Annotated in this window: 161 protein-coding genes, 1 tRNA gene and 6 pseudogenes (1 of these 168 only partly in view); 85 read left to right on the top strand and 83 right to left on the bottom strand. The window is 45.8% G+C overall.

The features are described 5' to 3' along the window. The 3 genes in view from QT998_RS01760 to QT998_RS01750 are tightly spaced (at most 14 nt apart) and all read right to left on the bottom strand, a layout consistent with a single transcriptional unit that may run on beyond the window. Positions 1 to 584: the 5' portion of an ion transporter gene (locus tag QT998_RS01760; RefSeq protein WP_333087711.1), read on the bottom strand. Its footprint begins 235 nt before the window's first position; 584 of the gene's 819 nt are visible here — the first part of the coding sequence; the start codon lies at positions 582 to 584; its stop codon lies beyond the left edge, outside the window. Between the two features lie 8 nt (positions 585 to 592). After that, entirely contained in the window at positions 593 to 1,717 is a 1,125-nt protein-coding gene (locus QT998_RS01755) for a hypothetical protein (protein WP_333087710.1), read from the bottom strand. Between the two features lie 14 nt (positions 1,718 to 1,731). Then, a complete protein-coding gene (locus QT998_RS01750) occupies positions 1,732 to 2,298 on the bottom strand; it encodes an SH3 domain-containing protein (protein ID WP_333087709.1) in 567 nt (188 codons plus the stop codon). Positions 2,299 to 2,650: 352 nt separating this feature from the next. On the opposite strand from QT998_RS01750, the gene QT998_RS01745 reads away from it, so the two are divergent. The 3 genes from QT998_RS01745 (at position 2,651) to rimM (ending at position 5,457) form a co-directional block, all read left to right on the top strand. Continuing rightward, positions 2,651 to 3,925 (top strand): molybdopterin molybdotransferase MoeA, encoded by a 1,275-nt coding sequence (locus tag QT998_RS01745; RefSeq protein ID WP_333087708.1) that lies wholly within the window; start codon positions 2,651 to 2,653, stop codon positions 3,923 to 3,925. A 70-nt stretch (positions 3,926 to 3,995) separates the two neighbouring features. Further along, positions 3,996 to 4,628 (top strand): response regulator transcription factor, encoded by a 633-nt coding sequence (locus tag QT998_RS01740; RefSeq protein WP_333087705.1) that lies wholly within the window; start codon positions 3,996 to 3,998, stop codon positions 4,626 to 4,628. 187 nt (positions 4,629 to 4,815) lie between these two features. Then, the gene (gene rimM, locus QT998_RS01735; RefSeq protein WP_333087704.1) at positions 4,816 to 5,457 is read left to right on the top strand and encodes a ribosome maturation factor RimM; all 642 of its coding nucleotides are present in this window, start codon (positions 4,816 to 4,818) and stop codon (positions 5,455 to 5,457) included. A 296-nt stretch (positions 5,458 to 5,753) separates the two neighbouring features. Here the strand turns inward: rimM and QT998_RS01730 are convergent, their stop codons facing one another. Continuing rightward, positions 5,754 to 6,368: a phosphate-starvation-inducible PsiE family protein gene (locus tag QT998_RS01730; RefSeq protein ID WP_442921514.1), complete on the bottom strand. Its 615-nt coding sequence runs from the start codon at positions 6,366 to 6,368 to the stop codon at positions 5,754 to 5,756. Between the two features lie 392 nt (positions 6,369 to 6,760). Here QT998_RS01730 and QT998_RS01725 point away from each other — a divergent pair, with 392 nt between their 5' ends. Continuing rightward, positions 6,761 to 7,540, top strand: a complete 780-nt coding sequence (locus tag QT998_RS01725; protein ID WP_333087702.1) for an ion transporter — start codon at positions 6,761 to 6,763, stop codon at positions 7,538 to 7,540. Between the two features lie 315 nt (positions 7,541 to 7,855). Here the strand turns inward: QT998_RS01725 and QT998_RS01715 are convergent, their stop codons facing one another. From QT998_RS01715 to QT998_RS01705, 3 genes are all read right to left on the bottom strand, one after another. Then, positions 7,856 to 9,232, bottom strand: coding sequence for a sensor histidine kinase (locus tag QT998_RS01715; RefSeq protein ID WP_333087700.1), 1,377 nt, complete (start codon positions 9,230 to 9,232; stop codon positions 7,856 to 7,858). Between the two features lie 108 nt (positions 9,233 to 9,340). Next, complete coding sequence (locus QT998_RS01710; protein ID WP_333087699.1) at positions 9,341 to 10,696, bottom strand: sensor histidine kinase; 1,356 nt, start codon at positions 10,694 to 10,696, stop codon at positions 9,341 to 9,343. A gap of 990 nt (positions 10,697 to 11,686) precedes the next feature. Beyond that, a complete protein-coding gene (locus QT998_RS01705) occupies positions 11,687 to 12,061 on the bottom strand; it encodes a DUF1257 domain-containing protein (protein WP_333087698.1) in 375 nt (124 codons plus the stop codon). An 875-nt stretch (positions 12,062 to 12,936) separates the two neighbouring features. On the opposite strand from QT998_RS01705, the gene QT998_RS01700 reads away from it, so the two are divergent. Continuing rightward, the gene (locus QT998_RS01700) at positions 12,937 to 15,288 is read left to right on the top strand and encodes a PAS domain-containing sensor histidine kinase (protein WP_333087696.1); all 2,352 of its coding nucleotides are present in this window, start codon (positions 12,937 to 12,939) and stop codon (positions 15,286 to 15,288) included. 21 nt (positions 15,289 to 15,309) lie between these two features. Further along, positions 15,310 to 16,971 (top strand): putative bifunctional diguanylate cyclase/phosphodiesterase, encoded by a 1,662-nt coding sequence (locus QT998_RS01695; protein WP_333113374.1) that lies wholly within the window; start codon positions 15,310 to 15,312, stop codon positions 16,969 to 16,971. A gap of 278 nt (positions 16,972 to 17,249) precedes the next feature. Here QT998_RS01695 and msrP read toward each other — a convergent pair whose 3' ends face one another. Next, complete coding sequence (gene msrP / locus QT998_RS01690) at positions 17,250 to 18,233, bottom strand: protein-methionine-sulfoxide reductase catalytic subunit MsrP (protein WP_333113376.1); 984 nt, start codon at positions 18,231 to 18,233, stop codon at positions 17,250 to 17,252. A 548-nt stretch (positions 18,234 to 18,781) separates the two neighbouring features. Here msrP and QT998_RS01685 point away from each other — a divergent pair. After that, on the top strand, positions 18,782 to 20,827 hold the full coding sequence (locus QT998_RS01685) for a serine/threonine-protein kinase (RefSeq protein ID WP_333113378.1): 2,046 nt from the start codon (positions 18,782 to 18,784) through the stop codon (positions 20,825 to 20,827). Positions 20,828 to 20,944: 117 nt separating this feature from the next. Here QT998_RS01685 and QT998_RS01680 read toward each other — a convergent pair whose 3' ends face one another. Next, positions 20,945 to 21,685 (bottom strand): SDR family oxidoreductase, encoded by a 741-nt coding sequence (locus QT998_RS01680; RefSeq protein ID WP_333087689.1) that lies wholly within the window; start codon positions 21,683 to 21,685, stop codon positions 20,945 to 20,947. Positions 21,686 to 21,756: 71 nt separating this feature from the next. Here QT998_RS01680 and QT998_RS01675 point away from each other — a divergent pair, with 71 nt between their 5' ends. After that, complete coding sequence (locus QT998_RS01675) at positions 21,757 to 22,296, top strand: tetratricopeptide repeat protein (protein ID WP_333087688.1); 540 nt, start codon at positions 21,757 to 21,759, stop codon at positions 22,294 to 22,296. A 297-nt stretch (positions 22,297 to 22,593) separates the two neighbouring features. Then, entirely contained in the window at positions 22,594 to 22,887 is a 294-nt protein-coding gene (locus tag QT998_RS01670; RefSeq protein ID WP_333087686.1) for a DUF3288 family protein, read from the top strand. Positions 22,888 to 22,923: 36 nt separating this feature from the next. Here the strand turns inward: QT998_RS01670 and QT998_RS01665 are convergent, their stop codons facing one another. The 4 genes and pseudogenes from QT998_RS01665 to QT998_RS01650 all read right to left on the bottom strand — a co-directional run bounded on the left by QT998_RS01665 (position 22,924) and on the right by QT998_RS01650 (position 27,574). Beyond that, positions 22,924 to 23,193, bottom strand: coding sequence for a DUF2442 domain-containing protein (locus QT998_RS01665; protein ID WP_333113379.1), 270 nt, complete (start codon positions 23,191 to 23,193; stop codon positions 22,924 to 22,926). Continuing rightward, a pseudogene (locus QT998_RS01660) lies at positions 23,156 to 23,335 on the bottom strand (DUF4160 domain-containing protein); the annotation flags it as partial. The gene QT998_RS01665 and the pseudogene QT998_RS01660, both read right to left, overlap by 38 nt. 225 nt (positions 23,336 to 23,560) lie before the next feature. Continuing rightward, positions 23,561 to 26,377 (bottom strand): preprotein translocase subunit SecA, encoded by a 2,817-nt coding sequence (gene secA / locus QT998_RS01655; protein WP_333087683.1) that lies wholly within the window; start codon positions 26,375 to 26,377, stop codon positions 23,561 to 23,563. A gap of 246 nt (positions 26,378 to 26,623) precedes the next feature. Beyond that, complete coding sequence (locus QT998_RS01650; RefSeq protein WP_333087682.1) at positions 26,624 to 27,574, bottom strand: ribonuclease Z; 951 nt, start codon at positions 27,572 to 27,574, stop codon at positions 26,624 to 26,626. A 270-nt stretch (positions 27,575 to 27,844) separates the two neighbouring features. Between QT998_RS01650 and QT998_RS01645 the strand changes: the two genes are divergently transcribed. Together QT998_RS01645 and QT998_RS01640 are read left to right on the top strand one after the other, a co-directional pair. Further along, a complete protein-coding gene (locus QT998_RS01645; RefSeq protein ID WP_333087681.1) occupies positions 27,845 to 29,017 on the top strand; it encodes a SpoIID/LytB domain-containing protein in 1,173 nt (390 codons plus the stop codon). Between the two features lie 324 nt (positions 29,018 to 29,341). Beyond that, complete coding sequence (locus tag QT998_RS01640; protein ID WP_333087680.1) at positions 29,342 to 29,608, top strand: hypothetical protein; 267 nt, start codon at positions 29,342 to 29,344, stop codon at positions 29,606 to 29,608. Positions 29,609 to 29,688: 80 nt separating this feature from the next. Here QT998_RS01640 and QT998_RS01635 read toward each other — a convergent pair whose 3' ends face one another. Next, a complete protein-coding gene (locus tag QT998_RS01635; protein WP_333087678.1) occupies positions 29,689 to 30,996 on the bottom strand; it encodes a hypothetical protein in 1,308 nt (435 codons plus the stop codon). A 391-nt stretch (positions 30,997 to 31,387) separates the two neighbouring features. Between QT998_RS01635 and QT998_RS01630 the strand changes: the two genes are divergently transcribed. Together QT998_RS01630 and gatC are read left to right on the top strand one after the other, a co-directional pair. Then, positions 31,388 to 31,909, top strand: a complete 522-nt coding sequence (locus tag QT998_RS01630; RefSeq protein WP_194010252.1) for a photosystem I assembly protein Ycf3 — start codon at positions 31,388 to 31,390, stop codon at positions 31,907 to 31,909. Positions 31,910 to 32,171: 262 nt separating this feature from the next. Then, on the top strand, positions 32,172 to 32,453 hold the full coding sequence (gene gatC, locus QT998_RS01625; protein WP_333087674.1) for an Asp-tRNA(Asn)/Glu-tRNA(Gln) amidotransferase subunit GatC: 282 nt from the start codon (positions 32,172 to 32,174) through the stop codon (positions 32,451 to 32,453). 105 nt (positions 32,454 to 32,558) lie between these two features. Here the strand turns inward: gatC and QT998_RS01620 are convergent, their stop codons facing one another. From QT998_RS01620 to QT998_RS01590, 7 genes are all read right to left on the bottom strand, one after another. Continuing rightward, positions 32,559 to 33,839: a glycosyltransferase family 4 protein gene (locus QT998_RS01620; RefSeq protein WP_333113382.1), complete on the bottom strand. Its 1,281-nt coding sequence runs from the start codon at positions 33,837 to 33,839 to the stop codon at positions 32,559 to 32,561. A 126-nt stretch (positions 33,840 to 33,965) separates the two neighbouring features. Beyond that, positions 33,966 to 34,694 (bottom strand): class I SAM-dependent methyltransferase, encoded by a 729-nt coding sequence (locus QT998_RS01615; RefSeq protein WP_333113384.1) that lies wholly within the window; start codon positions 34,692 to 34,694, stop codon positions 33,966 to 33,968. Positions 34,695 to 34,866: 172 nt separating this feature from the next. Then, positions 34,867 to 40,260, bottom strand: coding sequence for a glycosyltransferase (locus tag QT998_RS01610; protein ID WP_333113385.1), 5,394 nt, complete (start codon positions 40,258 to 40,260; stop codon positions 34,867 to 34,869). Positions 40,261 to 40,407: 147 nt separating this feature from the next. Then, positions 40,408 to 41,952: a methyltransferase gene (locus QT998_RS01605; protein ID WP_194070677.1), complete on the bottom strand. Its 1,545-nt coding sequence runs from the start codon at positions 41,950 to 41,952 to the stop codon at positions 40,408 to 40,410. A gap of 27 nt (positions 41,953 to 41,979) precedes the next feature. Then, on the bottom strand, positions 41,980 to 43,392 hold the full coding sequence (locus QT998_RS01600) for an ABC transporter ATP-binding protein (RefSeq protein ID WP_194070678.1): 1,413 nt from the start codon (positions 43,390 to 43,392) through the stop codon (positions 41,980 to 41,982). 180 nt (positions 43,393 to 43,572) lie between these two features. Next, entirely contained in the window at positions 43,573 to 44,421 is an 849-nt protein-coding gene (locus QT998_RS01595; RefSeq protein ID WP_194070687.1) for an ABC transporter permease, read from the bottom strand. A 181-nt stretch (positions 44,422 to 44,602) separates the two neighbouring features. Next, positions 44,603 to 45,142 (bottom strand): hypothetical protein, encoded by a 540-nt coding sequence (locus QT998_RS01590; protein WP_194070679.1) that lies wholly within the window; start codon positions 45,140 to 45,142, stop codon positions 44,603 to 44,605. 71 nt (positions 45,143 to 45,213) lie between these two features. Between QT998_RS01590 and ruvB the strand changes: the two genes are divergently transcribed. Further along, the gene (gene ruvB, locus QT998_RS01585) at positions 45,214 to 46,314 is read left to right on the top strand and encodes a Holliday junction branch migration DNA helicase RuvB (RefSeq protein ID WP_194010242.1); all 1,101 of its coding nucleotides are present in this window, start codon (positions 45,214 to 45,216) and stop codon (positions 46,312 to 46,314) included. 554 nt (positions 46,315 to 46,868) lie between these two features. On the opposite strand, the pseudogene QT998_RS01580 reads toward ruvB, so the two are convergent. Beyond that, a pseudogene (locus tag QT998_RS01580) lies at positions 46,869 to 47,461 on the bottom strand (ISAs1 family transposase). Between the two features lie 489 nt (positions 47,462 to 47,950). On the opposite strand from QT998_RS01580, the gene hemJ reads away from it, so the two are divergent. Then, positions 47,951 to 48,526: a protoporphyrinogen oxidase HemJ gene (gene hemJ, locus QT998_RS01575; RefSeq protein ID WP_333087660.1), complete on the top strand. Its 576-nt coding sequence runs from the start codon at positions 47,951 to 47,953 to the stop codon at positions 48,524 to 48,526. Between the two features lie 81 nt (positions 48,527 to 48,607). Further along, on the top strand, positions 48,608 to 48,709 hold the full coding sequence (locus QT998_RS27365; RefSeq protein ID WP_333423514.1) for a hypothetical protein: 102 nt from the start codon (positions 48,608 to 48,610) through the stop codon (positions 48,707 to 48,709). Between the two features lie 220 nt (positions 48,710 to 48,929). Here QT998_RS27365 and QT998_RS01570 read toward each other — a convergent pair whose 3' ends face one another. After that, positions 48,930 to 50,315: a TAXI family TRAP transporter solute-binding subunit gene (locus QT998_RS01570; protein ID WP_333087659.1), complete on the bottom strand. Its 1,386-nt coding sequence runs from the start codon at positions 50,313 to 50,315 to the stop codon at positions 48,930 to 48,932. On the opposite strand from QT998_RS01570, the gene recN reads away from it, so the two are divergent. The 9 genes from recN to QT998_RS01525 all read left to right on the top strand — a co-directional run bounded on the left by recN (position 50,314) and on the right by QT998_RS01525 (position 63,282). Beyond that, entirely contained in the window at positions 50,314 to 52,071 is a 1,758-nt protein-coding gene (gene recN, locus QT998_RS01565) for a DNA repair protein RecN (protein WP_333087657.1), read from the top strand. The two genes, QT998_RS01570 and recN, sit on opposite strands and share 2 nt — an antisense overlap. 174 nt (positions 52,072 to 52,245) lie before the next feature. Next, positions 52,246 to 52,386 (top strand): hypothetical protein, encoded by a 141-nt coding sequence (locus QT998_RS01560; RefSeq protein ID WP_333087654.1) that lies wholly within the window; start codon positions 52,246 to 52,248, stop codon positions 52,384 to 52,386. A gap of 625 nt (positions 52,387 to 53,011) precedes the next feature. Continuing rightward, a complete protein-coding gene (locus QT998_RS01555) occupies positions 53,012 to 56,239 on the top strand; it encodes a GAF domain-containing protein (RefSeq protein WP_333087653.1) in 3,228 nt (1,075 codons plus the stop codon). Between the two features lie 428 nt (positions 56,240 to 56,667). Continuing rightward, complete coding sequence (locus QT998_RS01550) at positions 56,668 to 57,216, top strand: inorganic pyrophosphatase (protein ID WP_333087651.1); 549 nt, start codon at positions 56,668 to 56,670, stop codon at positions 57,214 to 57,216. Positions 57,217 to 57,374: 158 nt separating this feature from the next. Then, positions 57,375 to 58,724 (top strand): serine/threonine protein kinase, encoded by a 1,350-nt coding sequence (locus tag QT998_RS01545; protein WP_333113387.1) that lies wholly within the window; start codon positions 57,375 to 57,377, stop codon positions 58,722 to 58,724. Positions 58,725 to 58,891: 167 nt separating this feature from the next. Beyond that, the gene (locus QT998_RS01540; protein WP_333113389.1) at positions 58,892 to 60,466 is read left to right on the top strand and encodes a serine/threonine protein kinase; all 1,575 of its coding nucleotides are present in this window, start codon (positions 58,892 to 58,894) and stop codon (positions 60,464 to 60,466) included. 248 nt (positions 60,467 to 60,714) lie between these two features. Further along, the gene (locus QT998_RS01535) at positions 60,715 to 61,227 is read left to right on the top strand and encodes an inorganic diphosphatase (RefSeq protein ID WP_333087646.1); all 513 of its coding nucleotides are present in this window, start codon (positions 60,715 to 60,717) and stop codon (positions 61,225 to 61,227) included. A gap of 499 nt (positions 61,228 to 61,726) precedes the next feature. Further along, the gene (locus QT998_RS01530) at positions 61,727 to 62,635 is read left to right on the top strand and encodes an MBL fold metallo-hydrolase (protein ID WP_333087645.1); all 909 of its coding nucleotides are present in this window, start codon (positions 61,727 to 61,729) and stop codon (positions 62,633 to 62,635) included. An 80-nt stretch (positions 62,636 to 62,715) separates the two neighbouring features. Beyond that, positions 62,716 to 63,282, top strand: coding sequence for a diheme cytochrome C (locus QT998_RS01525; protein WP_333087644.1), 567 nt, complete (start codon positions 62,716 to 62,718; stop codon positions 63,280 to 63,282). 242 nt (positions 63,283 to 63,524) lie between these two features. Here the strand turns inward: QT998_RS01525 and ppc are convergent, their stop codons facing one another. After that, the gene (gene ppc, locus QT998_RS01520; protein WP_333087643.1) at positions 63,525 to 66,644 is read right to left on the bottom strand and encodes a phosphoenolpyruvate carboxylase; all 3,120 of its coding nucleotides are present in this window, start codon (positions 66,642 to 66,644) and stop codon (positions 63,525 to 63,527) included. A gap of 465 nt (positions 66,645 to 67,109) precedes the next feature. Beyond that, positions 67,110 to 67,334 (bottom strand): hypothetical protein, encoded by a 225-nt coding sequence (locus QT998_RS01515; protein WP_333087642.1) that lies wholly within the window; start codon positions 67,332 to 67,334, stop codon positions 67,110 to 67,112. Between the two features lie 254 nt (positions 67,335 to 67,588). On the opposite strand from QT998_RS01515, the gene QT998_RS01510 reads away from it, so the two are divergent. The 4 genes from QT998_RS01510 (at position 67,589) to QT998_RS01495 (ending at position 75,945) form a co-directional block, all read left to right on the top strand. Further along, positions 67,589 to 71,164 carry a hypothetical protein gene (locus tag QT998_RS01510; RefSeq protein ID WP_333087641.1) on the top strand — a complete coding sequence of 1,192 codons (3,576 nt, stop codon included), beginning with the start codon at positions 67,589 to 67,591 and terminating at the stop codon, positions 71,162 to 71,164. Between the two features lie 459 nt (positions 71,165 to 71,623). Then, positions 71,624 to 74,497, top strand: a complete 2,874-nt coding sequence (locus tag QT998_RS01505) for a zinc-dependent metalloprotease (RefSeq protein WP_333113393.1) — start codon at positions 71,624 to 71,626, stop codon at positions 74,495 to 74,497. A gap of 167 nt (positions 74,498 to 74,664) precedes the next feature. Then, positions 74,665 to 75,435, top strand: a complete 771-nt coding sequence (locus tag QT998_RS01500) for a CPBP family intramembrane glutamic endopeptidase (RefSeq protein WP_333113396.1) — start codon at positions 74,665 to 74,667, stop codon at positions 75,433 to 75,435. Between the two features lie 6 nt (positions 75,436 to 75,441). After that, a complete protein-coding gene (locus tag QT998_RS01495; RefSeq protein WP_333113399.1) occupies positions 75,442 to 75,945 on the top strand; it encodes a DUF1349 domain-containing protein in 504 nt (167 codons plus the stop codon). Positions 75,946 to 76,075: 130 nt separating this feature from the next. Here QT998_RS01495 and QT998_RS01490 read toward each other — a convergent pair whose 3' ends face one another. The 6 genes from QT998_RS01490 to QT998_RS01465 all read right to left on the bottom strand — a co-directional run bounded on the left by QT998_RS01490 (position 76,076) and on the right by QT998_RS01465 (position 79,954). Then, positions 76,076 to 76,510 carry an HNH endonuclease gene (locus QT998_RS01490; protein ID WP_333087635.1) on the bottom strand — a complete coding sequence of 145 codons (435 nt, stop codon included), beginning with the start codon at positions 76,508 to 76,510 and terminating at the stop codon, positions 76,076 to 76,078. Beyond that, complete coding sequence (locus QT998_RS01485) at positions 76,503 to 76,916, bottom strand: hypothetical protein (RefSeq protein ID WP_333087634.1); 414 nt, start codon at positions 76,914 to 76,916, stop codon at positions 76,503 to 76,505. Before QT998_RS01485 ends, QT998_RS01490 begins: the two co-directional genes overlap by 8 nt. An 87-nt stretch (positions 76,917 to 77,003) precedes the next feature. Then, complete coding sequence (locus QT998_RS01480; RefSeq protein ID WP_333113401.1) at positions 77,004 to 77,198, bottom strand: hypothetical protein; 195 nt, start codon at positions 77,196 to 77,198, stop codon at positions 77,004 to 77,006. A 277-nt stretch (positions 77,199 to 77,475) separates the two neighbouring features. Further along, positions 77,476 to 79,170: an AIPR family protein gene (locus QT998_RS01475; protein WP_333113403.1), complete on the bottom strand. Its 1,695-nt coding sequence runs from the start codon at positions 79,168 to 79,170 to the stop codon at positions 77,476 to 77,478. A gap of 384 nt (positions 79,171 to 79,554) precedes the next feature. Further along, positions 79,555 to 79,755 (bottom strand): DUF2283 domain-containing protein, encoded by a 201-nt coding sequence (locus tag QT998_RS01470; protein WP_333113405.1) that lies wholly within the window; start codon positions 79,753 to 79,755, stop codon positions 79,555 to 79,557. Next, positions 79,745 to 79,954, bottom strand: coding sequence for a DUF433 domain-containing protein (locus QT998_RS01465; protein ID WP_333113407.1), 210 nt, complete (start codon positions 79,952 to 79,954; stop codon positions 79,745 to 79,747). Before QT998_RS01465 ends, QT998_RS01470 begins: the two co-directional genes overlap by 11 nt. A gap of 60 nt (positions 79,955 to 80,014) precedes the next feature. Between QT998_RS01465 and QT998_RS01460 the strand changes: the two genes are divergently transcribed. After that, positions 80,015 to 80,317 carry a DUF433 domain-containing protein gene (locus QT998_RS01460; RefSeq protein ID WP_333113409.1) on the top strand — a complete coding sequence of 101 codons (303 nt, stop codon included), beginning with the start codon at positions 80,015 to 80,017 and terminating at the stop codon, positions 80,315 to 80,317. Continuing rightward, entirely contained in the window at positions 80,314 to 80,682 is a 369-nt protein-coding gene (locus tag QT998_RS01455; RefSeq protein WP_333113410.1) for a DUF5615 family PIN-like protein, read from the top strand. The genes QT998_RS01460 and QT998_RS01455 overlap by 4 nt, the downstream gene beginning before the upstream one ends. A 48-nt stretch (positions 80,683 to 80,730) precedes the next feature. Here the strand turns inward: QT998_RS01455 and QT998_RS01450 are convergent, their stop codons facing one another. Both QT998_RS01450 and QT998_RS01445 read right to left on the bottom strand, forming a co-directional pair. After that, positions 80,731 to 81,708 (bottom strand): heme o synthase, encoded by a 978-nt coding sequence (locus tag QT998_RS01450; protein WP_333113732.1) that lies wholly within the window; start codon positions 81,706 to 81,708, stop codon positions 80,731 to 80,733. A 133-nt stretch (positions 81,709 to 81,841) separates the two neighbouring features. Then, positions 81,842 to 82,756, bottom strand: a complete 915-nt coding sequence (locus QT998_RS01445) for a COX15/CtaA family protein (RefSeq protein WP_333113411.1) — start codon at positions 82,754 to 82,756, stop codon at positions 81,842 to 81,844. 456 nt (positions 82,757 to 83,212) lie between these two features. Between QT998_RS01445 and QT998_RS01440 the strand changes: the two genes are divergently transcribed. From QT998_RS01440 to QT998_RS01425, 4 genes and pseudogenes are all read left to right on the top strand, one after another. After that, positions 83,213 to 84,646 (top strand): ABC transporter substrate-binding protein, encoded by a 1,434-nt coding sequence (locus tag QT998_RS01440; protein ID WP_333113414.1) that lies wholly within the window; start codon positions 83,213 to 83,215, stop codon positions 84,644 to 84,646. 109 nt (positions 84,647 to 84,755) lie between these two features. After that, complete coding sequence (locus QT998_RS27360; RefSeq protein WP_442921513.1) at positions 84,756 to 84,848, top strand: element excision factor XisH family protein; 93 nt, start codon at positions 84,756 to 84,758, stop codon at positions 84,846 to 84,848. Positions 84,849 to 84,926: 78 nt separating this feature from the next. Further along, a pseudogene (locus tag QT998_RS27355) lies at positions 84,927 to 85,267 on the top strand (element excision factor XisH family protein). Continuing rightward, on the top strand, positions 85,258 to 85,623 hold the full coding sequence (locus QT998_RS01425; RefSeq protein WP_333113416.1) for a XisI protein: 366 nt from the start codon (positions 85,258 to 85,260) through the stop codon (positions 85,621 to 85,623). The pseudogene QT998_RS27355 and the gene QT998_RS01425 overlap by 10 nt, the downstream one beginning before the upstream one ends. 78 nt (positions 85,624 to 85,701) lie before the next feature. On the opposite strand, the gene QT998_RS01420 is transcribed toward QT998_RS01425, so the two are convergent. Next, on the bottom strand, positions 85,702 to 88,200 hold the full coding sequence (locus tag QT998_RS01420) for a glycosyltransferase family 2 protein (protein ID WP_333113417.1): 2,499 nt from the start codon (positions 88,198 to 88,200) through the stop codon (positions 85,702 to 85,704). Positions 88,201 to 88,614: 414 nt separating this feature from the next. On the opposite strand from QT998_RS01420, the pseudogene QT998_RS27350 reads away from it, so the two are divergent. Then, positions 88,615 to 88,884 (top strand): annotated as a pseudogene (locus tag QT998_RS27350) (transposase); the annotation flags it as partial. A 169-nt stretch (positions 88,885 to 89,053) separates the two neighbouring features. Here the strand turns inward: QT998_RS27350 and QT998_RS01415 are convergent. Next, positions 89,054 to 89,791, bottom strand: coding sequence for a class I SAM-dependent methyltransferase (locus QT998_RS01415; RefSeq protein WP_194010509.1), 738 nt, complete (start codon positions 89,789 to 89,791; stop codon positions 89,054 to 89,056). Between the two features lie 7 nt (positions 89,792 to 89,798). Beyond that, entirely contained in the window at positions 89,799 to 89,996 is a 198-nt protein-coding gene (locus tag QT998_RS01410; RefSeq protein ID WP_194070129.1) for a hypothetical protein, read from the bottom strand. Positions 89,997 to 90,567: 571 nt separating this feature from the next. Between QT998_RS01410 and QT998_RS01405 the strand changes: the two genes are divergently transcribed. Next, a complete protein-coding gene (locus QT998_RS01405) occupies positions 90,568 to 93,114 on the top strand; it encodes a mannose-1-phosphate guanyltransferase (protein ID WP_333113421.1) in 2,547 nt (848 codons plus the stop codon). A 400-nt stretch (positions 93,115 to 93,514) separates the two neighbouring features. Continuing rightward, positions 93,515 to 94,069 (top strand): single-stranded DNA-binding protein, encoded by a 555-nt coding sequence (locus tag QT998_RS01400; RefSeq protein ID WP_333087609.1) that lies wholly within the window; start codon positions 93,515 to 93,517, stop codon positions 94,067 to 94,069. A 74-nt stretch (positions 94,070 to 94,143) separates the two neighbouring features. Here QT998_RS01400 and lipB read toward each other — a convergent pair whose 3' ends face one another. Next, positions 94,144 to 94,827: a lipoyl(octanoyl) transferase LipB gene (gene lipB / locus QT998_RS01395; RefSeq protein ID WP_333087608.1), complete on the bottom strand. Its 684-nt coding sequence runs from the start codon at positions 94,825 to 94,827 to the stop codon at positions 94,144 to 94,146. A gap of 150 nt (positions 94,828 to 94,977) precedes the next feature. Here lipB and hpf point away from each other — a divergent pair, with 150 nt between their 5' ends. The 4 genes from hpf (at position 94,978) to QT998_RS01375 (ending at position 97,465) form a co-directional block, all read left to right on the top strand. Further along, positions 94,978 to 95,601, top strand: coding sequence for a ribosome hibernation-promoting factor, HPF/YfiA family (hpf, locus tag QT998_RS01390; protein WP_333087607.1), 624 nt, complete (start codon positions 94,978 to 94,980; stop codon positions 95,599 to 95,601). Positions 95,602 to 96,010: 409 nt separating this feature from the next. Continuing rightward, positions 96,011 to 96,331 carry a Uma2 family endonuclease gene (locus tag QT998_RS01385; protein ID WP_333087606.1) on the top strand — a complete coding sequence of 107 codons (321 nt, stop codon included), beginning with the start codon at positions 96,011 to 96,013 and terminating at the stop codon, positions 96,329 to 96,331. Between the two features lie 422 nt (positions 96,332 to 96,753). Next, complete coding sequence (locus QT998_RS01380) at positions 96,754 to 96,975, top strand: hypothetical protein (protein WP_333113423.1); 222 nt, start codon at positions 96,754 to 96,756, stop codon at positions 96,973 to 96,975. Positions 96,976 to 97,264: 289 nt separating this feature from the next. Then, positions 97,265 to 97,465 carry a hypothetical protein gene (locus tag QT998_RS01375; protein WP_333087601.1) on the top strand — a complete coding sequence of 67 codons (201 nt, stop codon included), beginning with the start codon at positions 97,265 to 97,267 and terminating at the stop codon, positions 97,463 to 97,465. A gap of 136 nt (positions 97,466 to 97,601) precedes the next feature. On the opposite strand, the gene QT998_RS01370 is transcribed toward QT998_RS01375, so the two are convergent. The 4 genes and pseudogenes from QT998_RS01370 to QT998_RS01355 form a co-directional block, all read right to left on the bottom strand. Beyond that, entirely contained in the window at positions 97,602 to 98,441 is an 840-nt protein-coding gene (locus QT998_RS01370) for a Tab2/Atab2 family RNA-binding protein (RefSeq protein ID WP_333113425.1), read from the bottom strand. A gap of 186 nt (positions 98,442 to 98,627) precedes the next feature. Continuing rightward, positions 98,628 to 99,833 carry an adenylate/guanylate cyclase domain-containing protein gene (locus QT998_RS01365; protein ID WP_333087598.1) on the bottom strand — a complete coding sequence of 402 codons (1,206 nt, stop codon included), beginning with the start codon at positions 99,831 to 99,833 and terminating at the stop codon, positions 98,628 to 98,630. Positions 99,834 to 100,119: 286 nt separating this feature from the next. After that, positions 100,120 to 100,662, bottom strand: a complete 543-nt coding sequence (locus QT998_RS01360; protein WP_333087596.1) for a carboxymuconolactone decarboxylase family protein — start codon at positions 100,660 to 100,662, stop codon at positions 100,120 to 100,122. Between the two features lie 375 nt (positions 100,663 to 101,037). Next, a pseudogene (locus QT998_RS01355) lies at positions 101,038 to 101,759 on the bottom strand (IS1 family transposase). 342 nt (positions 101,760 to 102,101) lie between these two features. On the opposite strand from QT998_RS01355, the gene QT998_RS01350 reads away from it, so the two are divergent. After that, the gene (locus tag QT998_RS01350; protein ID WP_333087594.1) at positions 102,102 to 103,403 is read left to right on the top strand and encodes a valine--pyruvate transaminase; all 1,302 of its coding nucleotides are present in this window, start codon (positions 102,102 to 102,104) and stop codon (positions 103,401 to 103,403) included. Positions 103,404 to 104,011: 608 nt separating this feature from the next. Here the strand turns inward: QT998_RS01350 and QT998_RS01345 are convergent. From QT998_RS01345 to QT998_RS01330, 4 genes are all read right to left on the bottom strand, one after another. After that, the gene (locus tag QT998_RS01345; RefSeq protein WP_333087593.1) at positions 104,012 to 106,216 is read right to left on the bottom strand and encodes a caspase family protein; all 2,205 of its coding nucleotides are present in this window, start codon (positions 106,214 to 106,216) and stop codon (positions 104,012 to 104,014) included. Between the two features lie 56 nt (positions 106,217 to 106,272). After that, positions 106,273 to 107,589: an RNA-guided endonuclease InsQ/TnpB family protein gene (locus tag QT998_RS01340; RefSeq protein ID WP_333087591.1), complete on the bottom strand. Its 1,317-nt coding sequence runs from the start codon at positions 107,587 to 107,589 to the stop codon at positions 106,273 to 106,275. Positions 107,590 to 108,108: 519 nt separating this feature from the next. Continuing rightward, positions 108,109 to 109,290 (bottom strand): sulfate adenylyltransferase, encoded by a 1,182-nt coding sequence (gene sat / locus QT998_RS01335; RefSeq protein WP_333113428.1) that lies wholly within the window; start codon positions 109,288 to 109,290, stop codon positions 108,109 to 108,111. Between the two features lie 1,085 nt (positions 109,291 to 110,375). Next, positions 110,376 to 111,485, bottom strand: a complete 1,110-nt coding sequence (locus QT998_RS01330; RefSeq protein ID WP_333113430.1) for a glycosyltransferase — start codon at positions 111,483 to 111,485, stop codon at positions 110,376 to 110,378. A gap of 692 nt (positions 111,486 to 112,177) precedes the next feature. Between QT998_RS01330 and QT998_RS01325 the strand changes: the two genes are divergently transcribed. Further along, positions 112,178 to 113,050 (top strand): S-methyl-5'-thioadenosine phosphorylase, encoded by an 873-nt coding sequence (locus tag QT998_RS01325; protein WP_333113432.1) that lies wholly within the window; start codon positions 112,178 to 112,180, stop codon positions 113,048 to 113,050. Positions 113,051 to 113,155: 105 nt separating this feature from the next. On the opposite strand, the gene QT998_RS01320 is transcribed toward QT998_RS01325, so the two are convergent. Then, a complete protein-coding gene (locus QT998_RS01320) occupies positions 113,156 to 114,364 on the bottom strand; it encodes a tetratricopeptide repeat protein (protein WP_333217895.1) in 1,209 nt (402 codons plus the stop codon). A gap of 94 nt (positions 114,365 to 114,458) precedes the next feature. Here QT998_RS01320 and QT998_RS01315 point away from each other — a divergent pair, with 94 nt between their 5' ends. After that, positions 114,459 to 114,950, top strand: coding sequence for a WbuC family cupin fold metalloprotein (locus QT998_RS01315; RefSeq protein ID WP_333087585.1), 492 nt, complete (start codon positions 114,459 to 114,461; stop codon positions 114,948 to 114,950). A 151-nt stretch (positions 114,951 to 115,101) separates the two neighbouring features. Here the strand turns inward: QT998_RS01315 and QT998_RS01310 are convergent, their stop codons facing one another. Next, positions 115,102 to 115,587 (bottom strand): hypothetical protein, encoded by a 486-nt coding sequence (locus tag QT998_RS01310; protein WP_333087584.1) that lies wholly within the window; start codon positions 115,585 to 115,587, stop codon positions 115,102 to 115,104. 567 nt (positions 115,588 to 116,154) lie between these two features. On the opposite strand from QT998_RS01310, the gene QT998_RS01305 reads away from it, so the two are divergent. Continuing rightward, a complete protein-coding gene (locus QT998_RS01305) occupies positions 116,155 to 117,435 on the top strand; it encodes a DUF389 domain-containing protein (protein ID WP_333087583.1) in 1,281 nt (426 codons plus the stop codon). 154 nt (positions 117,436 to 117,589) lie between these two features. Here QT998_RS01305 and QT998_RS01300 read toward each other — a convergent pair whose 3' ends face one another. From QT998_RS01300 to QT998_RS01290, 3 genes are all read right to left on the bottom strand, one after another. Continuing rightward, the gene (locus tag QT998_RS01300; RefSeq protein WP_333113436.1) at positions 117,590 to 119,377 is read right to left on the bottom strand and encodes a PAS domain-containing sensor histidine kinase; all 1,788 of its coding nucleotides are present in this window, start codon (positions 119,375 to 119,377) and stop codon (positions 117,590 to 117,592) included. Positions 119,378 to 119,825: 448 nt separating this feature from the next. Then, positions 119,826 to 122,882, bottom strand: a complete 3,057-nt coding sequence (locus QT998_RS01295; protein WP_333113439.1) for a sensor histidine kinase — start codon at positions 122,880 to 122,882, stop codon at positions 119,826 to 119,828. 490 nt (positions 122,883 to 123,372) lie between these two features. Continuing rightward, the gene (locus QT998_RS01290) at positions 123,373 to 125,004 is read right to left on the bottom strand and encodes a serine/threonine-protein kinase (RefSeq protein WP_333087579.1); all 1,632 of its coding nucleotides are present in this window, start codon (positions 125,002 to 125,004) and stop codon (positions 123,373 to 123,375) included. Between the two features lie 693 nt (positions 125,005 to 125,697). On the opposite strand from QT998_RS01290, the gene pheT reads away from it, so the two are divergent. Continuing rightward, positions 125,698 to 128,163 (top strand): phenylalanine--tRNA ligase subunit beta, encoded by a 2,466-nt coding sequence (pheT, locus tag QT998_RS01285; RefSeq protein ID WP_333113442.1) that lies wholly within the window; start codon positions 125,698 to 125,700, stop codon positions 128,161 to 128,163. A 112-nt stretch (positions 128,164 to 128,275) separates the two neighbouring features. Here the strand turns inward: pheT and QT998_RS01280 are convergent, their stop codons facing one another. After that, positions 128,276 to 128,845 (bottom strand): Uma2 family endonuclease, encoded by a 570-nt coding sequence (locus QT998_RS01280; RefSeq protein ID WP_333113445.1) that lies wholly within the window; start codon positions 128,843 to 128,845, stop codon positions 128,276 to 128,278. Between the two features lie 163 nt (positions 128,846 to 129,008). On the opposite strand from QT998_RS01280, the gene QT998_RS01275 reads away from it, so the two are divergent. The 5 genes and pseudogenes from QT998_RS01275 to QT998_RS27345 form a co-directional block, all read left to right on the top strand. Beyond that, complete coding sequence (locus QT998_RS01275) at positions 129,009 to 129,278, top strand: YciI family protein (protein ID WP_333087574.1); 270 nt, start codon at positions 129,009 to 129,011, stop codon at positions 129,276 to 129,278. Positions 129,279 to 129,291: 13 nt separating this feature from the next. After that, positions 129,292 to 132,315, top strand: a complete 3,024-nt coding sequence (locus QT998_RS01270) for a hypothetical protein (RefSeq protein ID WP_333113448.1) — start codon at positions 129,292 to 129,294, stop codon at positions 132,313 to 132,315. Continuing rightward, on the top strand, positions 132,312 to 135,983 hold the full coding sequence (locus QT998_RS01265) for a helicase (RefSeq protein WP_333113451.1): 3,672 nt from the start codon (positions 132,312 to 132,314) through the stop codon (positions 135,981 to 135,983). Before QT998_RS01270 ends, QT998_RS01265 begins: the two co-directional genes overlap by 4 nt. 73 nt (positions 135,984 to 136,056) lie before the next feature. Next, positions 136,057 to 136,515 (top strand): peroxiredoxin, encoded by a 459-nt coding sequence (locus QT998_RS01260; RefSeq protein ID WP_333087571.1) that lies wholly within the window; start codon positions 136,057 to 136,059, stop codon positions 136,513 to 136,515. A 255-nt stretch (positions 136,516 to 136,770) separates the two neighbouring features. Further along, positions 136,771 to 136,944 (top strand): annotated as a pseudogene (locus tag QT998_RS27345) (IS1/IS1595 family N-terminal zinc-binding domain-containing protein); the annotation flags it as partial. A 42-nt stretch (positions 136,945 to 136,986) separates the two neighbouring features. On the opposite strand, the gene QT998_RS01255 reads toward QT998_RS27345, so the two are convergent. Then, positions 136,987 to 138,459: a site-2 protease family protein gene (locus QT998_RS01255; protein WP_333087570.1), complete on the bottom strand. Its 1,473-nt coding sequence runs from the start codon at positions 138,457 to 138,459 to the stop codon at positions 136,987 to 136,989. Between the two features lie 16 nt (positions 138,460 to 138,475). Here QT998_RS01255 and QT998_RS01250 point away from each other — a divergent pair, with 16 nt between their 5' ends. The 4 genes from QT998_RS01250 (at position 138,476) to QT998_RS01235 (ending at position 143,722) form a co-directional block, all read left to right on the top strand. Further along, entirely contained in the window at positions 138,476 to 139,138 is a 663-nt protein-coding gene (locus QT998_RS01250) for an MBL fold metallo-hydrolase (protein WP_333113454.1), read from the top strand. A gap of 187 nt (positions 139,139 to 139,325) precedes the next feature. Further along, positions 139,326 to 139,886: a sugar O-acetyltransferase gene (locus QT998_RS01245; protein WP_333113456.1), complete on the top strand. Its 561-nt coding sequence runs from the start codon at positions 139,326 to 139,328 to the stop codon at positions 139,884 to 139,886. A 189-nt stretch (positions 139,887 to 140,075) separates the two neighbouring features. Next, positions 140,076 to 140,540 (top strand): hypothetical protein, encoded by a 465-nt coding sequence (locus QT998_RS01240; protein WP_333087563.1) that lies wholly within the window; start codon positions 140,076 to 140,078, stop codon positions 140,538 to 140,540. Positions 140,541 to 141,334: 794 nt separating this feature from the next. Further along, positions 141,335 to 143,722: a cache domain-containing protein gene (locus QT998_RS01235; RefSeq protein WP_333217893.1), complete on the top strand. Its 2,388-nt coding sequence runs from the start codon at positions 141,335 to 141,337 to the stop codon at positions 143,720 to 143,722. Positions 143,723 to 143,871: 149 nt separating this feature from the next. On the opposite strand, the gene QT998_RS01230 is transcribed toward QT998_RS01235, so the two are convergent. Next, positions 143,872 to 144,471, bottom strand: a complete 600-nt coding sequence (locus QT998_RS01230; protein ID WP_333087560.1) for a cytochrome b/b6 domain-containing protein — start codon at positions 144,469 to 144,471, stop codon at positions 143,872 to 143,874. Positions 144,472 to 144,665: 194 nt separating this feature from the next. Between QT998_RS01230 and QT998_RS01225 the strand changes: the two genes are divergently transcribed. Then, positions 144,666 to 145,247, top strand: coding sequence for a manganese efflux pump MntP (locus QT998_RS01225; RefSeq protein ID WP_333087558.1), 582 nt, complete (start codon positions 144,666 to 144,668; stop codon positions 145,245 to 145,247). Between the two features lie 167 nt (positions 145,248 to 145,414). Further along, positions 145,415 to 145,969 (top strand): glutathione S-transferase family protein, encoded by a 555-nt coding sequence (locus tag QT998_RS01220; protein ID WP_333113461.1) that lies wholly within the window; start codon positions 145,415 to 145,417, stop codon positions 145,967 to 145,969. Positions 145,970 to 146,143: 174 nt separating this feature from the next. Here QT998_RS01220 and QT998_RS01215 read toward each other — a convergent pair whose 3' ends face one another. The 3 genes from QT998_RS01215 to QT998_RS01205 form a co-directional block, all read right to left on the bottom strand. Next, positions 146,144 to 146,281, bottom strand: a complete 138-nt coding sequence (locus tag QT998_RS01215) for a photosystem II reaction center protein K (protein WP_068815178.1) — start codon at positions 146,279 to 146,281, stop codon at positions 146,144 to 146,146. A gap of 60 nt (positions 146,282 to 146,341) precedes the next feature. Beyond that, positions 146,342 to 147,472: a tRNA guanosine(34) transglycosylase Tgt gene (tgt, locus tag QT998_RS01210; protein WP_333113464.1), complete on the bottom strand. Its 1,131-nt coding sequence runs from the start codon at positions 147,470 to 147,472 to the stop codon at positions 146,342 to 146,344. Positions 147,473 to 147,731: 259 nt separating this feature from the next. Continuing rightward, entirely contained in the window at positions 147,732 to 148,181 is a 450-nt protein-coding gene (locus tag QT998_RS01205) for a hypothetical protein (RefSeq protein WP_333087554.1), read from the bottom strand. Positions 148,182 to 148,440: 259 nt separating this feature from the next. Here QT998_RS01205 and cobS point away from each other — a divergent pair, with 259 nt between their 5' ends. Next, positions 148,441 to 149,238 (top strand): adenosylcobinamide-GDP ribazoletransferase, encoded by a 798-nt coding sequence (gene cobS, locus QT998_RS01200; RefSeq protein ID WP_333113467.1) that lies wholly within the window; start codon positions 148,441 to 148,443, stop codon positions 149,236 to 149,238. Positions 149,239 to 149,401: 163 nt separating this feature from the next. On the opposite strand, the gene QT998_RS01195 is transcribed toward cobS, so the two are convergent. The 5 genes from QT998_RS01195 to QT998_RS01175 all read right to left on the bottom strand — a co-directional run bounded on the left by QT998_RS01195 (position 149,402) and on the right by QT998_RS01175 (position 168,983). Beyond that, a complete protein-coding gene (locus QT998_RS01195) occupies positions 149,402 to 156,694 on the bottom strand; it encodes an amino acid adenylation domain-containing protein (RefSeq protein WP_333113471.1) in 7,293 nt (2,430 codons plus the stop codon). Between the two features lie 154 nt (positions 156,695 to 156,848). Further along, a complete protein-coding gene (locus QT998_RS01190) occupies positions 156,849 to 157,724 on the bottom strand; it encodes a cupin-like domain-containing protein (protein WP_333113474.1) in 876 nt (291 codons plus the stop codon). A 284-nt stretch (positions 157,725 to 158,008) separates the two neighbouring features. Then, complete coding sequence (locus QT998_RS01185) at positions 158,009 to 163,078, bottom strand: aminotransferase class III-fold pyridoxal phosphate-dependent enzyme (protein WP_333113476.1); 5,070 nt, start codon at positions 163,076 to 163,078, stop codon at positions 158,009 to 158,011. 155 nt (positions 163,079 to 163,233) lie between these two features. Then, on the bottom strand, positions 163,234 to 166,647 hold the full coding sequence (locus QT998_RS01180; protein WP_333113478.1) for a non-ribosomal peptide synthetase: 3,414 nt from the start codon (positions 166,645 to 166,647) through the stop codon (positions 163,234 to 163,236). Positions 166,648 to 167,234: 587 nt separating this feature from the next. Continuing rightward, the gene (locus QT998_RS01175; protein ID WP_333113480.1) at positions 167,235 to 168,983 is read right to left on the bottom strand and encodes a hypothetical protein; all 1,749 of its coding nucleotides are present in this window, start codon (positions 168,981 to 168,983) and stop codon (positions 167,235 to 167,237) included. A 386-nt stretch (positions 168,984 to 169,369) separates the two neighbouring features. On the opposite strand from QT998_RS01175, the gene QT998_RS01170 reads away from it, so the two are divergent. Both QT998_RS01170 and QT998_RS01165 read left to right on the top strand, forming a co-directional pair. Beyond that, on the top strand, positions 169,370 to 169,600 hold the full coding sequence (locus tag QT998_RS01170) for a hypothetical protein (protein WP_333087543.1): 231 nt from the start codon (positions 169,370 to 169,372) through the stop codon (positions 169,598 to 169,600). Between the two features lie 46 nt (positions 169,601 to 169,646). After that, on the top strand, positions 169,647 to 169,862 hold the full coding sequence (locus QT998_RS01165) for a hypothetical protein (protein ID WP_333087888.1): 216 nt from the start codon (positions 169,647 to 169,649) through the stop codon (positions 169,860 to 169,862). 256 nt (positions 169,863 to 170,118) lie between these two features. On the opposite strand, the gene QT998_RS01160 is transcribed toward QT998_RS01165, so the two are convergent. The 4 genes from QT998_RS01160 to QT998_RS01145 form a co-directional block, all read right to left on the bottom strand. Next, the gene (locus QT998_RS01160) at positions 170,119 to 170,583 is read right to left on the bottom strand and encodes an MgtC/SapB family protein (RefSeq protein ID WP_333113482.1); all 465 of its coding nucleotides are present in this window, start codon (positions 170,581 to 170,583) and stop codon (positions 170,119 to 170,121) included. Between the two features lie 37 nt (positions 170,584 to 170,620). Then, entirely contained in the window at positions 170,621 to 171,277 is a 657-nt protein-coding gene (locus QT998_RS01155; RefSeq protein ID WP_333087539.1) for a hypothetical protein, read from the bottom strand. 326 nt (positions 171,278 to 171,603) lie between these two features. Then, positions 171,604 to 172,569 carry an N-acetylglucosamine kinase gene (locus QT998_RS01150; protein WP_333087538.1) on the bottom strand — a complete coding sequence of 322 codons (966 nt, stop codon included), beginning with the start codon at positions 172,567 to 172,569 and terminating at the stop codon, positions 171,604 to 171,606. Positions 172,570 to 172,808: 239 nt separating this feature from the next. Next, on the bottom strand, positions 172,809 to 173,165 hold the full coding sequence (locus tag QT998_RS01145) for a zinc ribbon domain-containing protein (RefSeq protein ID WP_333087537.1): 357 nt from the start codon (positions 173,163 to 173,165) through the stop codon (positions 172,809 to 172,811). A 194-nt stretch (positions 173,166 to 173,359) separates the two neighbouring features. Here QT998_RS01145 and QT998_RS01140 point away from each other — a divergent pair, with 194 nt between their 5' ends. Both QT998_RS01140 and QT998_RS01135 read left to right on the top strand, forming a co-directional pair. Then, positions 173,360 to 173,686: a phasin family protein gene (locus tag QT998_RS01140; protein WP_333087535.1), complete on the top strand. Its 327-nt coding sequence runs from the start codon at positions 173,360 to 173,362 to the stop codon at positions 173,684 to 173,686. A 287-nt stretch (positions 173,687 to 173,973) separates the two neighbouring features. Then, positions 173,974 to 174,561: an FKBP-type peptidyl-prolyl cis-trans isomerase gene (locus QT998_RS01135; RefSeq protein WP_194070826.1), complete on the top strand. Its 588-nt coding sequence runs from the start codon at positions 173,974 to 173,976 to the stop codon at positions 174,559 to 174,561. A 286-nt stretch (positions 174,562 to 174,847) separates the two neighbouring features. Here the strand turns inward: QT998_RS01135 and QT998_RS01130 are convergent, their stop codons facing one another. From QT998_RS01130 to gloB, 4 genes are all read right to left on the bottom strand, one after another. Continuing rightward, entirely contained in the window at positions 174,848 to 177,463 is a 2,616-nt protein-coding gene (locus QT998_RS01130; RefSeq protein ID WP_333113484.1) for a replicative DNA helicase, read from the bottom strand. A gap of 228 nt (positions 177,464 to 177,691) precedes the next feature. Beyond that, positions 177,692 to 178,150 (bottom strand): 50S ribosomal protein L9, encoded by a 459-nt coding sequence (rplI, locus tag QT998_RS01125; protein ID WP_194009876.1) that lies wholly within the window; start codon positions 178,148 to 178,150, stop codon positions 177,692 to 177,694. 289 nt (positions 178,151 to 178,439) lie between these two features. Then, the gene (locus QT998_RS01120; protein ID WP_333113487.1) at positions 178,440 to 183,539 is read right to left on the bottom strand and encodes a PAS domain-containing protein; all 5,100 of its coding nucleotides are present in this window, start codon (positions 183,537 to 183,539) and stop codon (positions 178,440 to 178,442) included. A 346-nt stretch (positions 183,540 to 183,885) separates the two neighbouring features. After that, the gene (gloB, locus tag QT998_RS01115; RefSeq protein ID WP_333113489.1) at positions 183,886 to 184,659 is read right to left on the bottom strand and encodes a hydroxyacylglutathione hydrolase; all 774 of its coding nucleotides are present in this window, start codon (positions 184,657 to 184,659) and stop codon (positions 183,886 to 183,888) included. Between the two features lie 346 nt (positions 184,660 to 185,005). Between gloB and QT998_RS01110 the strand changes: the two genes are divergently transcribed. The 4 genes from QT998_RS01110 (at position 185,006) to QT998_RS01095 (ending at position 192,611) form a co-directional block, all read left to right on the top strand. Beyond that, entirely contained in the window at positions 185,006 to 185,209 is a 204-nt protein-coding gene (locus QT998_RS01110; RefSeq protein ID WP_194009879.1) for a hypothetical protein, read from the top strand. A 314-nt stretch (positions 185,210 to 185,523) separates the two neighbouring features. Then, the gene (galE, locus tag QT998_RS01105; protein ID WP_333113492.1) at positions 185,524 to 186,525 is read left to right on the top strand and encodes a UDP-glucose 4-epimerase GalE; all 1,002 of its coding nucleotides are present in this window, start codon (positions 185,524 to 185,526) and stop codon (positions 186,523 to 186,525) included. A 471-nt stretch (positions 186,526 to 186,996) separates the two neighbouring features. Continuing rightward, complete coding sequence (locus QT998_RS01100) at positions 186,997 to 189,609, top strand: CHAT domain-containing protein (protein ID WP_333113495.1); 2,613 nt, start codon at positions 186,997 to 186,999, stop codon at positions 189,607 to 189,609. Positions 189,610 to 190,331: 722 nt separating this feature from the next. Beyond that, positions 190,332 to 192,611, top strand: a complete 2,280-nt coding sequence (locus tag QT998_RS01095; RefSeq protein ID WP_333113497.1) for a PAS domain-containing protein — start codon at positions 190,332 to 190,334, stop codon at positions 192,609 to 192,611. Positions 192,612 to 192,983: 372 nt separating this feature from the next. Here QT998_RS01095 and QT998_RS01090 read toward each other — a convergent pair whose 3' ends face one another. Further along, positions 192,984 to 193,259: a hypothetical protein gene (locus tag QT998_RS01090; RefSeq protein ID WP_333087524.1), complete on the bottom strand. Its 276-nt coding sequence runs from the start codon at positions 193,257 to 193,259 to the stop codon at positions 192,984 to 192,986. A 156-nt stretch (positions 193,260 to 193,415) separates the two neighbouring features. On the opposite strand from QT998_RS01090, the gene QT998_RS01085 reads away from it, so the two are divergent. From QT998_RS01085 to QT998_RS01075, 3 genes are all read left to right on the top strand, one after another. Further along, positions 193,416 to 194,309, top strand: coding sequence for an ion channel (locus QT998_RS01085; protein WP_333113500.1), 894 nt, complete (start codon positions 193,416 to 193,418; stop codon positions 194,307 to 194,309). A 191-nt stretch (positions 194,310 to 194,500) separates the two neighbouring features. Beyond that, positions 194,501 to 194,827 (top strand): DUF433 domain-containing protein, encoded by a 327-nt coding sequence (locus QT998_RS01080; protein WP_333087521.1) that lies wholly within the window; start codon positions 194,501 to 194,503, stop codon positions 194,825 to 194,827. A gap of 3 nt (positions 194,828 to 194,830) precedes the next feature. After that, the gene (locus QT998_RS01075) at positions 194,831 to 195,181 is read left to right on the top strand and encodes a DUF5615 family PIN-like protein (protein ID WP_333087520.1); all 351 of its coding nucleotides are present in this window, start codon (positions 194,831 to 194,833) and stop codon (positions 195,179 to 195,181) included. Between the two features lie 110 nt (positions 195,182 to 195,291). On the opposite strand, the gene QT998_RS01070 is transcribed toward QT998_RS01075, so the two are convergent. Next, positions 195,292 to 195,459, bottom strand: coding sequence for a hypothetical protein (locus QT998_RS01070; protein ID WP_333113502.1), 168 nt, complete (start codon positions 195,457 to 195,459; stop codon positions 195,292 to 195,294). On the opposite strand from QT998_RS01070, the gene QT998_RS01065 reads away from it, so the two are divergent. The 4 genes from QT998_RS01065 (at position 195,445) to QT998_RS01050 (ending at position 203,042) form a co-directional block, all read left to right on the top strand. Then, the gene (locus tag QT998_RS01065; protein ID WP_333113504.1) at positions 195,445 to 196,620 is read left to right on the top strand and encodes a metallophosphoesterase family protein; all 1,176 of its coding nucleotides are present in this window, start codon (positions 195,445 to 195,447) and stop codon (positions 196,618 to 196,620) included. The genes QT998_RS01070 and QT998_RS01065 overlap by 15 nt on opposite strands. A 138-nt stretch (positions 196,621 to 196,758) precedes the next feature. Continuing rightward, a complete protein-coding gene (locus tag QT998_RS01060; protein ID WP_333113507.1) occupies positions 196,759 to 199,800 on the top strand; it encodes an SMC family ATPase in 3,042 nt (1,013 codons plus the stop codon). Between the two features lie 176 nt (positions 199,801 to 199,976). Beyond that, complete coding sequence (locus tag QT998_RS01055) at positions 199,977 to 201,146, top strand: pyridoxal phosphate-dependent aminotransferase (protein ID WP_333113509.1); 1,170 nt, start codon at positions 199,977 to 199,979, stop codon at positions 201,144 to 201,146. A gap of 15 nt (positions 201,147 to 201,161) precedes the next feature. After that, the gene (locus QT998_RS01050; protein WP_333113513.1) at positions 201,162 to 203,042 is read left to right on the top strand and encodes an aminopeptidase P family protein; all 1,881 of its coding nucleotides are present in this window, start codon (positions 201,162 to 201,164) and stop codon (positions 203,040 to 203,042) included. A 132-nt stretch (positions 203,043 to 203,174) separates the two neighbouring features. On the opposite strand, the gene QT998_RS01045 is transcribed toward QT998_RS01050, so the two are convergent. The 4 genes from QT998_RS01045 to QT998_RS01030 form a co-directional block, all read right to left on the bottom strand. Next, entirely contained in the window at positions 203,175 to 204,335 is a 1,161-nt protein-coding gene (locus QT998_RS01045) for a hypothetical protein (RefSeq protein ID WP_333113516.1), read from the bottom strand. Between the two features lie 6 nt (positions 204,336 to 204,341). Further along, positions 204,342 to 204,722: a hypothetical protein gene (locus QT998_RS01040; RefSeq protein ID WP_333087510.1), complete on the bottom strand. Its 381-nt coding sequence runs from the start codon at positions 204,720 to 204,722 to the stop codon at positions 204,342 to 204,344. 302 nt (positions 204,723 to 205,024) lie between these two features. Beyond that, a tRNA-Thr gene (locus QT998_RS01035) sits at positions 205,025 to 205,097 on the bottom strand. A 385-nt stretch (positions 205,098 to 205,482) separates the two neighbouring features. Further along, a complete protein-coding gene (locus tag QT998_RS01030; protein ID WP_333087508.1) occupies positions 205,483 to 207,645 on the bottom strand; it encodes a serine/threonine protein kinase in 2,163 nt (720 codons plus the stop codon). A 354-nt stretch (positions 207,646 to 207,999) separates the two neighbouring features. On the opposite strand from QT998_RS01030, the gene QT998_RS01025 reads away from it, so the two are divergent. The 5 genes from QT998_RS01025 (at position 208,000) to QT998_RS01005 (ending at position 217,448) form a co-directional block, all read left to right on the top strand. Then, entirely contained in the window at positions 208,000 to 209,142 is a 1,143-nt protein-coding gene (locus QT998_RS01025; RefSeq protein WP_333113519.1) for a sulfate ABC transporter substrate-binding protein, read from the top strand. 193 nt (positions 209,143 to 209,335) lie between these two features. Next, entirely contained in the window at positions 209,336 to 210,196 is an 861-nt protein-coding gene (gene cysT / locus QT998_RS01020; RefSeq protein WP_333092795.1) for a sulfate ABC transporter permease subunit CysT, read from the top strand. Beyond that, positions 210,186 to 211,061, top strand: a complete 876-nt coding sequence (gene cysW, locus QT998_RS01015) for a sulfate ABC transporter permease subunit CysW (RefSeq protein WP_333113522.1) — start codon at positions 210,186 to 210,188, stop codon at positions 211,059 to 211,061. Before cysT ends, cysW begins: the two co-directional genes overlap by 11 nt. Positions 211,062 to 211,171: 110 nt before the next feature. Then, positions 211,172 to 211,534: an NIL domain-containing protein gene (locus QT998_RS01010; protein ID WP_333113524.1), complete on the top strand. Its 363-nt coding sequence runs from the start codon at positions 211,172 to 211,174 to the stop codon at positions 211,532 to 211,534. A gap of 538 nt (positions 211,535 to 212,072) precedes the next feature. Continuing rightward, positions 212,073 to 217,448: an SdrD B-like domain-containing protein gene (locus tag QT998_RS01005; RefSeq protein WP_333113525.1), complete on the top strand. Its 5,376-nt coding sequence runs from the start codon at positions 212,073 to 212,075 to the stop codon at positions 217,446 to 217,448. 271 nt (positions 217,449 to 217,719) lie between these two features. On the opposite strand, the gene QT998_RS01000 is transcribed toward QT998_RS01005, so the two are convergent. Then, complete coding sequence (locus QT998_RS01000) at positions 217,720 to 218,100, bottom strand: c-type cytochrome (RefSeq protein ID WP_194011927.1); 381 nt, start codon at positions 218,098 to 218,100, stop codon at positions 217,720 to 217,722. 181 nt (positions 218,101 to 218,281) lie between these two features. Here QT998_RS01000 and petG point away from each other — a divergent pair, with 181 nt between their 5' ends. Further along, the gene (gene petG / locus QT998_RS00995) at positions 218,282 to 218,401 is read left to right on the top strand and encodes a cytochrome b6-f complex subunit V (RefSeq protein WP_015174208.1); all 120 of its coding nucleotides are present in this window, start codon (positions 218,282 to 218,284) and stop codon (positions 218,399 to 218,401) included. Positions 218,402 to 218,867: 466 nt separating this feature from the next. Here the strand turns inward: petG and QT998_RS00990 are convergent, their stop codons facing one another. The 6 genes from QT998_RS00990 to QT998_RS00965 all read right to left on the bottom strand — a co-directional run bounded on the left by QT998_RS00990 (position 218,868) and on the right by QT998_RS00965 (position 226,310). Continuing rightward, positions 218,868 to 219,950: a glycosyltransferase family 4 protein gene (locus QT998_RS00990; RefSeq protein ID WP_333113531.1), complete on the bottom strand. Its 1,083-nt coding sequence runs from the start codon at positions 219,948 to 219,950 to the stop codon at positions 218,868 to 218,870. Positions 219,951 to 220,024: 74 nt separating this feature from the next. Next, the gene (locus QT998_RS00985; protein ID WP_333113533.1) at positions 220,025 to 221,095 is read right to left on the bottom strand and encodes a glycosyltransferase family 4 protein; all 1,071 of its coding nucleotides are present in this window, start codon (positions 221,093 to 221,095) and stop codon (positions 220,025 to 220,027) included. Positions 221,096 to 221,263: 168 nt separating this feature from the next. Next, the gene (locus tag QT998_RS00980; RefSeq protein ID WP_333113536.1) at positions 221,264 to 223,393 is read right to left on the bottom strand and encodes a glycosyltransferase; all 2,130 of its coding nucleotides are present in this window, start codon (positions 223,391 to 223,393) and stop codon (positions 221,264 to 221,266) included. An 84-nt stretch (positions 223,394 to 223,477) separates the two neighbouring features. Then, a complete protein-coding gene (locus QT998_RS00975) occupies positions 223,478 to 224,035 on the bottom strand; it encodes a hypothetical protein (RefSeq protein ID WP_333092787.1) in 558 nt (185 codons plus the stop codon). Between the two features lie 187 nt (positions 224,036 to 224,222). Then, positions 224,223 to 225,296 carry a glucose-1-phosphate thymidylyltransferase gene (locus QT998_RS00970; RefSeq protein WP_194010932.1) on the bottom strand — a complete coding sequence of 358 codons (1,074 nt, stop codon included), beginning with the start codon at positions 225,294 to 225,296 and terminating at the stop codon, positions 224,223 to 224,225. A gap of 303 nt (positions 225,297 to 225,599) precedes the next feature. Continuing rightward, the gene (locus QT998_RS00965) at positions 225,600 to 226,310 is read right to left on the bottom strand and encodes a M15 family metallopeptidase (protein WP_333113538.1); all 711 of its coding nucleotides are present in this window, start codon (positions 226,308 to 226,310) and stop codon (positions 225,600 to 225,602) included. Positions 226,311 to 226,532: 222 nt separating this feature from the next. On the opposite strand from QT998_RS00965, the gene QT998_RS00960 reads away from it, so the two are divergent. Next, positions 226,533 to 226,745, top strand: coding sequence for a DUF1308 domain-containing protein (locus QT998_RS00960; RefSeq protein ID WP_333092785.1), 213 nt, complete (start codon positions 226,533 to 226,535; stop codon positions 226,743 to 226,745). A gap of 2 nt (positions 226,746 to 226,747) precedes the next feature. Further along, a complete protein-coding gene (locus QT998_RS00955; RefSeq protein WP_333113539.1) occupies positions 226,748 to 227,041 on the top strand; it encodes a DUF3349 domain-containing protein in 294 nt (97 codons plus the stop codon). Between the two features lie 102 nt (positions 227,042 to 227,143). Here the strand turns inward: QT998_RS00955 and QT998_RS00950 are convergent, their stop codons facing one another. Beyond that, positions 227,144 to 227,806, bottom strand: coding sequence for a class I SAM-dependent methyltransferase (locus QT998_RS00950; protein WP_333113542.1), 663 nt, complete (start codon positions 227,804 to 227,806; stop codon positions 227,144 to 227,146). Positions 227,807 to 228,136: 330 nt separating this feature from the next. On the opposite strand from QT998_RS00950, the gene QT998_RS00945 reads away from it, so the two are divergent. The 3 genes from QT998_RS00945 to QT998_RS00935 all read left to right on the top strand — a co-directional run. Next, positions 228,137 to 228,607: a MarR family winged helix-turn-helix transcriptional regulator gene (locus tag QT998_RS00945; protein ID WP_333092781.1), complete on the top strand. Its 471-nt coding sequence runs from the start codon at positions 228,137 to 228,139 to the stop codon at positions 228,605 to 228,607. A 163-nt stretch (positions 228,608 to 228,770) separates the two neighbouring features. After that, entirely contained in the window at positions 228,771 to 230,453 is a 1,683-nt protein-coding gene (locus QT998_RS00940) for an HlyD family secretion protein (protein WP_333113544.1), read from the top strand. Between the two features lie 35 nt (positions 230,454 to 230,488). Beyond that, positions 230,489 to 230,686: hypothetical protein (locus QT998_RS00935; protein ID WP_333217890.1), on the top strand; the 198-nt coding region annotated here is incomplete at its 3' end.

The raw sequence follows: 230,686 nt of genomic DNA, 5'->3' as shown, positions 1-230,686 counted from the left end.
GAACCCAATGTCATCATCAACATTGCCGTCCACCACAAAGCAGTGGCGTAATTATTTAAACCGGAGGAACTGTCGCCGACATCTTTTTCAAACGCATACATCCCCGCTGCGCCTACCAAGGTAATAATTATTGTTAGTCCTACAACATAACCAAATCCCCTGCGTTGAACACTTGCAGCTAAGGCCCGCATCCCTCGATTGGTACGAGTCATGACTCGCAACAACTGCAAACTTCGGACAGCCCGTGCTGTCTTAAATGCTCGGAAAATTCGGATAAATCGAAAGGTACGCAAAGCAGGTAACAGCAGAGAAAAAACTGCGATCCAATTGCTTTTGATATAGGAAATTTTGCGCGGTGCAATGGCGAGTTTAAGTATAAAATCTGCAATAAAAATCGCCCAAATTGTATTGCTGGCGAATTCTAAAAACGGGTTTAATTCCCAAATTAATTCAACTATAAATAGAGCTAGCCACACAAATGACAGCACCAGCATGGGAGTTTCCAGCCAATCTTCTAGCTGCTGTAAAATCTCGCTGCGCTCTTGTTCTAGGGCTGGTTTTTCTGCAAGGTTTGGGTCGCTCATAGGTTAAGTCACCGATCCAGAGCGTCGATTTTTTGCGATCGGCTTTGGCGATCGGCGATCGCACCGAGGACTCTCTGTTCTGGTTCGGAGACTTCCCCGCTACTTTGGGCAATGCGACGGCATTGAGCTAATAGCGGTACGGCAAAGTCGGGGTTGAGTTGCTCTAACAAGGCATCTAATGGTTCGGGCGATTTAATATTAGTAGCAATCGTATTCAGAGAATGGGCATTTAATTGCAACACCTTCAATCCTGGCAAAATATCTTCCCAGTTTTTGTTGGGATAACTTGCTAGAATCATGTGCACAATAATTTGATCCATAACTGCTTGTTGGGCGATCGCCACATCGAGATATTCTTCGCTTTGTTGCTGAATTGCTTGCAGCGTTTCGGTTGCAGGTTTATCAGCATCTTCCCTCAATTTGGCTTCATAAAACTCGCGCGCCGCATATCCCAGCGCGTACAGCATCGTAGCATTCGTACTCGCACCAATCATCGCACCTGCCAGCGGTACGTTGCGTAAAAAACCCAAACCTGCTTTCATGGCGTTGCTACCGCCCAGCGCCAACCCAAAAATTGCCAAAACCTCGCCTTTTCGCCCTGGATCTTGCAAATCCATCCCATAAGCGGCAGCAATTTCATAAACCATTTCAGTTTGAATCGCAGTAGTCGCGACTAAATCGATCGCCAACAGTGCAGCCGCGACACCGGGTAAAAGGCTGCTAGCAAGTCCGACACCACCTGCTTGGATCGCTTTTTGCACCATGATGCGATGGGCAATTTCGCTGGAATTTTCCTTGGGATACTGTTGTTGAAGTTGCTTGACTTCCGCTTCGGCTTTGGCCAAATCGACGCGCGAGGTAACTCCAACTAACCAATCAACCCTGAACACACCTGCAACTTGTCTGACAAAAGGAAGATTCCCAACAAAAGTCACAACTTGTCCGGTTCCCTGCGTTGCGTGTCCAATTAATCGATAAGTTTGTTTAGCAGCAGCTTCCCCCAAATCAACTGCCGTATCAACAACCGCTTTGCCTGCATTCAGTGCAGATTCTGCTGTCTCAGCAACCACATTTAACAAACTAGACTTTGGCTGCAAATCAGTTTTTTCTTCTGGGTTTGATTGGTCATTCATCACTGTTTTTTCAATTAACGACAATATGCCAGGTTTTCAGATTGGACGTAGCCTTTCAGAGGTACTGTAATAGGCACCCAACCATCGCTTCCTAAACTTTCAATCGTCACTCTTCGTCCGTTCGCAATGAAACCAGCCGTTTCCCCCTCGCTCGAAGGTGTTTGATGTACGTTAATTCCTCTGACGGCTGCAACTAAGCGGCAGTCAGTAGGAGGCGGAGTATTTGCAGTTTCGCACTCCCCGAGAAAACCACCGTATACGTAGCCTTTTAGCGGTGCTGTAATTGGCACCCAACCATTCTCACCCAGACTTTGAATTGTCACAGTTCTGCCGGAGCCGATGATGCCAACTGCTTGGCTATTACTGTTCGCTTCTTGGCGCACGTTAAGACCGTTACTAGCAATTACCTGGCGACAGCTATCGGGTATTTGTGCTAGTAAATATTGATTTGTATTTTGAAGTTTAACGTTTTGAGTTTGATTGGTCTCGTTAGCAAACGCCGGAGCAACTAAAACCGTTGCACTCAACAATAACGAACTTGTTAAACTTGTATATTTTTTCCAGCTTCCATTCTGTTTCATCACTTTATCTCAGTTTTAACTCTTTATGTCAACAGCCTATCTCAAATTTTGATTTTGCTCATCTGCTTAAAGCATGAATAAAGAATCACTCGCAAGACATAAAAAAGTTATATTTGCTGCCGTGCTGGTCAGATTTTCAAGGTCGATCGCCGGTAATCAAGCATAAACGCGCGGTTTACGATCGCCCACAGCATCAATCATTGCCACTGCCAAACTCAGCAAAGAGCCAGTCCTCTACGCAGCTAATAGCTTATGTGCACACTGCACACTTGACCGATATGGGTAGTTTGTCAAAGTATTTTTTGCGTGCAGGACTGTTAAAATAATCGCAGAGCGATCGCAGGAAACAGTCATGCTGTCAGTAAAAGAAGCAGAATCGATAATACTAAATTTGGCGCAATCTCCCGACAGTCAGCGGGATGTAGAAACAGTAGACTTGCTGGCAGCATCGGGGCGAATCTTGGCCGCGCCTGTGACAAGTTCCCTCGATTTTCCTTATTGGGACAATTCGGCAATGGATGGATATGCCGTGCGGTTTGCCGATGTGGAAAATTGCAGCGCCGAAAAACCAGCGGTGCTCGAAGTAGTTGAGGAGATTCCAGCGGGATATCTGCCTCAAATTACGGTGCAGCCGGGCCAAGCGGCGCGAATTTTTACCGGGGCTATGATGCCGGATGGTGCTGATACGGTGGTAATGCAGGAAGAAACGAGGCGTGAGGGCGATCGTATTTTTGTCTTAGTTACTCCTGAAAAACCGCAAGCTTTTGTCAGGCACAAAGGCGCTTTTTATCAAGCAGAAACAACTTTGATGGATCGCGGTACTGCTATCAATGCACCAGAAATAGCAGTGTTAGCAACTGCACAGTGCATTAAAGTTCCCGTTTACAAGCGCGTGCGCGTCGCTATTTTTTCTACTGGTGACGAATTGGTATCGCCGGACAAACCTTTGAGTCCTGGGAAACTGGTAGACTCGAATCAGTATGCTTTGTCTGTTTTGTTGGCGCAAATGGGATGTGAGCCGATCGGATTGGGGATAATTCCCGATCGCGAAGATGCGCTACAAAAGGCGATCGCCCAGGCTGTTTCGACAGCGGATGTGGTGCTTTCTACAGGCGGTGTCTCGGTAGGAGACTACGATTATGTAGAGAAAATTTTGGCAGATTTAGGAGGTAAAATTCACATTCAGGCTGTGGCGATTAAACCGGGAAAACCCTTAACCGTTGCTGCGTTTAAACGAGGTGAAACAAAATCTGATGCGCCGATTTCGAGTTTGGATTGTCTCTATTTTGGTTTGCCCGGAAATCCGGTTTCAGCTTTAGTCTGCTGTTGGCGGTTTGTTGTGCCTGCTTTGAGAAAGATGTCGGGGCTCGGTGCGGATGCTTGGGGGCCGGAGTTTGTCAAGGCTAGGTGTAATGTGGAATTGCGATCGATCGGCAAGCGCGAAACTTATGTTTGGGGTAAACTACATTTAGTGGCGGGAGTCTGGGAATTTGAACCAGCTAGCGGCAGCCAAAATTCAGCGAATTTAATTAACCTTGCTAATACAACTGGTTTAGCAGTTTTGCCAGCAGCAGAAACCTGGATTCCCCCAGGCGAATTTGTTAAAGTTTTAAAAGTTAGTCATTAGTCATTAGTTAGTAGTTAGTAGTTGGTAGTTAGTAGTTATTAATCTTCCATATTCCTTCCTGATTCATATTATGAGAATTTTAATTGTTGAAGACGATCCGATGATGCAACTGGGATTAGAGCAAGTATTAGCAGATTCGCCAGAAATAGAAATAGTAGGGCAAGCAGAAGACGGGTATTTAGGAGTAGCTGCTGCACTGAAACTCAAGCCTGATATTATTGTTATGGATATCGGTTTGCCCAGGCTAGACGGCATAGCAGCCACTCAAAAAATTAAATCACAAATGCCGGAAGTTCGAGTGGTAATGTTAACTTCTCACACAGCAGAAATTGAAATTATTGCAGCACTTTCTAGCGGTGCTGATGCTTATTGTATTAAAGGTGCTTCCGTAGACAGGCTGTTAGCGGCGATCGCAGCGGCAGCAGAGGGGGCTACATACCTTGACCCTCAAATTGCCCGCACTGTGATCGAGCATCTCAAACCGCCGACACCAGCCTCTACAGCTACTTTTGGTCAGTTGTCGCAGCGGGAGTTGGAGGTATTAAAGTTAATGGTGGAAGGTAACAGCAATCCAGAGATAGCAGCGGCACTTTACTTGAGTCCAAATACTATTAAAACTCACGTTCGCGGTATTATGAATAAGTTGGCTGTGGATGACCGCGTGCAAGCGGCAGTTGTAGCCCTGAGAACCGGGTTGGTTTAAAGAAGTCAGCAGTCAGGAGTCAGCAGTCATTAGTTATTGGTTATCGGTTATTGGTTATTGGTTAGTTCCTATTCCCACTGCCCTGCGCGGGCCAATTCCCTGCGCGGGCCCAATTCCCAATTCCCAATTCCCAATTCCCAATTCCCAATTCCCAATTCCCAATTAATTCCTAATTCCCAAAAAGTTTATGTCAGAGTGGATAGAAATCGGTACAATTGTAGCAGCTCAAGGTTTGGACGGGGAAGTGCGAGTCTATCCCGATTCAGATTTCCCGGAGAGATTTATCGAACCGGGGAAGCGGTGGCTTTTGCGCCCTAACAAAAGTGAACCGGAACCGATCGAGTTTTTGGGAGGTCGCTACATACCGGGCAAAGGCTTGTATGCTGTAGAGGTGGAGGGCGTGGAAGACCGCGATAGTGCCGAGGCGCTGCGGGGCTGTAAGTTGTTTGTAGAAAAGACCGATCGACCTTACCTCGAACCTGATGAGTTTTACGTGCAAGATTTGATCGGTATGGAAGTTTTTAACCAATTAACCGGGGAAATTTTAGGCAAAGTAAGTGATATTCTTGCCGCAGGTAACGACTTGTTAGAAGTAGAAACAAATCTAACGCTGCCAGAAATTGTCGTCCCAGAACTAGAAAAGCCCAAAAAAGCTGAAATTCCCAAAACAAACCCTGATCCCAGAAATACCCGCAAACCACGGAAAATCCGCGTCAAACAGCCCAAATCTACAAAAGTTTTGATTCCTTTCGTGCAAGAGATTGTGCCAGTTGTTGACTTAGAAAAAGGCCGAATTGAAATTGTGCCTCCCGCTGGTTTGTTAGACTAATATCAAAATATTTTGGTGCGTCGTTAACGAAATTTTCACCACTATTTGATTGGCGAGAAGCGACGCACCAAACCACATGGGCTGGCTGATTGACCCCGACAAAGAATTGATCTTTGTCTACCGAAGCGATCGCACCATTGCCGTATTCGATCGACCCCAAGACAAACTTCCCGTTCCAGACTTCGCCACTGCCCTTGAGTTCACCGTCTGCCAAATCTTCAAATTGGCTATAAAACTAAAATTCAATACGCGATTGTTAAAACTGTTCGAGAGGTCGAATACTCTCTATCTAGATATTAAGTATCGTGTCTATTATTGCTATATCGCACGATTAAATAACTAATTGAAAGGGCCAAAATTGCCGTCGATAGACCTATCAAATCTGCTGCTGTTTTTTTTTCTAAGTCCAGAATAATTATTTTTCGAGATACGGCTATTAAAGAAGTTACAATAACTAGCTCTACTTGAATTACGTGCTTTTTTAGATAAGCTGTAATGTTTTCCAAGATTTCCAGAGCAATTAAAACATTTAAAAACAGCCCAAATATGACAAACAACGTGTCTTTTAGTAAAGGATTGTCGTTGTTAAACAACTCTTTTGCTAAATAAATCAGCAAATCGCAAACGCTGACGATAATTACCACAATCATCGCCAGTGAGAGAATTTTCGATATTATTACTTCTACACTTTCTGTAAAATGCAGAAAATTTTTCTCGCTGTCAAACTGAGAAATTCGCCTAAAAATTTTTTTCAGCATACCAGTTATATCATGTGCATTGAATTGCCAGCGATCGAACTCTGTGCCGTGTTGGGGCGGGTTGATGTAGCCCGATCGCCCACCGTCCCTCCCCAGGGGACAAGAAATTGCTCTTGCGCCAACCCCTAATTCCCTACAACCAGGGAGATGCAAGGAGCTCTCCTGGCAAGAAACAGCGTTAACCCAAGTGTATTGGTATATAGATTGTGTGTCTGAATTATATATTATTTTTGAACCAGCCCCTACGGGAATTATATTAAATCAGGTTTTAATACCCCGTAGATTCTTCAGTCGCCCTCCGGCGGATATCGTTTGACGCTTAGGCGATTTCCGTCGCCTTTCGATACTTTAAAGGAGTAGGTTGGGGCGGCGGGTTTACAGGATTTCTCGTTTGTATTGCTGCATACATTCGTGAACCAGCCCCTAGGGGAATTATCCTAAAGCCGGCTTTAATACCCCGTTTCCTTTTCAGTCGCCCTCCGGCGCGCACATCCTTTGACGCTGAGTATTTCAATCGCCGAGTCCTGCTAAAATACAGATTATTTATGTTAAATCGCAAACAAATTGCATTTTATTTAGAAGACATTGAAACGCCCCCAGGGAGAACCGTCAGTTTAATTATTACCGGACTCATTCTCCTATCTACTGCCAGCTTTATCGCAGAAACTTACCCGATTTCCGAATTAGTTAGAACTCGATTGGCAACTCTCGATACCGCTCTTTTAGTCGTTTTCACTGTTGAATATTTAGTGCGGCTGTGGTGCGCCGATCATAAATTTAAGTTTATTTTTAGTTTTTTTTCAATAGTCGATTTGCTGGCAATATTACCATTTTTACTGGGATTTGTCAATGTCAGTTTTATTCGGATTTTTCGCTGGTTTAGAATTCTCCGACTCATCCGCTTTCTGGAATTAAAAAATTCGGTTTTTCGCATCAGCACCGAAGATGGGGTGATTTTTTCCCGGATTGTGTTTACTTTACTGGCGATAATTTTTGTTTATTCTGGTTTGATTTATCAAGTCGAACATTCGGAAAATCCCGCAGCTTTTGGCACTTTTTTAGATGCTGTTTATTTTTCGGTTGTCACGATGACTACAGTAGGATTTGGCGATGTTACTCCGATTTCAGAATCCGGCCGTTTTCTAACTATTTTGATGATTTTGACGGGAATTGCTCTGATTCCTTGGCAGTTGGGGGATTTGATTAAACAGTTAGTTAAAAGTGCTAATCAAGTAGAGATTGTTTGTAAGGGTTGCGGTTGGTTAGTACATGATGCTAATGCTAAATTCTGTAAAATGTGTGGCACTCAGTTGGATAATGGTTGACTGTTGGCTGTTGTTAGTAGTTATTTGTTAGTAGTTATTTGTTAGTAGTTATTTGTTAGTAGTTATTTGTTAGTGGTTATTTGTTAGTGGTTATTTGTTAGCTGCAACCAATAACTAATAACTAACAACCAACAAGCAATAACCAATCACCAATAACCAACAACCAACAACCAACAACCAACAACCAACAACCAACAACCAACAACCAACAACCAATCACCAATAACCAATCACCAATAACCAATCACCAATCACCAATAACCAATAACCAATAACCAATAACCAATAACCAATAACCAATAACCAATAACTTCTTTAAGCTAAAGGTAACAAGATTTCAAATTCGGTACCTGTTCCTAATTCCGATCGCATTCTGAATGCGCCGCCGTGTTTGCCCGTCACGATTTGATAGCTAACTGCTAAGCTGGTTTCTTTGAGGGCGCGTTTTTCGGCAGAGAATGATTCTATGATTCTTTTGTATTTGTGAGGTGACATTCCCGGCCCGTTATCTGCTATGCGAATCGAAACCCAGCGATCGTGAAGTTGGTTCAAGTCGCTCGCAGGTTCGGGACAGCCCACTTCAGTTGTAATTTCAATTTGAGGCTGGCGATCGCCCTCTCTGATTCCTCCACCCTTGAACTCCTTCGCCAATTCTTGACCGACTGCTTCGTTAATTAATGTATGAATAGCATTGGTCAAGATATTCATAAATACTTGGTTGAGCTGTCCTGCATAGCACGGTACCGGCGGCAGGTAGCCGTAGTTTTTTACTACTTTTATTTCCCTGGTCAAACGACTTTTGAGCAGCAAGAGTATGCTGTCTATATTGGCGTGCAAGTCGGTCGGTTTGGGATAAATATCGTCGATGTGGCAGAAATTTTGCAAACTGGTTGCTAACTTACTCAAACGTTCGGCTCCGGCTTTGATGCTGGCCACAGTTCGCAGGAAATCGTTTTGCAAAAAGTCATAGTCTATCTTTTCTTTGAGCCGTGCTATTTCCGGCGGTTGTTCGGTACAGTGCGCGTCGTAAACTAAGAGCAACTCCATCAAGTTTTTGCTGTAGTCGCTGACGTAGGTTAAATTCCCCCAAATAAAGCCCACCGGATCTAAAATTTCGTGGGCTACTCCGTTGACTAAACGGCCTAAACTAGCCATTTTTTCGCTTTGAATCATTTGAGTTTGGGCTCTTTCGTAGCGGACTTGAGTTTCTATGCCGCGAATTTGCCAGTAGGCGATGTTTAGTGCGTGAGGGTCTAAGAGTCGGTAAGATTGGGAGTCTATTTGGACGACGATTGGTTCTGACTGCAATTCGGGCGATCGGCGCAAAGCTTGTGGAGCTCCCGCCAAAATGGTTGTACTCTCTGCGAGCAATAATATTTCGACGCGAGCGTAACTGTAGAGCACTTTCAGCGGCAGGTGCAAAAATAGCTCAGGGCCTTGGGGTTTGAGCAGATATTCCAGCAGTTGTCTGCGCGAGATCATGCCCGCAAACTCTCCTGCTTCGATCAAGACGACTCCCGGCACCAGAGGATGCCGTTCAAAGATTTCGGCAACTGTCACGGCCAAGCAGCTCGATTTTACCTGAAATTCATACAGGGGCAAATCCCAGAGGGTAGACTCTAGTGAAAGGTCTTGATGGCTGCCTTCGGAAAGTGAAGGGCTTTGTAGTTTGGAACTGAATGTATTTGCCACTGGAACTTTATAATTGCCGAAATGCTGGAAAAGTCAAATGAGAACTCACTACTAAGGTAGCCTATCATTTCACCGCAGCAGCGAACCAGAAAACTGTTTTTGAGTTAATCATGTTTTGCGAACTATTGGCAGGAGAATTTCAAATTTGGTGTTCTGGCCTGGTTGCGATCGCAAAAAAAGTTGGCCGCCGTGCTTTTCTGTGACGATTTGATGGCAGATAGCCAGTCCCATACCGCTGCCTTTCCCTGCCGGTTTTGTGGTAAAAAAGGTATCAAATATTTGCTGATGATGTTCTGGGGCAATGCCCGGCCCGTTATCAGCAATCTCAATTGCTACCTGCAGGCCCTGTTCAGTTTCTCTGACATTAGTGGTAATTTCGATTTGGGGCTGCCAGTTATCCGCGCACTCGGTCTGTATTTCTCTATTTGCTGCGTACTCTGTCAGGGCATCTATAGCATTAACTAACAAATTCAAAAACACCTGACTCAACTGACCGGAGTAGCCACTAACTAGGGGCAGTTCGCCGTAAATCTTTACCACTCTTATGCTATTCTTCAAGCGGTTTTTGAGAATTAACAGCGTCATATCCACGCATTCGTGAATGTCTGTCTCCATTGGCTTTGTCTCGTCCATATGAGAAAAGTGGTGCAGCCCGTTCACTATTTTTAGCAATTGCGAGGCTCCCAACTCCATCCCTTCTAAGGTGATCGGCAAATCTTCTTGTAAAAAATCAAACTCAATTTCTTCTTTGAGGGCATTAATTCGGGGAGAGGGTTCCGAATATTCCTCTTCATAAGCTGACATTAGTTGCAGCAAATTTTCAAAATAGGACAGCAGAAAAGTCAAATTTCCCCAAATACTGTTCAGCGGATTTCTAATTTCGTGGGCTACTTCTGCGACAATTCTCCCCAGACTCGCCATTTTTTCGGTTTGAATGAGTTTCGCTTGGGTTTGTTTCTTGAGCAGCTTATTTGTTAGTTGGTGAATTCGGGATTGAGCCACCATTAATTGGTGTGAGTCTAACAATTTGTAAGTCTGGGGTGCTACTTCCACTACTACGGGTTCGTAGACTAATTCTGCTAACCTGTAAAGAGATTCCGAGGCGGCTTCTACTATTAATTTACTACCGGGAAGCACCAGCAGCTCTTGCTTGGAAAACCTGTACAATACCTCTATCGGTCGCTTAAAAAACATTTCTAACCCGTAGCGCCTGTTAATTTTTTCATAAAAATAACGCCTGGATATCATGCCGACAAAATTACCCCGCTCGGTCAAAATGACGCCGGGAAGCATGGAATTTCCTTCAAAAGCCTGGGCTACTTCTTTTGCCTGTTGGGTTAAGTCAATTTGACAGTGGTAGAGAGGCAAATCTAGGAGAGTTGATTCTAAGGATATATCCCAACTACAAATTTCATTGATATGCAAAACGGATAACTCCGAGTTTGTTTCATGCACAGCAAACATAGATGAAACCCCTGTTAAATTTTGTATTGATGGATAAGTTAAGTTGCTATTAATGGCTAACGGGTAATTGCTAGTTTGTCAAATTTCAACAGCACCCAACGGGAAAACCCGATCGCAATAGCATGGTCTGCTAAGGATTTTGTTTCTAAATCAATGTTAAACGATCGAAGCTTTTGTGGAACTTACGGAACTCTTCTGTAAACTTTTTACCATGATATACCCTGCGATCGCGTGTTTTCCGAAAAATCTTAAAAATCTATCAATAGATTAGTGCAATCTGTTATGCAATTTTCCTCTTTAGGTAGGAAATTGGAGAACTGCGATCGCCCGTTATCAACAAATATACTGACATCCTTCGAGAGTTCGACGGCCCGGATTCCCACAGTCTCAGGAACTTGAGACACCAGCGCGCAAAACTGGCCCGGAGGCAAAAATCGGCAGATTTTACTGTATTTAAGCAAAAATGCCAATGCAGGCAAGTTTCCAACTCCAACTCCAACTCCAACAACCCCTAAATCTTAGTTTGCGAAAGCCCGCACCAGTCAGTAGATTTGAGATTTTAGATACTTTGACTTCGCCCTACAAGTTTGAGATTTACTCCACAGATGAATCAGCGAGCAGGAACAATAGTCTAAAATTTTAGTTGTGTGCGTGACGGTTTACCTGAATTTTTTGTTGCTATCAAAGATGTCAGTCAAGCGAACCCCTACCGAATCCCCAAAAACCTAGAAGCGGGCGCGAGCGAAGAGTCACGAAATCACAGCCAGAAGATGAAAGTAAAAGGGAGCATCTGGTGTTTTGCAAAACGCATTTTTTTTATTGAGCGTGCGATCGTCCCCGCTCGCATATTGTACTCGCTCTTCGGGGACGATCGCACTATAAACGCAAAACACCAGATGCTCCCAAGCAAAACCCGCTTGACCAATCGAATATTTATTGATTTGTACCCGCCTACTTGGTATATAAAAACGAGTTATTCAAGCGCAAGTCTTAAACCCATCGACCCACAACAACCCTCACCGTTCCGTCCGCCAACGTTTCCTCTTTTTCAACATGAAAACCCTCGGACTGCACCGCCACCATCAACTGGCGGCGCGCGTATTTTTGACTAATTGAATTGACAAATTCTTGCTTGTTAATTCTAGCGCCCCAAAAATCCGCAACCAATTCGTAATTCTCTCCGTTGCGACGAAAACCCAAATCGTAACCGTTGGATTGCCGAATCACATACTCCGCATTAGTTTGGTCGCCCTGATAACCCCGCACCTGCACGTTGGACTCTACGTTATAACCCAACTCTTCCAACACTTGATGCAGCAGTTCGCCATTGGTGATTTGAACCTCGATCGTTGTGAAGTGTGACATATCACTTTCAGATTTTTTTGTGAAACGCTGATTTGATTATCATAGCATCAACAACCACAGTCAATAACTTAGGACTTGCGCTATTTAACTCGACTTTTACGACAAATATAGAGCTTTGCAGAGTTACACCTGCACATCAACCCGCTTGAACGGTGCTTTGATCCACCGCGCCTTGTCATTCCCGAATTTCGTTTTTTTAATAGATACTATAACGATAAAAAATCAACTTTAAAAACGAAAGTTTAACCATAGCTTAATCATTATTCACCCGTGTTTTAATCCTACGATCTAAAACTTGTACGGGTAACTTGAAGTGTCTAAAATCTAAAGTTAACGGATATCGGATTCGATCGCGCGTGCGCCCTAGTGTCGGCAATAGGTCGCTGACTGAAGTCCGCACTACAAACCGTTTTTATTAGGATAATCTACCCGACATGGCGTTACAGCATCTTAGGTTTTAGGTTTTAGATTTAAATCGCTGTTCCCTTGCGATCGCCCCGCTCGCACTTTTGTTAGCCGTGACTATATTTCAAAAATCCCGATTTCCGATTCTGGAGTGCGTGAATATACGCAAATAATATGAAAATTTTATAATTGTATGTCTTGTACAAGGCTAACATTGCGAAACTCATTTTTAAAATACTACAGGTGCTTACCGTGAAAATACGTATTTACAGGCATTATTCAGCTTGTTATCAACCTTTAAAAAGTTGCCAGGAATACAGGCAGGGGAGCAATTGCTGAATGTTTTAAACAAGATTTAAACTATCGCATCTGGCTCGGATGAGTATCCCGAAAAACTGTAATATTTTACTTAAAAAGTTTATGCTTAAAAGATAGCCCGGGATTAAATATACAGTACATCCCTGAGAACCATGTCATACTGCAACCAATCCATCTGTCGATCGCGCAATCCTGCTGAAATGTGCGACACTGCTGCGAGTTGGCAGCTTATAGCCGATCGACTAACGGTAGAATTGAGCAACACGCGCGCGAAGCTTCATGCCGAAATCGATCGGCTAAAACAAGAAAACGAAACCCTCCACGCCGCCCTCAGTTGTTCCCCAATTTTCCTGTGGGCAACTGACAAAGACGGCAGGTTAACCCTTGCTTCCGGCAAAAACATAGAAAATTTGGGGTTCAAACAACCTGTAACTGTGGGACTGTCGATTTTTGAAGTTTACGGCAGTCAGCCAGATATCTTAGAAAATATTGCCGAGGTAATAGCAGGAAAAGATCGCACTTGGAATGCCCAAGAGGGGGATTTTATTCACGAAATTCGATCGACAGCGCTGCGAGATGCAAGGGGGGAAATTGTCGGGGCTGTCGGTGTTGCTACCGATATTACCGATCGCCAAAAGTCGATCGCCACTCTCGAAACAGCAAATCAAGAATTAGAAAACAGACTTCAGCAGCAAACAACAGCCTTCAATACAGCACTTGCCGCCAGCGAAAAAAAGTACCGCAACCTTGTAGAGACCTCCCAAGAACTTATTTGGTCGATCGATATTCAAGGCATCTTAACTTTTGTCAATACCGCCGCCAAACGCATCTACGGTTACGACCCCCCAGAAATGATCGGCCGCCGCTTTACTGAATTTTTAGTTCCCCAACAAAACAGCAGACAAATAGAAATATTTGCCGAACTTTTAGCGAGAACCAGCCTTCAGCAACAAACCCCCAATTCTCCTTACGAAATAGAACAAGTTCGCAAAGACGGTAGCCCCGTCCACCTGCGCGTCAACAGCATCATCAACCAAGGTGAAAACGGCGCTATTTTAGGTCTTTGCGGAACCGCAACAGATATTAGCGATCGCAAGCGATCGGAAGCAGCACTCCAAGAAGCCACAGACCAACTTCGCGCAGTCTTAGATGCAGTGCCCGGACTCATTTCTTGGATCGGTTCAGATTTGCGGTATATAGGAGTCAACCAGCACCTAGCCACCTCCTTCCAACTGTCTCCAGAAAGCTTTGTCGGTCAAGAAATCAACTTTCTCGACAAAGGATCGGCTTTTGGAGAACTGATCCGAAACTTTTTTGACAGTTCATCTCGCCAAATCTGGCAAGAAATAGACATAGAAATTAATGGCAACACCCGCAATTATCTAATAGTAGCTCAGAAATATCATCAAGGAACCGCAGCAGTTTCGGTAGGAATAGACATTACCGACCGCAAACGCGCCGAAGCTCAAAAAACCGAACTAATCGCTTCTTTGCAAGAATCTGAGCGCAAATTACGCAGCCTTTACGAAGCCACCAGCGACGCAGTAATGCTACTAGACGAACAAGAATTTTTTGACTGTAACGTCGCCACCTTAAGAATCTTCGGCTGTAGTAATAAAAAACAGTTTTACGGAAAAAAACCCAGCGAATTTTCCCCGCAATTTCAGCCTAGCGGACAAGACTCATACAGTTTAGCCGCACAGAGAATATCGACAGCAATGCAAGCAGGTAGCTGTCGCTTTGACTGGGTACACAAACGGCTAGACGGTTCAGAATTTCCAGCCGAAGTGCTGTTAAATGTAATGGAAATTAACGGTCGTAAAGTAATTCAAGCAGTAGTGCGAGACATTACAGACCGCAAGCGCGACGAAGATCGGATCAAAGCATCCCTCGCAGAAAAAGAAGTCCTCTTCAAAGAAATTCACCACCGCGTCAAAAATAACCTGCAAGTTATTTCCAGTTTGCTCAAACTTCAGTCCCGCTACATCAAAGACAGCAGGGTTACTGAAATGTTAAAAGAAAGTCAAAACCGAGTCATGTCAATGGCCCTGGTTCACGAACAATTGTATCAATCCAAAGATTTTTCAAACATTAACTTTGCTGAATATATCCAAAATCTCGCCCACAATTTATTTCAAGCTTATGAAACTCATGCAGAAAGCGTCAAATTGCGAACAAATATTGCGCCGTGTTCTATGAATATTGACGAGGCTGTTCCTTGCGGATTAATTATCAACGAACTTGTGACCAATGCACTAAAATATGCTTTTGAAGGAGAAATTGCAGGTACAATTAACATAGACTTTAGTTTGGAAAATGATAGGGTTTGCGTGCTAACTGTCAGCGACAGCGGTGTTGGTTTTCCTCAAGACTTAGATTATCGAAATGCTCGCACATTGGGTTTGCGACTTGTCGGATCTTTAGTTAAGCAAATTAGGGGGAAAATAGAGCTACTAGCAACAACAGGCACGACTTTTAAAATAACATTTTCTAAACAACAATAGCCATCTTCGGAGACAAAAAATATGCCCAATAAAAAAATTCTGATAGTTGAAGACGAAAGCATTATTGCCGAAGATATTTCCGACAGCTTAATATCTCTTGGTTATAGAATCACTGATATTGCCTATTCAGGAGAAGAAGCAATTCAATCGGCAACACAATCTCGACCAGATTTAGTTTTAATGGATGTTAACCTGCAAGGAGAAATCGACGGTATTACAGCAGCAGAAGTAATTCGATCGCGCTTGGCAATTCCGGTAATTTATCTAACAGCCTATGCTGACGAAAATACGTTGCGGCGGGTCAATTCAACCAAACCATTCGGCTATATTGTTAAACCATTTGAAGAAAAAAACTTGCACACAACTATTCAAATAGCTCTGCACCGACATCAGCACGACTGCTTGACAAACTTGCCAAATCGTTCGCTGTTGCGAGAGCAGCTAAGTCAGGTATTGGAAAAGCACAAAGAAGTGCCAGAAATCGTTCCCGTTGTTACTCTCAGTATAGATAGAATTAACAGGATTAACAGTACATTTGGACACGATATTGGCGATTTTGTACTTTGCGAAATTGCCGAACGGCTGAGCAACTGCACGGATAAAATTAATATGGTGGCTCGTTTGGAATCTGCTGAATTTGCAATTGTTATCGAACCAGTTACCAAAAAACAGGATGCTGTCAAAATTGCTCAAAATATTTTAGATATTGTAGCCCAACCTATAATGGCCAGAGGCTCCGAACTTTACGTCACGGCGAGTATCGGCATTTGTTTATCTCCAAACGACGGCAGCAATGGAGACGAACTGCTTAAAAATGCTTATACAGCTATGTACAATTCTCAGGAGAAAGGAGGAAATAACTATCAATTTTATACCGCTAAAAATGCAATTATTTCCATTAACAAGTTTAGTCAAGAAAATTGTCTTCGCCATGCTTTGAAACGCTCGGAATTTGAAGTTTATTATGAACCACAAATACAAATTAAAACAGGAAAAATCGTTGGTGCTGAAGCATTAGTGCGCTGGAATCATCCAAAAAGAGGCCGAGTTTCCCCTGCAGAATTTATTCCAATGGCTGAAGAAATGGGCTTAATTGCACCGCTGGGCGAATGGGTTTTAGAGACTGCTTGCAGGCAAACTAAAGCGTGGCAAATTGAGGGTTTACCTCCGCTGCGGGTAGCGGTCAATGTGTCAGCCCGCCAGTTTGAAGGCGAAAATTTGACGGAGAGAGTAAGCCAGATATTGAGAGAAACGAATCTCGATCCTAAATGTTTGGAATTAGAATTGACGGAAGGTCTGATTTTGCAAGATGAAATGGCTGCGGCGGGAGCTTTTCAGGTATGGAGAGAGATGGGGATTAGGATAGCCATTGATGATTTTGGGATTGGGTATTCTTCTTTGAGTTATCCGAAACGCTTTGTATTTGATGCGCTCAAAATTGACAAGAGTTTTATTCGGGATATTGCGGACGATCGCCAAAATGCAGCGATTACAGTAGCGATTATTCAAATGGCGCACTCTCTGAATATGACTGTGATTGCTGAGGGGGTAGAAAATGAGCGGGAACTTGCGTTTTTGTGCGCCCGCGATTGCGACGAAATTCAAGGCTATTTTTTCAGTCAGGCTTTACCAGCGGCTGAGTTTGAGGCCTTGCTCAAAAGCGATAAGCGTTGGGAATTATAGCAGTTTTCAGGTAATATCGTTTCCGCTTGGATCGGAATGATTTAACCGCAGAGAACACAGAGTACACAGAGTCCGAGAATATATATCTGAATCATTCCGATGAAGAGAGGATTTGATATAAGATAGTACCCAAAAGCGGTTCGCGCGTGCGGAATGCGAGTCCGCAAAAGAGCAGACTCGCATTCCACACGCGCGATCGAATTTTAGGAATGAAATTTTAATAACTGTTACTTGTTGCTTGTTACCAGGCTCTGCCTGGTAACGAGCCGAATCTATTTTTAACTGTAAAGACTCGCCACATATTCGCCGTAGCCGTTATAGGGCAAAGTCGGGCGAGTTTCCCACGACCAACTGTTACCGGGGCCGACGACTCTTTCGCTGGCTTGAGACCATCTGGGGTGAGGTTGGTCGGGGTTGACATTTGCCTCAAAAGCGTATTCGTTGGGGCCGACTGTATTCCAAAAAGTAGCGGGTTGTTTTTCGACAAATTCAATTTTGACGATCGACTTTGCGCCCTTAAAACCGTACTTCCAAGGAATCACTTCTCGCAGCGGCGCACCGTTTTGTTTTGGTAGCTGCCGCCCGTACAAGCCCGTAGCAAAAAATGCTAAATCGTTGGCCATTTCCTCAATCCGCAGACCTTCGGTGTAAGGCCAAGGATAAAATTGTGACATCAAACCGGGGCCTGGAGTAATTTTTTTGTCATAAAACGAGGTGAAGCGAACGAATTTAGCATTTGATTGTGGTTCGACATCAGCCATGAGTAATTTCATGGGAAATCCGACCCAAGGAACTACCATTGCCCATGCTTCTACACAGCGAAATCGATAAACTCGTTCTTCGATGGGAAATTTTTTGTAGATGTCGTCAATGTCGTAAGTGCGGGGATTTTTGACTAAACCTGCTACTTCTACTTTCCAGTTTTCTGTTGGCAAAGCTTGAGCGGCTTCCCAGATAGATTTTGTGCCGCCGTATTCGTAAAAGTTGTTATATTTTGTAGCTAAGGCTTCGTCGGTAATTGCTCTATCGACTTTTGCGAAGTTAGAATTCCGGGTCAATCCCGAATATGCTTGGGTTGAGCCTTGGTCCAGAGCGGTTTTTGAGCTATCACTGCTTTGACAGCTTGTCAGCGGCAGCAACGAAGCAGTCACGCCAGCGCCGATTAAATTTGTCATGAAGCGGCGGCGGTTGAGAAAGGCTGTTTCTGAGGTAATTTGGGGATCGAGAATTTCCCAAGATTTAGGAATGCGAATGAAGGGCATAAGTAATAGTTAAAAGTTAGTAGTTCGTCGGGCGAAATTTGCCCAAATTTCAATTTTTTAGTTTATTTGAAATTTGAGATTTACTCAGGGCGAACGGAGGATAGGGGAGTTTTGGCAAGGCCTCGCGATGGCTTGACTTGGCGCTGCGAGCAAAATTATTGTATCTGCAATGACAGTATAGCCTAATTCGTTGAAAGCGAGTTCTGCCGAACAATGTCACGGCACGCGGGCGATCGACCTATTATACCAATTTCATAAAGTAGTGCTAGATATTAGCCCCCCAACGGTAGCTTAGTAAGGGGGGGCTAGGACTTCACCCATAACACAGCTTTAGAAAAATGGTATTAAACCTCCATCGCAGGAAAGTCAGTAATAATTAACGCGCGATCGACCGCAGGAATTGTCACTAAAATCTTGGAAACAATTATCATGAAGCAAAGCAATGATTCAAATTATTTAATTTGTCCAAAGGAAGCGGCACGCACCGCCCCGCTTTCCTCCCCCACTCCTGGCTTTAAGTCGGACGGGGGTCTCCAGCGGAAAGAGAAATGAGTTACTGCATCAATCCCAATTGCCAGCATCCAGAAAATCTCGATCGCGCCACAGCCTGCAAAAGCTGCGAGTCAAACTTGCTGTTAAAAGGTCGCTACCGAGTATTTCACCCCCTCGGTCAAAGTCTCGGTTGCCGCACCTTCTTAGCAGTCGATGAAGACCAACCAACCCAACCCCGCTGCGTCATTCAACAGTTCTGCAGCTCAGTGTCCTCAGTCGCCGACAATGGCGCACAGCTAAACCAGACATTTCGCAGCGACGCCAGCGTCCTCGAAGAGTTGGGTAAACATCCCCAAATACCGAAACTGCTGGCATTTTTTGAAGTCGAAGGCTGCCAGTATTTAGTGCAAGAATACATCCCCGGTCGCAATTTGGCCGATCGACTGTCGCAAAAAGGCGTACTGAAAGAAATTCACATTTGGTATTTGCTGAGCGAATTGTTGCCTGTCCTGCAACTGGTTCACGACCATCAACTAATTCACCGAGACATCAAACCCTCCAATATTATTCACCGCAAAACGAGCCAAAATGGCTTAATAACGGCGGGTAAAGAGGATGTAGGTACTATACCCTGGGAGGAGGAATCGGGACTGGTTTTAGTCGATTTCGGCGCGGCAATTCCTGCCAACAGCGGGCCGCTGAAAACAGAAACAGTGACTGGTTCGGCCGAATTCGCCGCTCCCGAACAAATCAAAGGTCAAGCTATTTTGAGCAGCGACATCTACAGTTTGGGCGTGACTTGCATTCATTTGTTAACAGGAATGTCGCCCTTTGATTTGTTTGATATCAAAGGGGACACTTGGGCCTGGAGGCACTATTTGAAAATACCAGTTTCGAGCAGACTCGGCCGCATCCTGGATAAAATGGTAGAACGAGAAGCCTCAAAACGCTATCGATCGACCGAAGCAATTCTCAGAGACATAAAATACGGCCCGACACCGATAGACGCGATTGTCAACAAACCCAGAGTGACTTTGGCTTTGTGGGGAGGAGCCGCCGTGGCCCTAATTTCTGTGCTGCTGGGTTCTGGCTTGTCATCGACAGTACCGGAGGCTTTCACTTCTTCCGAACCAGTTTCCAGCATTCCCGAAATTCGGTTCGAGCCGCCCCCGATGCAGAATTTCAGCAGTGAGCCATTGCAGTCAGGCCCTGCAGTTCGCACTCTCGCAGAGCAAGACAAAAACCCGGTGTGGGCTGTAGCAGTCAGTCCCAACGGCCGCGTCATAGTCAGCGGCAACAATGACGGGACAATTCGCCTGCTGCACAAGCGTCACGGCAAAATACTCAAAGTTATCTCAGCACATTTGGGGCCCGTGTGGTCGGTGGCTGTCAGTCCCGACGGCAGGACGATCGCCAGCGGAGGCGCAGACGGTACGATTAAATTGTGGAATTTCTATTCTGGCAAGTTAATTCGGACGTTGGACGGAGACAAAGATGGAGTGTTCTCAGTTGTTTTCAGTCCCGACGGCCGAGTCCTCGCCAGTGTCGGTAAAGACAATACATTGAAACTGTGGCAAGTCGAAGGCGGTGCCGAGTTGCAAACCCTCAAGGGGATTACCGACGAAGTGCATTCAGTGGCTTTCAGTCCCAACAAAGATACTTTGTTTGCTGGCAAGGGCGACGGTACGATCGAGATGTGGAATTGGAAGACTGGGGAATTCCAAGCGACTCTCAGGGGTCATGTCGATGCTGTTTCGGCTTTGGTTGTCAGCCCGGATGGTAATATTTTGGGCAGCGGCGGTTGGGACAACACGGTGAGGATTTGGGATATCACCACGAATCACGGGCCGCAGCCCTCGGGCGAGGTGACTTTTACCGGTCATGCCGATCGCATCCAGTCTTTAGCTTTCAGTCCCGACAGCGAGACGTTAGCTAGCGGCGATTTGAGCGGTACTATCAAGCTGTGGGCGATGGATAGCGGGGAACAGGGTACGCTCAAAGGTCATTCGACTTGGGTGGAACTGGCTTTTAATCCTCAAGACAAAACGTTGATCAGCGGCAGTTATGACGACACGATTAAGGTGTGGCGACTGTCTCCTTGATTTTTCTATTCTTTCTTGGAACAATCTTTAACCATAATCTTTGATTTGGTTGGGGATTGTTCAAAACTCGGCGATGGAAATTGCTTAAGAGTCAAACTTTCGTCCGCCTCCGCCGAGTTAGGCAATTCCGCCGTTAACGCGGATATTTTGTCCGGTAATCCAGCGGGCTTGTTCGCTGCACAAAAAAGCCGTCACATCGGCAATATCTTCAACTTTTCCGAGTCTTCCCAAAGCAGTCATTTGAGTGAATCTTTGGATTTGTTCGGCGGTTTTTCCGACTGTGAAAAGTTCTGTATCCGTTGGGCCCGGAGAAATGACATTGACTGTAATTGCCCGATCGCCCAATTCCTTCGCCAGCGATCGAGTTAGCTGTTCCACCGCACCTTTTGTCGCCACGTAGGCCCCGTAAGTTGGCAATAGCATAGCAGTTGTCGAACTAGAAAAGTTGACAATTCTACCTCCATCTGCCATGCGTTTAGCAGCTTCTTGACAAGCAAAAAACGTGCCTTTGACGTTAATTGCAAAAAGATTATCAAACTCTGCTTCGGTAACTTCCGCTACAGTTTTGGAAAGATTTACTCCTGCATTGTTGACTAAAATATCGATTTGTGAATAGGTTTCGAGAGCGCGATCGAACAAATTGCAAATTTCTGCGGTTTTGCTGACATCCGCTTGCACGGCTAATGCTTTGCCGCCTGCTGCTTCAATCGCTGAGACAACCTCTTTTGCTGCTTCTGCTGCTTTGGCGTAGTTGATGACAACCGATGCGCCTTCTTGAGATAATCGAAGGGCGATCTCGCGTCCAATTCCCCGCGATGAACCAGTCACAATTGCTACTTTTCCTGTTAGTGATGCCATGAGATTTGCTCTCCAATTAGCGTTGATATTCTCTCTATGGTAAAGTAGTGTCGGCTGTTCAAGTAAAATTTATGACCGCAAATTCCGAGTTAACACAGCAGTATTTGTCAGCGGGCGAGAACCTGCAGAAATCGGGAAAATTTGAGGAGGCGATCGCCCAATACCAACAAATATTAGCACTCAAACCGGATGCGGCGGTTGCGTGCAGCAAGATAGCAGAAGTTTATTATACGCAACAGAAATATGTAGAGGCGATCGCCTCCTGTTACCAAACACTGCGCCATCAACCCAATTTCGCCCCAGTCTACAAAACCCTAGGCAATATTCTGCAAGCCCAAGGCAAAATAGAAGCGGCGGTGCGCGCCTACTCAAAGGCGATCGAATTCGACCCCAATTTGGTGGCGGCTTATGTTAATTTGGGCAGTATGTTTTACAAACAAGGCTTGCTAGACGAAGCAATAACTTATTACCAAAAGGCGATCGCTATACAGCCAGACTTAGCCGCCGCTTACTGGAACTTAGGCAAAGTATTAGAACAGCAAGGGCGCACCAACGAAGGCTTAATATATCAAGAAAAAGCTTTAAAATTAGAGCCAGAATTAGCCAAGTAGTTGTAGGGTGTGTCGCCTGCGATAACTCCCTAAACCAAGCTCGAAATTCTCACAGCAACGCACCTGTGCTTAGAATTTGAGTGAAAAAAAACAACATTTTTTTTGCACACTTATAGCTGTTCTCGGAAAGATGAGGTATTCACCAATTCATTTAACAGTTCCCCAATCCCGCAATCCCCGAATCCTCCAATCCTCTAATCTAAAATCTCAAATCTCAAATCTAAGTTGACTGTAGTTTGGTCCGCATAAATCATAGAAATAAAGTCTTCACTACAAACCGTTTTATCGCAAAAAAACATGAATTTAGAAGCCAAAAATCAAGACCAACAGCACCCGCAATACAAGCGCGATCGAGCCAGTGTCAATACTTTATTAACAGGAGAAGCAACCGACTACAATTTATCGGAATTAGCAAGATTAATAATTCGCTACCGAGGCTTTCCCGGCGCTAGAGATATTCAATCAGACTTAAAAAAAGTCCTGCAACAATGGAATCATACCGAAGAAACTCTTTACGAACAAACCCGTAAAATTCACGCCACAGGTGAAGTTTACAGGAAACAAAAAAGCGACCAAGAAGATTGGGCTTAATAATACCAAAGCTTAGAAGTGAAGTAGCGATCTAAATTAATGAGTAATTTTAGGTCTCGGAGCCGGTGCGCCTCGCAGCATTCCTTCTGTACTCAAGTCTTCATCAATTTCTTCCCAGTGAATGCCATAGCCTCCTCCACATACTTCCCATTTTTCCCTTTGGTGGAGCGTTGCATTAAACAATCTTGGATACCAAATTAAAGGCACGGTAATGATTCGTCCATCAATCAAATCAACACTAATGGTTTCTTCTGTAAAATGAATGTGCTTAACTCTCTCGTCCGCTCGAATCGCCAAAATACCCATACCAAGGTTCCAATAGCGTTTGTTTATTTTCTTGTACTACCGACTCTATTTTACGAAGTTCTTTAGCACTAAAACCAAGGTTATTTCCTAAACTGACTGGCTCCAACCAAAATTTAACCGATGATTTGTCTCTGTCAATATAAACATGAGGTGGTTAATTTGGTTCATGGCTGTAAAAGTAAAGTCGGTAACGGCCTATTCGTAAAATAGTTGGCATAGTTCCAAGCTATACAATATTTCAACGGGAATCTCTGTATTTTTTTATTATTATTCTTCTAGAACACGGGTTTTATATTTCAACTGGTTCCCAGCCAGAGCCAGGGAACCAGTCAACAGTCAACAGTCAACAGTCAACTGTTAACTATTTTTAAACCATCTCCGGCGAAACTTGCATTGCCGGCTGCGGCTGGAACTGGAACAGCGAATAAACCACATTGCGGCGGATATCCGTCATCATGTCCAAAAACAGCTCGTAACCTTCAGTTTTGTACTCGATTAACGGGTCTTTTTGTCCGTAACCGCGCAACCCGACAGACTCGCGCAAAGCATCCATTTGCTGCAAGTGTTCCCGCCACAAAGTATCAATTTGCTGCAAGATAAAGAACCGCTCAGCATCGCGCATCAATTCCGCTCGGATGGCATTAACTTCCGCTTCTTTCATGTCGTAAGCGTTGCGAACTTGTTCGTGGAGGAAAGTTTTAATTTCCTCAACCGACAAATCCTCTAATTGATCGGGAGTCATGTCAGCTAGGAGATAAACAAATTCCTTCACTTTGCTGACAAGTTTTTCGAGTTCCCATTCTTCCGAAGGCAACTCGGGATTGATGTATGCTCCCACGATGTCGTCCATCGTTTGTTCGGCATATTTAATTACCTGTTCCTTCGAGTCCAAACCTTCCAAGACTCGGCGGCGTTCTGCATAGATTGCTCGACGTTGATTGTTCATCACTTCGTCGTATTCAAATACCTGTTTGCGGATGTCGTAGTAGTAGGTTTCGACTTTTTTCTGAGCGCCTTCGAGGGAACGAGTCAGCATTCCAGATTCGATCGGCATATCTTCCTCAACACCGAAAGCCTTCATCAAACCTGCTACCCGTTCGCCGCCGAAAATCCTGAGCAAATTGTCTTCCAAACTCAAGAAAAACCGCGTAGAACCGGGGTCTCCTTGGCGTCCCGCCCGGCCCCGCAACTGATTGTCAATCCGGCGCGATTCGTGGCGTTCGGTACCGATGACGTGGAGGCCTCCCAACTGCACAACTTCATCGTGTTCGCTGCTGGTAAAAGCATCGTACTCGCTGCGAGTTAAATTGTAAGCTTCCCGCAATTTTTGAATTACGATGTCTTTGGTAGGGGCTTTTTCCGAGGCTACAGCCACAATGTCATCGGCTTTCAATTCCGAGAGCGATCGCTCCCCGTACTCCTTCACCGCCAATTCCACCGACGCCTTGAGCAGTTGCTCAGCATCTTTCGATAGCTGCGTGGGGAAAATCTGCGCCGAAGCTTTCCAAGACTTGACCTTTTTGGCAGTTTGACCAAAACCTTGAGCTGCGGGGCGGCCGCCAATACCGGGAACTTGCACCAGCGAAAACCCTTCTTCATCCTCCGGCTGCACGATCCGGGGCATCAAATACTCCCGCAACTTGAGCCGCCCCATGTACTCAGAATTACCGCCCAAAATGATGTCTGTACCGCGTCCGGCCATGTTAGTGGCGATCGTCACAGCGCCTTTGCGTCCGGCTTGAGCGATAATTTCCGACTCCCGTTCCACGTTTTCCGGTTTCGCGTTGAGCAAATTGTGAGGAATCTTGAGTTCTTGGAGCAGCCGCGACAGCAACTCGGATTTTTCTACGCTCGTGGTGCCCACCAGCACCGGGCGACCGATTTCGTGCATTTCAGCACATTCTTGGGCGATCGCCTTCCACTTCCCAGCCTCCGCCTTGTAAACCATATCCGAAAGGTCAGTGCGGCTCGTCACCCGGTTTGTCGGAATCAGCGTCACTTCCAGGCTGTAAATCTTCTCAAATTCGGTTTCTTCAGTCTTCGCCGTCCCAGTCATTCCCGACAGCTTCGGATAAAGCAAAAAGAAATTCTGATAGGTAATCGTCGCCAGTGTCTGAGTTTCCGGCTGAATTTCCGCCCGTTCCTTCGCTTCGATCGCCTGGTGCAAACCGTCGCTCCAGCGCCTTCCGGGCATCACCCGGCCGGTAAACTCATCGACAATCACCACTTCGCGATCGGGATTGACAATGTAGTTAATATCCTTAATAAACAATTCCTTCGCCTTAATCGCATTAAAAATGTAATGCGCCCAAGGGTCAGCCGGGTCGTACAAATCCGTAACGCCCAACAACCGCTCAGCTTCCCCAAACCCTTCATCGGTCAACAGCACATTCCGTGCCTTTTCGTCAACCTCGTAATGTTCCTCATTTTCCTTTCTCAGAGCAGCAGCCACCTCAGCCGCCCCGATATATTTCTCGCTGGGGCGTTCCACCTGGCCGGAAATAATCAGAGGCGTCCGTGCTTCATCGATCAGCACCGAGTCAACCTCATCAATCACGCAGAAATTAAAAGGACGCTGGACTACATCTTCCATCACAGTAGCCATATTGTCCCGCAAATAATCAAAACCCACCTCGCTGTTAGTGGCGTAGGTAATATCGCAGTTATAATTTTTCTTGCGTTCAACCTGATCCATGCCCTGCTGGATCAGCCCCACCGTCAATCCCAGAAAGCGGTGCACCTGCCCCATCCATTCCGCGTCCCGCCTTGCGAGATAATCGTTGACGGTGATGATGTGTACGCCTTTACCGTTGAGGGCGTTGAGGTAAGCCGGCAGTGTCGCCACCAGAGTTTTGCCTTCACCGGTTTTCATTTCGGCAATTTGGCCTTTGTGGAGGATGATGCCGCCGAGGAGTTGGACATCAAAGTGGCGCATTCCCAAAACCCGCTGTCCCGCTTCCCGCACCACTGCAAAAGCTTCTGGCAAGATTTCGTCTAGGATTTCTTTCTCTTCGTTGAGAGATTTAGCTTTTGCCAGACGTTCTTGAAACTCGGCAGTTTTCCCTCTGAGGCCGTCGTCTGAGAGGGTACGGAAGTCTTCTTCCAAGATATTGATATCAGCTACCCAAGGCTGAAATTTTCTCAGTTTGCGCGCGTTGGGATCGCCTAACAGATTTTTAAACATGGCAGGAGAGGCAGATTTTTAATAATTTAGCTATTAGCTTTCAGGGTTACGGGCTGTAGTGTTAGCCACAACATATACCTTTCCAGATTGTAGCAGAAGACCGGGCGGTTGAAACCGCGCCTGTACAGACACTCGCGCCCATTGCCAAGGGTTGAATAAGATCGGGCTATTGAGATTATCTGATTGCATTCAGTCCGGTTGGCATGGAGTTTGTTTGTACGGACGCGATTTCAACCGCCGTCTCATCTATGAAGCATTCCCCGAATCCTGGGCTCGCGGTATTTCGTAACTCAGGAAATCATAAGCCATTTTCGTATTCGGAAAAATTGCCTGCGCTTCCTTGAGCAAATCATCCAGGACGATCGCATTTCCCGGAGCGTAACGCGGGCTAAAATGCGTCATAATTAACTGTTTCGCCCCAGCGATCGAAGCCACTTGAGCCGCCATTGTCGAAGTTGAATGGAGGCGATCGAAGGCCATTTGAGCATCTTGATGAGCAAAAGTAGCTTCATGCACCAACAAATCAGCATCCTTCGCTAATTCCACGGCCCCGTCACAAAAAACCGTGTCAGTACAATAAACAAACTTGCGCCCGATTTGATCGGGGCCACAAAAATCAGTACCTTTAAACTGTCGCCCGTCCTCTAACTTTACCGTCTTTCCTTGTTTTAATTGACCGTAAAGCGGCCCCCAAGGAATACCCACAGCCTTGGCTTTTTCTACATCAAAATGTCCCGGACGATCTTTCTCAGTTACTCGATAACCAAAAGCAGTAACTCGGTGCTTCAAAGGGCCGCAGCTAACAATATATTCATCATCTTCATAGATGACTCCCTCGTGAATTTTGTGTACCTTCACCGGGTAAGAAAAATGAGTTTGAGAATACCGAACGCCAGCTTGCAAATATTCTTCAAGTCCCGGAGGCCCGTAAAGATCGATGCGCTTGACATTCCCCGCCAAACCGCAGCTAGCCAGCAAACCCATTAAGCCGAAAATGTGGTCGCCGTGCAGGTGAGTGATGAAAATACGGCTCAGTTGGCTGACTTTGAGCTCGCTGCGGAGAAACTGATGCTGAGTTCCTTCGCCGCAGTCAAACAGCCAGAGTTCCGCTCGCTGAGGCAAACGCAGGGCGATGCTGGAAACGTTGCGCGATCGCGTCGGCACGCCGGAGCTAGTTCCGAGAAATGTAATCTGCAAGAGTCAAATCACCTCAATTAAATCTTAAAAAATATGTTACATATATCCAGAGTGCGGCAAATCCGACCTAAATGAAATAGTCGCAGGCAGGAACCGGGATAAATCGCTGTTGCTGCGAGCATCGAGTCGTTCCAATCTTTTTTGACAGGCGCACAAAGTGCCAAACCCAATTCTAACGTTTTCTTTCTGCCGTTCTCCTTCCTTTTTCGCGAACCAAACCTTCCCCTTAAAAATTCTCAAACTCGTACAGCACAGGAGGAAATTTTTTAAATGCAGCCAGGAGTGTTATTTGCTTCGCTTCTTTCAAGATTAACAAAACGCTACTTTTGGATTTCTCTGTTGTTTTGGCTGGTAATGGTAGCCCCAGCACAGGCGGCGCTGATCTTGCGAGTGGCGGTACAAGACGGCGCAAGTCAGATCAAAGTCGGCAGTTCTACTAAGGCTGCAATCCGCGACGGTAGCGGGCGCAATTTGGGCGAACTGTCTGCCAACAGTTCTGGATCGGCTCAATTTCGATCGGGCAAAGTGGCGATCGGACGCTGGGCCGCCAATCAAATTTGGATCGAGCCGACCGGGAACGGGTATGTTTGGATTGGCGATCGGTGGTATCGCGGACGCACCCTTGTAATTCCCGAAAAAGGATCCCTGACAGCAGTCAACTACGTCGATATCGAACAGTATCTCTACAGCGTTCTGGGTGCCGAAATGAGCGGCAATTGGCCTCTGGAGGCCTTAAAAGCCCAAGCAGTCGCCGCCCGTTCCTACGCAATCCACGAGCGCCTCAAAAGCGAAACCGACCTTTACGATGTGGACGACACTCAGTCTTCGCAGGTTTACAAAGGACTGCAAACAGAATCTTCGGGTACTTATAGCGCAGTCGATGCCACCGCAGGTCAAGTTCTCACCTACAACGGTCAGATTATTTTAGCTGTTTTCCACTCAGCATCTGGCGGACATACCGAAAATGTTGAGGATGTTTGGACGGAACCCCTGCCTTACCTGCGCGGTGTTCCTGACTTTGACCAAGGCGCGCCGGTTTATCAGTGGAAAGAAAATTTTTCCCGCGCTCAAATCAGCAGCAAGATTTCCGGTGTCGGTAACGTCATCTCGATGAAGCCAGAACGCACTACCGCTTACGGCAGCGTTTTGAGGATGAAAGTTGTGGGAGATGGCGGTTCTAGAGTGATGACTGGGGCAGATTTGCGTCGGGTTCTGAGTTTGAGGAGCACGCGGTTTACGGTGATTCCTCAGTATGCAGGCGGGAGCGCCAAGAACAGCGGCCAAGCTCCTACGAGTTTTCAAGTTGCTGGCAAAGGTTTCGGTCACGGTGTTGGCATGAGCCAGTGGGGAGCTTACAATTTGGCCAGGCAGGGATACGGCTACCAGCAGATTTTGTTGCACTATTACCGGGGCGCTGCTTTGGCTAGAATAGCTGTTCAGTAACTGCTGGGAAGAAGGAAGTTTGGCAGCGGGTTTTTTAACGGATTTAATGGGTTTAACGGATGGATTTTGAGGAGCAAAGTCTGAAGGTTGAAGCAAAAAATAGTTATTAACTGGTTCCCAGGCAGAGCCTGGGAACCCATGTAAGCGAGGCTCTGCCTCGTCGTCGGCTGCGAAGATGGAGGCAGAGCCTCCGGGTCTGCATTACCAGGCAGAGCCTGGTAACGAGTAAATGACTAATGACTAATGACTAATGACTAATGACTGATGACTAATGACCAATGACTAATGACTGATGACCAATGACTAACTACATTAAGGATAACTATGCAAAAGTGGGAGTATTTTTTTGTGGATGCAAATATGTATCCTTTTGGCAATAAGCTGATTAGTTTATATGTAAATGGTGAGGAATTGCGAGATTGGAAACAAGGATCGCTGCATCTATTTATCAATCAGTTGGGGGAGGAGGGTTGGGAACTTGTGGCTATGCGCCATGACTCGAAATACGACCAAAATTGTTTGATTTTTAAACGTCCTAAAATTGTCAAAAAAGCCAGGAGTACGAAGCAGTCTTTGGTACAGCAAACTTGACCTAGCTGAATCTAATATTCATCGGATTTTAGATGTTGACTCAAAATTATTAATTAATTTCAAATCGTCAAATAGAAAATCTAAACTCCATCGATTCGCCGCTGCCATTCGGCATCTATTTTTGCTGACTGTTCTAGTTCTTGTTGGGTTAAATCGGTTTCTGTTGTATAAGCTAAATCTTCTCCAGTCAGTAGGTTTTCTGCTGCAAATTCCTGGGCGTAGCTTAATTTTTGCTGCAAGTTGGCATCTGGTTGGTTTAATAACATGGCTCGCTGCTGCCGCTCTTGATTCCGGGTTTCTATCTTGCTATTTTTCCACTGAGTCCAGAAGTACCGAATTAAGGGAATTGTCAAAAATCCGATGCCGTAAATCAGCAGTAGTGGATAAATACCGCTGACGAAACCGATAAATCCACTGGCGATCGCACTTTTAGTTAATAAATTCCCCAAAACTAACGCACCGACAAGATTGACGGCTCCCAACCCTGCCGCGAGCATGAGTTGGCCGGAGCTGGCGTGGCTGAAACGCCACAGCATTTCTCGCAAATAAGCTCCTACTGGTTGAGGATTTTTTTGAACTGCTGTGGTTTGCAATTGCGGAAAATGGTAGACTATTTGTCCTTCGGGACTGACTTCGGGGCGGCCGTCAAAACGCGCGAGAGTCGGTAGCATATATTCTTCGTATTCTCTCGCGTATCCTTGTCCGAGATTGTCGAGATAGGGCGCTATTTGTTCGGCGACTACGGCACCTCGGTTGTTGCGAATGGCGACGGCAATATCGCTCCACTTGCGCTCTTCTAAATTGTAATTTGGATTGCCATCTCCAAATAGAAAGGAGAAAACTGCTTCCAGAAAACTCATCTGGGGTTTTTGGCCGCTTAAGCGCGATTGCTGCTGGTAGTAAGGTTCGTTATGGTTCCAATAAAATATCCAGGGTAACTCGTTCCAGAAGTAGGGAAAAAAGAAGAATCCGCCGCCTCTGTTACCGTCGCTTCCGCCTCCGCCTCCGCCTCCCCCGTTATTGTCGCTGTTCATGCTGGAGAGTAACATCGTGATGGCCGCAAAAATTAAGAGGATGGAAGCTACCAGCACTATGCCAAAAGATACTCGAATTAGGTAAAATAGAATTTTCCAGATTTTTTGCCACCATTCCTGCAACTGCAAGCGAAAGAATTTGTTTCGCAAAATATCTCGAAAGTTGTTGGGAAATAGGTAGGCAATGTCGCCGGATTCTGCTACTTGCAGGTGGCCGCCTGCTTCGGAGGCGAGGGTTAACAGTTCTCGCTGGGCAAAATTAACGTCTAATCCAGCTTTTGCCGCCACGTCTCCAACCGTAACGCGGTAGCCAAGTTGCTCGACGGCTTGCATAATGGTGGGATTCGGAGCCATAGGTTTCTCTCTGTGAAAATTACCCGGTTGTTTATATTATATATTGTGGGAATTCAAACTGGTTTTGAGTCGCTGGTTTATGAATTTTTTTGATGATGCTCTTGACTTTGGGGCGAAATGTTGCTAGGTTTTTGCCCGATCGCCCGTAGAGTGCGGTCAATAGGTTAAAGAAATGTGGTTTTTTTTGTCAATACTGGCAAGAGTTATCTAAAATGGATGAGATTTGCACTCTTTTGCACCTCGCAAGCGCGTGTTTTCAGCTTTGCAGTTGTGTCTCACCAGCGTTTCCAAGCGTCGGCGGCCGGACTGAACCGAAACAGTCGCAAAACTCTTAATAGGAAAACTTTACAGGCTAATATTTTTGATTGGCCGTTAACCAAAGAATCGAATTATGCCCAGAACTCAACGCAACGATAACTTTATTGACAAAAGTTTCACGGTAATGGCCGATATTATCCTGAAGATTATGCCGGCGAAAAAGCAGGCGAAGGAAGCTTTTGCTTACTATCGAGATGGTATGTCGGCTCAAGCTGATGGCGAATATGCTGAAGCGCTGGACAATTATCATGAAGCGCTGAAGTTGGAAGAAGATCCTTACGATCGCAGTTACGTGTTGTACAATATGGGCCTGATCCATACTAGCAACGGCGAACACGAGCAAGCTTTGGAGTATTACAGCGAAGCGCTGGAACTGAATCCGAGAATGCCGCAGGCGCTGAATAATATTGCTGTGATTTACCACTATCAAGGGGAAAAGGAAAAGGAATCTGGCAATGTGGAAGCGGCGGAAGGGTTGTTTGATAAGGCTGCAGATTATTGGAAAGAGGCTATTCGCTTAGCGCCGAATAATTACATTGAGGTGCAAAATTGGCTGAAGACGACAGGCCGATCGCAAATTGATGTGTATTTTTAACTATGATTGGGAATGGGGAATTGGGAATTGGGCATAGTTAGTAGTTATTGGTTAGTAGTTATTGGTTAGTAGTTATGGGTTAGTGGTTATTGGTTAGTAACTTCTTTAATAACAAACAACAAACAACAAATAACAAGCAACAAATAACAAACAACAAACAACAAATAACAAATAACAAATAACAAATTCCCAATTCCCAATTCCCAATTCCCAATTCCCAATTCCCAATTCCCAATTCCCAATTCCCAATTCCCAATATATTATGATTGACAGAGAAGAAGTTCGGAAAGTAGCGAATTTAGCCCGATTGGAATTAACGCCGGCAGAAGAAGAGCAGTTTACTGGTCAACTGAACGGTATTTTGGATTATTTTGAGCAGTTGAAAGAACTGGATACGAGTAAGGTAAAACCGACAACGCGGGCGATCGATGTTAGCAATATTATGCGATCGGACGATTTGCAACCTTTTGCTGATGGAGAAAGTATTTTGGCTGGTGCTCCCGATCGCGATGGGGAGTTTTTCAAAGTGCCTAAGATTATGTAGGGTGCGTCTGAGATGTTGCACCATTCTCAACAAGCCTTTTATAAACAGGCCGGACAGCCTGTTTTTGAGAATGGTGCAACATATGATGTTGCGTTTAGGAATGTGCTAAATTCTCACTCCAAAAGATGCGGCTAATTCCCGTTCTGGCTGCATACCAACTGTCGGCGGCATGGAACGATTTGCTATCTGTTCGATCAATTGTAATTGCTGCGGCAACATTTTAGCTAAACTGTAGCGTTCTAGAGCGGTTTGACGGGCTTTGACACGAATTTCTGCCATGCGGGTAGGATGGTCTAAAACTTCGTCAATGCGATCGGCTACTTGTTTTGGCGAGAAGTAATCGACAATTAAACCGTTCTCTCCGTCGCGGATAACTTCTCTAACAGGCCCGGTGTCGGAACCGATTACTAAACATCCTGTCGATAAAGATTCAATCATCGACCAAGATAGCACGAAAGGTCTGGTTAAATAAACGTGTACGTCCGATGCTTGAATTACTTTTAAATACAGTCCGTAGGGTAGCGGCCCGACAAAGTGAACTCGCGACATATCTAGCGGCACTTTTTTGAGCATATGGTCTTTGTAAGACTCGCCATTTGGTAAGGAACGGCCGTAACAAACCCTGTCTGAACCAACAATTACAACGTGACAGTTGGGGCGGCGTTCTTGCAAATAGGCGATCGACTCAATGAACTCTGGAAAGCCCCGATAAGGTTCCATTCCCCGCGATACATAGGTGACAATTTCATCAACGCCAGACAAATCTAAGTTGGGCAAAATTAGTTTAGCGCCTGGATCTGGTTTGAAGTAATCGGTGTCTACGCCGTCGTGGAGTACGGATAATTTTTGCTGCAATTCTGGCGGAAATTGCGATCGCTGCCAGTATGTCGGCGACAAACCCCAATCGCAAGAGTATAAATCGATCAAAATCGGCGCATTTTTGATTCTAATTCTCGCCATGTCGTCAACTGTTAAAGGTTCAGCCGGATCGAAATCTGCGTCGGAACCGATCGAGTGATAAAACCACTCGAAATAACACAAAAGCGGCGTATTTGGGAAAGCTTCTTTGACAAACAGTGTCGGCCCCCAACCGGAATGTCCGCAGATAATATCGGGTACAAAACCGTCTGCTTTAAGTTGTTCTGCCATTCTAAACACGGCTTGTCCGTAGATGACGGCACTTTCTAAAGGGCGGACGTATTGGTGAGTCTGCGGGTTAGGTTCGCGGCTTGGTGTAAATGCTGCTTTGCGAACGCCGGGAATGTTCCATTCGGGACGCTCGTTTTTAGTGCCGAAAACAATCTGATTTTTGGGATCTGCGCCTAAAGCCGTGATTATGTGGCGGTACTGGGCGGGGAAGTTTGGGTGAAGAAATAATGCTTTCATTTGGCAGTTAGCAGTTGGCAGTTGGCAGTTGGCAGTTGGTAGTTGGCAGTTAGCCCGATTGCTTGTCGAATGGTTGGCAGTTGTTAGTAAAAATTCAGTATTTAACTGCGAGTAAAAGCTTTGATTTTACTCTTGGTAGGGGGGTGCTTTGCAGATCCAGACGCAATCTCGCGGTACTGAAGTTGTGTTTTTCAGGATGATTTCATAGTTTAAATGGTTGAGAAATTTTTCCATAATTGTATCAGTCATTATTGAGAATGCAGTGCCATCTCTGCGTCCCAATAAGTTTTTATCCCACTCGCTGGCGAATTTTTCCCAGCCCAATTCGGTGAGAATATTGCCGTGGTGAAAGACGCAAAGGCGATCGCCCCGCAGCAGTTTGGGAATGCGTGTTAGGTAGTTGAATATGTCTACGGGTTCTACGTGTACCATTGTATCGTAGCAAAAGCAGACATCGGCTGCACCGGGGGCGATGCCGTCTAATGTTAAACCGTCGAGTTTGACGTAAGAAACGCGATCGTCTCCCAAGCGCGATCGGGCGGCTTGCAGCATTTGACTGGAAATGTCGGCACAAATTAGGCGATCGCAATATTTCAGCAGCAGCGAACCTGTTTTTCCGCCGCCGATACCAATTTCTAAAACCGTATGTTCTTTTTTGATATACGGCGCTATAAATTGCTGTTCGATCAGCGCTTCGTATTCGCTTAAGGAGTTGGCGGCACCTGCGGCTTTACCTATCCATTCGTCGCCAAGATGGGCAAGTTCGGCATTAGTTTTTTGCCACTGTTGGGCGTAACTGTCCCATGCGGTTTCATAATCTACTTTTGGGCGATCGGTCATTTTTTCAGAGTTCATTTTTATTCATTTTAGAGTATTGATGGTTTAATTTTAAATATGTTCCTCTTTCTGGTTTTCTGCTGGGACAGTATCTAGTATCGTGCGTCGCGTCGCTATGAGATTTTAAATTTGATTCGCAGATTGTTCGAGGGCCGCGCACATACGGTATCTAATGACTAATGACTAATGACTAATGACTGCTGAAATATGCTTCGCAGAAAATGTCTGCATAAGCTTGAGTCATTTCCTCAAAAGTATTGAGTGAATCCAAAACATATTTAGCATTTCCGGCTAACTGCTGGCGCAATGATTTATCCTCCAACAAGCTAATCAAAGCTGCCACTAATTCTTCCGGGCGATCCGGTGTATAAAACAAACCGTTAATTCCCGGTCTTACTTGTTCCTTAATCCCAAAAACCGGCGATGTAATAATTGGTAAATCACAGGCCATCGCCTCCAAAATCACTCTCGGAAAACTTTCTATCCTAGAAGTGCAAACAAAAATATCCGCCGCTTTATAATATTTTCCTGGTTTCCCTGTTTCGGGAACTACTGTCACTCTTTGCCGCAACTCTTCCGGCAATTCGCCCACCATATCGGCTAATTTACTGCTGTAAATACTCGGGCGATCGCCCACAATGAAACACCTAATTTTATTGTGCCATTTTTCAGGCAAAAGCGAAAGTGCCTTAACTAAATCCTGCTGGCCTTTGCGTTCGCACACTGTCCCCAGCAGCAAAATTACCACATCTTCGGTTGCAACACCTAAGCTTTTTCTAGCAACTTCTAAATTATCCAAATTTTCCAGTTTGCTCAAATCTAAACCGTTGTGAATCACTGTAAAATTGTAGTGGCTGTTGAGAGGTAAATATCTCTCCCGCGTTGCATCCGCCACAAAAATTACTTTGTAAGGAAAGCGAAAACACTCCAAAGCTCTCGCCGCAATCTCTGAACCAAACCTGTTAAAATAAGTTTGCCAAGGTTCGCTTTCGTGAACGTTCCACACCGCCGGAATTCCGATTTCCTGGGCCGCATCAACTACAAAGAAATTTTCTAAAGTATTGGCATAAACCGCATCTACTTTTAAACTTTCAATTTCCTTGCTAAAACTGTGGATAGCTTCATCGTAAGCATCGCGTTGATAGATGTGTTCGAGGGGATTGTCGCGCACAATGACTTCAATTCCCTGCTGTTCGTAAGCTTGACGCAGCGGCCCGTCTGTCGTGCAAAGTACGATCGGCAAAATCGCACCCTCAGCCGCCAATTTCACCGCAATTTCGTACTGATGCAGCGGCGCGCCCGTAAAATCCAGCGAATTGCTGCACATCAAAACTTTGATAGGATGAATCAGATTCTCTGCTTCTCCTACCAACAAACCAGCATCAGCAAATTGTAACTCTCCCTTGTCCCTTCCATCAGTGACATCCGTTAAATCCGTTAAATCCGCTACAAAATCCGCTGCCAATCCGCCATCCGTTACATCCGTTACATCCCGTACATTGCTCGTTGCCGAACCTTCTTCCTTCATAAAAACCCGTCGGGGTTGAATATGAAAATACTCATCTTCCAAAGACAAATGAGGACTGTAAAAACCATCATTTTTCCTCGCATACTTGCGCCTAAAAGCTGCAACTTCTTGAGGATTGTCAGTAAAACCCCTAGAAGTTCCCTCCTTATGCAACAACTCCGCATCGGGACAGTAAACGCACCGATAACCGCGTTCTAACAATCGGTATCCGTAATCCGCATCATTGTAAGCAACAGCAAAATTCTCCTCATCAAAACCGCCCAATTCTAAAAACAATTGACGCGGAGTAATCGTGCAAGCGGCTGTTACCGCCGAGTAATTTCGCGTTACCATCGCTTGAGAAAGATAGCCTCGATTGTCGCTGTTCATCAGCTTAAAAGCGTGACCAGCTAAACCGTGATGGAGGCCGTGAATTATGCCCGCGTGTTGAATTCTGCCGTCGGGATATAACAGCCTCGCACCGACTGCACCCACAGCAGGAATTTGAGCGTATCCGACCATTTGACTCAGCCATCGCGGGGTAATTACTTCAGTATCGTTGTTCAAAAACAACACGTATTCGCTGTCAACTTGTTCGACAGCGCGGTTGTTAATTGCCGCAAAACTAAACTTTCCTCCAGGATTTTTGATTCGCAAAACTTGACAAGTTAACTGATTTAAATATTCCAGGGTTTTTGGATCGTCGCTTTCGTTGTCAATGACAGCAATTTGATAATTTTTGTATGTTGTAATTTCGATAGAATCGATACAGGCTTTCAGCAGTTTAACTTGATTTTTAGTAGGAATAATCAAAGTTACTGACGGGCCATCATCAGGGAAATCCTGGGCAAATATGCCCAAATTTTCTTTGATTGCCCAGGCGTGCTGAGCGACAGTTCCCTTAATTTTTCTGCGGTTTAGTGCGTCTTGAATGGCTTGTTGACCTGCGGAAAAACTGGATGGTTTCGCGGCCCCAGATACGGCTGTAGAACCTGGTGCGGTTCGCCAGTGATAAAGCACTAGGGGCAGGTGGGCGACGCGGCGAGAAATTTCGGTTGCTCTCAAGGCAAAATCGTAATCTTGCGAGCCTTCAAAACCGAGCCGCAAGCCGCCTATTTGTTCAAAGATTTCTTTTTTGACGGCGCACAAATGACCGAGATACATATAGGAAAGCAGCAGTTCTGGCGACCATTCTGGTTTGAATTGCGGGGCGAATCTGCGACCTTTGGTGTCGATTTTGTCGTCGTCTGAGTAGAGAAAGTCGGTGGTTGGATGCGCGGCAAAATATAAGGCGACTTCGCCTAATGCGTCGGGAGTTAGTTCGTCGTCGTTGTCTAAAAACAGGATGATGTCGCCTGTGGCGAGGGCGGCGGCGCTGTTGGTGGCGGCGCTGATGTTGCCGTTTTCTGTGCGAAATGTGATGCGGATACGATCGTCCTTTGCGGCCCAATTTTTCAAAGTTTCAGCAACCGTACCGTCGGTACTGCGATCGTCGGCGATGCAGAGTTCCCAGTTTTGATAAACTTGATTGATTACACTGTCGATCGCACTTTCGAGAAAATCTATCTGCGGATTGTAAACTGGCATTACCACCGAGATTTTTGGCAACGCTTCCCCACAGGATTTTAACCGAGAAATCAGATAATCGCGCGCGCGATCGTTCCACTGATTCACCTCCAGCCAAGCATCATACCTATCAATCGGTGAAGCAAGCACAAAACCCGCAGGCGGCAGCAAATCTCCCGGCGCAGTAAACTGTTTTTGCTGCTTGTAAATCTTCCCAAACTGACGCATCACCTTCACAATTTCCCAAGGCATCGGCACAATTCTGCCGAGACGCTGTTTTCTCTCCCTCGCCCGCTGCCGGATTGCCTCTACAAAACTCGAAAACTCCTCATATTTATCAGCACTTCGCTGCCAAATATCGTAGCGCCGCACAGTCAATATTTTCGGTGCTTGAAAATACAAAATTTCCCCGTTTTCTAACTCGGCTTGCAGAGAAACGTGCCATTCACCCGGAGGCAAATTGACAAGCGCCTCAAAGCCGCTTTCCGAACTGTTAACCCAGTCAGGAAACACTTCGCCGACATCTTTTCGGCGCAAACCGTAGGCGCATTCTACAGAAGTATCGCCGCACAAAAGACTTAATTTAGCAATTTTGCGATCGTGGTGACAACACCAACCCGCAAACAAAACTTGACCCTGACGCTGTTCCCACACCACCGGTACATCTAACGACGCTTGAATCGTTGAAACTAACAGCGGATAAGCTGCCAAAAAATGCCATTTTCCTGCCTCGTCTTGCGCTTCCAACAACACCTCGTGCCGTCCGGCAGGAGCTTGCAATTCCATTGTAAAACCAGATTTTTTTGCCGACCCAATATTATAATACCAGCTAGCTATGTCGCTTCTTTCCAGACCGTAAACAGCGGCAAAACTCTTATTTTCAATTCGGGCGCGGACAGCTTTAATATCTTTTTTTGTGTTAAACACCCAACCCTTAATTAGTAGGTAGGAATCGCTAACTTGCCAAGTAGTGGGTTGGTCTAAAGAAAAAACAAATCTTGGGAATAAATCGCGGATTTTGTGCTTAAATTCCCACCATTTTTCTCTAAGTTTCCACCAGTCAGAAGACTTGATTGCAGAAAGTTCAGCCTGGATTTTGGCATTTTCCTGCCGCGATTGTTCCAAATCTTGCTGAGTTTGACTCTGGACTGTTTCCAAGCTCAATAATTCAGCTAATTTTTGATCTAATTTAAATTCTTTTTCTTCAAACTTTACCTGAGTTTTTCCTAATTCTGCTTCTAATTCTAAAATTTTTGTTAAGGCTATTTTAAATTGCGATTCTTGGCCGGCAAGCTGTACCTGAGTTTCCCCTAATTCTGCTTCTAATTCGAGCAGTTTTGCTAAGGCTTCTTGAAATTGAGATTCTTTGCCGTCAAGCTGTACTTGAGTTTCTCCTAATTCTGTTTCTAATTTCAAGACTTTTGTTAAGGCTTCTTGAAATTGCGATTCTTGACCGTCAAGCTGTACCTGAGTGTCTCCTAATTCTGTTTCTAATTCGAGCAGTTTTGCTAGGGCTTCTTGAAATTGAGATTCTTTGCCATCAAGCTGTACTTGAGTTTCTCCTAACTTCGTTTCCAATTCCAACACTTTTGCTTGAGCTTGTTGAAATTGTTCTTGCCACTGTTTGACTTCTAAATTGCTGGTTTTTTGTTGTTTTTCCAGCAAGCGGATTTTGAGCCAATCTTCAAAAGGCCCGACAGGAGATACTGGAAAATGAATAATTTGGTCATTCGACAATTGAGATTTGCTGCTGAGATTGCCGGCTTTGGTTTCTAAAACTTGATAGAGTTCTAATGCTTCGGGAAAATATTGTTCTATTAAACTCGGTCTATGACTTTTAACAATATCGTTGACTAATAAAGATTCTTCAAAGTTGTCGGCGGCGATCGCACTTAAGTTAACGTTAAATTTTTCGTTAACTCGATCGATAAAAAATTCGGGAGTGTTGCCGATCGGGTAAACGTTGGCCAGCAGACAGCGATCGGGAAAACTTTCAAACAATTCTAAGACTTGTTGGTTGTAGTGCAGCCACATTTTTACTGCCATTTCGGGATGCTGCAGCAAGCTGACATCGGTTCCCCGGCGGTAAAGCGAATCGACTACTTCCCAGGGCGATCGATAAACGCAGATAAAATTAGCTTCGGGGAGCAATTTTAACCAAAAATCCCAAAATAAAGCTGTTCGCGGGTCTTTCCAGCCCCAATGCTTCTGAGTTTGTTGATTTTGGTCGATCGCCCGTTTCGCAATTTCCACATCTGACGCTGCTACCGGAATCGTTTTTTCCAACGTACAGCCGAGTTCATCTATGCCGTGCGATCGTAAAACACTCTTGTGAAACTCCACAAAATCAACATTCTCGAAATGACCTTTCACATTTCCCACCGCCGGCCCAACCAACTTTTTACCAATATCAACCCCGACTTTCTGAAACAAAGAAGCCGTTAAAGACGTACCGGAACGGTGCATTCCAGTAACAATAAAAACCGACGGTTTGCTGTCATTTGTACTCACAATTTCTATCCCTCGCCCTAATTCCCACACCAACTTTACTTATTATTCTCGGAAACCTCTGCCTCCAAGCATTTAAGAGTCTCCTAACGCGAGCTTTTCAAGTGCTCGCGCTATCAAAATGCTTTTTTCAAAGCTGGAGATGCCGCCCTATTCTCCCGCTACCCCCAGCAACCGCTTGACTTGAAACCAGGTGCTTCTCAGCTTCCAGAACTTGCTGCTTTCCATTGCCTCAACTCGATTGTGCGATCGGTCTAATTCTTGCTTGACATTAATTAACTGAGATTCTGTTTGTTCTAACTGCATTTGCACAGATACTAACTGACTTTGAGTTTGTTCCAACTGCGCGTGAGCTGACATTAATTGAGCTTGAGTTTCTTGCAACTTTATTTGAGATTCTTCTAATAGTGGTTCAGTAATCATTAACTTACTTTGACTGATCTCCCATGCTATTTTAGCCGCCTCTAGCTGAGTTTCAACCAACTTGAGTTTTTCGTGAGTAGAGCCCAACAAAGACTGCGATTGCCGTTGGCCCACCAGCGATTTCACGCTGCAAATTTCCAGAATCCATTCCCAACCGTAGTTATTGATTGCTTTAACTGTTAACACATCCTCGGGTGTCACAGTGTTTTTCGGTAAATAACAGTTCCAACCAGACTGCAAAATTGCATCTTTTTGAAAATAGTCAGCCACATCCCGGCGATCGTAAAAAGGCTCGCACCTCTGCACCACCTCACCGTTTACCAGCACCTGAACTTCCTCTATTCGACCGCCCAAATTCACATCAGCAGCCCAACCCTCCAGATACAAATTCTGCTTGTTGGTAAAAGCAGCAACATCAATATATCCTCCAGGGTGGTGATAAAAATTTAACTCCGAAAAATCTCTAGTTAACTTATTTGTAACAACATACAAATCCTGAAACCTGCATATGCCTTTTTTGATCCGGTGAACAAAAGCTTTCCCACCGCTAACTTTACCGACAATTTCTCTCACAAACTTTTCAGTTACATAAGTTGTGCCGTATTCCTCCTTATCCAAAGACTGACTTTCGCTTTCGGCACTAAACAAAATACCGTTAGCAGGCATTTCTATGTGAGAAGGCAGCAAACAATCGCCGTGAACGCTAAACATCAAAATCCCGTTTTCGGTCAACAAATTATACAAATTTTGGAGCCAACTCGTAAAAGTTCTTTCCGGGATATGGCTGAAAAAAGAATTAGCCAGAATGCAGTCAAATTTTCGGTCAATTAAATATTTTTCCGGTTTTCCAGTCGAAACAATACCGTTAACGCCCAAGTATTCAGTTTGAAACTTGACCGCGTTAGCATAAATATCAGAAACCCAAATTTGCTCGGGTGGCATTTCCTGAATTAAAAACCGGGTAAATCTACCGTAACCACAGGCAAAATCCAGAAAAGACGGTACATTTTCAAAGCCGCCAAAATGCCAATCTACAACTTGTTGAACCGCATCCCGGATGCGTCGCCCGATCGCATAATAGCGCACCAAAGCTCGCTCGCGATCGTCATCGTCTCCATCGTCTCCATCCTCCTTGACGTTGCTCAAGCTAAACAAATACATTTCATCGTCTTCGCAAATATTTAGTTTAAAATCTTCGGGAAACTTAGCTCGATCTCGAATCAATGCTTGGATTACTTGATTTTTGGACAATTCTAAATTGAGATTGCTCATTATTTTTACAAAGTTTTCACAGAATTATTAGATGACTTCCGTTGACTGTTCTTGCACCAGACAATCAGAATTTACAACAGTTAAACACGGTTCTATCAGCAAGTCAACAATGCCGTTGCCGCAGGACTCAGTACAAGACTGAACTTTGAACATCGCCACATCAACGCAGCGATCCAGATAACTTAAATCCTCATCTACCGTTCCCACCACCCCCGCATTCAAAAAGTAAACCCCCGGATTCAGCAAACATTTAAACTGAAACTTAACTACAATTGTCGTTCCTGCTTCCACATATCTAACTGACTGAGTAGAAGCCTTCAAAGAAGCACCAGCCAACTCAAAACCGCTAATCGTTTTAATCAACATTCCAAACCTAACTTTGGAAGTTGACCGCGAGAAAGTGACAGAGTAAGTGTAAACATAATCTTGACGGCCGAGCAAGTGATTTACCACATTTCCCTGCAGCGTTTCGATGCGCGGGTTAATAATTTCCGCGCCGCGAGACGGATACCGTACCGTATTCGACGGGATCATCCCCGGTTCGTAAAATTCATCATAATGTTCCTTGGGTTGAGAGATATATTGCTCCGGTACAGCCTCCCTTTTGGTACTTTCTAAATTAGGATTATGAAGATTTTCTTGACTTTCTTGCTTTGTCAGTTGGTTCAGAACTCGAATATCTTGCTTCAACCCCAAGACTTTATCTGGATCGGCATAGATCAGCTTTTGATATTTAGAAATTACCACCTTTGGTGTGTGAGCTAGCAGCAATTCTCCGCTATCCATTAAAATCGCCGAAGTACAAAGTTGCACCACAGAACTAGCAGCATGAGAAACAAATAAAATCGTTCCGCCACCTTCCTGAATGCTTTGCAAGCGGGCAAAACACTTGCGCTGGAAAGCTTCGTCGCCTACCGAAAGTGCTTCGTCAACCACTAGAATATCTGGCTCTACGCTAGTCGCAACGGCAAAAGCCAGTCTGACAAACATACCGCTAGAATAGGTTTTGACTGGCTGATCGATGAAATCTCCAATATCAGCAAAAGCAGCAATTTCGTCAAATTTTTCTTCAGTTTCTTTTTGATTGAATCCGAGTATTTGAGCGTTGAAAAACACGTTTTGTCTTCCGGTAAATTCCGGGTTAAACCCGCTTCCGAGTTCCAACAAAGCGGAGATTCGCCCTTCTACTCGGACGCTTCCTGCGGTGGGTGTCAGCGTCCCCACAATGATTTGCAAAAGCGTGCTTTTTCCCGACCCGTTGCGACCGACTACTCCTAGGGTTTGTCCGCGAGCAATTTCCAGATTGATGTCGTGGAGAGCCCAAAATTCATCAGCAAGTTTTTTATTGGGATAAATAATTTCTTTTAAGCGGTCTCCAGGACGATCGTACCGCTTAAAGCATTTGGAAACATTTTTTAGTGAAATTACATTTTCTGTCATCCGATTTTAGATTTTAGATTTTAGATTTTAGATTTTAGATTGATATTATGTCCGCTAGAACAAAAAATAGGTTTGCTCGTTGGGAATGGGAGTCCTTTGATTTTTTATGCGGACTAAAGTCCTCACTACGAACCTCGATCGCGATTTTTGATAGTAGATTGCATTTAAATGTAAAACATATTACAGCACGTCAGCAAAAGCGGGACGCAAATGCCGGTAAACCGCTAAACCTCCACAAAATATAGCAGCAGAGATTAGGGTGGCGACACCCCATTCGCCCCAGTGTTTGACTTCTCCCAACAGGATGAGGTCTCGGTAAACCTCGGAGATGGTGGCCATTGGATTCAACCAAAATATCCAGGCTCGCCACTGTTGGGGGATGATTGATGCTGGATAGACGATCGGCGTCAAATAAAACCAAAAATTTAGAATAACACCTAATGTCTGAGGAATGTCTCGCAAAAACACGGTTAAGCCCGCTGTCAAATATCCCAAGCCGGCTGTGAGCAACAATTGAGGCACCCAAACCAGTGGCAGCAAGCATAAAGTAGCGTTGAGCTTTTGCGAGGATACTGCTACGATCAGAATCAAGGCTGCTAAACCGAGAGAACTTTCAATAAAAGCTGTAAAAATCGGCACGAGGGGCAGCAAACCGAGGGGAAATACTACTTTTTTGACTAAATTTGGCTGCCCTACTACGGATACTCCCGATTTAATCAAACCGCTGGTGAAAGCACTCCAAGGTAACAAACCTGCAAATAGCCAGACTCCAAATGTGATGTCGCTGTTTTCCGGGAAGCCTGCAAGTTTGAGTTTTACCTTGAGGACGATCGAGAATACGTAGGTGTAAATCACCAATTGCGATAGCTGATTCAGCAGCGGCCACAAATTGCCCAGAATCGAGCCTTTGTATTGAGCTTCCAAGTCCCGACGCACCAATGTAGCCAGCAGACTCAGCTTTGCCCTGCGCTGGCTGTTTGTCGGTCGCCGGCCGCGGCCCTTTCGGGCTTTTTGGACAACTCCTTTCACCGATCTGTGCAATTTTTTCGCCCTCGTTGACTACCTTCACACCTAAATCAACTCCAGCTACAATTGTGCAGCTTTTGCTAAACCGCAATTATTCCACAGCCGGGCCGCTTTGATCAAGGATCTGTCTCCCCGGCTTAGACTTCTGGCTTTTGGCTTCTGGCTTTTGGCTTAGGAGGTTATTTTAGCCGATCGCCTCCCCAACTGCCGAACCGATCGCGACTCTTTGCTCGTCGTCGTAGCCCCAGCGTTGGAAAAACTCCTCATACTCACCTTCTTTAGTTTGTAAACTTTCTAGCATTTGCGACGCTACAGCTTGACAGGCTGGCATTTGCAGGATTTGAATTAAATTGCGCGATCGCTCCTGCACTCTAGCAGAACCCGCCGCCATTTCCTCCTTTTGAAGGCGCGAATGATGCAACACCATTGCCGCCGACATCGCCACATTTTTCACCAGCAGTTCTGCTACGATCTCAGGAGCCGATCGCAGCGCCTTGATAACTCCTGGTGACGGCCGGTCTGCCGCCTGTCGGTCGTCCGTCAGATAGGTGACAAAAAAACCCCTAGCACCGTTGGGAGTTTTCACTAGAGATTTAACAGCTTGCTCGATATCTCCCTCTAAAAGTCGATCGCTCTGAATCAGCGACAGTAAAGATTGAGTCAGCGCGATCGCCTCCTCAAAAGTTATACTTTTCGATGCTAATAAAGAAGATGGAACACTCATAACGACCTCAATAATTTTCACGATTCTGCTAATAATTGTAAACAATTTTCGCTGTCCGAGCGCAAATAAATATGGCTATAATCTCCTCCAAACAACAACCCCCAGACCAAAATCTACCTGAAGACATAGCCCCTGCTCCCCGAAAAAGAGCAGCTAAACCCCAGACGGAATCGCTGCTAGAATCGCAAGAATTACCAGACGAAATCAACAACAAACAAGAAGATAAAATCCGCCCCCAGCGGTTAGCCGAATACATCGGACAAAAAGACTTGAGAGAAGTTTTGGCGATCGCAATTGCAGCAGCCAAATCGCGGGGCGAACCGATGGATCACCTGTTACTGTACGGGCCGCCAGGGTTGGGAAAAACCACAATGTCGCTAATTCTAGCAGCAGAAATGGAAGTTGAATGCAAAATCACCACCGCCCCAGCCCTAGAAAAACCGCGAGATATTGTCGGATTGCTCGTCAACCTCAAAGCAGGCGACGTGCTGTTTATCGACGAAATTCACCGCTTATCTAAAGTTACCGAAGAAATCCTCTATCCAGCGATGGAAGACTGCCGTTTAGATATTACGATCGGTCAAGGAAAAAGCGCCAAAATCCGCAGCATTCCCCTGAAACCCTTTACCTTAGTAGGAGCAACCACCAAAGTCGGATCGCTGACATCTCCGTTGCGCGATCGCTTCGGCTTAATCCAAAGATTGCGCTACTACGAAATAGACGAACTTAGTCTAATTGTCCAAAGAACCGCCCAAGTTCTCGACACTAAAATCACCCCAGAAGGAGCCGAAGAAATTGCCCGCCGAGCTCGCGGAACCCCCCGGATTGCTAACCGTTTGCTGCGCCGAGTTAGAGACTACAGCGAAGTCAAAAATTTAAAGCCAATCAATGCCGAAGTTGCATCCATCGCCCTAGAATTGTTCAACGTCGATCCCCTAGGCTTGGATTGGACTGATCGGTCACTTTTGACAGCAATGATCGAAAACTTTAACGGCGGCCCGGTTGGTTTAGAAACCCTCGCCGCTTCCACCGGAGAAGACACTCAAACAATTGAGGATGTCTACGAACCGTACTTAATGCAAATCGGATTTTTGCAGCGAACAAGTAGGGGTAGAATTGCCACAGCAGCCGCTTGGAAACACTTAGGTTTTGTCTCACCTAAACTATTGTAGGCTGTGTTAGATTTGGTCAGCAAAAGAAACCTCAAAATTCAACTATCTGCTAGGCTCAAAAAGTGATATTACAGGGAGAAAGGATTTCACCAGCTTTGATATGGCTCAATAAATCTACAATAAAAATGCAGTACAGCTTACATTTTTCCCCAAAAATACAACTGTCGGAAAGCTCCTAACCCCTATCCAATCCCCAGGGGGAACGCATCTTATTGAACACTGTTCATCAGTGGTGAGTATATTTTGAGATGAATTCACCATTCTTAGAAGCTACAGACACGCTTTGTAATGAACTGTTAGATAAAATAGGAACTGATTAATCGTGATTTTGACTTAAGGCGAATTTTGAGACAATAAAAATATTATAACCACTGTTTACAAGTTGTATAATAGACCTCTTGCAAAAGTCAAATTTACCCCCCTTAGTCCCCCCTTATTAAGGGGAGAAACAAGAATAATCTTGCTCCCTCCCCTTGATAAGGGGAGGGTTGGGGTGGGGTGCTTTGGATTTTTGCAAGAGTTCTAATAGTTATTAATGAGTTATTCGTAAGAATTTAGTTAACTGCAACAGCGAGAATCTTAGTCAAATAATCATCATCCCACCCGGCTCGAAGTCGCTGATTTCTGGCTCCGGTATTTGAGGTTTTTTATTGATTCAAAAGATTAAGCGAGATATGTCTAATTATAGCAAAATTTTGCGGAGCATTATCTTTTCTAATTCGACAATCATCTTCACGAAAACCCACATCTAATACCCAATGTAAAGAATTCTCCATTTTCCAATGGCTGCGGACTGATTCACCAAGTTTTTGAGCATCATTTGGTAAACTACTAATATAATATTGAATCCAACTCAAAAAACATTTTTGAAATTGCTCAGGTTTGAGACGAAAAAATACTCTCGCAATTGTGTCATGGGTCGGGATACTATTCGGCAATTTTCAAATTGTCTTTAACTATTCGTATTTAGAATAACCCGTAACTTTCGATATCCACCCATGTATCAGCACCGCAAATCACTGCACAAATTGAGATGGTGATAATATCAATTAATTGATGATGTTTCGTTCGCTAAATTCGCTTGATCTTCTAAGTCGGAAAAATGGTCGGCAATGGTGGTTTGAGTTTGATAATGGTAAACTCTAATTAAATAATTTTTGGACACTCAATAATTCTGCTCCAATATACCACATTCTCTTAACATAAAATTTAGATGCGTTCGCCCTGGGGTTTATTGTATTCCTATTAACATTTTAAACTATCAAATTATTTATAAACCCGATTTCTTTACAGCAAAGAAATCGGGTTTTTTATAGTATGATTAACTGCTTGGGCTGCCCAATCGAGCCGGGGCTGGAGGAAAAATCCTTGGGGTTCAACAGTTGCGGCAAAGAAACCGGATTTTTTGTACGGGAGTGAAAATCCTTGGGGTCTCAACAGTTACGGCAAAGAAGCCCGGTTTCTTGTACAATGACTGAGGCCTTGGGCTATCCGGTGACTGAAAAACTGGGTTTCTTGATGACAAAGAAACCGACTTTCTTGTACAATGATCGACGAGAAACCCCGTTGCTGGAGGTGAAAATCAACAAACCTCTGGGAAATCTCTGCCTCTGTGGTTCATTAAAGGTAACAAATCATGGCTTATTTTTGGTTTAAATCGTTTCATTTTATTGGCATTGTCGTTTGGTTTGCTGGCTTATTTTATTTAGTAAGATTATTCGTCTATCACGCGGAAGCTGAAGAGAAACCAGAACCGGCAAAAACAATTCTTAAAGAACAATATCAAATTATGGAGAAACGTCTTTATAATTTGATTACTACGCCCGGAATGTTTGTGACTGTCCTGATGGCGATCGGGTTGATTTCAACAGAACCAGATGTATTAAAAGACACTTGGTTGCACATTAAGTTAACATTAGTTACTTTGTTAATAGGTTATCATTTCTATTGCGGTTGGCTGCTGAAGAAATTAGCAAAGAATGAATGTCAGTGGACTGGTCAACAATTTAGGGCATTAAATGAAGTGCCAACGGTTTTGTTGGCAATGATAGTATTGCTAGCAGTATTTAAGCAAAGTTTACCAGTTTCTTCAACTATTGCTACGATTATTGCCATGATTGTATTAATGGTAGTGACCATTAATTTTTATGCCAAGAAGCGCCTCAACGACCAACGCAAAAATCTCCCATCGATCCCCCAACAAGAAGGCTAGCTAAGTCAAACTTATTCCCCATTTCCTCATAGGAAATGGGGTGAGTGGGTGCTTTAAAACTATCACAACAGAACGCCCCGCATTACTAACCGTTTGCTCCGGCGAGTTAGAGACTGCAGCGAAGTCAAAAATTTAAAGCCAATCAATAGTGCGAGCTGTCGCGAACTCGCGAGTGTTGGATAGAGCCCGAGTTTGCGACAGTTCGCACGCTCAAAATCAAAACTGAGATGCTCCCGTTGAAAAATGTGAAAAGTCAGCTACAGTAAACTAAAGCCAATAACTCGATATAGCCTTTCTCAAAAAAGTGAGGTATGCCCTATGCCCTATGCCCTATGCCCTATCCCGGATAGTACCTTATCTTTCTGAGAAAGGCTATATATATATATATGTCTGTCATCAATCATCAACTATCCGAAATTAGCCGCAATTCCCGCAACATTTTTTCTCGCTCGCTCGCAATTCTCATAGCAGTTTCCCAAGTAAAAGTAAAAGACTGAAAAGAATCAGAATCAATCCGATCTTCATCCAAATCCAAAATCACCTGCTTAAAAATATCAAATAACTGCTCTTGCAATAAATCAATTTCATTCACTGTTTTCGCTAGACGAATTTGTTGGATCAAACTTAAAATATCCAGATTAAATTTATCAGCCCGATTTTTTGGTTTCTGCAAAAAGCGCGATCGCAACTGCCAAAGCCAAGAAGCCAAAAGAGTGCCGAGCGACAAAAACAAACCGATAGCATCAGAATTAGCAGCAACAAAATCTGGTTTTTCGCGATCGTAATAAGCCTGAGCGCCCTCATGCACGGGCCAAGCCAAACTCCCGTTTTCTCCCGGCTGATTAATCATTGCCGCCAGGGAATCAGCCGCCACCAAATTGCGGCGGTACTCAAACAAAATGCGCGTAATTTCCCGCACGACTTCAGGATCGACATCCTCCCGGGCCAACAGAGTAGCGTGCACTCCTACAGTCCCCAAATCTGCATCGGGAACAGCCGGAGCGGCCTTGTAAGTACCCTTCGGAATAATATCGGCTTCCAAATAAGGCAACTTAATTTTCATGGCAGATCCTTGGTCGATCTGCACCAATTTACCCTGCGTATTTTTTAGCAAATCGCTAACCAAATCGCTCCCAGGAGGCAGTACCCCAAAAATAGCATCAACCTCCCCCTTACTAAATAATTTAGTAGCCTCTGTCCAATTAGTTGCAGTATAAATAAAATCTGTTTCTTGCAAGCCATAATGCTCGCTCATCAAGAAAAAAAAACTGTAAGAACCACTTTTTTTGTCCATCAGGGAAATATGTTTTCCTTTCAGATCGCCAACAGTCTGAATGCCAGATTTTTCAGAAACAATTAAGTGAAAAACTTCCTTAAATAGCGAAGCAATTACCCTCGCCGAAGGTACAGCCTCTGTATTGTTCTGTACGATCGCTAACTGAGCCTCATTCGCCTCAAGTTTGTTCATATTTTCTTGGGCACCTTGAGTTTCAATAACTTGAATGTGGATGCGCGGATTTTGTTGACTAACCAACTCAGCAATTGCCTGCCCGAAAGGGTAATAATTACCTGCTTTTATACCAGTCGCTAACGTTAATTCATAGATTTGGTCTTTGTCTCGGTGAAGCTTCCAGCCGAAAGACCCAATCAGGATAAAGCTTAGTAGAGCCAAGGTCAGCACAAATTTATTTTGCATTGATGTTGAGACTCGATCGATAATGGCAAAATTAAAAGTATTGTAGTTTAAAATATAATCCCAATTTCCCATCATCAATTCTAAATTCCCCATGTTACTATCCCTCAGAATAGAAAACTTTGCCCTAATTGACCGCCTGGATCTAGACTTTGGCCCGAGTTTGAACGTATTTACAGGGGAAACCGGCGCAGGAAAATCGATTATCCTAGATGCGATCGATGCAGTTTTGGGCGGGAAAGTCGATCGCCGATCGATTCGCACCGGAGCAACACGGGCAATATTGGAGGCTACCTTTGAATTGGACTCATCCTCCGCAAAATGGCTGGGCGAACAAGAAATCGAACCCATAGATGGAAATTTAGCCGTTTGCAGCCGGGAAATTAACGCCACGAGCGGTGCTCTGCGTACCAGATCGCGTTTGAACGGAATTCTCGTCAACCGCCAGTTAATGGAGCAACTGCGCGATCGGCTCGTCGAAATTACCGCCCAAGGCCAAACCGTCCACCTCGGACAAGAAACCCTCCAACGAGAATGGCTAGACTTGTACGGCGGCAAAAAACTCACTGAAGCTCGATCGACAATCACCAAAGCCTGGATCGAAGCCAGCACCGCCAAAACAGCCCTCAAGCACAGGCGTCAGTCAGAACAGCAGCGCCTGCAAAGACTCGATTTATTGCAATACCAAGTCCGAGAACTCAGCGAAGCCAACATCGAAGACAGCGAGGAACTCGCACACTTAGAACAAGAATCAATCCGCCTCGGGCACATCGTCGAATTGCAGCAGCAAAGTTACAAAGTTCACCAAGCCCTTTACCAAAACGACGGCGACACCGCCTCAGCCGCCGATTTGTTGAGCAAAGCCGAAGTAATTTTAAGCGACATGGCCGTTTACGATGTGCAGTTGCAACCAATCCTAGAAATGGTCAGCGATGCTTTAGCTCAAGCCACAGAAGCCAGCAGGCAAATTAGCAGCTACGGCGAACAATTAGAAGCAGATCCCGAAAGACTCGAAGAAGTAGAAGACAGAATTCGCGAACTCAAACAAATTTGCCGCAAATACGGGCCGCTCAAAGAAGCGATCGCCTACTACCAAGGCATCCAAAACGAACTAAACGAACTTTTAGAAGGAGGCGAGTCAATGGAAGCCTTAGAACTCGCATATCAGACCGCTTTAGACCAATTAAAAGAGGCTTGCAGCCACCTGACAATCCTGCGGTGCGAAGCAGCTCTCAAGCTTGAAACGCATCTTGTCGCGGAACTTAAGCCCTTAGCAATGGAAAAAGTACAATTTCAAGTCGCAATCTCGCGTTGTAGCCCAACCTCCACCGGTGCAGACCAAATCGCCTTTTGTTTCAGCCCCAATCCGGGAGAACCGCTACAACCGTTAGGGGCGATCGCCTCCGGCGGAGAAATGAGCCGCTTTCTACTCGCCATCAAAGCCTGTTTTTCCCAAATCGAAAGCGCCGGAACCCTAATTTTTGATGAAATCGACGCCGGAGTTTCCGGGAGAGTCGCCGGCGCGATCGCCAAAAAACTCCACCAACTCTCCGACAAACACCAAGTTTTGTGCGTCACCCACCAGCCGCTGATCGCCGCGATGGCCGATTGTCATTTTCGCGTCAACAAAATGACGATCGCAGCAGAACAAAATATCGACGAAGCAGCCAACTCCAACTCCCAACCGGGCGAACGTACTGTAGTCAGAGTTGTGGGCCTCAACAGCCAGCAGCGCCGCGAAGAACTCGCCCAACTCGCCAGCGGTCGATCGGCCACAGAAGCCATCGCCTTCGCCGAATCCCTACTTGTCGAAGCCGCCGGATTGCGCCAAATTCAGTCCGCCAAACCCTGAAAGCACACTTGAGCCGATCGGGGGGTCAAAATGCGGAGTTTTTTTCATACCGGAGGTTACACTAAAAATGGCAACCGCAAATTTTACAAGAAAAAGCTGAAAGCCGCGCGACTTTGTTCCCGGATCAAAGCTTCTAGCAGCAAAATTGACAGAAATTTTAGTTAAAAACCACAATTGTGTAGAGAAGGGCACACATCACTAGCAACTGCTGGTGTCACAATTGCGGCTATTCCCGCAATGTCCTCCCTCTTTCAGCAATCCCTCGCGCGGAGGGCCTTGATGTTGCAGCAGGCGATCGGATTTGCGATCGGCTGACACAACCTACTTAAACCAGGCACGCACAGTGTCAAAATCACTTAATAAATCATTTAAACAAAATTCGCGTTCTCTCAAACAAAGTAAAGTAATGCCACAGTCTCTTTACCGTCCTACCCGCAGTCCACCAGGAAAGCTCACTCAACTTCTCTTGCTCTGTGCTCGCACTTCTGTAAACTGGGAAATAGTTTTACGCATACTTGAGTATTGCGCCACCCGTAAGATCCAATCCAGAAACGGATACCTTGCCCCCGCAAGGCCCTCGTGGAGAATTCGCAATTTTAGACTTTTGTTAAACCTCTGATGATTCATCTGCTGCAAGTAAATCTAAAATCTAAAACTTGTACACTCGCGAAGCCGAAGTACCTAAAACTTGTACGATCGCGAAGTCGAAAAATCTAAAATCTACCCGTGACTCAATCCAGAACCAGATACCCTGCCCCCGCAAGGCATTCGTGGAGAGATCGCAATTTTAGACTTTTGTTCGAGTTCTAGTGATTCACCTGCTGCAAGTAAATCTAAAATCTAAAATCTAAAATCTAAAATCGACTTACCCACTAATAAAGTTGCCCGCTATTCTAGCTTAAAGACTAACCCTTACACTTAAGCTTCTCTGTAAAGGTCTATGAATCCTTCTGCATCTTCCACCAATTATTCTTCTGGCGACGTGATAGATGTCGCTGTTGTCGGCGGTGACAATCACCATCAGGAACGCTATTCTTCTCCTCCCTCTTCTCCTCCCCCTTCTCCTCCCCCTTCCCCTCCTGCGGCATCTCCCTCTAGCAGTGCATTGATCGCGACCCAGGCTAATTTTTCCGACATTCTCGCGCCCCTAAATAAAGATAGTTTCAAATTAGTAGTTAAGGAAGCAGAAGACAAACTTAAGGTTGTCAATCAAACCTTGGGAATGCTCGACAATCTCCTTGAGAGCGAGGGATTTGATGCCATACTCAACGAGATGTTGCAGTCGATTACCCGAAAAACAGGGGAATTGCTGAATGCCGATCGCACCACGATATTTTTATTAGACGACGAAAAAAATGAACTCTGGGCGATCATCGCTAAAGACGAAAATGGCCAAAACCTAGAAATCAGAGTTCCCGCCCACGTCGGTATTGCCGGAGAAGTAGCCACAGACAGAAAAGTGGTTAACATTCCTTACGATTTTTATAATGACGAACGATCGGCTAACGCCAAAAAAACTGATGAAAAAACGGGCTACCGCACTTATACAATGCTGGCAATGCCCCTGATCAATGAAGTAACAAATGAGTTAGTAGCAGTCGTTCAACTGATTAATAAACTCAAACCGAACCACGAAAATTACCATACTTTTGACGAACAAATCGACAGGACAGGATTTACAGAAGAAGACGAACAAGTTTTTAAAGAATTTGCTCCCTCAATTCGCCTAATCCTAGAATCTTCTAAATCTTTCTACGCAGCAACTCAAAGACAGCGGGCGGCCACGGCGCTGATGAAAGCCGTAAACGCTCTTTCTAAGAGCAGTCTAGACTTAGAAGATACCCTAAAAAGGGTGATGGATCAGGCTCAAGAACTCATGAATGCCGATCGCAGCACCCTCTGGCTGATCGACGAAGACAAAGACGAACTGTGGACAAAAATCCCGATCGCCGGCAACCTGAAAGAAATTCGCATACCCAGAACCGCCGGTTTTGCAGGCCAAGTCGCCCAATCCAGCCAACCCCTGCTGATTCCCTTTGACGTGTACGACGATCCCCGCGCCGCCACCTCCAAAGAAGTCGATCAAAAATCCGGCTACCGCACTTGCAGTATGCTGTGTATGCCAGTATTTAACTCCGACAAAAAATTGATTGGAGTTACGCAGTTAGTCAACAAAAAACGACAAGGAGAATTCCCTCCCTACAACCCGACAGATTGGCCGCACGCCCCCGAACAGTGGAAAGCGAGTTTCAATCGCAACGACATGGAATTTATGCAGTCGTTTAACATCCAAGCCGGAGTCGCCCTGCAAAACGCCAAACTGTTTGCCGAAGTCAAACAGCAAGAACAAAGACAAAAAGATATGTTAAACGCCCTGACTAACGGCGTGATATCTACAGATAAAAAAGGCAATATAGTAGCGACCAATCCTAGTGCCAAAAAATTACTCGGCGTCAGCGATGCTGCGTTAGCCGAAGGCAAATCTTTGCGCGAGTTAATTAAGTTAGAAAAAGGCGATTTTCCCAAGTGGTTCGATGCGTCTTTGATGCCAGAAGACGAAAAAGATCGCCAGCAGTATTACCCGGATCAAATTTTGCTCTCCTTTGAAGGAGAATCGCAGAGTATCAATCTCTCGATTAATTCAATGACCGACGCTACCGACCCCAACAAGGTCAACGGCGCATTAGTCGTCATGGAAGATATTAGTAGCGCCAAACAAGTCAAAAACTTGATGTACCGTTACATGACTCCAGAAGTAGCCGAAGCGCTATTAGCTTCAGGGGATACAGGATTGGGCGGCAAGCGCAAAAAGGTTTCAGTGCTGTTCTCAGACATTCGCAGCTATACCACACTTACGGAAAAATTGCAAGCCGAAGAAGTGGTAGTCATGCTCAACAAATATTTTGAAGTGATGGTAGATGTCGTATTCGAGTACGGAGGCACTCTCGACAAATACATCGGCGACGCTCTGATGGCAGTTTTCGGCTCTCCAGCGCCCCTGGAGGATCATGCTTGGTGCGCGATGCAAACCGCCGTGAAAATGCGGGCAAAACTCGACGAGTTCAATGCCGATCGCACGGCACACGGTGAATTGCCCATCAGTATCGGTATGGGCGTGCATTCCGACGAAGTTGTCAGCGGCAACATTGGCAGTAGCAAACGCATGGAATTGACTTCGATCGGAGACGGCGTAAACCTCGCCTCTCGCTTAGAAGGTGCAAGCAAGCAGTACGGCACCGACTTGATTATCAGCGACAATACTTACAAAGATTATAAAGATCGGCTCTACGTGCGAGAACTCGACTTTATTACAGTCAAAGGCAAAAGCGAACCCGTCATCGTTTACGAACTTGTCGGCATCCGCGAAGGATGCTCCCCCGTTGGCAAACCCCTGACAGAAAAACAGGAAAAAATTGTAGAACACTACAACAATGCCCGCGAATATTACAAGATACCAGTCACTCAAATACTCTCCGAGAATGAAGTTAAAAACATCTTAGATAATGTGGGGGAAATGCCGGAAGCAGAAATTAAACAACTGTCCTACAATGTCGAGCAACAGTTGGAACACGAACTAAAACAACTGTTATATCAAGTCAAGAAACTGTCAGATTACGACCTCAAAAATCTGTCGGAAGCCGACAAACTTATCGTGCTGTTGCAGCCAGAAATTGAACTGCTGAAATTGGAGGGACTCAAAAATCTGTCGGAAGACGAAGCAAGAATGCTGATCCAAGCAAAAATCAAGCCGCTTTCAGTAGAGGAGATTCAATCCTTGCAAGAGGGTGAAGTCAAAAAAGTGTTGGAAGCAGACATCTTAGAACCGTCAAATCCTCAAATTAAGAGGCTCAAACCCGCACAAATCAGGCAACTATTGCAGGCGAAAATTAAAAGTCGAGCCTCTGCAACAGTTGCAGAAATGTTAGATGAGGAATTTCCAAATCTCGGACTCGATCAAGTGAAAAAACTGTTGAGCGAGTTTAAGAAAGCCTTGGAACCAAAAGCCAAGCAAGCTTTTAGAGACGCGGAACGCGAATTTAACCTCGTTCTGGAAGTTGACCCCAAAAACAAGGCAGCTAAATTGCACGTCGATCGCTGTAAATTATTTCAGCACAGGTTTTCGGACGTACTAAACTGGGACGGGGTGTGGAATCTCACAGAAAAATAGCAGCGGCGCTTGGGCTGGGATAGGGGGCGATCGCGATCGGGGGTACGCCCGCCCTTCCATCCCACCAGTTAACCTGAATATCGTGTTAGAGCAATTTTAAATAAGCTCCAACGGGTATTATTGTTAAATAAGCCGACTTCAACTCGCTTGCCTCAATGCAGCCAGATGCCCGCGTTTGGCGCTACCTGCTGCAACAAACAAAGCTCTTCTACCGTAGGAAGAGCTTAAAAAATAGTTAGGACTTGCGCCAGCATTGCCCAGTTTCTGAGAAAAATTTGGGCCAAAGGCGACAAAATATCCGCTCAGCAACCGGGTTTTTGACTGGGCGCCCGAAAGTCTTAATAGCGTTGGCAGATCCTAAAATCAACTTGCTTTCATCAATAAATCAACGTTCTAGTCTTAGATATAGAAAACTACTAGCATTAGTTATGGATAATTGGAATTCGCAATCGGGAGATATTGAGTCGGTAGAGCAGATTTACCAACTATTGCTAGAGATTGCTCGCAGCTCACTGTCAGATATCCCCAGAATCCCCGAAAACATTACTCTAAAGTCTCTTCCCCTGCTCCAACAATTACAAAGCATTCAGCAAAGACCCCAGGAACAAGCATTTAAATCTGATTATTTTTCAGTAAACGACCTCGAATGGGTGGCTCAAGTCCGCCAACTGCTCGAAGAACTGATCGGCGAGTCTTTGTCGGAACGACCCAAAATGCCGGAAAACATGGCGGGTAGAGCTTTGAGTCTGGCAGATAAGGCACAAGGTATCAAAGAAACAATTGAAGAAAAGGCAGCCTGCGGCCCCACAGAGGAAGATGAGAGTTCCTTGGAGCCTCCAGACGCGCTGCTGAATCTCTTGCACCAGAGTTTAAAAACTCAGCGCGCCAAAAGCTACAAACCCGATGCTCCCGAATGGCAGCAAGTCTTGAGCCTGCTAGATGTAGTGAAGTCAATTTACAAGCAAATTCAAAGTTAAATTCAAGCTTAACTCAGGCCGGTTTTTATGGTGCGCGATCGCTAGCTATTAAAGGCGGTTGCTCTTTGACAGAAATTTTTTTGCTGTAGCCCGAACATTTCAGATTATTGCCTTTTTGTCAACTAAACTAGGTTTAATCGGTTAAGCGGCAGCAGAGCATGAGCGGAAAAAACATCGGCGATTTGTCAGGAGAAATATTAGCCGATCGCTATCAGTGCGATCGGCGGCTCGGCAAGCAAGCAGGAAGGCAAACATTACTCGCCCGCGACTTAAACACGCAACAGCAAGTAGTAGTCAAACTCCTCTCATTCAGCAGCGACTTTAACTGGGAAGACTTAAAACTGTTCCAGCGAGAAGTCGAAACCTTAAAATCCCTATCCCATCCCGCAATTCCCCAATATCTAGACTCCTTTGAAATCGACACCCCCAACCGCAAAGGATTCGCCCTAGTTCAGACTTACATCGAAGCCAAATCCCTACAAGAATATCTTTCAGACGGCCGCACCTTTAGCGAAAGCGAAGTCAAACAATTAGCAACAGCATTATTAGACATCCTCGCCTACCTGCACCAGCGACAGCCGCCGGTGATTCACCGCGACATTAAACCCAGCAATATTTTACTCAAAAATCGATCGGGAAACAGCGTCGGCGAAGTCTACCTAGTCGATTTCGGTGCAGTTCAAACCCTAGCAACCCAACAGGGAAAAACAGTCACCGTTGTCGGCACGTATGGCTATATGCCGCCCGAACAATTTGGCGGGAGAGCCGTTCCCGCTTCCGACTTGTACAGCTTGGGAGCAACCTTAATCGCCTTAATTACCAAGCAGCATCCTGCCGATTTGCCGCAGCAAGATTTGCAGATTGAATTCGAGCAATTCACCAAATTAAGTCCCGCTTTTACCAATTGGCTGAAGTGGATGACGCATCCCAGTTTAGATCGCCGTCCCGCCTCAGTCCAGATTGCCAAAGAAGCTCTAGAAAAACCGCCGCAAATCAATAAATCTTCCCTGCCATTGAGAAAGAAACAGCCCGTGTATCATCCCCTGGCATTAGGTACTCGTGCGATCTGGTACAGTTTTGTTACCGGAGTTATAGCGGCAGGAGCTTGTGCAGTTATTTACGGCTCCTTGTTTATGGGTTTGATGACGACGACGGGTTGGATCGGCATAACTTTAGGGGGGATAACGATGATAATTATGGCAGTCTTTGTGAGTCTTCATTTCGGCTTGCTGCTGGGGTTGGGAAATGGAATAATCATAACGATCGTGACCCTATTGTGGTTTCATCCCCTCACTAACCCCAAACTTCACCGACAGGTTTTAAGTTCAATTAGTATGCTAATCTCCGCCTTGATAACTATCTATTTCTTTAAAAATATGAATTTTAAACCTGAATGGGATTCCAATTATATTTTGTTTGCGATTGGACCCTCGCTAATTACAGCACTATCTCAGGGGGAAAGTAGCAAGTTTATTGCCCGGTGGTATCAAAAATACAGCGGACTGTAAACTTTTAAATAAGAGCGTGTTTGGTTGATTAGTTATCTTTTTTATCGGTAGTGAATAATCACAAACTACCGACGAGATACCTGATTTTTAGAATAAGTCAGGTATCTAATATAATCTAATCAAAGCAAAGTGTTTAATTTAAAGTAAAAAAAATAAAGGTCAAAAATATGACTTGCAAAGTATTAGCAGAACGCTACGAAGTACAGCGACAACTGGGAAAACAAACAGGTCGCCAAACGCTGCTGGCTCGTGATTTGCAAACTCAAAAATTAGTTGTCATCAAACAGCTATTTCTCGGCAGCGATTTTGAATGGCAAGACCTCAAGCTATTTGAACGAGAAGCGGAAACTTTAAAAGCACTTTCTCACCCGGCAATTCCCCGCTACCTCGACTATCTGGAAATTGACGAACCAGACAGTAAAGGATTTGCCTTGGTACAGACTTATGTAGAGGGAAAAACTTTGGAAGAGCATTTGCGATCGGGGCGTACTTTTAGCGTAAATGAACTGAAAGAATTAGTAAAAAAGTTGTTGGAAATTTTGAATTATTTGCACAAGCAAAATCCGCCTGTTATTCACCGCGATCTTAAACCCAGCAATATTTTACTGCACAGCCGATCCGGTAACTCGATCGGAAAAATTTATTTAGTTGATTTCGGTTCGGTGCAGAACCAAGCTGCAAAATTTGGCGGTACAATTACAGTAGTAGGAACTTATGGATATATGGCACCGGAACAATTTGGCGGGCGCTCCGTTCCGGCTTCCGATCTCTACAGTTTAGGTGCAACTTTAATTTATTTGGTAACGGGTTTGCATCCCACCGAACTATCACAGCAGGATTTGAAAATTAAATTTGCCGATCGAGCCACGCACCTCAATCCTAGTTTAATTGATTGGCTGGAGTGGATGACAGAACCGAGTTTGTCCAAACGGTTATCTTCGGCTGAGGAAGCATGGCGAGCGCTCAAAAATCCCCGCTCGATCGATAAAAATCACAAAGATTATATAACATTGCAGCCACCTGGTAGCGAGATAAAACTCACAAAAAATTCGGAGTTTGTAGAAATTGTAATTCCGTCGCAGGAAGTGAGTTTGGGTTTAAGTGCCCTGCTTGTGACCGCCGTTGCTGCGAATATTGTCCCCTTCGGCTGTCTTTTACTTTATATTTTACATGAAATCAACTACGGCAGTAAAATCACTAATTTACCGATAGATAGTCAAGTTATTATTATGATAGCCGGCGGTTACTTAGCTCTGGTTGGAGTAATGTTAGCTAGGGTAGGAGTAATGTTTCTGCTGGCACTGTTTCGCCGAGAACTTCGCCTCAGAATCGATCGCCAGCAAATCTCCTGTAGCAGCCATCTACTGGGGTTGAGATGGAATCATGCCAAGCCATCTCCCAGGAACGAGATTTGCCAGTTGAAAATTCAACAACGTGAATATAGAAACAGCGGTATTGGTGTAAAAGTTATAAAAGTTATAAAAGTTATGATTTTTGCTTTTTCAATCCCTAGAGAGTTATATCAAACGGCATCATTACTTATGCAGGAGGGCCACTCGGAAGCGAGATTAGGGAAAGTCTATCAGATGATAGTTCAAGCAGGCAACCACAAATATCAGTTAGGAGAGAAGGAGGGACTAAGTGAATCAGAAATCAAGTGGTTAGCAACAGAACTGAGCCAGTGGTTGGGTTTGAAAATTAAAATAATTTTGACAGACGGTAAACAGAATAAATGGTTCTGAAAATATCTCCCTCGCCAAAACAAAGCATTGCGCCCTCAACCTGTTGGATGGGCGTCCCGCCCGTCCCCTCTCTCTTGTGTGGGATGGGCGGGACGCCCGAAAGCGTGTATTCTCCCAGCCGGCGACACACTCCCCCGCTTTCTCTCAATCTCATGCAGCCGTCGGCCCCGATCGCCCGTAAAATGCTATCAAAGGGGTTTGGCAAATAGCCGTCATCCCCGATCGTCTGTTAACTTGGAGATATTATTGTGGATCTATCGCTAATTCCGGCACAGCCAAAACCAGGACTGCTCAACGTCCTGATCGAAATCACAGCCGGTAGCAAAAACAAGTACGAATTTGATAAAGAGTTGCAAGCCTTTGCTCTCGATCGAGTGCTCTCTTCCTCAGTCCAGTATCCCTGCGACTACGGCTTCATACCCAACACCTTAGCCGACGATGGCGACCCCCTCGACGGCATGGTAATGATGGACGAGCCCACATTTCCAGGCTGCATTATCGCAGCCCGTCCGATCGGAATGCTAGAAATGATCGACGGCGGCGACAGGGACGAAAAACTGCTTTGCGTTCCCGACAAAGACCCCCGCTACGCTCACTATAAGTCCCTCAAAGACGTAGCCCCCCACCGCTTGGACGAAATAGCCGAATTTTTTAAGACCTACAAAAATTTGGAGAAAAAAGTCACAGAAATTCTGGGTTGGCAAGATGTCGATCAAGTCATGCCCTTAGTTGAAAAGTGCATCGCAGCCGATCGTAAATAAGCAGCATCCGCAGCGCAAGTAAAAAGCATTTTTTTGTTTGAGTGCTCTCTCGGCTCGCCTATTCTACAGGCAAGCGACCGGGGAAAGCACGCATTAAAGCTTTCGCCTTCGGTGCTCCGGGCAAATAAACCCCTAGCCCCACTCCTCCACTGCAAGCAGACTCAAAATTCAGCAAGCCGAACTTAAGGCGACGGCTGCACGTCTAAGAATGTAGTAGAGGAATGGTTGGCTAGAATATCAAACAGTCGCGAATGCCGAGCAGGCAGGGGATTCCCCAAAAACCCCCGCCTGCTAAAATGTTGAAAAAAATACTACTCGTAGAGTAAGATCGATAGCAAATTCTAAGCAAACGGGCGAGCGCATTCTACGTTTGAGAAAATTTTACTCGGTTGGTTTCGGGATCGAGCGTTTTATATCTCAGCAGATAGGTAAAAACTAAACACTAAAAATAAAAATAAAAATCTCAATTGCCAAGTTCCTGCGCTCAAACCTAAAAAAAATGTCAGATTCTTCCCCCTCTCAAGCAAATTTACAGCCTTCCGATAACAAAGCCACTAGCTCAAACAGTCCTTTGACCGAGTTTTTAGTTCAGTTTTGGGGCGTGCGGGGCAGCATCGCCACCCCCGGCACCAAAACAATTCGCTACGGAGGTAACACCTCTTGCGTAGAAATGCGCTTGGGCAAAAAACGCCTGATTTTTGACGGCGGCACCGGTTTGCGAGTTCTGGGGCTAAATCTGCTGCGACAAATGCCGGTGGAAGCTTATATGTTTTTCAGTCACACTCACTGGGATCACATTCAAGGCTTCCCGTTTTTTACTCCTGCTTTTATTCCGGGGAACTGCTTTCATATTTACGGAGCGATCGCCCCCAACGGCACTACAATCAAACAGCGTCTTGCCGATCAAATGCACCACCCCAATTTTCCAGTTCCCATTCAGGTGATGCAGTCAGAACTCAAATTTAACGATTTGACGCCAGGGGATATTCTCGAACTCGACGATGTGAAAATAGAAACAGCACTACTCAATCACCCCAATACTGCGATCGGATATCGAGTTACTTGGCAAGGACACACGGCTGTCTACTGCACCGATACAGAGCATTTTCCCGATCGCCTCGACGAGAATGTCGTACACCTAGCCCGCGACGCCGACGTGCTAATTTATGATGCTAACTACACCAACGAAGAGTATTACGACTTCAAAAACCCGAAAGTCGGCTGGGGACACTCGACTTGGCAAGCAGGAGTAGAAATAGCAAAAGCTGCAGGAGTCAAAAAGATCGTGATGTTTCACCACGATCCTAGTCACGACGACAATTTTCTCGATCGTGTCGAAGCAGACGTGCAATCAGTTTTTGCCGATAGCTGCTTGGCCCGCGAAGGCATGACCATACCAGTGATTTAGGCAACAAATCGAGTCCGTGCGGGCTGCGAAAAAACCGCCTCCAGACCGCAAAAAATAGCAGCCTGAAGGCATAAAACACAATGAACCACAAAATTCACCTCAAGCGTCGCTTTCGTGGCTGGGTGAGGCTTTACTCAACGTTGCTAGTATTGATAATTGTCTGTTGTACCGGAGGTGGATGGGTGGCAGCACAGACGGCCGGCTCCCACACTCCCGCGCTCCTGGCTCAAATTTCTACAGGGGAAGATATCGGCACTGTCGATCGCATTCCCGAAGCCTACCAACTCGGACAGCAACTGTACCTCGAAAACTGCGCCACCTGTCACATAGGTTTACCGCCTCAAGTATTGCCAACAGAAACCTGGCGCAGGTTGTTGCAAGACCCAGAACACTACGGACAAACCATCAAACTGCTAGTAGACCCGCCCCGCCTGCTAGTGTGGAACTACCTGCAAACTTTTTCGCGTCCCCAACCCAAAGACGAAGACCTCCCCTACCGAGCCGCCAACTCTCGCTATTTCAAAGCTTTGCACCCCAGAGTCAAGCTGCCGCAACCAGCAAATCTCAGCAGTTGCGTTACTTGTCACCCCGGTGCATCTAAATATAATTTCCGCAAGCTTACCCCGGAGTGGGAAAACTCCCCGTAGTAAAAATTAAGTTCGATCATGGGAAAGAGGCGGACAGTCGTCCTCACTATAGCGGTTCTCACAAAAGTGAGGTATGCCCTATGCCCACGGAGGCCTATGCCCACGGAGGCCTATGCCCTATCCCGGATAGTACCTCATACCAGAGCACAGAAAGGCTATACAAACCTGTCAATATTAGTTTGTAGTGAGGACTTTATTCCTGTGAAAAAGCCGGACTAAAGTCCGCACTACAAACCTGTTTCCTAGCCCGTATTCCGCATCCCCGCAGCAATACCATTAATCGTCAACAGCGCACCCCGCAACAATTCACCCTTGCTGTAACGCGAGTGAATCACCCCCGGAACTCCGCCATTACCGTGCTGCCGCAAGCGTTTCAGCAGCGAAACCTGCAACAAACCCAAAGGCACAATCGTGGCATTTCGCAACTGTACCGATCGCTGCAAAGACGGATCTCCATCTAACAAATGCTGGTGTCCGGTAATAGTTAAAACCAAATCCCGAATCAAGTAAAATTCCGCCGCAATTTGCTCGTATAAAGCCTGGAAACGCTCCCTGTCCGCCGGCAAACCTAACTCCCGCACGTAGTGATCGGCAATCTGTAAATCCACCTTAGATAAAGTCATTTCGACCTTAGAAATTACCATTCTAAAAAATGGCCACTTCAAGTAGAAATACTGCAAAAGTTTTAAATGTTCTTCCGGTTCTTCCAGCAAAAACTCTTGCAAAGCTGTGCCGACACCGTACCAAGAAGGCACTAAAAATCGGCTTTGAGTCCAGCTAAACACCCACGGAATTGCTCGCAAACCGCTGATGTCTTTCTTGCCGCCGCGACGGGCCGGACGAGAACTAATTTGCAACTGACTGATTTCTTGTATCGGGGTAACGTGATGGAAGAAATCAACTAAATCCGGCTGTTCGTAAATTAAATGACGGTAGTGCGATCGCGATTTGACCGACAATTCCTCCATAATCTGATTCCAAGGATCGATTCCGTCAAAACCAGCGTGCAGCAAGCTAGCTTGAATTACCGCCGCCGCCACAGTTTCCAAATTGTAAAGCGCCAACTCCGGTAAAGAATATTTAGAAGCCAAAACTTCCCCTTGTTCGGTAATCTTGATTCGCCCGCTAATACTCTTTCCTGGTTGAGCCAAAATCGCCTTGTAAGCAGGCCCGCCACCACGCCCTACAGAGCCGCCCCGGCCGTGAAAAATCCGCAATTCCACACCGTGTTTTTCAGCAACCGCTTGCAAAGCTTTTTGAGCTTTCTGAATTTCCCAATTGCTGCTGAGGAAACCCGAATCTTTATTGCTGTCAGAATAGCCCAGCATCACCTCTTGCAATTTGACCTGACAGATTGGGTTTTGTGGATTTTCTTCGCTTGTTTCCGCTACTTTTTGCGCGTATCCTCCCGCTAGCAAAGCCCGATAAAGCGGCAGATCGAATAGCTGCTGCATTACTTCTGGGGCTTTTTTCAAATCTTCGACGGTTTCAAACAGGGGCACTACTTGAATGGTGCTAATTCCTGTCGCTGGATCGTACAGTCCCGATTCTTTTGCTAACAGCAAAACTGCCAGCAAATCGCTGACATCGTGGTTCATGCTGATGACGTAAGTTTCGCAAATTTCGGGGCCAAACTCCTGCTGCATTTGTCGCAAGACTCGGAAGGTATTAATTGTCTCGCAAGTTTTGGGAGAAAATGGCAGTTCTGTGGGAATTAAAGGGCGACGAGTTTGCAGTTCGGTGGCGAGCCAAATAACTCGATCGCATTCCGACATTTGATTGTAAGATTTGGGCAAAATTTGCAAGTATTCCGCAATTTCGCTCAAAGTGTCGGAGTGTACTGTGGACTCTTGGCGGATGTCTAGGTAAGCCAAGTTAAATCCGTAAATTTCTACTTGACAAAGCAGATTTTCTAAGTCCCGACAGCTCAAACCTGTTTCGACTAAATTGCGTTCGATTAACTGCAACTCTGCTAAAAACTCAGCGCCCGATCGATAAATGCCGGTCAAGACTGGTTGTTCCGACAAAGCTTCGCGCTCGCGCTGCGACTCGTCTCCTTTGTACAGCCGCCAATTGCGATCGCGCGTATTTTCCAGTCGCTGCAGCACGTAGGCCAGCTTCAAGCGGTAAGGTTCTTGACGGTAGCGGATCGCCCACTGTTCGTAAACATCGGGAAATTCCGATTTGTCGCGATCGAGAGAGTCGAGCAATTCCGGCAATACGTCGCTCCAGTGCAGCGACAAACTCAATAATTCGTTGAGCCGCTTCACCGCATTGATATACTTGCACATCACTAAATGGCGCTGATAGCAAGCAGTTTGCCAAGTAACTTTCGGGGTAACAGAAGGATTACCATCTCTGTCGGAACCCACCCAAGAACCGAACTTGCAAAAATTGTAACTAGGCGGTTTCAGGTAGGGGTAAGAAGCGTGCAGCGCTTGCTTTAAGCGGTGGTAGAGTTCGGGAATAGCATCAAACAGCACTTCGTCGAAGTAGTGGAGAGTGTACTCCACCTCGTCAAGCACAGTTGGTTTGAATTGGTGCAGCTCGTCAGTACGCCACCAGAGGCGAATTTCTTCCATCAGTTGCTCTTGGAGATTCGCCGCTTCCCAGCTAGACACCGGGTAGGGGCTTTCAGAGTTCGCGCCCATTCCCTGAAATTTCTCGTCAACTTGGTCTAGCTTTTGGAGAATCTTTGCCATTCGCCGCTGCTTGGTGCGGATCGTGTTGCGGACAATTTCCGTCGGGTGAGCGGTAAATACTAGGCGGATGTCCAACTGATCGATCAAGCGCTGGATTTGCTGGCTAGGTACGTTCAATCGCAGCAGCATGGGGAACAATTCGTGAAATGTTCCGGCGTCTTTGGTAATCGCCTCGCTGCTGTCTGCACCGCGAGGAGCCGTTTGGGCTGGGCCTTCCCTGTGCCGCGGGCGATCGGGCGCATCTTTTGCTTGTCCCGGCAGCTTAGCAAACATTCGCCCGCCAGCGTCGTTGCTGCCAGTGTAAGCTAGCTGTTGGTCTCGCTGTTCGTAGTGCTGTTCGACAATGTTGATCAACTGAAAATACAGCGCAAAAGCCCGCGCGGCCCTGATGGCGGCGTTGAGATCGAGCTTTTCGATTAGCTGTACCACATTCGATTCGCGAAAGTTAGTGGCTTGTCCCTCGGAGGAATTGAACGATCGCATTTGTTGGAGCAAATCTACTAATTCCTGCCCGCACTCCTGTCGGATCACCGATTTCCACAAGTCCTCTACTACTTTGAGGCGATTGCGTAGAAACAAATCTGATTTTGAGTAAGCGGCAGAATGGGGAATAGATGTTGCATCAATAGCCTGTTCTGAAGATTGGAGGACTGAACTCATCGGGCTGTTCCTCAATTGCTGCGGGTGTCTAGAAAATTGTATGGTTTAGTTTCGCCTAAAATTCTTTTCTTTGCCGTCAAATTTGAGACAACTTATACGATTTACGATTTGCGATTGCTGATAACTTTTGACTGTCAGGCTTTGGATCGGCGACAAGATGCCTTTCCTTCTGTTTTGAAACTAATCATCTGGTGCGAAGGTACGCTATGCAGAAGCCACCTATGTATAGAGCGTTTCTGTGCTCTCATATGAGGTATCCGACGGGCATAGGGCATTGAGCATTGGGCATTGGGCATCTTGCCCCCCGAGCGAAGTCGAAGGGTGGGCAGTGGCCAAACAGGGCATACCTCACCACGCGATCGAACCGCTATAAAATAGGAGCAAAGACCAATTTCAATATCACAAATTTTACTGATTGTCAAGCTTTCTGGTAAAAAAATTAACTGCGAGCTTCTGTCGGGCGTTCTACTGCTGCGATCGAGGAAATTGGAGCACCGGGAGGCGCGATCCCCGAAATACTTCTTCGCTTTCAATGCCGATCGACCGCACAAACTCAGCAGCAGCACTGGCCACCAGCAAGCCGCCCAGCATCGGTAAGGCGATCGAACTCAATAAAATATCTGAGGGAATTGGTAACTTTGGACTGTTGGGTGTTTGATTTTTGGGCAAGTCTTGGTTTTCCGACGGCATAAATTCTCCTGTATTATTTATTAATTATCCTCAGTTTACAGCAGAAGGAAGGAGGCTTGACTCGTCACCGGCCAGGTGAGCAAGAGCCGACTTTTTTCGCAGCCTGCAAGCCAACAAGAGTCTGCACCAAGTCCAGCCGAGGAATTAATCTCGCGAAACGGTTTACACTCGGCAAAGAAAATACTTGTATGTAAAACTTGTAAACTGTGCTATCTGTAGAAAACAAAACCAGCTTTGACAAAATTTAAAGTCCCATGTTGAATGCGAACGGGAGTATATTGGCAGACAATCGACCGGCCGCGTCGCAGTGGGCGCAAGAAGCTTTAGGGCTTCCTGAAGTGCAGGTACAAGCTCGTTTGCGCGGAAATCATCTGCATATTCTGTGCGAAGCAGCGCAGTGTCCGTCTCAGGAATTGGTGACGGCGAGATTTACGCGCGCGATCGAACAAACTGATTTAACGCGACTGTTGCCAGAGCAATCTAAAATTTACCAGTTGTTTCTGTGCGGACGCAAACTCGGTTCCAGACAAAATGATTGGACAGTCCGGCTTGATTGCAGCAGTATCAAAGAGCAACAGCAGCAACAGCAGCAACAGCAGCAGCAACAGCAGCAGCAACAGCAGCAACAGCAGCAACCAAAAGTTTCCCCAGTGGCGCAAGCAAGTCCCCCCGACGGCGAACCGCCAACAAGTCCTAAAAAAGGCGGATTCTTTGGCAAATTCAAAAATGACAACCGCAAACTAAAACAGAAACCTGAACCGGTAGAAACCCCGGCCCAACCGCCACAGGTGCGGGAAGAACTCGATTTTGACGCAGAAAGTCTCCCCATCGCCTCCCGCATTGAATATCCAGAGGTTTTTGAAACTGCCCCGGTGACGATCGACACTTCGGCAACACAGGAGGCTTTCAGTCCCCCCACCGCCCCGCAAAAAACGGAAAAATCATCGACAATGCAAGGAAGCCGAGGCACGGTGGCTTTAATTCACTCCCCCGAAACCGACTTTGGCGACAGCGATAGCGGTGGCACATTGACGGTTTCGCCGGAAAGTTTGGCGCGCTTGGGCTATCCAGATGCGATCGCCAGCTATCTCAGCGAAATCCTCGGGCCGATGGGAGTTTCGGTGAAAGTCAGCATTCGCGGAAAAGAACTCAAAACCAGCCGGGAAACGCTGCAATCGAATCCAGAGGAAAATCTCAAGCCCAAGAAACGGCGGCTGCTGGTGCTGTGCGAGTCAGCCTACAGCCCAGACCCCTCCTTGCTAGCAGAACCGATCGCCGGCAGGCTGCGGAAACTCAAACTAGAAGGTTTCGTAGAAGCAGCCATCGGCAGCCAAGTTGCAGGCGAAGCAAAGCCGGACTGGGTGCTGCGGGTGGATTTGACCCCACCGGATACAATTCTCAAAGAATGGGCTCGCTGGGGAGACGTACAGTCGATCGCCAAACTGCTAAACCAACACTTGGCGGCATCGAGAGTCGAAGTGCGCGCCACCCTCAAAGAAGCAACCCTGCATTTGTTTTGCAGCAAAACTACCAAAAAAGGACAAAAACTTAAAAGGCAAGAGTACCCCGACAAGCAGCCAACCACCGAGGCGATCGCCCCTTTGCTAGCCTCCTTCGCGCCCCAAGGCATCCGCGCCGCTGCGATTTACGGCGTAGAACCAGTCACCGACAGCAAAACGGAACCAGAGTCGCCGGTGTGGATCGAATGGGTGGACTTGCCTGCAGCCCACCACCCAGACTTAGCTGCCAGCCCCAGAGCATTGGCGGCCGAAGGCGACCAATTAGCCTTGACTTTTTTGCTCAACAGGTTTCTCAATCCCAATCTGAAGCGCAAGCTGGAAACCGGAGGGATTCGGGCTGTGGTCATGCACAAAGCCAACGTGCTGCACGTCATGACTGAAGCTCTGACTTGCCCTTCTCAATCGAAGGTAGGGCCGCCGGTGGTTAAATTTTTGCGGCAGCTACAAATTCCGGGAGTAGCCGCAGTACGAGTCTACGGACGCCGTGCCGGTCAGAAACTGCCTTTGTGGCGCTACGGAATCGACCTCCGGGCGGCAGTTGACGAGCCATCAACGCAGGCGCAGGCGATCGCACCGCCTCCATCGCAACTGGCGGTTATGGAAAAGGAAACGGTGCCGGAATTTGCGGTGGCGGAAGATGGGAGTTTTTCCGATTTGACAGACAATTTGGTGTTTGATGCTCCGGCTGCTGACTCCTGGCGCAGCGGCTTCAAAATCGCGCTCCCAGGATATAAGCTGGGCGAGCATTTTGTTCAAGCTGCAGTGCAACCGCTTGTGGCTTCGGGTTTGTTTGTTCTGGGCGGCGGTTTGTCCACTGCGCCGGCGCGGGATGGTGCGAAAGCCGATCGCGCGGCTCGAAAAGCTTTGACTTGGGCGATCGTCGGTTGTCTGCTGACTTTCAGTACCGATTGGTTACTCGGTCAGTTCCTGCCATCTGCGACGGTTAGTCAAGCTCCTAGCGCCTCGGAAGTTTGCAGCGACCAGAATTGTCAAAATTCCTCTCCCAAGCCTTTTAGCGACGCTCAAACCTCGCTCTCTAGCGCCGAATCCCCTAGCCCGGATACCTCTGCTGGGGAGGTAAATTTGCCTCAAATCCCATTAGAGCCATCGACCTTACCGAATCAGGAAGAGGCTTTCAACGGTTCTGGGTTTACAAAACCGGGGAATAATAGCGTTCCTGTAGCAGATGTTTCTACACTTCCGGTGTTCCCGACTCTCAGAAGCGAGCAGCTAGACAAACAAATAGCGCGCTATCAAGAGTACATCCGCGAACACCAAAAACCGCCGGATATCTTGATTGTAGGCAGTTCGAGGGCTCTGCGCGGCATTGACCCGGCGGTTTTGGAAACTGCTTTGGCATCTGGGGGTTATCCGGGGCTGAAGGCTTACAATTTTGGGGTGAATGGGGCTACTCTGCAGGTTGTAGATTCGATCGTCCGTCGGATTTTGCCGCCGCAACAACTGCCGAAATTGATTGTGTTGGCGGATGGGGCGAGGGCTCTCAACAGCGGGCGGCCGGATTTGACTTTTAGTGCGATCGCTTCTTCGGAAGGTTACAGACAATTGTCTCGGGGCAGTTTTCTTGTCCGCACCACTCAATTAGAATCTCCAACATCAAAAGAAACCGCCAGCAATCCGGTGGCTACTGCGGGTGAATTGGTGCAGAATTTGGAACAAAGTCAAGTTAAGGTTCAGCAAATATTGAGTCAAAAGTTGATCGAGAGTTCTGCAACTTACAAAAAGCGCGATCGGCTGAAGGAGTTTTTGCGATCGATCGCGAATCCCTCCGCCCCTATTGCGATCGCCACCCCCCAAACCGCTGGAGAGAAACAAACAACTGAAAAACCCCAACCTGTTGTTGCGGGTAAAAAACCAAGCGATTTTCAACCAAACGGCTTTTTGCCGATCGACATACGCTTCAATCCCGATACTTACTTTCAAAAACATCCGAAAGTATCTGGCTATTACGACTCCGACTATCAGGATTTTGAATTGTCAGGGGAACAAACTGTAGCACTCAAAAATCTGATCGAATTTAGTAAAGTTCGTAACATCAATCTCGTGTTTGTGAATATGCCCCTAACTGTCGATTATTTAGACCCAGTGCGGGCTGCTTACGAACAAGAATTCCGGGAATATATGCAACAATTAGCAGCTCAAACCGGACTAATTTTTCGAGATGATAGTTTATTGTGGCCCCAGGCGCGGGAATCTTTTTCCGACCCCAGCCACCTCAACCGTTACGGTGCTGTTGCAGTTTCTAAGCGGTTAGCTCAAGATCCGATGATTCCCTGGCCGGCGAAGAGGTAATGAAAGAGTTTTGAGTTATTTTAGAAGTTAGCTCGTCTCCGCTGTCGCTACCGCACTAAAATTGGTTCGATCGACAGCAACGTGAGTTTTCCTCAAAACCAGAGGACTTGCACTCCTCTCGATGCAACCTCTCGATTGCGGGTAATTCATCGGAGTGGACATTAATTGATTGAAATCGTTTCCGGTTGCATCGGAATAATAAAATCGAGTCAACAGTTAAGCTGTCGCGCAAATAAACATTGCATATTCAGGGCCCGCTCTCCGGCCCACCCCACTCATTGTTTTATTGTTTTTTGACATACAGTTTAAATGCCGCAACAGCTTAACACTCAACCATTCAGTTTTTCAACAGTCAACAATCAACAGTCAACAATCATGTCGCTCGTGTAACTGGAATCGATATAACTCACGCTCCGCGACAATCTCAAAACTATCATTTCCCGCAGCGGAATACTCAACATGAAAAGATTGACATTTCCTAAAATTAGCAAAAATATACAGATAAAAAATCCCCGAAAAAATCTCCCTTTAATATTTTTTATATTATCTCTAGCATTTTTCCTGTTTAGTTTGTATAAAGGTTTATTTTTAAATTGGGCTTTATCAGCGCCGCCCCCCGGCAAAGAACAAACTAGCCAACAGCAAGCTCTACAACCTTTCGATCAAGTTGTCAAAGATGCCCAACAGTTAGAGGGATTGTTTACCCTTTACCGCAATCAAGCAACTAATAAAGTTTATCTCGAAATTACACCGCAACAACTCGACAAAAAGTTCCTGTGTTTCGTCACATTGGCCTCTGGTTTGGGGGAAGGCGGCATTTTTAGCGGATTGCCGATCGGCGATTTCTTGTTTCAACTGCGACGAGTCCAAAATAACGTGCAGTTTGTCATACCCAATATCAATTTTCGCACCAGTCCGGGCGATCCGCAAGCGGGTTCGGTGGAAAGGGCATTTAGCGAGTCTATCCTCTATTCTTTGCCGCTCAAAAGCATTCATCCGCAAAGGCAAACTCTGCTGATCGACTTAGGCGATTTGCTGATGAGCGACAAGCGCGATTTACCAGGGATAAAAGCAATTTTACCGATGATTTTGGGCGCTTCTTACTCAATCGATGAAGACAAATCTTCTTTTAAAGATGTGAAAGCGTTTCCGCTGAATGTAGAAATTGCTACTATATACGGTTTTTCCAGCGATAATGACAGTGCGGTTAACTATTTACCTTCGATTCCCGACAGTCGGGCTTTTAACCTCCGCATTCACTACAGTTTCTCGGAAGTCCCGATTAATAATGGCTACCGCCCCAGACTTGCAGACGAGCGAGTTGGCTATTTTCTGACCACATATAAAAACTTTTCTGACAAGAGTGGCCGCGATCCTTTTGTGCGCTATATTAATCGCTGGCATTTGCAAAAGCAAATCCCATCCGCGCCGATGTCGCCTCCGGTGCAGCCAATTGTGTTTTGGATTGAAAATAATGTGCCTGTAGAGTATAGAAATGCTATTCGCGAGGGCATTTTGGAGTGGAACAAAGCTTTTGAAAAGGCAGGTTTTACTGAGGCAATTCAGGTCAAACAAATGCCGGACAATGCTAAATGGGACCCGACAGATGTCCGCTACAATACTATTAGGTGGTCTAGTTCTTTTGAGTCGGATTTTGCAGGCATTGGGCCATCTCGCACTAATCCGCTGACTGGGGAAATTTTGGATGCTGACATTCTGTTAGATGCTGATATTGTCCGGCAAATTAAACAGGGCTACGGCTTTTTGGTGGAACAAAATCGATCGCTAGCGAAGAGTTTTCAAGGGAAAAATGGCTCTAATACGAGTCCTTGTCAGTTTGGAATATATTCGCGTTATTTGAATGTTCTAGAAAATGGGGACTTGGGAAAAAGCAGCGGAGAAAATTCTCAAGGTGGAATTGCTGATGATTTGCCGACTTTGGTGGAAAGATATCAAGAGCAAAAACGATCGCCTTTGTCGCGCTTGATGTCGAGTTCGGATATGTGTTTTGGGTTGGAATCGAGCAGGCAATTTGCGATCGGGGCAATGTCGGTGAATCTGTTGGATAATGCACCACCTAGCAGTACGGCGACGGACAATTATGTGAATCAATATATCCGATTTTTGACGTCCCACGAAGTCGGTCACACTCTCGGTTTGAGGCACAATTTTCACGGCAGTACGATGCTGCAACCGGATGAGTTGAACAATATTCAGGTAACTCGCACTAAGGGTTTAACTGCGTCGGTGATGGATTATCTGCCGATTAATTTGGCACCGCCGGGAACTATGCAGGGCGACTATTATCCTACGATTGTAGGGCCTTATGACGATTGGGCGATCGAGTACGGTTACAAAGTTCTTGGGGGCACAAACCCCAACAGCGATTTAAGGGCGCTGCAACAAATTGCCAGCCGCGCGGGGGAACCGCAATTAGCTTACGCGCCTGATGAGGATACTGTTGACAATCTCGATCCGGCTGCTAATACTTTCGATCTCAGCGGTAATATGCTGACGTATTCGCAATGGCAAATGGATAATGCTAGGGCGATGTGGAAGCGTTTAGAAAAGCGAATTCCGGTTGGGGAAGAGGGTTATAACGAACTGCGGGTGATGTTTGATTCGCTGTTTGGGTATTATGTCAATCAGGTGGTGAATGCTACTTTGTACGTCGGCGGGCAGTCGTTTAATCGGATTCGCCCGGGAGATAGTAATGGGAAATTGCCGTTTGTGCCGATCGCACTTTCGCAGCAGCGGGAAGCTTTGGCTACATTGGACAAGTACGTATTTGCCCAGGATGCTTTTAGTTTTGCGCCGGATTTGCTGAATAAATTAGCACCTTCGCGTTGGGATCACTGGGGAAGTCCGGCTTTGGTGTTTCCTCTAGATTACCCGATCGGCGATCGAATTACTTTTTTGCAGCGGTTTGTGCTGCGAGTTTTGCTATCTCCCACGCGACTGGCGCGACTGCGGGATGTCGAGTTAAAATCAGCACCGGAAACTGCTTTGAGGTTGCCGGAATTGTTCGATACTTTGCTTCATGATATTTGGAAAGAGGTTTTGCAGCCGGAAAAGAAGATGCAAATTTCAACTTTTCGGCGTTCTTTGCAGCGGGAACATTTGGCGATTTTGATGGGAATGGTGCTGCGAAAAACCAGTGCTCCTGAAGATGCGCGGACTCTGGCTTGGTACGAGTTGCGACAGTTGCGTGAGGGTTTGAGCAAGAGTATTCGGAATTTGGATCGGAATGCGGATGCTTATACGCGGGCTCATTTGGAGGAAACGCGCGATCGAATTTCTAAGGTTTTGAATTCGCAGATTCAGTCGAATTAAGTCAATAAAGCTTTCAGGGCGGGTTCTTCCGCCCACCCCACAAAAAACTTTATGTGTTGTGGGGTGGGCCGGAGAACCCGTTCTTTTGATAAAAAACCCGGTTTTTGTGGTGGGAGTGCATAATTTCTGATTTATTAATTAGATGATTATTGATTCAATCAAAAATTATGACTACAGATACTTCCAACAAACACCACCTGCGATTGGCCCTATTTTGGGCATTACTGGGGAGTCTGGCAGCGTTGGCATTATTTCCTTATGCGCTGTCTCTGAATCCAGCAGTTGGGCAAGTGCCTGCACCGTTACCTGTTATAGCTATTGCCTCCGCCCTTCAGACTGGACTTCTTTTGATTCTCCTGAATTGGATTGGACTGCGCCTAGGCAACTCAATGGGACTCGATACCCCCCTGGCTCGTGCGCTGGTGTATCGACAGCCTGTTCCCACTCTTTCTAAATCTGCTATCAAAACGGCACTGATAGTCGGTGGCGTTGGTGGAATCGTCTTAATTGGATTGAATTTAGCGTTGGAACCTTGGATGCCTCCAATGGCTTCAACAACTGCGTTAAAGATTGACCTCTGGAAACGCATATTAGCTTCTTTCTACGGAGGCATTACCGAAGAACTCTTGCTTAGATTATTCGGTATGACATTGATTGCATGGCTACTTTGGAAGATTTTTCAGCGGCGCCGATCAGAACCTAGTCGGCCAATTTTTTGGCTGGCAATTGTGGCGGCGGCGATTCTGTTTGGTGTGGGTCATTTGCCTGCCGCTGCCAATCTCTGGGGACTAACCCCAATCGTCATTTTCCGAACGATTTTGCTCAATGCCCTCTTAGGGATTCCCTTTGGTTTTCTTTACTGGCGTTGGGGATTAGAATACGCTATGTTATCTCATTTTTTTGCAGATTTGGTACTGCATGGAATTGGAGGAAGTTAGCAGGATATGCAAACAATGCAATGGTACAACGAACCTTTACAATGGCATGAGGATAACGATGTTATCCATATTACCGCCGGCGCAAAGACTGACTTTTGGCGGCAAACTCATTACGGATTCATTCGCGATAACGGCAACTTTTACTACCGTCAAGTTTCAGGCGACTTTACAGCCGAAGTCAAAATTACTGGTTGCTATCAATCGCTCTACGATCAAGCAGGGTTGATGATTCGAGAGAGCGAAAATATCTGGCTCAAGTGCGGCATTGAGTTTGTTGAGGGAGTGCAAAACGTGAGTGCGGTTGTGACACGAGACTATTCCGATTGGTGTGTTATTCCACTTGAAGTGCCACCAGTTTCCCTGTGGCTGCGGGTAAAGCGCCGAGCTGAAACGGTGGAAGTGCAATACTCGTTGGATGGGGAAGAGTATTCAATGATGCGACTGGCATATCTCACTGAGTCACCAATGGTTCAAGTTGGGTTAATGTGTGCGGCTGGCTCCCCAAGGTGAAGGCTTTGCAGTCGAATTTGAAGGGTTTAAGCATAGTAAGCCGATCTAATTTGGTATACGAAACCTAATGCTTCTGTGTCGAGAAAACTGGCGATCGAAATGACGATCGCCGCTGCGATCGGATATTCAATTACGAATCATTGCGAGGTGGATGTAGAGCGATAGAATGCAGGACTCCTCGAAGATTGACTACTCCTTCTCGGTTGAGTTGCAGCCGATCAATGGTAGCGCGTCCAGTCGGTGTTAAACCCAACATTTGAGTCGAATCGCTGCTCCAAGTAAAGTGTTCGCTCCAGTTATCCTGTCGAGGATGATAAAGTGGGACGGAGCCACCTGTAACGGGGTCGATCGCCTCACTATGACTGTATTTGAAATTGTTGCACCCTTGAGCTGCGATCGCCAGATTATCCAAATCACTGGTGCCACCTTTGGAGCGAGGGATAATGTGTTCAATCGAGAAGGGATCTGGAGAGAATTTAGCTTGACTGAGACAATACTCGCAGCAACCATTGGCGCGTTGTTTAATGAATTGTCGTTGCTGCTGTGTGAGGCGGGATTCAGGCATAATCAACGATATCGGGATGAGGATTGATGCCGAGGGTTTGCATCAGCTCCGTCAGAGGTTGGTTGCGGAAGGTTGCGAGTTGAATTAAGGCTTGAATGCGGGCAACATTGAGTTGTTCAAGGCGATCGCTCATTTGGATCAGTTGCTTGTGTTCTTCGGGAGTCAGGGTTTCGGCATGACGCTTGGCGATGAGGGCATGGTATTCTTCCCAGGTTTGTGCACTAAAGCCGATGTTAATTTGTTGCAGCAAGTCGGCTTCTGTAGGTTGGGTAATTGGAAGTCTAGGCTGGAGGCGTTCTTGCAGGGCGTTGAGGATGTAGCGATCGGGTTCCACGCCCTGTCTAGCTGCTTCAGTGCGGATCTGGTGTTCGAGTTCGGGAGAGAGGTTGAGGGTGATGGTGGTCATGGTTATCTTGGCAGCAAAATCTATTCATCATTTTAGCGATCGGGCTTTCATCTTATCTCTAACTTCATCGCATGGGACTTCTCGATTTTACTGCCCGCGTCCTGGTTTGCAATCTACGAAACCTAATGCTTCTGTGTCGAGAAAATTGGCGATCGAAATGGCGATCGGATCTTCAATCTTCGCAGCACGCGCGATCGAAGGAGCTTGAATTGGTTCTGGCAAGCGTCTCAAAATGACTGCGGCATCAGCAGGAGAAAGTCGTTCTTGAAGTTTGGCTTGCATGGCATTCACCTTTGGGTTGGAATTTGAAAGTTGTACGGGGGTTGAGAGACATTGACTGCGATTATTTGGGGGAAGTAGTGGACGAGCGAGTTTCACCTGTCGTTCAATACAGGGTAATAAAAAGGAGAAAAAATGTAACTACCAAGTTGAGCCGCCGCAGATAACCTCGAACTTTAATAGACAATCTCTCGACGGTCGGCTCCAACGACTTGTTAGCTGGCTGCCACTTGCCACTCTAATCAGAAACACAGTGTTTAATGGTTTAGTCACATACTTGTTAGGCTTGACTCTCCAATGTATCCCACAACTGTGAGAATGATTCTACCCGTCCACGAGCAATAAGCTTTTTATGAGATCCAATTACTTTGTTCCTTAAGCTACGCAACAAGTTCGGAGCCTTAAATGTTGCTTTAAAGTCAAAATTTTCTCCACCTGCCTCCTTGAATTCACCATTCAAATCAATGATTAAATCACCTAAGATTATATGAATACATTTGAGAAGATGCTCTTTCTGAGCAGAGTCTTTATAAAAATTTTCTGGTTTCTTAGAGAAAGCTTTACCAATTTCATCATCCGATAAAACCTCCGAAATAAGATAAAGCAAGAAAAATTTAGTAATCTGATAGCCACCAAATAATGAAGGTTCAATCTGTGACAGATCTTTTTCTATTTCTTTATACAGATCAAATAAAACTACAATTCTTCCTCCACTAACTTCTGGGCGAGCAAAGACCTCTTGATGTAAATCGTCAAATATCTTGCTATATCTCTGAACATCCCAAGGTCGCTTCAAATCAAAGGCCAGTAAAATTTGTCCAGCAAGCGTATTTTCAATTACCATTCGCTGTTCCGGCTCATCTCCACGCTTAATCTCATAGAAATAATCTGGATAAAATTGATTAATTTCTTGTTGAAGTCTAACCTGGGTTGGTGTGTTAGATCTGAAATCTCTAGCTTTAATTCCATTCTGATTATTACTGTTGTAAGTAATTCTTGAAATGAGATCGGATTGATTAGCATTCACCTGAATAACTCGAGTTAATATTCTTAGATCTTGAGTCACTTTATCTCTATTTCTGTAAAGACTTGATACCGTTTGACAACCATTTACTACGGAATATCCTTGAATTTTTACTTTGTCTTGCTCTGAAGTATCTAATCTGTCACAAATGATAGTTATTCCGTTGTGGTAAAGCAGAAAGTTACCGTGCTCAGAAGCATTATATATGCTCTTTTCAATATCTTTGTTAACCTTCGTTTTCTCTAGATCTTTTCTTAAATTCAAATCAAAAAGCTGTTGGTTTTCAATACCTTCCATCTGAACTAAGTCAACTGCTGATACTGGAGCAATTACAACTTTTGCAGTATTACTAACATTGTACTCAACATAGTCATATCCAAAAACATCAAAGGCAATTTCTGATGTTGCTGGTATTGCCTTCTCGCTAGGTACATACATTTGAATGATAAGAGGCTTATCCCACACCTTGAGCTGAGTTGTCACGGAAGTAGCTGCCAGAAAACAGTCGGCATTAGAATCTTTGACCGCATTCGTAACAAAAATTCCTCGAATCGTATATTCCGAAGATGTAAGAATATCTTTGTACTCAATCAATAAATTTTTAAGCTGCGAGTTCCCCGTAGTTGAAATCATTGATTGCACGCCTTCAGGCGTTTCTAGTTGCTTTAGGCTCCCTACAAATTCTTTAAGTTGAGTATCTCCCAAAGTTTTGCCAGGATTCTGTACAGTCTTGGATTGAAAAATATCTATACATTCTTCACTTTTATTAACATAAATTCCATCAATCCCCTTGTCTCCACGCCCATCACAAACAATGTCTTGGACTTCAATAATATCTAACCTATATATGTTTACTAGAAACCAACTTAAAAAGGCACTGGCTTCTTCACGACCTGGAACTTTATAGGGCTGAGCAATCTGAACAAGATTTGCGTAATCTAGATTAAGCATAAATTCTCATAGAGAGCAACACTACTATTCTACAGAGTTTGACACTCCACCGCCGTAGAACGGCGGGGATTCTTAAGAGATTTTCACTCTTAACGGCTGTGCCAAACAGCCTCTAGACACTCCGCTTAAAGCATTGTGCTTACTTTTCTTTAAAATATTCGCCGCCCCGTTACAGTCCGCGTTCACTAGAAAACCATGCTTCGTGCCAATTTCTTCACAACTACACCCTAACCGACTACACCGAAGCCAGCTAACTTATAATTGTACCGCCGTTGCGCGATAACATTCTGATTTCGATAGCTTTTACGGCAACACAGTGCAACTTTGTTCATTTTGCAGCGTAAGCTGACAATATTGCGGTGCCATCTCGACAAAGCCTATCAACTATGTTGCGATCGTTAGTATGAGTTCTTGAGCATTAAACAGTTTACGTTTGGAGGCATTGAGAAATTCGATGCTAACTGGTTCGTCACTTTCGTCATAACTGACAATCACGCCTCTAGGTTCAGAAATAGCATTAGCTGGAAACGCATCACGTAAGATAAAAATCAGAATGTCTGCTTCTGCATCGTATTTAACTTTCATTGGGATTCTCAGCAGCTAAAGCAAACACAGCTTGTAGAGATTCAGCATTAAGCGTTGGGTAGTTTTCTAGAACTTGTTGCTGTGTCCAACCTTCTGAAAATAGCCCTAGAATAAACTCCACTGATATTCGTGTTCCCTTAATTACAGGCTTGCCAAGCAGAATTTTAGGATTTGAGTGAATGTGTGCTTTCCAGTTCATAACCAGTTCGCCTCTCAAGAGTTTTCATCTATTATGAGTATAGTTAAGATTATAAAATTTATGACCGCAGCAGTATCTATTGACATTGGTACGCTCATTACACGCACTCCCGGACTGCATGGCGGATGTCCCCACATCCTCGGTAAAGGCGTTACCGTTCGCCGGATTGTAACCTGGTACAAGCGAGGATTGAATGCTGAAGAGATTTGCGATCGCATCGGACATCTCACCCTCGCCGAAGTCTACGCTGCATTAACTTACTATCATGCCAACACCGCAGAAATTGAAACTGATTTGATTAATCAAGCAGCAGAAGCCAAGCGTCTTGAAGCTTTGCACAGCAACTTTGGTAAAGAACCATGAGTGAGATTAGGCTTTACCTAGATGAAGACTCCCAGGATCAGTCCCTACTACGGGCATTACGGGCACGTCAAGTCGATGTAACCACCGTCAACGAAACTCAAACAGAAGGATTAATCGACGAAGAACAACTTCGGCTAGCTGCCAGTCAAAACAGAGTTTTGTACAGTCACAATATTGGAGATTTCTGTCAGTTACATACTGAGTTCCTTGGCAGAGAGGAATCTCATGCTGGCATTGCGCTGATCTCACAAGACTATTCCGTGGGCGAGCAAGTTAGAGTCATTATGGAACTAACTGCTAATAAGACAGCAGAGGAAATGGTGAACCAGTTAGAGTTTTTGGGTAAATACTTGAAAAATAGCTAAATACTCAGAGCCCCGACTTCTTGAAGAAGCCGGGGAGCTAAAAGCAGACTACATCACAACTGCACTAATCAAAGTTTGCACATTTTGTACAACAGCAGTAGTAAAATTATGAGTCACAGGCAAACTGTCAACGACTATTCCGGCGCACAAGAGCATTAGGTACAGAATAGAGTATTTGAAGAGCGATCGCGCAACTATCTTATCCTCGGGAGTCTGCAACAGCAACCAAGCTTTTTGGGCAAAAATAGCACCGAGGAAAATAGCTGTTCCCGCATACACCGCGCCCGCTAAATGCAGGGGGTAAACTAGCAGCAAAGTTGCAGGAATCATCAATAGCGTGTAAATCCAAATTTGGCGGGCTGTCTCTTCGTCGCCCTCAATTACAGGTAACATCGGGACGCCTACTTCCTTGTATTCGTCGCGAATCATCATTGCTAATGCCCAAAAATGCGGCGGTGTCCACAGGAATATAATCGCAAACAGCAGCCACGCACCCCAACTCAAATCTCCCGTCACCGCAGCCCACCCAACTAGCGGCGGAATCGCCCCTGCTGCACCGCCGATGACGATGTTTTGCACGCTGTGACGCTTCAGCCAGTGGGTGTAAATTAGGACATAGAAAACGATGCCTGACATTGCTAGCAATGCGGCTAATAAGTTGGCAACAACTGTCACCAATGTAAAGGATATTGTAGCTAGGGCGATCGCAAATATCAAAGCATCCCGCTTCTTGACACGCCCGGAAGGAATCGGCCGCCACCGGGTGCGCTCCATAATATAATCGATGTCGCTGTCGTAGACACAATTAATCGTATTCGCCGACGCGGAAGCTAAAGCACCTCCGGTAATAGTTGATACCAGCAATAGCGGGTCTACTTCTCCTTTGGCCGCCATCCACATTCCTGCTGAGGTGGTGATTAGCAGCAGTAAAATAATTCTGGGTTTTGTTAGTTGATAGTAACTTTTCACCACTTGCGAAAAGTTTTCGTGGAGGCGGGGCCTTTCGTTGGTAAGGATTTCTTGCATCGGTTGTAAGCTGTTAGTAATTATTTGCGAATTCGTCATTAGTCATTAGGTTGGAGTTGCGGGTTTTACGAGAAATATTTGGTGTAGCTACAAGGATTAATAAACCCGCCGCCTCTTACTTTAGTCTTATCTCTCAAGCTGATAAAACTCGATCGCGCCAAGCTAAAACACTAAAAGCTATCAGGGTTCCCAGCAAAGCAGCACCGACGGCTTGGTGGGCGACTGTCAGCGGTTCTACCTGAAGGTGCAGCCGGAAAGTTGCTAATCCCAGAACTAATTGAGCAATGAGGCAAACACTCGCCCAATTAGCTAGTTTTCGCAAGTTTTGACTCAGTGCAGGCTGCCGCCAAGCCATGACTGCTACGGCTAAAGTCGCTGCTGTAGCTGGTACGATACCGGCGATGTGGCTGTTCATTACCGAGCACAATTCTGAGGAGCTCAAACATTGGTGCAGTGCCCATCTAGAGCCTACTAATGCTCCTAGCAAACTTTGCAGGTAAACTAACAATGCTGCGATCGAACTTACCCAAGCTAATTTGCCGACATTTCCTGTAGCTTCGTAGGGAGTCAGCATGAAACCGATGACTAGCAGGGCGCCAAAAAACAGTAAAGCGGTTCCCAAGTGAGCGGTAACGATGTCAAATCTCAGCAGTTGTGTTACTGTCAAGCCGCCCAATACGCCTTGAAAAACGATTAAAAATAGTGCTCCGGCGCTTGCCCAAGGCAGCCATTTTGGCAGGCGACTGCGGTAAAACAAAGATAGCCCTAAAAGTGCGATCGCGCTCAAGCCAATTACCGCTGCGTCCAATCGGTGGAACCACTCCAGAAATACCTGCAAATTCATTTGCGCTGCGGGTATTAATTGACCGTAGCACAGCGGCCAGTCGGGGCAAGCGAGCCCCGCATTCATGACTCGCGTGGCGCTGCCTACTGCCATTAACAGCCAGGTTGCGATCGCAATTTTCCACACTAGGCCGCGGATAATATCTTTTGGCTGCCACTGCACTCCTGCTGCTGCGTTTGGCTGATTTAAAACTGAGTTTGCCATGAACTTTACCTTAGCCTTTGTTATCGATCGAGCTTAATTAAATATTGAGGTTTTGCTTTGGCTGAGCTTAGCCGAGCTTAACACTCTTTTTCTCTGACCAACCGTCATTTTTACTACCTTAGCGACTCTTTTATCCAATTAGTTTGTCTTTAGATATTTTTCAACTTGCCTGTTTATATTACAAAAGATTGCAGGATTTTTGCTAAACTTCAAAAAACTTTAATCTTTTACCTCCCTCCTCGATCGCTGACAACTCCCCCGCTGCCTGAGTTTCGCAGGAAAATAAAGATATAATTAAGAAAAACACAAGATGAAATAATTGTGATAGAACCAATTGAAAAGTGTTTGCAAAATACTAAACAGCATAAAAAAATTATAAAATATCAGTTGTATCCTACTTTCTGCCTTCTTGCTGAGCGTTTGAATCTCAAACCTAAAATATAACACTGTGCAGCCATGTCCCAAAAAAACGAAACCGCTGTTTTAGCATTATCACTCCTAATTACGATCGGGCTAGCCGGCACAGGTATTTGGTGGCTGACAAGCCGCGGCGGCATCAATCTCGGAGGTTCATCATCCCAAAATCCGACAGTTTCTAAGTCCCAGACGGGCAATTCCCCGCAGTCAGAGCAAGCAATTGGGCAGCGTCTGAGTGCCGGACAAAAACTGTTAATTTCCGATCGAGCAACCACAACCAAACAAGCAGCAATACAGGCTTACGCATCTGGCAACTATAACGCAGCTATTTCCGATTTACAAGCTTCGCTCAAAACCAATCGCAACGATCCCGAAGCACTAATTTACCTCAACAACGCCCGCATCGGCGATCGAAAATCCTACACAATTGCCGCAGCGGTTCCCATTGGTGCAGATATCAATGCCGCTTTAGAAATTCTGCGGGGTGTCGCTCAAGCTCAAAATGAAATCAACCAAAGCGGCGGCATTAACGGTACTCCATTAAAAGTGCTAATTGCTAACGACGACAACAACCCAGAAATGGCTTCGCAAATTGCCAGTGCTTTGGCAAATAACTCGGAAATTTTAGGAGTAATCGGACATTTTGGTTCCGACACCACCCTAGCAGCCAGCAAGATTTACCAGCAAAATCAATTAGTAGCAATTTCTCCGACAAGTACGTCAGTCCAGCTTTCAGGAATTGGTAGCGATATATTTCGGACAGTACCGAGCGATAGGTTTGCAGCTAATGCTCTTTCCCGCTATATGCTGACAAAATTGCAAAAGCAAAAAGCGGTGATATTTTTTAATTCTGCCAGCAGTTACAGCAAATCTTTAAAAGATGAATTTACGACGGCAGTTTACGGAGATGGCGGACAAATAGTATCGGAATTTGACTTTGCTAAGGGCAATTTTAATGCTGCCGAGAGTGTTAAAAGCGCGATCGCCCAAGGAGCAGAAGCGATCGTATTAGCAGCCGATACAGCCACGCTAGACAAAGCTTTGCAAGTAGTGCAAGTAAACGCCCAACGCCTGCCCTTACTAGCAGGAGACAGCGTTTATACTGCTAAAACACTGCAAGTCGGTGGTGCGGCAGCCACAGGTATGGTGCTGGCTGTTCCTTGGCATATTCTCGCAGATCCGCAGTCAAATTTTCCCCAAACATCCAAACAACTTTGGAATGCAGAAGTGAGTTGGCGCACGGCTTTAGCCTACGATGCGACAAAAGCATTAATTGTCGGTTTAGAGCGCGATCCGACTCGTACAGGCATTCAAAAAGCTTTATCAGCGCCAGATTTTTCAGCAACAGGAGCATCGGGCCCGATTCGATTTTTACCTTCGGGCGATCGCAATCGAGCCGTTCAGTTAGTAATTGTTAAACCCGGAAATCGCAGCAGTTACGGTTACGATTTTGTGCCGCTACCCGCTTTGTAAACTATTTGCGATCGCGAAAGGTAGATTATAATATTCATTGGTAACTTCTATGGCTGGTCAAGCAGAAATGTTTACAAGATGAGTAGTTATCCGCAACTAGAAAACTTGTATGGTAAAAGATCGGTTTCATGGTGTTGTTAAGACTGGTTTAGAAAAGGAAGGTTGGCAGATTACGGCTGACCCCTATAGCAATCCTAAATGAGTCGTAAATATTTTTACCCCACCCCAACCCTCCCCGCGAGTTCGGGGAGGGAGTAAGAAATTCACAAATGATTTAGGATTGCTATATCAAATTAATGTTGATGATGTAGATTTTGAGATTGATTTAGCTGCGGAACAATTGTTAGCGGCCCAGCGAGATCGTCAGAAAATTGCTGTAGAAGTTAAAAGTTTCATCAGCCATCCAATGTTTCAGATTTTCATACTGCATTGGGACAATTCCTTAATTATCGCGATGCACTTGAAACTATTGAACCCGATCGCCGCCTCTATCTAGCGGTGCGAGTGCCAATTTATGAAAGTTTCTTTCAACAACGGTTTATTGTGGCTGCAGTTCAGCGATATCAACTACGATTAATAATTTATGATGTGCAACAGGAGGTTATTGTTCAATGGCTGTAGAGCAATATAGGCAATACATTCGTCATCTGCTTTCAGAACGGCGATCGCGCGCTTCGATACAACGCAACGCGCAAGAATACGAAGTGCAAACTCTTTTCGATGCTGAGCAAGATCATTATCAACTTCTGTATGTTGGTTGGCGTGGAAATAAACGCGATTTTGGCTGTATTCTGCATCTTGATATCAAGAATGGGAAAATTTGGATTCAGCATGACGGTACTGAAGTCGGAATTGCGAACCAACTCGTCGAATTGGGAGTGCCTAAAGAAGATATTGTTTTAGCATTCCACGAACCAGAGGTGCGCCAGTTTACTGATTTTGGCACAGGGGAGGATCTCGCCCTCAGTTGCGGGTAAGTAAATTAGGTGTAACCGATTGGGCGAAGAGATTATTTTGCCCGACATAGAAAGACAAATTTCGATAGAAAAAGTGATTTAAACTTGCGAAACCCCGATCGCCCTAACCGATCTGTTTCTCTCAAAAATAGCCCTCGGTTTCAAAGCAATTCTCAACAACAGCCACAGCGATCGCCATTCTCCCGGAGTTTCCTGCCGCTTCCACTGGCCGGGGCGACAGTACAGCATTTCGATCAAACAGCGGCGCTGACTAACACTCAGGCGATCGAAGGCAATTCGCACAGTCGGAAATTCCACAACAGTGCACCCAGCAGCATCCCGAAAACTCGACTCCAACTGAGATTTATCGCTAACCAACTCAATTTTAGCCACAGGAATAAAACATTTCTCTTCCATAATTTCCAGAGTCGCCGACTCGCAATCAATCAAAAATGCTCTCAAACTAGCCTCAGTGTCCAACTTGAGAACAGGCGGTGCCACCCAATTTCTCGCTTTGACTGCTGTGGGGGCGCTCGCTCTTATTTTACCCTGCGATAAACTTGTTTGAACAGCATAGTTGGGGAGCATTTCTGCTGCGGCAAAACTCTCATTACCTTCTTTACCTTTCACCGCAAAACTCGGTCGCTTTGTCAGAGCAACTTCAGCGCCACTTTCCGAAATTACAGTAGTTATTCCCCACAAAGTTTCACCGCCCACATTCAATTGTACAACCCTCCGCAAATTGAACCATTCATAAATATCCGGCTTAGGAATATCCACCAAAATCAGCAACGCTATCCCCAGCATCAACAGGTTATAAACGCTCCAAATCCAGCCCAAACTCACACCTTTTAACAAATCAGCAGTCTCGGATACTGTCTGTACGCTGCTCCAGTTTCTAACTAAATTAATGTTTAAATTGTGCCACAAGCTGAATGCTGTGGCGGCGAACAAAACAATCAAAGGCCATCCCAAATTCCAGTTGAAATTAAAGCGATCGCTCGCTATTCCCTTCGGTGTCACCTTAAACCCTTTATCAAAGGGCTTGAGCATGGCACTCACCACCGTTACTGCTAAAGGAATACACTGAACAAACGAGTATACATCCGAAAGCAAAGCCGATCGCGATCTGCGGTTCAGCCAAGAAAAAACCGTAACTTGCACCAAATAATAAGGTAGGAAAAAGTACAGCAATTCCCGCGCATTTGTCCGCAAAGGAATTATACCCAAAAACGAATAAGCTAAAGGCATCAACAGAAACAAAACCCTGGTTAAACTGGTAAACCAGTGCAGTAATCCTTCCAAATGAGACAGCCTTTGTACGAATCTGAGTCCGCGAATTGTTAAAGGATTGGAATTAATAAAAAATGCCTGAAGCGTACCTCGCGCCCAGCGCACCCTTTGGGTTAGATGAGCCTCTATATTTTCTGCCGCCAAACCAGCGCTTAATTTTTCATCTAAATAAACTAAGCGGTAGCCGGTTGCTGAGAGCCGAATTCCGGTAAAGTAATCTTCGCAGACTGAATCTGTGACAAAGCCTCCCACCGCTTGTAGGGCGCTGCGTCTCACGACAAAAGATGTACCGCAACAAATCACGCTGTCGGCGCTGTCTTTGATTATTTCAATTTGTCGGTAAAATACTTCTTCTTCCGGGGCCAGCACGTTTTCTAAACCTAAGTTGCGGGCGATGGGATCGTGGTTATAAAAGCTTTGCGGTGTTTGAACGAGGGCGATTTCGGGATTCTGAAAAAAGCCTACTGTTCTGGTTAAAAAGTTTTTAGTGGGGATAAAGTCGGCATCGAAAACAACAATTAATTCTCCATCTGTTAGGGCTGTGGCGTGATTGATGTTTCCCGCTTTGGCGTGCAGATTATCGGGTCGGGTTATATACTCGCATCCCATTTTTTTTGCCAGCAATTTGATTTCTGGGCGCTTGGTATCGTCGAGCAAATATACTTTTTTGTTGGGATAATCTAAAGCTTGACAGCCGATGACTGTGCGCCGCAAAATAAAAATTGGTTCGTTGTAAGTTGGAATCAAAATATCGACTGTTGGCGCAAATTTTCCCTCTGCAACTGCAACGGCCATGCGATCGGCTTCTCGGCACCTATCTTTGACTCCGAGCATTAAATACAGTTGAATGCTGCTGGTGAAAACCATTAACATTTCTAGGAAAAACAGCCCTAAACTAAATATACCGTTGAGGGGATCGCTTAAATTTAGGGTGGCTAGCGATCGCCACAAAACGTAGCGAATTGTTAAAGCCAAAACTATTGCAACTACCACAGCCCGCGATCGTTTCTGCGGTTGAGGCGAAATTTTCATTGCAGCTAAAGCGGCCGAGACGAGCACGACAGTAGGCACTAACAAATACATCTTGCTCGCAGCGGGTACTTGCAGCCACACAGGCGGGTTTTTCTGCCAAGTGTCGATTGTAGCAAAAATGCCGCTGACCGTGCCTTCACGGGCAAACCAGGCTCCGGCGATCGCGCCTGCGAAAGCAACCGCCCCCAAAACGACTAGGGTTGCCGCTGGCATTCGCGAAATCGCCCAAAAGCGGTGTTTCAAGTCTTGAAGGTCAAATCTTGAAGTTGTCATAAAATGTGAAATTCCCGATCGTGCCTGCAAAAGTCAGGGTTTTCTGCTGTCCACTTCCTAATCCCGTGGAAAATACTGACACACCCCACTTAACTATAATTTACATTTTTTAACATTTTGACAATTTAATGGTAATTCACTGGCTGGCTGGTGGCAAACTGCTCGGCAAGCCCAATCCTGGCCCAGTATAGCAACAGATCCTTTAGATTGTGGGCGATCGAATAACTAGAATAAAATTTCTTTGTAAACGAGGAATTGGATAAAATCCGAATCCAAAGCAAGCTCAAAGGCAAAGGTAGCAGATTTATTGTTCTGAGGAATGGTGTAGATTTAAAAGAAGAGGAGCGGATTAAATCGGCTACAGTTTTAAGTCAATTTAAGCGGATTAAGCTTGTCTAGAAATTTAAAGAAGCATTAAGAGATATTTCTGAAAGTCATCATAGTGTGGAAAAAGGGGGAAAATCACTGCTTGAATGGATTAAAAAAGCACAACCGATTTACAGTGATACCCTAACCATGCTTCGCAATCATATCGATGGAATTTGTAACTATTTCTTGAACCGAACAATTAGTGGTGTTAGGTCAGAAATCAACAATCATCTCAAAGTGATTAAGCGTCAAGCCTATGGATTTGTTAATTTTGAAAATTTTCTATCTCGACTGTTAGCTTGCTTTTCTAATTAATTTTTCCGATCGCCGCAAACCCAGAAGAACCTGAATCTTTACAAGTTAGCTATGGCAGAAATTGAAACCTGGATCGCCTCCCCAATCTTCAAAAACGGTTTGTGGAAAGTTTCTCTAAACCCCCATAGCTGTTGGATAATTTTTGAAGATTGGGGAGGTTTCTTACATCTCAATTGTATTGAATTTTGTACATTTGAAATAAGTCGCCGCTTTGCTTTTTTACTACTTTAGCGCCCGCAGCTTTTATCAGTTTTTCCCAGTCTTCTATTGTCTCTAAAAATACTTCCCCTGCTCGATAAGTTTCCAAAATTGCCCAGTCTTCTGCTAGAGGTGCATTGGGGTTGAGAACATCAAATACAAAGTGACCGCCCGGTTTTAAAACTCGCTTGACTTCTCCCATAACAATATTCCAATAGTCTATGGGATAGTAACAGCTAAAGCCTGTAGCAAGGCATAAATCGAACTGATTCTCTTCGTAATTCAACTTGTGGGCGGGGGCCCATTCTACGCCTTTGAACAGCTTAGAATTGAGCTGGGGGCCGCGAGCGTTTAATGCGTCTCGCGCGGCGCTGCTGATTTCTTGACCGTAAAAATATGCTTCCCACTCCCGCCAAGGGTAGATGAGAAAGCTGACTCCGCAGCCAATGTCTAGACAGCGCTGGTTTTTTTGAGGTTTGGCAATTTTCCAGAAGGGAGATACTGTTTTTGCTTGGAGGGTTCCGGCGACTGATTCTAGGAAAATTGGCATTGCTTCGACTTCTTCGGGTAGGGCGAATGCTTCTCCTTGATATTCGCGATCGAACCGAGTGGCTACTTGCGACAGTAAAACTTGCCAGCTATCTGATTTTCCTTTGGCAAACCAAGTCTGCTCTTGACCTGCAACTGGGTGCTCCGACTTTTTAGACATTCTTGGATTACCTTCTAGAGCCTTTGAGTGCTTTTGTAAAGTTTTGACGGTAAGGCTTATTAAAAATTAACGCGGGCCACAACAAAGACAGTTTCATGCGGTTGGCAAAATTTCTGTCGAAGTTAGTGCGATCGAAACCGCTCCAAAATTTCCAAATACCGCCGCCGTAAGCGACTAGCAACACCAATCCAATTAACGGTTCCATGAAATAACCCCCTAAGCGACTGATTGGATTTTGAGTTAGCGAGGCAAGGCTCTACTCTTAATCTATCATTTATCGGACGGCTTGGCGCAGGGATACCCGTAGCAATTCCACCTTCAGCTAGATACTTCAAAATCGCTGATGGTGGGAAGCTTAAAAATATAGCAGAAGTCATTAGTCATTAGTCATTAGTCATTAGTCAGCAGTGCTGTATCCTCGATCGAGCGCTGCGATCGATCATCAGTCATCAGGAAGAAGGAAGAAGCAATATTCAGTAAGGGTTTGAGCAATTGAGAACGTCCTAAAGGTCGGGCGCGGTTGCTATAACAGCCAGGAAAGAGCTTTCAGGGTGCAAGCAAGAAGCGACTTTTGCTAAAAGTCGAAGTGGCAAATCCTGATTCGGTTGAAATTCGGTTGCTGTTGGGGGACGACTTCGCTTTTTGGGACTTCGCAGGCGTGCAACTACTTAAAGATAATTAACTAAGAATTGATAGCGGTGCCCCACAGGTTACAGCAGGCAAACTTTTTCTAGCGGACAATGACGGTAGATAGCTTTCAAAGCAAGGAGGATTTTATGCGTGCAGTGCTGATGGCTGGGGGGTCGGGAACGAGGCTCAGACCCCTGACGTGCGATTTGCCTAAACCGATGGTGCCGATTCTGAATCGCCCGATCGCAGAACACATTATCAATTTGCTAAAAAGGCATCACATTACGGAAATTATTGCTACCCTGCACTACCTTCCTGATGTGATGCGCGAATATTTTACTGATGGGGCAGAGTTTGGCGTTCAAATGACTTACGCTGTGGAGGAAGACCAACCGCTGGGTACGGCTGGTTGCGTCAAAAATATTGCTGAATTGCTCGATCGCACTTTTCTGGTGATTAGCGGCGACAGCATCACAGACTTCGACTTGACAGAAGCGATCGAATTTCACCACCGCAAGCAATCCAAAGCCACATTAATTTTAACTCGCGTTCCTAACCCGATGGAATTCGGGGTGGTGATTACCGAGGAAAATTACCGCATCAGCCGCTTTCTGGAAAAGCCCTCTAGCAGCGAAATTTTCTCCGATACCGTCAATACGGGAATCTACATTTTAGAACCCGAAGTCTTGGACTACCTGCCGGCAAATCAGGAGTGCGACTTCTCGAAAGATTTGTTTCCGTTGCTGCTGGAAAAAAACGAGCCGATGTACGGTTACGTGGCCGAGGGTTACTGGTGCGATGTCGGACAGCTTGATGTTTACCGCGAAGCTCAATACGACGCGCTGCGAGGAAAAGTCAAGCTGGATTTGAGTTACTACAACGAAGTTCGATCGGGGCTTTGGGTAGGTCAAAATACTTTTATTGACGATAGCGCGATCGTCGAAGTACCGGCGATGATCGGTAATAATTGCCGGATTGCAGCCCGAGTTAAAATCGATGCGGGTACAGTAATCGGAGATAACGTGACAGTAGGGGCCGACGCTAACCTCAAACGTCCGATCGTCTGGAACGGAGCAATTATCGGCGAAGACGCTCACATAACAGCCTGCGTGATTTGCCGCAGTACCCGGATAGACAGGCGCGCCCACATCCTCGAAGGTGCTGTGGTCGGTTCAATGTCGATCGTGGGAGAAGAAGCACAAATCGGCCCTTCCGTGCGCGTCTGGCCGAGCAAAAATATTGAATCCGGCGCTTTGTTAAATCAAAATTTAATTTGGGGAGAACAAGCTAAGCGAAATTTATTCGGTCAGCGCGGCGTTCAAGGACTGGCCAATGTGGATATTACCCCGGAATTTGCGGTGAAATTGGGTGCGGCTTACGGCTCGACTTTGAAACCGGGGACTTCGGTATCGGTTTCTCGCGATCAGCGCAGTATTTCGCGGATGGTTTCGAGGTCTTTGATTGCGGGTTTGATGTCGGTGGGAATTAATGTAGTCAATTTGGAATCGACGGCTATTCCGATCGCCCGCACGGTTACATCTACGATCTCAATTGCCGGTGGGATTCACGTTCGCATTTCGCCCGATCGCTCCGACCACATTTTAATTGAATTCTTTGATATCAAAGGCATCAATATTACTAAATCGGCTGAGAAAAAAATCGAGGGCGCTTATTTTAAGGAAGATTTACGCAGAGCTCTAATTCCCGAAATTGGAGAGATGTCGTACTTTAACCAAGCTCTCGAAATTTACAACCGAATGTTTGAGCGGCAGATGAATGTTGAAGCAATACGCTACAGCAATACTAAGGTGGTAATCGATTACGTTTACGCTGTTTCTGGGGCAATTCTACCGCAAGTGCTCGCTAAGTTCGGCTGCGATGCGGTGGTGCTCAATGCGAGTCTCAAGCAGACTTCTCTGAGCAACGGGGAACGGGAATATTTGCTCGACCAACTCGGCCGAGTGGTGAAAGCACTCAGCGCTAATTTTGGGGTGCAGGTGTCGGCCAATGGCGAACAGCTCATTTTGGTAGATGAGTCTGGGATAGCGATTCGTGGGGAAATGCTGACGGCGCTGATGGTAAATTTGATGCTTACTGCTAATCCGAAAGGTACAGTAGTAGTGCCGGTGAATGCGTCTTCGGCGGTGGAGGCGATCGCCCGCCGCTATCAAAGCAAGGTAATCCGCACTAAGGCGAACCCAACTGCTTTGATGGAGGCCGCTAACAGGAACCCGAATGTAGTTTTGGGCGGTAGTGGCAGTATGGGTTTTATTTTCCCGCAGTTGCATCCGGGGTTTGACGGAATGTTCTGCATTGCTAAAGTGATAGAAATGATGACGATTCAGGAGCGATCGCTCGGACAGATCAAAGCCGAACTTCCCCGCGTCACCCACCGCAGTTACAGCGTCCGCTGTCCTTGGACTGTCAAAGGTTCCCTGATGCGGCATTTAGTAGAAACTCATGCGCCCGATCGTTTAGAATTAGTAGATGGAGTGAAGATTTTTAACTACAGCGACGACAATTGGGTATTAGTTTTGCCCGATGCTAGCGAACCCACAGTTCATATCTTCGCGAACAGCGAAGACCGAGATTGGGTATCGGAAACTTTGAAGGAGTACCGCGCCTTCGTTCACGATTTTGTCACTCAAACCGAGGCTGCGGTTCTCCAAGATACCTTTGGTCGTAATGAATAATTGGTAGTGGGGAATTGGAAATTGGAAATTGGAAATTGGAAATTGGAAATTGGAAATTGCTAACAACTAATAGCTAATAGCGCAGAAAAATTAACAGATAAGATTGTTAAAATTACCAACTCTTCAGAAATGCCTCTGCGTTTATCTACGTTAAAAAGCTGTTTTATTCTCCTGTAAAAAATTTAGGCAATTGTTAGTATAACAATCCTGAATTCGCCAGTCCGATCGCCAATTTCCAATTAACAAATACCAACGATATTTTGTCCGCTCGATTGAGCGCAATAATATTCGTCGTCGTCGTTCGTAGTGCGAACCGTTTTTGTTATAATAATCTACAGTACGCGATCCGAGCCAATTTCCAATTTCCAATTTCCAATTCCCAATTACGCAAAGATAACAGATGAATAGCTGCATTTTAATGGCGGAAATAATTCAACAACCGCAACTCCGTTATACTCCAGATAATCAACTTCAAATCGCTGAAATGTTGATTCAGTTTCCCGGCCCAAAACCTGAAGATCCGCCTGAGCATTTGAAGGTGATAGGATGGGGAAGTTTGGCTCAAGAAATTCACGAAAAATATCGCGAGGGCGATCGCGTGATTATTGAAGGCCGGCTGGGTATGAATACGATCGAAAGAGATGGTATTAAAGAAAAGCGCGCTGAACTAACCGCCCAAAGAATTTACACTCTCGGCGCCGATGCGATGAGTGCTGCACCAGCAGCTAGAACTGCCCCGGAACCGACTCAAATTCGCGATACAGCCCCGGCTAATGTGCCGAGCAATGTGGTTCCCATGAGTTCCCGAGGTCGCAGTTCTAGCAGCCCTCAAAGCCCTGCTAACCGCACGTCTAGCTCGGATTGGAACTCGCATCAGTCTTCTTCTGAGTCCGATCGCCAGTCGGGTTCGTCTAACGAAGCTGATAATCCCGATTACGATCCGATTCCGTTTTAATCACAGCCGTAGGGTGCGTCACTTTCGGGTTGTTCGAGACTCCGCCGGAATGTTGAGAGTGACGCACCATCTATCTATGACTCCGACGATCGCACAATTTCCATTCCAAAAACGCGAGCAAACTCTGCCATAACGATCGCCCTCACGCGATCGACCTCAATTCCCGGTATAAATTGCTCCAAACTGCCAACCGGTCGATCGGGAATCCCGCAAGGTACGATTTGTCCAAAACCTGTTAGATCCGGGCAAACATTTAAAGCAAAACCGTGCATCGTAATCCAGCGGCTGACTTTAATCCCGATCGCCCCCACCTTGCTACCATCCACCCAAACGCCAGTCATACCCGCCACCCGGGAACCCTTCAGCCCGCAAACTTCCAACACTCCCAGCAGCACTTCCTCCAACTGGCGCAAATACCAGTGCAAATCCTGCTGGTGACGGCGCAAATTTAAAATGGGATAGCCCACCAACTGGCCCGGACAGTGGTAAGTCACCTCACCGCCCCGCTCAACTCGGTGCAATTCCGGCTGAGTGCGATCGGGGTCAAATTTCAGAAATTCCAACTTCGAGCCCAGCCCCAAAGTGTAAACCGGCGGATGTTCCAGCAAAATCAGCACATCAGGCAAATCAGGATTTTCCCGGCGCTCTTGCACCAGTTTTTGCTGGATTTCCCAAGCTTGGGAGTAAGGTACTTGTCCCCAATCGAAGAGCAAGCAGGGTTGTGCATTTAGGTTTTGAGGGATAATAGGGGAAAGCATGAAAAAAATCAATAGTGTTTTTACGGAATATTGGTGCAGTTTAAATCAAGAATTGTCAACATATAAAAAAGATTTGAAAGAAAAGTGTTTTGTTTAATACATAATGCTATTGTATAAACTATACCCAAGTTACAGAAGGGAGGGAGCTCTATGAAGCTTGTTATCCAGGGTAAAAATATAGAAATCACCGATGCGATTCGCGAGTACGTCAATCAAAAGATTGAAAAGGCAGTTAGCCATTTTCAAACTTTGACTACAGAAGTCGATATTCATCTATCGGTGGCTCGTAACCCCAGGATCAATCCTAAGCAGACTGCTGAGGTGACAATTTATGCTAACGGTAGCGTGATTCGAGCTGAAGAAAGCACGGAAAGCCTTTATGCCAGCATCGATTTGGTTGCCGACAAGATCGCTCGTCAACTGCGGAAATTTAAGGAAAAACGCCACGACAACAAAATCCAGAGTAGTCCCAAAACAATTGCGGTAGTTGATGAACATCCTGTAGCAGCGGATTTGATTGGCGATCGAACTCCCGAACTTCCTGCCGAGGTAGTGCGGACTAAGTATTTTGCCATGCCTCCAATGACGGTGCAAGATGCTTTGGAACAATTGCAGGTTATCGATCACGATTTCTATATGTTCCGCAATGCGGAAACAGACGAAATTAACGTGCTCTACGAACGCAAGACTCACGGTGGCTATGGAGTTATCCAACCGCGCAACGGCAACGGTAATAGCAAACATAGCAAAACAGCCGAAAGCGCTGCACATTAAAAATCTAGTGTTGGGAAAAGCTAGATAATTTCTAATTGTTAATGGCTGCAAGTCGTTAGCAAAAAAGGACTAAACTCCTCACTACGAACGAAAGGTTTGTAGTAAGGACTTTAGTCCTTTCTTGGTTTGGATTTTTAGGGAGCATCTCAGTTTGGCAAAAAGCATTTTTTTATTATAAGTAATCGCACAGAATTAATTACATACAGCTTCTTTACGGAGGAAGGCTTGTAGCCAAATTTTTGTGAATTCATTGTGTTCCACTATTTAGTGCGAGCGTCCTCGCTCGCGTATTGTACAAACTCGCTATTCGGGGACGCTCGCACGCTCAAATGCCACACTGAAATGCTCCCGATTTTTAGACAGTAAGGAAAAAGTGAAATCCTCGCTACAAACAATAGGATGAACAATTATGCTATTGGAATTAAGACAACTGAAGATTCAACCGGGTCAGCAATTACTGGTGGAAGATGTGAACTGGCAACAATTGGAAAGTATTTTAGCGGAATTGGGAGAAAGTCGTGCTTCCCGAATTTCCTATAGTAACGGACTCTTAGAAATTATGGTTCCCCTACCCGAACATGAAAAAGCCAAGGAAATAATTGGCGACATGGTAAAATTTTTATTGGAAGCACGACAAATAGCATTTGAGTCTTTGGGTTCGACAACGTTGAAAAACGAACGCATGAGTCAGGCTGTAGAACCGGATACCTATTTTTACATTCAAAATTAAGCAGCAGTTATCGGTAAAAATCGCCTGGATATGAGTGTAGATCTGCCACCAAACTTAGCTATAAAAATCTATCTCACCTATCGCACGCAGTTGGATAATTATCAAGTTCTCGGAATCCCGGAACTTTGGCGGTACGCGCGGCGAGGGCTACAAATTAATGTCTTGCAAGCCGAACAATATATTGAGTCTGAGGTGAGTCCGAACAGATTTACATGGAAGAGTGCGCGAACAAGTCAAAAAAAACACAGTGGACGACCTTGATCACGATCGATTCACCAGCAGTGAAGAACACTTGTAATGAAGGGTGTTGAATCATTCATGTTTTTGTTTTTACAAAGCGACAAATGGGATGAAAAGACATCTAGCTGTAGATATATTAGGCTTTCCTTTCTTCACTCACTGCACTCCTGCCAATGTATCTGATGACCTACGTATTGATTGAGATGCTCTCCCAAAATATTAATTACTTCAAATCTAAACCGCTGGAACTTCCAAAAATTACCATCTTGCTAGATAATGGTTATCATCCTGACAAGCTGACCCAAGCATTGGAACTGATTTACCCTGCAATCATCACCAAGCTACAATTTCAACTCTCACCTAAACCGTCGAAAGCAGAAAAGGCAGCCAAAGGCAAGTCATGATTTGTGCCAGTTAAGGCTAGGTGGGTGATTTAGAGATCTAATGCTTGGCTCGCAAGCGATGTAAAAGCTTAGTCAAAAACTTTGACCGGACATTTGAACGGGCCAATGCCAAGCTCCAGCTTGGTTTTATCCGCTTGATGCTCATAGGATTAGCTGTAAGGAATGAAAGATCTCAAATGGGTTCTATATTATTTATAAAGCTATGTGATTTCAATCACAAAATAACTTTACAAAATCTTTAAAAATAAAAGTACAGAGTTATGTTACCTATTTTCAGGGTATGAAGACCATGACAGTAAGTTCTGCTAGCCTCCCCAAAATCTCTGTGGAGGCGATCGCCCAGCGCATCTTTGCCTTCCGCCAAATTACTCCCCTCGACAGACAACTGCTTCACTCAGCAGTCCTCAACGGGCTAGACAAAAAGGATCAATTTTACATTAACCGATTGTGTGAGGGCATCCAAAACGGATTGATTCTGGTTGTGGAATAACTGGGCTGCACTATCTCTGACTAGATTGAGAAGTTATTCTAAAATTTATGTTTGATTTTGTATCTGCTGGAACTCAGTTCGGACAGTATTTTTTATTTTGCGATCGATCCACATCAGAAATAATCATATTTAAATATTATTGATCGAACTTTAACAACCAAAAACCTGTATAAGTCATACCGCTGTCATCAGGCTGCACTAACAAAAAATGCAATCCTTTACTTAATTGCTGGCGCTGTTGGTAAATTTCTGCAGCCGCCTTCACCTCGCTATCTTCAAAAGTAGCCACAACCCACCTCTCTGCCAATCCAGCTTCCAAAATCAATCCATCTGGAGTACCAGCAATATAATTCAAAGCAAAAGGTTTCACATCCTGAAGCCATTTAGCCAACCGCATCGACTGTCGCCCGCCGTCAATCACAACACCGGGCACCGGTACTGTGGAAGCTAAGCCCAAAGTCAGCGGTAGCAGCAATTCAGGCATTTCCAATATTGGTATGGGACGTTCTTGAAAAGCTTCTACAATATCGCCTGCGGCTAGGGAAGCAAAACGCCAGCCATCACCCCAAAGGTTTTGGGGTAAAGGAACCGGCGGCGGAGTCTCAAGGGCGATCGGGCTGTAATTTTCGGCTGTATAATTAGGCCTACTCAAATATTCTTCTGCCCGTTTTTGCAGCAGCAATTTCAAAGCTGCAGTGCGGCGAGTCGCTTCTACTTTGATACCCAAAACCTTGCCCGCAGCTTCGATCAAACTGAGAGATTGAGGCCTAAATACTTGAATCAAATCCGGCAAATTCTGAATTTGAGCTTGCTGGTGCAACTGCGCCGCCAGCCAATTAGAATTAGCTTCCGACTGGCTGCAAAAAGCGCTAACTTGAAAAGTTTGTGCCCCGTCGCAAATTAATAATTCCCACAATGGTTTACCTGTTTCGTCTTGCAGGGGGCGGCGGTAAAAATCGGCTTGCCAAATACGCATGGGAGTTAAAAAATAAAATCTACAACTCAATAATTTTAATATAACCAGGGAACACTGCATTTTTTTTACGAAAATCCTACACGGTAATCCGCAGTAAGGGTAAAAAACTGGCTTCTTTGCCTGGAGTGCATCCGAGACTGTATAAAAAAACCAGTTTCTTCGATGTTGATGCGATCGCGCACTGTATTATTTAAGATGGTTAACCAAATACATATCCATTTCGCCCTTATTTTTAGCAAGGATTTTCCCTCGATATTCACATTCACAAAAATCCTTAACTAATTCAAACGTTGCACTAGAAATATTAATTTTTCCAGGCACACCCGAAGATTCCATCCGAGATGCAGTATTAACTGTATCTCCCCAGACATCATAGGCAAACTTCTTATTCCCAATTACTCCAGCAAGTATTGGGCCTGAATGAATACCAATCCTGATATCCCAATAAGGAATGTTGTGTTGAGCTTTATGCACTTTTCGCAACTCCATAAATTGTTGAATTTCTATAGCTCCGAGTACAGCATTAAAGGCGTGTGTTGCCATTGGGACAGGAATTCCCGCCGCACACATATAGCTGTCGCCAATAGTTTTTAATTTTTCCAAGCAATATTTATCCATCACGCGATCGAAATAAGAAAAACAATAGTCTAGTTCGTCAACTAAATCTCGCGGAGTCATCTTTTCAGATAACTTAGTAAAGTCTTGAAAATCCGTAAATAAAACCGATACGCAATCATAATGAACGGGTTCCACTTTGCCGTTATTTTTGAGTTCCTCGGCAATTTCAACCGGGAGTACGTTCAACAGTAGCTGGTCGGATTTGTGCTTTTCGGCATCGAGTTCCAAATACAGATTATTCATCTCTTTAAAGCGTTCGGCATTGCGGATTGCCGAGGATAGTTGCAAAGCCAAAAGATAGCCAATTCGTAGGTCTTCTTGAGTGTAAGCTCGCGGCTTTGTTGTGGCAAAATTAATTGTTCCTAAAACCTTACCTTCGCTTTCCAAAGGAAGAATAATTTGCGAAGCGTAGGGCGACAAAATAGCAGTAGCACCGGCTTCTTGAATTAATTGAGGTTGACGTGTTTTGAAGGCTTTGTTAATTGGGCTGCTGTCTGGTAGGGCAGCAATCTCTATAGGGATATGCTTGCCAAATAAAGTCGTGCAAGTGCTAGAGCTGTGCAGGCAAACGCTACAGTGTTCAAAGTCTAGCAGCCATTTGGCTTGCTTGCCTACTACCCGCAAAATCTGATTGAGATCGAGGGTGCGATTAATGGCAGTGGCAATTTCGTTGACGGCTGCAATGCGGATAGAAAGCGCCTGAGTTTCTGCTAACAAACGGCGGGCAGTTAACAAAAGTTCTTCTCGGTCTTGCTCTTCTAGCCGTTCGCCCATAATAGGGGTATGAGATGATAGATCAATACGGTTTACTTAAGACGATCCAGGCGGTAAAAGATTATGAAAAATTAATCAATACTGCGATTGCTTCGTTCTTCGTTCCGGGAGCATCTGAAGTTTTGCAAAAAGCATTTTTTTATTGAGCGTGCGAGCACCTCAAGAACTCGCGAGTTGTACAATACGCAAGTTCTTGAGATGCTCGCACTATAAATGCAAAACACCAGATGCTCCCCCTTCGTTCCTCTCTTGGAAAAATCTTAAGTAAACCGTAGTGGATTATAGATTACAAAGCATCAATTTCTAGGGCAATTGCATCGGTATATCGATTGACAAAGCTAAACAAATCTGCTGTGGCAATAATCTCAAAGATTTCCGCATCATCTAGCCCTAAATCCCGCAGATTTTGGTAATGAACTTCTGTCATTTCCAGGGGTTTTATAGCCGCCAGCAAGCCAAAGCTAATGACAGCTTTATCGCGTTTTGGCAGAGGACAGTTGGCAAAGTCAGAAACTAGGGTTCGCAGGACTTCTTCGCTCATCCCCAAGGCAGACAATCCGTGCAGGTGAACTTGGAGAGCGTACTGGCTGTTATTGAATTGGGAAATAGCGACACCGACCATTTCTTTTAGAGTTCTGGGTAAGTCTCCTTGCAGGATTGTTCCCCGAAATTTTTTCCAATTTGCTTCTAATAAGTCTGGGTTGATTGCCATTGACTTGAACAGGTTGGGGACGATACCAAACCCCAATTCTGTCAAGATTTCTTCGTAGACTTCCTTGGCTTTAGGATCTGTAATTTCCTCGTATTCGATAAGTGGAAAGCGTGTCATGGTTTTATTGAAGTTTACGACTGTTAGATGTGGTTGGGATTGTCGCAGTTGTTATGTAACGCCACCGCAAGGGTTACGTTACCAAATCTTTTGGCTTTAGTAGGATTGATGATAAAATGCACCGCTGTCAACAAACCGCGAATTTTGAAAATGAGCTAGCAACAAATCTAACTTTTGAGGATCAATTAAACTTACTATTATAGCAATGCTTGGAGCAAATAAAACTCTGTTACGATCGCGTCTGATACTAATATTAAACTGTCTCAAGAGCTAGCGTCAAGCACCGGCAGTCGATCGCGCGCGTGGGGCGAAATTTGGTAGCGCCCTGAAGGAAAGGATCGGAGAACAAAACCGCATTCAAATTTAAACAGGCATCTAAAGTTGTAAATTAGCATTATAATCATGCACAAAGCGCCAAATAGCAGCTATAGGATTTTCTAATTTTTTAGAGAAAGCTAAGCTCTTTCTTACTAACCGAGATACTCGTTGTCGAATAGTGCAGTTAAAGCGCTCAATATAGCTAGTAAAACCACTATCTTTATCTACACTACGATGACGTTTGCCAGGAATACAGAATCGTAGGCACTCCAATGGTCAGTATAAATTACTGCCGATTGACGGTAAACTGGTGGCATTGAATTCCATAAGGCCTGAGCTGATACCGCGCTACGATCCCCAATATGTACACCAACAATTTCCCTAGTCTCGGCATCCAATGCAAGCCATACTCACTGCTGATTTCCTTTGTTATCGACAAACGACCATAACTCATCCATCTGAACATTCAGGCGCTTTTTTGGCTTGGCACTTACCTCCACTTGCTTCTTTTCAACGACAGAAGCGGCATTTACGTAGCGCTGTACTGTATCTTCAGATACTTGCAATACCCGAGCAATCCCAGCCTGAGAAATACGTTCAAGTAGCATCCGTGACATTAACTCCTGTTGTTCCTTGGTAATTGCTTTCCATGCCGGATTCAAAACAAATTGACGGCCACATTCTCGACATTTGTAGTTTTGTTTATGATGCCGAGTCTGACCGTTACGACTAACTTCTTTTGAGCCACAATTGGGGCAAGAATTAATTTCTACTGTCATATCACTAATGGCAAACACTTCTCTCTAATCATAGCTTACTCCGATCCTTTCCTTCAGGGCACTACCCGAAATTTCAGCAAAACTCTTGAATTGGATACTACGGCCAGTTTCGCGAATTTTCCGGCAAAAAACACTACGTTCGATCGCCAGATCAAACTCTACAAATTCGAGCTCATCTGATGCAGCAGGGCGCAGAAGGGAAAAAACAAAATGCTGTGCGATCTAGTTTATTTAATTGGCAGTTTGGGCGATCGACAACCCATCGCCCAGACAAGCTACGCTAATGCCTGCAACAAGAGTTATTATAATAAGCTGTAAACTTTTATCTTTGTCGCTGCATTTATGAACCCTGCCCTTACTCAGTTTGGCGCTCAGATGTCCCACCTCACCGGCGTGCGGGCGATCATGAAAGATATTATTGAAACTCTCAGAGCCGGCAGCGGGCAGGAGTTTATCAATTTGAGCGCGGGAAATCCGGTGATTTTGCCCGAAGTCGAGAAATTGTGGCGCGATTGCACGGCCGAACTTCTGGCGAGCCCGGAATACGGCGAAGTGGTTTGCCGCTACGGTTCCAGTCAAGGCTATCAGCCGTTAATCGATGCTGTAGTGACGGATTTTAACCAGCGTTACGGACTGAATTTGACGGATCGCAATGTCCTAATTACTCCCGGAAGTCAATCAATTTACTTTTACGCAGCCAACGCTTTCGGCGGCTACACTGCACCGCGAACACAGATTGCCGATCCTAATTCGGAAATCCCAAATTTCAAATCGATCGTCCTACCGCTGAGCCCAGACTACACCGGTTACGGCGGCGTGAGCTTAATTCCCGAAGCGGTAATCGCTTGCAAACCCACCCTCGATATTGATGCAGCGGCGCACCGATTCAAATACCGGCCGGATTTCAGCCAACTGTCGATCGACCAAACCACCGGTTGCGTCATCTTTTCCCGTCCCTGCAACCCCACCGGCAACGTTCTCACCAACGACGAAGTTCAAAAAATAGCAGATTTAGCCGCTGTTTTCGACGTGCCGGTGTTCGTCGATTCCGCCTACGCCCCTCCTTTCCCCTCCTTGAATTTTACGGAAATGACACCGATTTTCGGCGGCAACATCGTGCATTGCATGAGTTTGTCAAAAGCGGGATTGCCGGGAGAAAGAATCGGAATTGCGATCGGCGATCGAAACATTATTCAAATATTAGAATCTTTTCAGACCAATATGTGCATTCATTCGCCGAGATACGGACAGGCGATCGCCACACGCGCCATTAATTCCGGCGCTCTTGCCGACATTTCCTTCAACGTAATTCGCCCGTACTATCAAAGCAAATTTGCGATCGTAGAAACCACCTTAGAACAATCGATGCCGAAGGATTTGCCGTGGTTCTTGCACCGAGGCGAAGGAGCAATTTTTGCGTGGTTGTGGCTGAAAGATTTGCCAATGACGGATTGGGAACTATACCAAAAATTGAAAGAAGTCGGCGTAATAGTCGTGCCGGGAAGTTCTTTCTTCCCCGGTTTGCGGGAAGATTGGCAGCACAAGCACGAATGTTTGCGAATTAGTTTGACTGCGACAAATGATGAAATTGAGACTGCGATGAAACGCTTGGCTCAACTCGTGGAAAAAGTTTATCGCGGCTAATAGGAATACGCTCGAACATATAGTTTCCCAGTTAGCGGAAACAAGCATATGAATATCGATGTTTTACTCCGGTAGATTTCGATTATAGGTTATATCGTGTCCGGTCGATCGACCGCACAGATCCGTTTTGCATTATAGTAATCGACCCGACATGATATTAGACTTCTGGCACTAAATCGCCTTCAATTCCTTCAATTGTCTGCGTTATATCGTTTCCGGTAGCATCGTCAGGTGATTTAACCGGCGCTAGGGCGCAGAGAACACAGAGGAAGACAAGAGAGAGATGAATACAGAACTATGAAACGCGGATTTGATCTGACTCGATTTTATAATTCCGATGCTACCGGATTTGATATTAATCGGCGTCGATCTGCCTGATATCTGCGGTTTCTGTATCGATCTGTGATATCAAATCCGGTAGCACTCCTCATGATGTTAACAGTCAACAGTCAACAGTCAACAGTGAATTTATTCTGATGCTACCGGATTGGATATGATTTAGGAAGCTAATCTGTTGTAGAAAACGGGTGCATCTCCGGCATTTTAAAAAGCCCTATTATAAAGCTCATGCACAGATGTTCCCATAAAAAACCTTCGCAATTTTACAATTAAATTACCCGATAAACAAAACTCAAACTTGCCCAAATATTCACATCCAAAGCCAAATCATCAGTGGAAATCCCCAACTTCTCCACACCCGGAATACTAGCATTGTGCAAATCTTCCAAGACGGCCTGCGCGACAATTAAAGGATTCAACAATTCTCGGATTGGTGAAGCATTCCTCACTTGCTGCATTCCTTCCTCGATCGCCGTCTGAGTTCGAGTGAAGGGTTTTTCACTAAATATAATTAGAGTTTCCCCCAGTCCGCTCGGGCCCGATACCGCCCAGCCGAAAGTCCCAGCGCCCGGTACAGTCAAATTCTCTCCGGGGGCGATCGCCACCGACATCGCTCCGGGATAATTTTCGATCTGAGAATTCATTACCAACAGGTGTCCGGCATTATCCGACGAAAACACCGCAGCATACACTGGGCGATCGCTTTCGTTAAACAGTCTGTGCTGAATTCGATCGCCCTTGTTGACGCTGAGCATATCGATATTTGCCGATTTCTCGCTGTCTGCGCTCATGGGCTCCAAGCGATAAGTGCGATCGGCTCGCACCGGCTCCCGCTCCACCATCACCTTGGCTTGCGGGGCCATAGTTGACAGCACCGCCCGCACCTTCAGTCGCGAAGACCCCTCATTGACAGTCAGCCGCAGCAACTTCGTCGCCAGCAACGCTTTCAACTGCGGAGCCAACCGCTGCACGGCCACCTTCACCGCTTCTCCCCCGTCGCCCTCGGTGTCGGGAACCGGCCTTTGGGCCAGAGAAAACAAGCCGTAGCGCCGTTGATACAAAACAGGCCGATCCGACGAAGTTTCAGCTAAAATCGTTTCCGGGACTGTGCCAAACCGATAGTCAGCGGGTTGATCGCTCCCTACCACCGAAACTTGCGGCACAGTCGCAAAGCCACTCGTGGCGTCTACCCGCTCGATGCGTTCCAAACCAGAGTCCAAAGCTACTGTCAAACCGATTTTTCGCGGAAATACCCGAATTTCTTCCCTCACGAGTTCGCCGGCGGTTAATTGTCTGTTTGGGCGATCGCCCCCGTCTAAAATTTGAGCCTTAGCAGTCAAGCCCGTGCGAGCCTGCACCAAAAGTAGTGAAGTGTACCCATCGCCTAGGGAATCGCCCTCGATCGATGCAGCAGGCGAACCCACAGCAAATACCGAGTTCCCCGCCCATTCCAAAACCCCCGCCGACAAACCGCCGAGCCACAACTGCACAGTTTTGCCGCCATCTTCCACCGCCGTTACAGCGCCATCAGCCGCCACAGAATTCAACATTAAATTTGAAAAATTAACTGCAGGCGGTGCCGTTAAATTGTCATGGCGAATTTGCGGTTGTTGCAATAACCCCGCCATTTCCTCGACAGTACCTGCGGCGCGACTGAAACTGACGCTGAAACTACTAGCGGGAGTTGCTAACCACAGAGTTTGGGTGAGGGCGTAGGTAAACAAACCAGCGGTAAATCCGTTCCACTGTTGTTCGGCGGCGAGTTGGGAATTCGCAGCAGCAGCAAGTACCGCGGCCGCCGGACGGAGATTTGATCTCGATCTGAGGCCTTGGGCAAACGTTAATTCTCCGATGCTTTGCTGGCCGATGGTGGAGCGCGGACGGGAGCGAATGCGAAAGTTGCCGTTTTTGGGCAATTTTTGATAGGTGTAGCTGGTGTCGAGGATGGCGATCGCCTTTTCTGTCGGGAGCGATCGCATCAACAGCAGCAGCGTTTCCTCTGAAATATCATTCACCGCTCGGTTTGCTAACAGCGGTACAACGTCATCCGCCGGCACCAAACTATTGTGCAATTTGCCTGGAGTGTCGATCGAACCGACTCGACTACCGCAGCCGCTAAAGTGAAAAATCACCGCATCGCCTGGTTTTGCTTGTTCGGTTAAATGAGTGACAAAAGCCGTCTCGATATTTTCCCTCGTAGCTCGATCGTCAGTCAAAGTCAGAATGTCCGACGGCGCAAATCCAAACCGCTCGATCAATAATTCCCGCTGTAATTCCACATCCGTCACGCAGCCATACAGAGGCGAGTCTGGATATTTATTGATCCCCACCAACAAAGCCAATTTACGCGCAGTCGGCTGGGCTAAGGCTTGGAGGTAGCGATCGCCCAACCGCAACCACAAAGTTTCGCTGATGCCGATCGCTGCCAGCATCCGGCCAGCTTGCTGTAAAAATTCCCGCCGCTTCAGTCCCATTTTTAAATAGCTGTTTTTTAAATAGCTGTGAATTTTCTGTTGTCAACTACCCGACACTAAGCGGAGTACCGCCGAGCGTGCAGGCTTGCATCTGAAGTCCACCGCAATTCCGAAAACCTTTGCAGGATTTGGGCTTTGGTTTCATCCTTCGATACATCAGGGGATGCTGACAAGCTCCCCGTGCTCATCCAGTCTTGCCGGACAAGCAACGCTCTCATTGCAATATTTCGTGCACCAATCAAATCGGCATGAAGCTCATGACTACAACATTCGCATCGAAACAATAGTCCTTTGTTTGGTCTATTAGCATCCGAAGTATGTCCACATTTAGGACAACTTTTCGACGTGTAATGAGCCGGAACTTTAGTCGCTAACGAACCATTTCGATGGGCTTTATAGTCAATATACCCGTGCAATTCGGCATAAGACCATTTAGCTTTGTTTCGATTAGCTACTCGTCTCTTCTTGCTTGCCTTGTTGCCCGATTTCGTCCTAGTCCTGTCCCGGATTCCGGTGAGGTCTTCTAGTCCAATTAGGGTGTTAGGTTTGGCAATATCCTTACTGATTTGGTGGTTCACATCAGCGATAAACCGTCTCTCTCTCCCAGACAGAGCGATTAATCTTCGCTTCGCTGAACGAGTGTCTTTACGCTGAAGAGTCATCCGTGCTTTATGATAGCGATTAGCTTGATGTCTAGCATTCTTCCCTGAGTAGAATTTAGACTTATTTTGTAAGTCTGTTTCTACCGCTAAGTAGCGCATACCCACGTCAACACCAGAAATTCTAGTTATTTTTAGTGGGTCAATTTCAAGCGTTTCTACTTCAAGGCTTACCATCAGATAGTAGATCTTGGAGGAACGCTGATAGACAATTTTAGCTGTTCCAATCCTTGCACCATTGGCAATTAAATCTAAATGCTTATTGTAGCCCTCATAGGTCACTACTATTCGACCTTGGAGAGTGATGATACTCACTTGCCTCCCGGCTTTAAAAGAGTAGTCACGTTGATAATTTAAGGTACAAGTTCGAGAGATATATTTGGGGGCTTTGTCTAACGCTTTATATCGTCTCGTGGTGTAGCATGAAGCAATAGCATCGTTAGATTGTTTGGCCTTAGTCCACAACGTTTTGTAAGTCCCAGAAACTTGTCTGGGTACATTGCAAGCCATTTGCGCTCCCAGCCCAAATTTCACCCGCAATTCGTTGTAGACCGCTTTTTGTAGCTTAGCACCATTGCTGGTTTTGCCTGCATCAAAAGCAACTTGTGAAGTATAATTCAAAGCATCTCGGTAGGCTAAAGCAGTCTGAGATACCAAAGCTTTTTGCTCGGTAGTCAGTTTGAGTTTTAGCTTGGCGGTGATTACTTGGGACATTACATTCACAAACTCTGGTTTTATTGTATCTCGTGAAAACTAATACTGCAATAGCGGGAATCAAAGATTTGTTCGGTGGGTACGCCTCACGCGCATTCCTCGCGTCACTCAACGGAGTACCGTGTTTGGTGCGGGACTCCTGCTGATGCGGTTAATTTTAACTTAAATGCCCCTCAATATTTTTTGGGAATTTAATTATATCCGGGCTGATGCAGAACCTTTATATTGCAGGTTTGCACCGCACGCCGAGAACCCTATAATTAGCAGGTACAACCACCGTTTGGCTAATGAGTTCCGGTGCGGCACGCCTCGCCGGCGATGCACACCACACCTTACTATTATAACTAGCCTATCAAACCACTTTTCGCCTAATTTTTGTAGATGGTGACTGTTAATTATTCAGATATTTTTTAAGTTTTAAGTTAAAATTTTTGAGTTTCAAGGTGAAATTTTTAAATTTCACCTTGAAACTCAAAAGTTAAAACTTTTCAGAATGCCACCAATACCAAAGTTCAAGACTTAAATCTCGTAACTAAAAATATTCATAGCCTTAGCTAATTCGGCTGCAACTTCCGGTCGAGAAAACTGTGGCGGTGGCAATTTTCCAGCCCGCAGCATTTCCCGCACCTTGGTTCCAGACAAATGCACCCGTTGTTCGGGACTGCTGGGACTTGTTTTAGTTGTAGCCATTTGTTCCGTCAGCTTGCAATAGAAAGCGTGCTCGAATTTCATCGGCACAATTCCCAATTCTCCCGGCTCAAATTCGTCAAAAATGTGTTGGGCATCGTAAGTGCCGTAATAATCGCCAACTCCAGCGTGATCGCGCCCTACAATAAAGTGAGTGCACCCGTAGTTTTTGCGGATTAAAGCATGAAAAATGGCTTCTCTGGGCCCAGCGTAGCGCATCGCCGCCGGATTAATTGCCAAAATTACGCGGTCTTTTGGATAGTATTTTTCTAGCAAAATTTCGTAACAACGCATCCGCACGTCAGCCGGGATGTCGTCATCTTTAGTCGTCCCTACTAGCGGGTGCAGAAACAAGCCATCTACTGTTTCTAAGGCGCATTTTTGGATATATTCGTGGGCCCGGTGGATGGGATTTCGGGTTTGGAAACCGACTATAGTTTTCCATCCTTTTTCTTTGAACATCTGTCTCGATTTCGCCGGGTCAATCTGATATTGAGGAAACCGGGCGTCTAGTTCGCGTTCCAATAGCCAAACGTCGCCTGCGAGGTTAACCGGCCCGGCTTGGTCTACTACTTGCACGCCCGGGTGTTTGAGGTCGTCGGTACGGTAGACGTTGACGGCTTCTTCTTCTTTGCTGTAGCGGTATTTTTCTGCGAGTTCCAAGATGCCGACAAATTCGCCAGCCGGGGAGTCGAGGCGCACTAACGCGCCTTCTTTGAGGTTGTCGGCGACTGCTTCGCTGACTGAGAGGGTGATGGGAACCGACCAAGGGATGCCGTTGGACAGGCGCATTTCTTTGACGACCGATCGATAATCAGCTTCGTTCATGAACCCTTTGAGGGGGCTCAGGGCTCCGATGGCGATCATTTGCAGGTCAGAGATCGATCGATCCGAAAGCTGAACTCGCGGCAATACTTCTGCTTTGTCAAAAAATTCTTGTCTTTGGTCTAGTGTGGCAATGCGGTTGACCAGGATGCCGCCGTGAGGGGCAATGCGGTCTAAATTCTGGCTCATGTCGATTTGAGGTTTTAGATTTAAGATGTTGGACTTTAGCTACCTATATCCTACCAAGGTGTTGTTACACTTAATCAGTTTTTCTAGTAAACTCCAGCACAGAATATACATTATATTTACAAAATATAATTTATTAGCTAGGTTATAATATTTTATAATTTTCTAACAAAATTTATCGACTTCTGACAAAAACATTCAGGATTGACAAATCTTAAAGCTCATATTATTCCTGCCAAATTAATAAACTTTTAGTCTTTAATTATCACTTCATGGGCGAACTTCTATCGATTCAGCGAATAGATAAATCGTGAATTTAATTGTCATATTTACTCATAAAAGCCTTTCCTGCTGTACATTTTTAAATCATACAAACAACTAATTCTTAAAAGTTAACTGTGTTTTTTCAGATCAAAATTAGCCTCTAAATTTATATTTCTCACAATATTAGAAATGCCCTATTGTTAGCGACTAAGCAGTTAGCGGTCTTCATCAAATTATATCATGTCCGGTTGATTTCGACAACAAAAACCAAATATTACGATTATAATTTACTAGACTAGACATGACATTATATCAGTCGAGGGAATCACACTCGACACTTTTTTAAATAACCATAAAGTTGAGTTAATTGATGTCTTGAAAGTAGATTTTAAGGTACCAAACAAGCCCTTTTTAACTCGATCAGCGATGCCACGCTCCGCAATATTAAGCAAATAACTATCGAGTTTCACAATTTTATGCCAGGTTCTATGAACGCTGAGAAAGTTCACACAATTGTAAACACATTAAAAAGATTGGGTTTTGTCTGCCTCCCATTTTCATATTTGTTCCCTGACATGGATATCTGTAATTTTTTGTTTATTAATACGAATCTGTGTAAAGACCCGTATAAACACTGGCTTAGTTTTCAAATTATCCACTTATTTCTCATTATATAAAAAAATAAATCATCTCTACTCCGTTAGGGAATTCATCGCTAATAAACTATTACTAAATATCGGCGATAAATTCACCGTAAAGTTAAGCGTCATCCTGTTAAAATTCAATACTATTCAAATCTATAGCTTTTATTTTTTGACAACTAGCTAGTTTGCGACCAACTTGTTATGAAGCATTTTCAGTTGCAATAATTCTTCACCCAGCAGATGAGGTAAGGGAATTTGAACTTTCTCCAGCATACTCTGAATCCGATATCTCCAATCGTGACGAGCTAAACTCTCAACATAGTTGCGTTTGTATATCGACTGAAGGCGCTGCGTGTCTTGTAAAAGTTCTTCAACTAACTCCACACTTTTTTGTGGATTGTCTGGTAACTCAATAGTTGCATCTTCCCAGTTCAGCAACTCATCATACAGAGGTGTAGTTGGACGTTTCCCAACAATCGCGCCACCAGTCGCAGCACCGTAAAACCACCGCAGCGTAATAAATGAGTAAGGAAACTTACGCATACCAGGATATATCGTGTCAAATGCTAAGGTAATTTTACTATTTCTCAAAATATGAAATAGTAGGAGAGTATCTTCTTCATCTTGACGTTTTTCGTAAGGCAATTTCGGAAATTTTACTTGGTTCCGGGGTGTCGATCTATAGTAGATTTTTTCGGAACCAGGTTGATTGAATTTATTAAAAAAAGCCTTGTGATACTGTTCGGGTATCCGCCCAAAGCTAGTTAAATCAATGGAACGTTTGACTTGACACGAACCTTGACCAAGAACATCAGCGCCAAAAGGCAGCAGCGATACTGGGATGTTAAAATATTGCTGGAGTTCATCTATAACTTCGGGTAGCGCAACGAATAAATGATCTAAATGATAGACATTTTTCGAGTAAATGTTAGGATTCCAGGCGTCGAACACATAACCGATAACAAGATCAAAACGTTGCCGCCACTTAGGTATGCTTGATAGTAGTTCTAAATCTGAGCCTGAGATGCCAATAGTCAGTAAAACATTGGATTTGTTCGACAATTCAGGAAAAGAGGCTAACTTATAGAAACCTGTAGTAGACTTGATAGCTTTACGGACAATTCGATTAGCTAGTGGAGGCAGTTCCGATGACCACTTTAGTAAGTCCCGACCCGATGGTATCAAAAGTTTTGCGTTGCAGGTTCGTACCAGAATATTTTCTAATTCAAAAACTGTGTCCCAGAAAACGCTAGATGATAAACCCCGTGAAGAGAGTATAAAAATATTCATAGCTAGTTGCTTACCTTAGAGTAGTATCCAAAGTATTATAGAATCCATTTGATATCTTTTGTAAAATCCTTCCTTACAGGGCAACTATTCTAGCCTAAATCTAGGATTCTACTGATTCGCCCAAACCTAGTTGTGGTAATAAGTCGGGAATAGATGTCAAATGCGTTCTATAGTGTGTGTCTGGTGACTATTGTGATGAAATGTTTAAGAATATTTACCGAAAAATTGGGGTAAGAGCCCCGTCATAAGCTCGACGGCTTTTCTATCTCTAAGGAAATTAAGCAATATTGAACTACGTAATATCCCTGAAATTTTGTAGTAAGATTCAATACAAGTTTTTCAACAGACTTGAGGTAAGAGGTTCTGCCCAGAAGTAGGGTAGGTAAAATTTCAAACGCACCGCGAGAATGTAGTCGAAGCAGTTCAACTGGTATAAAAAGAATCGCCCGGGGTAAAAGCCGGGGTTCAAAATGTCTGTCAGACCTAAAGAAAGAAAACCAGTTCTGGTTGTTTGGAGAAATCCAACTAGGCAGGGGATTGTCTAGTAGGAGAGAAGGTGTCAGACGGGGCTTGCTCCGCATCCTTTGCCAGTATCCTAGAATTCCCACGCCTTCAGGCCCGGGACTGTGTCAAGCTAATTTAACGGTGGCCCGATATAATCACTGTTGTGAAACTCAGGCAGAAGGTAAAAAATGGCACAAGCAAAAATTGGAATTATCGGTGGCAGCGGTTTGTATAAAATGGCAGCCCTCAAAGATGTTGAAGAGGTAAAAATTGATACACCTTTTGGATCGCCGTCGGATGCCGCAATTGTGGGAACCTTGGACGGTACGCCCGTGGCATTTCTGGCAAGACACGGCCGCAACCACACTTTTTTGCCTTCAGAAGTGCCGTATCGGGCAAATATTTATGCAATGAAGAGTTTGGGAGTTGAGTATTTAATCTCAGCGTCGGCGGTTGGTTCTCTGAAAGCAGAGGCAAAACCTTTAGATATGGTAGTGCCGGATCAGTTTATCGATCGCACAAAAAATCGAGATTCTACTTTTTTTGGAGAAGGAATTGTTGCTCACATTACATTTGGCGACCCGATTTGCGGCGAATTGGCTAAAGTGTTGGCAAGTGCGATCGAATCCTTAAACATCCCCGATGTTACCCTGCACCGGGGCGGCACTTACGTCTGCATGGAAGGCCCCGCATTTTCCACAAAAGCAGAATCCCACCTTTACCGCAGTTGGGGGGCGACAGTCATCGGGATGACAAATTTGCCCGAAGCAAAATTAGCCAGAGAAGCAGAAATTGCCTACGCAACTTTAGCATTAGTGACCGATTACGACTGCTGGCACGAAGATCACGACAGCGTAACAGTAGAAATGGTAATAGCAAATTTGCACCGCAATGCAGAGAATGCTCAAAAAGTCATTCAAGAAACAGTCCGTAGACTAACAGAAAATCCCCCAGTATCTGATGCACATTCAGCTTTGAAATATGCAATTCTGACTCGGCTGGATCGAGTGCCTGCCAGAACCAAGGATAAAATGGGTTTGTTGTTGAAGAAGTATTTATAGAGCAGACGCTAGAACCAGAAACCGGGTTTCTTAGATTAGTTTGGCATCCTACCAAAGATTTTTCGAGAGAAATCCGGTTTCTCAATGTTGGTGTTCCAGACGGTATTAATTAATCAACTGCTTGAACGCATCGTGTTCGCGAATTTTTTCTAAATCAACTTCGGTTTTTGCTAACTGTTTACACAAATTAGGATTGAGATTGAGGGCGCGCTTTAAATTTTCAATTGCTAATTCAATTTGACCTTGTAGCGCATAGCATCGGGCTTTGTTGTACCAAATCCTGTAAAAGTCAGGCCGGATTTTAGCAGCATTGTCGTAGGAAGCGATCGCTGCTTCGTATTTTTGCAGTTTTGAGAGTGCAACGCCTCGATTGTTCCAAGCGTCAGTATAATCATTCTTGATTTGTAGGGCTTTATTGTAGGAAATTACTGCTTGTTCGTATTCCTGCATTTTGGAAAAAGCAACGCCTCGGTTGTTCCAAGCATCGGCGTAGTCGGGTTTGGCTTGGATGGCTTGTTCGTAACAGCCGATCGCCTCCGGGTACTTCTGCAATTCCAACAATACTACGCCTCGGTTGTTCCAAGCGTCGGGATACTGCGGGCGAATTGTCGTAGCTTGTTCGTAGGAGGCGATCGCCTCTGGATAGCGCTGCATTCTAGTGAGCACTACTCCCCGGTTGTTCCAGGTATCTGCTAAATCCGGCTGAATTTGCAGGGCGAGATTGTAAGCTGCGATCGCATCTTCGTAGCGGTTTTCAAAGAAACAAGCATCTCCCTGTTTGGCATAGTCTCCCGCCGTCAATAACTGTTGGTAATTGCCGTAGTTAACCGGAGTAAATTCTTGAATTTGGGCGTCGGGCAATAACAAGTCTGTTTCTGCATCCGCTTGGTGACTTTGGTGTTTAATTTCCCCTAAAATGCCTTCAGCATCGGAAATTAATAGTTTTAATTGAGAGATGGTATCGTAATGGAGACTTTCGATTTCTTGGCGAGCACTTGTTGTCTGCTGGGACAATTTATTAAACAGAAACCAAACCCCGACTCCGGCTGCTGTCGGAAGCAAAGTTAAAGCAATTACCAGCCCGTTTAGCAGTGTCGCCGTGCGCCCGAAAGCAGTGTCAACTTCTTCTTGAACTCGATCGCGAATTTCTGCTTTAATTTGCTGCTCTGGCAATTGTTGCTGCACCAACAGTCCTGCCGTCCTCGGTTGTGAAGCAGAAACGCTGCAGGCGCAGACTAGAATAGTCGAAAAGGCGATCGGGCTAATACTTGCTCTAAAAATACTTGACAAACGCATTGCCTTAGTGATACGCACCTGATTTGCGATTTTCATATGTCAAGAGATGCTGGTAAGTACGATCTCAGACTAGCCCATTTGTTTACAAAGTATTAAATACAGGATATCTGTTGTGCAATCCCCTCCGATTAAGTGCTTGACGCAGGAATTGCTAGACGAAGTTACAGCTTCCTCCCGCAGCAGCCCGCGTCAGCGACAAAACTACAATTTCCACGATTTGTCAGAAAAGGTGCAGCGGTTTGTCAACGTGCTGCAACCGGGTACCTACGTGCGCCCTCACCGACACCTCCGCCCGCCTGCAGTTAACGGTTTTGAGTTTTTTGTAGTGATTCAAGGATCGGTAGGTATTCTTATTTTGAACGAAAACGGTCAAATCTTGCGATCGTTGCAAGTGGGTGCAGCCGGGCCCACTCGCGCTGTGGAACTTCCCGAGGGTACTATTCACACCTTAGTAGCTTTGGCTGCGGATACTGTGATTTTGGAGTTCAAGGAAGGGCCCTATGACGTAGCTGCAGATAAAGACTTTTTACCCGGTTTTCCGGCTGAGGGAAGTGCGGCGGCGCGGGAGTTAGTCAGGCTTTGGGAAGCTGAGTTTAAGGGTTGACTGTTGGCTGTTGGCTGTTGACTGTTGGCTGTTGGCTGTTGGCTGTTAACTGTTGGCTGTTGGCTGTTGGCTGTTGACTGTTGGCTGTTGACTGTTAACTAATAACAACTAACTAACAAATAACAAATAACAAATAACAACTAACAACTAACTAACAACTAACAAATCTAATTGTTGTCATCCGATTGTATAAATCTGGGGCGGTGCGAATGATTTTTCTCAGAAGTTCATCTGTTACCCAAAAGATGACCGGAAAGGAAAACTTGTTGCTGAATTCGCTGCAGACTAGGTTGGTAGAAACGAGGAGTCGATCGATCGACTCCACTGATTCCAAGCCGAGAATCATTAATGCTGGGGGCGTTTTGTTGTCTACTTCTGCTGCGATTGTCGTGTAGAGAGTTGTCGCCGATTTTGACAACAGCATTTGCTGCGGTTTATGGGTACAAGTTGCTTGCAGGCGATCGACTATTTGCTGCCGCAATTCCAGGGAGTTGCAGTTGACTAAAACGAAAGAAAAGTAACCTTGGGAAAGATGGATCGCTCGAATTAAGGTTGAGAATGACCGCTCGTTATATTTAGCTACATCCTGCTTAGCTGGATCGTCTTTGGCTGTATTTTCTGAGTGTTTTTCAACCATAAATTACACTTATTTTATGTTTGATCAATCTTATGGATTAAATGCTGTCGATCGAGACAATGTGAAGGGATATTTTGAATATAAAAATATTGGGCTTATCATAACACTATTTTCAAATAAAATCAATAGAACAAATAGACATATAGCAATTCTCAAGTGAGTGAAGTATTGCCCAACAGACGAATCCTCTCAAAGCCTATGAATAGCAGGCTCGACAAGAATGATTGGAAAAATCTAATTAATTAACAATTCTTCAATTTCCAAATTCCCTCAATCTAAAATCCTTCGATGCTGGCGCTGACGGCGAAGTCTCAAATCTCAAACTTTTACGATCGCGAATCCGAAGTATCTAAATCCGTACCTCCAGAAACCTGAGAAAGGCTATGTTATTATGATATCTCTAACAGATATTTCTAGGTTAACCTCAACAGTGAGGAAGCGCAAGCACGCTTAGAAGAATGCTTGTCTAAACTTAAACAGCTTAGGTTTTCCGGGTTTGCCTGGATTTTTTGAAGCTGCTTTCTCTAGAGAGAAGGTCTCGATCGAATTAGCAGATGAGTGAAGACGATGCGCCAACTATTTGTACAAGTTCCTCGGGGTTCTGGAAAAACAGTTTTAGAGATAGCGAAAGCCTGTAAAGGCACGAACTTAGCACAAATTGAAGCGACGGGAGTCGATCGAGGACTGGATCTGGTGCTGATCCACGTTTCTAATGGCGAGGTTGAGGAACTTCTCGGAAAACTGGAAGATTTGCCGGACTTAAGTGTTACTCTGCTTCCCACAGGTGTGATGTCGCTGCATCCCCCAGCCAGTGCCGCTGCAGAGCAAGTTACCAATGTTGAGGAACGCAGCCCGATCGAGATTTTTCTGGCTGGTTTGCAGAGTACAGGTTCTTGGAAAGGATTTCTTAGCTATGCCTTTTTCGCGGGAATCATTGTTTGGATTGGTTTATACACGAATACCAGCTACCTGTTAGTTGCCGCTATGTTGCTGGCGCCGTTTGCAGGGCCTGCCATGAATACCGCCTTGGCTACCGCAAGGGGCGATCTCAAACTCTTGGGGCGCAGCATTTTACGCTACTTTGCGGCCCTGAGTGTCACGATCGTTACTACGGGATTGTTGAGTTTGATTCTGCAACAGCAAAACCCCACCAGCTTGATGATTGATGGCAGCCAAATTTCCTCGGTATCGGTGCTGATTCCCCTTGCAGCCGGAGCCGCCGGAGCGCTATCCCTGGTTCAGTCCGATCGCAGCAGCTTGGTTTCAGGAGCGGCTACCGGAATGCTGGTATCGGCTTCGCTAGCTCCCCCTGCTGGTTTGATTGGCATGGGGGCGGCAATTGGTCGTTGGGATCTGGCCGTCAACGGCGTGTTTTTACTGCTGCTGCAACTCGGCGGCATTAATTTAGCTGCTGCGCTGATGTTTCGTCTGTTTGGGCTATCGACTCAAGGAAGTCGCTACGCGCGGGGGAAACGCGGTGTGTTCCCGGCGGCGGTGGGAGTTAGCGCGATCGTACTCACGGCATTAATGATCTGGCAATTTTCCAATCGGCCTAACCTCCAGCGTTCTAGTCTCGCTCAACGGGCAAATTCTCAACTGCAGGAGGTTGTAAAGCAAAGCGATTCAGCCAAGCTGGTAGAATCCAACGTTCGCTTCACCAGAGCCGACAATCCGGGGGATGATATTTTGCTGTGTCAAGTTTACGTTCAGCGTCAGCCACAAGTCACGCGATCGGCTCAACAAATTCGCACCGATCTCACCAGAGCCATCCAAACTCGCTTGTTGAAAGAAGATTTTAAGGCAACACCATTGGTAGATGTCACCGTGTTAGAAGCCCCTCCGATCTAGCCTTTCTTAAAAAGGTGACAAATTAGTCGATTTGAGATTGGAGATTGAGGGATTGAGCGATCGATACCTCATAGGAGAAATCTAACTGCTATGTAATATCATGTCCGGTGGACTGACTACAAACCGATCGCATTTAGTTAAAAATACCAAAAAATCAACTACCATTCTCAGCCAGCGGCAAAGTAAACCAAAAAATTGCCCCAGCACCGGGACTGCTAATTACCCCAATTTCCCCGCCGTGAGCGCCAATAATTTGCCTGCAAAGATATAAACCCAAACCCAAACCCACCGAGTGTCGGGATTGATAACCCCTCACATAAAGGTCAAACAGATGTTCGCACTGTTCCGGCAATATTCCCACCCCGTCATCTTCAACCGTACAGTAAATCATGCTATTTTGGGAATTAGTAATTGCTAATTGGTAATTAGTAATGGGTAATTTTTCTATATTTTGTTTGGTTTTGCTTTGATTAATTTTGATTTGTTTTGCCGTTATTATTTGAGCGAAAACCGTTAAATTTAATCCGGGCATATTGTGTTTCAAAGCATTAGAAATTAAATTAGAAAACACGCGCCACAACTGAGTAGCATCAGCATTCACGGCGGGTAAATCATCCGGCACTAAATTTTTAAAAGTAGCTTGAGCCTCATTCATTAAAGGCTCCAAATCAGCCGCCGCTGCTTCCACTACCGCCCTCAAATCTACCCGATCGCAATGCAGAAACAAACCGCCCAATTCTCCGGCGTGAATTTCCAACAGCGAATTGATCAAGCGCAACTGCTGTTCGCTACCTTGAATCATCCGATCCAAAACAGAACGGGGAATTGCGATCGAATCTCCAGTTTTTGTTTGCCAATTTTTCAGCACCATTAACATTCCCGCTACCGGGTTTCGCAAGTCGTGAGAAAGAGCGTGAATAAACAACCGCTGCGATTCTTGTGCCTGTTTGCGCTGCGTGATATCCTCCATTAAACCCTCATAATAAAGCAAGGAACCGCTGCTATCTCGTACTGCCCGCGCTTTCTCGGAAATCCAGACAATACTGCCGTCACAGCGGTAAATTTTAGATTCAAAATCCGATACTGTGCCGCTTTCCTCGATCGATCGCAAAAACTCATTTCTGCGATCGGGATCGACGTACAACTGCCGATCGATATCAGTAAATTTTGCCGTCACCTCTTCGGGAGAATTGCAGCCGTAAATCCGCGCCAAAGCTGGATTTGCAGTAATATAGCGTCCATCGGGAGTGCTTTGAAAAATTCCCTCGCCGGCATTCTCAAAAATGCTGCGGTACTTCGCCTCCGCCACCTCCAATTGTTGGTAAGCAGATTCCAACTTGCGTCTGGTACTAAACTCTTTTTGTTGCAGACATTCGTACCAATAAACCGACAAATCGCAAATCAAACAAAACCAAAATAAATACAAGTAAAACCCGGTCAGCCTAAAAGCACTATACTTAGCAAAACTTAAATTTAAAACCAAATTTATCCCGATGTGGCAGCACAAAACGCCGAGTTGAGAAATTAGGTGAAGTCGCCAGCGGACGGGCATCAGCGTAGCTTGGATCAGAAACGCTAAAGTCCAGGTAAAAATCGGTAATTCTCCGGATCCTGCTACAGCTAACCCAAGCTGTATAATGACCGTCAGCGACCACGAAAATCCCAAAAACAGCAAGCCGGGATAGCGCTGTCCAAAGGAGGTTTTTTGCAGCACAAAACAGCTCAGCAAACCTATTTCTACAGCAGCGCTAGTGTACAAATAAACACTTTTAAATTCCTGGCGGACGAAGAATGCTTCGCCCATAAAATAGACAGTTATTGTCAAGGCAAAAAAGATGGCAATTCCGACAGCAGGGCGCAGCCGATCTTGGAGGAAGCGATTGCGCCACACCTCGTAAGCTGTTAACGCTTGAACTGATTTTGCATTGCCCAAATAGTTCATACCATTTTAGATTTGAGATTATATTAATTCGGGTTGCACCGTCAGGTGACTGTGGACTGTTGACTGTTGGCTGTTGACTGTGGACTGTTGACTGTTGGCTGTTAGCTGTTGGCTGTTGACTGTGGACTGTTGACTGTTAGCTGTTGACTGTTGACTGTTGACTGTTGGCTGTGGACTGTTGACTGTGAGTCGAAAAACTTACCCGTTGCGCTTATGCTTTGGTTGTCGCTTGACTCGACTTTCAGGAAAGATGAGAAAGCGCGGATTTTAGATTAGAGATTAAAGAATTGGGAAAGATCGATCGCCCGAATTGACAAGCGAATTTCAAAGGTGGTACAAGCCTCCGGATTTATCCGTGGAATTAATCCAAAATCTAAAATCTAAAATCCTCAAGCCCCCGAATTTATCCGTGGAATTAATCCAAAATCTAAAATCTAAAATCTAAAATCTAAAATCGAATGACAGCAGGTAGCGAAAACCAGAAAGTCGAGCCGCCTCCGGGAGTGCTCTCGACACCGATTTCGCCGCCGTGAGCTTTGATAATTTGCTTGGAGAGGTAAAGTCCCAAACCCAGTCCTGTTAATTGTCGGCTATTGGGGTCTTGAACGTAAAGTTCAAACAGAGATTCCTGCTGTTTGGGGCTGATTCCTACTCCATTATCTGTTACAGTACAGCGAACCATTTTTACGGTAGCTTCGGGCAATTTGTCGCCGATATTGCCAATTTGAGCCTGATACGGGGGGATTTGACAACTGCTTTCGGGGTGAAGTTCGGTCAGGGTTTCCCGATTTTTCTGGGCGGTGTCGCGCATCCCCGGACGATCGCCCGCAGCAGGTATCTGGTTAGCGATACAGCGGGCGATCGGATTATTGGAAGATGTTAAAAATTGTGAATTTTCTTCAAAATTTAGCGTTTTTTCAAATTCAATTACCTCAGCTTTAAAAGTGATATTGACTCCCGGATGATTGTGTTTGATCGCATTAGTTAGCAGATTTTCCAGCACCCGCTGCAAGTGTTTGCGATCGGCACATACTAGCGGCAAATTTAGCGGAATTTTGTGAGTAAAGATTGCTTGATTTTTGGCTAGCATCGGTGCTAAATCGGCAATAATTGCTGAAGTTAAAGGCTGCAATTCCAGCGGTTCGGGATGGATAAAAATACCTTTTACTTCGCTAGCGTGAGCGTCGAGGAGGGAATTAACCATAGTCAATTGGTGTTCGCTGGCCTGAACGATGCGCTGCAAAATCGATCGCGAAACCGGAACATCCTGTAGAGACTCACAGGACGATTTGTTGAGCAAATTTTTCAGCAATATCAACATTCCCATCACTGGAGTGCGGAGATTGTGAGAAACTGCGTGCAAAAATAAATCTTTGAGACGGTTGCTTTCTTGCAGTTCGTGCATTTTTTGCTGCAGTTGGCTGGTGCGTTCTTCGACTTGAGATTCTAAGTTGGCATTGAGTTCTTTTACTTGCTGCAAAAGTTCGGCTTGCTGGAGGGCGATCGCCACTTGGGTAGCGAGTTTTTCTAACAAATCAATTTCAAATTCCTGCCACTGGCGGGGCCCAGAACACTGGTTGACGGCCAAGATCCCGAAAAGTTCATCGCCGAGGACGATCGGCACATTTAACGTCGCCCGAATTTGATAGTCGCTATATAATTGGACAACTCGATCGCCATTTTGCACCGTAGCAGCATCGGAGACAATTCGGACGCGGTTGTTAGCATAAAAAGTTTTCTGCGCTTCGAGGTGATTCTCGTCAGTGAGCACCAGCCCCACAATAGAACGGTATTGGACACCGACAGACTCAGCGACAATTTTACCGTACACCGGGCTGGGAAGATTTGCCCCGCCTGCGTCCATAATACCGATGAAAGCGCGATCGGCCTTGAAAAATTGCCGGACTTCGGCAACAGTAGTATTGAGAATTTCTTCGAGGTCGAGGGAGTGGCGAATTCGCAGGGCCATTTCTGAAAGCAGCCGATCGCGCTCGGAGGATGTCCGCAAAGCAGCTTCGGCGCGGTGACGTTCGGTAACGTCTTGGACTGTGGCGGCTATGATGTTTGAGTGAATTGCTGACTGTTCGCAGACAGCGCGCACTCCGCCGTCAGGGAGCACAATTCGATAGTTAATGGAGTAGGGTTTGCGCTCAAACATCGCTTGACATTGCGATCGCGCCACCAATTCTCGGTCTTCTGGATGTACGGCTTGCAAAAAAACTTCTGGTGTCGGTTTGACAGTTCCCGGAACCAAGCCCAAGAGGCGATAAAGCTCGTCCGACCATCGCAGTTCGATATTGGATGATATATTTTTTTCTGCCGATTGTTCGCAACGATCGGCCTGCTTGATGGCGGTGAAATTTAAATCCCAATTTCCTAACTGAGCGATGCGCTGAGCGTTAGCTAAACTGGCTTCGCGATCGCGCAACAGAGCGGCCGTGCGGCCCAGGAACTCCAGCGCTTGCTCGCGTTCAGCCACGGCTGCAGCCAACATCAGGGCCATAAGGGCGATCGTACCAGTAAAAGCTTGTAAAAATAAAACCGCCTGTTGCAGATTTTCGCTTCTGACCAAAAACGGGCCGCCTCCCTGCACCGCTCCCAAAATCGCGATATAAGACACGATCGAATAAGCAAAAATCGCTCCCGACTGACGAAATCGCAAAGCGGCCCAAACTATCAGAGGAAAAGGCAAATATTCCAGTGGATACAGAGCGTTTGCTGCCTGTGCTTTCGAGCAAAAAACTATCGAACTAACACTCACTAATAAAGTTAGCCATAGAGCTATTTCTGAATAATTTAAAATTACAAAATGTACTTTATAGCGATTCTTATTTTGAAATATTGATAAATAATTAGTAATTTGCAAGCGGTAATTTGCCCACTTAAAAAATGCTAAAAAACTTGAAATAATTCGATCTTTTCTTGAAACATGAAAACTTTTAAAGGCGTGATTTAAAGTCAGCAGCACCGGTGTGACGATCAAGATTCCCATACCGTCTCCGAGCCATGTAGTCCACCAATTCCGAGAGAAATTGCTCCACTGAGCCCAACCAAAAATGCAAGTACCCAAATTGCCGAGGGTAGAACCCACTAAAGTAGACCCGATGACAGCGCCGGCTACTAAAGCCAGAACATCTCGCAGTCGATCGAGCTTAGTAGAAAATCCGCTGCGACTGAGCACGGCCTCCCCAGCCAGCGCTTGTACGGTGACGCTAAAGGCTGACGTGACAATGACGGCGAAGGGTACACTAGCTCCGGCGGTTGAGTTTAACAGCACCGAACCGAGGGCAATTCCGGGCCACATCCGCCGCCCTTGCAGCAGCAATGTCGCCAGAGCAATACCGGCGGGCGGCCACACCGGGGAGGCTTCGGCTTTTACCAGTCCCAGTACCGACACTGCGAGTTTTCCGGTGACAAAGTAGGCCAGGCCGAGGATGCCGGCGGAAAGAAGCAGTCGAGTGCGGTGGTTGAGCAGTTTCATGGTTTGTGCGATCGAATCCTCCATTGCTACTCTTTAATTTAGGCGGATGACGGGCGATCGAACTTCCTCCTAGGGAATCACCTGACAGGGGGAGAGGGGAGAGGGTTGGAAGCGGGGGAGAAGGAGGGTCGGAAGAGGGGGAGAGGGGGAGATTGGGAGATTGGGAGAGGGGGAGAGTGGGAGAGGGGGAGATTGGGAGAGGGGGAGAGTGGGAGAGTGGGAGAGGGGGAGATTGGGAGAGGGGGAGATTGGGAGAGGGGGAGATTGGGAGAGGGGGAGATTGGGAGAGGGGGAGATTGGGAGATTGGCAGAGTGGGAGAGGGGGAGATTGGGAGAGGGGGAGATTGGGAAAATTAGTAATTAGTAATGACCAATGACTAATGACCCATTACCCCTAACAAATGACCAATGACTAATGCCCAATGCCCCATGCCCCATGCCCCATGCCCCATGCCCCATGCCCCATGCCCCATGCCCCATGCCCCATGCCCCATGCCCCATGCCAAATGATTTCTTAAAATCCAAAACCCCGCTTACCATCCGGCTTAGTAGTCAACCAGTTTGTCTTTGCCATTGCTAGTTGTTCATCGCTAACTGTAGCGTCAGTCAGATTCGCGCCGCACAAATTTGCACCCCGCAAATTCGCCTTACTCAAATAAGCGCCCGTCAAATCAGCACCTCGAAAATCCGCGCATTCAAAATTAGCAGTGCTGCAATAAGCTTCAGTCAAATTTGCCGATCGCAAATTCGCATTAATGAACCTCGCATGACCCAAATTCGCACCCGACAAATCCGCAGCTTGCAAATTGGCCTTGACCAATCTAGCCTGATAAAAATTTCCCCCCGCTAACTGCGCTTTTTGCAGTTGCAAACCCGACAGTTCGCAGTCAGCAAAATCGCGCTTCCCCTTAAAATATGCCGCTCGCAAGCTGCTGCTGTCCCACTTAACAACAGCTTTCGTGACCTTCGGCGCTGCTGAATTGCTGTTGGAAAATGCCGCAGTTCCGAAAGTTCTGCCGGACTCTGCCAGACTACGGGAAACTCTCGGCTGCATCCCCGTATTTCCAGACTGGGTGAATCCAGTTCTACCGCGAATAGTGTGGTTTGTTCGCAAATCTTCATTGATTTTGCTTTTCGGCGACGACCACGAAGAACCTTCTTCATTAAAGATCGTCGGTTCTTCCACCGTGCGGATAGAGGAGTTGAATTCAGTTGCTAAACCCTTGTAAAGGTCAGCGTCTTCATGTTCGCCATTTAGAGCTTTGATGACATCTGCAGCAGATTGAAAGCGGTGGCCGACTAGCGGCTTGAGCATTTTCTCAAGAATCCGTGAAAAACTTGGGCTCAACTGAACGTGGGGCTGCCAAATAATTTCGCCAGTTACGGCATCGAAATCTAAATCCTTGGGCGATTTTGCTGTCAGCAAGTACAAGCAAGTCATTCCCACGGCGTAGATATCGCTGGCAAATATCGGCCGCAGCGCCATTTGTTCCGGGGGAGCAAAACTAAACGTGCCGACTGAAAATTTCGTGTTAGCCCCTTGGTCAGCGGGGTCTAATAATAGCGTTTGGTTAACTTGGTCTTTTACCGCACCGAAGTCAATCAAAACTAAGTGATTATCTTGACTGCGGCGAATAATATTTGCCGGCTTAATATCTCTATGAATTACTCCTTGGCTGTGGATGTATTGCACTACTGACAGAATTTCTAATAGAAAATTTTTAACGTCTGATTCGTTAAAACGCCCTGATTGCTTGACTTCTTGTTTCAAAGTCGAGCCTTTAACATACTCTTGAACTAAGTAAAATTGCCGCTCGATTTCAAAATAATCTAGCAGCCTCGGTACTTGCGGGTGGTCGCCCAGTTGGCCGAGGGTTTTCGCTTCTCGCTTGAATAATTCCCGCGCCATTTCTAAAACTCGCGGTGACGAACTGCTGGGTCGCAATTGCTTAACCACGCAACTCGGTTGACCGGGTAAAGAAATGTCTTTTGCCAGAAATGTAGCTCCAAAACCTCCTTGTCCCAAAGGTTCAATAACTCGGTAGCGAGCGCGCAGCAATAGCCGCGCGCCGCACGTCTGACACTGGAGAATAGAGTCAGCAGGATTTTGAGGATTGGGACAGCCGGGATTTACGCAGTAGCTCATATTGATTGAGTTTGCCTATGTTTTTCTGATTTTGTCAGCTTCGCTCGACTGCACAAATTCCCTGACAGCGCCTCTGTTAGAAATACTTATCTATACAGTTGCTGGCGGGCTGTGCATCCGGTTGCGAATTGGAATTGCACCTAAGTCTTTGAGGCCGATATCTCTTCTCTATTCTGATTATGTCGCTGCTGTGAGTTTTTTCGGTAGATCATTCTGGAAGATAGTTTAAAGACTTGCTAAAGTTGCCCTTTTATGTGTAAAGTCTTTCTAAACTTAGGTGCTTTTGGCGTTGTTAGATATCCCTAGCATACCTCATGTTCTGAATGAGAATGCTACTCATCCGCCAGCCGCCATCAAGCTTTAGACCGATCGCTCTTTTGTGCTTATCTATACCGCAATCGTATTGACAATATTTAACAAGTGTGATAAGGGGTTCCCATAATTGATTCTGGGACTGCAGAGTCATCAAACGGCATTCAACAGAAGGTAGAATGCAGGAGGCATCCGTCAGAAGGCATCCGTCAGAATTTTTGATTTTTCTTCATAACTACGGACTACGGACTACGGACTACGGACTAATGGCGACTAAGACTAAGAGGGCGGGCACGCACCATCCACCGCCCCTACTAGCTACGGACTACTGACTACGGACTACTGACTAATGACTACTGACTACTAACTACTGACAAAATTATGCGTATTTCTCTAAACTGGCTGCGGGAATTGGTCGATGTGACAATATCCCCAGAAGAATTAGCCGAAACCCTGACAATGGCCGGGTTTGAAGTCGAAGAAATCGAAGACCGCCGTACTTGGGCCGACGGCGTAGTATTGGGCAAAATAGTCGCCTGCGAACAGCATCCCAACGCCGACAAATTGAGAGTTTGTCAAGTCGATGTCGGCAAATCAGAAGCCTTGAATATTGTTTGCGGCGCACCCAACGCTAGGGCAGATATTTACGTACCCGTCGCCGTTGTCGGCACTTTTTTGTCAACAATTGATTTAAAAATTAAACCTGCTAAATTGCGCGGTGTTCCTTCCGAAGGCATGATTTGTTCTTTAGCGGAATTAGGCTTGTCTAAAGAATCTGCCGGAATTCACATTTTTGAACTAGAAAATCCCGAATTGGGCAGCGATATTCGCCCGCTTTTGGGTTTGGATGATGTGATTTTAGACTTAACAGCAACTGCTAACCGTGCAGACGCTTTGAGTATGGTGGGCGTGGCGCGGGAAGTGGCGGCGCTGACTGGGGCGAGTTTGAGAATTCCCGCCGCCGGTGGTGTTGCAATTGAGGACAAAAAAAGCGCCGGTTTAGCAGTAGAAATATCGGAACCGCAAGCCTGCCCGATTTACATCGGTACGGAAATTGAAGGTGTGAAAATCGCACCGTCTCCAGCTTGGTTGCAGCAGCGGTTGCAGGCGGCGGGTGTGCGGCCGATTAATAATGTGGTTGATGTAACTAATTACATTTTATTGGAATGGGGACAACCGCTGCACGCTTTCGATCGCGATCGGCTACAATCTTTCACAGGTAATTCCGATGTCAGCATCGGCGTGCGCTTTGCCAAAACCGGGGAATCCTTCAAAACATTGGACGGACAAAACCGCAATTTGCAACCGCAAAATTTGTTAATTACTGCTAGCGACAAACCGGTAGCTTTGGCTGGGGTAATGGGCGGCGAAGACACGGAAGTTCACGAAGAAACTCAAAATTTGGTATTGGAAGCAGCGATTTTTGACCAAGCAACGATTCGCCGTTCTGCCCGCGCTCAAGGCCTGCGCAGCGAGGCTTCGATCCGCTACGAACGGGGGGTGAATCAGGCGGCTTTGACGACGGCGTGCGATCGCGCTGTTGCCCTAATTTTGCAGTGGGCGGGCGGTGCTGCGACGGTGCAGAAAACGGCGAGTTCCGGGGAAGATTTGAGTTTTTCGCGGACGATTGAATTGCGTCTGGATCGAATTAATCAGGTTTTAGGGCAGTTAAAAAGAGGAGAAACGGGCGGTTGTCAATATTTGGAACCGGAAGAGGTGAAAAATATCCTCACAGCCTTGGGATGCGAAGTTGTTGCTACTGAAAAAGCACGGGTTTTTGCGATAACTGTTCCTGCTTACCGCTACCGCGATTTAGAAAGGGAAATTGATTTAATTGAAGAAGTGGCCAGACTTCACGGTTACGACAATTTCTGCGATACTTTACCCAGCGAAACAGAACCGGGTTATCTATCTCTAGAATACGCGCAAGTGCGGAATGTGCGATCGGTTTTTCGGGCGGCCGGTTTGACGGAGTTGATGCACTATTCTTTGGTGAAAACCGAGGGAGAAAATCAGGTTGTGCTGGCTAATCCGCTGTTTGTTGAGTATTCAGCTTTGCGGACTGAGATGCTGTCGGGTTTGATTGATGCTTTTGGGTACAATTTGGAGCAGGGAAACGGCGCGCTTAACGGTTTTGAGGTAGGCCGCATTTTCTGGAAAGACGGGGATGTAATGAAAGAGTCAGATGCCGTTGCGGGGATTATTGGCGGCGACCCGACGGCGTGGAAATGGCAGCAGGGCGGGCGCGATCGACCTTTGACTTGGTTTGAGGCTAAAGGTGTCCTAGAAAGCGTGTTTCAAGGGTTGGATTTGGCGGTGGAATATGCCAGCGATTCGTCTAATGGGCGCTTGCATCCGGGGCGCACGGCCGCCCTATCGTTAAACGGGAAACAGTTAGGAGTTTTCGGACAGTTACACCCGCAATTGCAGCAGGAAAAAAGTTTGCCGGAACAAGTTTACGTGTTTCAATTAGATTTGGCGGTGTTGTTGGATGAGTTAGGGCGATCCTCTACGAGGGCTTCGCTAACGAGCAATTCGACTCGCAAATTCGCGGGTTATTCGAGTTTCCCGGCTTCTGACAGGGATATTGCCTTTTTTGCACCGATGGAGGTTCCGGTTGTGGAGATGCAAAGTGCGATGAAGAAGGCGGCTGGTAGTTTGCTTTCTTCGGTGGAATTGTTCGACGAGTATCGCGGCGAAAACGTACCGGCGGGACAACGTAGTTTAGCATTTCGGTTGATTTATCGATCGGGCGATCGAACATTAAGCGAAACAGATGTCGAACCAGCCCAACAAAAAGTCCGCGATGTTTTAGTTGAGAAATTCGGCGTTAGTCTGAGAAGCTAACTGTTCGTAGTAAGGACGAGCATCCGCATTCAAGAAAAAATAAATTCCTCAGTGCGAACCTAAATCCCAGGTTTGTACTGAGGACTTCATTCCTCAAAAGTTAGACATAACATTAATAACTTAGTGGACGCAACATCTCCGATACAAAAAAACAACAATCAGGAAATTGCAAAGGAGAAATACTCGCATCATCTCCAAGAACTACTATACTCTCATAACCATCCTGACTCGGTTCTCGGAATACGTGAAGTTGCCGATGATTAACATCCAAAACCCAATAATCTGCAATTCCAGACTCAGCATAAATTTTCGCTTTTATGCCGCAATCCGTTCTCAGAGTAGTATCTGCAACTTCAATAATCAGATAAATTTCTGAAGGAGTTGGATGGTGGTCTTCATAGTAAAGTGGATCTGGTATCACTACAGAAATATCCGGTTCAGGTTGAGAGTAATTATTCAGTCGGACAGAATCATGTATACTCAGAAATACCAAACTTCCCAAAGATTTTTGCAGTAGTTCCATTGTACGTTTCACCACTGCACAATGTGGGGGAGTTTTCGCAGCCTTATTTACTATCTGCCCTGCCAATAATTCTACCCGTTCATCTCCATCAAGAATACCAGCTTCAACCATCCGGTGATATTCATAAATATTCAGCAGCCGAATATCCAATAAAGTCATAGTTACCTCATCCCCTCTAACAAAAATCTCTCTTCTTTCCTTCTCTCCCTCTGCGCCCTCTGCGCCCTCTGCGGTTAATCAATCTTATCCAAAAAAAATCTTTAAATCCTGCTACACTCATTGTACAATAAATTTTAAACAAATTCATCCAAGGCTCAAAACCGTGACCAAATATGTAATGTGGGGAAGTTACTGCGAAGACGTTCTCGAAAAACGCGCACCATTTCGAGACGCGCACCTAGCCGGACTTGCTAAACAAAAAGAATCGGGTGTATTGATTACCATCGGCCCCACAAAAGACTTAACAAAAGTTTTTGCGATTTACGAAGCTGCAGACGAAACGGCAGTGCGAGAATTAGTTGAAACCGATCCTTATTGGCTCAATGGGATTTGGACTGAGTACAACGTCAAAGAGTGGATTCAAGCATTTTAAAGGAGTTAACAGGGTGAACATCTTAAGACTAGGCGACGAGGAACTGGTTCCAGTAGACTATGGCGATTTACTGGACAAGATTTTAGAAACTTTGCAGACCAAAAACCCATTTAGCGTATCAGAAGACCGCCGTCGCTTGTTAATTGATATTGACACCATTGCTGCGGATGTTGCCCAAAAGGAAGTGCAAAGACCCTTGGGTTCTTCTGAACGTAAAGCAGATTCTGCTACTGTTAATTTCCCAGCGGAAGTAGAGGAAAATTTTGGGAGTCAAGTCAGGCAGATTAGAGAGTGTTTGCGGCAGCAACTATCAACTAAATTGCCACAAAATACTTCGGTCGAAAGTTTTGTCGCTAATTTGATTAGTCCTTTAGATTCACCCTTTTTTCGGGGAAGTGGCCAAGAGTTAGGCTTCAAATACGATTTTGGCACCCGCCACCCTTTAGAAAAAGAAAAGCTAACTTTGCAGAGCGTTGGTTCTGGTAGCCATGCGACTTTAAAACTGCATAAATTAACGATTGCTGTCCGAAATACTGATATTTTTGAACAAGAACTTAAGCAGGGTTTACAAAATTATATCAATGAAAATGCCGAGAATAGCAGTGAAAAAGAAGACCTTAACCATCGTCTTGATGAGATGGTTAAAAATCCCGACTCTGATTTTCATAAATTAATCCGACTGGTAGACAAAGAAACTCTCGGAAAAATTCAAAAAGAAGCTAAGATTACTTACTTGGAATATCTGCTAGAACACATCCGCGCTAGCAGCACAGATACTGTAGGCGTAATCTATTTAGAAGACTTGATTCGTCGCCTCAGATTGATAGAAGAATACATCAACGATCCAAATAAATCCGCTGGTGATTATGAGGTAAATTATGCTGGTATTCGAGTTAATTACAGAGAAATTTTCGCGAGATCCGAAGTCCTAGATGCACTGCCAATTATTCCTATTGTATCAGGTTACTTGGGAGAAAGTACGGACAATTCTCGTAACGAACGTAAGTTTGTATTTGGTCTAAAAATCAAATTTGACAATCCAGTTCAAGCGCGCGGTGGAAAAGAAGTATTTGAATATAATCTGAATCTGCTAAATCCAGATAGTGAAGAACACAAAGCAGAATTTGAGGAGGATTCTAATACCGAAATTTTTGTACGCAAAGTCTTAAAACTAGCATTGCTGTACTATTTTGTGTTTGCTTCCCGCAGCAACCCACTAGCACAAAATTATGATCCTGAATCTGAATTCAATCATCAGCCGATCGCCATATTTGAGCAAAGAGTATTGCCAGTATTACAAGGTTCTGACGATGAGGCAAAAAGAGAGCTATTTCGCAACTTTATTAAAGGATTCAATCAGTTTAATATAAAGCACAAAATTACGCATCTAAAAAGAATGCTGAAAGGCTTTCTGGAGCGGCAGACAATTTTGCCAAGCCGCACAGAAACGCGACACGTAAACCTCAAACTAGGTCTAGTAGAAGATATTGACAATATTTTGACTAATGGTAAATTTTTTAATGAAATTATGGAGCGAAATTACAAGCAAACGCTTCATTATATTACCGTCAAAGAACCTAGTGTCGATGAAAAATCTATTTGTCAGCTACCAGTCAAGATTACCATAGAAGATGTCCGCTATTTTCCTACTGATGAACGCCAAAATTTCAGCATGGAGTACAATATTAAAGGTATCGATGTTTTGCCTGTACTTTCTGCACCTAAAGCCGATCGCTCTAGAGCAATCTACAACAAGCATTTTAAGACCAAATTAGTTTTGTTTCCCTATGACGACAGACGACTAGACAGTGGTGATAAAGGTTTGCAGCCTGCGGCGACTTTTGTGTATAAGTTTACCATGCTGCTGCTGTCTTATATCTGTCTGAAAATATTGCTCGAAAATGCTGCGGACAACTTGTTTATTCCGATGGTGAGACTCCATGAAGGCGACGAAAAAAACCCTTCGCCCTCAGAAAAGTTTATGGCTAATCTTTCCAAAACCTTGTCTCATATTTTGAGTGAAAAACAACGCTCAACTTCTCAAGGATTTCGGATTAAAAAAGAACCCAAGGGTTACACAATTCGTAACGGTTTGAGTTCGATGTATTCAATTCTGCCGAAAAAATTTAGATTTAGCAATGTACAGCTAGCTCCAGAGTTGGACAAGTTAGCAATTATTGTTGTTTCCAGCCGAGATAGTGATGCGAAAAAAAACAATCAAAATCGCTTCCAAAGACAAGCCAGCTTAATTGGAGAAGTGGTCGGAATCAATCGTATAGACGACAGCACAATTCAAGTTGAAATGCTTAAAACATTTTCCGAGAATTACAGTGTCAGCCGTCTTTATTCTGAGCCGTTAATCCTTGAAGATGTGATGAGTCAGCTTTATCGACAAGGATATCGGAATTTCGCATATATTTCGCAAGCACCTTACATGAGTAGGCTGCATATTACCAAGACAGAGGAAGATGAGGAATTATCTTTTATGTCAAAAAAACTGCTCCGAACTTTGAAAGGAGAGCGTCGAGATATCAAAATCTATCCGATATTCTTTGACAAATACTATGTCCGCAGTTTTCTCGGTGATCAGGGAAAATCTTTTTATATTCAGGATGCAATGGAACTTGAAAACTTGTTTGCAGATACCAATCAGCAAGCTGTGATGTTTTTTAACTTATTTAGCGGGATTAAAGTCAAGGAGGAAAAAAACTTTTACAACGGTGTGATTTCCTACTCGACGCTATTGCATATATACGAAGGTGTTCTGGATGACCAAGACATTCACCAAGGCTTAATTTATGATGGTGCAATCAAAGATACTATACTGCACTATCTAACAGTGTTCCACTTTTCTCGGTATGAAGCTCGTCAAAATATTAGTTTAAAACTTGACCCCTACGAGCGGATTATTGGCGATGACTCGGTTGGTGCTTTGTCTATATTTAGTCATGCTGGCGGTGCAGATTTTAATTCCCTGGCATTTTTGAATAAGGTAAGAGAAGTATTGAATGTCAGTACAGGAGCTACACAATCATGATTGGTGAAGATTTTGGACGGCTGTTTGAGGTTGGATTCAACATCGGGATTCTAGCATATATTCAGCGGGAAAATATAGCTCATAATTTCGGCGATTCCTATCGTCTAGATTTGCAGAAACTAGAATTGCCAAAAATGATGGCGGAAATTACCAGGGAAGCTAATTTGCTCGGTAGTTTGGATGCTAAAATTGTTGAAAAATGGAGCCTGTTTTTTGTTCAAAAAGGCTTTCTGGGTGGGTTAAATTTCTTCCGGGAGTACATCAAATCGACAGGCTGGAATTTAAAGCTGTCGAAAATTTTGTACTGTCAGTGCAGTTTTAGTGATGCTAACAGTATCAGAACCTATAACAAGGATAAAAAAGTAGCGTTTAAAGAGGTATTATCTCAGTTTAAAATTGCGAAACCAAATTTATCAGACGATGAGATTAACTCGTACATCCGCCGCTACAAGAAAAAAGGCGAATTTTTGCAAGCTGATACTCTGATTTTGTTACAGAATGGTAGAGATTTTAGGATTCTGTGCGTTGATTTGTCTGTGTTTACTCCCCCGTTGACTTCGGAAAAAGTCGATAATATCAACGAAATAGAGGTGATGCGGAAGTCTTTGCTCAGAGAAATTAGCTATTTGCGATCGAAAAGTGTTTTTTCTAATCTGCGAATCGATACTAGCACTTTAGGGATTGATTTTTCGGAGGGTTTAAACCGCTATTTTACAGCTTTTAAGTATAAAGATAAGGAAAGCGCTAAGTTGATTCAGGCGGGTAGTTACGCTCACAGCTTCTACGGTTTTTTACAAACAACTGGGATGATTCCTGGTGATGCTGAGGTTTTGTTGAATGTTGTCGGTTATAGCGATCGCACAATCAACGCAATTTCCCTCCGCAGTGATAAAATTGACATCTTGGCGAATTGTGCCAAAATCTACCAGCAGGAATCCAAAGGTAAAGAGATTAACGATGCTCGCGGCGAAGTTTTAGATGCAACCCAGCTTAACGCCGCTCGCAGTTTTCAGAATGGCAAAAAGTTTGTCAAAGATTTATTGACTATTGGCAAAACTTCTACACCTGTGTGTAATACAGAGCGGGTAGATAACTTTGTCAATTCCATTGATATTATATCAGATAAATTGGCTGATGATTTGCAAATCGATCGCGCATTACACCTGAGAAATGCTCACGCTCAGTTAATTGTCAAAGCACTGGAATCTGAGGAAACTTACCTATTTTTGACGGGAAATCCGGGAATTGGGAAAACAACTGCGATCGCAAATTTCCTCAAAACCCATATAGACGACGGCTTTTTATTCTTTTATGTCAGTCCCCGCAAGCAAGTTAACTTAGATATTATCGAGAAATTCCGAGATCAAGAGACTCGTTTGTTGTGCGACAATAGATTATTTTGTATCAACTCAAACTCCGATATCATCAAAAGCAATTCAGGACAATGTACCGTCAACTACGTAGCTAATAACTATTACGAAAACTTTCAACAAAAAACAGTCCACTTCATCAACGATAGCGCAGAAATCCAGCGAAAAGAATATCACAAACCCCAACTTGAAAGGAAGGGAGAAACGGTAATTAAACCTACGACTGGCAAAACTAATGGAGTGCTAAATAGCGTTTGTGAGGCCATATATGCACGCATTAATTGCAAGGAATCGAACAATATTGTGGCTACAGTTTCTATTCAGTCTTTGAAGGTGACAGAATATGGGAAAAATACCCTCCAGCATTTAGAGAAGATTTTTCAAGATGCTTACAACAAGCAGGAAAAAGATGTCATACCCGCTAGAATGCAAGAAATTTCTAGCCGCATCAAACACATTTTCATTATGATTGATGAAATCACGGGAGACGACAGCGGCGTTGAGTTTCTGCATGGAATTGATAAGCTGGTAAAAAAATATGAGTTGCACAACTCAAAACATAGTTTTAATACTAAAATTATTGTAGCGGACGCTTCGATTGTTGACCCGGATGTGATTAAACAACACCTAAATGATACCTCGCCGGAACCAGATAAAATATATTTCAAAAAATTACCCAAAAAATTTGAAGAAATCCCGCCATTGCAAGCGATACCTTTTGAATTCAAACGGTTAGCTGCTAAAGTTATTAATACAAATTCCTATCCCGCTAGCAGTTTAGATATAACTTACAAAGTATTTGTAGAATGTGTCAAATTCACTGAAGATATTTCCTTAAATCCTAAGAATGATTTAGTTAAACGGGTACAGTCTCAAATAATTGAAGATATCAATCAGCGGTTAGCAATCCCTGGTGTAGAACAAATTATCGTCTACATTCAGGATAAGCGAAGATTGACTGAATTAATTGTGAGAATTCGATCTAGTCGCGACAGATTCGATCCGTTTCTCGATTATCTGGAAGTCCACGCGAATATTTCGGAAGAGGAAAAAGAGCAAATACATAAGTGCAAAAACACAGTTAAAGTAATCTTCATGACTGCATCGGGAAGTCGCGGCTTGTCTTTCCCGAAAACTAAGCATATTTTAGTAGATATTCCCCGCTTTCAGATTGAGAAAAATCTGATGGAGGTGATTCAGGTGATTTATCGGGGGCGCGGGGAAGATGATGATGGTAATACGCTGGATGGTGAAGCTAAGGAGTTGGTTTTTTACTTGTCTGATACGGCGGTTTACTATGCTGATGATGCGGAACTTTCGCTACAGGAAAGCAAGTTGAGTTTGTTGAATTTGCTGCTGATTCTGAAGACTGCGGTGATGACGCGGATTGTGGGATATGGATATTTGGGTAGGGAAAAGTTTTTGATGATTCCGATTGGCGGGAAGTCAATTTCTGCTGTGGGCGATACTTTTAGCAGCAAAATAGCGAGTTTGATTAAAGCGTTGAAAAGCGAACATCGCAGTCGCCCCCAAAATGTGTATTTTAAGGAGGTTTATGAGGGGCTGGAGGAGCTTTTGAGTCGCGGAGAGTATGAGGTTTTGCCAAATTCTGAGGAGTCTCGTGCAAAGGGCAATTCTTACTTGGAAATGCGGGAGAATTTTAATCGGAAGTTTTTGCAGATGTGCAATCCTCTTGAGGGTTTGCTGGGTTACGATCATTTAGAGATTGGTCATGTTTTGGGGAGTTTGTTATTAGTTCCTTTGGCTGATAAAAGTTTGAAGGAAAACTATCAGATGCGGCTGAATGGGGAAATTAAGAAATGTTTGGAGAATCAGTTGCTGAAAAAAATGGAGACGATCGCAAATAGTAAATCCTCTCCTGAGAATGTAAAATCGGCTATTCGGGGTGGTGCGATCGAGCTTTTGCACATTCTCAACGGCGAAATCGAGAAAACTCAGTATTTTGAGCAGCAGAGTCAGCAGTTCGATCGCTATTATGCTATACCTTTGTTTGCTTTTGTCAGCGGCGAGGAGATGCAGGAGTATTTTGCACAGACGAAGCTGGAGGAACCGGATGACAGGAGGTTTCGGGATATTTTGTCGGCTTACGTGCGATCGACCTATCCGATAGACAGTGTAATGCCGATCGGGCATAAGTACCACGAATTCCCGTTTATCGTGTTTAGAAGCTACAGTTTAGAGCAAAGCCGGGAAAAGATGTTTACCGATAAGTATCTTTTGAGTTCTAATGAGTTGAACGTACTCAATTTGATTTTGTCGAAGCAAGACGGCGGTTGAAACCGCCCGGTTTTCCATAAAAAATTGTACAATAACAAAAATGAAAATTTCCAGCAAACAGGGTTAAACAAATATGGCAGTCAAAGTAGGAGATACGGCACCGGATTTTACCTTAACGTCGCAAACTGGGGCATCAGTCAGCCTCAAGGATTTTCGTGGTCAAAAAAATGTCATCGTCTACTTTTACCCGAAAGACGATACACCGGGATGCACGGCGGAAGCTTGCGCTTTTCGAGATAGTTATGAAGTTTTCAAAGATGCAGGTGCGGAAGTGATCGGAATTAGCGATGATTCGCAACAATCCCACGAGAAATTTGCGTCAAAATATCAGTTACCATTTACACTGTTGAGCGATACGGGCAATAAGGTTCGGCAATTGTACGGGGTTCCGGCTACTATGTGGATTATGCCCGGTAGAGTAACTTATGTGATTGACAAACAAGGGGTTGTCAAGCATATTTTTGACTCGATGTTGGATTTTAAGGCTCACGTTTCGGAAGCACTGAAGACTTTGGAAGCTATCAAAATTTAGGATCTTCCTTACTTGGTATGCCAAACTAACAATTAAAATGTCGGTAGTGCTTTTATGTAAAGGATGGAGAAAATTGACGCGGTTGAACTTTCAGTATTTCTAATCGGATTTGGTGATTGTAGTCATGAATGAAGTTCCAAATAGCACTATGAGTGATTCTCCAACTTTTTAGAAAACGATAACGTCTTCCTGACTAATCGCGAAATTCGTTGCAAGAGGTCTATTGTTCAATCGTTGGCGTTGCTGAGTTAGAGTATGAATAGGAGGAATAATTTATGCAACGCAAGCGAATGTAAATCAACCCATATCCGTAAAAATGGCAAGAAGAAAGGAAAATAGAATCACATTTGTGTCCAATGTGGTCGTCAATTCATCAATGAGTATGAGCCCCAGAGAGGTTATAGGGAGGCCCTCAAACGTGATTGCCTAAATCCGTTACATCTTGTACCCCGATCGCTGCCGAACTTCCTTCTAAACATTTAACCACTGAACGAGTATCTTGGGAGCCGGCAACAAAATAATTAACAAAAGCCCGATCGCCAGCAACCCCAAAAAATCCCGCCGGTTATCCAATTCGCTAACATCATTCAACGCCGGTTCATCGTTGAGAGGTGTCAACAATAAAATAATTGCCCACAACAGCAAACCCTGTTCCAAAAAACCCAGCAGCAGCATACAAACTCTAGCAACTTGTCCGATCGCCATACTTGCTCGCTGGCCGAACATCGCGTGTACAATGTGCCCACCGTCGAATTGTCCCACCGGCATCAAATTAAACGCCGTCAGGATCAAACCCAAATAACCCGCCACCGCCACCGGATGCAAATTAATCGCAGTTTCCACATTCAAAGCACCGCCCAAAGTTAACTTGCTCAACAAAGTCATCAGCAACGAAAAATTTGGACTAAAAGAGTCAAAGTTTAACATTCCCGACTTTTCCGAAAGCGGTACAATGGTTGAATGCTGCAAACCCCAAATTAATAAGGGCACTGTCGCAACTAAACCCGTAAACGGGCCGGCAATACTAATATCAAATAAAGCTCGGCGGTGGGGAATTGGACTCCGCATTTGAATAAAAGCGCCCAAAGTTCCCAAGAAAAATGGAATTGGAATAAAATAAGGCAAAGTCGTGCGAATTTTATAGAATCTGGCAGCTAAATAGTGTCCTGATTCGTGAAATGCCAAAATTGTAATTAGCGCCAGCGAGTAAGGCAAACCCCGGAGCAACATTGACGGGTTAGACTGCAAAACTTTTTCAGTAACTCCGGCAATTTGTGAGCCGACAATCGTAGTCGTAAACACGGCGATCAGCAGCAAAGCTAAGGCGAAAAATGGTCTGGTAACAGGTGCAGTTTTGACGGGAGTTTCTACTGATTGGCGGCTGGGGTTAGGAACTATGGCAAAAAAAGGTTGACCGCTCAAACTGTTTTGAAATATGACTAAAAAGCGATCGCCAAAATGCTGTTCTACATTGTCCCGAATTGTTTGATAAGCCGCTTCCGGGTTGGTGCGTAATTGTCCGCGACAAATCACAGCCTGCGGGCGAAATTCTAAATCCCGCAAAAAGTAAATTGACCAAGGAAAACAATCGCGCAAACTTGCTTCTTCCGCTGAATCGATCGGGCGCAGGGGCGGTTTTGGCTTGGCAGGTTCAGCGCCCGAATCTGTTACTTGCTCGGAATCCGATCGGGTAATTTCCTTGCGTCCCAACTGCACCAAAAACCAATACAAGACAGGGCAAACCAAAAAAGGTATAATTACCAACTCCGGCGGTGCTGTTTTTTTTGCGCCGTTAGCTAAAACCCAACCGCTCCAAATCAGCGCCGGCGTCATCATTACCAGCCACAGCAGCCATACCGGAGTTCTGGTGATGCGGCTGATGCTGCTCTGCAACAAGTAGTAAGATATCAGGCCCAAAACCAACAACCATAGTAAAAAAAACATAATATTTATTACTTCCTTGAAACAACAGAGTTCCGTCTCCAAACAGCCCAGGCTGGTACTGCAAAATATCTTTGCTTTCGCGCCTAACCGGGATACCCTGGGTGCGACAGCCTATTTCATTGTAGAAAACGAATCGAACATCTTAGTGGATTGTCCCCCTTGGGATGAGATTAACCAAGCCTTTTTGGAGGAATGCGGCGGTGTGCGGCTGCTGTTTCTCACCCACCGCGGCGCTATGGCCAAGGCGCGGGAGATTCAGGAAGCCACGGGGTGCGATATCCTGATTCAAGAGCAGGAAGCTTATTTGCTGCCGGGATTGCGGGTGACGGTTTTTGAGCGAGAATTTACTTTGAGCGATCGAATGAAAGCATTTTGGACTCCCGGTCACTCTCCTGGTTCCTCTTGTCTTTATGATAGTGGCAGCGGTGGAGTCCTGTTTTCCGGCAGACACTTGCTCCCCAACCGCGAAGGCGCTCCAGTACCCATTCGGACGCCAAAAACTTTTCACTGGCCCAGACAAATTAACAGCGTGAAGTCAATTATCGATGGATTTTCCCCTTCGACTTTACAGTATATTTGCCCCGCTGCGAATACTGGTTTTTTGCGGAAAAAAGGATCTATCGATCGAGCTTTTGAGCAATTAACCAATCTGGATTTAACCATTTGTTTGCAGAATTAAGCATACCCGGCAGTTGAAACTGACATCTTGCACCATTCTCCATAAGCTCTTAAAAACCGGGTTTCTGAACGATAAATATAGGTTTTGATGTTAAATTTGCCGTCAGAAACCCGGTTTTTGCCACAGGTACAACATCTCAGTTTCAACCAAAGTTCAACCGCCATATTATCTGATCCCGCCGATTTTTATGAAACAAACCGAAAAAGAAAAAATGCTCGCCGGCGAATTGTATTTAGGTGCTGACGAGCAATTAATTGCCGAACGCCACCGAGCCCGCCGCCTCGCCAGAACTTACAATTCTACGCGCGAAGACGAACCCGACAAACGGTTAGAAATTCTCGCCGAATGGTTCGGTGCCATCGGCCCCAAAGTCGAAATCGAGCCGCCTTTTTACTGCGACTATGGCAGCAATATTTATGCTGGAAACGGATTGTACATGAATTTTGGCTGCGTAATTCTTGACTGCAATCGAGTTAACATTGGTGAAAATTTGCTATGCGGCCCCAATGTGCAAATTTACACCGCTTTTCACCCCACAGACCCAGAAATTAGACTTTCTGGCCGCGAACTCGCCGCAGAAATTAATATTGGTAATAATGTTTGGATTGGTGGCGGCAGTATTATTTGTCCCGGAGTGACTGTGGGCGATAATAGCACGATCGGCGCAGGTAGCGTTGTGGTCAAAGATATTCCCGCAAATGTCGTGGCGGCCGGGAATCCTTGCCGCATCATTCGGCATTTGCCTTGATGTGGTACGATCAACTCGCTGGCGCGATCGGCTCTTTGGAGCTTACCCCAACAATTTTAGATATTAGATACAGCCAGTTTGAGATTTTTCAAGTCAAAGCCCCCAGAAAAATCCGTGCAAAAAATCTAAAATCTAAAATCGCTTGATTTTTCGCGAACGGTTTTCAACTCCTACTCAAAAGATTTTTTTATGACAACTGCAACAGTTTATCCCACCGCCCCCGATCTCTGCACCGACGACTATATCGCAGTGGGCTTGGCCACCTGCTTCATTAAAGAAGAAGGCGAAGTTCATCAAGTAAAAATCATCGAAGCTATCCCTTCAGCAGCTTTGGAAGCAATTGTCAAGGGCATTCCCACATCTTATGAAATGGCTTGGGGTACGACTTTAGGAGAGGTGCTGGAGGGCGACTCACCCAAAAGGCTGCCGGAATTTCCCTCGGAAGCTCAGTTTAGCGACGAATTCGGCTTTCGGGCGATCGCCGCAGCCCGCACTTACAAAATCCGCCCCCAAGCTCAAGTTCACATTCCGTCAGGAACAGTTCGCAATGACTTTACTTATTCCTTAGAACGCAAAAGAGTCCTCAATTCCGAGCGCATCGTTCGCACTGAAGATAATGTGAAACAGCACGATCACACTCACAAGGTTCTTTAAATTAAGTCGCCAAACTGTGGCAATTTAGCACCGAAAATAGTTTTGAGTTTTGAAATGTGAATTGAATATTTAATATCAAATCCTCTCTTCATCGGAATAGTAAATTCACTGTTGACTGTTGACTGTTAACCGTTAACAGTTAACAGTTCACAGTTCACATCATGTATGAGTGCAACCGGAATTGATATAACACATTTTTAGTTCATTCATTAATAACTCAAAACTTTTAATGTTTTATTAAAAAAAACGCCAAACACATTAACTTAGGGTGTGTCCTTGCCCGTACCTTACTAAATTTCAACCTAAAGCATGGAATACGCATTTTATATGACTCTTAACAAGACTTAACAAAACAATTAAAGAAGAAAAATTTAATAACTCAAACAGCTTCTACAGTCCTCTTTGGTATAAGTTGGGAGGTCAAAAGAGGCTCATCTTCGTCTATAGGCGAGGCTTTCGCTCGAACTGGTAACAAGCAAAAGCCCGATCGCTAAAAAGCTTACTGTGTAATACTTCTTCCTGATGACCGATGACCGATGACCAATGACTGATGACTGATGACTGATGACTAATGACTTATACTTAAGTAGTCGCTGAAATGTTTTAATTTATCAAAAATATGGTAAAATCTGATTCCAGTTTAACAGAGTGAGCCGGCCAGGGGAAAAAATTAAAAAATCCCCGCACTTATTGAATGCTAGTAGTTTTTCAGACTACTCGCAGGCGAGCAAGTGCATCGCAGGTTAGCTGAAGATTTTACACAAATTGGTCAAACCATGCGAAGCTTTGCGAAAGTGAAGTGGTGGAAATTAACCCGAATATTGCGATCGAGATTTAAGGGCAAATACGATCTTGCCTACAAAATTGTGCTGTTAATTGTGGGCGTAGCAATTGTGGCAGCTAGCATCGCTGGCTACATCAGCTATCAAAGCGTGCGCCGCTTGATTGTGGACAATTTAGAACGAAATGCTTTGTTAGAGGTTAAGCAGCGCGGGAACAAGATCGATCGCTGGATCGGCACGAAAAAGGCTGAGATAGAACTCCTCGCAAACACTCCTTCGGTGCGATCGATGAATTGGTCAGTGGCTGGGCCTTATTTAAAATCGGAAGTCAATCGACTACAAGACTTCGAGCATTTGGCATTAATCGATCCCGACGGTTTTTATTTCACTACAAAAGTCGGCAGAGCTTTGATTAATGTCAGCGATCGCCAACACTTCAAAAAAGCAATGGCTGGGGAAGTCTATGTTTCAGATCCTACAATTTCTCGCACGCTAAAACAACAGAGTATTGTTCCCATTTCGGCTCCGGTGCGCTCAAATTCGGCAAATTTTCTGGACAAAACAGCCGACAAGCCGATCGGAGTAATGAACGGCATAATCAGCACCGACAGAATAGCCGAAGTAGTAAAAAAACTGGAATATGAAACAGGAACTTATGCTTTTGTTCTCAATTCTCAAGGAGTCCCCATTGTCCATCCCGACGCTCGGTTAATCGGAAATATCGACAAGCCGACTCCGAGTTTGTTGGAGTCCGCAGATACTAATTTGGCAAATGTAGCCAGGGAGATGGTTTATCAAAAAACGGGCATTTTGTTGACCAAAATCAACGATGCCAGAGTTTATGTTGCTTATCTTCCCTTAGAGCAAGCTGAATGGTCGATCGCCCTAGTAATTCCTTCTCACAACATCGAAAAAGAACTAATCGCCTTAAACATATTAGCAGCAGCCGCCACCATACTCTTAGCAGCAGCTATTGTCGCAGTAGTTGCAGCAAATAAGCTGTTTGCCCAAAATTACATCCGCACTCGCTCAGAAGCCCTGATTCACCGCTTGAGCGGCCGCATTCGCGCTGGCTTGCCGCTCGATCGCATCCTGCAAACAACAGTAGAAGAACTCGGTACATTGTTAAAGCTCGATCGAGCAATATTCGGCTGGTACGACCCCCGACAAGATACAGTAGAATTTTGCTGGGAATATTGCCGACAAGGTTTATCGGGGCGCTTGGGAATCTTCGGCGCTACCGGAGGGCCATCGGGAGATTTAGCTGCACGGCTGCACCGGTGCGAAACAGTAATTCTCAATAAAACCTCCGCCTCTGATGTCGCAGGATTTCAAAAACCAGCCCATCTCGAACTCACAAACAGCCGCTACGCAACAGTACCCGTACTTACTCAGACTAATCGGCTGGGATATCTGTTCGCCATTGCTAATCGGCAGTGTGCGAATCCCAACGAATTAGAAATTTTGGAAGCCATAGCAGATTCACTGGCGATCGCAATTTCTCAATCTCAACTCCAGGGGCAAATTCAAGAAGAACTCAAACTTTTAGAAGAAGTATTAGCCCAACTGAGAAAAACCGAAGAGCATTTAGTAAAAAGCGAAAAAATGGCAATTTTGGGTCAACTCGCCGCCGGAATTTCCCAGGACATTAATAACCCAATTAACTTTATTTACGGTCGCCTGATTCACGTCAACGATTATATCAAATATTTGCTCGAAATAATTCACCTTTATCGCGAACAGTACCCTCAACCAGTGCCGCGAATTGCCAGAGAAATAGAAACCTTCGACCTAGATTTTATCAACAAAGACTTGCCGGAAACTATCAACGCTCTGAAAATAGGAACCGATCGCATTCGGCAGCTCGTAGTGGCTTTTCGGAAAATTTCACTTCCTGACGAAGCTAACAAAGAACGAACCAACGTTCGCGAAAGTATCGACAATGTTCTGCTATTGCTCGCTCACAGGCTGTCTCCCAAAGTATTAGTAGTCAAGGAATATAACAACCAGCCACCAATTTTGTGTTATCCCGGTCAACTCAGCCAAGTATTTACGAATATCCTCAGCAATGCGATTGATGCTGTTAACAGTCTTGAGAACTCCGAGCCAATCATTACAATTAGAACAGATATAGTAGAGCATTTTTCAGGCAGGTTTGTTGCAGTATCGATCGCCCACAACGGCTGCCGGATTTCGCCAGAGATTCAACAGAGAATATTTGAACCATTTGGCAATACTAAATCCTGGAAAAATTTTACTGTATTGGGACTATCGGCTTGCTATAAAATTATTGTAGAATTGCACGGCGGTATTTTTACTGTTCAATCTCCAGTACAGTCTGAAATTGCATCTCAAACTGGGGGCGGTGCTGAGTTTATCGTAGAATTGCCGATCGTTTGATATAAAGCCCGTAAAACAGAAATTCGTTGCTGCGAAGCGGATCGCGAGCGGATTAGGGAAACAATAAAGGTGCGATAACAGCAAATAACCAGCCTCCCATTACCACGATTTCCACAACAATTAATAGGATATTTTTGTTCATTTTTATATTAAGAGCGATCGACAAAAGAGCGAATTTTGCGCCACCAAGCAGCCGGCGAATCCTCCCGGCGGTACGCAACATCAAACATCGACAAAATTAGTGGTAAACCCCCCACTTTCGCACTCATCAACAAGTGCATCAGCAGACAAAACACTAATACCGCCCAACCAGAAGCGTGCAAATAATACCAAATCTGCGTCAAATCCCCCGCCGGAAGCCATTCTTCCTTAACCATACTTCCAGAGGCGATCGAAAAAGTCAGCACTAACAACATCAAAGTATTCACAATCCGGTGCAAACTGTACCACCAAATCGGTTTTCCCAACTGAGTTAGTTTGCCAAAAGAATCCGGCTGCACCAAGCGTTGTTGACCTGCGTGGAAACTGTACAATGCAAAAGCCGGCATGACTCCTAACAGCAACAATTTGCCGAAAGTGCCGTGAATCCCGATAATATCAGCAATCTGAGGCGCGGGGATTTTGCCCAACCGCCCGTCATAGGCGTTGTACACCAAAAATGCGGTCAAAATTGCTAAAAGGGCGATCGCACCGTTAAGCCCGTGCAGTAATCTGAGCAACAATGGCTGGTAAGGTTTAGATTGCGGCATTGTCAACTTTGGTACTGAAAAACTCCCGATCGTACATTACAACTAATCCCGGCATTTTTCAACCCTGCAAATTATGAAATAAATGTGATTTAAAAATGAATGTATTGTGATAAAAACGTTATTTTATCGAGGTTTAGTGTAGACTAAAATTGTCTAAAAAAACCTTTAATCGTAACGTTTTACACTTTAAAAAAATGGATGCAGCCACTACCGTTTTTCTTTCCTTGGGACTAGCAGCAGATGCTTTTGCTGTGTCGATTTCTAGCGGTTTAGCAATCAAACACATGAAGCTCAACAAAGCTTTAAAAATTGCCTTATTTTTCGGCTGCTTTCAAGCTTTGATGCCCGTAATCGGATGGTTGGCAGGTCTGAGTTTTAGTTCTTGGATAACACCGATAGACCATTGGATCGTTTTTGGGCTGTTGAGTTTCATTGGCGGTAAAATGATTTACGAATCGCTGCAGAGCGAAGAAAGCGAAAAAAAGTTCAATCCCTTACATACTGGAACTTTGATAACGCTGTCGGTGGCGACGAGTATCGATGCCCTGGCAGTCGGAGTCGGATTCGCTGTCTTGAAAGATTCTATTGCTCAGGCGGTGACTGCGATCGGATTTATTACTTTCTTTTTAGCCCTTGCGGGCGTGTTTATCGGACACAAGTGTGGCAACTTGTTTGCTAATAAAATCGAAATGTTGGGTGGATCAATTTTGATTTTTATTGGCAGTAGAATCTTGTTTGTGCACTTAACAGAAGCGACAATAATTACAGGGCAGTAGTCAGTAGTCAGTAGTCAGTAGTCATTAGTCATTAGTCATTAGTTATTTTCCCAATTCCCAATTCCCAATTCCCAATTCCCAATTCCCAATTCCCAATTCCCAATTCCCAATTTCCAATTCCCCAAAGATGCTATAACAGCAATATTGCATTATAAGGATAAAATTCCGTGCTGAAACTTTACGGCGGAGCCCGCAGCAGGGCCTCAATTGTCCAGTGGTATCTTGAAGAAATAGCGGTTCCCTACGAATTCGTCACCCTAGATATGCAAGCAGGGGAACACTTGCAGCCAGAGTTTCTGGAAATTAACCCGATGGGCAAAGTACCGGCAATTGTGGATGGAGATTTTAAACTTTGGGAATCCGGCGCAATTTTGCTGTATTTAGCTCAAAAATACGGTAAAATGCCCGAAAGTGTCGAGCAGCAAGCCGAAATCGTGCAGTGGGTGATGTTTGCTAACGCTACCCTCGGCCCGGGAATATTTGTCGAAGCAAGTCGCGATCGCGAAACCCCGAAAATGTTACAACCGTTAAATCGCATTTTCGAGCAACAGCCGTTTTTAATGGGCGATGAATTCGGTGTCGCCGACGCAGCAGTCGGCTCAATTTTATGCTACATCCCGATGATGCTGAAACTAGACCTCAGCGCTTATCCGGCTGTTTTAGATTACATGAAGCGGATCTCGGAAAGACCGGCATTCCAAAAGGCGATCGGCGGTAACTGAAGAAAGGCGCTACACCGATTAATGATTCAACTCTCTCTCCTCCGACTCTGCGGACTCTGCGGACTCTGCGGTTAAATCTATCCGAAACAACCGCAAACCCGATCGAACCAAAAACTCAACAGCTAAAAGCAGGGGCTAATTTGTGAATAGCCCCTGCTTTTACTAAAATCAGACTTATCTGAACCCGACAGCCGCTTGCCAGACAAAAGCCAGCAGCAAGAAAAACACGGGAATCACTGGCAAAACATTAACCAAAGGGTCAAAGATTGCATAAGCCTCGGGCAGTTTAGCCAACAGTAATGCAGCTTCCATGAATCAACCTACCTATCCAACACAATTTTAATAATTGTCGCATATCTTCACCCAAGGAACTCACGATCGATCGACAGTCGGTGTCAGCCAGTGAGCAAACTCTTCGGTAAATCGATCGGCCAAAATCGCCTCCCGCATTTTTCCAGTAAAGCGAATCAACTCCGTGACGTTGTGCAGCGCCAGCAAAGTATAGCTGAGAGCTTCCTTAGCCCGCGCCAAATGGGCCAAATAAGCCCGACTGAATTTTTGGCAGGTATAACAAGGACAAGACTCATCCAGCGGAGCAAAATCCTCCCGAAACCGAGCATTTTTCAAATTCCAGCGTTCCCCGCGCACAAAAGCCGTCCCGTGGCGGCCCAGCCGAGTCGGAATCACGCAGTCAAACATATCTACGCCACTCGCCACCGCCAGCGCCATTTCCCGATAGGTGCCAATCCCCATCAAATAACGGGGTTTATTTGCAGGTAACAGGGGCGCAGTAACTCTCACAATCTCTGCGATCAAATCCCCCGATTCCCCGACGCTAACCCCGCCGATCGCATAACCGGGCAAATCTAAGTCTACCAACTGGTTCGCCGCGCGCGATCGCAAATCGGGGAAAACACCCCCCTGCACGATGCCGAACAAAGCTTGTTCCGGGCGCGAGTGAGCTTGAATGCAGCGTTGCAGCCAGCGGTAAGTGCGATCTGTCGCTGCCTCCACCTCGTCCCGTGTAGCGGGGTAAGGCGGACACTCATCAAAGGCCATAATCACGTCAGCGCCCAACTCGTTCTGAATCTCGATCGATTTTTCCGGCGTTAAATTAATGATGCGGCCGTCGCGGGGAGCTCGAAAAGTCACCCCATTCTCCGAAATAGTCCGCATTTGGCTCAAGCTAAACACCTGAAAGCCGCCCGAATCCGTCAGAATCGGGCCCGGCCAAGCCATAAATTTGTGCAATCCGCCCGCACCCGCGACAATCCGTTCCCCCGGCTGCAGGTGCAAGTGATAAGTATTGGCCAAAACCATTTGAGATCCCGCGTCTTCAAGATGTGCCGGAGTCAAAGTTTTGACATTAGCCAAAGTGCCCACGGGCATAAACTTTGGCGTTTCCACAACACCGTGGGGAGTGCTAAAAACCCCTGCACGCGCTTGGGTATGGCTGCAGTTAGCCTTACATTCAAAAGAAAATTTCGCCTTGTCCTCAGTCATTAGTCCCCGATGCTCGTTAACCGCTACTCGGCCGTCCGTGTTATTTAATCTATTGTTGTTGACATCGCGACAAAAAAAACCATGACCCCACCCAAAAACGGAGACAATTTTCCGACAATTCTCGTGGAGGGCCAAAAATTTTAGACCTTAGTTCTACCTCCCAGATTCAAAGCTGCGAGTAAATCTCAAATCTAAAATCTAAAACTCGTAGGCTCGCGAAGCCGAAGTATCTAAAATCTACTGACTGACTGACTGACGGTTAAAACTGAGAATCATCCTCATCCAATTGCAGATCCCAGTGGCCTGAGAGTACCTGATCGACAACCGCATCCAAAGCCGCAGCATTTAAATTCCGGGAGACTTGCTCTTGTAAAGGATTGGAGAGGGGAATTAACCGCAACTGCCGGCCGTCTTGAATCAGGTCAAAATAAGCACCATCTTCAGGCGACTGTTTCAGTTCCAGGTAATCAAAACTATACACGTTCAAATAAAGCCCGTGGTTGGCAATCAGGGTAGACCTATGGGGGTTGGCGAAGACTTCGAGCACGTACCCTTCGCCTTCGCTGTAAATCTTGCCATCTTGGATGTGAAGGTAGCGCACACGTCCTAAATCAAACAGCAATCTTTTGATATCGCGCTTGTTGACGACAATGCCTGTATCAATGATGCAAGGAGCAACTACCCTGTTATTCGATTGGTCGTGACTCATGGAACAAAAGCCTCTGTTGTAGTATTTTCCCGTTTTGGAAATCGGGGAGTTAGCTAGAATTCTGGATACGGGAAACCAGAATCTTGAGTTTAGTCATTTTAGATAGGGAGCTTCGGGAGCGCTGCCGGCAGAGGTTTTCCGGGGAAAATTGCTCGGACAGGAGGAATGCCCGATCCAAAGGACTAGCGTGTTACAGTTCCAATTCTGGCACAAGCTAATGAATTGACAACTGTATACAAAATGAAAAATTTTCTATCTTATGGTGGATGATAAATTGGTTCGCTCTACGATCGACTTTTTCCGGAATCAAGGCGCTGCCATTGCAGCCGCAGTGGCTTTTTATACTTGTTTGCCGGTGCCTGTGTCTTGGACTTTGGAGTTCCGGGGCATTGCTCGTTTGGCTCCGGCGATCGGGCTTTTGATCGGCGGGATGCTGGGACTGGCGGATATTGGGTTGCAGTTGTTGGGTATGCCTGCCCTGACTCGATCGGCCTTGGTGGTAGTTTTGGGCATCGCCATCACTGGCGGGCTGCACCTAGATGGGGCAATGGACGCGGCGGACGGGCTTGCCGTACCAGACCCCGTGCGCCGGCTGGAAGTGATGCGGGACAGCGTTACAGGGGCTTTTGGGGCAATGGCTGCGATCGCGATCGTCCTGCTGAAAACTGTCGCTCTTTCGGATTTGAATCACTATCGGTGGCTGGCTTTGATGGGTGTGGCGGGTTGGGGGAGGTGGGGCCAACTGGTGGCGATCGCCCGCTATCCCTATCTCCGCCCGGAGGGTAAGGGAGCTTTTCATAAAGAATCGATTTATTCACCTTTTGATTTTATCCCAGGAGTTCTGTTGTTGGTGAGTTTGAGCGTGCTGCAAGTTGTCTTGGATGGCGATCGGTGGCTGTTGGCGGTGGGGATGGCTTTGGGCGGAAGTGCGATCGGAATTTTTGCCGGAGCCTGGTTCAACCACCGTTTGGGCGGCCATACGGGCGATACTTACGGTGCTGTAGTCGAGTGGACGGAGGCTTTGTTGCTGTGTCTTTTGGTGGCTTTGGAAGGGTGAACAGTTAACTGTTAACTGTTAACTGTTAACTGTTAACTGTTAACTGTTGACTGATGACTAATGACTAATGACTGTTGACTGTTGACTGTTGACTGTTAACCAATAACCAATAACCAACAACCAATAACCAATAACCAATAACCAACAACCAAAAGACTTAACATTATTGACAATTCATTTGCCGAGCGCGATCGACTGCAGCCTGCAATTTTTCCGCCAGTATGCGAACGTGCGGCTCTTGTAACATCCCCAAATGGTCGCTAGGGATCTCGTGAATCTCTATTCCTCCTGTAACTACCTCGCCCCAACCCAATGCGGTATCGGCATCAAACAAGATGGCACTCTCAACCGCTTTGAAGATAGTCGCTCCACCCGAGTAAACTCCTGCTACATAGTGTCTCAATGCCTCTTCATTGAGTTCTCGATGAGTGAAGTTTTCCAGCTCGATCGGCAAGGGACGCCCGATCGCTTGGTAAAACTTAGAAGAAATCCTCCATATTTGATTAGTAATACTTTCGACTTTTCCCGCCAGATTGCTCTGAGTTTTTCGCAGAAATACACCCGGAGTCATGTGTAAAACTTTCATCGCCCGTTGACCGCGCTTTACTTGAGGCAAATTTTTAAAAGCATCCGGGCCGTAGGTATCCAGCAATCCCAGCAAAGCTACCTTTTCACCTTTGGCATGAAGTTGCCTAGCTATCTCAAAAGCTACTGTACCGCCAAAAGATACTCCTAACAGAAAATAAGGCCCGTGTGGCTGGAAAACCTGCATTTCTTTGATGTAATAAGCTGCCAATTCCTCAACTCGATTGGGGGGAGCCAGCTTTTCATCCATAATTTGGGTAGACAGCCCCAAAACAGGCTGCGATTGATCAATATAATTCAGTAAAGGACGGTAAAATTCCAATCCCCTACCGAGTACGTGAATGCAGAAAAGAGGAGGTTTGTAACTCCCTGTTCCCGGTTGAATCATTACCATTGACGGAGAGGGAGACGACCATTCCGGTTCGCGGAGAATATCAGCCAATTGTTCGACTGTTGGCGATTGGAAAATTGCAGATAGTGGCAGTTTTTTGTCGAAGACTTTTTCAATTTCAGCTAACAAACGCGCTGCTAACAGCGAATGCCCTCCTATCTCGAAGAAATTGTCCCTGATGCCAACTGAATTGATGCCTAAAACTTGTTCCCAAATTTGCTTCACTTGGAGTTCTAATTTGTCCCGGGGGGCAACAGCAATTGTTTGATCGGGTGCAACGCTGGCAGATTGCCACTTTTGACTTGCCAAAGCGTGGCGGTCAACTTTGCCGTTGGGGTTCAAGGGCAAAGCATCGAGGAACACAAACCCAGCGGGTATCATGTAGTCTGGCAGTCTTTTTTGCAGGAAACTCCGCAGGGTATTGGCGGCGAGAATTTTCCCTGGGCCCGGGACTACATAAGCTGCGAGACATTTATTCCCTGAAGCATCTAACTGAACTGCCACAGACACTTGACTCACATCTAAATGTCCAGCCAGTACGGCCTCAATTTCTCCTATTTCAATGCGGAAGCCGCGAATCTTTACTTGATTGTCAATGCGTCCCAAATACTCGATGTTACCATCGGGCAGATAGCGGGCTAAATCCCCTGTTTTGTAAAGGTGATTTGCAGAAGGAAGAAGGCTTGAAACCGATCGCCCTTCGGCATTTTTCCATCCATCTTCTTGGTTGGCGATCAAAGGATTTGGAATGAATCTTTCGGCTGTTAAATCCGGGCGGTTGAGGTAGCCTCTGGCTAAGCCTGCACCGCCTGCATACAACTCGCCCGGAACGCCGATCGGCACTGGCTGCAAATGGCGATCGAGTATGTAAACTTGAGTATTGGCGATCGGTCTGCCGATCGGCACCGAATTGCTAATTTGACTGTCACGGGCGATCGCAAAACAGCAAGTAAAAGTCGTATTTTCTGTCGGCCCGTAACCGTTAATTAATTGGCAGTTTGGAGCCTCTCTCAGCAATTTCTGGACGTGGGGAACAGATAAAACATCGCCACCCGCCAACAGTAGACGTAAGCCCTTTAAATCCTCAATCCGCTCGTCTACCATCAAGTGAAACAGTCCGGCGGTCAGCCACAAAATTGTCACTTTATATAAACCGATCGCCTCTCCCAGCTCTGCTAAAGATGGAGTTCCTGGGGGAAAGACAACCAGTTGCGCCCCGTTAAGCAGCGCCCCCCAAATTTCCAGCGTCGAAGCGTCAAAGGAAATCGGAGCCAGTTGCAGGAAGACTTCGGCGGCGCTGAAGCTCGCATAATCGGTGTTTTTAACTAACCGCACTACCCCACGGTGGACGACGCAAACGCCTTTTGGTTTGCCTGTGGAACCGGAAGTATACATGACATAAGCCAGATTTTCCGCCTGCGCGAGATGGGCAAGATTGTCCTCACTTTGTGCGTTTATTTCCTCCCGCACCTGCTCCAAACAAACTATTTTTGCTTCAGTATCGGGCAGCTTTTCTGTTAAATGCTGTTGAGTTAATAGTACCGATAGGGCGGCATCTGACAGCATGAATTCCAGACGGTCTTGGGGATAGGCGGGATCTAAAGGCAAGTAAGCAGAGCCGGCTTTGAGAACAGCTAACAGCGAGACGATCGCATCCAAAGAGCGATCGAAACAAACACCGATTAAAACTTCCGGCCCAGCCCCCAAAGTTTGCAAGTAATGGGCGAGTTGATTGGCCCGAGAATTTAGCTGTTGGTAAGTTAACTGTTGTTCGCCAAAAACTAAGGCTACAGCATCGGGAGTTTGCTCTGCTTGAGCCTCAAATAACTCATGTATACAAGCATCTTGAGGATAATTTGTGTGCGTGTGATTCCAATCCACTAGCAACTGCTGTTGCTCCGCTGCTGACAGCAAAGGCAACTCCGAAATTCGCCGCCGTGGATTTGTAGCAAGAGCCTCCAGTAAAATTTGAAAATGTCCCACCATCCGAGTCATGGTTGGGGTATCAAACAAATCCGTATTATATTCCAGCAACCCCTTGAGACCAGCCGCGCCCTCTTCCAAGGACAGAAGCAAATCAAACTTCGACGTCACAGTCTCAATCTCCAAAGCAGTCACAACCACACCCGGCAACTGCAATTGTTCCGTCGGAGCATTTTGCAAAACAAACATTACCTGGAACAGAGGATGATAACTGGCATTCCTGTCGGGTTGCAATTGGGCCACAACTCGATCAAAAGGCAAATCTTGATAAGTATAAGCATCTAAAGCCACGTCCCGCACTCGCTCAATCAATTCTGCAAAGGTAGGATTCCCCGACACATCAATCCGCAATGCCAAAGTATTCACAAAAAACCCAATCAACGATTCAATATCACCGCGAGTGCGGTTCGCAATTGGGGAACCAATCACAATATTCTCCTGACCGCTGTAGCGTGACAATAAAATTGCGAAAACTGCTAACAGCGTCATAAACAGAGTCGCCCCTGATTGCTGACTCAAAATGTTCAATCGCCCAGCCACTTCGGGATTGACCTGAAACAGTTCAGTGCGACCTCGGAACCTTTGCACAGAAGGGCGTGGTCGGTCAGTGGGAAGCTGCAACAGCGCCGGACATCCTGACAACTGTTGCTTCCAGTAGCGCAGTTGAGTTTCCATTACACTTTCCGTCGCCCACTGACGCTGCCAGCAAGCGAAGTCGGCATATTGGAGGGGCAGTTCCGGTAAGGGAGAAGGTTGACCTGTACTCCAAGCAATGTAGAGTGTGCTTAACTCTTGCATCAACACCCCAATTGACCAACCGTCAAACACAATGTGGTGGAATGTCACCAACAAGACATGAGATTCTGGGCCCAGTTGCAGTAGAGTCGATCGCACCAAAGGTAACTGTGTCAGGTCAAAAGTATAATTAGCTTCTGCTAGCGCTAACCGCTGCACTTCAGCATCCTGCTTAACTATCGGTAGTGCCTGCAAATCTATTACGGACAAAGTTACTGTGAGAGTGGGAGCGATCAGTTGCACAGGATCACCATCCACAGAAGGAAAAGTCGTGCGGAGACTCTCATGACGGCGCACTATTTCCATTAAACTTTGCTCCAGGGTAGCTATCTGAAGCGGTCCGACCAGGTACAGAGCGATGGGTATATTATACAAACCACTTTCCGGATCCAGTTGGTGTAGGAACCACATTCTCTGTTGAGCAAAAGACAGAGGAAATTCCTGCCGTCGGACAACCGATGGTAAAGGCGATGAAGTTTCCTCAGAATCTGAACCCCTTAACTGTTTGCTAACTTCTGTGGCTAAACCTGCTATGGTTGGGGCTAGAAATAAAGTGCGGAGTGACAAATCTACCGACAACTGATTGCCGAGGCGGAAGACGATCTGTCCTGCCATTAGTGAGTGTCCGCCTAATTCAAAGAAATTTTGGTGAATGCCAATGCGCTCAATCCCCATAACTTCGCACCAAATGCTAGCGATCGCCTCTTCTACAGAATTGCTCGGTGCCACAAAACTGCTTTCTGTTTCTGTTTCTAAAGTAGAGGGTGCTGCGGGCAAAGCGCGGCGGTCTACTTTGCCATTCGGCGTCAGGGGCATCGACTCCAGAATCACAAAAGCCGCAGGCATCATATATTCTGGCAATTTATGCTGAATCCCATTGCGCCACGACTGCACAAGAGCTTGTTTTTGCTCAGTATTAACATTAGTTTGATTCAGCACCAAATAAGCAACAAGTCGCCGATCGCCTGGGCGGTCTTCTCTAGCAATCACTGCCACAGTTTTGACTAGCTGCTGATCTGCCAGCACTGCTTCAATTTCACCCAATTCTATGCGGAAGCCACGAATTTTTACTTGATTGTCAATACGTCCAATGTACTCAATATTCCCGTCAGGCAAATAGCGACCTAAATCGCCTGTTTTGTAAACTCGATTGGTAGTGTGAAATTTTTCACCAATCGGATTAGGAATAAATTTTTCGGCAGTCAAATCAGGGCGATTGAGATAACATCTGGCTAACCCAGCACCACTGATGTAGATTTCGCCACTGCTACCAATAGGAACCTGTTGCAAATGACTATCGAGGATGTAAATTTGGGTATTAGCAATAGGTTTGCCGATGGCAGGAGATTTATTGGTGCCGATTTCGACTAAGGCATAAGTCGAGTAGGTGGTGTCTTCCGAAGGCCCGTAGAGATTAAAGACGTACTGGATGTTTTGCTGGTAAAGCTGCTGGGCCAGTTGATTGCTGAGGGGTTCGCCGGCGAGATTGACGGTGTTAACTTGTTTTGGGATACCCATTTTCAGCAATTCTGCGATCGCCGTCGGTACTGTATTAATCAGCGTAACTTCCCCAGCCGCAGGTAAAGTGGGTAGGTGCAAAGCATTTTCAGCGAGGATGACTTTGCCACCACAACTCAGTGGCAGAAATATCTCGAAGACTGAGAGATCAAAGCAGATCGAGGTAGAAGCTAAAACGCCGCTCAATTGTTCTGGTGTAAAGACTGTTTGCGCCCAATCTACGAGAGCAACTGGACTGTGGTGTTCGATCGCTACTCCTTTGGGTCTACCTGTTGAGCCACTGGTATAAAGAATGTAGACTAAATTGGCGGGCGAACAGTGATCGATCGGGTTTTCTGATTTCTGATCTGCGATCGCATTCCCATCTTTGTCCAGACAGACTGGATGAGCATCCGATTTAGGAAGTTCTGCCAACAATTTCTCCTGAGTCAGCAGCACTGCCACTTGGGCATCCGAGAGCATAAACTCGATGCGCTCTTGAGGATATGCTGGGTCTAAAGGTACATAAGCACCACCGGCTTTGAGAATTCCGAATAGTGCGACAATCAGATCCAGAGAACGTTCCAGACAGATACCCACTAAAACATCTGGCCCAACTCCCAATTTTTGTAAATAGTGTGCTAGTTGATTGGCCTTGGTATTTAACTCCCGATAAGTCAGCCGCCCGGTACCAAACACCAGTGCCACTGCTTCTGGGGTGCGTTCCACTTGCGCTTCAAATAACTGGTGAAGGCATTGGTTTTCGGGATATGGTTTCTGTGTATTGTTCCAGGTAGCTAGTAATTGCTGTTCTGCTGCTGGCAACAAAGCTAATTGCCATAAAGGTTGCGTAGGATCGGCAACAATACTGAGTAATAATTGCTCGAATTCTGCTAGGTGACGGCGCACGGTTTCGGCATCAAACAGGGTTGTGTTGTACTGACACTCTAAGACGAGTTTACCGCCGGATTCCAAGGCATTGATAAATAACTCGAAATTTTCGCTACTTCTGGGATTCGAGAAATATTCGACTTGCAGGCCGTCAAATGTTAGCTGTTCACTTTTTAATCCCATATCGAGATTAAAAACTACAGAAACTAGCGGAATACGACTGGAGTCTCGCGGCAGTGTCAATGTTTTGAGCAGACTACCGAAGGAGATTTTTTGATGTTCGTAAGCATCCAACACCAACGATCGCCGATTTCGCAGATAATCAATAAACGATTTTTCTCTCTCAATGTGAGTACGTAACGGCAACAAGCTCACACAATGTCCCACAAGCTGGGTACATCCCGACACTGATTGTCCTGCAGCAGGCATCCCGACGACTAAATCGTCTTGTCCGCACAAGTCGGACAACAATATTTCAAATGCGGCCAGCATGGTAGTTAAGAAACTGCACCCAGATTTAGCCCCTAGACGTTTGAGATTTTTGACTAAAGCCGCATCCAGAGGCCAATCTTCTCGCGCTGCTTTGTAAGTCCGTAGGGGGGGGCGCGGACGATCCGTGGGCAAATCTAGGATAGGAGGGGACGAGCTAAATTGTTTGAGCCAATATGCTTCATCGGCCTTCATTTCTGAACTATCGGCCTCTTGTTCCTGTAAAAATGCGTATTCGCTGAAAAGTATTGATTCTGAAAGATTGGCAACAACACCTTGTTTACGAGCTGAATAAAGAACTCCTAAATCTGGCAAAAGAACGCCCCAAGACCAGCCATCGCAAATAATGTGATGCGCGGTGAGCATCACTATGTATTCTTGCCCTTGCAGCTTGACAATTTTAGCGCGAAATAGTGGGCCGCGCACGAGGTCGAAAGATTGCCCAACTTCTTGCTGTTGCAACTGAGCGAATTGAGTTGGGCTATCACTCATCATTGACAAATCGATCAAAGGAATATCAATTTCACAAGAAGCTGCTATACAAAGTATCGTGCCATTGGGACTAAATGTCAGACGCAATGCTTCATGCCGAGCTACAAGTTCTTGAATCGAATAACGCAATGCTTCTAGATCGATATTTCCCACCAATCGCAGCGACATTGACTCGTTGTAAGCACAATTAGCATCATCCTCCATTTGTGCAGAAATCCAGATTTCCTTTTGCGCTTCGGTCGCTGATATACACCCAACCAACTCTCCACCTACAAACGGATCGAATTCCACAGGCGTGAAGTTTTTGTGTGATTCAAATAGTTGTTTGTTCATGGATTTTAGATGAATTTAGATATAATTAGATCGATTTTTTTGTCAATTTTACTATCTGAATTATTCTGATAGTCGCAGTATGATTTGGCTCAATTTCAGTAATTGAACTTATTAGTGGGGGCAGAATGCACCAATAAATTCAATCTCCCTGAGCTTACCGGGTTCCCGTCAATTTTTCGCGAGCACTAAGCACGGCACCTGCACTTTTCAGATAGGCTTTGATCATCTTGGCTTTGAGCGAATTTTGACCTCTGGGAATGCAACATTCGTTCGTAAAAAAGTCCCAATTTGATTCGCAAAGTTGGTCGAATGCGACGGAAATTGTTAAAGTCAGCGATCGGGCTGTGTGATACCAGCCGCAGGGTATAAACAGCGTTTCACCGGCTGAGATTGTAATTGTTGTTGGCGTAGCTTCAGCCAAAAGCGGATATTTTTTTAAGTCGGGATTGTGATGGTTTTCAATCTCGGATAGCCAAGGAGCACCGGGTTTTGGGTAAAGATATTTTTGCTGTTCCGGCGGAAAGATTGTAAATTCTTTTTCCCCGTAAACTTGATTTATATACGCATAGAGTCCGAGAAAATCGTAGTGCAAATAAGGAAACGATCCGCCCGGCCCGCCGAAGAATATTTCTAAGTCGTACAAATCATTCAGCAGCATATTCGGGATTAATGGGCTGTGAGTGCGATCGGGTTGGGCAATACTCGGTCTGGGAGAAATATCAGGCTCTAAATCGGCAAAATCTTTGCGGACATTGAGTTTAAAAGGATAGGGAGCCGGATTTTCTTTTGTGGATTTTTTTAGCAAGTCGAACAATTTTGCGAGGGTGTAAATCTTGCCACCTATTTCAATTTCGCGATCGCCAAAATTTTCTTGGAAATAATCGGGCGTAAATTTTGTTAGGGCGGGCCAATTTTTGGATAAATCTGTAAAAATAACTGGTTTCCCCGGATTGCGGTACTCGCTGACAAATTCCTGGTGAGTCAGGCCTGTGCGGCGCTCTATTTGAAGAGTTTTTGCTGTTTGGAGCATTTGGGTTTTTCCTGTGTTGCTTATCAGATATCAAACGGTTTGTAGTGCGAACTTTAGTCCGACTCTGGGAGTGGACTGAAGTCCACACTACGAACGAAAACTATTTTCTATTTGTAATTTTTTTTGGGATTGCGATCGATCTACCGCAATAATATTGGTTCGTACTGCGGACTTGAATCTGCAGTATAAGAACGGACGGTCGTCCGCACTACGAACCTTTTTTGGGGATTGTTCAATTGTTGGTACACCAACCCCCTAGGGGATTTAATTGCCAACTTTAACAATCAATTCGATAAATTATCTCCTACTTGTAAATGTTTGCCGGGGCGCTCTGGATCTGCTACGTACCAAGCGGGATTGCCGTTAGGATCTCGCCCTAATTTCGCACCGGGTACGGGAGCATTGTTGGCGAAAGCGGTTGAGGACTTTCCTCCATTAATATTACTGTGATTGTGGAATTCGATCGCCCTCACAGTTTCCCCCGATCCACCGGGAAAAAATCCGGCTGACTGCAATTCGGCAATACTGTTTTTAAATGCCTCCTTGATAAAAGCAATATCTGCGTCGGAATGGGCTAGCGTCAGGAAACACGGGCGGTGATCCCAAATGTGAATTCCTTTTTCCCGCAGCGAATAGAACAGCAGTTCTCCATGAGCAAAATCTTGCGGGTAGGTGATTTTGAACAGGGAACCGAAGTTTTTAACAGTAAAAGGTGCTTGCTCGCGATCGAACATGGCGTTCAATTCTGCAACTAATTGGTCAGTTTTGGCATTGAGATCGCGCTGCAAGGAAGGCCCGCCCCGTTTCAAATATTCGAGGGATGCTTTGGCGGCTGCTAATGTCAGCGGGTGGCGCACAAAAGTTCCGGCAAAATAAGTAACGCCTACTTCGGGGAAAGAGTCGTCTCCGAATTGCCAAAATCCGCCATCTAATGCGTCCATCCAGGCTGATTTGCCCGCAATTACCCCGATCGGCATCCCCCCGCCGACGACTTTGCCGTAGGTACCAATATCTGCTTGTACGCCGAAGTATTCTTGAGCGCCGCCCGGTGCGACTCGGAACCCGGTAATCACTTCGTCCATAATGAAGGCGCAACCGGCTTGTTCGGTAATTCGTCGCACTTCGTGGAGGAATTCTCGCGGTTGCCAGTCGGGGCGGCGGCTTTGTACGGGTTCTACCATGATGGCTGCAAAATCGCCCGCCCGCGCTTTGAGGATTTCCAGGGATTCGGGGTCGCCGTAGTCGAGGATCAGGGTATTGTCAACGGCGGATTGGGGAATTCCCGGTGCTGCTGGGAGCGATCGCAATTTCTTAGTTCCGCGCACGATTACTTCGTCGAAATTTCCGTGATAGTCTCCGGTAAATGTGACGATCGTATTGTTGCCGGTGACGGTGCGCGCGAGTCGCATTGCACCCAAAACTGCCTCAGAACCTGTATTGCAGAATGCCACGCGATCGTGCTTGGTCATTTCGCACACGAGTTCGGCGACTTCCCCGGCTAGCGGTGTTTGCGGCCCGATTTCAAAGCCTAATTGCATTTGGGCGGCGATCGCTTCTGTGATAAATGGCGCTGAATATCCGAAAAAGTTCGACCCGAAACCGTTGGTTAAATCGACATATTCGTTATCGTCTTTATCCCAAAGTTTGGAACCGGACGATCGCACTGTGACAATTGGATAAACCAACTCTTTCATCGTCCGGTTAAAGCCGGAAACTACGCGCGGATCGGCGAGGTGGTGGCGGTGACTCTGAGCGTACTGTTTCGATTTTTGGGTTCGCGCCGTGTACCGCTTGACAAATGTTTCTAAATATGCTTTTTGCGATGGAGTTAAGGCACCGCGATCGGAGGTGTCGATGCGGGCGGCCGCGCCGAATACTTTTTTGGGCTCGGCGGTGGGTTCGGCGGATGGTGCAGGTTGGGCGATTGGGGCGATCGTGCTGCCGTTATTGTGGGATTGCGGGATCTGTTGCACCGGTGCGGGGGGCTGCACCATTTGAGGTGGGGCTGTCGGTGTCGGCTGTGCGGGAACACCGCCACCTAACAATTCTAGGTGTCGCGACATAATCTGCAACTGCTGGCCGATCAAGTATTCGAGGTTGCTCGACTGTAAGGGTTGCAAGAGGTGAGGTTGCGGGGCGGGCAGATTTACCGGGGCGCTGGCTGCGATTGGTGCGGCAATTGGTGCTGCAATTGGTGCGGCAATGGGTACGGCAATTGGTGCTGCAATTGGTGCTGCAATTGGTGCTGCAATTGGTGCTGCAATTGGTGCGGGCAAAACTTCCGGCGGCAAAGATCCGTCGATAAATTCCGATAAAGTTTCGAGACTGGGGAAAGTTTCTAGTAGCTGGCGGAAGGTAATTTTAACCTTAAATTCTTTTTGGAGGTTCAGCGCTACTTGAGTCAAAGACAGAGAATCTAAACCCATTTCTAAAAAGGTGAGATCGTCGCTGACGTTACCTAAATCTTCACCAGAAGTTTCTTCTAAGATATTTTTGATTTTGGGAATTAGTCTTTCTTTGCGAGCTGGTTGTTGGGTTGCAATTTGTGAATTTGGCATTGGTTGATAGTTGATAGTTGATAGTTGGGCATCGGGAATTGGGGATTGGGCATCGGGAATTGGGGATTGGGCATCGGGAATTGGGAGTTGGGAATTCTCCCCCTCTCCCCGTCTCCCCGTCTCCCCCTCTCTCCGCATGGGTTCTATCCAGAAGCGTTTGCTCTCGAACGGATAAGTTGGTAAGGGGAGGCGATCGCGCGTTTCCTCCTGATAAAAACTCTGCCAGTCGATCGGCACTCCGCAGAGCCAAAGCTGTCCGACGGCGCTTAACAAAGCAGTCCATTCAGCATTGTTATCTGGATTATCGGTTAGAGAAGAAATCGCAACTTGCTGTTTCAAATCCTTCGATTGTTTGCGAGCCAAAGTAGCAGCCGTTGTTCTCGGCCCGACTTCCAAAAGCACGCGATTCGGATCTTGCCAAAGTTCTTTGATGCCGTCGGCAAAACGCACTGTCGCCCGCAAATGCCGCGCCCAATACATCGGATCTGTTGCTTGTTCTGCGGTGATCCAACTAGCAGTTACAGTCGAAACAAAGGGGATAGTTGGCGCTGACAACTGCACTTTTTTCACGTATTCGGCGAAAGGTTCGACGATCGAATCTACCATCGGCGAATGGAAAGCGTGGGAAGTGTGCAAGTGTTTGCAGACAATCTTTTCGCTGGTTAATTGCTGTTCAAAAAGTGCGATCGCATCTGTCGGCCCAGAAACCACGCACAAATCCGGCGCATTCACCGCAGCCACTGCCAAATCCCCACTCAAACGCCCTTCGACTTGCGTCGCCGGCAAGCGTACCGAAAGCATCGAACCACCGGGTAAATCTTGCATCAAGCGCCCCCTCGCAGCCACCAGCATCAAGGCATCTTCTAGGGAAAACACGCCGGCGATAGTTGCCGCCACAAATTCGCCGATGCTGTGCCCGATCGCACCTTGGGGAGTTACGCCCCAACTCTGCCACAGTTGAGCCAGCGCGTACTCTACGGTAAATATTGCAGGCTGAGTCAAGAAAGTTTGGCGCAGCGACTCGGCGGCTGTCGCTTCATCGCTACCGGGATACAGCACTTCGCGCAAATCTCGGCCGAGGTGCGGCTGCAAAATTTCGGCGCAGCGATCGACCGTTTCGCGGAATAAAGGCTCAGATTCGTACAAATTCAAGCCCATATTGACGTATTGCGCGCCTTGTCCGGGAAACATGAAGATTACCGCCGGATTTCTGGCTTCGGTGCAGCGGGTTGCTGTACGCAGCGGCGGCAGCGATTCGAGTAGCTGCACGGCATCGGCGCGATCGCTACAAACCGCGAAGCGGCGGTAATTAAAGGCTTGCCGCCCGGTTTGCAAGGTGTAAGCAGCATCGGCGAGCTCTATCTCTGGGTTTTCGTCGAGGTGCGATCGCAAATTTGCGGTAGCTGCGTCTAAAGCAGATGGAGTTTTTGCCGACAGCAGCAGCAACTGTCGCGGGCGAGAAGAACTTGACGGTGCCAGCGCGGGGGCTTCTTCGAGGACAACGTGAGCGTTGGTACCGCCGACACCAAAGGAACTGACTCCGGCTCTTCTGGGCGTTGTGCCTGCTTTCCATTCCGAGAGTTCAGCGTTGACGTAGAAGGGACTGTTGGCAAAGTCGATCGCCGGATTCGGTGTTTGGTAGTGGAGAGTGGCGGGTATTTGTTGGTGTTTGAGGGCTAAAGCTGTTTTAATCAGCCCTGTGACTCCGGCGGCGGCGATCGTGTGTCCGAAGTTGCTTTTGACGGAGCCGATCGCGCAAAATTGTTTGGCTGAGGTTTCGCGTGCAAAAGCTTGAGTCAAAGCTGCAATTTCGATCGGATCGCCGAGGGGCGTTGCCGTGCCGTGGGTTTCGACGTAGGATATCGTTTCTGGATCTACGCCGGCCATCGCCTGGGCCATCGCGATCGCGTCTGCTTGCCCGTCTACGCTGGGCGCTGCGAAGCTGACTTTGGCTGCCCCGTCGTTGTTGAGGCCGACGCCGCGAATTACCGCATAGATTGTATCTCTGTCGGCGATCGCCTCTTCCAAACGCTTCAGTACCACAGCCCCGCCTGCGTTGCCGAATACGGTTCCTTCAGCCTTAGCATCGAATGGTTTGCAGTGTCCGTCGCTGGAAAACATCCCCCCTTCTTGATACAAATAACCGCTATTTTGGGGAGCTGTAATTGAAATTCCGCCGGCGAGAGCTAAATCGCATTGATAGCTCATTAAGGCATAAAAAGCTTGACAAACTGCAACTAATGATGTAGAGCAAGCGGTATGGACGCTGACGCTGGGCCCTTTGAGATTGAGTTTGTAAGAAGTGCGGGTAGCGATGTAGTCTTTTTCATTTCCTACCATTACCTGAAACTCGCCCGCGCGGGAAATTATGTCCGATCGTCCGGCGATGTTGTTGGGAAAATAGGTATTGTTGCCCGTGCCGGCGTAAACTCCGATCGAGCCGTTAAAAGTATTCGGATCGCAGCCGGCATTTTCTAGGGCGGCCCAAGCTATTTCTAAAAAAACGCGCTGCTGCGGGTCGGTAATTTCGGCTTCGCGGGGACTCACGCCGAAAAATGCTGCATCAAAGCGATCTGCACCGTCAATAATTCCTCTAGCTTTGACGTAATTCGGATCTTGTCTGAGATTGGGGTCAATACTGGGGTCTAGTTCTGTGTCGCTGAACAGCGTTGTGGACTCGACTCCGCCGCACAAATTTTGCCACAATTCATCGACACTTGCAGCACCGGGAAAGCGACCGGCCATGCCAATAATTGCAATCCCGTCAAGTTCTGAGTTTTCCTGTGAATTAGTCATAAGTAAGCCCCTATAATTAAACGTAAAATACCCAAGTTTCAACAGCTCGTTACATAAGTTTTCTTCTTTATATCCTCCTCTTTTAAACAACTACAACAATTAATAACTACTAACCAATAACTACTAACCAATAACTACTAACCAATAACTACTAACTACCGTCTTTTGGTAAACTGCTTCGATCGATTAAAAGCAGCTTTTTGTCGATCGGCCCTATCTTGAAATTTATTACTAGACTGATTCGTGCTCTCTCCTTGGTTTAAATAATTGGCCAATTGGGCGATCGTCGGATGCTGGAACAATTTGACAACTGGCAAGTCTTTTTCTAATAGAGCCCGCACTTGCACAGCAATTTGCAGAGTCATCAGAGAATTACCTCCAATCTCGAAGAAATTGTCATGAATCCCCACGCGATCGAGCTTCAGCAACTTAGACCAAATGCCCGCTAGCACTTTCTCCAACTCGCCTTGCGGCGCCGCGTAACCCTGGGACAGTTCTTGTCGCTGTGAGTCAGGTGGCGGCAGGGCGCGGCGGTCAATTTTGCCGCTGGGAGTCTTCGGCATCGCCTCCACAGTCACAAACACCGCAGGCACCATGTAATCGGGGAGTTGTCCTTGCAATTGGACGCGGAGGTCTGCAATTGTTAGTTGCTCTTGTGGATTGACTGCTAAATAAGCCACCAATCGTTTGTCCCCCGGTGTATCTTCCCGCGCTAGCACCACAGCTTGTTTAATTGCCGGATGTTTTGCGAGTGCAGTTTCGATTTCTCCCAACTCGATGCGGAAGCCGCGAATTTTGACTTGACCGTCAATGCGTCCGATGTACTCGATATTACCGTCGGGCAGGTAGCGGGCTAAATCTCCTGTTTTATAAAGGAGATGCGATCTGACAGAATTAGATACTTCTTGGCTGTCAGCAATCTCTGGTTTCTGTGCATCTTCCTCCAATCTAAAATGTAAAATCGGCAATCTAAAATCGTTTAAGGGATTGGGAATAAATCTTTCAGCAGTCAAGTCGGGGCGGTTGAGGTAGCCGCGCGCCAAACAGATGCCTCCAATGTGCAATTCCCCAGGAACGCCGATCGGTACAGGCTCACCATTCTGGTGTAACAAATAGATTTCCGTGTTGGCAATAGGGCGGCCGATCGCAGGAAGTGCGGGCCAATTTTCCGGCGGGCCGCTGAGGGTATAAGCTGTGACAACGTGGCTCTCCGAGGGGCCGTATTGATTGTGCAGGGTGCAATTTTCTAGCTGCTGAAAGAAACTGGTAATGTAACGGTTGACTTGCAACTGTTCGCCGGCGGTGACTACTTCGCGCAGCGATTTTGGTACTAGCTGATAGCTATCGGCGGCTTCGGCTAAGTGTTGCAGGGCGATGAAAGGGAGAAACAATCTTTGAATCTTTTCTGTGTCGATTAGCTGCAACAAACTCCGCGCATCTCGCCGCATTTCTTCGGTGATGAAAACGAGGGTGCCCCCCGCACACCAAGTACAAAACATTTCTTGAAATGAGACATCGAAGCTGAGGGAGGCAAATTGCAGGGTTTTGGCTGCGTCTTCCAAGGTGGAGTTTTGCAGTTGCCACGCAATTAGGTTGACTAGGGCGCGGTGCGGGAGGAGAACTCCTTTGGGTTTGCCGGTGGAACCGGATGTATATATTGTATAGGTTAAGTTGTCGGGAGATACGGTGCTGGCGGGGTTTTCGGTGCTGTAATTGGCTATTTCTTGCCAGTTTGCGTCCAAACAAACGGTTCGCGCTTGATGTTCCGGCAAGCCGGACACTAGGTGAGATTGTGTGAGTATAACGGGAGTTTTGGTGTCGGCTAACATGAAAGTCAGCCTTTCTTTGGGATAAGCTGGATCGATCGGCACGTAAGCTGCGCCTGTTTTGAGAATGCCTAAAACGGCGATCGCAATTTCTAAGGAACGTTCCATGCAAATCGCGACTAAAACATCGGGCCCGACTCCTAATTGCTGCAAGTAATGGGCTAGTTGATTCGATCGCGAATTGAGTTCGCGGTAGGTAAGCTGCTGTCGGGAATTGTGGGGAAAAACGGCGGCAATGGCATCGGGCGATCGATCGACTTGGGCTTCAAATAATTGGTGAACGCATTTGTCTTGGGGATAATTTGCCTGAGTTTGATTCCACTGCTGCAACTGCGAAATTTCGGCTGCTGTCAGCATTGACAATTTGCTGATTTTCTGCTGGGGATTCGCGGCTATACTTTCGAGCAAAGTTTGCAGGTGTCCCAACATTCGGGTAAGGGCGTTTTCATCGAACCGCTGGCGATCGCCCGCAATTTTCAGCAGCAATTCGTCTCCCCCGTAGCCGTAAACTGTTAGGGGAAAACTCGTCTGTTCTAAAAGCTGAAATTCTCGGTTTTTCCAGTCATCGCCTAGAGATTGCAGGGCAGAATTGAACTGGCACTTTTCAACTACTAGCAAGCTTTCAAATAAAGCGCTGCTGCGGGAGATTTCGCTCCATTCTTGAGTTTTGGCCAGCGGTACGTCACTGTATTCTTGCAGCACATTCCATTGATTTTGCAGTTGTTTCAGCCAATCGATGGCTGGCATTTCTGGAGTGACAATTACTCTCAGTGGCAAAGTATTGATGAACAATCCTACTGCTGGTTCTATTTTTTCTGTATTTGGCGATCGACTGTTGCAAATAGATCCAAATACTACATCTTGCGAACCGGAACAGCGGCTCAAAAGTAAAGCCCAGACTCCTTGCAGCAGGGTATTCAGGGTTAGTTGCTGTTCGTGAATTAGAGAGTTTAAAGCTGTGGTAACACTGCTAGAAAGCCGGATTTCGGGAATTGTCGGCAACAGGCCTCTTTCTTGTTCCACAACTGATACATTTTCTGGTTGGGCGGGCATCTTCCCTGTCCTAGAAAAATCGCCCACCAAAGGAGTACGATCGCCCAAACCGCTTAAGTATTGCCTCCAAAATGCTTCTGTTTTCGAGATATCTTGCTGCATCCGATCGCTGCCATCTCGATCGCCACTGGGCGGTGTTAATTCTAATTGCCGATCGCCAGTCAGGGCTTCGTACAAGGTGAAAACTGCTTGCAAAACAGTTATTGCCGAGGTACTGTCAAGCAAAATATGGTGATAAGTCCAGATGAGTTTGTATTTGGTTTCCGCAACTCGGAACAAAGCCAAACGCATCAGCGGCGGTTGAGTTAGGTCAAATCCTTGCAGGCGATCGGCTTGCAAAAAGGTTTGCAGTTTGTTAGTGCGATCGTCCTGGGACAAACTGCGCCAGTCTTCCTCAACTATTGACAGTTCGAATTTTTGGTGTACAGTTTGTACCGGCACCTCTCGATCCAACCAACTAAAACTCGTTCTCAAAACTGGATATCGATCGACACTTTGGCGCCAAGCATCTACAAAAGCTGAAACATTCAATTCTTCGCCCAGGCTGCACAGTACCTGTTCGATATCTACCCCTGACTGTTGGCCTGAAAGGCCCTCGAACAACATCCCCTGCTGGATCGCTGAAAGTTGATAGGAAGATTCGCTATCAGTTGCTACAGATTGGGGATGGTCTGCTGCTGGCAAAGACATACTTACCTGCGAGTATTAAACTAAAAACTTTGGAGCAAGTGTTACCGGATTTTTAATACTTCTTTTAATTAACAATTCAGTTCAAAGCGCGATCGCCAGCATCTGAAATGTTGTGTTTTTTGTTGTAAATTTTTATCCTACGAGCCGAGGCTAACTCAAATTATACCATCCTGTCAACTCACACAGATCCAACATACAAATATATTCTATGCCGATCGTTTACCGTTCCGCAACCGTGTAATTACAGAGAATACACCCACAGTAAAAACATCAATTTCACCAGTTTAGGCCTATTATTGGCGATTTATTGTCGATTGATTCGATGTCGGTGTTTTTTGTAACCGATGGTAAGTTTTGTAAAGTTTTAAATTACCTGCTAAGCCCGGTTTTTCAAATTCGTTAGGTGGCCAGAAACCCGGTTACTGCGACAAATTTCGGTTAACACCAAAAATTTAGGAAGAAACCGGGTTTCTTGAATTCGTTGGACAGACAGAAACCGGGTTTCTGCAACAAATTTCGGTTAATACCAAAAATTCAGGAAGAAACCCGGTTTCTCAAATTCCTTGGGCGACCATAAACCTGAATATTTACGCTTTCGGCTCAACCCAAACAGTCATGCCTTCAACCCTCAAACCTTTGCCGCGAGTGCCGCAATATTGACCGTTAGTAGTAACAGGAGTATCGCCTACATTCTGAATGTGAGCTGTGTAAAATACATCGTACTTATCAGCTTGCTGCCCAGTCAGTCGCGCGGCAAATCCTTCAATGCGCTTGGCTTTCCCCCGGAAACCTGCCAGTTCCCCTCCGCCGATCCAAGGAGTATCACCAACTCCTTCAACGTGAGCCATGTACTCCAAATTTAAACCGGGAACCGGAGGCTCTATTTTAATTTCAAAACCTTCGACGCGGCGGCCTTGAGCTTTCGTACCGGCGTATTCTTTACCGCTAAAAGTGCGATCGCCTATTCCTTGAATGTGCGCCAAAACTTTTAAACCCACAGCCGCCGCAACTTGAGAATTCGCAGACGGTGCGATCCAAACTTTGATGCCTTCTATTCTCAAAGCTTTGCCGCGAGTGCCGCAATAATCGCCGTTGGAGGACACATCGGTGTCGCCGATATTTTGGATGTGAGCGTTATAAAATACGTCATAGTTATCAGCTTGCAGCCCGCTCAACCGCACGGCAAATCCTTCAATTCGTTTCGCTTGACCCCGAAAACCAGCCAATTCTCCTTCGCCAATCCAAGGAGTATCCCCAACACCTTCGACGTGAGCCATGTACTCAACTTTTAAGCCGGAAATTGGTGGCTCGATATTAATTTGAAATCCTTCGACGCGCAGCCCGCGCGCTTTAGTACCGGCGTATTCTCCAGCACCGAAAGTTCGATCGCCTATTCCTTGAATGTGCGCCAAAACTTTCAATCCCAAACCGCCCTCTACAGGCGCTTGTTGAATCTCGCGAGGTGCCCCAAAAACAATGTTCCCAGAGCCTGTTTTTGGGAGAGATTTAGGTACTTCCACGCTAGGAACGATAATCACTTCGTGCATGGGGGCCGTCGCGACGGGGAATTCCAAAATTTTGATTTGCGGTGCAACTGTAACTTGTTTCGGTGCCACATTCCCCGACGGGATGATAATCACTTCGGGTAGAGGTTCGGCGCCCATTTTTGGTTCTGGCGCTGTTTTAATTACGGATTGGATTTTTGCAGGTTCTGCTTTTACTATCTGGACAACGGTTAATTTCCCTCTGGAAATGGCGACGGCTATTTGTTTGCCAAAAGCGGCGCTGACTGTTTCTTCGAGGATTACCCACTCTTCGTCGTTTAATTTGTCTTGCTGTTCCACTAGGGCTAGCACTGCTGCAACGGGGTGTTTGCCGCTTACTAGGGATTCTGCGTCGGAATGCAGTTGAGTTGCGGTTGATTCGGAAATGGCGCGCTGGAGTTCGCGGGCTTTGCCATGCACTGATTGTAAGGGGGCGAAGTCGCTTTGTTCGCGGTGGGCGATCGCCAATACTCGATCGAGCACTTTCAAAGCTGCGTCGCGAATTTCTGCTTTACCTTCGGAAGCTGCTGCAGTCTCGACTAAGTTTTGAATATCTTTGAGGGAAGTAATTTCTCCGGGGGCGAGGGCGGATTTGTTGACTTGGAGAGCTTGTTTTTGGACCTCTGCAAAGTTGCGGCTGTAGCTGGCAATTTCTTTCAGTAAGCTGTCAGAGGGAGGAAGCCCGGAGTCTTGCAGTTGTTTGGCGGCTTGGGAGAGTCGATCGGCTAAATTACCATAAGTTTCCGATAGTTGGGCTATCTGTTGTAACAAATCTTTATGTGTTGCTTCCATAGGTCTTGCAGTAAATATTTAACTTGCTGATTATAGACGTTGAGCGTCTTCTGAAGGTAGAAGGCTTCTGAAGGAAGAGGGAAGAGGGAAGAAGGAAGAAGGAAGAAGGAAGAGGGAAGAGGGAAAAGGGAATATTTTCCGATCTCCCACCCTCGGCATCTCCCACCCTCGGCATCTCCCACCCTCGGCATCTCCCACCCTCGGCATCTCCTCCTCGCCCCAGTGATCCTCGTCACATCCGTGCAAACACTGAGTCACACTCTGCGAGTCAGGCTGTCACAGGCTACCCCTAAAAATGTCACACAAACCGAGCAATAGCCGTCACTGCGGAGTCAGTTAAAACCGTCGATACTTAGGATATTCAAGCAATCAAACCCAAAAATATTATGGTACTTATTCGCGACCTCGCCCAACAAGCTCTGACCCTAGGTTATTTAACTCTAGAATCTGAAAATCAACTGCGGCAGATGTTAACTACCACCAACTATGACTTGGAAGACTTAAATGCTTTTATGAGTTTGCAACTAGCAGCCATGTCCGGTTTGGTGAAACAAGAGTCTCGCCTTGTAAAAGAATTGGAAATTTTTGGCGAGACAGCCACGGAAATTCCCTGTTAATAATTAGTAGCTTTTTAATTATTTCAAATTTAGTAAGGAAATTTAAATTATGGTCATTCGTGAAGTTGTAAATCAAGCTATTGCCACGGGATATCTGAGTTGGGAAGCCGAAAATCAAATGCAGGATATTTTTGCCTCGGCGAAGTGCGATTTGGAAGATTTAAATGCTTTTATGAGCTTGCAGTTAGCCGCGATGGCTGGTCGCGTAAGGCAAGAGTCTTTGGAATCGATAAATTCGCCGAATTTTTCGGAACAAAATTAATCATTTTGATTCGTTTCTTGGGCGATATAAAGATCTATTTGCGTTTATGTAAAATTTAAAATAATAATTTAATCTACCCTGCTTATTGTCTAGTAATTCTAAAATTATTGCTTGCTGTGAATTTAATCTAGATTAATTTATTAAACATTTAATGATGTAAAACCTTGAGAGGTCGGGTGGGAACACCGCACCTTATCGTCATAAGTAGCACGTCTAATTTAGCTCAATATTAATTATATAAAACCTTCGCGATCGACTATTTCCGACTCCGACGCTCTAACTCTTTGATAACTCTCAGAACAAACAGCGACATGAAAGCACCAATTAATGCAAGTTGCCACAACCCGCATCCGGCCGCACTTCCTAACGCTGCTGACAACCAAATAGCAGCGGCCGACGTGAGCCCGTGAACTTTTGGTTTGCCGATTTCCTGCTGATATTCGCGCAGGATTTCTCCGCCCCCCAAAAATCCTATCCCGGCAGCAATGCCTTGAATTACGCGCTCTACACCATCTCGTCCGTTTTCATTTTTACCTATTGCCAGCGGAATTAAAACAAACATTGCAGCACCCATACTTACTAACATATGAGTCCTCAATCCCGCTGGTTTGTTTTTGAGTTGGCGCTCCCATCCAATCATTCCGCCCACAAACATGGCCAGACACAACCTCAACAGTATGCCCAGCCAATTATCAGGAGACCACAAGTTATCGATCGACAATGTTTTACGGCAAATAATTAATCGCGAGATTCCAATACTACCGCAGCACGATGTCCGATCGCAATCTCACTGCCAAATCTTGTTCCGGGCGAATCACGATCACGTCAACGCTGCGCCGCCCCAACAATACTCCGGCTAATGCACCGATTCCAGCACCGCCCAATACTTCTTCAGTGGCGATCGCCTTGTCGCCGGTAATGCCTGCTAGGGCTGCTGCTGCTGCTGCGCCCAATGCTGCCCCTTGCGCGACTGAACCTGTTCCAGCACCTTTTTGAATTTTTTCGGTTCTGGTAATAATTCCCGAATAGCCATCAATCCGATAGCGTTGGCGGCGGCTGACAATTAACTCGCTCGCAACAAATTGACTACCCCTTTGATTGCCCCTTTTGACAGGTCGCAATTCCCCGACAATCTGGCTGCCTGCGGGGATTGATACTCTGCCTTGAGCCGTGCGGATATCTCGCGCTACTGTTAATGTTAAAGGTGAAGTTTCATCGGTGGTGACAACGATTTTGTTTTTTTCATAGCTAACTGGAATGACACTGCCCGCTGGAATTCGGATGCTATCAAATTGTGAAATTCGTTGTTGAGCTGAGGCGGGCGCTGCTACTACCAGCGGCGCGCTGGTTCCAAATGTAATGCCCAGTGAGAGGATTGCTGCTGTTGCCGAACGCAATTTTTGAGAAGTAATCATATATTTTGTCTCCTTCTTTCGGTTTTGTTTTACTTAGGAACGCACTACTGCTAAATCTGTTTCTAGTTTTGCATTCATTTGATGTTTTTATTATGGCCGGCTGGAATTAGACAAGTTGGGAAGATAAGGTAGATAATTAAGAATTTTCACATTTTGCCAAATTGAAAAAATCGACTGGACTGGGGCGATCGGGAAGATAAGGAAGATAAACAGTCTGCGATTGCAAAACCTCTACAGATAGGGTGCGCCCATAAATACTGCGTCAAGCCATTTTTTGCCTTAGTCATGAAGATGAAGTCCTAGCGGGAAGCACTCTCTCAACGATATTAATGGTTGAGTGAGTTTAAGGCTAACAACGCTGCACCGAAAGCTGGTTCGTATCGGGGCGAAATTAGCTGAGCTTTTGGCGCGATCGCACCTATGGCAGTTTCAAACCGACCCCGAAAATTTGCATCACCGCCCCACACACCTCCCACCGTCACAATTTCAAATTCTTCTGCGGGCTTAAATAGCGCTGAAATGGCTGTTTTTGTTGAAAATGTTAATTTTGCCACAGCATTGTCAATAATGCCGTCAGCGACGCGATCGCCCTCTGCTGCGGCTCGATCGACAATCGGCGCTAAAGCCGCAATTTCTTTGACTCCCCAACCGCGCCGGTAAACAACTTCTACCAATTCTTCTAGGTTATTTAAGCCTAAATGCCCTTGAAATTTTTCCGCCAGCGCCGTAACGTCTCCTCGTCCGTCATAGAACTTCAAAGCAGCTTGCAAACCTTCAACAGCGATGTCATATCCGCTGCCTTCATCGCCTAAAATATATCCCCAACCGCCGACTCGTTTAGTTTCCCCTTGACGGTTTTGCCCGAAAACAATCGAACCAGTTCCTGCAATAACCGCGATACCAACTGGATGGCCAGTACCGCCAACCAGTGCGATCGCGCAATCGCTACAAATTACGATATTTCGCGGCAAGAGCGATCGAGCTACGGGTAAAGTATTCGCCAACTCCAAATTTTGCACTACAAATTGTACTATTTCAATATCTTTGGCACGCCCCACGCCTGCTAGTCCCAGACAAATTGCTTCTATTTTCAAATTGATATTTGGAGCGATGTTCGCGGAAAAAACTGCTCGCTCGATCGCCAATTGAATCGATTCTTTTGCTTGCTCAATTCCCAGCGTTTGATAATTTGAAGGCCCTGCTTCCCCGCGTCCCAAAACAACGTTATTTTCGTCCATTAAAACGCAAATAGTTTTAGTGCCACCGCCGTCGATGCCGAATACGTAAGTCATGGCAAAATTTTTAATTTGTATTGTATGTTGTCAACTAATATCTTGACGGATGGGACACAATGCGGATGTGCTGGCGTGCATCTAATTTGTACAGTAATTTTTATTTAAAGTATTGTGGTCTCGCCAGCCTAAAAATCTCATATAAGATGGGCGAAACCTTGTCGCCAAGCGAGCGGGGACACTCCCCCGACGTTAAAATAATACTTTTTGCATTTTTTGAGATGCTCCCTACAATTCTTTCAAACAGACAGAGCAATGCTAATAATAATTAAACCAAATAAAGCCAACCAAATAACATTGCGCTGACACCAATTTTTGATGGATTGCGGCAGGCCGCCGCTGATGTAACGGCTCGTCTGTGGCACTAGCGGCTCGGCTTTGTCGTGATAAAGCGTGCATTCTTTCGCCAAGGGACGCTGCGGGTAGTTGCAGGTGTCGTCTTCGTGGTAAATACAGGTTGTACACAGAAATTCTGCAGATGGTGATCGATAAAGGGGGATACCCGGATGACCGAAAGCTTTGAGAGGGATTTTGCACTGCGGACAGGCGATGGCTCGCGCGTCTACAGGTTGGTGACAGCGGGGGCAATCAGGCATTGACGGCTGGGTGATAGGGTAATGTTTTCGGTAAGCTCATTAGCGGGTTTTCCGAACGCCATCAGGCGGCTGAATGCTCCAAAATAGAAAGGTAGGTCAGCGCTGATGTAACTTAAATTGTACAGATGGTTTCGCAGCGACAGCAGGCGACCTGAGCCGATCGGCTATTTTGTGCCAAACAGTAGGAAAAATCTATGGATAACAATAGCAACTTACTCAAACAACTGGTGATGCTGGGCATTGGTACTACCTCCTTGGTGGCGGAGAAATTGCAGGAAGTCAGCGAGCAATGGGTTAAAGATGGCAAAATCAACCCCGAGCAAGCCAAAACTTTTGTCGATGACATGACAGAGCACCTGAAGTCGGAGCAGGGAAGTTGGGATACTCAGTTCCAGCGCCAACTGCGGAATATACTGCAAGATATGGGCGTTCCCCGACAGTCGGAAATGGATGAGTTGCGCGGCAGGCTCGATCGTCTCGAACGTCAGATGCGCGATTTAGAAAACCGTAACTGGCGCTGAGCACGATCCTTTTCTGCAAGTTTCGCGCTCGCGGGCGATCGCGCGCTTGCTGCTATCTTGTGATAAAATTGTCACCCGAACGCAGAAGGCTCAATAAGGCACTTATGTAGAAAGCAGAAGCTAGAATTACAAACATTCTGACTTCAAAGTTTCTTTTGCGTTTAAAATTAACTGGCATCCGCCATTTTTGGCGGAAAAGTTCAGATAAAATTTTGTAGTTCTTGTTGTACAAGATGTCTTAGATATCTGAGATATCGCGGTTACAAAAAGTATCAGGAGGATTAATTTTGCAAGGAATTCTGGTCAGCTTGGGGGTAATGCTGGTTTGCTTTGTGTTTTTGATAGTTGCTCAAATGAGCGGTTATGTGCCCAAAGCAGTTGCCTCCGAAGTGAATAATCCTTTAACCGATGCTGCGCTTGAGATCCTCTCAGCGAAGTCTTTCACTGAAGATAGCTTGCTCGTAGCTGATGCTAATTTACCGGAGGAACCAGCTACTATCGCTGGCAATAACATGACTGATAATACTGAGAAAACTGTCACCACAGCTTCAGGTTTGAAATATGTTGAATTGAAAGAAGGTGATGGGGCGACTCCAAAAACTGGTCAGACGGTTGTGGTGCACTACACTGGCACTTTGGAGGATGGCACGAAGTTTGATAGTTCGCGCGATCGCAATTCTCCATTTCAGTTCAAAATTGGTGTAGGCCAAGTAATTAAGGGTTGGGATGAAGGTGTCGGTACAATGAAAGTTGGAGAACGCCGCAAGTTGATTATTCCCCCTGAATTAGGTTATGGTGCTCGCGGTGCGGGCGGGGTGATTCCTCCTAATGCTACGCTGATTTTTGATGTGGAATTATTAAAAATTGCTGGCTAGGTAGCTCAACCTAACTAAGTGTTAAACTTTTACGCTGTTTAGAAACCCGGTTTTTTTATTAAGAAACCGGGTTTCTGCGTAAGTCTTAGTTCATTTAAGTAAATCGACCTAATTAAACGTAAAATACGGATCGCGAAAAAGCTTGCTGTGTGTTCCTTCTTCCTTCTTGCTTCTTCCTTCTTCCTCCTTCCTTCTTCCCTCTTCCCTCTTCCGACGGACTTACATCCGTTACATCCCGTACATTGCTCGTTGCCGAACTTCCTTCTTCCTTCTTCCTTCTTCCTTCTTAAGAGCGCTTTGGAGATGCTAGATTGCGAAATGAGGTAAATTGGGCATCGAATAATAGTTTGACGATGCCTGTGGGGCCGTTTCGGTGTTTGGTGATGATGACTTCGGCAATTCCGCGATCGGGCGAATCGGGGTTGTAATATTCATCTCGGTAAAGCATAATGACTAAATCGGCGTCCTGCTCGATACTATTATGAGCGTACAATCCTTGTGTAGCAAAGTTTTTAACTTTATCTACCGTTAGATCGTAAACCATTTCTTCGCCGATGAAATCTATCTTTTTTATTTTATCCCAATAGATATCGCTAGCAGCAATTTTCAGAATTTCTTCAGATTCTAGAAGATTAGCTAACTGCATAGCTCGTTCTCTACTGATATCACATGGATAGGAACTGTCGCCACAATAGCGCACGCCCAAACCTGCTTTAATTTGTTTAGTTGTTAAACCCAAACGTTCTCTGGCAATATTAACTTGGGTTCGCCAAACTTGGTTGGGAATTAAATCTCGGTTGGTATTAGCCCGTCCAGAATTTTCTAGATATATTTTGAGGGCGAATAAACTTTCTTGTTTATAATTGCCAACCGCACCAATCCCATATACAAATTTTTCTAGACATTGCTTCCCGCCCACCCATACTTGATATTGAGTTCGTCCTTTGTTTCCTTGGGAAACGGATTTCAAAGATGCATTAATATTCAATTTTAATAATAACGATCGAACTCCCCGCGCTAGTCTTTCGCTACTAGATCCATAGTAAACACTGGGATAGTGGGAATTGTCTTTACTCGTGCGGATACAACCATCAGTTGCCCATAGGTGTCGAAGGAAAAGAGCGATCGATTCTTGCGGTTGGGTAAATACTAAACTGGGAATAAATTTTTCATGGGAACGTAAACCAAAGATTTCTAATTGTTCGAGCCATTTAGTAATCTGATTTTTAATATTGGGAGCTAGACGATAACTAGCGGGGAGATAAACTTGATACCAATCGCGTTCGCGTTTAATGCGGGGATTAATTTGATCGCCAAATACTTCTCTAGCCAAATGTGCAACTAATTCAGCTAAATCTAATTCTCGCGTCGTGTACTGAATGGTATGTCGGGGCAAAGTACAACCATCACCAATTAAATGTCCTAGTAAAGCTAATTCAGCATTACCCATCGTCTGCACTTCAGTACAAGGAATTGATCGAGGTGTAGCAATCCGATCGCCTATTTTTAATTCATCTAAACGCTTCCAACCATCTGATGTAAAGAACTTATGATTGCCGGTTGCTGTAATCGAATTTCCCAAGCAAGTTGTCATCTCCCAGACTGGCTTGACTCCCGTACAAAAAGCATTAGTCACAATCGCTTTTTCCTGTTTCAGGGTATCTGAATTTAATCCCCAAACAGCAAAGCCAGATTTGCCGACTAAATCGCGAATTGGGACTTCTAATCCACTATCCGCCAGCGTAACTAAACTATCACCTGTTAAGCAGCCACTTTCGCGTAAATCAGACATCATCGGCCGCTTATTTGTCCTTGCTTCTACACTGCGACTCAACTGAGACAAAGCAATAATCGGCACGTTGATCTCGCGGGCTAAACCTTTGAGGCTTCTAGTAATTCGAGATAATTCTTGCACGCGGTTGTCGCTGCTACCTTCCATTAATTGCAGGTAATCTAGCAAGATTAATCCGAGAGCTCCGCCTTGTTCCGCTTGGAGGCGGCGGACTTTCGATCGAATCTCCATCACGGTAATATTGGGAGTATCGTCAATAAACAATGGCAGTTCTGATAAGTTGCCAATGGCTGTACTAATTGGTTCCCATTCGTTTTGACTGATTCTGCCCGATCGCAACCTGTTACTTTCTATTTTGGCTTCACTGGACAAGATACGCTGCACTAGCTGTTCTTTCGACATTTCTAAGCTAAAAACGGCAACCGGCAATTTTTGCTGTCCAGCAGCGATGTGGTGGGCGATGTTGGTACAGAAAGCCGTTTTGCCCATTGCTGGCCTAGCCGCAACGATGATTAAATCCGATCGCTGAAAGCCACCTGTCATGGCATCTAAATCATAAAAACCGCAGGGAATACCGGGAAGTGTCAGGCCTTCATTGCGATTTTCTAAGTCTTGAAATGTTTGGTTTAGGGTTTCGCCGATGGATACTAAATCCTGTTGCGGGCGGTCTTGAGTGATGCCAAAAACTTCTTGTTCGGCGCGGTCTAAGACTGTTTCTAGCGGTGCTGCTGTCTCGTAACCTAATTGTACTATGTTGTTGCCAGCTTCGATCAATCGGCGGCGCTGATATTTGTCTTCAACTAGGGCTGCATATTGGTCGATGTTGACTGCTGAAACTGTGCGATCGACTAATTGTGCTAATTTAGTGAGTCCTCCGACTTGTTCTAACTGGTTGCGATCTGTCAACCAAGTTGTCACCGTCATTAAATCTGTCGGTTGGCCTTGCAAAAATAGCCCTAATGCCGATCGATAAATGACTTGATGAGCGGTGATGGCAAAAAACTCCGGTCGCAGAAGTTCGGCAATTCGAGAAATCGCTTCGGGGTCAATTAAAATCCCGCCTAAAATTGCTTCTTCTGCCTCTATATTTGTCGGCATCAAATCGCTCATTAGTCAATAGTCCTCAGTCATTAGTCATTAGTCATTAGTCATTAGTCATTAGTCATTAGTCATTGGTCATTGGTCATTGGTCATTGGTTGCGATTTATTAGTCTTCAGTTTTCAACCTGCAAGTTAGCATTCCTCAGTCTTTCGTTAGCTGTACTCAGTTCTTAGCTAATGACTAATGACTGATGACTGATGACTAATAACTAATGACTGATGACTGATGACTCTTAATTACATCGGGACAACTTGAATATTAACTTCGGCGGTAACTTCCGCGTGAAGTTTGATTTCAGCTTTGTATGTACCAGTGCCCCGAATTTCGGGTAGGGTGATGCCGCGCCGATCGACTTCTTGACTGGTAGAGTTGAAAATCAGTTCTGCTACTTCTTGGTTGGTGACAGTACCAAAAATCGCGTCTCCTTCGCCGACTTGCTTGGAGATGATGAAAGGCCCGGCTGCTTCCAAGGCGGTTTTGCGGACTTCAGCTTGCTGCTTGAGTTCTAACTGGCGCAGTCTTTCTTCTTCACGGCGGCGCTCTGCTTGCTTGAGAATGCCCGGAGTGGCTCTAAATCCCATTCCTTGGGGTACTAGGTAGTTGCGGGCGTAGCCTGGGGCTACTTCTACTACGTCGCCAGCTTTGCCGAGTTTGCTGACATCTTTGTTTAATACTAATTGGACGCGCTTGGCCATGATCGTTGCTTGTGGGGTTTTAATTGCAACTTTCTATAATAGCGAAGTTTGAAGGGCGATCGCAAGGGAGAAGAAAGAAGTCATTAGTCATTAGTCATTAGTCATTAGTCATGTTTTGCTGTCCCCCCCCGAGCTTTCCGTCCAACGTCATCAGGAAGAGGAATGAGATATCATTCATTTTTGGCGGGTTCATCCGTCTCAAGGGAAGGTTGTTAAGGCATTGGAGAGGACTCAAGTCCTCACTGCGAAGCTGATTGAGCAAGGACTGAAGTCCGAACGATCGAACCTGTTATGGATTTTTTAGCTTTTGGCTCATCAATCGCCCTACAGCGGCCAATAACTCACTCGGATCGATGGGCTTAGATAAATGTTGGTCAAATCCGGCTTGCAAAATTTGGCGCTCGTTCGCTTCTCCAGCATAGGCCGTTAGGGCGATCGCCACCAAATCTCGATACTCTGGCGCAAGCTGAGTGCGGATGTGACGGATCAGCATATATCCGTCCATCTGCGGCATTCCGATGTCGCTGACGAGCAAATCCGGTGCAGTTTGCGCGATCGACAGCAGCGCCTCAGCAGCAGAAGATAGCGCAATCACCTTTGCACCCCCTTGGCCGAGGACGAAGGCGACAAAATCCCGCGAGTCGAGATCATCATCTACCACCAAAATTCTCAATCCCGAGAGCGGGAAAGATGAAATATCGCAACTACCAGACGAATTGACCGCTTCTAACCGCTGCGCTCTAGAATCATCATTTAATAGCGGTAATCTCACCGTAAACGTCGCTCCTTGACCTTCTCCAGCGCTTTCTACAAATACCGTCCCGCCGTGCAGTTCGATCAGTTGGCGGACGATCGCCAATCCCAATCCCAAACCCCCAAATTTGCGAGTAGTCGCGCCGTCTTCTTGTCGGAAATGCTCGAAAACATAGGGCAAGAAATCGGGAATAATACCTTTACCCGTGTCGGCGACTTGAATTTCCACTTCTTGGCCACCGACTTGCGTTAATCTAACTTCAACTCTACCGCCTTCGGGCGTAAATTTTACCGCATTCGATAACAAATTCCACACAACTTGCTGCAAGCGACTTGTATCGCCGAGAACGAGTCCGACATCGGGATTTAAAATTGTTTCGATTTGAATTTTTTTAGCTTCGGCTGCTAATTGCACCGTTTCCAAAGCAGACAAAATAATGATTCCCACATTCACCGGAGCCACAGTCAATCTAAGCTTCCCTTGCAGAATTCGAGACACATCTAGCAAGTCTTCGATTAATTGAGATTGCAGTCTGGCGTTGCGCTCGATTGTCTCCAACGCTTTGGCTGTTTGAGTCGCGCTCAGCTTCCCTGCTAGCAGCAGTTGCGACCAGCCTAAAATCGGATTTAGGGGCGATCGCAACTCGTGAGAAAGCACCGCCAGAAACTCGTCTTTAATCCGGTTAGCTCGCTCGGCTTCCGCGCGGGCAGTTTGTTCCAATTGCAGAACCATATCGCGCTCGATTTCTACTTTTTTGCCCTCTGTCATATCGATCGCAGAGCCAATAAAACCTTCAAATTGTCCGCTTTCAGTAAATCGGGGAGCCGCCGCATCCAGCGCCCAAGAATATCCGCCATCCGGGCGCCCCACGCGAAATTCCATGCGGTAAGGTTCCTGGCGTTCGTTGGCCATCAAAAATGCGTTTTTGGCTGGTTCTCGGTCTTCTGGATGCAAAGCATTTATCCAACCAAATCCTAAACCTGTTTCTTGAGTTTGACCGGTGAATTCATACCAGCTTTCGCTGAGGAAAGTGCAGTAACCTGTGGAGTCTGTTACCCAGACCATAAAAGGAGTGTTGTTAGCCATATTGCGGAATCGCTCTTCGCTTTCTTGCAACGCTGCTTCTGATTGTTTGCGTTCTGTAATATCGCGACAGACAATCACTCCACCTTGGATTTCGTTGCTAGTATCAACCACCGGATAACCGCTGATACTGATCCAGCGACTTTCGCCATCTTGGCGGTCGATAAATACTTCTACATCATTGACATATTCGCCTTTGATTGCTCTGACTAGGGGTAGTTCAGCGTTGGGAAATAGGGTTTTTTTGTCTGGCAAAAATACTCCGTAGGTGCTCGACCATTCCTCCCAGGATTTTTCATTCGATAGCTGACCGAATATCCCCTCGGCGGCTCGGTTAAACAGCACAAACTCCCCTTGTTGGTTGGCAAGAATTAAACCGTCACCAATGCTGTCAATAATTACTTGTAGTAACTTTGTTTGTTCTTGCCGCTCGATTTCTGCTCGTTTGCGATTTGTGATGTCGCTGGAGATGCCAATCAAGCCGATCACTTCTCCCGCCTGATTGCGGTAGGGAGCTTTCATTACCAGAAATGTCCGAATGCCATCGTGAGATTCTTCGAGGACTTCTGTTTGTCCAGATTCCATAATGCGCCGATCGTTTTCCGTGACTGTGACTGCAAGTTCTACTACTGGGTATAAATCGATATCGCGCCAGCCAATTACTTCATCAGCAGTTTTTCCCAGCGCCTCCAGCGCGGGCGGATTGGCATAAATAATCCGTCCTTCTCGATCTTTGACAAAAATTGGCGTGGGCGCTGACTCGTTAATCACGTTCAAAATTGCATTCTTTTGTCGCAGTTCTTCTTCTGTGCGTTTGCGATCGGTAATATCGCTCCAATAAGCCGTCAATCCTCCGGCGGCTGGATAGGCGCTGACTTCTACATAAACTTGAAGTGAAGGTGAAAATTCTTCAAATTTGACAGAAACTTGCTCGTTAATAACTCGATGAAATTCTTGATATACTCTCGAATTGGATTCTTTCTCGGCGGGGAACATCTCCCAGATCGATCGACCTAACAAGTCGTTTCTCGATCGCGCCAGCAATTTTTCAGCAGTGGCATTAACGTAGGTATAGCGCCATTGCGAATCGAAGGCGATAAAGGCATCGGTAATACTTTCGATAATATTGCTGACCTGCTGTTTGGCCTCGGCGATGGCGAGTTCAGCGTTTTTGCGATCGGTGATTACTTCCGAAAAAATCATGATCCCGCCAATCTCACCGCTGTTGGTGCGCCAAGGGTGAATTTCCCAGCGCACCCAGTCCATCGAGCCATCAGCGCGGGGAAACAGTTCTTCTGGGCAGATTTCGACTGCTCCCGCCAGACAGCGCTGGTGGATTTGTTTCCAACGATCGGGCAAATCTGGCAATATATCGTAATGCGATCGCCCGACAATATTTTGAGCGCCCAGCCCGTAATTAGCCAGCCAGCGATCGCTCACCAGCATATACTGCATCTGGCGGTCAAACATCGCCACCCCCACAGGCGAATGTTTAACAAACAGTCGCAACTTGCTGTAGTGTTCGCGCAGAAGATTTTCCGCCTGTTTGCGATCGCTGATGTCTTTGAAAAGTATGGCGACTTTGCGGCTGTGCGGCTCGGGAGTGCGGAACGCCGAAACCTCAAACCAGCGGTTCATCGCTTCGGAGCCGTGTTCAAAGCGCAGCGGTTCCCCCGTGAGCGCGACTTTGCCGTACACCTCAAACCAATAATTTTCGTGCTCTGGAATGAGCTGTCGCATCGTTTTACCCGCAGCTTGTACGAGTCCGGTTTGTTTCTCGAAGGCCGGATTGATTTCTAAGAAGCGGTAATCGATCGGCTTTTCGTTTTCGTCAAACAGCATTTCGATGATGCAAAAGCCTTCGTCTAGGGACTCAAACAAAGTGCGGTAGCGTTCCTCGGAGCGGCGCAAAGCAGCCTCGGCTCGTTGACGCTCGCTAATATCCACAAACGCTCCCACACAGCCGCGAACTGCGCCCTGTTCGTCAAATAACGGTACCGCATTCACCAACCAATCAAAAGTCGCTCCGTCCGATCGCACCATTTGAATTTCCACATCCCGCACTTCGGAGCCCGAAGCCGCAGCCCGCTGCATTGGGAGCTCTTCTGGCGGGATTTCTACTCCGTTGCTGAGTTGTCTGAACGGAAGGACTGCGGCTTGCTCTCCGCTTGCAGAAACATTGGCATCGGGCGGCACTGCGAGCATCGATTGAGCAAACCGGTTAGCGCGAATTACTTGACACTGGGCGTCGTCTGCGATCGTAATTCCGACGGGTACGGCATCAAGGATTGATTGCAATTCATTCACTCGCCACTCTAGTTCCTGGTTGAGCCGTTGAATTTCTCTTTTGCTAGCTTGGCGATGCGTAATTTCGTGTACCGTCACGTTCACGCCCAAAACGCGATCGTCCTCGGCCCTGAGCGGATAGAGACTCAACAGCCAATCCTGTTCGACTCCCGGCTGTGCTGAGTTCGTCCTGCGAAGTTCGAGCTGTTGAAGTGGAACTTTAGTTTCAATAACTTGTCGGTAAAGCGGCTCTAAATCATCTGCCATTTCTGGCAAAATTTCGCGCAATGTTTTGCCGATGTGGGCGGCGGCTGGAACTCCGTTAATTTCTGCTAGCCGATCGTTGATCCGGACAAACCGCAACTCGGTATCGACAAAGCAAAGTCCGATCGGCGCGCTAGCATAAATCGCCTCGATTTCTGCTAGTTGTTGGTGTGCCGTTTGCGCTTGTTTAATAAAAGCAGCGCTCGCCGCTTTCTGCTCGGTCACATCTTGAAAATAAACGGCAAGCCCCGAGGCGATCGGATAGGCTCGCACCGCATACCAAGCATTGAGCGGCGGATAAAAAGATTCAAAACTAACCGTAACTTGCTCTCTAGAGGCGCGGCGATATTCCTGCTCGAACAAAGTACCGACAGCTTCGGGAAACTCTTCCCAAACGCTGTTGCCGATCAAATCTTTCGAGAGTCGATTTATCCACCGCGCCGCTTGAGAATTAACGTAGGTAAACCGCCAGTCTCGATCCAAAGCATAGAACCCGTCGGAAATACTTTCGAGGGTGTCTGACAGTTGTTGGGCGGGCGCGTTGTTGGCGGCTTCGGGTTGAGGAGGAGCGATAGCAGTGAAGGTTGTAACTACTGCATAGGGAGTCGATCGATCTCCCTGAAATAAAGGTTGAGAATTGAGCGTCAACCAAATCAATTTTCCCGGAGCTTGATAAAAGCCCATAATAACATTTGAGATTGGCTGCCCGGTTTGCAGCGCCACCGTCGCCGGATGCCTCTCGGCGGGAAAATCCGAGCCATCTTCGCGCACAGTCTGCCCCAGAATGTTGAGCCAAGAGCAGCCCTGCATCTGTGCTGCTGTCATCCCCAGCAGTTTCTCGGCGATCGGATTGCACCCCTGAATGCTGCCGTCTGCCAATTGCAAAACCATGCCTATATCTGTTGGTAAAGGCGCGCCCGGATAAAGCGCGTTGTTAGAATGCGTTGAAACACAGGGGTCTATTTGCCGTTGGGGTTCAGTATTGCTGCCTAGATTTTTCATCGATTTCTAACAACGGTTTGAGTTTTGGCTAAGCCAATCGCGATCGTTAAATAATTATACGGAAATCATTCCGAGGAAGTATTACTTTAAACAGGGTTACAATTCAAACTTAAGAGGGATGTCGATCGTCCTACTGGAATGTTGATATCGGGACAATTTATTGTATCGCACAGTCCCTGAGCTTAACCAGTTGCCGCTACAGAGCAAAGGCCAGAGGCAGTTTTCTGGCTGTTTCAAAGCAGGGGTAAGCCCGATCGGTTTTCTTGGTGGCTGCATATTATCAACGGCTGTGGCTCGTTGCACACATTTGACGTGATGCAGGTATGTAAGGCTGACGTTGCTATTGTCAAAATCGGTCTTTCATGGCGCGCAATTGAGCGAAGGTTTGGACGGGATCGCGGGTGTTGGCTGCTGATTGGAGGTTGGGCAAATCCCAGCGCAAAAATGGGTTGGTCTTTTTCTCGATGCCGATCGAGGATGGTATGGTAGGTTGCGATCGGCTGCGCGCTTCTTTAACTTCGACCAAGCGCTGCTGCAGATCGGGATTGTCTCCATCCACAGTCAGGGCAAATTGCAAATTTTGCAGCGTGTATTCGTGGGCGCACCAAACTCTGGTACTGTCCGGCAGGTTTCGCAATTGTTCTAGAGAAGCTAGCATTTGAGCTGGAGTGCCTTCTTTCAGTCTGCCGCAGCCTCCAGCAAATAAAGTGTCGCCGCAGAACAATTCGCCAGTTTCCCCTTGGTTGCGCGCGGGGAAATAGTAGGCTATGTGAGCTTTTGTGTGGCCTGGTACGAAGAAGACTTCGGCGGTTCTGCCGGCAAATTCTACTCGATCGCCCGCTTGCAAAAACACTTGCTGTCCAGGAATTCTGCCTCTGTCTTGTGCGCCGCCGTAAACTTTAATTTGCCGAAAGCGATCGATCAGTTGCTGGTTGCCGCCTATGTGGTCGTTGTGGTGGTGCGTATTGAAAATTGCTGTTAATTCGGCTCCGAGCGAGCTCAGTTGCTGCAAGACCGGTTCTGCTCGGGCTGGATCGACGACTGCTGCTGTCTGGCGATCGGGGTCGTGCAGCAAGAAAATGTAATTGTCGGACAGTACCGGGATTTGATAGACCTGCATAGAATTACCTCTGGATAAAAATTATTATAGAATCAAATTTAGTGCGATCGCACTTCCGAGGCAGGCTTAATTCATAATTATAGACTCCGCGCATCTATCTTTGGGAGTATAACCTCGATCTTGTGTCCGATCGATTAACCGCAGGCGCGACGGGTTCGTAGTGCGGAATGCGAGTCCGTAAAATTCTGCGGAATGCGAGTCCGTACTAGGAACCATTTTTGTTATCGTAATCGAGCGGACATGATATGATACATTATTTCTGCTGTTCCACAAATCGATTTGCATCATTTCTGAGTTAAGAATTGCCAGCATCTTTAACTATTCTGACATAAAGGCGATCGAATAAATGCGAACATCTCCCAACAAATCGAACTTGACAATTTCTCAAATGGTCGATCGGATTGTAGCGTCTGGCAAAATCGCTCGCCGCGAACATTTAGTTTTGACTTCCACTATCCTATCTGATGATAAAATTTCTGAAGAAGACCGGCACCAAATCAATCGCATCTTTGATTATATTCAAATTGGCCGCCTTAAGTTTATCGATTAAATTTTTTAGTTGACAGTTGACAGTTGACAGTTGATAGTTGCAGTAGTTAATGCCGATCCCCCTAGCCCCCCTTAAAAAGGCTACGGTGTACACACATCTCTGTGTAGAACCAAAATCCTCGGATATCCCTTGCAGCATCCCCCTTAAAAAGGGGGAAGAGAATTCTCAAAATCCTTAAAAATGGGGAACCAGAAAATTATGAAAGTCCCCCTTCTTAAGGGGAAATTTAGGGAAATATCAAAAAAAAGCAGACTTAACCCAACCCTAAAACAATACAATAGACTATCCAACTACAAAAAACAAAGCAGAATAAAATGAGTACAAAAAAAACAACAATTTTGGTAACAGGTGGAGCTGGATATATTGGCTCTCACGCAGTATTAGCACTGAAAAAAGCTGGTTACGACGTGATAATTTTGGACAATTTAGCTTACGGACACCAAGATTTAGTAGACCGGGTTTTGCAAGTAAAATTGGTAGTGGGCGATACGAAGGATCGCCCTTTGCTCGACAACCTGTTCGCCACTCACGAAATTGCAGCAGTAATGCACTTTTCAGCCTATGCTTACGTGGGCGAATCTGTTACCGATCCAGCTAAATATTACCGCAACAACGTCATCGGTACCATTACACTTTTAGAAGCAATGATCGCTGCGGGAGTGAAAAAAATTGTGTTTTCTTCAACCTGCGCGACTTACGGCGTACCGCATAAAATTCCCATCGCAGAAGACCACCCACAAAATCCGATAAATCCCTACGGCGCTACTAAGTTAATGGTAGAACGAATTTTGTCCGATTTTGATGTTGCGTACAATTTTAAATCAGTTTGTTTCCGCTATTTTAACGCGGCTGGGGCAGATCCAAACGGGTTGTTAGGAGAAGATCACAATCCAGAAACCCACCTGATTCCGTTGGTGTTGTTTGCTGCTTTGGGTAAGCGGGATTCGATCGCAATTTTTGGCACAGATTACGATACTCCAGACGGTAGTTGCATTCGCGATTACATTCATGTTAACGATTTGGCATCGGCTCACATTTTAGGATTAGAATATTTGTTAAATGACGGCAAATCTGATTTCTTTAATTTGGGAAATGGTGGCGGATTTTCGGTAAAAGAAGTGATACAAACGGCTCGCGAAGTGACTGGAAAAGAGATTAAAGCGGTTGAGTGCGATCGCCGTCCGGGAGACCCAGCAGCCTTGGTTGGTAGCAGCGAAAAAGCTATCAAAATTTTGGGTTGGTGTCCAGAATATCCCGAAATTAAGGATATTTTAATTCACGCTTGGCAGTGGCATCAAAAACGACACTCCACTTAGTAAGCTGTTGCTCCTATAGATTGTGTATGGCAATTGAGGGGGAGAGGGGGAGAGAATTTGACAATTTTTGATTGTCATCAAAATCTACAATTTTTATTTCCACAACAGCTTATTTAGGGTGCTGAAAACCAGAGAAACTCTGGCGCGAGATACAAGGTAAACTGGAAAGAATCGAGGGCGACAGCTTCCACGGAGTTAAGAAAATGTTTTTTGGTAAGCCGGAAATGCTGCCGCCAGCTCGTTAATAAGAGGAAAAGGAAAGAGTAGGCTTGAGTTGCGTAAATATTGGATTGATGGGTTAACCGCAGATGTCAAGCGGATACACACAGATGGACGCAGATAATTCAATAATTGAAAGTGAATTAGTGCCAGATGTCTAGTGGATGATCCAAACCATATTTGATGATATGACTTACGTGTAGAAAACTCCCATCAGCGTGCTGGTGGAATTACCCAGCTTGAATTATATATATGAAGTTTGCCCGATCGCTCCGAAAAGCAATTCTGTTATTTCTGATCTCCTGTCTGCTATCCGTTGCAATTCCTGCCGCAGTTGCTCAGATTCAGTCACCGCCTGCTGTGCAGCTTGTCCGACAAGCTCGCACTCTGTGGGAAGAAAAACGTTTTTCCGAAGCTGTACCGCTCTTGCAGCAAGCGGCGGTACAGTTTGAGAAAACAGGCGAAAATCTCCCTCTCGCCACAGCCTTGAGCAATTTAGCTGCAACCTACGGGCAGTTAGCACTTTGGGAACAAGCAGAACAGGCCGTGAATTCGAGTTTGTCGGTGGTGCAAACCGAACCCAAAACTGCCGAACAGCAGCGGATTTTGGCTGAAACTCTCAACATTCAAGGACAGTTGCAACTCGAACGGGGACAGACTCAAAATGCGATCGATAACTTCGACTCAAGCGCTAAAATATTCGAGCAAATCGATCGCAAAAACCAACTTTTTCAAGTTCAAATCAATCAAAGTCGGGCTTGGGAAACTCTCGGACTTTACCCAAGAGCTTGCAAAATTTTGTTAACTTCCTTGATGTTGGAAAACCAAACTTGTGCAGTTTCGACAGCAGATTTGGCAACTTTAAAAAATCAGCCTGTTTCTGCCGAAAAAGTCCGGGCAGTTCATGCTTTAGGGCGGGTGATGCGGGTTTTGGGACAACTGGAAAACTCCCAAAATTTGCTATTAGAGGCACTGACAGCAGCCCAAAAATTAGGTATCAAACAAGATGAAGCGGCAATTTATCTCAATCTGGGAAATACGGCGCGGGCGAAAAGTAATAAACCGGGTTTGAGCACCCGACAGCAGGCTGACTTGGAAGCCTCGGCTCTAGAATATTACGATCGCTCGGCGGCAATTACAGTCGAAACGCCTCTACAAATTCAGGCGCAGTTGAACAAATTAAGTCTGTTGGTCGATCGCAAAAACTGGTCGGAAGCAGAGGTTTTGTGGCGTTCCGTCGAACCTCAAACCGCTCAATTGGGTTCAAATCGTGCGGGACTTTACGCTCAAATTAACCTAGCTCAAAGCTTGATGAAATTAGCTCAGTCGCCTGCAAAAACTTTGAGCTTAAGCGATGTTGACAAAATGCTAGAACGCTCAGCAGCACCGGCAAATAGTTTGGGCGACAAACGCATACAAGCTTACATTCTGGCAGCTAGGGGCAAACTTTCGGAATTGCAGCAGCAGCACCAGCAGGCGGAAAGTTTGACAAATCAGGCTTTGAGTTTGGCGCCAGTGTTTGAATCTCCCGATATTGCCTATCAATTATTGTGGCAACTCGGGCGGATTAGGAAAGCTCAGGGAAACACAGAAGGGGCGATCGCCCAATATACTCAAGCTGTAAATGTATTGTCTTCTCTGCGGGGCGATTTGGTGACAGTGAATCCCGAAGTACAATTTTCGTTTCGGGAAAGTGCCGAACCGGTTTATCGAGAATTAGTCGGACTGCTTTTGGCAGAGGAATCTCCGAGTCAAGCTAAATTGAAACTGGCGCGCCAAACGGTGGAATCTTTGCAGTTGGCAGAATTGGATAACTTTTTTCGGGATGCTTGCGCTGATGCTAAACCACAGTCGATCGAGCAAATCGATCCTGCTGCGGCGGTGATTTATCCAATTATTTTGAGCGATCGTTTGGAGGTAATTTTATCAATTCCCGGCAAACCCCTGCGCCGCTACACTACCAATAAGTCTCAAGCCGAGTTAGAAACAGCCTTCAGACTAGCCAAAAATACGATCCGGCCTGCTGCGTTTCCCCGCGACAGGTTGCCCGCCGTCCAACAGGTTTACGACTGGTTAATTCGCCCCGCAGAGGCTGATTTGACTGCCAGCGGAATTAAAACTCTGGTATTTGTGCTCGACGGTTATTTGCGAAATCTGCCGATGGCGGTGCTGCACGACGGCGAAAAGTTTTTGCTAGAAAAGTACAGTATTGCTTTGGCACCAGGACTGCAATTGCTGACACCCAAACCTCTGAGCCAAGTTAAGTTGAGAGTGCTCGCCGCTGCCCTCTCAGAAGCGCGTCAAGGCTTCTCGGCTTTGCCGGGGGTGAAACGAGAAATTCAACAAATTTCTGCTCAGATTCCCGCTACTGACCTGCTGAATGAAGATTTTGTTAGCGGGCGGTTGCGCGATAAAATTAAATCTTTGTCTTACCCGATCGTCCATTTGGCAACTCACGGTCAGTTTAGCTCGAATGCGGCGGATACTTTTATTGTGACTTGGGATGAGAAAGTGAATGTCAAGGAGTTCGATCGACTGCTGCGATCGCGCACTGGGGATAACCAACAGCCGATCGAGCTTTTAGTCTTGAGTGCTTGCGAAACAGCTTCGGGCGACAATCGCGCGGCTTTGGGTTTGGCCGGGGCGGCAATTCGATCGGGTGCCCGCAGCACAGTCGCCACGCTTTGGCAAGTCAACGACGAATCTACTGCTATCTTTATGACTGAGTTTTATCGGCAGCTTGCTGCTTCTAAAACCAGCAAAGCTGAAGCCCTCCGCAACGCTCAATTAACCTTGCTGCAAAACCAAGAATATAAAAATCCCTATTACTGGGCTGCTTTCATACTCGTGGGGAATTGGCAATAAGCTGAGGAATTTTACAAGCCGCTAATAAAAACCTTAGTTATTGCGATCGGCTAGAAACGGTATTGTTTTCTCAACGCTATTAGTCAGGGAATAAATTCCCTGGCGGTATATAGCACTTCTCACTCTCGATGAGCTATCGATCGATAGATCCCTCAATCCCTCAATTCCCCAATCTCAAATCTCAAACTTGTTCGCTCGCGAAGTCGAAGAATCTAAAATTTCAACCTGTACCTCACCTTTTTGAGAAAAGCTATAACTGCTGTGAGGGCTTGCAGGAGATGTGGATAAGCTGTTGTGCATTTAAATTGTATATTTTGATGACAATCAAAAATCCGATCCCCATCGGACCTTCTCCCCTTCTCCCCCTCAATCCCCATACACAATCTATATGAGCAACAGCTTAATCACAAGAGTTTAAACCCCTACCCGAAGCCGGTACAAACTCAAAGGTCGATCGAACTTTCATTCAAATTCGGTAGCACTAAGTATCACCTACTCATCTTAGTCTCTAAATACACAATTACTTTCGTAATATTACTTAGTCCAATATTTTTTTAAACTTTCTCAAATTAGCGATCGACTGCGCCACAGGGAACTAGCATCGCCATTCAAGCTATACCGCTAAACTTTAAAATTTATTACTTTTGACACTTGACATGAATCGAGTGTTACAATAAACAAATTAAAAAACTTTAGAGTCGCAAATTTGAGCGCTTACTACAATGAACACACAAGTATTTAAGCATTTCAATGAATTACAGCAACATATCGATCCATTACATCTAGAACAAAAAGAAAATTTTACCAGTAATATTAACAATTTATCCTGCTCTTTGCAGGAATTGTCAGTCGAAACTCAGCAAACTTTATCAACAAAAGAAAAGCAAACTAAATCAGAACAAATCAACCACAGTTTAGAACTTAAAGTGTCTCAACAAGGTGCTCGCATCAGAAATTTAGAGCAGCAATTAGACCAGAGTCAGACGCAGTATAAAAAAGTGACTCAGGTGCTGACAAAAGCAGAAGTAAGATTGCACACTCTCCTCGCAAATTCTTCCGATTTAATCACAATTATTGAAGCTGACGGGCGGATAGGAGACGAAACTTCGGTGGCGCTAGAGCGGATTTTAGGCTACAAACCAGAACAAAAAATCGGTAAATTATATAATGATTTAATCCACCCAGATGATGCCCCTGCTTGGCAGGAATATTTTGCCAACTTGCTCAAACAACCGGGGATTGCACCGCCCATAGAATATCGCAAACGCCACGCTAACGGTGACTGGGTATATTTAGAAACCATTGCTAACAATTTGCTGCACGATTCCAGCATCAACGGCATAGTAATCAATTCTCGCGATATCACAGAGCGGAAGCTCTCAGCAGCAGCGTTAGAAAAATCGCAACAGCAAATCGTTAATATCTTAGAAAACATCACAGAGGGCTTTTATACGCTCAACCGCCATTGGCAGTTTACTTACATCAACCAGAAAGCAGAAGATTGCTGGTACAGAAAGCGTCAAGAGCTTTTAGGTAAAAATATTTGGGAGCAGTTTCCAGAAAGCGCGAAGACGATTTTTTTTAAGGAACTTCACAATGCGGTCTCCCGTAACGTTGTTGTTAAATTTGAATGGTATTACGAGCAGCCAAATATCTGGCTGGAAATCGAGGCTTATCCGTCGGAAGAAGGTTTATCGGTGTTCTTTCAAAATATCACGGCTCGCAAAAACCAAGAAGATGCACTGCAAAAAATTCACTCTCAGCTCCAACAGCAAACCAACCTGCTAAATAGTGTCCTCTCAAATACACCGGGCAGACTTTTGATGTTCGATCGCGCAGGGCGGTTAACTTATATCAATCGCGCCGGATTAGAGTTAACTCCGCTGTCAAAAACCTGCATTTTAGGCAAATCAGTAGCAGAAATTGGCTGGCCGCCAGAACTTATAGAACTCCACAATAATTGCTGGAAAAATATACTAGCCACAGGAGAAAGTTTAACAACAGAAACAGAGTTTATCAATCCGCGCACCGGGCGCAGGAATTATTGCAGTTACATTTTTAGCCCGATCGCGAATGCGGAGGGTACCATCGAAGCAGTTCTCGTTACAAATAGAGACATTACCGAACTTAAAACAGCCGAAGCAGCTTTGCGGGAATCAGAATCCCGGTATCGCATTCTCTCGGAAATTACTTCAGATTTTGCCTATTCTTTTAACCTATTGCCCGATCGAACATGGGCCTGCGAGTGGATGACTGAAGCTTTTACTCGGATTACAGGTTATAGTGCATCAGAAATCGCAAATTCCGGTTGGCCCGAATGCAACTGCATTCATCCCGAAGATCGAGAAATGCTGCAGGAACAAATGCAGTCTCGCTCCTGCAGCAGCAAGGAAGTCAGCGAATATCGAATTGTCACAAAATCCGGTGAAATCCGCTGGCTGTGGGATTGCCGGCAAGTTGTGTGGGATGAAGCCGAGAATCGCGCTGTAGGTGTTTACGGTGCTTGTCAGGACATCACCGAACACAAGTTAGTAGAGGCTAAATTGTGCGAAACCAATCAAGTTTTAGAAGGGTTAATTGAAGCTTTGCCGGTGGCGGTTATTGCTGTCGATGCGTCGGCTTCGGTGACGCTGTGGAATCCGGCGGCGGAGCAAATTTTGGGCTGGGAAGAATCTGAGGTTTTGGGGAAGATTTTGCCGATCGTCCCGAGCGATGAAATTCTCGATTTTAGTGCTATGCTTCAGTCAGAATTGGCAGGAAAAGCGCAAGTTGCCAAGCAGTGCCAGCGGCAGCGCAAAGACGGTTCGTTAATCGATGTCTGTATCTCAACTTTACCGCTGCGAAATCCCCAAGGCCTGATTACCGGTAGTTTAAGGATATTTTCTACGATTTCCGCAGCCCTAGAAAAGCAGGAGAAAAAAGATAATATCAAGGGCGAGGGCGATCTACTCGATCCCTTTTGGGCGCGTTACGTCAGCCTTCCTCACCTCACCAACAAATAAATAAGTTCGCAGCGAATAATATCACTAAAATAGGTTAGTATAGCCTTTCTGTGCTCTCATATTATGAGGTACTATGCGGCATAGGGCATAGGGCATACCTCACTTTTTTGAGAAAGGCTATAGTGAGGACTTCATTCCTTCTTAAATCCAACTAACAGCTAGCAATAATATCACTCAAATAAGTTAGTAGTGAGGACTTCATTTCTTCTGAAATCCAATCGGTAAAAACTCAAATCCTCAATAACTAATATCAAATCCTCTCTTCATCAGAATAGTAAATTCAAGTTCACTGTTGACGGTTGACAGTGAACAGTCAACCGTCAACAGTTAACATCATTCCGGTGTCACCGGAAATGATATAACCCGTAGTTTTCAATCTTCAACTCGTCTGACAGCCATGCGTTGCAGCGGCAGGCTGAGGATGCTAGAAGCAGTCAACAAGTAAGAAAGAACAGTAGTCAGCTTCAAACTGAGCAATAACCAGCTATCCTCTGGTAAATGAAGTTTCAGCCCGAAGACAGAAATGCAGTACACTATCCAGTAAGTAAAGCTCATCTCAATCAGCATTTCTTCACTCAAAGCACGATCGCCCGCCAGCTTCGACTCACGCTTATTGCCCAGCAACAGCAGACCTGCAATTGAAGCCATAAAAGAAATCATCACCACACAGTCACGCCAGTTAAGCTCAACCATTTTCAACTCCGCTGCGATCTGAATTTTTGAAATTAAAAATCAGTCTAAGGGATAAGTTTTCGCGCTTCCAGCAATAGTTACAAATTGAAACAGCAGCAGTTACAAATCGCAATGAAAATGCACCGCAACCGCCCGCAACAGCCTCGTTTAGTCAGCCGAAAAGAAAAATGCACCTTAAATATTGTTAAGTTGGGAATACCTCGCCTGCATTTTGCCGACCTCTACCACAAACTGCTAACTCTTTCTTGGCCGCAATTTTTCATGCTGATTAGTCTGTCGTATTTAGTCATGAATGGTTTATTTGCCTTAGCTTACTTGGCGGGAGGAGATTGCATTGCTAATGCTCGGCATGGTTCTTTGAAAGATGCCTTTTATTTCAGCGTGCAAACAATGGCGACCATCGGCTACGGCACAATGTTTCCCCGCACCGATTACGCTAATACTATAGTCGCGATCGAAGCGTTTTTTGGTTTGTGGGCCGTGGCGATGGTGACGGGACTAGCTTTTTCAAAATTTTCCCGGCCAAGCGCTAGAGTTATCTTCAGCCGCGTAGCAGTAATCGCTCCTTTCAACGGCGTTCCCACTCTGATGTATCGCGCGGGAAATCAGCGCTTCAACCAAATTTTAGAAGCGCAGCAGGGAGTTACTTTGATCCGCGACGAAGTAACACCGGAAGGAGAATATATGCGGCGTTTTTACGATTTGCAATTAATGCGGAATCAATCTCGTATTTTTTCCTTAACTTGGACGGTAATGCACGCAATTGATGAGAGCAGTCCTTTGTACCAACTTACTGCCAAAGACTTGATCGAGCAGGAAATAGAAATTGTAATTACGCTCACGGGAATTGACGAAACAGTTTCGCAAACTATTAACGCGCGACATTCTTTTGTAGCGTCGGAAATTATGTGGAATATGCGGTTTGTAGATATTATTTTGAGAACGCCGGATGGCGGTCGGGTGGTTGATTATACTCGGTTTCACGATGTGAAACCTATTGAATGAGACAAAACTTACGCAGCGAGTGCGTCGAAACCGGGTTTGGTGCAAAATATGGCTTTCCCACCTTGAATTTCCATAAAAACCCGGTTTCTTTGGTATCGATCCAGGAGTGCTATGAAAATTTTGATTTAGTCACTGCTAGAATACTTGTATGCCAAAATAAGCTAATATTTATGAACTCAATAGCTGCGAATATGACACTGAAAGAATTGCAACCGCAACTCCTAGCGTTAAGTCCCGAGGAAAAGACTCAAGCTATACAATTACTCGCCCAAAGTTTAACCAACTTTTGGTCTGGAATTCAAAAGACTCCTGGCGTATGTGGTGGCGATGCTTGCATCAGACAAACGCGGATTCCTGTTTGGGTGCTCGTGAATGCTCGTCGTTTAGGTATTTCGGAATCTGAACTGTTAGAAGATTATCCGACTCTGCGTGCTGCTGACTTGGCGAATGCTTGGGCTTATGCTGAGGCCTATCCTGACGAGATTGAAACAGCAATTCAAGAAAATGAGGATGATTGAAAAGTGGCATCTTTTTATGCAGATGAACAATATCCAAAGCGAGTTGTGGAATTTCTAAGGACTTTAGGTCACGATGTCCTGACAGTACAGGAAGCAGGAAATGCTAATCAAAAAATTCCTGATGATGAAGTATTAGCTTTTGCATTGAGTATTGACCGCGCTATTTTAACACTCAATCGCCGTCATTTTATCAAGCTGCATACATTACAACCAGACCATGCTGGTATCATTGTTTGTAAAGATGATTCAAATAGGGAGCGGCAGGCTGCGCGGATTAATGAGGCTATTTCTAATCTAGAAACTTTGAGAGGGATGCTGATTCGAGTTAACCGCCCATCGGTTGAAGATAAGTGATAGAATACATCGAGTATGAAATGAACTTGCACACTTGACAAATAAATCCACTATCAATTTACCTAATTAAACATAAAATACGGCTCTCCTAAAAGCTTTCTGTGCATCTTTTATTTCATATTCCATATTCCATATTCCTTCTTCCTTCTTCCTGATGACGTTGTACGGAAAGCTCGGAGGCGACAGCACTGATGACTGATGACTAATGACTTCTTCCATCTTCCTTCTTCCATCTTCCTTCTTCCATCTTCCTTCTTCTTACTATGCGAATAATTCATACTGCTGACTGGCATTTGGGGCGGCGTTTTCGAGGGATAGATCGCACTTCCGAAATTGCGATCGCCCTCGAACAGATTTTGAAACAAGCCAAAGAGCTCGATGTCGATGCTGTGCTCGTCGCCGGCGACATTTTTGACGTTCCCAACCCTCCAGCCTACGCTGAGCGCGTTGCCTATCACTTTTTCTGCGAGCTCCAAGCTGCCGGAATTCCCGCAATTGCGATCGCCGGCAATCACGATTCCGCATCCCGCATCGACAGCATCGCCCAATTGCTCTCCCTCGCCGGCGTTCGCGCCCTAGGCAAACCCAAGCGTTCCGCCGACGGCGGCAGCATTATTCTTAATACAAAAAGCGGTAAACTCTGCGTGGGAGCGATGCCTTTTGCTTCCGAACAAAGACTGTTAGATGCTAATGCTATCTGGCACTCCGGCGATGCCAAAATCCGCCAAGATTACCGCGAACTTGTAGCAGATTTACTGCAAGATTTAACTACAGATTTTCGCGACAATACTGTAAATATGCTGATGGGACACATGAGCATTGACGGCGCTCGCTTGGCCAAATCCGAAGTCGCTTATTACACGCGAGAAAAATACTTGCTTTCATCGCAAACTCTGCCAGCAGAAGCCCAGTATATCGCCCTCGGACACATCCACATCCACCAGCGCATTGCTAAGAATTCCCTCGCTTATTATTCCGGTTCTTTAATTCAGTTAGATTTCGGAGAAGCCGAACAGGAAAAAGGATTTTGTTTGATAGAACTTGAGCCTGGAAGTCAGGCAAAGGTAGAATTTAAACCTGTGGCTTGCAACAAACCGTTAAAAGTGCTTCAATGTGATAATGACAATCTTGATGCTGTTTTAGAAGCTCATCAATATCATCCTGGTTTCTTAAAGGTAATTGTCGATCTAGACAGCCCACAAATCGGATTAGCCGATCGCGTGCGGCAAATCTGTTCTCAAGCGTTGTTGATTGAACCGCGCTATCGAGATGCACCGCTAGAAGCCACGGAAATGACTAATATCGATCCCAACAATTTCGATCCGGCGGCAGAGTTCTGCAACTATTACCAAAACCGCTTGGGAACGACACCACAACCCGCTGTATTGGAGGGATTTCAGGATTTGTACAAGAAGTTTAAGGAAACAGTTAATAGTTAAATTAGTAATTGGTAATTGGTAATTCTTTGCCATTACTCCCGATGCCGAATGGACTTGATAAGTGCCATAGCACTCGGAAAAACATCATTGTAAAAATTCCAAAATCTAAAATCCAAAATCTAAAATCTAAAATCTTTTATGCGTCCACTAGAACTTTTACTCGAAGGATTTACCAGCTTCCGCCGGGAACAGCGTTTAGATTTTTCTCAACTCGATTTGTTTGCAATTACTGGTGCTACGGGTGCGGGCAAATCTTCGCTGCTAGATGCCATGACTTACGCGCTTTTTGGTACGACAACTCGCAGCGGCAAACAAGTAGGCGATTTAGCAAGTCAAGGTAGTAAAAATTTAAAGGTACAGTTACGTTTTACTGTGGGTTCTGCCCAGTATCGGGTGACGCGGACATGGCGTTTTCGTCCAAAAACTCCTGAAAATAAGGTGATTTTGGACTGCTGGCAAAACGGCGAGTGGGAAACTTTGGGAACGAGTATTGTTGCAGTGCAAAATACGATCGAACAAATTTTAGGAATGGATTTTGATACTTTTACACGAGCAATTATTCTGCCTCAAGGAAAGTTTGATGAGTTTATTAAAGGGGATGCTTCTAAGCGCCGAGAAATTTTGCGGCAGCTAGCAGGATTTGAGATTTTTGAGCAGATGCGGAAGGAAGCAAACGAGCTCGCAAAGTTGCTGAAACAGGAACGGGAAATGGTGGAAAGGCAGTTAGCTGACTTGAGCGCGCCGACGGCGGATGAGGTGGCCGGAAAGCGATCGCAACTTGGGATTTTAGAGCAGCAGTTACCTGAGTTCGAGCGCGCCGTGATGAAAGCTCAGAAAACGTTAGACGAAGAGGAACAGCTATTTTCACAAATCGCTCGCTGGCAAGAATTACAACAAAAATTGGCTGAGTTAAATGCTAGTTCCGCCGAGATTGAAATTTTAGCACAGCGTTTGGAAAGAGCGCAAGCTGCCAATCATTTACAGGGAGATTGGGCTTTAGTGCGATCGGCTCGCAGTCAAAATGAAACTGCCGAAAAAGCCGCTAAATCAGCGCGGGAAAAATTAATTAAAGCTCGCTGCGAGCTAGCAGCAGAGCAACAGCAACTTGACGCGGTTCAAGCCAAAGCAGAGGCACTAGCACCACAATTTAAGGCTCGTGAAGATGCTCTGGCTGCTGCGAAAGTATATGAAGAACAGCGCGCTCAATTAGAAAAAGAAGTGGCAATCGCCCAAAAAAGACAACAGGAAAAACTCCGCTTTTTCCAAGCGGCAGAAAAAGAATTGCAAGCTACTAACATTAAAATTCAGAATGCGGGTTTTCGAGTTACTAGAGCAGCGGTACTGCTCGAACAGTCTTCGCCGGGAGGAAAGCGTTTAGAGCAGTTGCAGGAAATTGCACCTTTATTGGTGGAACTTCAGCTTATTGCCAAGCAGGGAAAAAGTCAGCAGGAAATGTTGGGTAAGTCTCTGGCAGAAAAAGAAAGCGCTCAACAGAATTATGTCGAAGTTGTCACTAATTTAACAGCGGCAGAAATCCGGCTCAAAGAGTGCAGCGACGAGTTAGAAGCGGCGGAAACTGCTAATGCGGAAGCGGCGCGTTTAGAGACTGTTGCTGCTGTCAGAATGTCGTTGAATTCTGGCGATACTTGTCCGGTGTGCGGCGGGGTGCATCCTGAGAGCGATTTGCTCCCTCCTTTACCGATTTCTAAGATTGTAGATGTTGCCGGTTTGCGCCGGAAACTGGCGACAGCAAATCAGTTTTTTCAATCAGCTCAAATGGCCGTGGCTGAGGGAAAAAGTGCAGTTTCATCCTGCGAGCAAAAACAGTCGGAAATTGCTCAAATGTTAGAATTGACGGCGAAAAGAGTTGGCGAATTGCAGCAGCAAATATCGGAAATTCTGGAGGAGCGAGAATGGGAAGTGTCGCAGTTACAGCAGGAGTTGGCAATTCTTAAAGAGAGCGATCGCCAATACCGAGAAATTGAGCAGCAATTCCAAATCGCATCCTTGGAATATAATAATTACGAAGAAAGATTAAATTTTGCAGCGACGACAAAAGCTGCTAAACAGCAGGAATATCAAGAGGCGATCGCCGAATCTGACCGCCGACAGCAGCAGTTACAAAGTTGTGTAAACGCGCTCTATCAAATTACCGAATATCAACCTTATGTTAATTTAGCACAGGCTTTAGAAACAGACAAGCAAGAGTTAAAGGATCGGCTGAGAATTGCCGAAAAATCTTATCAACTTGCTCAAAATATTGCTATTCAAGCAGCAGAAAGAGAGCAACAAGCGGGAGAGGTTTTTGCACGAATTCAGGCGGAAAAACAGCAGCTAAATCTGGATTGGTTGGCAAAATTAACAGCGGCTGATTTCACCGAAGAGACTTTTTTAGCAGCGGTGACATTAGTTAACGAACAATTGCAGTGGGAAAATGCGATTCGATCCGTGCGCGAGTCAAAAATTCAGCTAGAGACGCGGGCGAAAGATTTGAGCGAGGCGATCGCGGGTCGGACTACCGATGAAGATACTTTAGCACAAGTGCGATCGGCAAAACAAACCGCCCAAGAGAACCTCAAACAAGCCAACAACAACCGCACCGAGCTTTTAGCCTGGGTACAAGTAGCAGCGCAAACCCTCGAACAATCCGAAAGACTGTCGCAGCAAATCACAAATTTCACAGAACAAGAGCAAACCTACCACACATTAGCGCAAAATCTGAAATCCAACGAATTTCAATCCTACATTTTAGAACATTTAGAAGCAGAATTAGTCGGCAGCGCCACCGTAATTTTGCAAGAATTAACCGACAATCGCTACCAGCTAAAAAACCAAGAAGGCGAATATTGGGTAACAGATAATTGGAACGGCGGCGAAGCGAGACGAGTCCGCACCCTTTCCGGCGGCGAAACCTTTGCAACTTCCCTATCAATGGCTTTAGCTTTATCAGAAAAACTATCTCAAGGAGCTCAATTGGGCAGCTTGTTTCTCGATGAAGGATTCGGTACTTTAGACGCAGAAACTCTCGAAAGCGTTACTCAAATTTTAGAATCTTTGCGGCAGCGAGAAAGGCTGATTGGAGTGATTACCCACGTTCGAGGATTGGGCGAAAGATTGCCCGCCCAAGTTAAAGTGTTCAAGTCACCCCAAGGTTCTAGAATAGAAGTTGAAAGAGTTTAATACAGGGCGGTTGAAACCAGGTTTACACAAACAAAACCCGACGAAAGCGGGTTGAAGATTGGACGGTTAACATTACGTTATTTTATTCAGTCCGCGAAGGCGGACTTCCCTTTTGTAGACGCGGTTTCAACCGCCGTCTACAAACAAATTTAATCCTTAAAACCGAGTTAAATTAAATGAACAATCACCAAACTCGAATGCAATCGGTACAATCGCCAATAATTCCAGTAGTAGGCGAACTAATCCGCCAAAATCCGGGAACAATATCATTAGGACAAGGCGTAGTTTACTACAATTCGCCCCAAGAATCATTTAACAAAATCCCCGAATTCCTCGCAAACCCCGACAATCACAAATACAAAGCCGTCGAAGGAATTCCCCAATTACAAGATGCAATAGCAGCCAAACTAAAGACAGATAACGGCATAGAAATTAACAACAAAAACTGCATTGTTGTCACCGCCGGCAGCAACATGGGATTTACCAACGCCATTCTCGCCATCACCTCGGCGGGAGACGAAATTATTATCCAATCACCTTATTATTTCAACCACGAAATGGCAGCAATCATGGCAAATTGCCACCCAGTCATAGTAGAAACCGACGCTAACTATCAACTCAATATCGATGCGATCAAAAAAGCAATTACTCACAAAACGCGAGCAATTGTCACCATTTCACCCAACAACCCAACAGGCGTAGTTTATGATTTTGAATCACTGCGCGAAGTAAACGAAATTTGCCGCCAGCACAACATTTATCACATCAGCGACGAAGCTTATGAATATTTCACCTATAACGGCGTTAAACACTGTTCTCCCGCAGCTTTTCCCCACAGCAGCGAACATACAATTTCCCTGTTTAGCCTTTCTAAGGCCTACGGTTTTGCGAGTTGGCGCATCGGGTATATGGTAATCCCAGAACATTTGCTGGTTTCCGTGAGAAAGATTCAAGATACTATCTTAATTTGTCCGCCCGTAATTTCTCAATATGCAGCCTTGGGAGCCTTGCAAGTTGGTAGAGCTTACTGCGATAATTATGTAAGGGCGATCGCATCCGTGCGACAACTCGTATTAAACGAACTCAATACCATCCAAAATCTGTGTACAATTTCCCCAGCCTGCGGAGCTTTCTACTTTTTCTTAAAAGTTGACACAGAACTCGATACAATGGAATTAGTAGAACAATTAATTCGCGAATATCGCGTAGCAGTGCTTCCCGGTACAACTTTCGGCATGGATAGCGGCTGCTATTTGCGCGTTGCTTACGGTGCTCTGGAAACTGAAACAGCGGCCGCAGGAATTAGCAGGTTGGTCAAAGGTTTAAAGGCAATTTTAAACAAGTAAAATAGGATGTAAAAAATGGTTGCAACTAATTTAATAACAGATAAAAATATTAAAATGTTACCCGCTGCTAAGCTTAAAGACTTGCGCGAGTTGATGGCAAGTTACGACTTAGATTGCTATTTAATTCCAGCGGTTGACGAACACTTAAATTTATCAGTTCCAGCAGCCAAGCAACGGCGCGCTTGGATCTCCGGTTTTACGGGTTCGGCCGGCGATTTGTTGGTTGGGAAAGATGCTGCTTGGTTGTTTGTGGATTCCCGCTATTACGAACAAGCGGAATTGCAAGTGGATGCTGCACTGATTCAGATCTCGAAACTCGGCTTAGAAGGAAATTTAAGTTTAATTGAAACCTTAGAAAAAATCGCGGTAGAATCTGCCCAAAAGTCAACTAAAATTAGATTTGGTTTTGACCCGTTTACTGTAGCGACAGAGCAATATCAAAACTGGATCAGAAAATTTGCAACTGCAGGAATTGAACTCGTAGCGATATCGGAGAATTTAGCAGACAAAGTTCGACAAACTACAGAAGTTTTACCCGCCATTGACGAATCTCCGATATTTAGTTTACCAGTATCTCTGACGGGAGAAACCGCTGCTCAAAAGTTAGCGCGAGTCAGGGAAGCGATGCAAACTGCAAACATCGACGTGCTACCAATTAGCAACCTGAATCAAATAGCGTGGCTGTTCAATCTCCGAGGTTCGGATATTCCCCACATTCCGATTTTTATATCCTATGCGATTGTCACCGCAGATACTGCGTTTTTGTTTACCAATCCCGATCGCATTTCAGCAGAAATCAAGCAAGAATTGTCGCCTGCTGTAACTGTGCTTCCCTATGCAGACTATCCGTCAATCTTAGAATCGTGCGTCAATTTGCCGAATAAAGTTCGGGTGCTATTAGACTCGAAGCACAGCACAGCAGGCACGTACAAGTTGATTTTAGGTCAACAAACAACTGAAAATAAGATTGAAATAGTTTTTGCTCCGAATCCGGTGGAAGGGATGAAAGCTCGGAAAAATCCTGTGGAAATTGAGCAGATGAAATCAGCCAATTTTAAGGCAAGTCGAGCGAAAGTTCTGACTTTAATGTGGTTGACAGAGCAGCTAGAAAGTGGTAAGGTTTTGACTGAGTTTGATGTTAAAGAAAGCATCGAAAGTTTTTATCAGCAAGAAACGGATTTTCAGACTTTAACGTTTAGAACGATCGCCGGTGCGGGTGCAAATAGCTCGATCGTACATTACGGAACCCCAAGCCCCGAAATCACCTTAAAACCCGGAGAATTGCTGCTGCTGGACTCAGGGGCGCAGTATTTAGCAGGAACAACCGACGATACGAGAACCATGATTGTCGGGGAACCGACGGCGCTGCAAATCGAACACTACACAACCGTCTTAATCGCACACATCAACTGTGCGCTGCAGCAATTTCCCAAAGGTACAACCGGATCGCAATTAGATGCGATCGCCCGTGCGGTATTATGGCAAGAACAGCTAGACTACGGACACGGTACAGGGCACGGAGTCGGCGCGTTTTTAGCCGGTCACGAAGGGCCAAACGGCATCAGCAAATCTGTGCAGTATCCTCTGGAAGCGGGAATGGTAACAAGTATCGAACCGGGATATTATGAACCGGGATGGGGCGGAATTCGCCTCGAAAATCTCTATGTTGTCAGGGAAATGCCGTCAAAAAACGCTACGGTTTGGTACGGATTTGAACCGCTGACGTATATTCCGTTTGAGCAAAAATTGATTGATGGCGATCGGCTGTCAAAGACTCAACTACAATGGTTGAACAACTATCACGCTTCCGTAATCGAGAAACTCTCACCCGTACTTGATGCAGCAACAATCGCCTGGTTGAAAAAAGCCTGCGCTGCGTTAGGTAAAATTCAATAGGTTCAGTTAAGCCAGATCCCCCTTAAAAAGGGCGGGAAAAGAGCTGCATCAAAGTCAACCCCTACTCCCCTTTTTCAGGGAAATTTAGGGGAATCTCCGAGCAACAAATAGTCCTATCCCCAGCCTATTAGATTATAAATTCGCCTTAAGCAAACGTCTTTTCAATCCAGAGCGACTGCTATATTTATTATGCAGTTCTTGAAGCCGCGTTAAAAACTTAATTTGCTGCTTTTGATAATCCGCCAAATCTCGCAGTTTTAAAAGTAACGGCACTACTTGGTCGTAAGAGTTAGAAGTTCCTTTTTGAATAAGAGCGTCTATCTCTTCCCAAGCAGCCGTTTCTCGCTTAGCCAAAGCTTCTAAATCTCTGATTCGTGCAGCTTTAGCTTCCTGTTCTATTCTGTATTCTTCCTTTTTTTCTTCCTTTTTTGCGCTTGCTAAAAGCTGACGAATTGTTCGTTTGCCGGGATTTTCCTCTTGCCTAACTTCTATCATTCCTGATAATTTCTTACCCAACTCAATAGAGAGATTAGATTCTCCTTTAAGTAACCGCAGTAAAAAAGTATCGACTTCAGAACGTTCAAGTTTTTTGATAGCTTCTTTGATGCTACTTTCGGGAATTGAATCTTTAGTAACACTCGCACTGATTGCAGTTTTCAGTAGATGCTCATCCACTTCAAAAATATCGATAAAAGCCTGTAACGATGAAGATAACTTACCGAAATTAGGAGGAACAGGTGGCTCTAGTTCTTCTCGATCATCATTTTCATCATCATTTTCATCATCATCATCTCGCTCATCTTCATCTTCGTCGTCGAGTTCATCAAGATAGGTAATCCCTTTTAGCCAAGCCAAATAAAGTAAACGATAATCTCCCTGCAAAATTTCCTGGCGCAAACCTATCAAAGAGGATAAATTTCCTTCTCCCTCTATCCACCCATCAAAACCTTCTTCCTCGTTAATAGAAATCTCTAAAATGACAAAATTATTAATTTCCGAAACCTCAACTATATCTTCAACGCAATATTGCCGCATCAGTTCGATATCAATCAAACCTTTGGGGAAACGAAACATTAGTTGTAACGATCCCCAATTAGCTATGTAAAACATAGCATCGAAATATTTGATTAATACTTGTTTTTCTTGGCCCGGAAAGTCTCCATAGCTATAGACAAAAATAGCTTTACTAGAGCTGATTTGCGCGCGACTAGAGAGTTTGCTGAGTGCTTCTTGTTCCGATTGAGTCAAAGGTCGATCGACGCTTTGAAACTCGTAATATTGATATTCGCTCATTTTCGGTTATTCCAAGTACATAGAAGAGATGTCAAAGGCTTCTTCAGGCGTACCATAGAAACTGCCATTGTTGAACACACAAAGCTCATATTTTTCATTGCTATATGTATAAAAACCCAGAGCCCAAGCTTCTTCATCACTAAAGTAACGCAGCCGACATAGGTGAATGGGAGTATTTCGCCTTCGTTCTAAATATTCTTCACGAGATACGCCAAGGTCTTTGCTCGGAAAATCTAGGGGGACATTAGGTTCTGTATAGGCATCAACGTAACAAAACTGACTGCGAAAGCGGATGCCTAAGCGAGTGTACTTACCAGCGTAGTTAGCAGCAGCATAATCGAGAATACGCTGCTTTACCCGTTCTTGAACTGCCGGAGGGATTTTCACTCCACCTGCATTTGGATCTTTTACCCAAGGGGACATTTCGCTGCTCCGGTACAGTGCTGACAAATTTAGTTTAGAATAACTTGATAACCTTAGTGGCTAACATTTAATCAAACTTGATAATCAGACGCTCAAGTTTGCGATCGCCAGATTCAATCTAGCTCTAGATATTTCTATTTTTGGAAAAAAGATTACGTTAACAATCAAAATTGTTGAGGCGGGTGACAAGCGTATGAAGAGACGATCGCCCACGATGCAAAAAAATAAAAGCTAGAAGTTTTATCTAGCCTTTATTTCATTAAATAAGCTGGTGACAAGACTCGAACTTGCGACAGGCTGATTACAAATCAGCTACTCTACCAACTGAGTTACACCAGCAGTGAAAATTAATATAGCAAACTTATCGCCATTAGCGCAACCCCCCCAGCCAACTTTTTTTTCAAATTCGCCCAAAACCCCTGCCCGCAAGGACAAAACCGAAATTATCGTCTTTTGAGCGCAGCCACACCTCAGAAACCGGGTTTCTTCCTATATTTCTCGTTACTCAACCCTATTTGTGGCAGAAACCCGGTTTCTCGCCCCGGTAGGTAAATGTTGTTGAACTTCTCGCCGCGACAGGGCGGACTCCCAGCCACAGCAGATCGTCTAAACTACTGACTAATGACTAATGACTAATGACTAATGACTATTGGTTAATTTACCGAAGCCAACAGCCCACTGCCAACAAACAACTGCCAACTGCCAACAAACAACTGACTAATGACTAATCGCAGCGCCAAATCTTAATTGTCTCATCCGCGCTGCCGCTGGCGAGCAAATTGCCCGAAGGTGCGATCGCCACCGAGTATACAGTACCCGAATGTCCCTTAAGAGTGCTCAATAGCTCCCCCGTATGCAAATTCCACAGATTAATCGTATTATCATCGCAGCCACTAGCCAAAGTCAAACCGTCCCGACTGATAGCAACCGAATCGCCCCTACTCACATAATTCTGCAAAATATGTAGCGCCTCATTCATCCCCAAATTCGCTACACCCTTTCCCCTCGCAGAATGAGAATTGAAAATCCGTAACAAACTGCCCGTATGCAAATTCCGCAGCTTAATTGTATAATCATTGCTGACGCTAGCGAGAATTTGACCGTCCGGCGCGATCGCCACAGAATTCACCCCCACATTCACCCCCGAAAGAGTCCGCAGCAACTTACCGCTTTCCACATCCCAAACCTTGCTCGTCGCATCCGAACTGCCACTCGCCAATATCTTACCATCCGGGCTAAAAACCACCGCATTCACATTGTTAGAATGACCCCTCAAAGTCCGCAGCAACTCACCAGTCCGCAAATTCCAAAGCTTAATCGTATTATCTGCCCCGCCGCAGCTAGCAATTATCTGCCCCTTCGGGTTAATCGCCACCGAATTCACTTCCATAGAATGTCCCGGAAAAGTACACAGCAAATCGCCGTTGTACAAATTCCAAAACTTAATTGTTTCATCCGAACTGCCGCTGACCAACATTTTTCCGTCATAGCTAATAGCAACAGAATTTACGCGATCGGAATGTCCCGTCAAAGTACCAATTAATTCCCCTTTTTCTAAATTCCAAATCTTAATAGTTTTATCCCAACTACCGCTAGCCAGAATTTTACTATCAGGACTAATCGCCAGAGAATTCACAAACGATGAATGTCCCGGCAACGTATATACGCACCGCCATTTCAGATTTTTTAATTGGTGAACTAATTCCTTCGCTCGTTTAGATGCCTCCTCAGTTTCCTCTCTGTGCTTGAGTTCCTGATCCTCCAAACGCTTCCTTTCTGCCTTAGCTTTCGCTTCTCGCAGCGCCAACCGCCGCATCTCTCCTTTATAGACTATTCGCTGCTGTTCCTGAATTTCTTTAAGAGTTTCAATATACGGTTGCGCCCAATCTTTAGAAAACCATTCCTGAGCAAATTCCGCCTCTAATTTGAATAGCTGAGGTTCGTGGGTAAAATCAATATTTAAATAATACAAATCCGCTAAAAAAGCCGCTAATAACTTGTGAATTGTGACAATTATTTGCCGAATAATCCGCAGGCTCACCTTTTCATCTTTGCCCTCAGCTTCCAACTGCTGATAAACCTCTTCCCAATTCCAAGGCTGCATCGCCACTAGAGAAACGCTCTGATTGATGATTCCCCAAAAACCAAGATGAAAATTGACTTCATAATCGCTGATATCGCTGTACAATATAGCTGTCGGCACGGGAGACAAAACAGTCTGCAACCGCTCCACATCAATATCAGAAATCGCCTTTTTAAAATAGTCTCCGTAAAATTGAACCGGACAAGATTCTCCGTGCTGGGGGTAGTGCTGGTTCAAAAAAGATCTCAACTTAGCCGGCAGCTCGATATTTAGATTGTTGCGAAACGAATCCGGGCAATCTTGGCTAATTTTTGCGGGAGCAACCAACAGCAGCAATCGGTGCTGTTGCTGCTGTAAAATCTGTTCGGTTTCCTGTCTGCTCAAATTAGAAAACCAGTTGTCTTTGTCCCAAATAGTTTGAATTTCGCTCAGCTTAACTCGAATTGCTTCTGATTGAAACTCCCGCATTAACTCGCGGCAAAGCCGGCTAATCGCCCGCTTATCTCTCAATTCTTGTGCCTTAACTCGATTGGCGCGTTCTTCCTTTACCCATTCTTCTTCTATGCTGGCGATCGCGATTAATTCTTGTTCGCGGCTGTGCTGTCGCTGCAAATATTTCACTTGTGCTTTAATCCAGCGGGGGTCTTTTTTGATTTGTTGGTTCAAAGCCGAAGAAGCAGCCGAAGGCTCAATTTCTGCATAGCGTTCGTTAACAGCGCTTGCTCCCAATCTTTCTCCCAATTCGCTAGCTACAGGCTTCAACAGTTCAATTATCGTGTCTGAGAGGGGGCGGGGTAAGGACATATCAGTCAAAACTTTTTTAACTCAAGGGCGATCGCGCGAGTGAGGCATATTCGCCAAGGCTGGACTCTTACCGCGATCGCGCTTATTTGGGAGAGCAGCCAGCGCATCCGTAAGGGGTATCGTGCAGGCTTAGCACCTTGACTCAATCATGGTACTTATACGGTTTACATTTTACCGCTAATCTGAGTCAAAACTACCGAGCGTAAGACTTGAGGATAGTCGATCGACCCCGAATTCCCCCAATTCATTTTTTTTGTTGCTATTTTTACTTGCGCCTGTTTATAATCGTACTTCACAAACATAATTACGGTATTCCGACCCAAAAACCGTAGTTTCCGTAGAGGAACCAATATAATGAGCCAGCGGCAAGACCTAACTCAACAATTTCACCGATCGCCACAGCCACCAGCGGCCAAAAATCGATCGTTGACTTCACTCAAAAGATTCCTGTCCCTATTTTTAGTAGGAATAACTTTAAGTCTGGCCGTTGTATCCTGCCAGCAGGGAACCCCCAGCAACCCCGCAGCCACTGGCGGTGCTAACCCAGCCGCCAACAAAGGCAACATAGAACTAACCCTCGTTTCCTTCGCCGTCACCAAAGCCGCCCACGAAGCGATAATTCCCAAATTTGTAGAACAGTGGCAAAAAGAAAAAGGGCAAACCGTCAGCTTCAACCAAAGCTACGGCGGTTCCGGTTCCCAAACCCGAGCCGTAATTGACGGATTAGAAGCCGACATCGTGCACCTAGCCCTCGCCCTCGACACCGCCAAAATCGAAAAAGCCGGACTCATTGCGCCCGGGTGGGAAAAAGAAGTGCCCAACGAAGGCATCGTCAGCAAATCCGTAGCAGCCATCGTCACCCGCGAAGGCAATCCCAAAAACATCAAAAATTGGGAAGACTTAGCCAAAGACGGAGTGAAATTGATTACCGCCGATCCCAAAACATCAGGCGTGGCTCGCTGGAATTTCCTAGCACTTTGGGGCTCAGTTGTCAAAACCGGAGGCGATGACACCAAAGCATTAGATTTTACGAGCAAAGTCTACAAAAACGTTCCCATCCTGACCAAAGATGCCCGCGAAGCCACCGACGTATTTTTCAAACAAGGCCAAGGTGACGCCTTAATTAACTACGAAAACGAGATTATTCTGGCATCTCAGAAAGGCGAAAAACCGACTTATACTATTCCCGACGTGAATGTGTCGATCGACAATCCGATCGCCATCGTGGATAAAAACGTGGACAAACACGGTACCCGCGAAGTCGCCGAAGCATTTGTCAAGTTTCTCTACACCCCAGAAGCTCAGCGAGAATTTGCTAAAGCAGGTTTTCGGCCAATAGATGCCACGGTAGCCAAAGAACCCGAATTTGCCCAAAAATATCCCCCCGTCAAAACCCTATTTACAGCTAAAGACTTAGGAGGTTGGGGAGAAATTCAGAAGCAATTCTTTGATGACGGAGCCGCTTTTGACAAAATCCAAGGTTCAATTAAACGCTAAGCAAATCAGAATTTACTCGTTCCCAGGCTCTGCCTGGGAACGCATATCCAGAGGCTCTGCCTCCCTGTAAAGCTTTCCGATCTTCCTCACTTGCTGTTTCGTCAAAAAGCAAGGCAGAGCCTTGAGATCGGCATTTCCAGGCTCCGCCTGGAAGCAAGTAAATAAGCGTTCATCTGCGGTTAAAAATTACCCTATGACAGTATCATCTCCAGCCACCAACCCTCAATCTGCGATCGCCAACATCAAAAGAGCGATCGGCAAAATCACCCTACCTTGGGGAATCACCATAGGCTACCTCAGCCTCATGCTATTTCTCCCAGTCACAGCCATGCTGGTAAAAGCCAGCACAGCAAACCCCAGTGAATTTTGGAAAATTGCCACAAGCCCGATCGCCCTTTCCGCGTACAATGTCACGTTTTTTACCGCATTAATTGCCGCATTAATTAACGGAGTATTCGGCACATTAATTGCCTGGGTATTAGTCCGCTACGACTTTCCCTTAAAACGGATTGTCGATGCAGCAGTAGATTTACCCTTTGCATTACCGACATCAGTCGCAGGTTTAACCCTCGCCACAGTTTACAGCGATAACGGCTGGATAGGCGGGCTGTTTGCACCGTTAGGAATCAAGATTTCATTCACTCGCTTAGGCGTAGGCGTAGCCATGATATTTATTTCCTTACCATTCATCGTGCGGACTGTACAGCCAGTTTTAAACGAAATGGAAAAAGACATCGAAGAAGCAGCTTGGTGCTTGGGTGCTTCTCAATTTCAAACCTTCTGGCGAGTAGTTTTGCCGCCACTGTTTCCCTCAATTTTAACCGGAGTTGCCCTCGGATTTTCGCGAGCGGTGGGCGAGTACGGTTCTACTGTAATAGTAGCTTCTAATATACCGTTTAAAGATTTAATCGCCCCGGTCTTAATTTTCCAGCGATTAGAGCAGTACGACTATGCAGGAGCCACGGTGATTGGCACTTTCATGTTAGGTATTTCCCTGACAATGTTATTCGCTATAAATTTCTTACAATCATGGAGAAGACGCTATGACGGCTAATCTTAATTTATCGAAAGAGTACAACTTTCCACCAGGTGGTTCAGCTCGGAAAAAAGAAAAAACTTGGGTAAAACCAACTTTGATCGGAATTGCGATCGTCTATCTTGGTCTCATCTTATTTATTCCAGCTCTCAACGTTTTTTACCAAGCTTTCAAAAAGGGAGTAGATCCGTTTTTGAGCAACTTAACCTCACCAGATTTTCTGTCAGCAGCACAACTCACCCTGCTGATTACTCTGATTGTTGTACCTGTAAATACGGTATTCGGTTTGTGTGCAGCTTGGGTTATCGGCCGCAACAAATTTCCGGGACGCACACTCTTAATCAGCATTTTAGACGTACCATTTGCCGTATCTCCCGTAGTAGCAGGTTTAATGATTGTACTGCTTTACGGTCGCTTGGGATGGTTCGGCCCGTGGCTGGAGAGTGCCGGAATTAAGGTTATCTTTGCTTTCCCTGGAATGGTACTAGCAACTGCTTTTGTCACTTTACCTTTTGTCGCCCGCGAAGTAATTCCTGTTTTGGAAGAAGTGGGAACCGATCAAGAAGAAGCGGCGAAAACGTTAGGAGCAAATGATTGGCAAATTTTCTGGAATGTCACGCTACCGAATATTCGTTGGGGCTTACTTTACGGAGTAATTTTGACCAATGCTAGAGCGATGGGAGAATTTGGAGCCGTCTCTGTGGTGTCGGGAAATATTGCTAAAAAAACCCAAACTTTGCCTTTATTTGTAGAGGATGCTTACAAGCAATATGCGACGCAATCGGCTTTTTCTGCGGCGGTAGTTCTCGGATTGTTAGCAGTTGTTACTCTCGTGCTTCAGGAGGTTTTGGAAAAGAAAACTAGCATCAAGGAGGTTGAGTAATCAAATATAATGATGTGTTTTTGCGATTGCAAACCAATCGCAACTCTCAGTAAATAATGTAGGGTACACACTACGCACCTTACCTCGGAAATAAACATTAGGAGCATCAAATGTTAAACCAGAACAATAGCGAATTTGAATTTGAATCGACGAGCGACAATTTTCACCAAACCAAAGAATCAGATATCCCCCACGCTGATTCAGGAGACACCAGATTAACTCAAACCCGCATTCGGATTCGTGTTCCTAAAGAATATCATCAGGAACCTGTCATTTCTAACCTGATTTCGCAATACGGTTTGACGGTGAATTTTAATGCGGCTTTGTTGGGTGTCAAAACTTCGGATGACGGTTGGTTTGATTTGGAACTTAACGGTACAAGTCAACAGATTGAAAGTGCTCTGTTTTATCTCAACGATTTAGATGTGGAAATATGGAGCAATTCCAATCATCCCGATCAAGAAACTTGGTAAAGGTTTGTAGTGGGGACTTGAGTCCTCATAAAACTCGAACTGTGGGTTCTCACTACAAACCAATTTTATCGCCGTTGTTCGATCGCGAATCCATATCTTTCAGCCGAAAAAAATTATGGTAACATCACTTTACAGATGATCGCCGTGACTGATGAATCTTGACTAACAAATATCGATCGCCCTCAGTTAATTATTAGATTGACAATTTTTCTCAAATTTGGTATAGTTCCTATCTCTGGAAAATCCAAAAATAGCACGCCGCTCTTTTCAAAGATTTTTGTAACAGCCGGAACAATATCCCCGTTTAAAACTTCTAAACAATCAAACTAAGTCATTTTATGCTGGCAAAGCATAAAATAAAGTTTTTGTCAATATCTATTTGATTGATACAAATTAAGGGCTATCCTGTTAGTTGGCGCAGTCCCCGTAGAGGCCGGCTTCGCTAACGATAAACACCAGCGCAGGAAAAAGCTCGATTGCTGGTGTGCGGGGTTTGTGATATGAATTTGATGTGTGCGTGTACCAGAGGAATTTAAGCGTGGAATTTTATAAAGAACCGAAACACCAGATAGTTTTTGCAGATTCACAAGTTACAGATTGGGCAAGTTTAACAGAAACTGTAAATCCAGATACAGAAGTTATTATTCTCAAGGGCGATCGGGACGGCATCGAACAAATCGCCGAAACACTTAAACAACGGCAAAACATTGCAGCCGTCCACATTTTGTCTCACGGCGCAGCAGCCAGCTTGCAACTGGGAACCACAGAACTCAATCTCAGCAATATTGAAAGCTACCGCAATTATTTAGAAACATGGTTTGCTTTACCAGCGGCATCGGCAAACTCGAACTATTCAACTACAGCTAAACCCGAAATTCTGCTTTACGGTTGCAACGTTGCCGCCACAGAAGCCGGTGTGGCCTTCGTAGAAAGGCTGAGCCAACTAACCGGGGCGGAAGTTGCGGCTTCGGATAATTTGACTGGTAGCGCCACACTGGGTGGAGACTGGGAACTCGAAGTGACTACGGGGAAGATCGAGACGGCATTGGCATTTTCCCAAGAAGCGAGAGAAGCTTATAGCGGGGTGCTAGCTGACTTAAACCAGAGTGCTGGCGACTTTGGCGCACTGCAAAATGCCATCAATGTTGCCAACATCAATGCTGGGATTGACACAATTACCCTGACTGCGGATATCACCCTCGCGGGGCTGCTGCCAAAAATTAGTGACAACACCAATATCATTGGCGGAGGTTTTGCCATCAGGGGCGGTAGCAATTTCCGCGCCTTCGTAGTTGATAGCGGTGCAAACCCAGTCAACATCTCCAACCTCACCATTGATTCTGCAAGAGCATTAGGTGGCAACGCACCAGTTGGTGGTGGTGGCGGCGCTGGTGGTTTAGGCGGCGCACTTTTTATCAATACTGGCAGCGTAATTGTTGACAGAGTGACTTTCTCGAACAACCAGGCGATCGGCGGTAACGGTACTCTTGGCAGCGGTGGCGTTGGTGGCAACAGCGACTTAAACACTGGTGTTGCTGGTGGCACTCCTGGTGTGGCAGGGGCTGGTGGTGTTGGTGGTACTCCTAATGGTACTGGCGGCATTGGTGGCACCGCTGGAAATGGTAGCCAGGGCTTCCCTGGTGGCACTGGTGGCATTGGTGGCATTGGTGGTACTGGTGGAGCCACCACCGGTAGTGGTGGGCCTGGCAGTCCTGGTGGGATTGGCGGTACTGGAATCTTCGGTGGTGGCGGTGGTGGCGGTGGTGCTGGTGGCGCTGGCGGCCCTGGTGTTGGTACTGGTAACGGTGGTAATGGCGCGATCGGTGGTGCTGGCGGCCCTGGTGGTATCGGTGGCGGTGGTGGTGCTGGTGGTATCGGTGGCGGTGGTGGTACTGGTACTGTTGCTGGTACCGCTGGTACTGTGGGTGTTGGCGGTGCTGGTGGCTTGGGTGGTGGCGGTGGTGCTGGTAGCACTGGTGGTGCTGCTGGTGCTGCTGGTGGCGGTGCTGGTAGCACTACCGCAGGTGGTGGCGGTGCTGGTTTGGGTGGTGCGATTTTTGTCGGTGGCGGCAGCTTGACCTTGACCAACAGCACCTTGTATAGCAATACAGTCAGGGGTGGAAATGCTGGTGATGCTACCGCAGGTGCGGGTACAGCAGCAGGCGGTGCAATTTTCGTTAACTTAGGTGCAGCAGCTACGCTGACTAACAACACGATCGCCTATAACTCTGCTACAGCGGCTACTGTTGGCGCACCGGCTAGTCTGATTGCTAGATCCGGAGGAATTGACAACGGTGGTACTGTCACGGTCAAGAATACGATCGTCGCTGGCAACACTGCTGCTACCAACACCGATGTTACAGGAGCATTCACAGGGAACAACAACCTGATTGGAGTTATCACCGGGAGTACAGGTTTTGCGCCTACTGAGCAATTAGCAGTTCCGATCGCAAGTGTATTAGCACCAGCCGCCGCTGCCGCACTAAACGGCGCAACAGCCGGGCCTTTGACCCTTGCCCTAGTTGACAATAGCCCCGTAACTACCAGCAGCAACCCTGCCATTGGTGGAGGCGACCCAACCATAACGGCCGTGGGCGCTACTGCTTTCGACCAACGCGGCGCTGGTTTCCCTCGCAAAATTGACAATACTCTCGTTGCCAAACCCAATGTTGACATCGGTGCTTACGAGTACGGGCCCGTTGTTCAGGGTCAGAAATTCAACGATATCAACGGCGACAGCCTTAAAGCTGCGACAGATCCAGGTTTAGGTGGATGGACTATTACCGCAGGAACTAAGACTGCTGTTAGCTCTGCGGTTCCTGCAACTTTGGGTCAATACACCCTTACCGATACTAAGGCAAACACTGCGATCGCAGAAACACCACAAGCCACTTGGACGCAAACTTCCCCTACCACTGTGCCTACCATTGGTACTACGGATCTCTTTGGTACCACCGCCGTCAACTTCGGCAACTTCCAGGACATGACCATCAGTGGTCTGAAATTTAATGACCTCAACGGCAACGGTACTCAAGATGCAGGGGATGTGGCAGTAGCTGGGGTTACGCTTAATTTAACCAATTCCGTCACAGGGGCTGCGATCGGAACACCAGCCACCACAGATGCCACTGGTGCTTACACTTTCACAGGATTGAAGCCCCTTGCAGGTGGTGCTCTCTACCGTGTCCGGGAAACGGTGCCCACAGGTTCCACACAAACCACAACCGATCCCGCCGACATCACTCCCGAAAGCGGCGCAACGATAACTAATGCTACCGTTGCGGGCCTCAACTTCGGTAACTTCCAAAACATCACCGTCAGCGGCACCAAATTCACCGACCTCACAGGCGACGGCTTCTCTGCCGACGATACCCCCCTCAACGGCACTACCGTTCGCTTGTTGAAGGATACTAACAATAACAGCACTTTAGATACCGGCGATACCGAAGTCGCCAGTCAAGTTACCGGGACAGCGCCTGCGGCTGCTGGCACTTATAGCTTTACCAACGTTGGCATCGGTCGGTACTTTGTGAGAGAAGATGTGCCGATCGGTTTCTCACAAACCGCCGGCCCGGCTTCTTATACAATTAACACCGTTAGCAACACCCCGATTACGGGTCAAAACTTCGGCAACTTCCAGTTCGGCAAAATCAGCGGGATCAAATTTAACGACCTCAACAAAAATGGCGTGCAAGATGCGCCAGCAGAAGAACCCCTAGGAGGCTGGACAATTTACTTGGATGCCAACGACAACGGCGTGCAAGACCAAGTACCAGCAGAAACTGGCACCAACGCCACCGTTACCGATGTCACCGGTAAGTACCAGTTCACCAACTTACCAGCCGGCACTTATACAGTGCGGGAAGTTGGACAAACCGGCTGGACGCAAACTGTGCCGCCCGCCGACGCAGCCACGCCTACCCTTTCCGGGGCATTTAAGATCGCAGTCACCAGCGGCACCGACTCCCAAAACAACAATTTCGGCAACTTCAAGCCCAACTCAATTAGCGGGCTGAAATTCAACGACGCCAACAATAGTGGCTTTAAAGACCCCGAGGAAACAGGACTGCCCAACTGGCAAATATTCCTCGATACTGACGGCAACGGCACCCTTGACACCGGCGAACCAAACACCCTCACCGATGCCACCGGTAACTACAAATTCCTCGATTTGTCAGCAGGAACCTACAAGGTGCGGGAAGTCTCGCAGCCTACTTGGACGCAAGCTACCCCCGATCCGGCCGACATCACTGTCGTCAGCGGTCAAGACATCGCTAATATCAACTTCGGTAACTTCAAGTCGAGCACCATCAGCGGTCAAAAATTCAATGATGCCAACAACAATGGCCTTAAGGATGCCGGAGAACTGGGGCTGCAAAACTGGCAAATATTCCTCGACAGTATCAATCCCGATGGCATATTTGAACAGGGCGAACCGACTACCATCACTGATGCCCTAGGCAACTACACTCTCAAAGACATACCCGCAGGCACTTTCCAGGTAAGGGAAGTACCGCAAACCGGCTGGACGCAGACGACGCCTAACCCCGCCCCGATTACGGTGGCTGGTGGAGATGCGATCGCGGGCATTGACTTCGGCAACTTCCTGCCGGAACCGGGCACGATCCGAGGTCTGAAGTTCCGAGATAGCAACAACAATGGCACTCAGGAAGCCGGAGAACCGGGTTTACCCAATTTCCAAATTCAGTTAACTAAGGTCGTACCTCCAACCCCAGGAGCTCCTGCTGCGCCTGCTGTTACTACTACTACCGACAACAGCGGCAACTACTTGTTCGCGAACCTAACGCCGGGAACCTACAGCGTCCGGGAAGTCAACCAAACTGGTTTCACCCAAAGCACGCCCAACCCAGCCGACATCACGCTGACTTCGGGTGCTATTGTCAGTGGCATCAACTTCGGGAACTTCCCGACACCGACACCAACACCGACACCGACTCCGACACCTGCGCCGATACCTGTACCGACACCGGCACCGGCACCTGCGCCGACACCTGTACCGACACCTGTACCGACACCGGCACCGACACCTGCGCCGACACCTGCGCCGACACCGACACCGACACCTGCGCCGATACCTGTACCGACACCGACACCTTCACCTGTACCGACAGATTTGGTTTGCCCTGCAGACTTCCCCAGAAACCCTATTTCTAATCAGTTCGGCAATTCTTCTGGGGGTAATGTCATCAACGGCCCTAACGGTGACGATACGATCGTCGGTACGGCCAACAGTGACTCGATCTTCGGATTGGGCGGCAACGATTTGATTTTTGGCCAACAGGGCGGCGACTACATCAATGGCAATACGGGTAACGATACTGTCTACGGTGGCATCGATAACGACACTCTCTTTGGCGGTAAAGGCTTTGACCTGATTTTTGGCGATCGCTCGAATGATACGATTTACGGCAATCGCGGCAACGACTCGCTCAGCGGCGACGAAGGCGATGACCTATTGTACGGTGGCAAAGCCGACGACGTAATGTTGGGAGGCGCTGGCGACGACGTGCTGTTTGGCGATGAGGGCAATGACACTCTCTGCGGCAACGACGGTAACAATACCTTAATTGGCGGCAACGGTGATGATTTGCTCTTTGGTGGCACCGGCGATGACTTGCTCTTTGGAGGTATTGGCAACGATACCCTCGTCGGCGGATCTGGCCGCAATGGTTTTATCTTGGCAGACGGCGCGGGAATTGATACTATTTTCAACTTCACCGCAGGAGTTGATTCACTTGTGTTGGTGGGAGGCTTGGACTTCAATCAACTGTCAATTACCGAAAATAATGGCTCAAGTGCGATCGGGCTTGCTAACAGCGACCAGATTTTAGCTGTAGTGGCGGGCGTACTTCCGACACAGCTATCGGCGAGCAGTTTTAGCTTGCTGGTTTAGTCAGCAGTCCCCAGCACGCAGGGGTTTCAACTTAAGCAGGCTCAAAGACTAAAGTCTTTGAGCCTGCTTAAGTCCACGCTTTGTGGACTTTGAGTTTGAGGTAGCAGTTGAAACCCCTGCTTTCCCTGCGGGTTTGAGGTTTAATATCCTGTGCGATCGATTAACCGCGCGCAGGTTCGTAGTGCGGACTTCAGTCCGCATCTCAAAAAAGCCGCGCACCTTACCCAGACAATTGGAAGTAGGGAAACGAAATTCCGTTCCCATTCTGCGGTCAAATTTGTTCCAGATATTCCAGCAAGTCAGCCATTTCTTGCGGGCTAGGCTGAAACTGCGGCATTGGTGGAGTTCGCCCGCTGGTGACTTGGCGGATCAGCTCAAATTGGGATTTGCGCTCGGAAACTCGCTGCAAGTTGGGCCCGACTTGACTGTCTGCAACGGATATGTGACACCCGGCACAGTTCATTTGAAAGATGGCTGAACCCTGAAGCTGGTTGCCAGTCAGCGACAGTACGCTTTTGACGTAGGGATCGGCGACTTGAAACTGACGAATTGTCAGACTCGCCAATATGATGGCAAGCAACACCGCGATCGCAAATATGGCAAGTCGCTCGATCGGGTTCTTAATTTCATTTTTGGCAAGTTGGTGATTCAAAGGAGTTCAATTTAAAAATAGTATCTACAAGAAAATTTACTTCTCATAACATAGCTTAATCCTTCCCAGCGGGGAGATCAAGCCTTGAGAAGGGTTGAAGGGCGTTTTTGCGAAAATTCATCTGTATAAGTGCTGGTAATATTAAAAACAGGTTGTTAAATCTTAACGTTAAGGAGCTCTCATGGTAGAACCGCTACTTTCAGGTATTGTTCTGGGTCTAATCTTTGTTACTCTGTCGGGGCTGTTTTTTGCTGCATATCAGCAGTACAAGCGCGGCGATCAGTTGGGTATCAACAAGTAAAAGGGGCCTATAGTGCCTCGGTGAAGCGAGGGGGAGAGGGGGAGATTGGGAGAGGGGGAGATTGGGAGATTGGGAGACGGGGAAACGGGGAGAGGGGGAGATTGGGAGAGGGGGGGATTGGGAGATTGGAAAAATCTTCCTGCTTCCTGCTTCCTTCCTTCTTCCCTCTCCCGTCTTCCCTCTTCCCGTTTCCCGTCTTCCTTCTTCCCTCTTCCCTCTTCCCTCTTCCCTCTTCCCTCTTCCCTCTTCCCTCTTCCCTCTTGCTGATGACGTTGTACGGAAAGCTCGGAGGCGACAGCAAAACATGACGTTGGACTGATGACGTTGGACTTCTTCCTGATGACGTTGTACGGAAAGCAGTTATTTGTTGTCAGTTGTCAGTTGTCAGTTGCCAGTTGTCACCAATAACAAACAACAAACCAACAACAAATAACAAATAACAAATAACAAATAACAAATGACTTCATTAAAGATATCGATCGAGAATAGCAGCAGTTTCCCGGCCAGTCTTTTCCCAGCTAAATTGTTGTGCTCTAGCCAAACCGAGTTCCCGCAAGTGCGATCGAGCTTTGGCATCCGTTGCAAGCTCTTGCATAGCAGAGGCTATTTCCTGGACGCTGTAGGGATTGACTAACAGTGCGCCGTCCCCCGCGACTTCTGGCATCGAAGACAGGTTAGAGGTGATGACAGGAGTGCCACAGGCCATTGCTTCGAGTACGGGGAGGCCGAATCCTTCCCAAAGACTGGGGAATAGCAGGGCGATCGCCCGATTGATGACTTTGGGCAAATCAGCCGCCGGGAGATAATCTAGAAATTTTACTCGATCGAACAATCCCAATTCTTGAACCTGCGCCTTCAGCAGCGGCGTATAGCGCCGATCTTCGGAACCTGTTATCCACAATTCGTACTCGGAATTCTTGGGTAAAGCTGCAAACGCTGATACAACTCGCTGCACGTTTTTATGGGGATTGTGGCGGCCCATATAAAGAAAATAATTGCTTGTTGGTAAGTCTAGAAACTTAAAAAAACTCGCATCATAGCCGGGAAAAATTCGCGAAATCAAAGAACTAGGAATCTTGCAAAAATTCATGAGATCGTTGGCCGTCGATTCGGAATCGCAGATGATATGTTCAGCCTGTCGCAAAACTTGCGGAATGTAGTAGCGGTGATAAGGTGTCAGCGGATCGAAGCGGCGGGGAAATCGCAGCGCTATTAGGTCGTGTACTGTAATTATATAGCGACAACCTGCAAATAAAGGAGCTTCGGGAATTGGAGAAAATAATAAGTTAGATTTTAGCTGTTTGTAAATTTTGGGTAGTTGGGTTTGTGTCCACAGCAATCGATTGATGTGTCCTCTGCTTCCTTGTTCGGGTGTGAAGTTGGCGGGAATTTCGTAGCAGTTATTGTTGGGAAATTTCTGGGCTGTAAGTAAGGTGGGATTGAGAGAATTTAGGTGAGGAAATAGGTTTTTGGCATAGATGGCTAAGCCTGTTGGTTGAGAAATTAGAAAGGAAAGATTAATTAGCAGGTTGGATTGGGGATTGGACATGGGATAATATTTAGATTGCGGTTTTGTGGTGGGATTTTTTTTATTTAACCGCAGAGGGCACAGAGAGGGAGATTTTAGAGATATTTTTGTAAGATGTTGGCGGTCGCTTTTCCGGTTTTATGCCAGCTAAATTGATTTGCTCGTGCTAAGCTAGCAGTCTTTAAGTTCGATCGCACTTTGGAATCTCTGGCGACTGTTTGCATGGCGTGGGCAATTTCTCCAACGCTGTAAGGATTGACTAATAATGCTGCATCTCCGGCGACTTCTGGCATTGATGACAGGTTGGAAGTGATGACTGGTGTACCGCAGGCCATTGCTTCCAAAATTGGCAAGCCGAATCCTTCCCAAAGTGTGGGAAATACGAGGGCGATCGCCTGATTCATTAGTACGGGCAATTGAGAATAGGCAACGTAACCGAGAAACTTTACTGAAGATTGTAAGCCTAATTCTTCAACTTGGGCGATCGACTGCGCTGTGTAGGCGTTGGGAGGCCCCGCCAGCCACAATTCATAGTTTGTGCGATCGGCTAAACTCGCAAATGCAGCAATTAATCTTTCTAAGTTTTTGTAAGGATCGTGTCTGCCGGTATAAAGAAAATAATTTTTAGCTGGCAAGTCGAGATATCTAAAATTAATATTATCGCAAGCTAGGGGAATTGCGGTCATTTTTTGACGCGGAATATGGTAAAAATTAGCAACATCCGCCGCCGTTGCTTCAGAATCACAAATAATGTGTTCCGCTTGTCGCAAAACCTGCGGTATGTAGTAGCGAAAATAAGCCGTCAAGCGAGAAAATTTTTGGGAAAACCGCAAAGGAATTAAATCATGTACCGTAACAATGTAGCGGCATTTTGAATATAAAGGTGCTTCGGGAATTGGCGAAAAAATTAGGCTTGACTGCAATTTATTATAAATTTTTGGCAATTCAAATTGAGTCCACAGCAGCCTGTTAATTTGTCCTTTCGGGCCGCGATTCGGTGTCAGAGTTTCGGGGATTTGATAGCAACTATAATTATCAATTTGCTGGGAAGCGAGTAATGTTGGTTCTAGCTGTTGCAATTGCGGAAAAAGATTGGCTGCATAAGTCCCGATTCCTGTAGGTTCGGGAGTTAAAAAAGACAAATTGATTAACAGTGAATTAGACATGATTTTAGATATCCGGCGACTGGAAGTCGCTACTACACATACAAAGTCCGCAGCAGAATGAGACTGAAGAAAATGCTAATAAAATCGACTTTGATATTAGTTTTATGCAAGAGAACTTGAGCTTTGAGTCAGGAATTAAAAACCCCTGGCGGATTTTTTAATTAGCCTTTAAGGTCGATCGAGCATTTGAGCAATATCAGCAGGATTTGGCAGCCGAATTGTAGCATATTCTTGGTGAATAATCTCAAAAAAACTATTGACTTTTTTCTCAAAACCTGCAAGTCTAAAGTTCTGACTGCGCTGCTGTGCACCAGCTTGAAGTTCAGCTAACAAATCGGGATTAACAATTAGTTGATGCGAATGCTGGCAAAGTTCCTCAACGGTATTGAACAAAAAGCCCGATCGCCCGTGTTCGACAATTTCCACTTGGCCACCACCAGCAAAGACGATCGGAGCACAACAGTTTTGCATTGCTTCCACAGTCGCCATCCCGAAATGTTCAAACCTTTGAGGATTCACTTCACCCAAACCGCAGCCGTGCCAAAAAATGCTCGCTTTAGCATAAAGCAATTTTACCTCCTCAAAAGAAGCATTAACTTTGAGCTCGATCGCCCTTGAATCTTGCCTCAATAAATTTTGAACCGTCTTTAAATAAGGATTTTTGGGAATGCTGCTACCAGCTAAAATCAGCCGCCATCCTTGAAGTCGATCGGGATAATCTGCTAGCAAACTGCGGAAAGCTTTAATTAGTTCAATTTGCTTTTTTGTTCCCCCAGCTTCAAACTGTCCCACAGCTAAAATGACCTTTTCTTTCGCCACTTTCACCGTTGCCATTTCCACGGGCGGATAAAGTAAAAAAGTTGGCTGCAAGTTCCAGCGTTTTTCCAGCCACTTGACAGTAAATTGACTGTTAGCAATAATAAAAGTGTAGTCATCCACCGCAAAGTGACGGTTGTGAAAAACATTGGGAAAGTGGCAAAAAAATATTGATATCGGCGATAGCGGTTTCACTTTTTCTAATTGGTTAGCATTGATAAAAATATCGTAATTTTTGCTTTCTCTGGAAATTTCATCAAAGGGATTGTCCATGTCCTCCACGATGATGCTGGAATCGATACACTGCATTCCGCGTTTGTCGTAAAACTGCAACGGAATAAGTTTAATTTTGCATCGAGAAAGATTCAGCCCGTACCAGGATTCTAAGTCGGAAACAGCAACGGGTTTGTTGGCGATGAAGGTAATATCAAATTCATTTTGCAGCAACGAGGCGATGGTAGCGACGTATTTTTGGCCGCCGCCGATAAAATGGAGTCCGTGATCGTAAATGGCGATCGACATTTTGCGATCGCCCCGAACCACCTGCAATCGAGGTAAAATGCGATCGACCTTGCTGCGGCTGTAAATCACCGCCAACTTTTCCAACAACTGCGGGAGTACATTTGCGATGATTTCCGGTTTCTGATAATCTAGCAGTTTTTTAATCGCCACAAACAAACTCTCGAACAGCAAATTGTACTGTTTGTTAGAAAAAAAATCTGAAGTATGAATCGCTTTAACTAATTGTAAAGGTTCGTGTTTCGCCAAATACAAAAACCGATTGCGGTTGCAGAAATACTCAGTCAGCTTGCTACCTTTACTAGAACCCCGATACTCGTGATGGGCGATAGCTGCGGGAACATAAAGCATTTTCCAACCCCGTTTGGAGCAGCGTTTAGCAAACTCTACATCCTCAAAATACATCACAAAATCTTCATCAATCGACCCCACATCTTCTAGACATTCCCTGCGAAAAAGCACCGCCGCCCAACAAAGTCCCTCGACTTCCCCTTCTGTATCGTACTGTCCCGAATCTTTCTCGCCAAAACCGATATCTTGCCAATAAAAGTCAGGTAATTGCTGAATTCCAGCGCTGTTAATTCGCCCGTCTTTAAACAACAATTTACCGCTAGCAGCGCCTACTTTATCGTCAGTTTCTAGCCGTTTTACTAATATTTCCAACCAGTGACTGTCAAGGGTTGCATCATTATTTAAAAAAGCGATATATTCCCCTTTTGCTTCGCCGATTCCGAGGTTGAGAGCTTTGGCGAAGTTGTTCGCGGAATTAACAAATATCCGAACTTTAGGAAACAGTTCGCGCAAAGCATTAACCGAATCGTCTTGAGAACAATTATCAATTACAATTAAATCAAGTTGTTCTTCTGGATAGGTAAGTTTTTGTAGAGATTTCAAGCAATCTTTAGTGTGGCGCAGATTGTTATAATTGACTATAATCAACGAGCATATGGGCAGTACAGTCATTCGATTTTAGATTCTTAGATTTTAGATTGAAGATTTTAGATTGAAGAATTGCTGGCGGGAATAACCCTGAGCCTTGTTACCAAATTATTTGGGGTCATTTTTGATATTTGATGGCGATCGATCGCCCAATTGAGCGGCAATCATCTCTAAAATAGCAGTATGTTGCTGCTGCACTGCTTTAATTTCCTCTATTTCTGACTTAAAATTGGCGATCGCCTGTTGTTGAGTCTCAAGCTGTGCTTTAACTTCGGGAAGACAGCCACTGAACTCTGATACAATTTTTATCTCTAGATTTTGTTGATTTTCTTGCAATTTTTGCAACTGTCTGCTCAACGTTTGCACCACGCGAGTATTAGCAAAGTTGTAAATTACTTGTCGTTCCAGTACCGGTCTGAGCAATTTTCGGACGATTTTCCTAACGGCTATGACTGCGGAACCCAGTTGCCTTTGGTAAGAAGTAATGGGGACGTTGTAAATGTCGAAACCAGTCTTCAAAAGCGCGATATCTTCGTCATCTTCATCTCGGGCGATCGCACTATTTTCTCTTGCAAACATCACCGAATCAGCAATACCAATTCGCGGCTCCAAAGTTTGTCGCAATTTATCTATAATTTGTTGAGTTGGTATTTCTTCGGACTCCAATCTTTCACCTCCTTAAAACCTAGGGTTCTCACTGCGAACCATCCCGCCAATGTAACACCATCCCGTGAATTTAGGCGTGCGCCGCACAGTATCCCGTGAATTATCAGTCAACCCGCGCGCAGCGCGCACCCTACAAACCGCCCGCCATTCCCTAGATTTTGCCTAGGAAAATGGTGCGCGTCTCAACTTAAGTTAACTCAATTTGACTGTCATCACCGATCATAAACCGCAAAGCCTTTGGACGCGCCGGCGCATTAATCAGTTGAGCTCGTTGTCCGATCACGCTATCAACAATTCGCTGATGAATGCCAATTATTTTCGCCCCTTGCAATATTACACTGTGTTCGATATCAGCATCAATCATCGTCACGCGATCGCCAATACTGCTGTAAGGCCCGACAAAGCAATTTTCAATGCGGCTATTTTCTCCAATTACCACAGGCCCGCGAACTGTAGAATTAATAATTTCCGTTCCTTCGCCTATTTGCACGCGCCCGATAATTTGACTTGTGCTGTCTACTTTCAATTCAGATGAAGCTACAATACGGCTATCTAAAATGATTTGATTTGCACTCAGCAAATCATCTTTTTTCCCCGTGTCCAGCCACCAACCCTCTAAATTACAGGCTTCTACCTGTTTTTTCTGATTGATGAGCTGTTGGATAGCATCAGTAATTTCCAGTTCGCCGCGGGGCGAAGGTTGAATTTGATCGATCGCCTCATGAATAGTAGGAGCAAAAAAGTAAATTCCTACCAGTGCTAAATTCGACGGTGGAACTTTTGGTTTTTCTACCAACTGCAAAACTCGCCCGTTTTCATCAACTTTTGCCACACCGAAAGCCGAGGGATTGACAACTGGACGCAACAAAATTAGACCGTCTAGTTTTTGCTTTTGAAAAATCTCTAAAAACGGATCTAGCGAATTTTCAATTAAGTTATCTCCCAAATACATAATAAACGGAGAATCGCCTAAAAACGGTCGGGCAACTTTCACCGCGTGAGCGAGTCCCGCCGGTTCTGATTGCAAGATATAAGTAATTTTTGCACCGAAGCGAGATCCATCTCCAGTTTTCGCCTTCACCTCTTCCCCAGTTTCGGGACTAATAACAATCCCAATATCCGTAATCCCAGCCGCCACAATTCCTTCTATTCCGTACCACAGTATCGGCTTATTTGCCACCGGAACCAACTGCTTAGCACCCGTATAGGTTAGGGGACGCAAGCGTGTTCCTTTGCCGCCAGAGAGGATGAGTGCTTTCATGGGGTGAAATCTAAGTTATCCTTTAGGGTTTGCGGTGCTGGCTCGATTTGCCTGCACTTGTTCGCTCTGGTTAATTTTAAAGCACCGCTACCCCGCTGGCAATAGCCTCGATAGCAGAAAGAAGGCTTCAAAGGCTTCAATCGAGGTAAAAAGAAGCACGAAGGAAGAAGGAAGCAGCAATCAAAGCAAGGGTTTGAGCAATGCGAGAACTTTCTCAGTCTCTTGGCGGTTGCTGTCCAATTGATTTATAGTCGATCGAGCATTCAGTCATCTCAAATTGAAAAATGGAAAATCTCAAATAGTTTAATAGCGACCGTATCTAGCGATAACTTTATTACCACTATTATTGTTATTTGTCAACCAGGCCCACATTTGATCGCCCAGACAAAAATGCCACCACTCGTTAGGATGCTGCTGAAAACCAGCCGCTATCATTGCATCTTTTAATATTTGCCTGTGCAGGTGATATTGGTGTTTTTCCGGCTGCTTGCTATTGGCAAAATAATCGGGATAAGAGCGTTCTGATGTTTCATCAATCGGAGAACCCATATCAATTTGTTGATTATTTTCATCCACTAAAGTTATATCTAAAGCAGCGCCTGTACTGTGAGGCGGAGGCGTAGCCAGATCCATACTCGGTACGGCCCAAAATTGATATACGTGATTGATAATTACTTCACGTTTGTCTTCGGAAACCGGAAATTCGCAGCCTTGAGCTACAGCAATTTGATGGAAAGTATAATCTATCATAAATTGCTGAACTTCTACCGGACGATAAGCATCAAATATCCGAATTTGCCAATGAGGATAATGTTGCTGTAGTTGCGTTTTAGCTGTTATTAAACTATTGACAACTCCCTGCCGCAAATAGTAAGGCGAATCTGCTTTGCTGTTGTGATAAGGAGCACCCAGTTTTTGATAGGGGTGCGGCGTTTCCAAGGCAAAATGTTCGGTGGGAATTGGCACTAAGGGTTCGCCACATTCATCGATCCCTATTTGCTGATATGGTTTCACAGTATAATTGTGATGAATTTGTATTTTTTATTTAAATGCTCAATTTAGATACTAGCACGGGAATTGCATTTATTTCCGAAAATTCGCCAGTCCGCGCTCAGTTGCGACAATACGTGCAAGGACAGCAAATGGTAATGACTTAGACGGCTTTTAATGAGTTGACTAATATTGTTCAAAGCATAGCAGGTTCCTTGGAGCAAGCGCGAGCAAGTCGATCAGAGAGTGGCTGTCATTCGCGACAATCCTTCTGTTAGATCGTTAAATTTGCAGATAACTAGAAACTTAGGCGCAAATGATATAATAATTTTGGGAACAGGAGATGAGTTGGGCATCACAACCATGACAGCAGATGCTAAAGCTGTTAGGGCAATAAGCGGTCAAGGTATTGATTTCAGCGTGTACGTCCACCCTCCGTGTCGTTTAACGGGAAACTAACAATGAAAGTTGCTATTGAACATTATTTGTTGAGTACCTATAAGTTGATTCACCGTGCTTTTCCTGACGGAGTTAAAGATGAGGATTATTTTCCGCTTTTGGCACTGCTTTACGGTGAAATGTCCGATCGCAATTTAGCAGAAGTCATGGCACACTGTACAGGTAAAGATTATTATCTTGTTCTGAATGATGTATATGGGGTCGGTTCAACCGGTGAACCGGATGCTGAAGCTATTGCTAAGCTGAAGGAGCGTTTGGTGCTGGCTTGCGGTTACGCAGAATGGCTAGAAGAGTAACTGTTTTTATAATTACTCAACTCCGGACAAGTTTGTAGTAAGGACTTTAGTCTTCATAAAAATCCTCGGACTAAAGTCTTCACTACAAACCTAAAAAAAATTCTAACTTTGGCGGTAAGCAACTACCGCATAAAATGGATCGCCGCCTCCCATCCCCAGCATTTGCATAAAACTCGGTAAGTTAGACTGTTTACTAACTACTTCCGGTTTGCTAAATCCGGGTATGTTCGCTCCTTTGACCGAATCAAAGTAACTCTTGACCAATTGTACCCGATCGCCCTCCGAACCTTCCCGCCAAGCCGCAATTGCCTTTTGAGAAAACATCCGGTTGGAAAAGCTGATAATTGCTACGCCCCCGGGCTTCAAAATGCGGCGAATTTCGGCAAAAATCGCATCCGGCTGTTGCAAATACTGCACCGATACGCAGTTGACAACTGCGTCAAATTCTGCATCTGGCAGCGGCAATTTGGGATTTGCGTTCAAATTTTGCAAGAAATAATGATTCAGCCTGGGATTTTTTGCTAACTCCTCTTCATTCATGCCGTGGCCTTCGACATGGGCAAATTCCATTTCTTCCGGCAAGTGAGACACCCAACTGCTCATCATATCAAAAATCCGAGTATTGGGTTTGAGCCGTTCCCGATACAAATCGGTTAGTTGCTGAATAAACCCGTCATCTACATGAGTCACAAACCGAGGAGAGGAATAGAACACTGTATCGTCGGTGTCGTCTAACTTGGTACGCAAAGAGTCTGGAAGCAACATAAAGTCCGATCGCAAATAAGATTTACTCTTTCTAGTTTAAGAACAATTAAGATTTGTAAACACCTTTCCCCAGAAGGAAATCCCGCTTGCATGGTGGTTGAGGGCGCGATGGATAGTTGAAAGTTAGACACCCTCTGCAACGCCACAGTCTGGGCGAGTGGGCGAGTCGGCCAGCGGGCCAGTCCGCCAGTCCGCCACCCAAGGGGTTTCAACCCGGTTGGGTTCGCAGTTTTAGCGCAGCATTTGCCCTAACCAAAAATTCTACTTTCCCCCTTGACAACTTCCAAAATACATTTTACACTGATAGTACGAACGCTAAGTAATAAACCGATGGTTACTACATCCACTATCGATCGCAAATATCTAGCTCAGTGGCACGACGTTCTTGCTCCCCAAAGCTTAGGCTACCGGCTCAAACTGCTGGGGCAATTAGGGACTCGCAGGCTGCAAGAAATACTCGAACCCTTCGGGCTGACACCTTTCCACTGGCTGGTACTGTGCTGCTTGTGGCAAGAAGACGGTTTGCCTACTTCCAGCATTGGCGACAAACTGCAACAGGTAGGCGGGACGCTAACGGGCGTGATCGATCGCATGGAAGAAAGAGGCCTAGTCCGCCGGGAGAGAGACACGCGCGATCGTCGTATATGGCGCATTTGGCTGACAGACTCGGGTGCCCAACTGCAAGACGTACTGCCCCCGCTGGTAGCTGAAACCCGCGAGCGAGCTATGGAAGGCATTCCAGAAGCCGAGCGACAACTCTTTTCCCTACTGGTCGATCGGGCGATCGTCAATCTCTCCTAAACCAACAAATCGCTCTTTCGAGTGAAGCGCAGCAGCATCTACCTCCACTACATTACAAATAACAGCAAAATACTACGCACCCTTAAAAAAAGCCGTCTTACTAAATAAAAACTACGTACCCTAAACAAACGACATCTTACTAAAGAATCAGGAGTCAAATACCATGAAAGACACAAACGAAATCAACCCAGCAGAATTCAACGGCAACGGCAACGGCAACGGCAAAGCAGTAGCTGTATTAGAAAAGCCGATCGATGACACCATAGCCAAAAGCCTACCAGTAATCCCCGCCCCAGAAACAGAAGTCAGCGCCGAGGTCAAAACCGGCCCAGAAACAGAAATCCAACCACCCCTGCCACCGTCGGAAACACCCAAGAAAAAGTCCAAGAAACCACTAATTTTCGCTGTATTGGGCATCGGGGCGATCGCAGCGGGCAGCCTCGGCTACCACTACTGGCAATACGCCTCCATCCACGAAGAAACCGACAACGCCACAGTTGCCGGACACATCCACCAAGTCAGCAGCCGCATCAACGGTACAGTCAGCGAAGTCTTAGTGCAAGACAACCAACAAGTCAAACCCGGACAACCGCTGATTAAACTCGACCCCCGCGACTACCAAGTTAAACTGCAACAATCCCAAGCAGCCTTAGAAAACGCCCGCCGCCAAGCCGAAGCAGCCCAAGCCAATATTGCCCTCGCCTCTCAAACCAGCCAAGGCAAAACAGCCCAAGCCCAAGGAGATATCAGCACCGCCAATGCTGGCATTTCCACCGCCCAAGCAGCCATTAAAGAAGCCCAACAAGGGGTACCCGCTGCCGAAGCCGCAGTCGCCCAAGCCGAAGCCGGCGTGCCGGCAGCAATCGCCAAAGTCGCCCAAGCCGAAGCCGGAATTCCCCAAGCACAAGCCAAAGTGACGGAAGCTCAAGCCGGTATTGCAGCCGCGCAAGCTCAGCTAGTACAAGCGCGAGCTAGTCTGGTTAAAACCCAAGCCGATTATAAACGTTACGAAAGCTTGCAAGAAGAAGGTGCGATCGCCCGCCAGCAACTAGACGCAGCTAGAGCCGCCTACGATGTAGCCCGAGGCCAAACCAGCGCAGCCCAACAAGGAATTGCCCAAGCTAGAGCGCGCTTAGCCCAAGCCAAAGAAGGCGTAATCGAAGCCCAAGCAGGAGTAGCCCAAGCTAGAGAAGGGGTAAAACAAGCCGAAGCCCAAGTAGCGCAAGCCAAAGTCGGCATCGCCAGCGCCGAAGCTAAAGTCGCCGTAGCCCAAGAAGGTATCAGTACCGCCGAAGCGAAACTCGCTGCATCCCAGGGCGGATTGCAACAAGCTCAAGCTACGGGCGAACAAACTAAAGTCAGCCGATCGCAGTATGATGCTGCTAAGGCTGCGATCGCCCAATCGGAAGCTGCGGTTAAAGACGCTCAACTGCAACTTTCCTACACGAGTATCACCGCACCAGCCGCCGGACAAATCGGCCGCAAATCGGTTGAAGTGGGGCAGCGGGTGCAGCCGGGAAGTCCATTAATGGCGATCGTCAGCAACGATTTGTGGGTAATTGCCAATTTCAAAGAAACGCAACTGGCAAACATGAAACCAGGCCAAAAAGTAGAAATCAAATTAGATGCTTTTGGTGGCCGCAAATTTGAAGGTCATCTCGATAGTTTCTCCCCAGCTTCTGGCGCTCAATTCTCCTTATTGCCTCCCGACAATGCGACGGGAAACTTCACCAAAGTTGTGCAGCGGATTCCGGTGAAAGTTGTGTTTGATGCCGAAAGCATTAAAGGCTACGAAACTCGGATCGCACCGGGGATGTCTGCTACAGTGAATGTTGAACTGAAATAAATTAGGCAGTCATTACACAGGCCAAGAAGCCTGGTTTGGTCGCAGAATCCCGGTTTCTGGAAATTATGCACGGGCTAAGAAACCGGGTTTCTGCGATTATATTTGTAGCGCAGCGAAAAATATCGGAATCAACCCGGTTTCTGGAAATTATGCAGTGGCTAAGAAACCGGGTTTCTGCGATTATATTTGTAGCGCAGCGAAAAATATCGGAATCAACCCGGTTTCTGGAAATT

The organism is Microcoleus sp. S1D4 (assembly GCF_036700765.1).
Classification (GTDB): domain Bacteria; phylum Cyanobacteriota; class Cyanobacteriia; order Cyanobacteriales; family Microcoleaceae; genus Microcoleus.
The sequence above is the reverse complement of the archived record's forward strand: the minus strand, read 5'-3'. Positions and strand labels throughout refer to the sequence as shown.

Coding starts and splice junctions, on each gene's coding strand:
- QT998_RS01755 (WP_333087710.1), bottom strand. CDS start 1,717: ATGAATGACCAATCAAACCCAGAAGAAAAAACTGATTTGCAGCCAAAG.
- QT998_RS01750 (WP_333087709.1), bottom strand. CDS start 2,298: ATGAAACAGAATGGAAGCTGGAAAAAATATACAAGTTTAACAAGTTCG.
- QT998_RS01745 (WP_333087708.1), top strand. CDS start 2,651: ATGCTGTCAGTAAAAGAAGCAGAATCGATAATACTAAATTTGGCGCAA.
- QT998_RS01740 (WP_333087705.1), top strand. CDS start 3,996: ATGAGAATTTTAATTGTTGAAGACGATCCGATGATGCAACTGGGATTA.
- rimM (WP_333087704.1), top strand. CDS start 4,816: ATGTCAGAGTGGATAGAAATCGGTACAATTGTAGCAGCTCAAGGTTTG.
- QT998_RS01725 (WP_333087702.1), top strand. CDS start 6,761: ATGTTAAATCGCAAACAAATTGCATTTTATTTAGAAGACATTGAAACG.
- QT998_RS01710 (WP_333087699.1), bottom strand. CDS start 10,696: ATGTTTGCTGTGCATGAAACAAACTCGGAGTTATCCGTTTTGCATATC.
- QT998_RS01705 (WP_333087698.1), bottom strand. CDS start 12,061: ATGTCACACTTCACAACGATCGAGGTTCAAATCACCAATGGCGAACTG.
- QT998_RS01700 (WP_333087696.1), top strand. CDS start 12,937: ATGTCATACTGCAACCAATCCATCTGTCGATCGCGCAATCCTGCTGAA.
- QT998_RS01695 (WP_333113374.1), top strand. CDS start 15,310: ATGCCCAATAAAAAAATTCTGATAGTTGAAGACGAAAGCATTATTGCC.
- msrP (WP_333113376.1), bottom strand. CDS start 18,233: ATGCCCTTCATTCGCATTCCTAAATCTTGGGAAATTCTCGATCCCCAA.
- QT998_RS01685 (WP_333113378.1), top strand. CDS start 18,782: ATGAGTTACTGCATCAATCCCAATTGCCAGCATCCAGAAAATCTCGAT.
- QT998_RS01680 (WP_333087689.1), bottom strand. CDS start 21,685: ATGGCATCACTAACAGGAAAAGTAGCAATTGTGACTGGTTCATCGCGG.
- QT998_RS01675 (WP_333087688.1), top strand. CDS start 21,757: ATGACCGCAAATTCCGAGTTAACACAGCAGTATTTGTCAGCGGGCGAG.
- QT998_RS01670 (WP_333087686.1), top strand. CDS start 22,594: ATGAATTTAGAAGCCAAAAATCAAGACCAACAGCACCCGCAATACAAG.
- QT998_RS01665 (WP_333113379.1), bottom strand. CDS start 23,193: ATGGGTATTTTGGCGATTCGAGCGGACGAGAGAGTTAAGCACATTCAT.
- secA (WP_333087683.1), bottom strand. CDS start 26,377: ATGTTTAAAAATCTGTTAGGCGATCCCAACGCGCGCAAACTGAGAAAA.
- QT998_RS01645 (WP_333087681.1), top strand. CDS start 27,845: ATGCAGCCAGGAGTGTTATTTGCTTCGCTTCTTTCAAGATTAACAAAA.
- QT998_RS01640 (WP_333087680.1), top strand. CDS start 29,342: ATGCAAAAGTGGGAGTATTTTTTTGTGGATGCAAATATGTATCCTTTT.
- QT998_RS01635 (WP_333087678.1), bottom strand. CDS start 30,996: ATGGCTCCGAATCCCACCATTATGCAAGCCGTCGAGCAACTTGGCTAC.
- QT998_RS01630 (WP_194010252.1), top strand. CDS start 31,388: ATGCCCAGAACTCAACGCAACGATAACTTTATTGACAAAAGTTTCACG.
- gatC (WP_333087674.1), top strand. CDS start 32,172: ATGATTGACAGAGAAGAAGTTCGGAAAGTAGCGAATTTAGCCCGATTG.
- QT998_RS01620 (WP_333113382.1), bottom strand. CDS start 33,839: ATGAAAGCATTATTTCTTCACCCAAACTTCCCCGCCCAGTACCGCCAC.
- QT998_RS01615 (WP_333113384.1), bottom strand. CDS start 34,694: ATGAACTCTGAAAAAATGACCGATCGCCCAAAAGTAGATTATGAAACC.
- QT998_RS01605 (WP_194070677.1), bottom strand. CDS start 41,952: ATGAGCAATCTCAATTTAGAATTGTCCAAAAATCAAGTAATCCAAGCA.
- QT998_RS01600 (WP_194070678.1), bottom strand. CDS start 43,392: ATGACAGAAAATGTAATTTCACTAAAAAATGTTTCCAAATGCTTTAAG.
- QT998_RS01590 (WP_194070679.1), bottom strand. CDS start 45,142: ATGAGTGTTCCATCTTCTTTATTAGCATCGAAAAGTATAACTTTTGAG.
- ruvB (WP_194010242.1), top strand. CDS start 45,214: ATGGCTATAATCTCCTCCAAACAACAACCCCCAGACCAAAATCTACCT.
- hemJ (WP_333087660.1), top strand. CDS start 47,951: ATGGCTTATTTTTGGTTTAAATCGTTTCATTTTATTGGCATTGTCGTT.
- recN (WP_333087657.1), top strand. CDS start 50,314: ATGTTACTATCCCTCAGAATAGAAAACTTTGCCCTAATTGACCGCCTG.
- QT998_RS01570 (WP_333087659.1), bottom strand. CDS start 50,315: ATGGGGAATTTAGAATTGATGATGGGAAATTGGGATTATATTTTAAAC.
- QT998_RS01555 (WP_333087653.1), top strand. CDS start 53,012: ATGAATCCTTCTGCATCTTCCACCAATTATTCTTCTGGCGACGTGATA.
- QT998_RS01550 (WP_333087651.1), top strand. CDS start 56,668: ATGGATAATTGGAATTCGCAATCGGGAGATATTGAGTCGGTAGAGCAG.
- QT998_RS01545 (WP_333113387.1), top strand. CDS start 57,375: ATGAGCGGAAAAAACATCGGCGATTTGTCAGGAGAAATATTAGCCGAT.
- QT998_RS01540 (WP_333113389.1), top strand. CDS start 58,892: ATGACTTGCAAAGTATTAGCAGAACGCTACGAAGTACAGCGACAACTG.
- QT998_RS01530 (WP_333087645.1), top strand. CDS start 61,727: ATGTCAGATTCTTCCCCCTCTCAAGCAAATTTACAGCCTTCCGATAAC.
- QT998_RS01525 (WP_333087644.1), top strand. CDS start 62,716: ATGAACCACAAAATTCACCTCAAGCGTCGCTTTCGTGGCTGGGTGAGG.
- ppc (WP_333087643.1), bottom strand. CDS start 66,644: ATGAGTTCAGTCCTCCAATCTTCAGAACAGGCTATTGATGCAACATCT.
- QT998_RS01515 (WP_333087642.1), bottom strand. CDS start 67,334: ATGCCGTCGGAAAACCAAGACTTGCCCAAAAATCAAACACCCAACAGT.
- QT998_RS01510 (WP_333087641.1), top strand. CDS start 67,589: ATGTTGAATGCGAACGGGAGTATATTGGCAGACAATCGACCGGCCGCG.
- QT998_RS01505 (WP_333113393.1), top strand. CDS start 71,624: ATGAAAAGATTGACATTTCCTAAAATTAGCAAAAATATACAGATAAAA.
- QT998_RS01500 (WP_333113396.1), top strand. CDS start 74,665: ATGACTACAGATACTTCCAACAAACACCACCTGCGATTGGCCCTATTT.
- QT998_RS01495 (WP_333113399.1), top strand. CDS start 75,442: ATGCAAACAATGCAATGGTACAACGAACCTTTACAATGGCATGAGGAT.
- QT998_RS01490 (WP_333087635.1), bottom strand. CDS start 76,510: ATGCCTGAATCCCGCCTCACACAGCAGCAACGACAATTCATTAAACAA.
- QT998_RS01485 (WP_333087634.1), bottom strand. CDS start 76,916: ATGACCACCATCACCCTCAACCTCTCTCCCGAACTCGAACACCAGATC.
- QT998_RS01480 (WP_333113401.1), bottom strand. CDS start 77,198: ATGCAAGCCAAACTTCAAGAACGACTTTCTCCTGCTGATGCCGCAGTC.
- QT998_RS01475 (WP_333113403.1), bottom strand. CDS start 79,170: ATGCTTAATCTAGATTACGCAAATCTTGTTCAGATTGCTCAGCCCTAT.
- QT998_RS01470 (WP_333113405.1), bottom strand. CDS start 79,755: ATGAAAGTTAAATACGATGCAGAAGCAGACATTCTGATTTTTATCTTA.
- QT998_RS01465 (WP_333113407.1), bottom strand. CDS start 79,954: ATGAACTGGAAAGCACACATTCACTCAAATCCTAAAATTCTGCTTGGC.
- QT998_RS01460 (WP_333113409.1), top strand. CDS start 80,015: ATGACCGCAGCAGTATCTATTGACATTGGTACGCTCATTACACGCACT.
- QT998_RS01455 (WP_333113410.1), top strand. CDS start 80,314: ATGAGTGAGATTAGGCTTTACCTAGATGAAGACTCCCAGGATCAGTCC.
- QT998_RS01450 (WP_333113732.1), bottom strand. CDS start 81,708: ATGCAAGAAATCCTTACCAACGAAAGGCCCCGCCTCCACGAAAACTTT.
- QT998_RS01445 (WP_333113411.1), bottom strand. CDS start 82,756: ATGGCAAACTCAGTTTTAAATCAGCCAAACGCAGCAGCAGGAGTGCAG.
- QT998_RS01440 (WP_333113414.1), top strand. CDS start 83,213: ATGTCCCAAAAAAACGAAACCGCTGTTTTAGCATTATCACTCCTAATT.
- QT998_RS27360 (WP_442921513.1), top strand. CDS start 84,756: ATGGTAAAAGATCGGTTTCATGGTGTTGTTAAGACTGGTTTAGAAAAG.
- QT998_RS01425 (WP_333113416.1), top strand. CDS start 85,258: ATGGCTGTAGAGCAATATAGGCAATACATTCGTCATCTGCTTTCAGAA.
- QT998_RS01420 (WP_333113417.1), bottom strand. CDS start 88,200: ATGACAACTTCAAGATTTGACCTTCAAGACTTGAAACACCGCTTTTGG.
- QT998_RS01415 (WP_194010509.1), bottom strand. CDS start 89,791: ATGTCTAAAAAGTCGGAGCACCCAGTTGCAGGTCAAGAGCAGACTTGG.
- QT998_RS01410 (WP_194070129.1), bottom strand. CDS start 89,996: ATGGAACCGTTAATTGGATTGGTGTTGCTAGTCGCTTACGGCGGCGGT.
- QT998_RS01405 (WP_333113421.1), top strand. CDS start 90,568: ATGCGTGCAGTGCTGATGGCTGGGGGGTCGGGAACGAGGCTCAGACCC.
- QT998_RS01400 (WP_333087609.1), top strand. CDS start 93,515: ATGAATAGCTGCATTTTAATGGCGGAAATAATTCAACAACCGCAACTC.
- lipB (WP_333087608.1), bottom strand. CDS start 94,827: ATGCTTTCCCCTATTATCCCTCAAAACCTAAATGCACAACCCTGCTTG.
- hpf (WP_333087607.1), top strand. CDS start 94,978: ATGAAGCTTGTTATCCAGGGTAAAAATATAGAAATCACCGATGCGATT.
- QT998_RS01385 (WP_333087606.1), top strand. CDS start 96,011: ATGCTATTGGAATTAAGACAACTGAAGATTCAACCGGGTCAGCAATTA.
- QT998_RS01380 (WP_333113423.1), top strand. CDS start 96,754: ATGACCTACGTATTGATTGAGATGCTCTCCCAAAATATTAATTACTTC.
- QT998_RS01375 (WP_333087601.1), top strand. CDS start 97,265: ATGACAGTAAGTTCTGCTAGCCTCCCCAAAATCTCTGTGGAGGCGATC.
- QT998_RS01370 (WP_333113425.1), bottom strand. CDS start 98,441: ATGCGTATTTGGCAAGCCGATTTTTACCGCCGCCCCCTGCAAGACGAA.
- QT998_RS01365 (WP_333087598.1), bottom strand. CDS start 99,833: ATGGGCGAACGGCTAGAAGAGCAAGACCGAGAAGAACTTTTGTTAACT.
- QT998_RS01360 (WP_333087596.1), bottom strand. CDS start 100,662: ATGACACGCTTTCCACTTATCGAATACGAGGAAATTACAGATCCTAAA.
- QT998_RS01350 (WP_333087594.1), top strand. CDS start 102,102: ATGAACCCTGCCCTTACTCAGTTTGGCGCTCAGATGTCCCACCTCACC.
- QT998_RS01345 (WP_333087593.1), bottom strand. CDS start 106,216: ATGGGACTGAAGCGGCGGGAATTTTTACAGCAAGCTGGCCGGATGCTG.
- QT998_RS01340 (WP_333087591.1), bottom strand. CDS start 107,589: ATGTCCCAAGTAATCACCGCCAAGCTAAAACTCAAACTGACTACCGAG.
- sat (WP_333113428.1), bottom strand. CDS start 109,290: ATGAGCCAGAATTTAGACCGCATTGCCCCTCACGGCGGCATCCTGGTC.
- QT998_RS01330 (WP_333113430.1), bottom strand. CDS start 111,485: ATGAATATTTTTATACTCTCTTCACGGGGTTTATCATCTAGCGTTTTC.
- QT998_RS01325 (WP_333113432.1), top strand. CDS start 112,178: ATGGCACAAGCAAAAATTGGAATTATCGGTGGCAGCGGTTTGTATAAA.
- QT998_RS01310 (WP_333087584.1), bottom strand. CDS start 115,587: ATGGTTGAAAAACACTCAGAAAATACAGCCAAAGACGATCCAGCTAAG.
- QT998_RS01305 (WP_333087583.1), top strand. CDS start 116,155: ATGCGCCAACTATTTGTACAAGTTCCTCGGGGTTCTGGAAAAACAGTT.
- QT998_RS01300 (WP_333113436.1), bottom strand. CDS start 119,377: ATGAACTATTTGGGCAATGCAAAATCAGTTCAAGCGTTAACAGCTTAC.
- QT998_RS01295 (WP_333113439.1), bottom strand. CDS start 122,882: ATGGAGGATTCGATCGCACAAACCATGAAACTGCTCAACCACCGCACT.
- QT998_RS01290 (WP_333087579.1), bottom strand. CDS start 125,004: ATGAGCTACTGCGTAAATCCCGGCTGTCCCAATCCTCAAAATCCTGCT.
- pheT (WP_333113442.1), top strand. CDS start 125,698: ATGCGTATTTCTCTAAACTGGCTGCGGGAATTGGTCGATGTGACAATA.
- QT998_RS01280 (WP_333113445.1), bottom strand. CDS start 128,845: ATGACTTTATTGGATATTCGGCTGCTGAATATTTATGAATATCACCGG.
- QT998_RS01265 (WP_333113451.1), top strand. CDS start 132,312: ATGATTGGTGAAGATTTTGGACGGCTGTTTGAGGTTGGATTCAACATC.
- QT998_RS01260 (WP_333087571.1), top strand. CDS start 136,057: ATGGCAGTCAAAGTAGGAGATACGGCACCGGATTTTACCTTAACGTCG.
- QT998_RS01255 (WP_333087570.1), bottom strand. CDS start 138,459: ATGTTTTTTTTACTATGGTTGTTGGTTTTGGGCCTGATATCTTACTAC.
- QT998_RS01245 (WP_333113456.1), top strand. CDS start 139,326: ATGAAACAAACCGAAAAAGAAAAAATGCTCGCCGGCGAATTGTATTTA.
- QT998_RS01240 (WP_333087563.1), top strand. CDS start 140,076: ATGACAACTGCAACAGTTTATCCCACCGCCCCCGATCTCTGCACCGAC.
- QT998_RS01230 (WP_333087560.1), bottom strand. CDS start 144,471: ATGCCGCAATCTAAACCTTACCAGCCATTGTTGCTCAGATTACTGCAC.
- QT998_RS01225 (WP_333087558.1), top strand. CDS start 144,666: ATGGATGCAGCCACTACCGTTTTTCTTTCCTTGGGACTAGCAGCAGAT.
- QT998_RS01215 (WP_068815178.1), bottom strand. CDS start 146,281: ATGGAAGCTGCATTACTGTTGGCTAAACTGCCCGAGGCTTATGCAATC.
- tgt (WP_333113464.1), bottom strand. CDS start 147,472: ATGACTGAGGACAAGGCGAAATTTTCTTTTGAATGTAAGGCTAACTGC.
- QT998_RS01205 (WP_333087554.1), bottom strand. CDS start 148,181: ATGAGTCACGACCAATCGAATAACAGGGTAGTTGCTCCTTGCATCATT.
- cobS (WP_333113467.1), top strand. CDS start 148,441: ATGGTGGATGATAAATTGGTTCGCTCTACGATCGACTTTTTCCGGAAT.
- QT998_RS01195 (WP_333113471.1), bottom strand. CDS start 156,694: ATGAACAAACAACTATTTGAATCACACAAAAACTTCACGCCTGTGGAA.
- QT998_RS01190 (WP_333113474.1), bottom strand. CDS start 157,724: ATGCTCCAAACAGCAAAAACTCTTCAAATAGAGCGCCGCACAGGCCTG.
- QT998_RS01185 (WP_333113476.1), bottom strand. CDS start 163,078: ATGACTAATTCACAGGAAAACTCAGAACTTGACGGGATTGCAATTATT.
- QT998_RS01180 (WP_333113478.1), bottom strand. CDS start 166,647: ATGTCTTTGCCAGCAGCAGACCATCCCCAATCTGTAGCAACTGATAGC.
- QT998_RS01175 (WP_333113480.1), bottom strand. CDS start 168,983: ATGGAAGCAACACATAAAGATTTGTTACAACAGATAGCCCAACTATCG.
- QT998_RS01170 (WP_333087543.1), top strand. CDS start 169,370: ATGGTACTTATTCGCGACCTCGCCCAACAAGCTCTGACCCTAGGTTAT.
- QT998_RS01155 (WP_333087539.1), bottom strand. CDS start 171,277: ATGATTACTTCTCAAAAATTGCGTTCGGCAACAGCAGCAATCCTCTCA.
- QT998_RS01150 (WP_333087538.1), bottom strand. CDS start 172,569: ATGACTTACGTATTCGGCATCGACGGCGGTGGCACTAAAACTATTTGC.
- QT998_RS01145 (WP_333087537.1), bottom strand. CDS start 173,165: ATGCCTGATTGCCCCCGCTGTCACCAACCTGTAGACGCGCGAGCCATC.
- QT998_RS01140 (WP_333087535.1), top strand. CDS start 173,360: ATGGATAACAATAGCAACTTACTCAAACAACTGGTGATGCTGGGCATT.
- QT998_RS01130 (WP_333113484.1), bottom strand. CDS start 177,463: ATGAGCGATTTGATGCCGACAAATATAGAGGCAGAAGAAGCAATTTTA.
- rplI (WP_194009876.1), bottom strand. CDS start 178,150: ATGGCCAAGCGCGTCCAATTAGTATTAAACAAAGATGTCAGCAAACTC.
- QT998_RS01120 (WP_333113487.1), bottom strand. CDS start 183,539: ATGAAAAATCTAGGCAGCAATACTGAACCCCAACGGCAAATAGACCCC.
- gloB (WP_333113489.1), bottom strand. CDS start 184,659: ATGCAGGTCTATCAAATCCCGGTACTGTCCGACAATTACATTTTCTTG.
- QT998_RS01110 (WP_194009879.1), top strand. CDS start 185,006: ATGCGAACATCTCCCAACAAATCGAACTTGACAATTTCTCAAATGGTC.
- galE (WP_333113492.1), top strand. CDS start 185,524: ATGAGTACAAAAAAAACAACAATTTTGGTAACAGGTGGAGCTGGATAT.
- QT998_RS01100 (WP_333113495.1), top strand. CDS start 186,997: ATGAAGTTTGCCCGATCGCTCCGAAAAGCAATTCTGTTATTTCTGATC.
- QT998_RS01095 (WP_333113497.1), top strand. CDS start 190,332: ATGAACACACAAGTATTTAAGCATTTCAATGAATTACAGCAACATATC.
- QT998_RS01090 (WP_333087524.1), bottom strand. CDS start 193,259: ATGGCTTCAATTGCAGGTCTGCTGTTGCTGGGCAATAAGCGTGAGTCG.
- QT998_RS01085 (WP_333113500.1), top strand. CDS start 193,416: ATGAAAATGCACCGCAACCGCCCGCAACAGCCTCGTTTAGTCAGCCGA.
- QT998_RS01080 (WP_333087521.1), top strand. CDS start 194,501: ATGACACTGAAAGAATTGCAACCGCAACTCCTAGCGTTAAGTCCCGAG.
- QT998_RS01065 (WP_333113504.1), top strand. CDS start 195,445: ATGCGAATAATTCATACTGCTGACTGGCATTTGGGGCGGCGTTTTCGA.
- QT998_RS01070 (WP_333113502.1), bottom strand. CDS start 195,459: ATGAATTATTCGCATAGTAAGAAGAAGGAAGATGGAAGAAGGAAGATG.
- QT998_RS01060 (WP_333113507.1), top strand. CDS start 196,759: ATGCGTCCACTAGAACTTTTACTCGAAGGATTTACCAGCTTCCGCCGG.
- QT998_RS01055 (WP_333113509.1), top strand. CDS start 199,977: ATGAACAATCACCAAACTCGAATGCAATCGGTACAATCGCCAATAATT.
- QT998_RS01050 (WP_333113513.1), top strand. CDS start 201,162: ATGGTTGCAACTAATTTAATAACAGATAAAAATATTAAAATGTTACCC.
- QT998_RS01045 (WP_333113516.1), bottom strand. CDS start 204,335: ATGAGCGAATATCAATATTACGAGTTTCAAAGCGTCGATCGACCTTTG.
- QT998_RS01030 (WP_333087508.1), bottom strand. CDS start 207,645: ATGTCCTTACCCCGCCCCCTCTCAGACACGATAATTGAACTGTTGAAG.
- QT998_RS01025 (WP_333113519.1), top strand. CDS start 208,000: ATGAGCCAGCGGCAAGACCTAACTCAACAATTTCACCGATCGCCACAG.
- cysT (WP_333092795.1), top strand. CDS start 209,336: ATGACAGTATCATCTCCAGCCACCAACCCTCAATCTGCGATCGCCAAC.
- cysW (WP_333113522.1), top strand. CDS start 210,186: ATGACGGCTAATCTTAATTTATCGAAAGAGTACAACTTTCCACCAGGT.
- QT998_RS01010 (WP_333113524.1), top strand. CDS start 211,172: ATGTTAAACCAGAACAATAGCGAATTTGAATTTGAATCGACGAGCGAC.
- petG (WP_015174208.1), top strand. CDS start 218,282: ATGGTAGAACCGCTACTTTCAGGTATTGTTCTGGGTCTAATCTTTGTT.
- QT998_RS00990 (WP_333113531.1), bottom strand. CDS start 219,950: ATGTCCAATCCCCAATCCAACCTGCTAATTAATCTTTCCTTTCTAATT.
- QT998_RS00985 (WP_333113533.1), bottom strand. CDS start 221,095: ATGTCTAATTCACTGTTAATCAATTTGTCTTTTTTAACTCCCGAACCT.
- QT998_RS00980 (WP_333113536.1), bottom strand. CDS start 223,393: ATGACTGTACTGCCCATATGCTCGTTGATTATAGTCAATTATAACAAT.
- QT998_RS00970 (WP_194010932.1), bottom strand. CDS start 225,296: ATGAAAGCACTCATCCTCTCTGGCGGCAAAGGAACACGCTTGCGTCCC.
- QT998_RS00955 (WP_333113539.1), top strand. CDS start 226,748: ATGAAAGTTGCTATTGAACATTATTTGTTGAGTACCTATAAGTTGATT.
- QT998_RS00950 (WP_333113542.1), bottom strand. CDS start 227,806: ATGTTGCTTCCAGACTCTTTGCGTACCAAGTTAGACGACACCGACGAT.
- QT998_RS00945 (WP_333092781.1), top strand. CDS start 228,137: ATGGTTACTACATCCACTATCGATCGCAAATATCTAGCTCAGTGGCAC.
- QT998_RS00940 (WP_333113544.1), top strand. CDS start 228,771: ATGAAAGACACAAACGAAATCAACCCAGCAGAATTCAACGGCAACGGC.